Below are 167079 nucleotides of genomic sequence, written 5' to 3' on the forward strand. Positions count from 1 at the left end.
CAGCTCTTGACCTCGTTCGTGAGCACGACTTCATCGCGCACGAAGACCTCAAGATCCGCAACATGGTCAAGGCCCCCGCGCCGAAGCCGGATCCCGATCAGCCGGGCAGCTTCCTGCCCAACGGGGCCGCCGCGAAAGCCGGACTCAACCACTCGATCGCGGATGCCGGATGGGGGGTGTTCCTGACGATCCTGCACGCCAAGGCTGAAAGCGCCGGACGGGAAGTGATCGCCGTGGACCCCCGCAACACCTCCCGGACCTGCCCCGAATGCGGGCACGTCTCAGCGGAGAACCGGCCCACCCAGGAGAAGTTCCACTGCCAGTCCTGCGGCCACCAAGCACACGCGGACACGGTGGGCGCCCTGAACGTTCTACGGGCCGGGCTGGTCCATCGCGACGCCAACCCGGCCTAGCGAAAAGCCCCCACCTTTAGGCGGGGGAGGAGTCACGAACACTTGCGGCAACAAGGTCAAGAAGTCGCGAATCAACGCGAGCTGACCCGGCGGAGCCGCGATCGGGCCCTATGGCACAGCGCCCGGTCACACGCGCACGAGCTGAAGAGCACGCCGCAAGCTGACTCACATCCGACCACCATGCGGCGGCTTACGGCTCTGGCAAGCGCCGGGTCAGGACGGCAAGGGAGTTCGGTCTCGCCCCACCACGGTTCGGGCGAGGCTTCCTGGCCCCAGGCGTTCAAACGCAGTGGGGGTCGTCCGCCGGCGAAGGAAGGCCTTGATCTTCTGAGCGCATTCGGTGGGGCTCGAACTGCCCGTGTCGCACTCGATGTCGTAGATGCCGTGGGCATGGACGCGGTCGAACTGGCGGGCAGCCAGGCCTGCCGGACGATCACCACGTGCTTGCTCGCGGCGTTCCAGCTCCGGCAAAGGACAACGGACTCCGACGAGGACGACGTCCTGAGGGGGAAACAGAGCCAGGCAGTCGTGGAGGCGCCACGGCTCGCTCAGGACGTGGTCCACGACGACGATGTTGCCCGCCGCAGCCATACCCGCGACCGCACGGTGAAACCCCATCCAGGTGCGCTTGAGCACGACGCTCAGCTGGTCCGGTGCCATCTCAGGCCCTGATCGCATGGCGTGGAATGCGTCCACGGGCATGTGAAAGCACGGCTCACCAAGGATGCGGACCAGCTCCCTGGCGATGCTTGACTTGCCCGAGCTCGACGTGCCGTTCAAAAAGATGATCAGTCCGCCGGTTGCCTGCTCGGAATCCGGAGAGCCCGCCCGTCCATCGGCCTCGGAGATCGGACTCGTCATCATGCGTGCTCTCGCATCGTGCGCAGGCTCCCACCACTTGATCTCCGACGGCACAAAACTACGGGCCCCAGGCCGTCCCGCACAACGAACAGTCCTCCCGCTCGGCATGCCCCCCCCGCACCGCACCGCCAATCGCGTATGCCCGGCCGCCTACAGCAGGTGTGTGGCGGTGGTGAAGCGGGCCAGCGTGTCCGGCAGGGGGTCGATGCCGATGCCGGGGCCCGACGGGACGCGCAGGCAGCCGTCCTCGAGGACGAACGGCTCGGTGATGTCCTCGGCGTAGTAGCGGCTGGTGGCGGAGGTGTCGCCGGGCAGGGTGAAGCCGGGCAGGGCGGCAAGGGCCAGGTTGGGGGCCCGGCCGATGCCGGTCTCGAGCATGCCGCCGCACCACACCGGCACCCCGTTGGCCTGGGCCACGTCGTGGATGCGGCGGGCCTCGAGGTAGCCGCCGACGCGGGCGGGCTTGACGTTGATGATCCGGCAGGCCTCCATCGCGATGGCGGTGGCGGCGTCGCGCGCGCTGTGGATCGACTCGTCCAGGCAGACCGGGGTATTGATGCGCCGCTGGAGGTTCGCGTGGGCGCGCAGGTCGTTCTCGGTGAGCGGCTCCTCGATGAGCAGCAGGCCGAACTCGTCGAGCTTGCCCAGGTGTTCGGCGTCGGCGAGGGTGTACGCGGTGTTGGCGTCCACTTGCAGCGGCAGCGCGTCGCCGAAGCGTTCGCGTACGGCGCGCAGCGGCTCGAGGTCCCAGCCGGGCTCGATCTTCAGCTTGATGCGGACGTACCCGTCGGCGAGGTATTCCTCGACGTCGTCGAGGAGTTCCGGGATGGAGTCCTTGATGCCGACGGAGACGCCGGCGGGCACGCGCTGCCCGGTCGTCGAGCCGAGGTAGGTGGCCAACGGCATGCCGTGCGCGCGCAGTTCGGCGTCGAGCAGCGCCGTCTCAAGGGCGGCCTTCGCCAGCTCGTTGCCCTTGACGGGTGCCATCGCGGCGCCGGCTGCGGCCGCCCGGGGCTCGGGCAGCGCCTTGACGCGCGGTAGCAGGAAGTCACGGATGACGATCTCGGCGCCGGCGATGAACTCGGAGCAGTACAGGGGGTCGGGGTCGCCCGCGAACTCGGACCAGCCTTCGGCCTCGTCGGTGATCACGTGCAGCAGGAAGGCGTCCTTGCTGTCGACGCTGCCGAACGACGTGCGGAACGGCTTGACCAGCGGGATCGCGATGTGCAGCAGTTCGACGCGTTCGATCTTCATGCCTGGTCCTCCTGGGTGGTGGTGGTGAGGTGGGTGAGCTGGTACCAGCCGTCGCGGGACATCGCGGTCGCCCGCATTCCCTCCGCGTAGGCCGTGGTGAAGACCTCGCGTACGGCGTGCCGCCAGCGCAGCGCGGTGGCGGGGTCGCTGGTGCGCAGGGCGACGATGTCCTCGGGGACGCGGCACCACAGGCGGGTTTCGTCGCGGGCGGCGAGCGGGCCGCCGTCGGGGGCTTTGGCGATCACGGCGGCCCCGGTGCGGCCCTCGGCCAGGTCGGGGGCCGCGACGCGGCCCTCGGTCGGGTCGGGGGCGTGCGCGGCGTCGGCGGTCAGGTCCCACAGGGCGGTGAGGCGGTCGGTCTCGTCGCCGTTGTTGATGCCGTCGTCCATCGGGCCGTAGAAGTCGACCTGGTACTCGCTGGCGACCGCGCCCAGCTTGACCAGGTTGAACCGGGCGTTACGGGCGACCAGCGGGTCGAACGTCCAGCGCATGGTGCGGGCGCCGCGCTCCAGCGCCCAGACGCGCTGGGCCTGCTTCACGGCATAGCCGGTGCCGCGGTCGGAGACGCCGGCCGCGGCGGCCAGCGAGTACACGTCGCACTCGGCGGGCGGCCCGAACACCGCCACCGAGGCGCCGACCACGTCGCCGCCCGAGCGGGCCGCGTGCACGGCGCCTCCGGCGTGGGCGACGCTGTGCAGGACGTCGGTGTGGAAGGGCGGGGCGGAGCGGGGCATCTGCCACACGTCGGCGAAGAAGTCGGCCACCGCCCGCAGGCCGGCGACATCGTCGACAGTCGAGGTCGTCACTTCGTTCATGGTCATGAGTCTCGGGGCGCGGGCCGGGCGGGGGCTTGTGGAGGAGGCCAATCATCGGCGTCTAGCCTGTTGCGATCGGCCAATCGGCTGCTTCCGCCACCGGTGAAAGGTTCACCCATGGACACGTGCACGCTGGGAAACCTCCTCGACGCTCTCGGCGGCTCCACGCTGCGCCTGCTCAGCGCGCCCCACGGGCTCACGGCGCCGGTCACGGAGGTGCTGCTGCACGATCCGCACGCGCCGGTGCCGGAGCGGGGGCCGGGTGCTCTGCTGCTCGCGGTGGGGGTGCGCGCGGGCGAGGCGGGGCCTCTGGTGCGGTCGGCTGGGCGGGCCGGGATGGCGGGTGTGGTGGTGCGCGGCGACGGGGCGCAGGCCGAGGCCGTGCCGGCGGCCGAGGCGGCGGGAACGGCGCTGCTCGCCGCGGACCGGGACGCCGCCTGGCACCAGGTGTTCCAGCTGCTGTCGTCCGTGGTCGGGGCGGCGGGGGCACGGACGGCGCCGCTGGGCGAGGACGCGCTGCCGGGCGATCTGTTCGCGCTGGCCAACGCGGTCGCCGCGGCGGTCGGCGGGGCGATAGCCGTGGAGGACCTGGGCCGGCAGGTCCTCGCGTACTCGACGGTCCCCGGTCAGCCGGTGGACGAGACGCGACGGCAGGGGATCCTCGGCCGCCAGGTCCCCGGCAGCCCGGAGAACGACGACGACTACCGCCTGCTGTACGCCGCCGAGGGCCCGCTGCGACTGCCCGGGGTGGCCGCCGACGAGCTGCCGCGCCTGGCCCTCACGGTGCGTGCGGGCGGTGAACTGCTCGGCTCCATCTGGGCGGTGGACAGCGGCGAGCTGGCCCCCGGCGCGGAGGACGCGCTACGCCAGGGGGCCTCGGCCGCCGCGATGCTGCTGCTGCGGGCGCGGGCCGCCGAGGAGCTGGCCCGGCATGTGAGCAGCGATGTGCTGCGCCGGCTGCTCGACGGCTCGATCGAACCGGCCGCCGCCGCACACCGGTTGGGCCTCGCTCCCGACACCTCGGCGCGGGTGGCGGCGTTCGCGCTTGACGGCGCGGCGACGGTGCAGGACGGCGGTCAGGCGGCGCTGCGGCTCCTTGACCTGGTCCGGCTGCAGTGCCAGACCCGCTACGGGCAGCACGCCTGTGTGCTGCTCGACGGTGTGGTGTACGCGCTGCTGCCGGTGGTGGGGGCCGCCGACCATGCCGCCGGGCGGCATCTGCGGATCGCGGAGGACATCGTGCGCCGCGCGGAGGAGGCGCTGCGGCTCCCGGTACGGGCGGGTCTCGGGCACACGGCGGCGGGTGTCGCCGGGGTGCGGGACTCGCGCGCGGACGCCGATCTGGTGCTGCGGGTGCTGCGCGCCGGAGAGGTCGCCGACGCCGGGCAGGTGCGGGCGCAGACGACGCTGCTGGTCCTGGCCGAGTTCCTGGCCGGGCGCCGGGAGCAGGCGGCAGGGCCCTGGCAGCAGGTGCTGGCGCACGACGCGGAGCACGGCACCGAGTACGCCCGTACGCTGATCTGCTGGCTGGACGCCGGCTGCGACGCCGCGCGGGCGGCTCAGCGGCTCGTCGTACACCCCAACACCTGCCGCTACCGGCTGCGCAAGGCGCAGCAGCAGCTCGGCATCGACCTGGACGATCCGGACCAACGGCTTGTGTTGTGGCTGCAGTTGCGCACGTTGGCGGGGCTGCGGGGGTAACCCCGCCAACCCCCTCTTCGGCGCGTGTTACTGGCCGAGCAGCCAGTCCCGCAGCCGCTCCTCGCACGCGCGCACCTCGGCCATCGGCACGAACTCGCCGGGTGTGTGCGCCAGTTGGGGGTCGCCGGGGCCGCAGTTGAGGGCCGGGGTGCCGAGCGCGGCGAAGCGGGCGACGTCGGTCCAGCCGAGCTTCGGCCTGGGTTCGACACCGAGCGCCTTCACCAGACCGGCCGCCATGGGCCGGTCGAGCCCGGGCAGGGCTCCCGGTTCGGCCTCGGTGACGCGCAGCTCGTACTCGGGGAAGAGGCCGCGCAGGTACGCCTCGGCCTGCTCGGGTGAACGGCTGGGCGCGAAGCGGAGATTGACGGTGACCACGCACTCGTCGGGCACGACGTTGGAGGACACTCCGGCGCGCACGGCGACGGCGTTGAGGCCCTCGCGGTACTCAAGGCCGTCGATCCGGATCCGCTCGGGTTCGTGGGCGTGCAGCCGGGTGAGGACGTCGCCGGCGAGGTGCGCGGCGTTGGCGCCCATCCAGGCGCGGGCGGTGTGCGCCCGCTGCCCGGGTACGACGATGTCGGCGAGGAGGAAGCCCTGGCAGCCGGCCTCCACGCCGGCGTCGGAGGGTTCGAGCAGCAACGCCAGGTCGCCGGCCAGGAGTTCGGGCCGGCGGGCGGCGATCACGGCGAGGCCGTTGCGGTCGCCGACGATCTCCTCGCACTCGTAGAAGGCGAAGGTCACATCGCGGTGCAGCGGCCGGCCCGCGACGGCGGCGGCCAGCTTCAGAGCGACCGCCACTCCGGCCTTCATGTCGCAGGCGCCGAGCCCGTACAGCCGCTCGCCGTCGCGGCGCGCCGGGAGGTTGCCGGCCTCCGGCACCGTGTCGAGGTGCCCGGCGATGACGACCCGCTCGCCGTGGCCGGCGTCGGTGCGGGCGACGACGGAGTTGCCGACACGCTCCACGTCGAGCCCGGGCAGCGCGCGCAGCGCCGCCTCCACGGCGTCGGCGAGCGGGCCCTCGGCGCCGCTCTCGGACGGCATGTCGACCAGCGCCTCGGTGAGCGTGACGACGTCGGCGGCGAGATCGAGGGGCACGGCGGTTCTCCTTCGCGTCTGTGTTCGCAGGGGTGTTCGCAGGGGTCTGCCCACCATGCTCGACCGATCGCGCACGCGCCGGGTTGTGGCATCGGCCAACACCTCGCGCGGCACGTGTGCCCATCGGCCAATGTGCCCGGCGTGCCCGTCCCGAAGGATCCGCTCCCACACCGACCACTCGTCGAACCACCAGTCGTCGAATTACCAGTCGTACAGGAGGACCCATGGGCCCCGTGGCCACTCAACTGTGCCGCCGCAAACCCCTGGACAGCATCGTCGCGGATGCCGAGGGAACGGCGCACGACGGCCCCCGCCTCGAGCGCACCATGGGTCTCGGGCGGCTGACGCTGCTCGGGATCAGCTCCGTGCTCGGCACCGGCATCTTCTTCGTGCTCGGGACGAGCGTGCCGACGGCCGGTCCTGGCGTCGTGCTGTCGTTCGTCATCGCCGGCGTCGTGGCCGCGCTCGCGGCGCTGTGCTACGTCGAGCTGGCCGGGGCGATCCCGGTGGCGGGCAGCACCTACTCGTATGCGTACGCCTCGCTGGGCGAGGGGATCGCGTACCTGGTCGCCTGGTGTCTGGTCCTGGAGTACGGGGTGGCCGTGTCGACGGTCGCGGTCAGCTGGGGCCAGTACCTCAACCAGGTGTCCGACGCGGTCTTCGGCGTCACACTGCCCGACGCGATCAGTCAACCGCCGGGCACGGGCGGCCTGGTGAACATCCCGGCGATCGTGGTCGTGATCGCCTGCACGGCTCTGCTGGCCCGCGGCACCCGGGAATCCATCCTGGTCAACTCCATCTTGGTGTGCGTGAAGCTCGCCGTCCTCGTGATGTTCGTGGTGGTGGCGTTCACGGCGTTCGACGCCGACCGGTTCACGCACTTCGCGCCGCACGGCCTGGGCGGGATCACGGCGGCGGCCTCCGCGGTCTTCTTCTCGTACGTCGGTTTCGACGCGGTGTCCACGGCGGGCGAGGAGGTCCGCAACCCGCGCCGCACCATCCCGCTCGGGTTGCTGCTCACGCTGTTCGTGGTGACGGCCCTCTACATCCTGGTCGCGGTCTCCGGCATCGGGGCCCAGCCGGAAGGGGCGTTCGCCCGCCAGGAGGCGGCGGGCGACGCGGTGCTTGCGGAGATCCTCACGACGGTCACCGGTTCCGGCAAGGCCGCGCTGATCCTCTCCGCGGGCGCGGTCGTCTCCATCTTCAGCGTCGTGCTGGTCACCCTGTACGGGCAGACCCGCATCCTGTTCTCCATGGCCCGCGACGGCCTGGTCCCGCAGGTGTTCCGCCGCGTGGACCGCAAGCGGCACACGCCGGCCGCCAATTCGTGGATCGTCGGCGTCGCGGTGGCCGCGCTGGCCGGGTTCGTGCCGCTGCAGGAGCTGGCCGACCTGACCAGCTTGGGCACGCTGATCGCATTCGTGGCGGTGGCCGCGGCGGTGATGGTGCTGCGCCGCATCGCCCCCGACGCCCCGCGCCCCTTCCGGGTCCCCCTCTACCCGGTGGTCCCGATCCTCACCGCGGTGTCCTGCGCCTACCTCGCGTACCAACTGCCGGGCCTGACCTGGACGTTGTTCCTGGCCTGGCTGACCGTGGCGACCGTCCTCTACCTGGCGTTCGGCCGGCGCAGGTCGGCGCTGCGCGAGGAGAACGCCGCCGTGGAGTCGGGGGCGGAGCCGGAGTCCGAGTCGGCGGCGGAGTCGGCGGCGGCTGTGGCCGACTGACCGCGCTATCCGCGGACGGTGCCGAGTTCGACGCCCGTCAGGTCTCGGCTGGCGTCCCACAGTCGGGCCGCTACGGAGGTGTCGGTGAGGTGGTTCCACGCCCGTTCATGTCGGGGCTTGCCGCGCAAGCTGAAGACGCGCGGTCCCCACAGCTGCCCTCCGCGCACGGTGGGGTCGAGCACCGCTCGGACCGCGGGCCATGCGCCGGCGTGCTTGCCCTGGACGAGGAGGGCGGCCGGCGCACCGCACAGCCGCGCGCCGGCGGTCCGCACATGGACGGGCGGCCGTGACGGGGTCAGGGAGTCCAGCGCGCCGCCGGGATGGGCCACCACGCTTGCCACCCTGCTGTCGACGGCGCGCAGACGGCGGTCGAGTTCGAGGCCGAAGTACATCTGCGCCAGCTTGGAGCGTCCGTAGGTGCGCTTGGGCAGGTAGTCCTTCCGGGACTGCAGGTCGTCGAGATCGAGGCGTTCCGACTTCGCCGCGAAGCTGCCCATGGTCACGATGCGGGCCGCCGGTGCGGCCGACAGGAGCGGCATCAGCCAGTGGGTCAGCGCGAAGTGCCCGAGGTGGTTCGTGCCGAACATGAGCTCGTGACCGTCTGCGGTCTCCCGGCGCGGCGGGGCGTCGAGCGCGACGCCGGCGTTGTGGACCACCGCGTCGAGGGAGTCCACATCCAGTGATTCCGCCGCTGTTCTGAGCGACGAGAGGTCGGCGAGGTCCAGCCGGACGGCCCGCACGCGCGCGCCAGGGACACGTGAGCGGATCGAGGCCGTGGCGGCTTCGGCCTTCGCGGGATTCCGGCTGCCCAGTACGACGGTGGCTCCGGTCGCGGACAACTGCTCGGCGACGAAGTACCCGATGCCGGCATTGCCGCCGGTGACCAGGAAGACGCTGCCGTCGGCACGTGGCAGCCGTTGAACATCCCAGGGCGGGGTGGAGGGCGTGGACGACATGGAGGGCATGGCGGCGGGGTTCCCTTGCTGTTGAAGGCGGCTGCGGCTGCGGCTGCCTGCGGGACAGCTCGCCACCCACGGTTCCAGCGGCCCCCGACACATCGCCTACGGATCACCGACACCGTCTCCACCACAGGTAGTCCACGATCAGCGCATGCCCCGCATGCCCCGGAACAGTGTCACCGGGCCGGGATCGGCTGAGTGAGGTTCACCGGGTTGCCGTCGGGGTCCTGGATGTGGGCGACGCGTTGCCCCCACGGCATGTCGTTGGGGCCGCCGCGGACCGAACCGCCCAGCGCCTCCACCCGGCCGAGCGTCTCGTCGACGTCGTCTACGGCGATGCTGAGCAGGATCCGCGACGCCGCCCCGGTCCCCGCGTCCGCCTTGGCCACCAGCCCGAGGTCGGTGTCGCCGATGCGCAGGCCGAGGTAGAAGACGGGGCCTTCCGCCGGCACCCGGAAAATCTCCTCGGCGCCGAACAATTTCGTATAGAAGCCGAGCAGAACGTCGTGGTCGGCAGTCACGATCACTGGCTGGATGGTGGACATGTCACTCCTGTCGAGAACGGCCGTGTCGCTGGGTAGACCGTTCGAGGACAGCAAACTCATCGGCGCCACCACCCCGCTCACCAGCCTCTTCAATAGGGCGCAGCCCCACTGACGAACAGGGCTTGATCGGTGATGGTCCATGAAGCCCGGCGGCTACTCTCGTCTCCGTCGATCTGGAGTGGAGGGGAGCAGGCTGTGCGCAGTGCCGCCGTGACACCCGAGGGCAGCCGGATTCGCTGGGTCGAGCTGCCGGGGCAAGAGCCGTCCCGCGTCTACGTCCATGGTCTGGGCGCCACGTCGCCGGCCTACTTCGCGGAGGTTGCGGTTCATCCTCTGCTCGCCGGACGTCGTTCGCTGTTGATCGACTTGCTCGGGCACGGCATCAGCGACCGGCCGACGGACTTCGACTACACCCTGGAATCCCATGCCGATGCCCTTGCCGCAGCCCTGAACAGCGCGGGTGTCATGGGCGTCGAGCTGATCGCGCACAGTATGGGTGGCTCGGTGGCCATCGTCCTGGCCGCCAGGCACCCCCATCTGGTCTCCCGCCTGGTCCTGGTCGACGCGAACCTTGACCCGATCCCGCCCGCACCGGGCGCCGCAGGCAGCAGCGGCATCGCCGCCTACTCCGAGGAGGAGTTCCTGGCGGGCGGCTGGGATGAGATCCGCGAACGGGCTGGTTCCCACTGGTGGTCCACGATGCGCCTGGCAGGCCGGGAGGCCCTGCATCGCAGCGCGGTCCACCTCACTCGCGGCACCGTCCCCACCATGCGTGAGCTTCTGCTGGATCTGAAAATCCCCCGCACCTATCTGCTGCCCGAGGCCGACGGCCCGCTCCCGGGAACCGATGCGCTCACCGAAGCCGGGGTGGCCGTGGTCTCCGTCCCGGACTGTGGGCACAACATCATGCTGGACAGCCCGGAAGGCTTCGCCCACGCCACCGCAGCGGCGCTCTCGGACCACAACCAGCGATAGGGTCCAAGTGGCCTGTAACACGGGGAGAGCCGCGCGGGTCCCGCCACCGGAACTGGACGACACGAAGGAACCGGCGGACACGAACCGGCGGCGCGACGCCGGGAGATCGAGCTCAGCCTCCTTCTCCCTCCCAGGCGACATCCTGCGGCGTGAGCCACTCCACCGTCTCCTTGGAGCCGGGCCAGTCACTCCCGCGTCTTCATCGGTGACGTGGCTCTGCAGCTCGGTGCGCCTCACCAGTTGGACGACACCACAGCCGGACCCGGCTTCCCGTCGACAGGGTTGACCTCCGCGGCGATCAGTGGCGGCGTCCGCGCGGTTTCGACGGTACGCACCAGCGGTTCCAGCCGGCGGTCCTCGGCGGCTTCCCGCAGCGCCTCCCGCAGGGCCGCCTCGTTCGTCGGGCGGGCTTCAGCGAGCAGCTTGAGTCCGGCGTCGGAGACGTTGGTGTAGATGCCGCGGCGGTCGGTAGGGCAGAGGTAGCGCATGAGCAGGCCGCGGTCCTCCAGGCGCGTGACGAGGCGGGTGGTGGCGCTCTGGCTGAGGACGACGGCGTCGGCGACCTGCCTCATCTGCAGGTGTCCGCCCTCCCCGTCGTGCTGGCGGCTGAGGACGTCGAGGAGCGAATACTCGCGCACGCTCAGGCCATGACCGGCCTGCAGCGCGCGTTCGAGGTGGGACTCGATCTTTCCGTGCAGCAGAGACAGCGCGCACCAGCCCTGGGCCAGGGCGGTGAGCGAGGGGGCAGTAGCAGTCAACGGGGGCCTCCTTCTTCGGGCCGTTCCCTCAATTATTGCACGCGACGGTACATGCAGACCACTGTAGTGCGCGCTTGCGTTATCCGGCGTGTGCAATTATTGTCCGGTGGCGTAAGCAGGGTCCCTCAGGGACCGGAGCACGCCGGAAACCGTCGTGCACTGACCGGGACGCGCCACCACAACCCGAGCCGTCCCACGGCTCATCCGATCCCTCACCCGATCCCTCATCCGCGAAGGAAACCGTCATGAGCACCACCATCCCCGTCGCCCCGCTGACCACGCAGGACGCCGAGGTCCTCGTCACCGCCGCGCGCCGCGCCGCCGACGCCGCGGGAGTCACCGTGAGCGTCACCGTCCTGGACGCGGGCGGGCACCTGCTGGCCTTCCGCCGGGACGACCGGGCGGTGCTGATCTCCGGCGAGACGAGCACCCGCAAGGCCTACACCGCCCTGCAGCTCGACGCGCCGACCGCGGACCTCGTCGACCTCGTCAAGCCCGACGGGCCGTTCCACACCCTGCCCACCGCGCTCGACAAGCCGCTGCTGTTCATCGCCGGCGGCGTCCCCGTCCACCGCGACGGCCGCCTCATCGGCGCGATCGGCGTCGGCGGCGGCGCCCCCGAGCAGGACCACGGCTTCGCCGTCGCGGCCGTCGCGGCCACCGAGGAGCTGTCCTGATGTCCCGCACTCCGCAGGAAGTCTTCGCCGACCACGGGGAGCGGCTCGGCACCGGGGACCTCGATCTGATCACCACCAACTACACCGAGGACGCCGTCTTCGTCACCCCCGAGGGAACCCTGACGGGTCACCAGGGCATACGGGAGGGAATCGGCCGTCTCCTGGCCGATCTCCCCGACGCCGACTGGCAGTTGACCCCGACCTTCGCCGGAAACGTGCTGTTCCTGCAGTGGACCGCCACCACCGCCACTCACGAGGTCACCGACGGCGTCGACACGTTCGTCTTCCGCGACGGACTCATCAGCGCCCAGACCGTCCGCTACACCCTCACCACCCGTACGGCCCGTACCACCCGTACGACCCGCACCGCCTGAAAGGCCACACGCATCATGACCGCCATCCCCACCGTGAAGCTCAACAACGGCGTCGAGATCCCCCAGCTCGGCTTCGGCGTCTTCCAGGTACCCGACGACGAGACCACCGCCGCGGTGAGTTCCGCCCTGGAGGCCGGTTACCGCAGTATCGACACCGCCGCGATCTACGGCAACGAGACCGGCGTCGGCCGCGCCCTCGCCGCCTCCGGGATCGCCCGCGAGGAGCTGTTCGTCACCACCAAGCTGTGGAACGCCGACCAGGGCCACGACGCCACCCTGCGGGCCTTCGACGCCAGCCTCGACAAGCTGGGCCTGGACCATGTCGACCTGTACCTGATCCACTGGCCGACCCCGGCCCGCGACCTGTACCGCGAGTCCTGGAAGGCCATCGAGAAGCTCGTCGCCGAGGGGCGGATCCGCGCCGCGGGCGTGTCCAACTTCCAGCCCGCACACCTCGACCGGCTCATCGCCGACTCGGAGCTGGTCCCGGCGGTCAACCAGATCGAGCTGCACCCCGGCCTCCAGCAGAGCGAGCTGCGCGCCAAGCACGCCGCGCTCGGCATCGCCACCGAGGCGTGGAGCCCGCTCGCTCAGGGTGCCGTCCTCAAGGACGAGGCGATCACCACGATCGCCGCCCGCACCGGCAAGTCCGCCGCCCAGGTCGTGCTGCGCTGGCACCTCCAGCTCGGCAACGTCGTCATCCCCAAGTCGGTGACGCCCGCCCGCATCCGCGAGAACCTCGACGTCTTCGACTTCACCCTCACCGACGACGAGATGGCCGCCATCGCCACCCTCGACCGCGACCTGCGCACCGGCCCCCACCCGGACGAGCTCAACTGACACCGCCCGGCCCGGACACGCCCCACGCGTGCCCGGGCCGCTCACAGAGCCCCCGGATAATGCAGAGCCCCCGGATAATGGGGTGGCATGGTGACCAACCACGATGAGGCAGCAGTTGTCCGACCGTCGACACTGGCTTGGGTGAGCCGGCAGCTGGAGGCCGGCGAGCGGATCGTCAGAGCCGAGGTGCTGCACGGCGGCATCACTGCCGAAATGCGAAGGCTGACCATCGAGACGCCGCTGGACGGAGGCACTCGTGACCTGGTGCTGAGGAGCTTCGTCGACCCGTTCTCCGTGCGGCACGCCGAGGACTGGCTGAGCAGGGAGGCCGACGCCCTGACCCTGCTCACGCGGACCGGCGTGCCGGCTCCTGGACTGGTCGCGGTTGATCCGACCGCCGCGCACTGCGAGTATCCGTCCCTCCTCATGACGCACATGGCGGGCCGTACGGTCCTCGACGAGGAGGGATTGGAGACGCGCGTCTCTCTACTGGCCCGTCAACTCGTGGCCATTCATGAGGTGCGGCCCACTGAACGGCCTCGGGATTACGTCGCGTTGACGACCGCCGACACCGTCGTGGTTCCGAAAGGCGCCGACGCGGCGGTATGGGCTGCGGCGATCGACGTGATCCGTAAGCCCGCGCCACCCTACGAAGGGCGGTTCCTGCACCGGGACTTCCAGCCCGGCAACGTGCTGTTCGAGGTGCGGCCCTCAGGACCAGCGGGTGCCCGGATCACCGGCGTCGTCGACTGGGCAGCGACCTCCTGGGGTCCGGCGGATCTCGATGTGGCGCACTGCTCGACCAATCTCGCGCTGCTGCACGGGCCCGCATGGGGGCTGCGGTTCGCCCAGGCGTACGAGAGGGCCGGCGGGATGCTGGCCGCGGCCGCGAGCGAGCGGCTGTACTGGCTGGTGCGGGACGCGCTGGCGTTCTCAGAAGAGGTGCGGTGGGTGGCGCAGCCATGGCGGGAGGCAGGAAGGACAGAGCTGACGACGCGCGCCGTGGAGGAACGACTGGATGCCTACGTCACCATCCTGATGGACACACTGGGCTGAGCCATGGGTGTGCCAGGAAGCCAGGTATGCCCAGCCCACATGGACCAACCGACATATCGACGTCAGGAACCGGCGGCAGACACATAGTTGTCCAACTCGGCGGCCAAGCGCCGCATGGCCGTACGGTTGACACGCCGCATCATGGCCCGGACAACGGGCGCCAGTAGGCGGTCGGAGAGCGGCGCGAGCACCCAGGTGTACGTGAACGAGACATGGCTCCCGCCGGACTGCAGCGGTTCGACGGTGTAGATGCCGTGGGCCACGCGCCGGCCGGCCGCGCTGACGTTCCGTTCCATGATGCGCCGCGGCGCATCCGCTTCGACGACCTTGATGGTGACGTCGGCCTTCGTGCCACCCAGTGCGGCGGTGACCGTGGCGCACGATCCGATGCCACGGCCGGGGCCGCTGTAGCGCCAGTCGGTCAGATAGTGGTTCGTGAATCGCTCGTGGTGAGCCATGACGTCGAGGAAGTCGTAGACCTGCTCGGGCGGCTGCGGAACATCGATCATCACGATGACGGGCCTCATGTACCACACGGTACACGAGGACATGTACCGATTGGTACACTCGTGAGGTGGTGAATACGGATGATGCGCGGCGCCCCGAACGCGAAACCACGCGCCTCACGGACGGGGACCGGCGCGCCCAGCTGACGGACGCGGCCGTCGACCACGTCACGGCACACGGAATCGCGGACCTGAGCCTGCGCCGCCTCGGCGACGCGATCGGCGTCAGTCATCGCATGCTGATCCACTACTTCGGCACCAAGGAACAACTGCTCGTCGAGATCGTCCGGACGTCGGAGCGACGTCAGCGCGAACTGCTGTCCCGGCTCCACGCGGAGCCCGACCTCTCGCCCGCGGATGCAGCGCGACGCCTCTGGCAGCAGTTGACGGACCCTCAACTCGCTGGTCAGGAGCTGCTCTTCTTCGAGCTCTGCGGGTTCGCACTGCGGGGCCGCCCCGAGGGCGCCCCGTTCCTGGACGGACTCGTGGCCGACTGGCTGGAACCGCTCGTGGCAGCCGAGGTTGCCGCGGGAACGGACCCTGTCGCGGCGCGCAACCGCGCGAGGCTGGGACTGGCCACCGTCCGCGGACTCCTGCTCGACCTGCTCGCCACCGGCGACCGCACCGGCGTCGACGCGGCGATGGAGGAATTCCTCCGGCTGTACTACGGCTCGTAGTGACGGCCAGGGTGACAACCCCGGTGACAGCCCGGGTGACGACTCTCAGCTACGCCCATCAGAGATCTCGACGTCGCCGAGACGTCGCCGAGAGGGATCACCAGGCCTCGTCGCTCTTCGAGGACAAGGGCGCCCACGTGTACCGGACGCGCACGCCGTGGTCGTGGAGCCAGGCGGTCTCGCGGTGCCGGAGTTCGTGTGCGGACTCCGGGGCAATGGCGCTGGGCCACCGGACGAGCACCTCGGTGACATGGCCTGTCTGTACCAGCTGCCTCACGCGCCGCCACCCTTTGCGCTGGGCCGGGTCGGGCTCACCGTACGTGTCGGTCACCACCTCGGCGATCGTCAGTCCGCGTTCCTGGGCGAAAGCGCGGCCTTCTGTCTGCGCGCATTGCGTGGCTTCACCAGGCGTGCCCCGGGCTCGGTCGGCGCACACGTACAGCACGACGGGAGGAGCGGTTTCGCTGTGGGGGTGGGAGGTCATGGGCGGGCGCCTTCTGTAAGGGAGACACGAGAGGCATGAGGGGGATGAGGGAGATGAGGGGGATCAGAGGTAGGAGGGGTAGGACGTCAACTCCGCCCAGACGACCTTGCCTTCGGCCCGCGTGGAGCGTGCGGAGCCCCAGCGGTCCGCGAGTTGCTGGACGAGGAGCAGACCTCGCCCACTCTCCTCGCCGGGACCGGCCCGGTGTTCGGGCGGGCGGACCGGGGTGCGGTCGGCGTCGTGGAGTTCGATCCGCAGCCGCCGCTCGTCGCCGGTCAGCGTGAGGCCGCACAGGACATGGCCGCTGTCGGTGTGGAGCACGGCGTTCGTGGTCAGTTCGGAGACCAGCAGCACCGCGTCGCAGCATGTGTCGCCGGGCACCTCCCAGGCACGGAGCCGGTCGCGCACGGCGTCGCGGGCGGATCTCGCGCTGGTGCGCAGGGCGGGCAGGCCGAACCAGTACTCCCGACAAGGCACGGTCGTGGCTGAGACGGGGGTCGAGGCCGGGACCGAGGGCGTGGGCAGAGTCACGGATGTCGCCTTCCAGTGCCTTCCGGGGAGGGGCGGCCGCGGCGTGGGGACGCAGGCTGCGGCCAGGGCGTGAGAGGCGTGTGCCGGGGCGGGCGCCTGGGGTGGGGCGCCGACGACGGCATCAGCATCACGCGTCCCGTCCGGGGCCGGATGCTGCGTCAGAGCTGTGACGTGACCGCTCACGTGTCAACTATGCGCGTGATCACACTCACGCTGCAACCGACTCCCTGATAATTTCAGCAGCGGAGTATCACCCTGGTGCCGTCATCAAGTCACTGTAAGAATGGTCTTGTTGATGATCCTTCAGGAGGTTGGGCGTGAGTGAGGCCCGTTCCAGCACCAGTGCGCCGACAGTCCTGCGCGTGATCCTCGGCCGCCGGCTGCAGGACATGCGGCTCGGCGTCGGCGCCTCGCTGGAGGACGCGGCAAAAGCACTGCGCGTAAAGACTCTGACGATCCGTCGGCTGGAGAAGGCCGAGGTCGCGCTCAAGCCTCTGTACGTCGAGAAGCTCCTGGAGACGTACGGCGCGGACCGCCAGGAGATCGACGAGTTCGTCGACCTGGCCGAGCAGGCCAACGAGCCCGGCTGGTGGCACTCCTACCGTGACGTCGTCCCCAGCTGGTTCACCGCCTACGTCAGCCTGGAGACCGGCGCCAAGACGCTGCGCACCTACGAACCCCAGTACGTCACCGGTCTTCTGCAGACTCCCGACTACGCGCGCGCCGTGCTGCGCGGCGGGTTACCGAACGGCAGCGAGGAGGATCTCGCGCGCCGCGTGGAGCTGCGGCTGCGCCGCCAGAGCCTGCTGGAGCGCGAGGACGCCCCCACGTTGTGGGTGGTCATGGAGGAAGCCGTCCTGCACCGGGCCGTGGGCAGCGCGGACGTGATGCGGGTGCAGATCGAGCGGCTCCTGGAGCTGTCCGAGCTCGCGCACATCAGCGTCGACATCGTGCCTTTCGCCGCGGGTGCGCACGTCGGGGCGTGCGCACCCTTCACGTATTTCCGGTTCGAGGAGCCCGAACTTCCCGACATCGTCTACAGCGAACTCCTGTCCGCCGCCGTCTATCTGGACCAGCGCGCGGACGTCGTCGCCCACCTCGAGGCGCATTCCCGTATGGCGCTGCTGACGTCGTCGGAGGACAGCAGGGCTCTCTTGAACCGCATGCGCAAGGAGTACTCATGACGATCACCGACGAGGGCGTCTACAACGGGATGCCGGCCCGCAACCTCGGAGAACAGGGCTGGGAGCGTCCCTGGAGCGGGCCGAACGGTGGTCAGTGCGTCGAGACGAAGCTACTCGCCGACGGCCGCGTGGCCGTACGGCAGTCGACCGACCCGGCCGGGCCGGCGCTGATCTACGCGCCGGAGGAGATCGCCGCGTTCGTCCGTGGGGTCAAAGAGGGCCTGGCCGATCACTTGGCCGCCGGGTGAACCGGCGGTCGGCAGTAGGGACGGCGACACCGGTCCCGTTCCTGGCCTGCGGGCCGACGAACACACATATGAAGGGGAGAACATGACCACCAGGCAGGCGGGCCGGGACCTCGACACGAGCAGGCCGCACTCGGCCCGGATGTACGACTACTTCCTCGGTGGCAAGGACCACTTCGAGATCGACAAGGAAGCGGCCCTGGTCGCCTCCCAGGCCCACCCCGGCATCTACATGACCGCCCGCGAGAACCGGGCGTTCATGCACCGGGCCACCCGTGTCCTCGCGCAGGAGCACGGCATCCGCCAGTGGCTCGACATCGGCACGGGCATCCCGACCGAGCCCAACCTGCACCAGGTCGCCCAGTCCGTCGCCAGCGACGCCCGCGTCGTGTACGCCGACAACGACCCGCTCGTCCTCAAGTACGCCGAACGCCTCATGCGCAGCACGACGCAGGGACGCACGGCCTACATCGAGGCCGACGTCACCGACCCCGATGCGCTGATGAGTGCCGTGGAGGACTCGGAGGTCCTGGACTTCGACCAGCCCATCGCCCTCTCCCTCAATGCCCTCATGCACTTCATCACCGACCCGCACGACCCGTACGCCATCGTCCGGCGGCTGCTCGACCCGCTCCCCGCGGGCAGCGCACTCGCCATGAACCACTGCACGCCCGACTTCGACCCCGTCACCTGGAACAAGGTCGCGGAGGTCTACACCAAGTCCGGGTCTCCGGTGCAGTTCCGTTCGCACAGCGACATCGGCCGCTTCTTCGACGGGCTCGACCTGATCGACCCCGGGATCATCTGCTGCCACCGCTGGCGTCCGGCCGACCGCACGGACGGGCCGGAGCCCACGGACGCCCAGATCAGCCTGCTGGCGGGCGTCGGCATCAAACGCTGACCGGTCAGAGTCGGCCTCACTTCCACCTCGCCTCATCTCGTCTCGCCTCGCCTCATCTCGTCTCGCCTCGTCTGTGGCTCAGCGCGCCACGCGGTAGCGGAGGTAGACGAATTTTGATTTGAAGGTGCGGGTCTCGACGAGTTCGAGATCCACCTGGTGCTCGTCCTGGGGAAAGAAGGGAATGCCACCGCCGACCAGCACCGGGTAGACCACGGCCCGGTACTCGTCGATCAGATCCGACGCGGCCGCCTCGGCGGCGAGAGTCGCGCCGCCGATCGCGATTTCGCCCTGCCCCGGCTCGGCCCGCAACCGCTCGATCTCCTCCGCGAGGCCGCCGGAGACCAGACGGGCGTTGCCCTGCACTTCCGACAGCGTGGTGGAGAACACCACCTTCGGGAGCGGCTTCCAGAGCGCGGCCCACTCGAGGCTCGAGTCGTCGAGCGAGGGATCCTGGTCGGCGGTCTCCCAGTACAGCATCGTCTCGTACAGCCGTCGTCCCAGCAGGTGGACGTCGACCTCCCGGATCTCGTCGATCCAGAAGCGGAAGACCTCGTCGTCGGGCGCCGTCCAGTCGAAGCTGCCGTCCGGCCCGACGATGTAGCCGTCGAGCGAGACGTTCATCGAATAGGTCACGCTGCGCATCAGAAGTCCTCCTCTGGGAACGGGTTCGACAGTAAAGACCGTCGGACGCCACGGGACTCATCGCGACTCGCGGTATCCCCTGGGCGGATTGAGGCGGTTCGTTCGCCGAGCCTGGATCCTGTCGTCAAGGACGGCCTGGGTCCGTCGGCCCCAGGGTTTGAAGACGGACAGGATGACGTTGGCGAGATAGAGCAGGAGCGCGATCGTCGGGACGATCACCATGTTGTAGCGGATGAATCCGAGATCCATGGCTGAGATCGGGCCCACCGGATGGCGGGCCACCACGTCCACCGCTTCGTGGAGTCTGGAGGTGAGGGCGAAAATCGAAGCCGCCGTCGCCGCCAGGGTCAGCCAGAACTTGGCACTGACCCAGTAGTACCTGAACAGGCCCCACTGCGTGCCGAGCGACAGCACCACACCGCTGGCCAAGGTGAGCAGGCTCAGGGGGATGATCAGGACGTCCCCCAGCATCCCCATCGCCCGGTAGGCGGTCCTCAGGGTGTCGGCATCGTTCGTCGCCAGCGCGGTCGTCCCCAGGGTGAGCAGGCAGAGCATCAAGGCCAACCAGCTGACAGAGACGACCACATGCACGACGACCACGCTCTTACGGGCCTTCTGAGGCAACCGGTGGCCTGGACGCCGTTGCATGCCACCGCCGGTGGGCGTCGGCGCCGTCGAGGATCGGGCGGAGGGTTGCATACATGCCTCAATCGGATCGGGGGCTCGGGGGCACTGGCACGTGGCCAGGCTCTCCCTTCCGCCCGTCCCGGGCATCTGCCGACGGGAGTAACCCCCTCTGCTCCGCTGCGAGTACGTCAGCATTCGGCATTCGGCTTCGGCGTTCCGGGCGGCTCAGCGGACGGCTCCGCGGACGGCTCTGACGGACGGCTCCGCGGACGGCTCTGACGGATGGCTCCGCGGACGGCTCTGTGGATGGCTCCGTACGCCGGTGGGAGTACGGCCACCGCCTCCCCCGGCGGGACGCCCGGCGGGAGCCGCTCTGTGACGGTGAGGGAGCAACGGGCGGGACTTCCGCCCGCCGTGGTGATCGTCACCACCGTCACCGCCACCGCCACTGCTACCTCAGGAGGGTCGCCTCAGTGACCACCGCCGCCACGCTCACCCGCACCCGTACTCAGCGCCGTGACCCTGGCGCTCTGGCCGGCGTGCTGTACGTCCTGTTCTTCGTGGCCAGTCTCGTCGTCGCCGGGACGCTGGGCCCGTCCGGCACGGTGACGCCGTACTCCAGCGACGCCGAAGTGCAGGCGTACCGGCTGAAGGATCCGGCCACGCCCGAGGATCTCTTCCGCACACTCGGGCTGCTCCAGGGACTGTCCGCGCTCGCGCTGCTGGCGTTCGTCCCTTGTCTGACCGCGTTCGCCGGCCGGTACGGCAGCGACGCCCGGGCGGGCGTGGTCCGCGCGCTGGCCACCGCCGCCGGAACTCTCCTGCTGCTCTCCGCGAGCACCAGCTGGGTGCTGGCCCAGATCGGTCCCAGAGCGGAGTTGTCCACGTATCGGGCCGTCTCGGACCTGTCCTTCATCACCGGCGCCGGCCCGGCCGTCGCCACCCTTGGCGTCGCGGTCTTCCTGGTCGCCACGACGGGACGCGGCAGCCGCGCCCTGCCCGCCTGGCTCGCGTGGAGCGGCATGGTGATCGGGGCGGCGAGCGTCTTGTCGATGAGCTCGCTCGTCGCCGAAGGCGGCTCGGTGTTCATCCCGGCCGGCCGCTTCCTCGGCTTCCTCTGGTTCGTCGCGCTCAGCGTGCTGCTGTGGCGGCGCGGCGGGCGCACGGATGACCACGCCGAATCCCTCGCGCCGCGCCATCCGTGAGCCCCATGGTGAGGCCGACAGCGAGGTGAGGCCGACAGCGAGCAGAAGGCCGGGGTGTGCCAGGAACTCACCACCCCGGCCCGGCCGGTTGAGCGGCTACGGCCCCGGCCCGGCCGGCTGAGCCGCTACGGCGTCGGGTCCTTGATCCCGGCGACGAGTACGTCGATGAACGCCTCCCGCTCCGCCTCCGTCGAGGGGCGGCCCGGGATGCCCGGGCGGGTCTGCCACAGGTGCGGGCCCGTTACGGGGCGGTACTCGACCCCGTAGGCGTCCAGGTGGGCGAGGTGGTGCTCCAGACGCGGCCGGAACTCCTCGTACCGGCGCTCGCCCGTGGACCACAGCGCCTCCGCGACCGCGCACAGCCGCGGGAACGCGAAGTAGTCCACCGTGCGCGGCGAATCCATGTGCTCGGTCCAGATGTTGGCCTGGCCGCCCAGGACATGGGCGCCCTCCTCCGGTGTCAGCCCCGCCGGCACCGGATCGAACGCGTACGCCTTCTCCACCGTGATCGGGATCGACACCGGGATCGGCTCGTCCGGGCCGTCGGACTGCCGGTAGTCGAGATACACCTGGTCGTCCGGGCAGGAGACGACGTGCAGGCCACGGCGGGCCGCCGTCACCGCGCCCGTCATGCCGCGCCACGACGCGACGACCGTGCCCGGCGGCACCTCGTCCTCAAGGAGTTCGTCCCAGCCGAACAGCCGCCGCCCGCGTGCGGCGACGTGCGCGCCGAGCTGCCGGACGAACCAGGAGCGCAGTTCGTGCTCGTGGCGCAGCCCGCGCTCGCGCATGAGCCGCTGCGTGCGCGGATCCTCGCGCCACTCGATGGTGGGGCACTCGTCGCCGCCCACGCCGACGACGGGACCCGGGAACAGGTCCATGATCTCGTCGAGCACGCCCCGGTAGAAGGCGACCGTGGACTCCTCGGTGTTGAGGACGTGCGGGTTGACGCCCCAGCGGGTCCACACCTCCGACGGGCCGCCCCCGACGCCGAGTTCGGGATACGCGGCGATCGCCGCCTGCGAGTGGCCCGGCACGTCGATCTCGGGCACGACCGTGATGTGCCGGCGCGCCGCGTAGGCCACGATCTCCCGGATGTCGTCCTGCGTGTAGAAACCGCCGTGCGGCCGGCCGTCGCCCGGCGCGTCCGCGGTGGCGCCGCGCTGCGACTCGCTCCGCCCCGCGCCGACCTCCGTGAGCCGCGGGTAGCGCAGGATCTGCACCCGCCAGCCCTGGTCGTCGGTGAGATGCAGATGCAGGGTGTTGAGCCGGTGCATCGCCATCAGGTCGAGGAAACGCAGCACGTCGTGCTTGGGCATGAAGTGCCGTGCCACGTCGAGCATCGTGCCGCGCCAGGCGAACCGCGGCGCGTCGGTCACCGCGACCTCGGGCACCGCCCACGGCACCCCGGACACCTCCGCGCGCCGGAACACCGCGGCGGGCAGCAGCTGCAGCAGGCTCTGGCAGCCGTGGAACACACCGGCCCGGTCGCCGCCCGTCACGACCACCCCCTGCGGTGTGGCGTCCAGCCGGTACGCCTCCGGGCCGAGCCCGTCGTCGAGGCGCAGTTCGACGGCGCGGTCCGCACGGTCGGCCAGCGGGAGGTCGAGGCCGGTGGCGGGGCGCAGCGCCGACTGGAGCCAGCGGGCCTCGGGGCGCACCTCGGGCGCGGCGACGAGCGCGGTCGAGTCGTCGAGGAGGAACGAGCCGTCGCCGCGACGGACCGAGGTAGGGCGGGGCAGGAGCATCGGGTGGTTCATCCTTTCACCGCTCCGGCCGACATGCCGGAGACGAGTTTGCGCTGGATGAGCAGGAAGAAGGCGACGACGGGCAGTGAGAAGACGACCGAACCGGCCATCTGCGCGCTGTAGTCGGTGCCCTGGGCCGGATTCGTGAAGGACGCGAGCCACACCGGCAGGGTGTACTGGCTCTGCTCCTTCATGAACGTGTACGCGATGAGGTAGTCGTTCCAGGCCGCGATGAACGCGAACACGCTCGACGCGATCACCCCCGGCAGTACGAGCGGAAAGAGGATCCGCCACAGCACCTGCCAGGTCGACGCGCCGTCGATCCGCGCCGCCTCCTCCACCTCGACCGGCACGGTGAGGAAGAACCCGCGCATCACCCAGATCGAGAACGGCAGCACGAGCGCGAGATACGCGAGCACCAGACCCGTGTACGTGCCCAGCAGCCCCGCCTCGTTGAAGACGAGGAACGTCGGCACGAGCAGTGCCGTGCCCGGCAGCATCTGTGCGACGAGGATGGCCACCATCACCGTGCGCCGGCCGCTGAACCGGAACCGGGTCATGGCCGCCGCGGCGAACATGCCCAGCACGATGGAGATCACCACGGTCACGCTGACGACGAGCAGACTGTTCGTCAGGTTCGTCCAGAAACCCGTACGGTTCAGCGCTACGTCGAAGTTGTGCAGGGTCGGCGCGCTCGGCCAGAAACGCGGCGTCGCCGTCATCGCCTCGGAGCGCGGCTTGAACGCCGTGTTGATCATCCAGTACACCGGGAACAGCCACACGAGACAGAACACGATCGCCAACGTGTTGCTGACGATCCGGCCCCGGCCCGCGCCCCCGCCCCCGCCCCGACGGATCCCGGTAGTCGTCGTCACAGGTCCTCCCCGGAACGCAGCAGCCGTCGCACGTAGAGCGCGGTGATCGCGAGCAGCAGTACCGTCGTGATGACGGACAGGGCCGCGCCCTGGCCGACCCGGAACGCGACGAACGCGGTCCGGTAGGCGAAGACGCCGAGCGTGGTCGTCGCCGAGTCGGGGCCGCCCGCCGACACGAGCCAGATCTGGTTGAACACGTTGAAGTCCCAGATCACCGACATCAGCGTGATGAGCGTCAGCGTCGGCCGGAGGAACGGCAGCGTCACCGACCACCACACGCGCCACTCCCCCGCCCCGTCGAGCCGGGCGGCCTCCTGGAGTTCGGACGGCATCTGGATCAGCGCCGCGTACAGCGTGAGCGCGATGAACGGCACCGCCTGCCAGACGATCAGCAACCAGATCGACACGTACGCGAGCGGCGCGCTGTTCGACCAGTCCGTGTCCGTCATGTCGCCGAACAGGCCTGCTTGCGTGAGCAGCCAGTTGACCACCCCGTACCCGGGCTGGAACAGCCACTTCCACACCAGGGACGAGGCGACCGTCGGCATCGCCCACGCGAGGATCAGCACGACCGTGACCGTCATACGGAGCGCCGACCCGAGGCGCGTCAGCAACTGGGCCACGCCCGCGCCGATCGCGACACTGCCCGCCACCATCGCCGCCGTGAACACGACCGTGCGCGCCAGCGAGCGCCAGAACTCGGCGTCGGCCAGCAGATCCGTGTACTGCCGGGCACCGACGACGTCGAACGCGCCGGTGAACAGCGAGCGTTGGTCGTAGTCGGTGAACGACGCGTAGACGAGGAAGACGATCGGCGCGACGGTGACGGCGAGCATCACCAGGCCCGCGGGCGTCAGCAGCGCCCAGGCCACCAACGGCCCGCGCCCCTGTACGGATCCGGTCGCCTTGCGGGGTGGACCGGTCACCGCCCGGCGGGGTGCGGCGGGCACCGTGCGGCGCCCGCCGACCGCCTGATCAGTTCCCGGCATTGAGCACCTTGCCGGCCGTCGTGTCGAAGGTGTCCGCCGCCTGCTTCGGCGTACGCGACCCGGAGGCGATGGAGGAGAAGACCTTGTCGATGTCCTTGTTGCCCTCGAGCTGAGCCCAGTCGGCAGAAGCCGGGGTCGCCTTCGAGCGCAGCGCCGCGTCGAAGAAGGCACGCAGCAGCGGATCGGCCTTCTCCCCCGCCGACTTGACCGCACCCTCGCTGTTGGGGATCCAGCCGTCGTGGCCCGCGACCCACTTCGTCTGCACCGCCGGATCCGTGGCGATCTTCACCCACTGCAGGGCGAGGTCCTGGTGCGCGCTCTTGGCGGCGATGCCCCAGTCGGAGCCACCGAGCATGACGGGCTGGGACTTGCCCGACTTTCCGGGGAACGGGAAGGTGCCGAGGTCGGCGTCCTTGATCTTGGGGTTGGCCTTCTTGATGAGCGCGATCATCGCGCTCGTCGCGCTGATCGCCGAGGCCTTGCCGTCGGCGAAGACCCGGTTCTGGTCCGGGTTCAGCGTGTCGATGGTGCGCGTGGACGGCGCCGAGAACTCGTTCTGGAAGGACTTGTACTCGGCAAGCCCGCGCTGCGCCGCGCCGCCGCCCAGCGATCCCTTCCACGCCGAGCCCTTCTTCGCGGCGATGTCACCGCCCGCGTCCCACACGAACTGCACGCCCGTGTGCCAGTAGAGGCCCGGCAGATAGAAGGGCGAGAAGTCACGCGCGGGGTTCGCCTTGCGGACCTGGCGCAGCGCCTTCGTCAGCTCGTCGTACGTGGTCGGCACGGACTTCACTCCGGCCGCGTCCCAGATCTTCTTGTTGTAGATCACCGCGCGGGCGCCCGCGAAGGACGGCGCCGCGTACAGCTTGCCGTCCACCGTCGCCGGCTCCTCCAGGCCGCCCAGCCAGGTCTGTCCCTGCCGCAGGTCCTTGGCGTACGGGGACAGATCCATCAGGCCGCCGCTCGCGGCGAAGCTCGCCACCTGCGTGTTGCCGATGTCGATGACGTCCGGGGGCATCGACGTGGCGAGCGCGGTGGTGATCTTCGTGGTGATGCCGTCCCAGTTCTGGACCTCGATCTTCACGTCGGCCCCGGCCTGCTGGGTGAACTGCTCCTTCATGGCCTTGCGCGTGGCCTCGGAGTAGTCCCCGTCCATCACCCACACCGTGAGCGTCTTGCCCTCGGCCTTCACGACGGGGACCGCGTGCTGCTTCCCGTCGCCGCCCGCGGCCCGCCCCGCCGACCCGGAACAGCCGCTCGCCCCCAGCGATACGACCACGAGCGCGGCCGCGAGGCCACCGAGCGGTATCCGCCGGCGCTGTCTGCGGGGCACGTGCGTCATACGAGTCGTACCACGAGTCGTATTACGGGCCATGGGAACTCCTGAGATGTGAGGTGTCGGAACGGGGTGTCGCGATGCCGCGGTGTCACCACACGCCCAGCTCGCCCGAGAGGACGAGGCCGGCGGCGCCGAGCAGGATCAGATCGGAGTCGCCGGCCAGCGACCGCATGGTGAGCGCGGCACTGATCGGCGCGTATGTACGGGCCCGGACGGTCGCGGCGGCGGACTCCAGGAAGGGGCCCTCGACGAGGTCCGGCGGGCCGAGCAGGGCGATCTCGTTGAGGTTGAGGACGCTGGTGATCGGGGCGAGCGCGATGCCGAGGGCCCGTCCTGCGGCGGCGAGCACCTCGGCCCGCCCGGCCGCGTCCCGGCCCGCGAGGCGTGCGCGCAGCTCGGCCGCGTCGATCAGTGGTTCGAGGCAGCCGCGGTGCCCGCAGACGCATGGCTCGCCGTCCTCGACGACCGTCACGTGCCCGATCTCACCGGCGGCGAACTGCTCGCCCTCGACCAGTTCGCCGCCCACGATCAGGCCCGCGCCCACGCCGTGCTCGATGGTGATCACGATGAGGTTCTGTGTCTTCGCCTCACGGAAACGCAGTACGGCGAGCGCGGCCGCGTTGACATCGTTGCCAATGTGGGCGGGGACCCCGAAACGCGCGGAGAGCCGGGCGGCGAGCGGCAGTTCGCGCCAGCCGAGGTGTCCGGCGTAGTGGATCACGCCGCCGTCGCCGACGATGCCGGGCGAGCCGACGCCGATGCCGAGCACCCGGCCCGGCGCCAGCCTCGCCAGCTCCTCCACCAGCTGGATCACGCGCTCGGCGGCGTCTTCCCCGACCGCGTCCGCGTAGGGCATGCGGGCCCGTGCGACGACCTTGCCCCGCAGATCGAGGACCGCCCCGTCGAACTGGCCGTCGGCGGACAGGTCGAGGGCCAGGATGTGTGCCGCGCTCTCGTCGATCACCATCAGGTTCGCGGGCTTGCCCGGCCGGCTGCCCTTGCGAGGGCCGATGTCCGCGAGGAGCCCGTCGCCCTCGAGATCGGCGACGAGGGTCGACACGGTGGGTGCGGTCAGCCCGACGGCGCGGGCGATCTCGGAGCGGCTCATCGCGCCCCGGTGATAGAGCGTCGACAGGACCAGGGCGCGGTTGTGGACCCGGCTGTCCGCGGCGCTCGCCTTGGTCCGCTCGGCCGGCCGCCGGCGAGGGACGCCCGGTGCTGCGGCCGGTTCCGCGGACGGTTCCGCGGACGGTTCCGCGGACGGTTCCGACGACGGGGACAGCTCGGCCACAGGGGATGCCTCCGATTAAGTAAATACCCTTTAGTTAAAGGAGTTTGGATATCGTCGGGGGGTGCGGACGGCGCCGTCAAGAGGTGTGCGCGTACCAGATCCTCGGAGCGTGGCACGCGCCGCCGGTCGAGTTGTGGCGGCGCGGAGGGGGCGCTCCAAGAAGGCGCGCCCCGACCGAACGGGCAGTCAAGGAGCCACTGCCTAGGCGGTCTTGACCGCTCCGCCGTCGATGAGGTGGTCGGCGCCGGTCGTCGCGGCGGCGAGTGGCGAGGCGAGGTAGGCGACGAGGGCCGCGACCTCGTCCGGTTCGACGAGTCGATTGACGAGCATGCCCATCGCAGACGGCAGCCCGGCCACGAGCTCGGCGTGAGGGACACCCATGGACGCGGCCAGTTCCGCGCCGTAGCCGGTCGGGCTCTCCCACATGGCGGTGCGGACCGGCCCCGGCGAGACGGTGTTCACACGTACACCCTGCGCGCCGAACTCCTCCGCCAGTGCCTTGCCGAACGCGGTGAGCGCGGCCTTGGCCGTCGTGTAGGCGATGGGCCCGCCGTGCGGGACGCGGGCGCCCATGGAGGACACGTTGACGATCGAGCCGCGGGTGGCCAGCAGGGCGGGCATGGCGGCGCGGGTCACTCGGACGGTGGCGAAGAAGTTCAGGTCCACCACCTCGGCCCACTGGTCGTCGCTCACGTCGAGGAAGCCGCCGTTCAGGCCGCCGTCGCCGCCGCCGACGTTGTTCACCAGGATGTCGATGCCGCCGAGTTCCGTCACTGCCTCGGCGACCAGGCGCTCGGCTCCGGCGGGATCGGAGAGGTCCACGGCGATGGGTTTCACGCCGTCAGATTCCAGCTCCGGCGTGACGGTGCGGGCGGCGCCGATGACACGGACACCTTCGGCGGCCAGGGCCTGGACGACGGCCAGCCCGATACCGCGGCTGGCGCCCGTGACCAGGGCAGTCTTGCCGTTCAAGTGCAGCTCCATGGTGCTCCTCCAGAGGTAGATGCGTCTCTAGTGACGCAGAGAGGCTATGACTTGCGACATTGATGTTGCAAGTATCCATGGAGTCGCTACATGGCCGTACTCCGACGTACTCTCGTGAGGTCAGCACCCATCACCGGCCGGAAGGGATCCGCCTCCATGGCGCTGCCTGCCTCCACAAAACCGCTGCGTGCCGATGCCGAGCGGACGGTGCGCACGATCCTCGAAGCCGCCGAGCGGGTGCTCGCCGCGAACCCGGCGGCGACGATGGAGCAGATCGCCGAGGCCGCGGGGGTCGCGCGGACCACCGTTCACCGACGGTTCGCGTCACGGGAAGCCTTGATCACGGCGCTGGCCGCATGGGCGACGCAGCGGTTCCATGACGCCGTCGAGGCCGCCCGGCCGGACACCGCCCCGCCCGCCGTCGCGCTCCACCAAGTCACCGCGAACGTACTGCGCGTCAAGATCGGATGGGGCTTCGCGATGGGCGCCCTCCCGACCGACGCCCCCGAGGTCGCGCGGGTGCACGCCGACGTACTGGCCCAGTGCGAGCGCCTGTTCGCGCGCGCCCGCGACGCGGGTCTGCTCCCGGCCGACGCCGACCTGGACTGGGCGCGGCGCGTCTACTACGCCCTCATCCACGAAGCCGCGGCCCAATCCCCGGACACCGACGCCGCCATGGACGCTCTCGCCTCGCGGGTCGTCGACACGTTGCTGCATGGCGTGGGCAAGCCGGCCACTCCCTGACCCGAATCATCGACAAGGGCCTCCGGCCCACCCGACGGGCTTGCCGGTCTCGGATCCGGAAGAGGCTCGGCGGTCTGGTCAGTGCATCCCATACCCCTCACAATCATGCAGAGGTCGATGCGGCGGGGCGGGGGCGCACAGCATGCAGTGGACCGGTTCGGTCGAAGCGTTGGGAACGGCTGTCGGCGGGCTCGCCGCGCTACTGGGTCTGGGAGCGGTCATCGTGCAACTGCGGCACCTCACCGAAGGAATCAGGTCCTCCGCTCGCAGCGCGACCTACGACGTAGGCGTCCAGATCAAACTCGTACTCCTGGAGCACCCTCAGCTGCGCCCCTTCTTCTTCGACAACGAGGCGGCGCAGCCCGACCACCCCGAGGCCAGTCGCATCGCCTCGCTCGCCGAGTTGTACTGCATGTACTTCCAGGAGCTGGTCAGCCAGGGCGTCAACGTCTCTCCCGAAAACAGGACGGCCTGGCACAACCTGGTGACGTCGATGTACCGGACCAGCCCGCCCATCCGCAGCCAGCTCGCGCGTCACCTCGATTGGTACTCGACCGAGCTGCGCGCGGTCATCACCCGCATCCAGGCCGCTGGGACCACCCAGTCAATCGGAACGCCAGGAAGTGCTGACAGCAACCCCGCCCGCACCGCCGGCTGACGCGCTCGAGGCCGACTTCGCCCCGGACTCGCCCGTCCGCACCTGGACCGAGTACCCGGCCAAGGCCGCCTGAAGAGCCGTTACTCCTCCGGCAGTTCCACGATCACCAACGTGCCCCGGCTTCCGGGGCGGACCGCGTGTGCGGTGTTCGCCGCCACCATGAACAGCTCGCCCGCCCGCACCGACACCGGCATGCCGGCCACCTCCAGCTCCAGCCGGCCGTCGAGGACCAGCAGAGCTTCGGCAGTCCCATGGCACTCTTCCTCGACCGGCAGCCCGTCCATGCGCAGTACCTTCACGCAGGCCGCCCCCACCATGCCCAGCTTGCGAGAGCTCCACGCCTCCGGCAGACCGGCCGCCGTCTCCGCAAGGTTGATCGCACTCACACACGCCTCCTCACGGACCCGGTCGGTCATGCCGAAACGGGCCCGCACATAAAGATCAATGGATGCCGTGAAAGCTACCTGACCAGGGAAAACAAGTGGTCGACCGTTTCGCAAAGCCTGTCGCCAAGTCGCTGGGTCGCCGGGTCCAAGGCGAAGCCATTCATCTCCGCAGCGCCTCCGCCCCCTCCTGTGGGCCCAGTTGATGGAGGCGCTGGTGGCCGAGCGCGGTGATGGTGCAGTTGGCGGCCGCCGCTCATCGAGGAAGGTCTGGGCCCGTCCTCGATGAGCGGCGTCCTGGCCGGCGTCGCCTACCGACTGCTGCCGGTCTGACGGCCCGGCCTCACTTCAGGTGGCGGGCGAAGAACTGGGCCGCGGCGTCCCCCGCGAACTGCGGGACGCCGGTGTGCCCGCCCATGTTGGCGTGCAGCGTCTTCTCCTTGGAGCCGAAGGCGTCGAACAGGTCCAGGGCCTGCTGCCGGTCGTTCCCTTCGTCGTCCCACTGCAGCAGGACGTGCAGCGGAATGGTGACCTGCCGGGCCTCCTCGAACAGGGCACGAGGCACGAAACTCCCGGCGAACAGAACGGCGGCCGAGATGCGCGGCTCGACCACCGACAGCCGGGTTCCGATGGAGATCACTCCCCCTGAGTATCCGACCGGGCCGCCGATCGCGGGCAGCGAAAGGAGGGCGTCCAGGGCGGCCTGCCATTCCGGGACCGCCTTTTCGACCAGCGGGAGGACGAGGCGGTCCACGATGTCCTCGCCGACCGGCTCGCCGGCCTGCAGCGCCCGGCGCAGGTCGGCGCGGGCCGCTTCCGCGGCGGCGGAACGGGGCCGGTCACCGCTTCCGGGGAGCTCGATGGTGGCCGTGGCGAAGCCGTCCGCCGCGCAGTGCCGGGCCCGGCCCACCAGTCGGGGGTACATCTTGTCCAGTCCACCGGGGTGGCCGAGCAGGATCAGCGGCGCAGGTGTGGATGCGGATGCGGATCCGGGCGTCCACAAGGTGCCGGGGATCTCGCCGAGGGTGAATTCGCGCTCGATGACGCCGTCGTCGAGGCGCTGTTCGGAAGTGAAGTGCATGATCGTGCCTTTCGGGAGGGCTCAGATACGGCGCTCCCGGACGACCTGCCTAACGTCCGACCGTGACCCCGGAGGGGAGCACCCATGTCGATACTGCGTTCACGGGTACCACCTCCTCGTTCTCTCGCACGGCCTCGGGAAGATTAGCAGCGGGCGCTGTGGTCCTCGCAACGGGTTTTCCGCGTCCGGGTCGCCACCTCGGACGTGAGGGCCGGGCAGCATCGGATATTCGGTGTTCTGCCCGCCCCCTGAGGACACAAGATGGTGCGCATGACTCTGGCCACCCCTGTGTTGCACACCGCTCGCCTGCGACTGCGACCCTTCGCCGACGCCGACGCGGACTCCCTCTTCGCACTGCACAGCAGCCCCCACGTGATGCGCTACTGGGACTCCCCGCCGTGGACCGAACGGGCCCGGGCCGAGCGCTTCATCGCGATGTGCCGGAAGATGGCGGACGAAGGCACTGGAGCGCGGGTGGCCATCGAGCGCGCTTCTGACGGGGCCTTCGTCGGCTGGTGCGGTCTGGTCGAATGGAACCCGGACTACCGCAGCGCGTCGTTGGGCTACTGCCTCGACAGCGAGATGTGGGGCCACGGCTACGCAACGGAAGCCGCGCGCCCCTTGGTGCAGTGGGCGTTCGACACGCTGGACCTGAATCGAGTCCAGGCCGAGACCGATACACGCAACGTGGCATCCGCCCGGGTGCTGGAGAAGATCGGATTCGTGCGTGAAGGGACGCTGCGGGAAGACTGCGTCGTGAACGGCGAGGTATCCGACTCATGGGTGTTCGGGTTGATCAGGCGGGAGTGGCAACCGTCAGCCGCGCCGATCCCGGCCCGTTGAGCGGACGTTGAGTGAGTCCGGCGGTCACGGGCGGAACCAGAGCGGGATGTGCAGGTCACGTGCCCATATTCGGGTGCGCCGCATGGTCGGTCGTGGCAGGCTCCGGGTATGTCGATCATTGACGTGTCTCCCGAGGTGTCCATCGCGTACGAGTGTTTCGGCGACCCTGGGGATCCCGCTGTTCTGCTCGTCATGGGGTTCGGTGCGCAGATGCTCGCCTGGCCCGAGGGGTTCTGCCGGGCGCTGGCGGAACGTGGCCGTTACGTGATCCGGTACGACAACCGCGACTGCGGGTTGTCCACCAGGTTCGACGATCACCCCGTCGACATGGGCGAGTTCATCGCCGCCGTGAGCTCGGGCGACATTCCGGCCGCCCTCGCGATGGTTCCCTACCGCCTTGTCGACATGGCCGACGACGGCCTGGGTCTGCTCACCGCGCTCGGCATCCAACGTGCCCACGTGGTCGGCGCCTCCATGGGAGGAATGATCGCCCAGACGATGGCCCTCTCCTCCCCGGAGCGAGTGCTGACCCTGACGTCGATGATGTCCTCGACCGGCGAGAGTGAATACGGCCGGCCCAGCCCGGAGGCGCAGGCGGTGCTGTTCAGTCCGAAGCCCGCAGACCGCGAGGGGTACGTCGCGGCGGCGGAGAGGGAACTGGTGTGGGCCTCCAAGCGATACCGCGACCCCGCGGTGGTGCGCGAGCTGGCCGCCGACAGCTACGACCGCGCCTACTACCCCGCGGGGATCGGCCGGCAGCTCGGCGCGATGATCCTCAGCGGTTCACGCGCCGATGGACTCCGCGGCCTCCGGACGCCGACGCTGGTGATCCACGGCCTGGACGACACGCTGATCGACCCCAGTGGCGGGAAACGCACCGCGGACCTGGTGCCCGGCGCAGAGCTTCTGCTGATCCCCGACATGGGCCACGACCGCCCGCGCGAACTCTGGCCCAAGCTCATCGACGCCCTGGTGGCACACATCGGCTGAGCTGGTGACGACACCTCAACTGCCCTCTGCCTGCCTCCCGTTGTCGAGCACGCCCTCGGCCGGCCGTTCTCATAGCCGGAGTCAGCTCCTGCCGATGGACTGGGCGTAGCGGAACAGGCCGGCGGGATCGTAGCGGCGCTTGACCTCGACCAGCCGCTCGTAGCCGGCGCCGTAGTAGGCGCGGCGCCAGTCGCGCAGGTCGGGGTCGGGGAAGTTGACGTAAGCCGCTTCGGTGTCCAGGCGGTGACGCAGCAGCCGGTGGGCGGTACGGGTCTGCGCCAGCAGGTCGTTCACCGCGCCCGGCGCCGTCCCGGGCCGCCAGTGGGTGCCGATGTCGATGACGTACGTGGCGTCGCGGTGCGCGTAGGCGGTCTCGCCCCGGCCGGGAACGTCGCTGGTGCCACCCATGGCGAAGAGCGTCACGTATCCGGTCGCCTTCGCGGCACCGGGGCGCCAGGTGCGGGTCCATTCGGCGATGTCCGCCACGGTGTCGGGGCTCAACCACCGGTCGGGGACGAGGGACTTGGAGGCGTAGCACTCGTTCGCGCCGGGTTTCTCCATGAGGTGGTCCTGCGCCGACCAGAATCCGCGTTCCTCGATGAAGGTGCGTGTGGGGCGCAGTGTCAGCAGCGGGGCGAGGAGGCGCCGCAGTGCGTCCTCGGGGCCGATGAACTGGCCGAGCACCCACAGACTGGTGGTGCCGTCTCCTGTGTGTTTGAAGCCGACGCGCACGTCGAAGTCGCCCGCGCCGTCCGCCGCGAGGATGTCCTGGACTTCCTCCACGACGTCCACCGCCGGCGTCAGGCTGAAGGTGAGGTCGAAGACGGTCGCGCGCAGTCGCCCGACGGGCACGGCGTCGAAGCTGAAGGCGGTGTTGATGCCGAAGTTGCCGCCCGCCCCGCCCCGGCAGGCCCAGAACAGGTCGGCGTTCTCGTTCCCGGCGGCCCGCACCAGGGTGCCGTCGGCGAGCACGACGCGGGTCTCGGTGAGCCGGTCACAGGTCAGGCCCCATTTACGGTCGTTGAAACCGAGCCCGCCGCCGAGCGTGAGGCCCGCCACGCCGACGCCGCCGCAGCGTCCGCCGGGAAAGTACAGATTGGCGTCACGGGCCGCGTAGACGTCGGAGTTGGTCGCCCCGCCGCCCAGGTGGAGGCTGCGGCCCTGCGGCGTCACCGTCTTCATGGCCCGCAGGCTGATGACGAGTCCGGTGGTGGTCGAGTAGCCGGCGTAGTTGTGCCCGCCGGAGCGCGGAGCGAAGGGCACACCGTGCTTCGCGGCCCACCGCACCGCCTTCTGCACATCGCGTTCGGTGGCGCACGCGACGATTCCCGCCGGCCGGACCGCGGCGTACCGCTGGTTGTCGCCCGTGGCGTGGGCCGGGTAGCCGGGCTCACCGGGCCGGTAAAGGCGGGCGGCGGGGCTCAGGCCGCGGCGCAGCTCCCGCCACGCGCCCGCGTCGGCGCCCTGCCCGGCGTAGGCCGTCTCGGGGGCGGCCGATGCCGAGCCGGTCCCGTATCCCTGGGCGAGCGCGGCCGCGCCCGCCACCGCCGCGCCTCGGCGCAGGGCGGCTCGTCGACTGATCTGCACGATGTGCTCTTTCCTGCCGCGTTGTCGGTGCGCACGCCTGGCGGACGCCGGGCTGACCAACCATCAGCCGTGGCAGGACGGGCACATGCCGTGACACTCCGAAAGACGATCATGGTTCACGCAGATGCGGACGACACGCTCGCGAGGTTGAGAACCGGCGGCCCGGCCGACTGGCCAACTGGCCGACCGGGCCGTGCCATCGCCCTGGGCGGGGGCGGTCAGGAAGGCTGGACCTCGTCGAAGAGGGCGAGTGCCTGGGAGGGGTCCGGGCTCACGAGGCGTTCCAGGCCGGCCATCGTGATGTCCGCCCACCTGCCGGCCCGTGCCCACATCCGTTCCTCGAAGGCGCGGACGGCATCGTCCAGTTCTCCGGGGCCGGGGGCGGCGGCGATGGACTCGGCGAGTTCGGCGCCTTCCAGCATCGCGAGGTTCGCGCCCGCCCCCAACGGGGGCATCAGGTGGGCGGCGTCACCCAGAAGCGTCACCCCGGAGACGTGGGCCCACGTGTGGGAGGCGGGAAGGACGTAGAGGGGGCGGTGGACGAAAGCCGTGCCGTGGCGCAGGAGTTCGAGGACGGGAGCGGCCCAGCCGTCGAACCGGGCCAGCAGGCTTGATCGCACCACCTCGACGCCGGCCAGGTCCAGGTCTGTGGGCCGGTCCAGACGTGCGGGCTGGTCCAGACGTGCGGGCTGGTTCAGGTCTGTGGGCTGGTTCAGGCCCGACTGCCCGTCCGGGTTCGCGTGCTGGTCCAGCGGCTCGCGGAACTGGGCGTGCACCTTGACGTGGCCACCGCTGTTGCGCTGGGCGACGATCGCACGGTTCACGCCGTACACCGCCACGGAACCGTCGCCGACCAGCCGGGCGAGGTCGGGGTGACGGGTGTCGATGTCGTCCAGGGAGGTCTCGACCGAGGTGACGCCGGTGTACTGCGGTGTCGCGGACGAGACCGTGGGGCGGACCCGGGACCAGGCACCGTCCGCACCGATCACGAGGTCGTACGTCTCCTGTCGCCCGTCCGCGAAATGGACCACCACGCCGTCCGGGGTCTCCGGCACCACCTCCGTCACGCCCCGCCCCCACTGCACCTCCACAGGCCCGAGCAACAGGTCACGGAGTTGCCTGCGGTCGATCTCGGGATTGGCCCGGTCGCCCGGTCGGGGTTGCCAGTCGCGGAGAACGGTCCCGTCGGTGTCCAGGATGCGCATGGCCTGCCCCTCGGGACGGGACAGCGCCTGGAACTCCGCGAGCAACCCCGCCTTCTCCAAGGCCAGTTGACCCAGCCCCTCGTGCAGGTCCAGCGTGCCGCCCGCGGGACGGGCGTCGCGGGCGGGATCGCGTTCGAGGACGGTGAAAGGGTGACCGTGACGGTTCAGGACGCGGGCGAGGGTGAGTCCGGCGGGGCCACTGCCGATCACGGCGATTCGGGGTCTCATGTCGATACAACGTACGGCCCCTCACCGAGCCGGTCCCTCCGTTTGCCGGTTTAACGGATGTCGTGGTCGGGGTGGGTCCGGTCGGTTGCCGCCGTAGACCTCATCGCCCGCGACCCAGCCCACACGGTGCGTGGCCGCACGGACATGGCATTCGGTCCTGCCGTTGCTGGACTTCGAAGGCCGACCCAGCGGGGTCGTACAACTGCGCGGCCTGACCGGCATGACGTCCGGCGAGCAACAGGCCCGTCTGGTACGGGACCTCGCGACGCCCGTCTCCCAGTGCACCCTCGCGGCACCGGGCGAGCAGGTGACCGAAGTCCTGTCACGGCTCGGCACCGGCGGCGGGCTGCCCGTCCTGGCCATGGACGGAGGTCGCCTCGACGGCATCGTCACCGCACACGACATCGAACGGCGCTACCAGCGACACCAGGGGACGAGAGCACCCGAATACGGAGCGGGCCGCCAAGAGATCACCACGTAGGGCACCGTCGGCGAGCACCCTGCACCTCCAGCTCGTGCAGACCGTGTCGTCGTGCACGAAGCAGGATTTCCGGCGATCAACGCAGTCCACCCGCGCCACGGCCTCGGGATGCGGCAGGCTCCGACGGCTGCGACCGTGGATGAAGAGTTCACCCGGATCGGCGAAACGGACGGGAGGCGGCCATGATCACGGCCCACCCTTCGCTCCTGCGAGAGCTGATCGAACGCTGTGAAACGCTCCGGCACCGCCTGGCCGCTCACCACAGCGCCGAGACCGCCCGCCAGCTTGAGGACGCCACCTACACACTGTGTGTGATCACTGGCACCCACCAGCTGGACACGGCGCTGTCCGCCGCACACCGGCAGATGACCGGTTCCATGAAACGAGAACAGCCACTCCGCCACTGAAATGCGGCGGCACCGCTCGCGGCACTCAGACGCCTTCCCAGGCTGCGGGGGGCCAGAAATCCTTGAGCGAAGGAGAATCTCAACCATGGCTGAAGGCAGAGTTGAGGTCTGGTATTCGGAGGCGGGCCAGGGGTTCATCCGGGACGACGCAGGCGACGGGCTGGACTTTTCCTTGGATGACCTCTTGAACCCTGACGAGTCCCTGACTCTGCGCCAAGGGGACAGAGTCGAATACAGAGTCGAGGAAGGCACGCACGCGACCGCGGTCGAGAAGGCCTGACCAGGGAGAGAGCCAGCCGTCGGATCCCGGCTCACCGTGCGCAGCCGACATCCAGTATTTCGACCACATTGCCGTGGGCTGTGTAGATGAGCCAGCACCACTCGCCGAACGCCGCTTTCAGGTTCTGGGCCTGGGTCGACGTGTCCTTGCTCACCGCGTAGAGGAGCATGATGATCTCGTCGCGTGCCCCGTCCGGCACGTCGGAGATCACGTTGGCCACCATTTGGAGCATTACGACTTGCATGGCGTGCCCCCACATACGGGTGGGACCAGCGCAGTCGGCGCAGCTACTCACGCCGCCCCGCTCAACTAACGAGTGTAGGCCCACCTGTCCGCCCGCCACAGAGGCTGTTCAGCCGGGGGTCGGCATCGACGTCAGCATGGTGCGGTCCGATCCCGCCCGGCCTGGCGTCATCATGGCGAGCATCCACGCACACCCACGGAGCGGCCAGGAACACGAGCTACTCACCCGGCTCGATGGATACCGGGCCGGGGTGCCACCCCTTGGCGACAGCGACGGCCGGGCCTCATTTCACCCGGCAAGGCAGCGGCCGCCCTGGTGCACGGCGGCTGGTGTCAGGAGCACCGGCCCTTTGGCACACCGGTGCTCGTAACACCAGAGAGTGCCGAGCGCATCGAGGGCCTGGAATCCGGCAGTGCCGTCCTGGCGGGAACCGACACCCGCCGCATCGTCAAGGAAGCCACCGCCGCCCTCCTCTCCACCCCATACCGGCAGCGGGTGCGCTGCCCGCACGGAGACGGGCACGCCGCCGAACGGGCCGCTGCCGCCTGCGTCCGGTTCCTGGAGACAAGTCTGTGACACGGTCGGCCGAGGATGGCGATCGGTGCCAACGCGCATGCCCCGGCAACCGCGGCGACGGTCCTGAGTGCGGCGTCAGCATCTTCGTGTCCTGCCTCTCCCTCTGCGGCGACGGCTTGGCCGTCGCACGGCAAGTGGGAGTACCGCGGCCCAGAGGGGCCTGCCGTGCGACGGTTTCGCGGCACGCACCGAGGTCAGCACTCGGTGATCTCGATGTGCCGCGACTTGGTGGCTTGCACCTTGGGCACGGTGACGGTCAGGACGCCGTCGTGCAGGGTCGCGTTGACCTTCTCCGACTTCACATCGGCGGGCAGGAGGCCTGGTACTCGAAACGGCCGGTGCGGCGGGCGCGGTGGCGGCGCCTTCCAGCAGCCGGTTCATACGCTCGAACAGATCCTCGACTCGGCGACGATGGGCTCACCCTCATCCGAAGCCGGGGAGCTACCTCTCCAGCAGGCTGCCGGGCCGACGTCGTACGAGTAGCGTCATCGCGGATCACCTCCGCGAGAGCGGGTCATTCGGTCACTATCAACCGCAGGTGATCGCCTGTGCATGCCGCCCTCGTCGCAGGCAATGCCCAGGCGATCGATGAACGCCGGCTCGTTGTACGCCAGGACCCGCTGCAGCTGCTCCCGCCACTGCGTGTAGTGCACATCTGCGTCGGGGCGTTGTGGTGTCACGCCAGATCAACGAAAGGTGGCAGACAGGAGATGTCGGCCGGACGGGCAGAGTCTCGACTTCGGTTGCGGCACCTGGCCGCGGGCGTCGGCCGGGCGCCGCGGGATCACCCTTCCCTCCTGACCTTGACCACCAAGGCGTTCAGATGAAGATCAGGTGGGTCACTTTTGATACGCGTCGTCAGAGGGTCCGAGTTCCGTGCAGCAAGGCCCCGGCAATTCGACGATGCGTGGGAGAGATACTCGAGCCGCGAATGGCGCCCCTCGTGCAAGGTCAGATTGAGAACGGACGGCATTGCAATCTGCCCGAGCAGCAGTAGCTGCACGGGCAGAAGAGGGGGCGGCAGGCACCAGGACGCGCTCGTGCCCCGAGCGCCATCAGAATTCGGCGCCGGCTCCCGCGGCGGCCGGTTCCTTCTCCTCCTCCGGCTTGTCGGCGACGACGGCTTGGGTGGTGTGGAACAGCCCGGTGATGGACGCGGCGTTCTGCAGGGCGGAACGGGTCACCTTCGCGGGGTCGATGATCCCGGCGGCCAGCATGTCGACGTACTCGCCGGTGGCCGCGTCCAGGCCGTGGCCGGCAGGGAGGGCGCGGACCTTCTCCACCACGACACCGCCTTCCAGGCCCGCGTTTGCGGCGATCTGCTGGAGCGGGGCGGCCAGCGCGCGCCGCACCATCTCCACACCAGTGCGTTCCTCGTCGTCCACCAGCTCGTCGAATGCCACCTCGGACGCCTTCAGCAGGGCCACGCCTCCGCCGGGGACAATGCCCTCCTCGACAGCCGCCTTGGCGTTGCGCACGGCGTCCTCGATGCGATGCTTGCGCTCCTTGAGCTCCACCTCGGTGGCCCAGTCACCCGTGTCCCAGTGCGGTCGCTGGACGGCACCTGCGTGTGGCCCGTGCGCGCGGAGCCGTCCGGTGCCGTCCAGCGGACGGTGGCCCGGACCTGTGAAGTCCCCCGTGTCCGGTAGCTCTGGGCCTCGGCCCGCTCCCCCGTGACGACGGCCGTCACCTTCTGCCGCTCGGCGCGCTCCTGGGCGATCAGGGAGACGACGGCGCCCGCCGTCACCACGCCCGCGATCACGCCGCCCACGACGGCGATCAGCCATGCGATCAGTACGACCCAGGCTTCGATGACGTCACTCCGTCGCCGGAGCGGGTTGCGCCGAAACCGCCACCATCGCACCGTCGTACGACGTGTCCTCATCACCCGCCGGCACACCTCCTCGGGGGAGGAAAGACGGCTCTCCAACCAGTGTGCTGCGCCTGTGGACTTGCCTGACGGTCCTGGCGGCAGCACCGGCTGGGCCGGTACCACAGATGGCGCTCACTCACCGATGTCGTCGATGTCGCGCGCCGGACGTACGCAGTCGCCCGAGCTGCCCTTACGCAGGCCCATGAGCCGGGGCATTCGGCTCAACGCGGGTGCGCGACAGCGCGGAGCGGTCGGGCGGGCGGATGCGGGAGCGTCTGTTTCGGGGCACGGTGGGGGTGGGGGGCGGAGCCGTATTCCGGCCGATTCTTCCCGAGCATCCGAAGGAACCGTGATGTCCGTAGCCACAGATGTGCTCGTCCCGGCGCTGCGCGAAGTCCGTGAGGCCAAGTCGGCGCTTGCCGACCGCTTCAGAGCCCACCTCGCCGTCACGCCCCCCGGTGAACACCGGGATGTCCTCGAGCGTCGCCTGGGTGACGCCCGAGGCCACGCATACCGCATCGACGAACGCTTGGGAACCTTGCAGCCCCGCGGGCTGCTGCAGAGCGTCCTCGGGGGCGCCTGGCAGCTCACCGGGCAGGCCGCCCGGCTGCCCCTCGACATGGCCGCCTCCGTCCCGGGCGTCGTGTTCCGGAACCGGGGGACGGCAACGGAGCACCAGCTGCTCAAGAACGCCGAGAACGAGTACGCGGTCACCGCCCTGGCCCTGGCCCTGTGCCGGGCCGCCGAACGCATCGCCCAGGAGGCCGAGGACACCGTCAGCGCGGAACTGCTCACCTCCATCCGCCAGGACGACGAGGAGGCGCTGGCGGAGTTCGCCGCAGCCCTCGAACAGCATGCCGAGAAGTCAGTGGCGGCGTCCGCCGAGACGGCCGACGGCCTGAGCGTCAGTGGACCGGCGCAGGCGGTGCGTGACTGGAGCAGCTGGCTGCGGGAGACGGCCGAACGGATGCCGGGCGCCGACCGGCTCCAGGGTGCACCGCGGGGAGCCCTCATCAGCGAGGAGGAGCTGCCGATCCCCGACTACCGCCGCCTCAGCACCAGGATGATCATCGACCGGCTGCCGCACCTGGCGCAGACGGACCTGGCCGTCGTCGGTGCGTATGAACGGTGCCACGCCGGCCGCCCGGCTGTCCTGAGCCGGATCGGCGCCCTGTTGGGACCGGTGCCCTGGCCCGGCTACGACAGCATGACCGCGGAGGAGGTCGTCAAGCGGCTCAGTGATGCCGAGCCTGCCCACTGCCGGCGCGTGCTGGACTATGAGCGCCGCCACCAGGCACGCTCTACCGTCCTGAAGGCTGCCGAGAGGGCAGCCGAACGAGTCCCTGCCTGACCGGTCCGGCTCCGGCGAGGCGCCCGTGGTCGACCTGGTGAAGGTGGCGCCGCTGCTCGGGTACGGCTGCCGCTGCCGTACCCAGTGGCCGGTCACAGGCAGGTGTGTCGCCGCTGGTAGGTCCACAGCTCGTCGACGAGGCTGAAGCCGAAGGAGTCGAAGAGCCGGGAAGCAGCCTCGCTCTCGGAGGTCGGCGGCATGTTGTCGATGACGAGCGCGGCCTCGACGGCACCCTGCTCCGCGAGCAGGGCGAAGGCCTGGCCGAGCAGCTTGCGGCCCAGGCCCCTGCCACGGTGAGTGGGACGGGTCTCGATCCAGTACACGGTCGCGGTGCGGTCCGGTCCGACGCTCACCACAGCCTCCGCGACCGGCTCGGCCCCGTCACGGATGATCAGCCGATGCCCCGGAGGGCACTCGCAGGGAAAGACATCGGCGACCAGCTTGGCCGGGGCCGGCCATGGCTCGCCCGGTAGCGTGCAGTGCAGGTAAGCGCCCCGACGGTGGCCTGTGAACCCGGCCTCCAGCAGTGCCTCGTGGGTCGCGGCGCGGCGGAGGTGTGGCAGGCCGCCCGGCCCCAGAGGGCCCGGCGGAGCGCCGACGAACGCGTCGATCTGCCGGCAGCGGGCGAGTTCGGCGAGTGCATGGCCGAGGAGGGTGCGCAGGGCGGGCAGATCCTCTCGGGCATACGCCCAGCAGATCACGCCGGTGCGGATGTCGGGCCACGACAGGAACGCGATGACGCCACGGGGGTGGTCCGCAGCGTCGGAAAGAACGCTGATCCTCGGCCGCTCCTGCGCAGCCCAGTCGGCCAGGGCCGGCGGGCCGCGCCGCGCTGCGGCCAGCTTCTCCTTGGTGCAACGCTGCTGCCCCGGCATTCGGTCGGCGTCGATCAGCTCACGCACGCCCGCCTCGTCCTCGGAGCGATACGGGCGTACGGTCGTGCTGCTGGGGCTGAGGAAAGACGCCATGGTGTCGGTCCACGCAGATGTTGTTACCGGCTACGTTTCAGCGTGCCCTGTTCTGCCCTGTCTGTCACGGTCAGCCGGAAATACATCGAAGCCGGTCTGCCCGACTGCGGTCAGCAGCGCGCGGACCTCGTCGATGACCGGCTGGTGAAGCGGAAGCGTCAGGTGGCCCACCCCCGGCACGAGCACGTTGCGGGCCTTCAGGTCGGGGTGATCGATACGGCCCCTGGCGGCGGGCACGACGGCCTCGTCCAGGTCGCTGTAGAAGGCCACGAACCGGCTCTGGCATCCCGCAGCCGGCCCGGCGAGTTCTGTCAGGATTTCGCTGCCTGGCCGCAGCTGGCGCAGGAGCGGGTGCGGCGGCGCCAGCAGCGCCGTGGCGGTCCCGCCGTGCGGCGTCGCCAAGGTGACCACGAGGGGAACGTACGCGTCCCCGCCAAGACGCTGCACGTAGTAGCGGGCGACCAGCCCGCCCAGGCTGTACCCGATCAGGACTACCGGCCGCCCTTCACACCGGCCGGCCGTAAGCTCCACCTGTTCACCCAGCACCTGGGCGGCCGTGCGGACGTCCGGACTGAACCCGTTGTATGTCACGGGCACGAAGGGTCCCGCCCCGCAGCCGCCCAGACCCTGCTCCAGACATGAGACGACCCAGTCCCGGTCGGCCAGGCCGTGCACCAGCAGCACCGGAACCCGCGAGTCGGCCCGCGCCGGCTCGCCGTCGACCGCCGACCGCGAAACCTGGGAACGACCAAGCCACCCGGTCAGTTGCCCCATGCCCTCCACCGCGAGGCCGAACGGGAGCCGGGCCAGCCATGCCACCGCCCGGCCGGCCTCGGCCCCGACGCCGCGAACCGGCGACAGACCCGGTACCGACAACTGCGTCTTGAAGGGAGTACCCGTGGCAGTTCACCTGCCCTTCCATTCCCCTCTCTCTGTTGTCTCACATCAACACTGCGCATGCCGACCCGATTCCCCGCGACTGCACCTGCCGTAGCGGCACGAAGTCCGGGATGCGGGCCCTGCGCGCGACAATGGAGGTCTGAGAAGGGAGGCGGTCGCCATGCAGACACACCTCTCCTGGCACATCGATCTGAGCCTCGACGAAAGCGGCCCCGAGACCGGAGCGGTCGCTCAGTTGAGGCTCCCCAATGCCACCGAAATGTCGGCCCGCGGACATTCCAAGCGCCACCCGGACGACCCCGTGCAGACGCTGGTGGGAGAAGAACTCGCCACGGCCCGGGCCCTCAACGATCTTGCCCACCAGTTGCTGCGCAAGGCCGCCCAGGAGATCGAACAGAAGACCCACGCGCCGGCGCGCCCGCACCTGTAACTGCGTGTCCACGCAATGCGCTCAACCGACTGTAATCCCCAGTTGATGGTGAGTACGGCGAGGTTCTCGACATGCCGCACGGGACGCCGACCGGCAAGACACCAGTCTGACGGCACCACCAGTCTGACGGCACACGGGGAGGCCACGATGGAACTGGTCGAGGACAGTCCCTATCGCTACCGCATCGAACGGCACGGTTCCATGCGGGTACCCGGCGTCGTTTTCGCGTCCCGGGACCTGCTCGCCGATGCCGAACAGTCCCTGGCGCAGGTGGTCAACGTGGCCACTCTGCCCGGCATCGTCACCGCCTCATACGCCATGCCGGACATCCACTGGGGTTACGGCTTTCCCATCGGCGGCGTCGCGGCGACCGCTGTCGACGCCGGCGGGGTTGTCTCGCCGGGGGGAGTCGGCTTCGACATCTCCTGCGGTGTGCGGCTGCTGGCGGCGGACTGTGACCGGCGTGAGTTCGAGCCCGCGCTACTGGGGGTGATGGACGGCCTGGACCGGGCCATCCCGCGCGGCGCCGGACCCGGCGGGGTGTGGCGGCCGACCGGCACCAGAGAGCTGGAGCGCATCCTTGAGGGCGGCTCCCGCTACGCCGTCGAGCAGGGATACGGCGAGGAACGCGACCTGGTGCGCTGCGAGGACCTCGGTGCCGTCGCCGACGCCGACGTTGCCCAGGTCGGCGTGCGGGCCCGGCAGCGGGGCCTCGGGCAGGTCGGCAGCCTGGGCTCCGCCAACCACTTCCTGGAGGTGCAACAGGTCACCGAGGTGTACGACGAACAGGCCGCAGCAGCCTTCGGATTGGCCGTCGGCCAGGTGTGCGTGATGATCCACTGCGGTTCGCGCGGGCTCGGACATCAGATCTGCACCGATCACGTCAAGACGATGGACCAGGCCATGGCCCGCTACGGCATCACGGTGCCCGACCGCCAGCTGGCCTGCACGCCCGTGCACTCGCCCGAGGGGCGAGACTACCTGGGCGCGATGGCCGCAGCAGCCAACTACGGCCGCGCCAACCGCCAGTTGCTCACCAACGCGGCCCGCCGGGTCTTCCAGCGCGCCGCCGGCATCCGGCTGTCCCTGGTCTACGACGTGTCCCACAACCTCGCCAAAATCGAGACCCACACAGTGGACGGGACACGGCGTCGACTGTGCGTGCACCGCAAGGGCGCCACCCGTGCCTTCCCGCCCGGGCACCCGGATCTGCCGAAGGACCTGCGCGAGGCCGGGCAGCCGGTGCTGATCCCCGGCACCATGGGCACGGCGTCGTACGTGCTGGCCGGGGTGCCCGGCGGCGACGCGTTCAGCTCCACCTGTCACGGTGCGGGCCGCACGATGAGCCGGCACCAGGCCGCCCGCACGATCACCGGCAGGGAACTGGCTGCACGACTGGAGCGGGACGGCATCGCGGTGCGCCCGCGGTCGTGGCGCGGGCTGTCCGAGGAGACCCCGGAGGCGTACAAGGACGTGGGCGCGGTCGTCGCGGCGAGCGAGGGCGCGGGGCTGTGCCGCACGGTCGCCCGCCTGGTTCCGCTCGGGGTGGTCAAGGGCTGAGGCCACCGCCGCGTCCCATGAAGTCCACGCCTCACGGCGTCACGCGTCGATCGTCACCGCACACGACCAGCCGTACGGATCCGGCCCGATGCGCAACTCGTGCCACGTGACGCCCTTCGGCACGGCCCCGGTGATCTCCACGTCCGCCAGTTCGGCGAGCGCCAGCCGTACCTCCAGGCAGGCGTGGGAGGGGTAGGTCTCCACGTCCACGGGCACGCGGCCCTCCACTTCCAGCCGGAAGATGACCTCTTCGAGGAGCGCCGCCAGCAGGTAGTCGTCGGGGCACTCGGTCAGCCGGAGCCGCTCCATGGTGGTCGCCAGAACGTCGGACACGTCGGCGAAGCACTCCACCATCCCCAGCACTGCCTCCGCCAAGCAGTCCTCCCGGGTCGCGCCCCACGCCTCGATGCGCATGTCGGCGGTGTGCGGCACGCCGCGATGCCCGCTCGCGCCCTGCCGCCGCGCCCGCAGGTCGTCACCAGTGTCACCGACCATGCCCAACCGTGTGCCCGCACGCGCCACATCCACACGCACCGCAGCCTCGACGGAATCGGGGTTCTGGCACAGATCTCGGGGAGTCGTCGCGGAGCGTCACCTCGATGTTCGATTGCGAGGGACTGGCTCGTGTGAGACGGCGTACGCCTTGTCGCCTGGCAGCCTGAAATGTCGCTCCATCAGGTGCTTGTCGGTCGATGCCGTGGTCGGCTTTGGACGGTGACGGTGCTCGTCATGCCGACCGGTGCACCATTCTGGGACTCGCTGGTGTTCGACGGGATCGACGATGTGGATGTCGAGGCGGTTACGGCCGCGTTCGGCACGGTCGAGGTGGTGGCGAGAGGCCGCGCTGTCGGGGCTGCATGTCCGGGCTGCGGCCGCTTTTCGGACCGGGTCCACGACCGCTACCGGCGTAGGCTGAAGGACCTTCCGCTCGCTGGGCAGGGCTTTGTGATCCGGCTGACGGTCCGGCGCTTCATCTGTGGGTCGGCGGACTGCCCGCGCCAGACGTTTGCCGAGCCGTTCTCCCGGCCGGCCGCCCCGCGCGCACGGTTCACCATGCGGCTCAACCACGCCCTCGAGCGAGTGGGGCTCGCCCTGGCCAGGCGGGCCGGCGCTCGACTGGCTGCCCAGCTGGGCTCAGGCGCGGGAAGGATGACCTTGTTACGCAGGGTCATGGCACTGCCCGATCCAGGCTCCAGCACTCCGCGTGTGCTGGGCGTGGACGACTGATGAGGATCCGCGAAATCGGCCAGGGTTACCCCCACTCCTCACTTGCTCCGGGATTCAACAGGGGTTCCTGACCGCCGCGCTGGACCGGGGGCCGGTCCAGGACCCCACGGGGGGTCAGATGACCTAATCCCGGTCGCTGGTGCGGCACAGCTGGCTTAACTTGCGAACTGTCGGCTCAGCAGCGCAGCAGGGAGAGGGGCAGAAATGTCGTCGTCCGAGACCGCGGGGCCTGTGGCGCACAGCCGGATGCCGGAGTCGTTCGTGCGCGCGGTGGGCCACTTCGCCTATGTGTGGGGCTGGCCGATGGTCTCGATGATCAACCGGCGCACCGCGCTGACGTCGGTCCCCGAGCCCGGTCTGAGGGGCGGAGTGCTGCCCAATGCCCCGCTTGGCCGGGTATGCATGCTGACCGACTACATCCCGGCTGGACAGCGGTTCGTGGCCTGCACCAACCAGGATGTCCTGTACGGCTTCGGGTTCGGCAACCTGGATGAGCAGCCGGCCGTCTTCCAGATCCCCGACTTCGGTGACCGGTTCTGGGTCGCGGCGGCCTGGGACCATCGCACGGACTCGTTCGCCCAGCTGGGGAAGCAGTACGGGACCAAACCCGGCTTCTATGCCGTGGTCGGCCCGAACTGGAAGGGCGGCCTGCCCGAGGGCATCTCGGGCAGCTTCCGCTCCAGCACGGCGTTGGCGGCGTTTTGTCCACGGGTCTTCATCGAGGACACCCCCGAGGACCGGGCGAAGGTCATGGAGCTGCTGCCCTACGTGACGGTCTACCCGCTGGACCAGTTCGACGGGACCATGAGGGCCGACGACTGGGCGAACGTGCCCACGTTCCCCGTCCCGGGCGAGGTGAGCGATGGGGAGGTCCACTGGGTCGACCCGGCGAAGTTCTTCGACCAGCTCCCGGAGGTCCTCGACACCGTGCCGCCCCTGCCCGGCGAGGAGGCGCTGTACCAACAGTTCCGCGCACTCCTCGCTGCAGCGGACGCCTCGTCTGAGGTCAGGCAGACACTCGTCGAGGTCGCACAGGAGGCCGAGAAGGAGATCATCACCCCGCTCTTGCGGTGGGAGTACAACGGGCCCCCAGCCGGGAACGGCTGGTTCTCCCCGAAGAACAACTCCGCGTTCGGCACCGACTACCTGACCCGCGCCGCGATCGCCCGCTCCAACATGTTCGAGAACGCGCCGCAGGAGACGAAGTACATCTTCACCGACACCGACATCGACGGTGTCCAACTTCACGGCTCCCACGGCTATACGGTGCGGTTCCCCGCCGGCCAACTGCCGCCGGTGAACGGGTTCTTCTCCATGACGCTGTACAACAAACACCACTTCTACTTCGAGAACGACCTGGGCCGGTACTCCCTCGGCACCAAGAACACCGACCTGGCCTACGGCCAGGACGGGTCGCTCACCCTGTACGTCGGCAACACCGCGCCCGACGGTGCGCCGACCAGCAACTGGCTCCCGGCTCCGGCGGACGGATTCTCCCTCTACATCCGCGCCTACTGGCCCCAGCAGCCCATCCTCGACGCCACCTGGACACCGCCCCGCGTCGAGCGCAGCGACTGAGCAGGACCCCCGAGCCCGACCTTCCTCAGAGTGCGATGGTGGGGACATCCAGAGAGCAGGTCTGGGGAACACCCGAGCACTGGGTGGCCGTTTTCAAGGAGCGCCATCACGACTTCGCGATCCGCCGCGGCCAGACCTACTCCACTGTCTTGACACCCCGTCGGCCGGCGGGCCGAGCGGAAGAAGGCCGCACACACCCTGGTCCACGAGCTGCTTGCCCAAGGCCACTCACGCCGGGTGATCGCCCGGCACCTGGGCTGGGGCCTCAACCCCGTGCTCCGGTACGCGGCCGCCGCACGCTGGCAGGACACCATCTGTGAGAACCGGCCCCGGCCCAGCAGGCTGGACTACAAGCCCTGCCTGGAGCGGCGATTCGCCGCGGGATGCACCAGCGTCACCCGACTGCACAGCGAGCTGGTTGCCGAGCACGCCCCCGTCACCTACGCCATGGTCCGCGCCCACATCGCCACTTTGCGCGGGGCTCCGTCCGCGGCACCGCCCCGGCCACCGACGGTGCGCCAGGTGACCGGCTGGCTCACCCGACACCCCGTCGCGCTGAGCGAGGACGGCCGCGCCGGCCTGAAGGATGTCCTGGCACGCTGCCCCGAACTGGACACGGCCGCCGGACACGGCCGCGAATTCGGCGAGATATTCAGCGGCCGCCTCGGTGCCAGACTCCCTGCCTGGATCGACGCGGTCGATGCCAGCCAACTGCCCGGCCTCACCGGCCTCGCACTCCACCTGCTCCGGGACCTCGACGCAGTGACAGCCGGGCTCGCCCTGGACTGGACCTCGGGCAGCATCGAGGGCGCCGTGAACCGCATCAAAAAGATCAAGAGACAGCTCTACGGCCGAGCCCGGCTTCCACCTGCGCCGGAAGCTGATCCTGCTGCAGTAGCCCTGCAGTAGCGCCTTGCCGCGGATATCGGAGTGGGATCCCGGTACCTTTCCTCAGGCTGTTCCCCCCAGTGAAAGCAGGCAGCCACGTCCGGCTACGCGACTTGTAGAACAGGGAGAGGCGGCAGCGACGTCATGCTTTGGCGCCGGCCATGCCACTGGTGACGACGATCGCGGCCACGTCGCCAGCCTCGGTACGGCCCAACCAGACGACGCCACCCGATTCGGCCCCGAACGTGACTAGATCGGCTTGCTGCGACTCGTCGCGTACTCGCTCGCAACCGTCGGCCAGCTGTTCGGTGTCACGTGGTGCCGGAATGCCGTCTACGAACGTGCGAAACGGCGCGGACAAGGTGGTCCACGCGCCTGCGTCGGCGAAGCAGCCAACATTCGCGTCGGAGAAGAAACGGGGCTCATCGCCCGGCTGAAGCTGGTCGATGTCCTCGTCGACACCCAGGCCCATTTCCCACCCGACCACAGGGGCGTCGCTGATGCACAGGCGCGTCGCGGCACACTCATCGCCATCGAATTGCTCGCCAAAGAACTCGTACGGGCCCGCCGCCCACGCGATCTCCACTCGGTACACGCCCGGGGGCATGCTCACCGCCAGCTCTCACGCGGGGGCCTCGTCGGTAGCCCTTTCTCGTATCGCCAGACGTCGTCGTCCCACGGCGCATCGACGACGAGCCGGCCGCTGGGAACGCGGATGGTGGTCAGCTCCTCGACCCCTGTCACGACTACCGGCGTCGTCGGATCGTCGTACACCGTCCCCAGATGCGCACCGGGCGTGAAAGCCGCCTCCAGGTACCAGGTGGCCTCAGGCCCGGCTGCCAGCCGAGCGTCCTCGACCCATTCCACGTCTCACCCCTCCTCACCGCCCGGCCGGGCGGTCAACCGAAAGCTACGTGGGCCCCCTGACATCGGCACTTCGTGCTTCGTCACGATCCGTGATCGCTCCCCAAGATCTGTGCCAGAACCGGAATCGGACAGCGGAGGGTAGTGAGAAGCGAGTACAAGGTCTCTGCGCCCCTGCTTCCTACCCACCTGCTCTCCCGGACTGGCTACATTGTCGGCCTTGCCAGAACTTCAAGGGCACGCCACCGCTCCCCGGCGGGCACGCTTCTGTCCCCCACCAGGCGGTCGACCACCGACCGTACGACGGCCGCCGTCTCCACCGGGATCTCCCGCACGCCGAACACCGTCTCCAGCGGGACCGCACCCTTACGTGTCGGCTCACCTGTGGCAGCGTTGAACCAGCCCTCGGCCCGCTCGCCCAGGTGCCGCTCGAACACCGTGAGGATCACTCCGAGCGCCGTCGCGGTGTTGCCGATCTTGTACGCGGCTCGTGAGGTCTCCAGCGCATCGAGCACCGACTCGCGAAGCAGGACCGGTGAGTCCGGCGGGGCCACTGCCGATCACGGCGATTCGGGGTCTCATGTCGATACAACGTACGGCCCCTCACCGAGCCGGTCCCTCCGTTTGCCGGTTTACCGGATGTCGTGGTCGGGGTGGGTCCGGTCGTACTCGTGCCGTGCCTCGGCAATGACGGCGCGATGGGTGAGGGACCAGTCGGCGAGTGCCTTGACCAGGTGGGTCAGGCCGGCCCCGGTCTCGGTCAGGCGGTAGTCGACCTGGGCCGGGACGGTCGCGTACACGGTGCGCAGGACGAGTCCGTCGCGTTCCAGCCTGCGCACGGTGAGGGTGAGCATGCGCTGGGAGATGCCGTCGATCGCGCGTTGCAGTTCCCTGAACCGGCGTGGTCCGCCGGCCAGTTCGACGATCACGAGCACCGACCACTTGTCCCCGATCCGGTCCAGGACATCGCGGATCCCGCAGTCCGGGTGATCCTCGCGCCCACAGGGGTCGAGGGCGGCGGGTGCGACGGGTGTGGCGGTTACCTCGGTGTGCGTGGGTGACATCGAACTGCCTCCTTGTGGCCGGTACACGGGCGGACAAGGATCAAGCCTAGTTACCGAAGAGAACCACTACAGAAGGCTGTGACCGTGACTGACATGATCTTGGTGACCGGAGCGAACGGGAACCTGGGCTCGGCCACTCTCGCGGCGCTGCGTGCCCGCGGTGCGAACGCGGCGGGCGGCAGCCGTACCCCGCGTGCCGGGATGCGGCTGCTCGACTTCGACGATCACCCGGGCATTGATCTGGCCGGTGTGTCGACCCTGGTGCTCGTCTCCGCCGGCTACGCCGAGGACGACCAGGTCATCGGGCGGCACGCGGCCGTCCTGGACGCTGCCGCCCGGGACGGCGTCCGGCATGTCCTCTACACGAGCCTGACCGGCGCCGGCGACCATCTCGGTTTCGCCCTGGCCCACCGTGCGACGGAACGGCTGGTACGCGCCTGCGGTCTGCCGTGGACGATCCTGCGCAACGGTCTCTATGCCGAACTGTTCGGCAGTCTGCTGATGTGGGCCGACGGCCGGGTGGAGTCCGCGTTCGGTGACGGCGCCCTGGCCGCGGTCACCCGCGAGGACCTCGCCGAGGCAGCGGCGATCATCGCGGCCGATCCGGCACAACACAGCGGGCGCATCTACGATCTGACCGGCACGCCGATCACGGCGGCTCACGTGGCCGCCCGGCTCGGAGTCCCGCACCGCGCCATCGGCCTGGGCGAGTACCGGCGCAGGCTCCTCGACGAGATGCCGGAACTGCTGCCCTTCCAGCCGCCCATGCTCGCCTCGATCGCGACCGGCATCCGCCACGGTTTCCTGGACGGCACCGGACCAGACCTCGCCGGCATCCTCGGCCGCCCGGTTCGCGACCCGCTGGCTGCGGCTGCCGCGGCCGCGTCGGCCACGAAGCCGAGGGCCGCCGCCGGATGACGGTGAACTGCTGCGGGGCCCCTTGCCTCGGCTGCCCACCGACCATTTTTTACGTTGTCACCGCCTGTCGGATCCCGTAACGTCCCCGACGTGAACACCGGACCGGCGCTACGCCACACACAGATCGGCTATCCGGTGGAGGGCTGATCGCACGATGGGGGCGGAGAACGCACCCTCTCAGTTCGGCACGCGGACCTCCCCACGCTCGTGCACCACGGAATCCGTTTCTTCGTGTCGAGCACAAGCGAGGTCAAATGACAGTCACGTTCAACCACACCATCATCGCCGCCAAGGATCGCAACGAGTCGGCTCGGTTCTTCCGAGAGCTGTTGGAACTTCCGGAAGCACCCTCATGGGGCCCGTTCACCAACATCCAGCTCAGCGACGGTGTGCTGCTTCAGTTCGCCGAGCCGCCGGTGGAGATCCAGATGCAGCACTACGCGTTTCTGATCGACGACGAGCAGTTCGACCGGACGTATCAGCGGCTGTGCGATCGCGGCATCGTGCACTGGGCCGATCCGCAGATGCGACGCCCCGGTGAGATCAACGACGAGCACGGCGGTCGAGGGGTGTACTTCAAGGATCCGGCCGGTCACGCGATCGAGCTGATCACTCGCCCCTACCTGTAACCGAGGAAGTCCCTGGTCGGGCGCTCCGTACGCGACGATGCCCGACCAGGTGGCGGACTCCGTTGCGACGCCGGTGAGTTGCATGAAATTCACGCGACATGGTGCGGTGGCTTTGAAACGCTACGGTCCCGGGCTTCGCGGCTCGGGCTGAGGCGACTTGAGGCGGCAGGGATGGGTGAGCGGTGAGTTTCAAGCTGGAGGGACCGGCTCTTGAGGGCGCGCTCGTGCGCTTGGAGCCACTGGGGCAGCGTCATGCGGCGGACCTGGCCGTGGCGGCCGAGGAAGACCGGAGCTCGTTCCGGTTCACATGGGTGCCTCCGGCCGCTGAGGTCGAGGGATACATCGATACCCAGCTGGGCCGTGCGGCCGCAGGGACGCTGGCCCCGTACGCGCAGGTGGACCAGGCGTCGGGAAGGGCTGTGGGCACTACGGCGTACTGGGATCCCCGGTGGTGGCCGGACCGGGACGGACTGTGCGCGATCGAGGTCGGTTTCACCTGGCTCGCCGCGTCGGCTCAGGGCACGGGCGTGAACACCGAGGCCAAGTACTTGTTGTTCCGGCACGCCTTCGAGAGCTGGGGGGTGGCACGCGTCGATTTGAAGACGGACGCGCGCAACGACCGCTCACGCGCCGCGATCGAAGCGACCGGCGCTCACTTCGAGGGTGTGCTGCGGAACAGCTCCAAGTCCTGGGTACCTGGCGAGGAGGGCCGGCTGCGCGATTCCGCGATCTTCTCGATCACCCCGGCGGAGTGGCCGGACTGCCGCACACGACTGGAACAGCGCATCGCTCGTGCGCGCGAACGCAGGCAGGCAGGCAACGCCAACTCGGTGAAGCAATCGGGTAGTTCAAGCACGCTCGGCGTTCCCGCACGAGCAGCAGGGCCTACTCCTGCCTGACGGCCTCCACGGGCGCGGGTTCGCTTGCACAACAAGGGCTCTGGGGCTGCTTGGCCAGGCTGTCGGCGTCGGCCTTGACGACGTAGACCTCCCACGGCTCCTGTCCGGGGCCGTGGACCCAGACCTTGTCCTGGAGGGCGTAGCAGCACGTGGTGTCGTTCTCCACCGCCGTGTCCAGCCCCTGGCCCGCCAGACGGGCGGTCGCGGCGGCGACGGCCTCGGAGGATTCCACTTCGACGCCGAGGTGATCCATGCGGGTGTCCTGGCCGGACTCGCCCTCGATGAGGACGAGCTTGAGCGGTGGCTCCGCGAGGGCGAAGTTGGCGTAGCCGTCGCGGAGTTTGGCGGGTTCGGCGTTGAACAGCTTGCTGTAGAAGGCGATCGACGCCTTGAGATCGGGCACGCGCAGGGCGAGTTGGACGCGGGACATGACGGCCCTCCTGTCGTGGTCGATGGCGCGGACTGGTCAGGTCAACCAGGGTGGGGCGAACGCGGGCATGGCGACTCCCCACTTGTTTCGACATCTGTCGATGTCTTGTGCGGCCAGCATCGCACCTGCTTCGACGTGCGTCAACATAGACAGTTGTCGAATTAGACCCGCGGTGTCGGGGTCAGAGGCCGAGGAACCTGACGGCGTTGCCCCGGCGGAGCGCCTCCCGGTCGCTGTCGCCGAGGAAGCCGGCATCATTCTGGGCAGCGGGAAACGTCGTCGATACCGGGGCCAAGGTGCCTCAAGCGATGGCAGCGGGCATGGTTGCCGGGACGGCGGTCAACGCCGCCCTTGTCGATGAGGACTTCCAGCTCTGACGGCACCCCGGCTCTGACTGCACCCAGCCCCGAGCGTCACTTTTTGACGCGGTGCAGTTGGATCTCCCGGTTGACGAAGAGGTGGACGTATCCGCAGCGCCAGCAGATCAGTCCGGTCGCCGTCTCGTCGGCCCAGGCCAGCCCCAGGAACTCCCCGCCTGTGCTGTTGAGTTTCACACCGCGTTCGCGGAACTGGTCACTCTTGCAGACCTGACAGGTGATCCACATTTCCCCCAACGAAGCCCGCACTGGTTTCGCCATCGCCACTCCCCCGGTTGCGTCTTGAGACGATCATGACTGGGGCCGATCGGGAAAGGAACGGAGTTGAGCAAGACCTGAGCAAGACCTGAGCAACCCGCCGCCGCATGCCCGCCCCGGTGGCGGGTACGACCCCTCCCGTACACAGGCGCCGTGGAAGCGGCCGAAGAGGGAGGATCTCGGAAGTGATTCGAAAGCTGCAGGCGGTCGCGCTGGACTGTGCCGACCCGGTACGGCTCGCTGAGTTCTACGCGGAACTGCTCGGCGGCCAGGTGATCGCGCACCCTGAGGATTCCGACTGGGTGGAGGTGCACGGGTTCGAGGGAACACCGCTGGCCTGCCAGCGGGTGGACGGCTACCGACCGCCCGAATGGCCCAGCCAGGAACGCCCGCAGCAACTCCATCTGGACTTCGACGTGGACGACCTCGAAGGAGAGGAGAAGCGGGCGCTCGCCCTCGGCGCGACGGTGCTGGAGCGGACGGACCAGGTCCGCCCGGACGCCAACTGGCGGATCTACGCGGACCCGGCCGGCCATCCGTTCTGCCTCTGCCTCCACTGAGCCCGGCGGAACGCTCCGGCAACCCGGTACTCACTGCCAGTCGGCTGCCCTGATCACGGATGCGGCGACGTCGGAGACGGAGCGTGTGGTGGTGTCGACGGTGAAGTCCTCGACCGCGGACCGGCTGAGGATCCCGTCCAGTTCAGCGGACCGGTCCAGATGCCACCGCAGTGCTCCGGGCTCGCTTTCGTGGCGGCGGGCCAGACGCCGGTGAATGACCGGCAGTTCGGCCCATAGCCGGCACACCGTGAGATCGACACCTACGGCATCGGCCAACTGCTTCCGCTCAGCCGGCTGCTCGATGACTCCCGCGAGTACGAGGCGCGTCGCTCCCGCATCGAGGTAGTTGCCGGCGATGCTGCGCAGGTTCCGCAGCAGCATGCCGAAGTGGAAACGGTCACCGGGAGGTGCGGGCCATGACTGTCTCAGCCAGTCGAGGTCGAGCACGGCATGAGGGATCCCGGCCTCCGCGAGAAGGTCGCCCACCGCCCCGGCGACAGTGGTTTTGCCCGCGCCTACAGTGCCGTTGACGAGGAGGGCCCGAGGGTCGCGGGGGCTTGGTGTGTGCATCCCGGGATCCTACGTCGAGGCGTGCGGACCCGGAATGCGCAGGCCAAATACCCCTGGGCGCCCGACGATCACCGAGTTAGGGTGCCCTGCATGAACGCCATGAACCTGCGCGGTGCCACCCTCCACTACGACGACTTCGGGCCTTCGACCGGACTGCCGGTCCTCCTGATCCACGGACACCCCTTCAACCGCACCCTGTGGGCACCCCAGGCCGCGGCGCTGACCGAAGCCGGATACCGGGTCATCACCCCTGATCTGCGTGGGTACGGCCGCAGTGACGTCACCCCGGGAAAGGTCCTGCTCTCCGACTTCGCCGATGACCTCGCCGCGCTCCTCGACCACCTGAGCATCGAGCGGGCGGTGGTCGGCGGTGTGTCCATGGGCGGTCAGATCAGCATGGAGTTCCATCGGCGTCACCCGCAGCGGGTGCACGCTCTTGTCCTGTCCGACACCTCCGCCCCCGCCGAGACCGACGAGGGCAAGGAGTTCCGCAACCGCCTGGCCGACAGGCTCCTCGCCGAGGGGATGGACGGTTACGCGGGCGAGGTGATCGACAAGATGCTCGCCGTGTACAACGTCGACGCGATGCCGGACGTCGCCGGGCGAGTCCTGGCCATGATGCGTGCCACCGACCCACGCGGCGCCGCCGCGGCTCTGCGCGGCCGGGCCGAACGGCCCGACTACCGCGACTCGTTGCCCGCCGTGCGGGAACCGGTACTGATCCTCGTCGGAGCGGACGACGCGTACACCCCCGTCGCCGACGCCGAGGCCATCCGACACCTCGCCCCCCACGCGGCCCTGGCCGTCATCGAGAAGGCGGGACATCTGCCCGGCGCCGAGCAGCCCGAGCGCTTCAACGCCGCGCTCCTGGACTTCCTCACCACTCAGGTGCCCGCCGGCGACTGAGCGAGGTGGCGGAGTCGACACCTGAACACATCAGTACAGCGGTCCGCCCCCGAAGGCCGCTCGGTGTGAGGTGGCGCGGCGGCCGTCCGGTTCGGTCACCCCGTACTCTTCGGCGAGTTCGGCCACGACATACGTGTGGCCGCTTCGTTCGGACAGCTGTGGGTCGTCCGTGAGGCGGGCGATGACCGAGCCGACGAACTCGGGCGACTCCGCGTCCGCCAGCTTGAACCCGGCCACCTCCTCCACACCGGCCTCGACCAGCCCGTCCGTGCGCACCAGGCCGGGCCAGAGCGAGAGCGCCGACACCCCCGTCGAGGCCAGTTCGTAGCCCATGTCGGCGGCCATCTTGTCCAGGCCCGCCTTGGAGATGCCGTAGAGCACCGAGTGCAGCGGGGCGCGGGCGCCGAACGAGGAGATGTTGACGATCAGTCCGCTGCCGCGGGCCACCATGTGCCGGGCCGCGTGGACCGAGGCGACGTAGTGGGCGCGCAGGCCGATGCCGACCAGCGGTTCCCAGTCGGAGACGGGTCGGGTCCAGAACGGCTCGTCGAACCCGGCCATGCCGTCGGGCGCCGCCCACACGTTGTTGACCAGCAGGTCGAGGCGGCCCCGCTCAGCCGTGATCCGCTCGATCAGCGCCTCGACCTGAGTGTCGTCGCGGTGGTCGCAGCGTACGGCGACGCCCTCACCGCCGGCCTCGTCGATGCGACGCACGGTCTCCGCCTGGGGACTTCCCGGGCCCGGCTCGCCCCTGCCCGTGACGTAGACGGTCCAGGCGTGGGCGCCGAGCGCAGTGGCGATGCCCCGGCCGACGCCCTTGCCGGTGCCGGTGACCAGTGCGACACGGGACGCGGTCTCGTCGGTCACAGGTGTGCTCCCTCGTCGACGACGTATCCCTTGGGCAGCGGGCGGGTCAGCGACCACAAGGAGCGGAAGTGGTGCTTGGCCAGGCGCCATGCGCCGTCCTCGACGACATACCGGTCGTCGTAGTCGCCGCACAGGACCCGCTCGGTCTCCTCGGCGAGGTTGAGCTGCCTGAAGCGCAGCGTCCAGCGGCCCGTCGCCTCGGTGGAGGAGAGGAAGGTGATCTCCGGGTGCACCCCGTGGTGCATGTCCAGGACGAGATGACCCTCGTTGTGGCGGGCCAGCGCGATCCGTTCGAAGAGGGTGACGAGGTCGTCGACGGTGGCGAAGGTGCCCAGTTCGCCATAGTCGATGTCGGCTCCCTCGCGGATGAAGCACGCGCGGAACGCCTCGGGATCTTTGTGATCGCAGGCGCGCAGGTAGCGGTACTTGAGCTCCTCGATCTCCTGACGCGCCTCCAGTCGGGCGACGCGCTCGGCAAGGCTCGAGCTCGGCGGGGCGGGTTCGGACGGCATGGCCGGCTCCTCTCTCGGCGGACGGGCTGGGTGACGGCGACGGTAGGTAGCAGACACGGGCCGAGGCCACGGCAAGTTCCCGGTCAGCGGGAGAAGTTGATGCCGGGGCGGGAAGCGCGGACGTACGGTCGGCGCCTGCCCGGACGGCCGCCGGAGCGTGCCCCGGTGGGCCCGGACCGGGTTCCCCAGCACCTGGTGCGGCAGTGGACGATGGCACACCTTGCGCGACAGACGACGAAGGGAACAAACATCGTGACAACCCTGACTCTCCCCGAAGGCGCGGCCCTGGTCTTCGGCGGCAGCGGCGGACTGGGCCGCGGTGTGGCCACCGCGTTCGCCCGCGCCGGCAGCCCGGTCGCCGTCTGCTACCACTCGCGGCGCGCATCGGCCGAGGAGGCGGTGGCCGAACTGCGCGTGCTGGGAGTGAAGGCCAGCGCACACCAGGTGGACGCGCGCGACGAACAGGCGGTGCGCCGCGTCGTGGCCGAGGCGTGTGCGGAGCACGGCCGCGTGCACACCCTGGTGTGGGGCGCGGGTCCTGTCGTCGACCAGATCGCTCTCGCGGACACGAGCCCCGAGCGTTACCGGCACTCCGTCGAGGTGGAAGCGTTGGGCATGTTCACGGCCGTGCACGCGCTGCTGCCCCCATCTGCGGGAGCACGGTGGTTCGTTGGTGCACCTCGGCTCGGCGGGCGATGCGTGGTTCCCGGTCCACGACGGTCTTTCCGTGCTGCCCAAGGCGGCCAACGAGGCGCTGGTGCGCGGGATCGCGAAGGAGGAGGGGCAGCACGGGGTGCGGGCCAACTCGGTTCTGGTCGGTGTGATCGACGCGGGCATGTTCCGGGAGTTGAAGGAGCAGGGTGTGGTGGACGCCGAGTGGGAGGACCGGGCGCGGGCACTCGTCCCGATGCGCCGCTGGGGAAACCAGGACGACGTGGGCCACGCCGCGGTCTTCCTCGCCTCCGAACAGGCGGGCTACATCACAGGCCAGCAGATATCCGTGTCCGGGGGGTTCGGGGTCTAATAGCCCTTCATCGAACGCGAGGGGCACCGCATGGCCACGCGAGGAACCATCACGGTCGAGCGCATGGACGGCCCGGCCGCGGCACACGCCGTGGACGCCTTCAGGCTCGTCTACGCCGACGTCTTCGCGGAACCGCCGTACAACGAAACCGCCGACGACATCACGGCCGCCTTCCGGCGCTTTCTCCTCCAGACCCGCAAACACACCTTTCGCGGCACTCTGGCCCGTTCCGAGGACGGCGAGCCGGTCGGCGTGGCGTGCGGCTGGACGGTCCCGTCCGACACCCGGTGGTGGGACGAACTGACCGAGTCCGTCCCCGACGGCATGCGGCGCGAGGACGGGCACCGCACCTTCGGCCTCATGGAACTCGCCGTGCGCGGAGCGTGGCGCGGGCAGGGGGTGGCGCGCCGCCTCCACGAAGCCGTGCTCGACGGCATCGAAGCCGAGCGGGTGCTGCTGAACGTCCACCCGGACAGCCAGGCGGCATCGGCCGCCTACCAGGCGTGGGGCTACGCCAAGATCGGCGAGGCGCGGCCGTGGGAGGGCCCGCACCTCTATGACGTCATGCTGCTCGACCTGCGCGCATGACGACTGTCCACGAGCGAATCGCGTCTTCACTCGGGTACGCCGACACCTGACGTCGGTGCGCGGACCCGCCCGGTGACTCCGGGCCGGTCCGCGCCCTCGCTTCAGCGACACACCTCAGCGGCACATGTCTAGCTGCCGCGGTACGTCGTGCAGTTCCACGGTGTACAGATCATCGGTATGTGGAAGTGCTGCGTCGCGTCGAACACCGTGAAGCGCACGGGTACTTGGTCGATGAAGGGCGGGTCCGGCAGGTGCCCCCGGAGCCCGGCGTAGTACTCGTCGACGTGGAAGAGCAGCTCGTAGCGCCCGGCCTTCGCGTCCTCCGGCTTCAGGATCGGCTCGTCGGTCCGCCCCTCCTCGTTGGTCCGTACCGTCTTGACGACCCGGTAGGCGCCGTTTTCGAGAATCGAGAATTCGATACGCATTCCGGCGCCGGGTTTCCCGTTGGCGATATCCAGAACGTGCGTCGATATTCCGGCCATTCGTGACCTCCCGCGGGCGGACTAGCTGCCTCGGTAGTAGGAGTAGTTCCAGGGGCTGAAAAGGATCGCCACGTGGTAGTGCTGTGCGGCGTCCGCCACCTTGAACCGGATGGGAACCTCTTCCAGGAATGAGGGCTGCGGAAGCCGGGCGCCGATGCGAGAGAAGTACTCCGCCAGGTGGAGCGTGATCTCGTAACGGCCGGCCTTCAGTTCATCCCGGTTCAGGAGCGGGTCCTTCGTCCGCCCGCCCGCGAGCGTCTCGAACCTTTCGAGGAGCCGGTAGCCGCCGTTCTCGAAGTACGAGAGGTCGAATCGCAGTCCGGCCTCGGTCTCCCCTCGGTAGGTGTCGATCGCGTGCACGGTCAGGCTCGGCTCGACCGGTGGAATGGGCGTCTTGCCCGGCGCCGCCTTGGCGGTTGCCGGCGCCCCACTGGCGCCTGCCGCCCGGCTCGCCGCGCTGCTCGGACCGGCGAAGCCCATCGGTACGACGGCCATGGGGCCGAGGACCAGGCCTGCTCCCAGGAGCCTTCGACGGCTGGGAGCCTGGTCGTGCGAGGCGGGCATGTTTTCGGGCACGCTCTCCGGCATGTTTCCGGGCATGTATCCGGGCACGTTCTCGCTGGTCATGGCCGCGTCCCGTCGCGGACGATCGCCCGGAGGCGCCGTCCGGTGATCACGGTGATCTGGTTGACCGCCTCCGACAGCTCCGCCTCGGTCTCGTTGGCGGTGCGGCGCCGGAACTCGTCGAGGATCTGCGTCTTGTTGTATCTGGGCACACAGATCACGAACGGGAAACCGTGGCGCTGCCGGTACTCGGCGTTCATCCGGGTGATCAGGTCCAGCTCGGCCGGAGCCAGCGCGTCCAGACCGGCGCTCGCCTGTTCGGTCGTCGAGTCCGAGGTCATGTCCCCGGACTGCGCCTCCTTTCCGGCCAGTTCAGGGTGCGCGCACAGGAAGTCGATCTGCTCGGTCCGCGAGAGCCTCCGGACCACGTCGATCATCGCCGCGTGCAGGGCCTCGACGCTGTCGAACGGACGGGCTGCGACGGCCCCGGCCGCGACCCACGGCGAGTGCTCGAAAACGGAGCCGAGCAGGCGGACGAACTCCTCCCGGTCCAGCGCATTGACGGCCTGGAGATCGAGTAGCGGGGCATCCGCTGCGAAATTCGGTGCGTTCATGCCTGAGGTGCCTCGGCTTCCTGCTTGACCGATGCCGGGGCGACGGCCTTCTTGACCTTGGGGATGCACATGAGGATGAGTACGGTCGCGCCGATCTCGAAGGCCGCCACGACAGCAAGCCCCGGGGAGAGGGAACCGGTGGAGGTCTTGATCGAGCCCAGCATGTAGGGGGCGCTGAATCCGGCCAGGTTGGCCATGGAGTTGATGAGCGCGATGCCGCCGGCCGCGGCGGTCCCGGCGAGGAACTGGTTGGGCATCTGCCAGAAGACCGGGATCGCGCTCATGGTGCCGATGATCGCCAGGACCAGGGCGATCAGGGTGAGGACCGGGCTGAAGTTGATCGTGACGGCGATGGCCGCGAACGACGCCGAGCCGAGCGCGGCGGCGAGCCCGCAGTGCCAGCGGGACTCGAGGTGCCGGTCCGAGTGGAAGCCGTTGTAGATCATGCCCGCGCCGCCGAGTAGGTAGGCGAACGCCATGATCCAGCCGATGGTGACCGGGCTGTCGTAGCCGACCTCCTTGATGATGGTCGGCCCGAAGAAGGTCTGTGCGGAGTTCGCCGTAATGATGCAGAAGAAGATCGCGATGAACTGCCAGATGCGGCCCTGCTTGAGCGTCGCGAGCATGCTGTGCTCGCGGGATCCCAGCGTGGCGTCCTCGCGTGCGATGTCCTGCAGCACGAACTCCCGCTGACGCGGGGTCAGCCACTTCGCGGCCTCCGGCCTGTCGCTCAGGTAGAACAAGGTCACGAAGCCGGCGAGGACGGACGGAACGCCCTCGACGACGAACACCCACTGCCATCCCTGCATGCCGTTGACGCCGTCGAGGGATGTCATGATCCAGCCGGCGAGCGGCCCGCCGAGCACTCCGGCGAAGGCGGATGCGGACATGAACATGCCGAACGCCTTGCTCCGCCGGCTGTTCGGGAACCAGTACGTCAGGAACAGGATGATTCCGGGATAGAAGCCGGCCTCGAACACTCCGAGCAGGAAGCGCAGGAAGTAGAACATCCCCGGCGTCGTCACGAACATCATCGCGATGCTTGTCAGACCCCAGCCGATCATGATCCGCATGATGGTCTTCTTGGCGCCGATCTTCTGCAGGAGAAGATTGCTCGGTACCTCGAAGAAGAAATAGCCCAGGAAGAAGATGCCGGCGCCGAGGCCGTACACCGTCTCGCTCCATCTGAGGTCATCGAGCATGGTCAGTTTGACGAAGCCGATGTTCACCCGGTCGATCCAGGCCAGCACCCAGAGGCCGGCGAGAAACGGGATGAGCTTCAGCGTGATCTTGCGATAGGCGCCTTGGAGCTCGGCGCCGGCCGGGTCGGACACACCGGCCGGTATGGAATCGGGACTGTCGGAACTGCTCATGGCAAACCCCTCATGTTTTACGGTGGCTTGTTTGCGGTGGCTTGTTTTGCGCCCGTTTGTTTACTCTGCGGTCAGGGCCCGCCGCACCTCCCGGCACGCCGCCGGGATCGGTTCGACGACCGGCACCGGAAAACGGCCCTGCAGCGCCTCGGCCGCCTCGCCCAGCGGTCCGCCGCCGATGATCACCGCCTCGGCGCCGTCGTCGACGATGCACGCCTCGACGGCTTCGGCCAGGCGCTCGCGCATCAGCTCAGGGGTGGCCGCCAACTCCTGCGGATCACCGGAGGTCAGACGTATGCCGGTGTACTGGGCGCGGTGGCCGAGTTGGTCGACTCGTGCCTCGATGGCGTCGGCGAGGCCGGGCGTCGTCGTGGCGATCCCGAACCGGCGCCCGCCCGCGGCCGCCTCCGCCATGGCCGCCTCGGCGATCCCCACGACGGGCACCCCGGCCTCCGCACGCAGCTGCTCAACTCCCGGATCACCGAAGGCACTCACCACCAGGGCGGCGACCCGCTTCCCGTCCGGACCCGCGAGGGTGCGCCGTGCCGCGGCCACCACCTGCGGCCCGGCGGCCCGCAGCAAGTTCTCCCTGACCAGCATCGAGGGCCCGTCGGCCACGGTGATCCCGAGGACCTCGAACCCGTCCTCCGGTCGCAGCGTGTGCCGGGCGATCCCTGCCATCATCGTGGTGGCGGCCTGCGAGGTGTTGGGGTTGATCAGCGCGACGACGGTCACTTGCCGGCCTCCGGTCCGTCCTCCTCCATGGGCCGCCCGAAGGTCTCCGGCGGGATCTGCACGGACACGGCCAGGCCCACGAAGAGCACACCGATGAGGGTGAACATGCCCGCCATGCCGTACGAGTCGAAGGCCGCGCCGGCGAGCATCGGCGTCAGGCCGCCCGCGAGGGAGCCGAGGGCCAGGATGATCGATGTGCCGAACGCCCTTACCCGGGTGGGGAATTGCTCGGGAGCGAAGATCCAGATCGTGGTGTTCAACGTGATGATGCAACAGTTGACGGCCGCGCCGAGGGTGAGGATCAGCGCAACATCGGTGGCCAGGAAGCCGAACGCGAACGCCGCCGCACAGCCCAGTGCGGCGGCCACGGTGAGGACCACCTTGCGCGCTACGTAGCGCGCCGCGGTGGAGGCGACGAGCGCCCCGACCAGCGAACCGGACTGCATGACCAGGGTGAAGACCAGCGACTTGGTGATGCTGTGGCCCTGGGCCACCAGGATCGTGGGCATCAGGGACAGGATCGAGATCTGCGCGCCGTACGACATGCACACGGCCACGCCGAGGGAAAGGGTGCGCCGCCGCAGCCCTCCGGCGAAGACGTCTCGCAGTCTGTTCCGTTCCGGGACGACGCGCTCGCCGCTGTCGACCGCGGTGATGTAGTGCTTCGGCTCCCCCAGTTCGCCTCGGAGCCGGCCGGACGCGAGCCGGTTGAGGACGAGGTTGGCCTCGTCGACCTTGCCCCTCGACAGCAGGTAGCGCGGCGTCTCGGGCACGAACCGGCGGTAGAAGAGCACCAGGAGTGCGGGCACGGCGAGCAGCCCGAACAGCCAGCGCCAGCGGTCAGGTCCCGAGAACATGGTGAAGACCAGGACGCCGAATCCGGGGGCGAGCATGTTGCCGAGCCCGCCGGCCGTGACGTTGATGATTCCGACGGCGGTGCCGCGGTGCCGTGCCGCGAAGAACTCGGACATCATCGTCACGGCGATGGCGATCTCGCCGCCGAGACCGAAGCCGACGATGAACCGGCCGATCGCCACCACCGCGTAGACGGGTGCGAAGGCGCAGATCAGTGCCCCGAGCGAGAACAGCAGCAGGTTCACCGTGAGCATGGCCCGGCGGCCCATCTTGTCGCCGATGATGCCGGTGGTGAGCCGGCCGAGGGCCGCGGCGGTGAAGGTGATGGTGTTCAGGAACCCGAGCTCGGCGGCCGAGGTCCCCCACGATTCCCGCAGTACGGGTCCCACCAGGCCGACCGCGTTCTGCTCCAGCGCGTCGAAGAACACACCGAGCAGCACCATCGCGCCGATCTGCCGGTGCGCGCCCGTCACCCCGATCCGGTCGAGCGTGGCTTCCAACTGACGGTGCCGCGGGCTCGCGTCCGCGTTCGTTCCCACCGGTGGTGCTTCCATGCGCGTCCCTCCGATCAGAGCAGAGATTCCGAATAATGGGATCCCATTTTCGGCTCGCGGAAGTTTCATCCGCCGCCGACAGCGGCGTCAAGGGGTCGGCGGATGCGGGTTTTTGGGCGCGGCGGAGGCCTACGGGGCGGCCGGCCCTCGGTGTATTGGCCACGCGTATGGCATACCAACTGGAAAATGCGCGGGCGGGGCGCATGGATCTACGCGCGTCTGTCTCACGGTTCGTCAGTTCGCGTACGAGGCGCGCGGGGCGAGGCCGGCATCGAGCGATGCGACGGGTCCAACTCGAAGGCGCCCGCCGGAACTTGCCGCACTACACGGCCGCGAAGCCTGCGTCAGTGCGTCACTGGCCCTGCGTGCCGGCTCGCGTTCGCAGCCGGTTGGGGACCGTTGCCGGCTTGTCCACGGCTCCGCCGCCCAGCCTCTTCAGCCGCATGGCGACCGCGGCCTCCGCCTGGTCGACCGGGCGGAGGTCGATGGCCTGATGGGTGGGTCGTACTGCTGCGCGAAGCGGCTGTCGATGCCGACCGCGAGCATCAGGTCCCGCGGGATGCGCAAAGCAATCGACACCTCCTGGGCCGCCCCGGCAGTGCGCGACCGCTTCCTGGCGGAGCTCGACGCGTACGCGGACGGGGTCGTCACGCCGTAACCGGTTCGCGGTACCGCCCGGCATCCCGACGTATGCCGGGCGTTCTCCGTCCCCGCGACTCACTCAAGGGGGCCTGAACGGGACCTTCTACTTGACGCCGTCGCTCCACAGGCGCAGCTTCTCCGGGTTGCGTACCGCCCAGATGTGAGTGACGCGGCCGTCCGGGGCGACGTGGAAGGCGGCCACCGTCGCCGTGGTGCCCGTTCCGGTCCGGGCCACCAGGCCGGCGCGTCCGTTGACCGTTCGCTCCAGGAGGTCCATGACCGGAGCCCGGTCACCGATGCCCGTCAGATAGCGGACGATGTCACCCGCGCCGTTGACCGGACGCAGGGCCGCGCCGACCAGGCCGCCGCCGTCGGCGATGAGCGTGGCGTCCGGGGTGAGCAGGCCGACCAGCGCGGCGATGTCCTTGGATTCCCACGCCCGCTTGAAGTCACCGACGACGCCCGCCTGTTGGGCTGTCGGGGCGCTCAGGGGGCGAGCGGTGCGGGCCCTGCGTCTGGCCGACGAGGCCAGTTGGCGGCAGGCCTCGGGGGTGCGGCCGAGGACCGTGGCCACCTCGGCATGGGGGTAACGGAAGACATCGTGCAGGACGAAGGCGACACGTTCGGCGGGCGTCATCGTCTCCAGCACGACGAGCAGGGCCATGTCGACCGATTCGTCCAGGGTGACCTGTTCGGCCGGATCGGTCCCGCCGCCCCACTCCGCCGCGTCCGGTACGGGTTCCGGGATCCATGCGCCGACGTAGCGCTCGCGCCGCGCCCGCGCCGAACCGAGCACGTCGAGGCAGACACGGGCGGCCACCCGTGCGAGCCAGGCGCCCGGTGACATGACGGCCCGCTGTTCCTGCGGTGACAACGCGTACCAGCGGGCGTAGGTCTCCTGTACCGCGTCCTCCGCCTCGGCCAGCGAGCCGAGGAACCGGTAGGCGAGATTGATGAGTTGACGTCGTTCACCCGCCACCTCGCACGAACGCGTTGCGGAACGATCGGACACGACCATGAACTCCCCCGTGCGTACAGCGACACCGCCATGATCCTTGAGATGCAGCTCACACACCAGAGTTGCTCTGCCACCTCACGTTCCCTGTGGCTGCTTCGTCGGACTCAGCAAGCAGAGAGCACAGAACGCTGAACACAGAACACAGAACACCTACGAGCAGTCAACAGGGATGAGGCGGTATGTCCACACAGACGGCAGGACAGCAGCGCGGCACCAGGTTCTCCACGTTCGTCCGCGCCACGATCGCCCTGCAGACGACGGCGATTCTTCTGCAGTCGGTCAGTGCCGGGATGCTGTTGTCCACCCGGCACGGCGACCTCCTGCACAGTGCCGGCGCGCGCGTCATGTACGGCATGACGATGCTGTATCTGCTCGCCGCGGTCCTCGCCTGGCGCCCGGGCGGCGCCTCGCTCCGCCCTGTCCTGTACGCGACCGGGTTCCTGCTTCTCGCCTCGCTCCAGGTCGTCCTGGGCATCGCGCACGTACTGAGTGTCCATGTGCCCCTGGGCATACTGATGTTCGGCCTGAGCCTGCTCGACCTGAACCGGGCCGTCAGGTCCGCCACACCGTGACGACCGCGGCCACCACCGTCACGATGGCCGCGAACGACACCATGACGGTCCGTATGCCTGCCAGCAGGCGATCCGTCCGGGACCGCCGTCGGGAGGGGTCGTTCCTCCCGGACGGCGGAAGCGGAACATCGTCCGGCAGCAGGAGCTGCCGGCACATCGGGCAGTCGCTCTCGGAACAGGTCAGCCAGTAGGCGCCCCGCATGTCGCGTCGGCCGCGGTGAAATCCCGGGTGCATGCCTGCCTAACGGCGATGCCCTGGGGAGAGGTTGCGGTTCGTGCCTACCGCACGCCCGTTCCGCATATGCACGAACGACTCACCCGCGGATCGACCGTCCTGCGTCAGCCCGCGAACCGGGCCATCCACGCCTCGACGTCGTCCGCGGACCGCGGCAGACCGGCGGACAGATTCTCGTGGCCGTCGTCGGTGACGACCAGGTCGTCCTCGATCCGGACGCCGATGCCGCGCCATTCCTCCGGCACCGTCAGGTCGTCCGGCTGGAAGTACAGGCCCGGCTCGACCGTGAGCACCATTCCCGGCTCCAGCACGGCGTCGACGTACTCCTCCTGCCGCGCGTGGGCGCAGTCGTGCACGTCGAGGCCGAGCATGTGGCCGGTGCCCGCCATGGTGAAGCGGCGCTGCAGGGCGAGCTCGTACGCCCGTTCCGCCGGGCCTTCGATGACGCCCCACTCGACCAGCTTCGCCGCCAGGTACCGCTGGGACGCCTCGTGGAAGTCGCGGTACCTGGCGCCCGGCTTCACCGCGGCGAAGCCCGCCTCCTGGGCCTCGTACACCGCGTCGTAGACCTTGCGCTGTACCGGCGTGAAGGTCCCGTTGATGGGGAGGGTGCGGGTGACGTCGGCGGTGTAGAGGGTGTGCGTCTCCACTCCGGCGTCGAGCAGGAGCAGCTCCCCCGGGCGTACCGGGCCGTCGTTGTCCTGCCAGTGCATGACCGTGGCGTGCTCGCCCGCGGCGCAGATCGAGCCGTAGCCGACGGCGTTGCCCTCCAGGCGCGCCCGGCGGAAGAACGTGCCCTCGATCCACCGCTCGGACGACGCGACGGCCCGGGAGAGTTCACCGACGACGTCGGTGAAGCCGCGCACCGTGGAGTCCACGGCCTTGCGCATCTCGCCGAGTTCCCACGCGTCCTTGATCACCCGGAGGTCGCTGAGCGCCTCTTCGAGCTCGGCGTCGCGCTCCGGGTCGGTGGTGACGGCGGCCTCCAGGGCCGGGTCGACACCTCGGACGATCCTGGTCGGTACGCCGGTGGCGGCGGCCAGGTCGGCGGCGGCCGTGCGGACGTCGCGGCAGGGCAGACCGAGTACGAGCTCGGACTCGGCGAGGGAGCGTCGCCGGCCCATCCACAGTTCGGCGGTGTAGCCGGACCAGAACTCGTCGCTGTCCCGGCTGTCGCGCGGCAGCTGGTAACAGTAGGCGTCGTGGCCGCCGTCGGTCCGGGGTTCGAGGACGATCGCGCCGTCGCGGGCCTGGTCACCGGACATGTGCACGTAGCCCGTGTACGGCCGGAAGGGGTAAGTGTCGTCGTTCGAGCGGACCTTGAGGTTTCCCGAGGGGATCACGAGGCGCTCGCCGGGGAAGCGCGCGGAGAGTGCCGCTCGGCGGTCCGCCGCGTACGGGGCCTGCTCGGAGGCCTTCAGGTCGTGCCGCTCGGTGTCCGCCCACCCCGTCCGCATCAGCGCGGACAGCTCCTCGGAGATCCCTGAGTAGAGGCCGTTCTTTCGAGCCTTCGCCACGTGGGGCACCTTCTTTCCGGGTGGGTTCCGCGCTGCCACCGTCCTCGGCGGCCCCCGCACGCTACCTCGCCCCGCGCGCCCCGAGGGCCGATAAGTGCCAGTGGCACAGATCAGCCATCCACCCGTGCGGACCTGCGCCGCGGGCCGGTCCGACGCCGTCGATAATGCGGCGTATGGCGAACGAGAAACTCGGCGAGGCCCTTCGGCAGCTGGGGGTGGACGACACCGCGGGCCGGGTCTACCTGGCGCTTCTGGAGCTGGCGCCCGCTCCCCTGAGTGCGATCGCGGCCGCGTGCGGTCTGGACGGCGCGGAGCTCACCGAGGCGTACGCCGAACTGGTCGACGCCGGTCTGACCAGCCCGCCCGGGGCGAACGGTGACGAGGTGGCACCGGTTCCGCCGGCGGCGGGCCTGGAGATCCTCGCCCGGCGCCGGACGGCCGAGGTGGAGGAGTCACGCCTCACCGTCGGCGGCGCCTTCGAGTCGTTCCGCAGGCAGCGGCTCGCCGCCTACAACGACAACCTCGTCGAGGTCGTCACCGGGGACGCCATCGGCCCCAGGATGCGTCAGGCGTGGGCCAGCGCCCGCGAGCAGATCCGTCAGTTGGAGTCACCCCCGTACTTCCCCCTGCCCAGGGCCATGGACGACGCGATGGCCACGCTCGCCCGGGGTGTGACGCAGCGCGTCGTGTACTCGCGGGAGTCGCTGGAGCATCCGGGCCGCCTCAAGGACGCCATCGAACCGGCCGTCAGGGCCGGCGAACAGGCGCGGGTGCTCGCTTCGGTGCCGGTCAAACTCCTGATCATCGACGAGGCCTACGCGCTCGTGTCGTTGTCGATCAAGGAGGCCGACGTGCACAACACCATGCTGGTCGTGCAGCCGTGCGGGCTGCTGTCCGCGCTCGTGGCGCTGTTCGAACAGTCCTGGCGGAGCGCCCTGCCGTTCCATGGCTCCACCGCCCTGCCGGGCGGTCTGGCGCCCGCCGACCGTCGGCTGCTGTGGCTCCTCGCCGGCGGCGCGGGCGACGACGTCATCGCCCGCGAGCTGGGCATCAGCCGGCGCACACTGTTCCGTCGGCTGCAGATCCTGATGACCCGCCTCGGCGCCGCGAACCGTTTCCAGATGGCGCTGCAGGCTCAGCGCTGCGGCTGGTTGTGAGCTCAGTTCGCCTGGGGGCGGGCGAGGCCGTGGTCGTAGGCGAAGATCACTGCCTGGACGCGGTCGCGGGCGCCGATCTTGGCGAGGACGCGGCCGACGTGGGTCTTGACCGTGGACTCGGACAGGACGAACCGGGTGGCGATCTCGCCGTTGGTCCAGCCCTTGCCGACGGCGACCAGGATCTCGCGTTCGCGGTCGGTGAGGGAGCCGAGTCTCGGATCCTGTCCGGTGTCTCCGCCGGGGGCCGGGACGTAGTGGGTGAACTCGTCCAGCAGGCGGCGGGTCAGAGCGGGCGCGATCACGGCATCGCCGGCCGCGACGGCGCGGATGCCGGCGAGCAGTTCCTCGGTGCGCGCGTCCTTGAGGAGGAAGCCGCTGGCACCGGCCCGGAGCGCGGCGTGGACGTACTCGTCGAGGTCGAAGGTGGTGAGGACGAGGATGCGTGAGCGGTCACCCGCGGCGACGATGCGGCGCGTGGCCTCGATGCCGTCCATGCCGGGCATGCGGACGTCCATCAGGACGACGTCCGGGCGCAGTTCGGCCGCCATCCGCACCGCTTCGGCGCCGTGGGCGGCCTCCCCGAGGACCTGGGTCTCGGGGACGGAGTCCAGCAGCATGTGGAAGCCGTAGCGCTGGAGCGGCTGGTCGTCGACGATGAGCACGGTGGTCACCAGGCACCGCCCTGGGGGGTGAGGTCGAGGATCGCCTCGACGCTCCAGCCTCCGCCGCCCGCCGGGCCGGCACTGACGCTGCCGCCGTAGAGGGCGGCTCGTTCCCGCATGCCCACCAGGCCGTGTCCTTCCGCGTGCGGTTTGTGCTGGGTGGTCGGGCCGGTGTCCCGGACCCGGATGGTCAGCCGGGTGTCCCCCTCGACGAGGAGCGCGAGGTGCACCCGGGTGCCGGTGTCGGCGTGCTTCAGGGTGTTGGTGAGGGCTTCCTGGACGATGCGGTACGCCGTCAACTGCACTCCGTTGTCGAGGGTGTCCACGTCGCCGGAGGTCCGGTAGACGACTTCGAGTCCGGCGGCGCGCACGTTGGCGCACAGTGCGCCGATGTCGGCGATGCCGGGCTGCGGGCTGAGTTCGGGCCCGCCCGGTGCGGGGCTCTCGGCCGTCTCGCGCAGGACACCCAGCACACGCCGGAGCTCGCCGAGGGCCTGGCGGCCGGTGTCGCCGATGAGCTGGAGCGCTTCCTTGCCGCGCTCGGGTGCGATGTCGGTGGCGTAGGCGCCCGCGTCGGCGAGCGTGATGATGACGGCGAGGTTGTGGCCGACGATGTCGTGCATCTCGCGGGCGACCCGGGTGCGTTCGGTGGCCGTGGCCAGCCTGCTGCGCTGGTCGCGTTCGACCTCCAGCCTGGCGGCCCGGTCCCGCAGTCCGGCGAGCTGGGCGCGGCGGATCCGTACCATCAGGCCGAGCGCGAGGGCCGCGGTCGTCGTGCTCAGGAGGAAGAACAGGGCGTCCCAGACGGACACGGCCGTGGACGCGCGTACGGCCACCAGAACCATGGCGCCCGCCGTGGCGGCGCAGGCCCACGGCAGTTGTCGTAGCCGCCCGTGCAGGGCCAGGCTGTACAGGGCGATGAAGAGGGCTATGTCCGCGCGCAGTGCCGCGCCCAGGACCCACTGGAGGACGAACACCGCGGCGACGGCGGCGAAGGCGGCCATGGGCCTGCGCCGCCGCCACAGCAGGGGAAGCACCAGGCCGGCCTGGAGTGCCAGCATGCCGCCGAACGGGAGACGGGTGAACGCCAGACGGAAACGGCGCGGGCCGTCTGCGTCGCCGGCGCCGAAGTGGAGCAGGTCGGGCAGGCAGAACGTCAGGAAGACCAGGACCACGACCGTGGTGTCCAGCACCCACGGATGTGTCCGGTCGGCCTGGCGCAGCCGCTGGCCGCCCCGGGACAGTCGGGCGACCAGCGGTCCCATCCCGCTGATGTCTTCGGTGGTCACGGACGTCACCCTGTCATGGTGCGGGTGTCAGGCGTCGGTGCGCGCGAGCCGGTACGCCGCGCCGCCGAGGGCCAGCGCCGTCCAGCCGAGGAAGACCAGCAGCCCTGCGCCCGGTGACAGCGCCGTGGCGTCGTGGGTCAGCGCGAACATCGACTCCCCCGCGTTGGACGGCAGGTAGGGGCTGATGTGGTCCTGCCAGGAACTGGGCAGCAGGGAGATCAGTCCCGGGATCAGCATCAGGACGGCGACAAGGACCGAGATCCCGCCGGCGACCGATCGCAGCAGCGCGCCGAGTGCGCAGCCGATCACTCCGACCAGGCCGAGGTAGAGACCGGCGCCCAGCAGACTCCGTACGACTCCCGCGTGCGAGAGGCCCATGGCCGCGGGCGTGCCCGAGACGATGCCGCTCCCGAAGACGAAGGCGACGAACGCGCCCACCGTCCCCACCGCCAGCGCGACCAGGCCGAACACGGCCGCCTTGGACCACAGCACGGGCAGTCGCCGGGGCACCGCGGCGAGCGTCGAGCGGATCATGCCGGTCGAGTACTCCCCCGCCGTGACCAGCACCCCAAGCACGCCGAGGGCCAGCTGGGCGAAGTTCGTGCCGAAGAGGGACAGGCTCACGGCGGTGGACGCGGCGAAGTCCCGGTCCATGCGGCCGGTGTGGATCCCCGACTTGTAGCGGCTCGCGGCGATCAGGCCGAACGCCACCAGGAACAGCAGGCCGAGGCCCAGGGTGATCCAGGTCGAGCGCAGGGACCACAGCTTGGCCCATTCGGAGGAGAGGACGCGTCGTCCGGTGACCCGGTAGGCGGGGCGGGCGGGGGTGGTCCGGGGTTCTTCGGCGGTTGCGGTGAGGGTGCTCATGCGGGCCTCCCGAGGGTCTCGATCCCGGACGTGGTGCCGTGGTACTCCACGGCGTCCTTGGTCAGGTCCATGAACGCCTCCTCCAGGGAGACGGTCCTGGCGCTCAGCTCGAACAGCGCGATCCCGTGCTCGGCCGCCTTAAGGCCGATCTCGCGGGCGGTCAGTCCGGTCACCTGCAGCTCCTCGGAGCCGATCCGGCCGGTGACGTCGACGCCCGGCCCGGCCAGCACGTCCCGCAGCCGCGCCGGGTCCTGCGACGCGACCTTCACCATGTCGCCGCCCGCCTCGCGGATCAGGTCCGCCACGGTGGTGTCGGCCAGCAGCCGCCCGCGCCCCACGATGATCAGGTGGTCCGCCACCAGTGCCATCTCGCTCATCAGGTGCGAGGACACGAACACCGTCCGGCCCTCGTCCGCGAGCGTCTTCAGCAGGTTGCGGATCCAGAGCACGCCCTCCGGGTCGAGGCCGTTGACGGGCTCGTCCAGCATCACCGTCTGCGGATCGCCCAACAGCGCCGCCGCGATGCCGAGGCGCTGCCCCATCCCGAGGGAGAAGGCGCCGGCCCGCTGCTTCGCCACGCTCGCGAGCCCGGCGAGGTCGATGACCTCGTCCACGCGGCGGCGCGGAATGCCATGGGTCAGCGCGAGGGCCCTGAGGTGGTTGTACGCCGAGCGGCCCGGGTGGACCGACTTCGCCTCCAGCAGGGTGCCGACCTCCTGGAGCGGTGCCTGGTGGCGGGCGTAGTGGTGGCCGTTGACGGTGACGGAGCCGTCCGACGGGGCGTCGAGGCCGACGATCATGCGCATCGTCGTCGACTTGCCCGCGCCGTTCGGTCCCAGGAATCCGGTCACCGTGCCCGGCCTGACGACGAAGTCGAGCCCGTCGACGGCCGTCTTCTCCCCGTACCTCTTGGTCAGCTTCCGTGCGTCGATCATGCGCGTACTTTCTGTCGGCCTCCGGCGCCCGTCACCTGCGACGCCGCACCCACAACGCTAGGGGCCGACTCCCCGGATCCCGTGGTACCGAGGGGCTGAAGCGCATGCCGCGCGTAGTACCGGGGTACTACGGGGCTCGCAGTTTTCGGGGAGGGTCGGGGAGGTTCGGGGAGGTGGCTCAGGACTGGGGAGCGAGGCCCGTCTGGACCCGGAGTACCTGTTCCAGTGAGGTGGCGGGGTGGCCGGTCAGGTCCTGGACGGCGGTGGACACGGCGGCGAGCGAGCCGTCGGCGATCGCGGTGTACGTGGAGACCCACGCGTCGAGCTCCCAGTCCGGAGCGCCGTAGCCCGAACGGGAGGCGTACGCCTCCTCGACCGTCTCCGGCACGTACGTCACCGGGCGCCCGGTGACGGAGGTGATCGTGGCCGCCACCTCGGTGAGGGTGAGCGCTTCAGGGCCGGTCAGCTCGTAGGCCGTGCCGGTGTGCGGACCCGGATCACGGAGCACCGCGACCGCGGCGTCGGCGATGTCGTCCTGGGCGACGACGGCGGCCCGTCCGTCACCGGCCGGACCGCGGATGACGCCGTCCTCGCCGACGAGTCCGGGCATGAAGTCGGCATAGAGGTTGTCCCGCAGGAACGTGAACGGCAGGCCGCTGGCGCGGATGTGCTCCTCCGTGTGCCAGTGGTCGCGGGCGAGCGTGAAGGTGGCGTCGGGCGCGGCACCGTAGAAGGAGATGTACACCAGGTGTGCCACGCCCACCTGTGCCGCGGCGTCGATGAAGGTGCGGTGCTGGTGGACGCGGTCGAGGGACTCCGAGGCCGAGACCATCAGGACACGGTCGGTACCGCGCAGCGCCCGCACGAGGGCGTCGTGGTCCCCGAAGGCGCCCTGTGCCGCGGTGGCTCCGGGCAGCTCCGGTGCGCGGGCCGGGGTGCGTACCAGCAGGGTCTGCGGGATGCCGGCGGCGGCCAGGCGGCGGGCGACGCGCCCGCCCAGGCGACCGGTGGCACCGGTGACGGCATAGGTGACATCGGCGGGAGCGATCGCGGTTCTCCTTGTTCGGGGCCCGGTTTCCCGGTTCCGGGTTTCCCGGTTCCGGGTTTCCCGGTTCCGGGTTTCCCGGTTACGGGTTTCCCGGTTACGGGTTTCCCGATTTCGGCTGTCCGGTTCGGTGGCCGTCGTCAATCCGTATCAGGCGGGTGAGGGACCCGCCACAGGGGCGGCACCCGGGCCACTCTCGTCGGACACCTCCCCCTCGCCGGACACCTCGCCGAAGAGATGCCGCAGCGTCGACGCGCGGTTCGTGCGCACGTGCGCGAGCGCGCTCGCGCGGGCCTTCTCCGGGTCGCGGGACGCGATCGCCTCGTACAACTCGCGGTGTTCGGTGAGCAGTTGGGGCCATTCCTCGTTGCGCCGGGTCAGCCAGCGCAGCCGGCCGTCCACCGGTTCCATCACGGAGATCAGCAGGCCGTTGCCGGCCGTGGCCAGGATCCGGTCGTGGATGCGGGTGTTCGCCTCGGTGATCGCCGCCGCGTCCCCGGCACGGGTCGCGACGGCCGCCCGGTCCAGGAGCTCTTCGAGCCCGTCGAGGTCGGCCCGCGTGGCGCGCTGGGCGGCGAGCCCGGTGGCGTAGACCTCCAACGCCTCGCGCAGCTCGAAGAGTTCGGTCACGTCGGTGCGGGTGAGCGTGCGGACGACCGCTCTGCGCGGGGTCTCGAAGGTGACGAAGCCGTCGGTGAGCAGCGCTCGGATCGCCTCGCGGACCGGGACCCTGGACACGCCGAGCCTGTCAGCGAGTTCACGTTCGACGAGCCGGTCGCCGGGCCGAAGCCGGCCGTCGATGATCTCCTGCCGGAGCTCGGCGAGCACGCGCTCGCGCACAGCGCCGAGTGACGACGGAGGCAGAGGTGACGAGGGCGAGGGGGCCGACAGGGGTGACGAGAGGGTCGACGGGGGTAACGAGGGGGCCGCCGGGGGCAGCGGAGGGGGCGACGGCTCAGCGCGGGTCATGCCCCCATCCTCACCGACTCCCGTGCCGTTTTACCGAGTTGTAACCGCACGGACATTGGCGATTGCCGTCGGGAGCGGGACGATGACGCCACTTTGGTATACCAAAGAAACCTTTCGCTCCTGGTTGCCCCGATTTGACCGTCGGTCGGGGCTCGCTCCACCACTTCCCCCTCGCTCACGGAGGTCCCCGTGTCCGTCACCGACCCCGCGCAAAGCCTCGCTCCCGGCTTCGTCCCCGATCCACGTCTGGTCAACGACGACCTCGCCCCCGCCGACAAGCGCAACTGGAAGGTCTTCGACCTCTTCGCGATGTGGATGTCGGACGTCCACAACCTCGGCAACTACACCTTCGCGGCGGGCCTGCTCGTCCTCGGCCTCAACGCCTGGCAGATCTTCACGTCACTGCTGGCCGGCTTCGTGATCATCTACATCGGCATGAACCGGATGGGCCGCATAGGCCAGCGCCACGGCGTCCCGTTCCCCGTCGTCAGCCGGATCAGCTTCGGCGTCTGGGGCGCCAACATCCCCGCCCTCATCAGGGCCGTCATCGCCATCATGTGGTACGGGATCCAGACCTACCTGGCATCCGTCGCCGTCAACGTGATGCTGCTCGCGGCCATACCCGGCCTCAAGTCCTGGACGGAACACAGATTCCTGGGGCTCGACGCGCTGGGCTGGGTCTCCTTCCTCACCCTGTGGGTGCTCCAGGCGCTGATCATCAACCAGGGCATGGAGTCGGTCCGCAAGTTCCAGGACTTCTGCGGCCCGGCGATCTGGCTCGTGATGATCGCGCTCGCGATCTGGGTCCTCGCCAAGGCCCACTGGTCCATCTCGCTCACCTCCACCCCGCACCCGGTCTCCACCGGTGAACAGGTGCGACAGTGGTTCGGCGCGATCGGCCTGATCCTGGCGACGTACGGCACGCTGATGCTCAACTTCTGCGACTTCTCGCGCTTCGCGCCCAGCTACCGCACCGTGCGGCGCGGCAACTTCTGGGGTCTGCCGATCAACTCGACGGCCTTCGTCATCGTCTCGGTGATCGTCACGGCCGGGTCGATCCAGGTCTTCGGCAAGGCCATCACCGACCCGGCCCTCCTCGTCGCCGAGGTCGGGAACACCTGGGTCCTCGTCCTGGGCGCCCTCACCTTCGCCATCGCCACGATGGGCGTCAACATCGTCGCCAACTTCGTCTCCCCCGCCTACGACCTGGCGAACGTCTGGCCGCAGAAGATCAGCTTCCGGGTCGGCGGCCTGATCAGCACGGTGGCCGCCCTGCTGGTCACGCCGTGGAATCTCTACTCGAACCCGACCGTCGTCAACTACTTCCTCGGCGGCCTCGGCGCCTTCCTCGGCCCGCTGTTCGGCGTGATCATGGTCGACTACTACTGGGTCAAGCGAGGCCGCGTCGACGTCTCGCAGCTGTTCACCGCGGACGCCGACTCGCCGTACTACTACCGGAAGGGTGTCAACCCCAAGGCGCTGGGGGCGTTCCTGCCGACGGCGGCCTTCGCGGCGGTGCTCGCGCTCGTGCCGTTCTTCAGCAATGTGGCCCCGTACTCGTGGTTCGTCGGCACCGCCACGGCGGCCGTCCTCTACGCCGTACTGTGCCGGGCGGAGCGGACCGGTTCCGAAGCCGCCGAGGAGACGGGTCCGGCGGCTGATCCCGTGGCCCTGGAGGACTGAGCAGGTGCGCATTCTCGTCACCAACTGCAATACGACACAGTCGATGACGGACGAGATCGTGCGGGGCGCGCGGGACGCCGCGAGCCCCGGCACGACCGTCGAAGGACTCACCCCCTCATGGGGCCCCGACTCGGTGGAGGGCTGGCTCGACTCGTACCTCTCGGCCGCCGCCGTCCTCGACGCCCTGCGCACCTACGAGGGACCCGCTTACGACGCCGTCGTCATGGCCGGGTTCGGGGAGCACGGGCGGGAAGGCGCACGGGAGTTGGTCGACGTCCCCGTCGTCGACATCACCGAGGCCGCCGCGCATCTCGCGTGTCTGCTCGGAAGGCGGTACGCGGTGGTGACCACCCTCGACCGGTCCCGCGGCCAGATCGAGGACAGCCTGCACACGGCCGGGGTGGGCGCGCACTGTGTCGCCGTGGTCGGTACGGGGCTCGGCGTCCTCGAACTCGGCGACGCGGCCCGCACGACGGACGCGTTCCTGACCGCGGCCCGTACGGCACGGGACGCCGGCGCGGAGGTCCTGGTGCTCGGCTGCGCCGGGATGACCGGACTCGAGCGCGCGGTCCGTGACGCGGTGGGGGTGCCGGTGGTCGACGGAGTGGGTGCGGGGGTCCGTCTCGCGGAGTCGCTGGTGGCGCTCGGGCTCGGCACGAGTCGCGTCGGCGGGTACGCACGACCGCGGGACAAGAGGCGGTCATGGGGGCGGCGTTGACCACGTTCAGCGGTTCGCCGTCACGGGGTGGTCCATGAAGTCACGGTGTGGGCCATGAAATCGTCCTCGTCGTGGTCGGAGCCGTGGTCGACGCTGGCGTTGACGACGTGGCCGGCCAGACCGAGCACCAGGAACAGCACGACGAGAACCTTGGCCGTGGTGTCGAGCAGCAGCGGCCGGGTGCCGGACCGGACCTCGTCCGCGGGGACCGGCTCGTCGCCGAACACGCGCTTGGGGTAGGCGGGCGTGAGCATGTAGGTGTACGCGCGCAGGCGCATCGAGAACCGGGCGACGGCGGCCGTCGCGGCGTACAGCGGAGCGGGCAGGCGTCCCAGGACGAGGGTGATCAGCCAGAACACCCAGCTGATCGCGTACCAGCCGCTCTCCAGCAGGCCGGCGACGATCGCCGCGGGGATCAGCAGGATCAGCCGGAAGAACACGGCAAGACGGTTGAGCGGGGTGGGGCGGACCTCGATCTGCACGGGGTACTGCGGTGCGGAGAAGGAGAAGGGTGGATAGCGGTCGACGAGAAGTGCCGCGCTCGCGTTGACCCGGGTCCCGTACGCGAGGACGGAGCTGAGGAACCCGAAGATCCCGTCGGGCAGACGGCCGGTGAACAGGGCGGCGAACCAGCCCACGATCATGACGAAGAACGCCGCGATGTTCAGCAGCCACCACACCACGAACTGGGGAATCAGCAACAACCAGCGCAGCAGCACGGTCCAGCGTCTCTGCCGTGCGGGCGGGGGGATGTCCAGGACCGGCAGCCATTCGGCGCCGTCACCGGGGCTGGTCATGGGGCGGGGGTCCCAGCCTGTCGCCATAGAAAGAACTCCTGACCGTTCCTGACCGTTCCTGACCGTTCTGGTTCGGCTGACACCGCCATGCTCAGCGCTCCCGGCCTCGCCCGCACGGCCGGATAGTCCAGTGGAGGTCGGATAGCCCGGTGGAGGCCGGATAGCCCGGTGGAGGAGGCCGTCGGCGCCCTGCCGGTACCGGGGTGCCCTGGCCTCGCGGCTACTCCGGTGGCGTGCCCGGCGCCCGCGCCGCCGGGGCGACGGTGAACAGGGCGTGCACGGCGGCGCGGACCTGGCGGGCGACCACCTCGGGGGTGGAGGTGTCGAGCTTGCCGTCGAGGTGCAGGAAGGCGAGGCCGTGGACCAGGGCCCACACCGTGGTCGCCAGGGCCTCCGGATCCGCGCCCGGGAAGGCGTTGCGGACGATGCCCCGGACGTAGTCCGTGATCACGACGGTCGCGGCGACCCGCTCCTCGCTGGTCGGGTCGCAGGGCTCGGCGAACATCGCCCGGAACAGTGCGGGGTGCTCAAGGGCGAACCGCACGTAGACGACGGCGACCGCCGCCAGGTCGTCGGGGGTCGAGGGTGCGGGATGGGCGGCGGCCAGCTGCTCGGCGAGTTCGCGGTAGCCCTCCGCGGCGACCGCGGAGACGAGCGCGTCACGGTCCGCGTAGTGGCGGTAGGGAGCCGTCGCGGACACCCCGGCCCGCCGCGCCACCGCGCGCAGCGAAAGGCCGGCACTGCCGTCCTCTTCGAGCAGCTCCCGCGCGGCACGCAGGCAGGCGGCGCGCAGATCGCCGTGGTGGTACGCGGACGCTTGCGACACAGGTCACACTCCCTCATGTTTACGCCGCTTACATCAACCCCTAATGTGAACGGTGCATACATCGTAGGTGACTGACATGAAAGAGGGGAACTCGGATGTCCAGCGAGCTGTTCTCGCCACTGCCCTTGCGCTCCGGGGCAACGCTCACCAACCGGATCGCGAAGGCGGCCATGGAGGAGAACCTGGCCCGTGACGGCCAGCTTCCCGGCCGCGAGCTGCTCACGCTGTACCGGCGCTGGGCCTCCGGCGGCGCCGGACTGCTCATCACCGGCAACGTCATGGTGCACGCCGAGGCGCTGACCGGCCCGGCGGGTGTGGTCCTCGACGACGCCGCCCCGCTGGAGCCGTTCACCGCGTGGGCCGAGGCCGGCAAGAGCGGCGGCGGGGCCCTGTGGATGCAGATCAACCACCCCGGCCGCCAGGTGGAATCCGACATGCCCGGCGTCGTGTGGGGTCCCTCCGACGTGGGCGTCGACCTGGGAAGGCTCAGCAGCCGTTTCGGCCGCCCCACCGCCATGACCCCCGCGCAGATCGAGGCCACGGTGGCCCGCTTCGCGGTCACGGCCCGCCGGGCCGAGGAGGCCGGGTTCGACGGTGTGGAGATCCACGCCGCGCACGGCTACCTGCTGTCGCAGTTCCTCTCCCCTCTCGTGAACAAGCGCACCGACGCGTGGGGCGGATCGCTCGGGAACCGGGCCCGGATACTGCTGGACGTCGTCCGCGCCGTCCGCGCCACCGTCTCCCCGTCCTTCGCGGTCGCCGTGAAGCTCAACTCCGCCGACTTCCAGCGCGGCGGCTTCGACGCCGACGACGCACGCCAGGTCATCGAGATGCTCGAACCCCTCGGTGTCGACCTGGTCGAACTGTCCGGCGGCAGCTACGAGAGCCCGGCGATGACTGGCCGCGCCGCCGACGCGAGCACCCAGGCCCGCGAGGCCTACTTCCTCGACCTGGCCAGGGATCTGGTCAGGACCAGCCCTCTCCCCCTCATGCTCACCGGCGGCATCACGCGCCGCGAGACGGCCGAGGAGGTCCTCGACAGCGGCGTCGCGGTCATCGGGATCGGCACCGCACTGGCCGTCACCCCTGACCTCCCCGACCGCTGGCGCGGCGGCCGCGAGGCCGAACGGCAGCTGCGGCCGGTGACCTGGTCCAACAAGGCTCTCGCCTCGGCGGCCGGCATGGCCCTGGTCCGCAGCCAGATGCGCCGCCTCGCGCGCGGGAGCGACCCGAGGCCCGGCACCCACCCGGTGCGCGCCGTGGTCACCGAGCAACTCCAACAGCGACGCGCACTGCGCCGCTACCGCGCCTGGCTCACGGCGTCACAGAGCGCGTCAGCGCTGTAGTGGCGGCGCAGTAGCGGGAGCGCTGTAACGGCAAGAGATCAGGTGCGGTTGCGGTTCAGCGCCAGGCCGAGGCGGGTGAGGGTCATGGTCCGGTCCGTCACTCACCGCACCATCACCACCCCACGTGTGCAGCATCCCTGCATAGGATCACCGGCATGGCACTGCGACCTGTTCAGGTGAACATCAAGGCGATCGACGGGCCGGCGGTCGGCCGATTCTGGGCGGAGGCGCTCGGGTGGGATGTCGTCCAGCCCGGTGTGACCACCTACGTCGGACCCGACGGCGCCCTCGTCTGGCCCGACCCGGTCGAGGTCTGCATCGACATCGTTCCTGTCCCGGAGCCCAAGACACCGACGAAGAACCGCGTGCACCTCGATCTCGCGACCACCTCCCTGGCCCATCAGGCGGAGCTGGTCGCCCGACTGAAGGCTCTCGGTGCGACGCCCGCCGACGTCGGCCAGCGGGACGTACCGTGGACGGTCCTCGCCGACCCCGAGGGCAACGAATTCTGCGTACTGGAGCCGAGAGACACCTACCGGGACACCGGACCGATCGCCGCGATCGTCGTCGACTGTACGGATCCACGGGGCATGGCCCGGTTCTGGGACGAGGCGCTGGACTGGACCCTGCACGAGGTGACGGACGACCAGGCGGTACTGCGCTCCGCCAAGGGCACCGGGCCCTATCTCGAGTTCCTCCGCACGACCGACCCGAAGACCGCGCCGGACCGCGTCCACCTTGACCTGCTGCCCTACCCCGGCGACGACAAAGCAGCAGAGGTGGCCCGGCTACGGGCCCTCGGCGCCACCGACCTCGACCTCGGTCAGGGCGACGTCCCCTGGACCTGCCTGACCGACCCGGACGGCCACGAGTTCTGCGTCCTCGCCCCGTCCTGACCGGGCCGGGCCGGCCCGGGCCGGGCCGGTTACTCGTACCGGTACTTCAGCGAGTCCGCCTCCGCCTGCTCGACGTCGGCGATCGTCAGCTCAGGCATCCGCAGCTGGGCCAGCGTCACCTCGGCCGAGGCCGGCTGGGCGTCCGCCGGCAGCCACTGCTCGGGCTTCCAGGCCCCGCTGCGCAGGAGCGACTTGGGACAGTGCGGGTAGACCTCCTCGATCCCCAGCACCAGCGCACTGGCCGGCGGCTTGCCCACGGCGGTCAGTTGCGACAGCAGTTCCGGGCGGGTGGAGACGCAGGCCCGGCCGTTCACTCTGAGCGTCGTGGTGCGCCCCGGGATGACGAACAGCAGCCCGGCCCGCCCGGTGGCGATCACGTTCTGCAGCGTGTCCAGACGCTTGTTGCCGGTCGCGTCCGGTATCGCCACCGTCCGCGAGTCCAGGACGGCGACGAACCCGGCGGGGCCGCCGCGCGGGGAGACGTCACAGTTGCCCTCGGCGTCCGCGCTGGCGACCAGGACCAGCGATGAGCAGCCGATCAACCGCCGTGTCTGGTCGGTGAGTTCGGTCATCTGCTTGCGCACGGCCGCGTCGCCGGGGAGTCCGTAGGCCTGGCGCAGGGTCTCCTGGTCGGGCACGGCGTCGAGGCGGAGTGAGTCGAAGGTGCTGAGGGCGAGGGGTGTTGTCATTGCTCCGGACCTTAAGAGAGTCGACTTGCGATTGATCTTGGTCGGCGAGTACGAGGACAAAGAGGCGGTCGCGCATGCTGGTTCTGTGGCTCCTGACCGCCTGATGGTCACACTCCGATGAAACTCACCGTTTCCGTCATGTCCGCCCGCGCGGTGCGCAGCCGTGGCGCGCCTTCCTTCTCGAATCCCACCGAGACACCACAGAGCAGCACGAGCCCGTCATCGGCTCCGACCAGCTGACTGACGGTCTTGCGATACATCGTCCACATCACCTGGGGGCAACTGTGCAACCCTTCAGCCCTCAGCAACAGCATGACCGTCTGCAAATACATCCCCGCGTCCGCCCATTGACCAGGTCCCATCGTCCGGTCGAGGTAGCAGAACAGCACGACCGGCGCCCCGAACGCCTCAGAGTTCAAGGCGGCTATCTTCATGGGCCTTTCGGGGTCGTCGCGCACGATGCCCAACGCTTCGTACCGCTGGGCGGCCGCGGCGGCGAAGCGGTCCGTGTACGGCGAGGTCAGTTCGGCCGGGTACATCGGATACTCCCGCTCGTCGCCCGGGTCGCCCGCCAACGCCCTGGCCGTCGCGCGCCTCTTCAGTTCGGCCAGGGGCCCGCCGGCCACGACGTAGGTGTGCCACGGCTGGAGGTTCCCACTTGACGGAGCCCGCGTCGCCGCGGTCAGCACTCGTGCGAGAACCTCTTGGGGTACCGGCTCGTCGCTGAACGCCCGCACGGCCCGGCGGCCGTCCACGGCTTCGTACACATCCACGTGGCTCTCGTCCTCTCACCCGACGTAGCTCGACCTGCCGGTCGGTAATGATCTCACCAGTGCTTGATCGCTGCGGTTCAACTCCCCCTCTACGGTGCGGGCGGTGCGTCAGGGGAGCCGGGAGCCCGCAGCGCCGACGCCACCCGCCCGCGTCAGGGTGCAGACTCCATCCCGGCAAGCGCGTTCCAGTCGCCCGCGGGAAATGGTCTGCGCCAGGCCGAAACCGAGGGCACCGCGCAGAAGGTGCCGCGGCCACGGCGACGATCGCGATCATCATGCTCGGTTCCCCTCGCTGTCCACCAGCCCGAGCGGCCGGTCTCCATGCACAAGAGGCACCGGACGCGGAAAAGGATTCAGCGAGCGGCCACCGGCGTGCGGGCCCGCCATGACAGCCCCATCGGGCTGGGCCTACGGCGGGCAAGTCACCGGGCTGGTTTTGCAGTTCGGCGCCACCGGGTGGACGCATCGACCGATGACGCCTCGACAAAAGGCATATCCATCCGCCGAAATCAATGAAACGCCATTATCTGACGGCACGTCGGCGCCCAGGAATTTCGGCGACCAATTGAAGAACCTTTTGAAGATCCGTTTGAAGATCCGTACCGACGGACGATCACAGGCCGACCGGGGAGTGCCGTGTGCGGGGGTGGGGCGCCATCGGGCTCAGCGCAGCCGACCACTCAGCCGAAGCACACAGACCCCATGATCGGGTGCAATCTCAGTTGATAAAGCGCACCTTTGAATACGAAAAGCGACATGCGCACTATGTCCCTTTTTTACTAAAACTTACTCCTTTATACAATTCGCGGCATACGTAAAGCTCTGCCTGCATTTGCAAGGCACTCGTACGAAATATTGCACTCCGATATGCCATCCCGCGGCATTCCAACCCGTACCCCATTCAGTGAAACGGGTCACACCATCAGCCGCCGGCTCCCAGATGCCCGCCGATCCCATTTCCGTTCTGCGCAAAGAAGATTGGGCTTTTCGATCAAAGGGGGCGGGGAAGATCAGGTCACCAGGGGCGGGCCTCACGCATTCCCTAATCGAATTCGGCCCTTGTTCCGTCCGTGCTTTCTCGCCTAACGTCACCATCAATCCGGATGGAACGCCGAGTCCTGCCGCTGTCCGGAAACACTCCCATCCACTCAGATACCCACGGCAGGAGCGGGGGACCCAGGTAAGCCGCCGATCCGGATTCCGGATCGGCTCGGGGTGAAGTCGCACGCCCAGTGCGACCGGACATCTCCCGTCCGAACCCGACAGCTCACCTCGTAGGCGACGGAGAGGACTTCTTCATGCCCGCAAAGGGAAAGCACCGCCGTCTCAAGTCCAGCACGCTCACCCGGGGCATCGCCGCCGTAGGAACGGGCGGGGCTGTGCTCGTTCTCCCGGTGCTCGGCGCGACCATCGCCAACGCGGCACCGGCCGAGACGGCCGCGAAGCCTGCCGCAGCCACCGCCCCCGCCGCTGCCGCCCCCAAGACGTACGTCGTCGTCGCCGGCGACTCCCTCGCGAAGATCGCCCGTGAGCACTCCCTGAGCGGCGGCTGGAAGAAGCTGTACAGCGACAACCGCAGCGCCCTCGGCAGCGACCCGGGCCTGATCCACCCCGGCGTCAAGCTCACCCTCGGCAAGAAGGCCCCGGCCGAGGCCGCGAAGAAGCCGGCCGCGGAGAAGCCGGCCGCGACCAGGGCGTCCGCCGCGCGGGCCGACCGCTCCGCGCGCACGACCACGCTCACCGCCAAGCCCGCCATCGCCCCGGCGAAGAAGTCCTACACGAACGATCTCGACGGCTGGATCAAGGAGTCGCTCGACATCATGGCCCAGCACGGCATTCCCGGCTCGTACGACGGCATCCACCGCAACATCATGCGCGAGTCCTCCGGCAACCCGCTGGCCATCAACAACTGGGACTCCAACGCTGTCGCGGGAACCCCGTCCAAGGGTCTCCTCCAGGTCATCGACCCCACGTTCCTCACCTACCACGTGGCCGGCACCTCGATGGACAGCTACGACCCGGTCGCCAACATCACCGCCGCCTGCAACTACGCGGCCGCCAAGTACGGCTCGATCGACAACGTGAACGGCCCGTACTGATCGCCGGTCCCAACACGCTGACAACGGGCCCGCAGCCGTCATCGACAGATGACGGCTGCGGGCCCGTTGTCAGCAGAACCTGATCGTGATCGGACCTGATCGTGTTCGGTCCTGCTCCGTGTGTGCCCGGGCCGCGACTAGTCGTCGCGGCCCGTGGCGTCCCGTGACATCACGGCGCGGTAGACCACCGCGGACAGCAGCACCCCGAGCGGCCAGGACAGCGCGGCCATATCGGAGAACGCCGGAAGCAGAGCGATCACCGCGGAGACGGCCGCCGTCGGTACGAAGACGGCCACCGCCCGCCGGTTGACGCCGCGGGTGTAGTGGAACTCCGCGGACGGGTCCGCCTGATAGAGGGCTTCCACGCGGACCCGCTGACGGCGAATCAGGTACCAGTCGACCATCATGATCCCGAACAGCGGGCCGAGCAGCGCCCCGAGTCCGCCGAGGAAGTAGTTGACGACCAGCGGATTGGCGTACAGCTTCCAGGGGAGCACCACCAGTGCCAGCACGGCGCTGATCAGTCCGCCCCGCTTGAAGGTGATGTGCTTCGGCCACACGTTGGCCAGGTCGTAGGCGGGCGAGACGAAGTTCAGCACGACGTTCACTCCGACCGTCGCGATGATGAACATGACCGCGCCGGCCACCAGGACCACCGTGTTCGGCACGCGCGCGATGATCAGCGCCGGGTCGGTGATCGCCTCGCCGAAGACGGTGAGGGAGCCGACCGTGACGCAGATCGAGACGACCGCGAACAGTGCGAAGTTGATCGGGATGCCCCAGAAGTTGCCCCGGACCACGGTGCGTTGGTCGCGGGCGAAGCGCGAGAAGTCGGTGTAGTTGAGCAGCATGGTGGCGTAGGTCGCGACCAGCAGGAACGCGCCGGAGAAGATCAGCCGCGTCGCCTCGCCCGCGGACAGCGGGTGCATCGACAGATTCATCGGGATGTGGCCGTGCGCCTCGACGACGAGCCAGACCGCCATGCCCAGCATGACGACCCAGATGGCCGGGCCGGCCCAGTCCTGGAACCGTCGGACCGCTTCCATGCCCCGGGTCACCACGGACAGCTGCAGCACCCACAGCAGCAGGAAGCACGCCCAGCCGAGCAGCGACAGACCGAGGAACTCCTGCCGCTGCCACCGCTCCAGGCCGGGGTCGAGCCGCAGCAGCAGGACCACCACGGCCAGCGACGCCAGGTAGGTCTGGATGCCGTACCAGGCGATGGCGATGACCGCGCGGATCAGGGCGGGCAGGTTCGCGCCCCACACGCCGAAGCTCATCCGGGCCACCACCGGGAACGGTACGCCGGTGCGCACGCCGATCTGGCCCGACAGGTTCATCCCGACGTACAGCACGGCGATCCCGATGGACAGCGAGAGCAGGACCTGCCAGCCGGTGAGCCCGAGTACGAACAGGCCGGCGACGAAGGTGTAGGTGCCGATGTTGTGGATGGCGGACATCCACATGGCGAAGAAGCTGTAGCCCCGCCAGTTCCTCTCGCTCGCCGGCGCCAGGTCCTCGTTGTAGAGGCGCCCGCTCGGATCGCTCTCCGTCAACGCCGCGTGATCGATGGGATCGGAGACGGTCTCGCTCAAGGGAACCTCCGAGGACGTGAGCGGAGGGTCCGGCCAACGGGCAGCGGGCCGCCTGTGGGGGGGCTCGGGCACCGACGGCGACCCGGGTCCGCCCGCTCGATTACGGTATACCAAAATTAAAAGGTGCCTCCTGGGGCGCCGTCAAGAGTGATGCGGATCCTCCCGTTCAGCCGGGGAGGGGGGCCGGTCGGCGCCGACGGGGCCCGGGTTAACGTCGAGTCATGGAGAACGTACTGCGACCGCTGATCGTGGTCGGTGGCTCCGTCGTGCTCACGCTCCTCGTCGGATGGGCCGTCGACCGCCTGCTGCGACGCGCCGACCGGCGCCACCACGAGACACCGCTGTGGGGCCTGCTGCGCCGCTGCCGACTGCCGCTCCAACTGGTGCTGTGCGCGGCCCTGCTGCGCGGTTCGTACGACCACGCGAACGTCGCCGAGAACCATTCCGCGGGGATCGGGCGCACACTCAGCCTGGTCCTGATCGGCACCACCGCCTGGCTGGTCGTGCGGATCGCGACCGCGATCGTCGAGTCGTCCTACGCCCGTTACGCGGGGCAGCACCGCGACGCCGCCCGGGTCCGCCGCGTGCGCACCCAGGTCACGCTGATCCAGCGGATCGTCACGGCCGTGGTCGGTGTGGTGGCGGCCGCCGCGATGCTGCTGACGTTCCCCTCGTTCCGGGCGGCCGGAGCGTCGCTGCTCGCGTCCGCCGGGATCGTGGGCATCGTCGCCGGTATCGCGGCCCAGTCGACGCTGGGCAACCTGTTCGCCGGGTTCCAGATCGCGTTCGGCGACATGGTGCGGATCGGCGACACGGTCGTGGTGGACGGCGAATGGGGAACCGTCGAGGAGATCACCCTGACCTTCCTCGCCGTGCGCACCTGGGACGAACGCCGGATCACCATGCCGGTCTCGTACTTCACGTCGAAGCCGTTCGAGAACTGGTCGCGCGGCGGCGCCCAGATGACCGGCACGGTCTTCTTCCACCTCGACCACAGCGCGCCCGTCGACGCGATGCGCGAGAAGCTCCACGACATCCTGCGCGAGTGCGCGGCCTGGGACGGCCGCAACTGGGGCCTGGCCGTCACCGACGCGACGCCGAGCACGCTCCAGGTCCGCGCCCTGGTCACCGCCAAGGACGCGGACGACATATGGACGGTTCGGGTCACCGTCCGCGAACACCTGGTCCGCTGGCTGGCGGAGAAGCATCCGCACGCGCTGCCGCGGGTCAACACGGCGACGGCGGCGCCCGCGCCGGACGCGGAGACGGTGTCACTGTCCAGGGACGGCCGTCCCCCGCGCACCGGCCGGGGCTGACGTCCCGGCAGAGAGAGCAGACAGCGCAGAGAGAGAGCAGACAGAACGGAGCGGTGACGCCCGGCACCTGTCAACCATGATCGCGCCAGTGTTCCGCCATGTACATCTCAGGAACTTCCTGGGTCATCTCCAAGTCGGCAATGCGGAGTTACAGATTCAGCGATCTTCTTGTTGACGTGCTCCGGACACCGTAGGTTCTGCGCCGGTCCTGATGCGTACCACGCGTCACAGACTGCACAGCGGACCCGCATGTCTCCCCTGGTTCACCCACCTCACGGAGGAAGTACGTTGCGCAGAACCCGTTCTCTCATAGCCGTGGCCTCTCTGGCCGCCGCAGCCCTGGCCATGGCCACCCCCTCCGGCCAGGCATCCGCGCCGAACGGCGTCACCGTGGCCCACTCCTGTGCCACTCCGACGCAGAAGAACGTCATGGCCTGCAACGCGCTCCGCGTCACCGCGGGCACCCCCAAATCCGCCCACGCGGAGAGCGACCTGACGGCGGCCGCCGCACCGTCCGGCTACGGCCCCGCCTCACTCCAGGCCGCGTACAACCTCCCCTCCGCCAGCGGCGGTTCGGGCCAGACCGTGGCCATCGTCGACGCGTACGACGACCCCAGCGCGGAAGCCGACCTCGCGACCTACCGCACCCAGTACGGCCTGCCCGCCTGCACCACCGCCAACGGCTGCTTCAAGAAGGTCAACCAGACCGGCGGCACGAAGCCGCCGCGCGCCGACTCCGGCTGGGCCCAGGAGATCTCCCTGGACGTCGACATGGTCAGCGCGGCCTGCCCGAACTGCAAGATCCTGCTGGTCGAGGCCTCGACCGCCTCGATGTCCAACCTGGGCACGGCCGTGAACACCGCGGTGAACCTCGGCGCCAAGTACGTCTCCAACAGCTACGGCGGCGGCGAGTCCTCCAGCGACACCACGTACGACTCGACGTACTTCAACCACCCGGGTGTGGCCATCACGGTCAGCTCCGGCGACAACGGCTACGGAACCGAGTACCCGGCCGCCTCCAAGTACGTCACCGCCGTCGGAGGCACCTCCCTCAACACCTCTTCCACGACGCGGGGTTGGACCGACACCGTGTGGAGCGGAGCGGGCTCCGGCTGCTCGGCGTACGACGCCAAGCCCACCTGGCAGACCGACAGCGGCTGCGCCAGGCGGACCGTCGCGGACGTCTCCTCGGTGGCCGACCCGAACACCGGTGTCGCGGTCTTCGACACCTACGGCCAGTCCACCGGCTGGATGGTCTTCGGCGGCACCAGCGCCTCGTCCCCGTTCATCGCGGCGACCTACGCGCTGGCCGGCGCACCCTCCGCCGGCTCCTACCCGGCGTCGTTCCCCTACGCGCACACCTCGGCGCTCTACGACGTGACCAGCGGCTCGAACGGCAGCTGCTCGCCGGCGTACCTGTGCACCGGCTCCACCGGATACGACGGCCCGACCGGCCTCGGCGTCCCGAACGGCACGGCAGCCTTCACGGGCTGACCTGCACCCAGCGGCCACTCCAGCGAGGCACGTAGCGCCGGGGTGGCCGTGAACCCCTCGCGGAGGACAGCGAGCCGCCGGCCCATGCGGCGCTCGCTGTCCTCTGTGCTTTGTCCTCTCTGTGCTGCACCGAGGCGCCCCGAAGCAATTGTCGTTGCGTATGAGAGGAGCCGTCGTGCTTCGGACGACGACCGAATAGCTGCGGCCGGGCGGCCCCGCCCATGCTCTGGACGAACCACGGGCCCGTTCACGTAACACCACGTCCCGTCACGTCCCGTCACGTCTGGAGCTGTCACGATGGATGCGCAGAAAGAGTTCGACCGGCTCAGCGGAACCCTGTTCGTCGGCGGTGCTCCGCTGGAGAGCGTCTCCACGGACCGGCGCCCGGTGATCGACCCGGCCACCGAGATCCAGATCGGTCACATCGCCGACGCGACGGACCACGAGATCGAGCAGGCCGTCGACCTGGCCAACGGGGCGCGACGCCAGTGGTGGGCGGAGTCCGCGCTGCATCGCGCCGAGAAGCTGCACGAGGTCGCGGCGGCGATCCGTGAGCTGCGGCCCGAGGTCGCCGAACTGATCACCCGCGAGACCGGCAAGCCCTTCAAGGAGGGCATGGACGAGGTCGAGTGGGCGGTCACCGCGACGCGGTACTTCGCCGAGCTCGGACGCCACAGCGTCGGACGGATCGCCGGCCCGGCGGCCCGGGGGCAGATGCAGTACACCCTCAAGGAGCCGTACGGCGTCGTCGTGATCGTGCTCCCGGCGAACTTCCCGGTCGTGCTCCTGATGTGGGAGGCCGCCGCCGCGCTCGCCGCCGGGAACGCGGTGATCGTCAAGCCGTCGGAGTTCGCCTCGCTGACCACTCTGAAGTTCATGGAGGTGTTCAGCGGCCTGCCCGCCGGCCTCGTGCAGTGTCTGACCGGCGGCGGGCGGGTCGGCAGCCGGCTTGTCAGCCACCCCGACACCCACCTCGTCGCTTTCACCGGCAGCGTCGCGACCGGACAGGCAGTGGCGAAGGCCTGTGCGGAGACCTTCAAGCCGTGCCTCATCGAGGCGTCCGGCAACGACCCGTTCATCGTCATGCCGTCCGCTCCCCTGCGCACCGCCGCACGAGGCGTGGCGTTCGCGGCCTTCCTCAACTGCGGCCAGGTCTGCACCTCGGCCGAGCGGATCTACGTCCACACCGACGTCTACGACGAGTTCGCGGAGCTGCTCGCCGCCGAGGCCGCGAAGCTGCGGATCGGCAACGGCCTGGACCGGGTCGACATCGGGCCGATGGAGCACCGTGGTGAACTCGAGCGGTTCGAGCGCGTATTGGCCCGGGCCATCGAGCAGGGTGCGACGGTCCTGTACGGCGGCAAGCGACCGGAGGGCTTCGACAAGGGGTACTTCCACGAGCCGACCGTCCTGACCGGTGTCACGCCCGAGATGGATGTGGTCAACGGTGAGATCTTCGGGCCGCTCGCCCCGCTCGTCCGAGTCGACAGCTTCGACGAGGCGATCCGGCTTGCGAACGCGTCCCGGTTCGGGCTCGGCGCGAACGTGTACACCACCGACCTCATCGAGACGGTCCGGGCCCAGCACGAACTCGTCGCCGGGACGGTGTGGGTGAACACCCCGCTCCCGGACAACGACGCCGCGCCGTTCGGCGGCCGCAAGCTGTCCGGCCTCGGCAGCCAGCTCGGCGCCGAAGGCCTCGACACGTTCCGCGCCACCAAGACCGTGATGATCGACCCGTCCGTCCCCGAGCAGGACTTCTGGTGGTTCCCGTACCAGGACGACGAGGCGTTCCCGGCGGTATGACCCGCACATGGACACGGTCACGGCGAAAAAGGACAAGGAATCCTCATCATGGCGACGACGAGAGACGCCTCGGCTGCTCAAGCCGCACCCGGAGCCGTACGCGGGCACGGCATCGAGACGCGGTCGATCGACTACGTGCCCGCGGCGGAACGGCACGGACGGCTCACCGACCAGGCGACCATCTGGTTCGCGGGCAGCGCCCAACTGCTCAGCCTCTCCACCGGAGCGATAGGCGTCTGGCTGGGCCTCAACCTCTTCTGGACCCTGGCCGCGCTGGCCGCCGGAACGATCCTCGGCACGATCCCGGTGGCCGCGCACGCCAGTCAGGGGCCTCACCTGGGACTGCCTCAAATGGTGCAGTCCCGGCCCCAGTTCGGCCGCTACGGCACGCTGTTCATCTGGCTCGTCGCGATCGCCGTCTACTGGGGCTACGTGGTCTTCGGCGTGAACACCCTCGGCGCCGTGACCGCGGACCTGGGAGCCGGGCACGGCCGGGTCTGGATGGTGGTGCTCGGCGCCGTCGGTGCCCTGTTCGCCCTGTACGGGTACGACCTGCTGCACATCGGCCAGCGGGTCGTCTCGATCGGGCTCATCGCCGCGCTGGCGGTCTTCACCGTCGGATCGGTCGTGGGCGGGCACATCCCGGCCGGTCAGTTCGCCGCCCAAGGCACCTTCCGGCCCACGGAGTTCTTCGTCGTGGTCTCCGCCTCCGCGGTGTACCAGCTCTCGTGGGCGTTCTTCGTGTCCGACTACTCGCGCTACATGCCGGCCGCGACCAGCCACCGCTCGATCATCGCGTACACCGCGCTCGGCGCCGGGGTCGGTGTGTACTGGATGGAGAGCCTGGGTGCGATCGCCGTGGCGATCTTCCCGCACAGCACCGATCTGATCGCGACCCTGCACCGGGCGAGCGACCAGATCCTGCCGGGCCTCGGCGTGGTCGTCGTCGTTCTCGGCGCCGCCGGGCTGCTACTCCTCAACGCCATGTGTATCTACGGTGGTTCACTCACGCTGATCAGCGCGGCCGACAGCATCCGTCCGACGCGGCCCGACCGGCGGATACGCGTCGTCACCATCCTGCTGATCGCGGTGAGCGCGACGGCCGTGGGCATCCTGATCCCGGCGGACTTCCTCGCCGGAACCTTCACCACGGTGCTCGCGGTCCTCGGCTATCTGATGGCCCCGTGGACCGCGATCAACCTCGTCGACTACTTCCTGGTCCGCCGCGGGAAGTACTCGGTACGCGAGATCTTCAACCCGGCGGGCATCTACGGGCGGTGGAACTGGCGGGGCCTGACCGCGTACTGGGTGTCGTTCGCCGCCATGGTGCCCTTCATGTACCTGAGCTTCTTCCACGGCTTCGCGGCCGGCCGCCTCGGTGGTGTCGACATCGCGTTCTTCGTGGGCATCCCCGTGGGCGCGCTGGTGTACTGGGTGCTGTGCAGGTCGCTGGACGTCCGCCGCGAGTGGGACATCATCGCGGCCGCCGACAGCGACCTCGACCTCGACGCGCGGGCAGAGGTGGTCGCGTAGTAAGAGGGTCCGCGATGTCATCACCGGAAAGAGAGGCCGGCCCGGTCCACGGGCCGGCCTCCCGCCCGCGTCAGTGGCCCAGCATCCGCCAGAACGTGCGGGCCGACCTCGACGGCTTCCCGGTCCGTGCCTCGGTCCTGTCCGCCATCGCGAAGAGAGCCGTGACCGCGTTGACACCGAGCCAGCGCAGCGGCTCCGGTTCCCAGCGCGGCGAGGTGCGTCCCACCCACGGCAGTGCCGTGAGGTCGCTGTCGTCCTTGAGGATCAGATCCGCGAGGGTGCGCCCCGCGAGGTTGGCCGTGGCCACACCGTCCCCGACGTATCCCCCGGCCCAGCCGATCCCCGTACCGCGGTCGTAGCGCACCGACGGGTACCAGTCACGCGGGATGCCGAGGTTGCCGCCCCACGCGTGGGTGAAGCGTGTGCCGTCGAGGCCGGGGAACAGGTCGCCGAGGATCGAGCGCAGCATGGCGTGCACGCGTGCGTCGCGGTCGTACGTGGGGCTGATGCGCGAGGCGAAATGGTAGGGCGCGCCCCGCCCGCCGAACGCGATCCGGCCGTCCGCCGTCCGCTGGCCGTAGATGCGCAGATGGCGCTTGTCGCTGAAGGTCTCGCGCGAATCGAGGCCACGCTCGTCCCACCAGGACTGCGGCAGTGGTTCGGTGGCGACCATGAGTGAGTACATCGGGACGAGTGAGCGGTGCCGGCCCGGGAGGTCGGGGGTGTAGCCCTCGGTGGCGACCACGATGCTGTCGGCACGCACCGTGCCGTGCTCCGTGCGCAGGCGCCCCGGCAGGATCTCGGTCACCGCCGTGCGTTCGTAGACGGTGACACCGTGGGCTCTTACGGTGTCGGCCAGGCCGCGCACCAGTTTCGCCGGGTGGAGGGCCGCGCAGTGCGGGGTGTAGGTACCGCCGAGTGCTCCGTTCATCCGGACCCGGCCGCCGGACTCCCCGGTCTCCCCCGCCGACAACATCCGCATGTGGTCCTCGCCGAAGCCCCATTCGCGCCAGTGCTCCACCTCGGAGCGTGCGCGGGCGAGCTGGGCGGCGTTGCGCGCCACCGACACGTAACCACCGTGCGCGAAGTCGCAGTCGACGCCTTCCTCGCGGACGACCCGGGCGATCTCGGCGACCGTACCGTTCATGGCCGACTGCATCGCCACGGCGGCGGGGCGACCCGCGCTCGCGGCGATCTTCCGCGCCGAGGTGGGGAAGATCGCCGAACACCATCCGCCGTTGCGGCCCGAAGCGCCGTAGCCGGCGACTTCCCGCTCCAGGACACAGATCCGCAGCCCCGGATCCCGCTTGGCCAGGTAGTACGCGGTCCAGAGGCCGGTGTACCCGGCGCCCACCACGGCGACGTCGAACTCGCGGTCCCCGGGAAGGGCGGGGGTCGGGTCCCAGGATGCGGGCAGTGTGTCGTGCCAGAGACTGATGTCCCGGTACGCGGTATCGGATGCGGTACTCATGTGAGTCTCTCCCGGAAGGCTCGTCCTGTCTGCGCTCCCGAGTCTTCGGCCACGACGGAGCCCGGACAATCGTCCCCTGGTCAGAACCGGGTACGAACTCGTTGACCTATCGTCTGACCACGAACCTCTGCGCTATCGTCCGCGAATGGCAATCTCGGTCGGTGACCTGCTGGACACGCCACATCTCAAATCGCGGCTGATAGCCGGCACCGGCGCCCTCCCGCGCGCCGTCACCTGGGCCCACAGCTGCGAGCTGAGCACCCCGTGGGAGTGGCTCGGCGAGGGCGACCTCCTCATGACGACCGGACTCGGCATCCCCACCCTCCCGGCGGACCAGGTCACGTTCGTCGAACGCTGCTCCGCCGCCGGAATCACGGGGGTGGCCATCGGCGAGAACATGAGCGCACCGCCACTCACCGAGCCCATGCTCGACGCTGCCGAGCGCCAACGGTTCGCCCTGATCGAGACGAACTACGAAGTCCCCTTCGTCGCGCTGGCCCGCGTCGTCGCCGCCTCGAACCAGTCCGAGAGCCAGGAGTTGCTGCGCCGCACCATGCGCATCTACGAGGTACTGCGCCGGCGCACCATGTCCGCGGGCCCGGACGCGGCGATCGTGGCCGACCTGGCCGGCATCCTCGACTGCCGGCTCGACCTCGTCGCCGCGTCGACCGGCCGCGGCCTGCTCCGTGACGGGGCGGAGCTGCCGTACAGGTTGCGGGAGCAGGTCGTCACCGTCCGCGGGGCGCGCGGCGAACGCCCGCCGGCGATCCTCCCGGTGGGGGACGCGGGCGGCACCCTGGTCCTTGCCGTACCCGGCTTCGGTGACGCGGCGCTCGTGGCGAGCCGCTGGCACACCACACGCCGCCCGGACCCGATCCTGCTGCACCATGTCTCGACGGTCGCCGCGTTCGTACTGACCCGGCGCAACGCGGAGCGGGAGCGCGACCGGCGCGTCGGAGCGACCCTGCTCGCCCAACTCCTCGACAGCCGCACCGATTTGGAGACCTCCGCCCCGGCCCTTGCCGAGCGCGGGCTGTCCCCCGAGGGCCTGGTGGTCGCGGCCCTGTCGGCGCAGGGCGACGGGCCCGAGGTGCATCACGCTCTCGGCGACCACGACATCGGCCACCTGGTGCTCAGGCGCGACGACCTCGTCCTGGTCCTCATGCCGGACACGGCGGCTGCGGTCGCGGCACTGCGCCTCGCGGCCGACCGGCTCGGCGTCGGCGAACCGGTCGGTGACCCTCACCGGGTGCCCGCGGCGGCACGCGAGGCACGCTGGGCACTGTCGGCAGCCGTAACCGAAGGACTCCCGGTCGTACGGCACGGCGAACACGACGTCACCGTGCTGCTGCCACGCTCGGCGGACCGGGCCGAGGCCATCGTGCGCAGCGTCCTGGCGCCCGTGCTCACGTACGACGCCGATCACGACGCGCAACTCACCGAGTCCTTGCGCGTGTTCCTCGACGAGAACCGCTCGTGGCAGCGGGCCGCCGCCCGCCTGCACATCCACAAGCAGACGCTGGTGTACCGGATGGGCCGCGTGACCGAGCTGACCGGCCGCGCCCTCGACACCACGGACGGCGTCGCGGCACTGTGGCTGGCACTGCGGGCGCACGACGGCACACATATCCCCGGGCGGCGGCCGTAGCGCAAAGCCGCCAGGGTGAGACGCTACCGTCTTCCCGTTCAACCCCATTCAATCGACGGAGAGTTGAGGCCCTGATGGCGGCGTCGTCACATGACTCGATGCTGGAACTGCTCTCGGCGGACGGTCCGGATCCGGACCACGCGGAGGCGATGATGCTCTACGGCCGGCTGGTCGGTACGTGGAACATCAGTAATCGGTACCTCTTCGGCGACGGCAAGTGGCGTACGGCCGCGGGCGAGTGGCGCTTCGGCTGGGCCCTGGGCGGGCGCGTGGTGCAGGACGTACTCTTCTGCCCGGACTTCCACGGCCGGTTCCCCGGCACCACCCTCCGCATGTATGACGTCACGACAGGGCTGTGGCAGATCACCTGGATCTCGCCGAAGTTGCCCTCGCAGTTCTCCCAGGTCGGGCGGTCCGACGGTGCCGGCGGGATGATCCAGGAGGGCACCGACTCGGAGGGCAGGCGCTCGCGGTGGACGTTCACCGAGGTCACGTCGGACTCCTTCCGCTGGCAGGGGTTCAGCGCCGCCCCTGACGGCGAATTCGAGCTGTTCCAGGAGATGCACGCGACACGTCGATAGGCGAGCGAGTCCACATCAAAGCAACGAGATGCCACAGCCCCGGTCTTCAGGAAAATCACTGTCCGGTTTCCGGGGCACGGTGATAGAAATCCGGCGTGGACAAGACTCTGGACTTCCCTGATCTGCTGCGGCTGATCGACGAACGCTCGACCGCCTTCCGCGCCGCGGTCGCCTCCGCGCCCAGCCTCGACGTACAGGTTCCGACCTGCCCCGAGTGGACGCTGTTCGATCTGGTGCAGCACATCGGCGAGGGGCGCCGCGACTGGGCCGCCACCGTCGCCGCAGGGCCTGCTCCGGCCAAGTCCGCAGCGGAAGGCGCCCCGGCTGCGCCTCGGGAGCGCGAGGCCCTGTCGGCCTGGTTGGCGGAGTCCACGGAGCAACTGCTGGACGCACTGCGGAAGTCCGGCCCGGATCGCGGTTGCTGGGCGTGGTGGGAGACGTTGCAGTCGCCGCACACCTCCGGTGCCGTAGCCCGGCACCAGCTCCAGCAGATGGCGGTGCACACGTACGACGCCCAGATCACCGTAGGTGCCCCGCAGCCGCTGTCGACCGAGGTGGCGCTCGACGGTGTCGACGAGTTCCTGTCCACCTGCGTCGCAACGACAAGTGCCTGGCCGCACAAGCCCGCTACCGCCGACTTCCATGCCACCGAGGGTCGCTCCTGGCGCCTGTCGCTGTCCGCCGACGGCGCACGGGGCACTGTTCTCCCCGCTCCCGGCACTCCGGACGAGAACGCGGATGCGGACGCGGACGCGGACGTCGCCTCCGTCCGTGGCACGGCGGGTGACCTCGTCCTCTATCTGCACGGCCGTATACCGCTGGACTTGCTGAAGGCCGACGGCGACCGAGAGGTCTTCGACCAGCTCGAGGCTTGGGACCCGGACGAGTAGGGCGTCCGGATGTGCCGGACGTGCCGGAAGACCGGTTGACCTCAAGCGCGCTTGAGGGAGCAGGCTTTCCGGCATGGACAACATTGAAGAGCTCCAACGGCAAGTGTCGGCCCTGACCGACCGCGCGGAGATCAGCGACCTGCTCGACCGCTACCTGCGTTCCCTGGACGACGGGGTCTTCGACGAGGAGTGGGCTCGCGCGTTCCACACCGAGGACGTCACCGCGGAGATGCCCATCGGTACCGTCCACGGTCGCGACGCCCTGCTGGCCCATATCCGTCGGGGGATGGCGCTGTTCGACCGGACCGTGCATCTGGGCACCAACGCCGTCATCACGATCGACGGCGACCAGGCCACCGCCCGCGGTGCCCAGCTCAGCACCCACGTCCTGGCGGACGGCTCGGACGGCTCGGACAGCTCGGACGGCTCGGACGGCGTCTTCGTTTCCGCCGGCCACGTCGACACCAGACTGGTCAGGACGGCTGACGGCTGGCGGATCTCCGCTTCGGCACTGCGGGTGGTGTGGACCCAGGGTTCCCCACCACGACTCCCGCACGACCTGACGCCGACTCCCTCGGGCCCAGAGGGCTCTGGGCCCGAGCCTCGTCCCGTGGACTAGGCTGGAGACATGACTACCGGGACGGCCTCGCGCCACACACAGATCGGTGACCCGGTGCTCTCCTGAGCGCCGAACGGGCCGTACAGCGCCCGCAGTTCGACCGAGGATCCCGCTCCGCCGCAGCGCGGGCCCCACCTCCGTCGTGTTGATCACAAGCTCGAAGCTCGACACATCAACCACGACAGGAGAACCCCGTGCCCACCAAGATGCTGACGATTCCCACTCCGGACGGCCGGGCCGACGCTTTCGTCGCCTTCCCCGACGACGGCGAGCGGCACCCGGCCGTACTCATGTACTCGGACGCCTTCGGCCTGCGGCCCGTGATTCGGGAGATGGCACGCGAACTTGCCGGACAGGGGTACTACGTACTCGTCCCCAACTTCTACTACCGCCATGGTCCTGCCCCGGTGTTCGAACTCCCCGAGTACATCGACGAAGGGGCACGGCCCGCCGTGTTCGCCCAAGTGATGCCTTTGCTGAAGGCACACACCACCACTGAACGCAGCCTGCGCGACGCCGACGCCTACCTCACGTTCCTCGCCGGCCGGCCCGAGGTCAGCGCCGGGCCCATCGCTGTGACCGGCTACTGCATCGGCTCGCTCCTGGCGCTGCGCACGGCCGCCGCCCACCCCGACGAGGTGGCCGCCGTCGCCGGTTTCCACCCCGGCTTCGTGGTCACCGACACACCCGAGAGCCCGCACCGCCTCGTACCCACACTCAAGGCCGAGGTCCATCTCGGCCTGGCCGAAGGCGACATGACGCCCGAGATCATCAGTGAACTCACCCAGGCCCTGGATGCCGCCGGGGCGGGTGACACCTGCGAGATCTACCCCGGCACGGTCCACGGCTTCACCATGTCCGACACCGACGCGTTCAGCGCGGCCGGGCTGAAGCGGCACTGGGACCGCCTGCTCTCACTCCTGGACCGCACCCTGACCGACAAGTGAGGCGCCGGCCCGCAAACAAACCCTGAAAACCCTGAAGCCGGGTCCGGGGCTACGCACACACGTCGCGCGGCCCCGGACCCGACGGGCCCGGCACGTCAGGAGCTGTGCTCCTCCTTGGAAGTGTTCGAGACGTCGGAAGTGGCCGTCTGCGAGCTGACCCGCTCCTCCTCGGGCACGAACGGGATCTCCCCGCCCAGCACCTTCGTCATCCTGACCTTGTCGAACACGCCCTCCCACTTGGACACCACGAAGACGGCCACGCAGTTGCCGAGCAGGTTGGTCGCCACGCGCATCGAGTCCATGATGCGGTCGACGCCGAGCAGGAGTGCCACGGCCCCGGCCGGGATGACGCCGAGCGCGGCGGCCGTGGCGGACAGTGCGAGGAAGGCGGAGCCGGGCACTCCCGCCATGCCCTTGCTCGTGAGCATCAACACGAGTACGACGGTGATCTGCTGACCGAGACTCAGGTGCACCCCGACGGCCTGGGCGATGAACAGTGTGCCGACGGACAGGTAGATCGACGCGCCGTCGAGGTTGAAGGAGTAGCCGGTCGGCAGGACCAGGCCCACCGCGTCCTCACGGCATCCCGCCTGGCGCAGCTTCTGCATCATGCGCGGCATGACGGCCTCGCTGGAGGCGGTTCCGAGTGCGAGGAGCATCTCTTCGCGGGTGTAGCGGACGAACTTCCACAGGCTGACGCCGGTCAAGGCCTTGAGAGCGAGGCCGAGGAGGCAGAGGAAGACGAGAGCGACGCCGTAGCAGACAGCGATGAGCTTCCCGTACGTCGCCATGGAGCCGATGCCGTACTCGCCGACCAGGTGGGCGGTCGCCCCGAACACGGCGAGCGGGGCGAGCTTCATGATGAAGCCGACGATGGCGAAGACGACGTCCTGGGCCTGTTCGATGGCCGGGAGGATCGCGGGAACCCGGGTGTTGCCCAGGTGGAGCAGGGCCGCACCCACCAGGCAGGCCAGCACGAGGACTTGGAGGAGAGAGTTCTCGGCGAAGGCCCCGATCGCGCTGTCCGGCAGCGAGTGCAGGATGAAGTCGCTCGTCGACGGGAGGGAGCCGCCGCCCGTCTTGTCGCTCACGGCCGACGCGTCGAGCGATGCAGGGTCGACGTTCATGCCGACTCCGGGGCGCACGACGTTGCCGGCGACCAGGCCCACGACCAGGGCGACCGTCGTCGCCACCTCGAACCAGACGAGAGCCTTGAGCCCAATGCGTCCGAAGGCCTTGAGATCCCCGGCCTTGGTGATGCCGGCGACGACCACGCAGAACACAAGGGGCGAGATCATCGCCTTGATCAGACGGACGAAGCCGTCCCCGAGAGGTTGGACCGCGGTGCCCGCGTGGGGCCACAATCGTCCGACCAGGACGCCGATGACGAGGGCGATGGCGACTTGGGCGAACAGCGACTTACGCAAGAAACGCGCGATACGTCGTGCCGGGGACGGACCGGTGTTCGACATGTGCGACTCTCCACAGTTGCAGCAACTTCCAACATGCGGAATATAAATTCCGCCATTCCGCAACTATGTCGGTGCAACCACCACGTGTGAAGAGTCCTCACGGCGCGGGGTGAACTTTGGCGCATGCTCCAATCGTTGGATCATTCGACCGATCCGGGCCGCCCAGCTCCGCGTACGCTCAGCCGCATGTTGCTAGCCGCCATCCCATCGCCCTCGATAAACGGGTTCTCTCTCGGCCCTCTGACCATCCACTTCTACGCGTTGTCCTACATCGTCGGCATCGGCCTCGCCGTCGCCCTGGGCCGACGCCGGTGGCGAGCCGCGGGCGGTGACCCGGTCCAGGTGGAGGATGTCGCCCTGTGGGGAGTGCCGTTCGGCATCCTCGGCGGCCGTATCTACTTCGACCTGACCACACCCAAGGGCATCCCACCGCACTGGTGGGGACCTCTGGCGGTGTGGGAAGGCGGCCTGGGCATCTGGGGCGGCGTCGCACTGGCCACCGTGGTGTGCGTCTGGCGGCTGCGCCGGGCCGGGGTGGAAGTCCCGGGCATGATGGACGCGCTGGCTCCCTGCCTGCTGATCGCGCAGGCGATCGGCAGGATCGGCAACTACTTCAACCAGGAGTTGTTCGGCGGCCCGACCAACCTGCCCTGGGCGCTGGCGATCGACCCCGCCCACCGGCCGGACGGCTACCTTCAGAACGCCACCTTCCACCCCACCTTCCTGTACGAACTCATCTGGGACCTCCTGCTGGCCGGCTTCCTGATGTGGCTCGGGAGCAAGGGGAAAGTCCGGCCGGGAAGCCTGTTCGCGCTCTACGTTGCCGGGTACTCCGCCTTCCGCATCTTCGAGGAGTCACTGCGCGTCGACTACTCGCAGTACATCCTGGGCATGCGGCTCAACTTCTACATCGCGTCCCTGATGATGCTGGTCGGCCTGGCCTGGTTCGTCGTTCTGCAGCGGCGACCGCACCCGCGGGAGCAAGGGGTGCCATCCGCCACAGAGCCTGCCCTCAGCAAGGACTGACCGGCACGGCGTCCGTCGCCACTCGGACTCGGGTGTGGTTCAGCCGGACTGGCGGGGCACACATGACAGTTGGTCGGGGAGGTCGGTGAGCCGTTCGATGCGGAGCACCGACTCGTCCGCTACCGGCGACGGTCCACCGGTGACGAAGTCGACGCCGCGGTCCAGCCAGATGCCGGTGAGCCCGGCGAGGGCGGCCGCATGCACGTCGCTTCCCAGCATGTCGCCCACGTTGACCGCCTGCGCGCAGTCCGTCCTCATCCACCGGCAGGCGGAGGCGTAGGCGGCCGGCTTGGCCGCACCCAGTTCGGTCGGGGTCAGGACGGCTTCGAAGTACTCGAGGAGGCCGAAGCGGGCGAGTTTGGCGCGCTGTTGCTCGGGGTCCCCGTTGGTGAGGACGGCCAGACGGGGTCCTCGGGGAAGCCGTTTCAGTGTCTCCAGGCAGGGTTGGACATCGGGATAGCAGCGCCAGGACTCCTCGAACACGGTGAGGTACCGCTCGGTGATCCAGGCGTCCAGAAGGGCGGGACTGTCCGGAACCGGCTCGCCGAGCATCGGCAGGAACGAACGCAGCCTGCGTCGGTGGTGCTCAGCGAAGGAGCACTCGCCGTCGAGGTACTCCCGCATGTGGCGCGCCTCCAACGCCCACCACGACGCCACCAGTTCGTCCGGTGACGCCATCGCGTTCGGCGCGTCCTGGACGATCCGGCCGATCGCTTCCCAGACCGCGCTTCGGTGATCGACCAGCGTCCCGTCCAGATCGAAGAACACCACGTCTGCCATGGGTCGATCATGCCGTGTGTCGACGCCGAGTCGCTCGAAGCGGCGATGCAATGCGGCGTCGTCCGAGAGCGGGCTGAACGCTTCCCGGACGTCACTGGTCTCCCGCGGCCGGGTTACAAGCCCTTGCAGATCCGGCGGGCCTCGCCCAGGTCCTTCTTCGCCTTCTCGTCGAAGTCGAACATCCTGGCGTGGCGGTCCTGTGATCGGCGGATTGCCTGTGCGAGGGGCTGGTACTCGGTGTCCCCCGCGGCAGCCGACGCGGACAACGCTCCCGCCGCGGCATACCGGTTGAGGGCGATCTCGCCTTCCGACCCCTTCGTGGTGTACTTCGACTCGTCGAATCCGTCGAGTGCCTGGCAGGCGGCGCGGGCATCGTCTGCCGGGCGGTATCCCTCAGCGGAGCCTCCGCTGCTGCCGTCGCTGAGCGACCACGCCACGGCGACTCCCGCGCCGCCGAGCACGAGGCCCAGCAACAGCGAGACCACAACGGTCGTCGTACGGCTTCGGGGCGGGGCCCCTACGGGAGCGGTTGCCTGGGCAGGGGCGGCGTGCGGTTGCTGTGGGTGCATCCGGCCAAAGATAGTGCGACGTACCGCCGGGGTCACCTATGACCGGCATGACTACCTGGTCACCCGGGCACGGCCGCCGCGGCGAGACATGATGAACTCGAAACGCCGCCCCGTCCCGCGCGAGGTCCGGGCGGGCCACATCCACATCGCCCAAGGGGAGACGCCACCCGATGAACATGCCGGTGGATACGCCGATGAATACGCCGACGAACACGCAATCAGCGCTGTCCGCAGCGGAGTTCACAGAGCGGTCGGAGGGGTCGGGCGGGTCGACCGTCCGCCTGGGCGCCCTCGTCCCGTTGACGCGGCCCGGATGGGTCGAGGCGGGCCGGCACCTGCTCGCGGGGCTCGAACTGGCCGTCAGCGAGGTCAACGGCGCCTGCGGAATCGACGGCAGACCACTGGAGTTGGTGGTTCGGGACACCGCGGCCGATCCCGAGCGGGCGGCCGCGGCTGTGGACGAGCTGGCCGCCTCGGGCGTGGCCGCCATCGCGGGCGAGTACCACAGCGTCGTGGCCCGTACGGCCGCCGCCCGGGCCCACGCGCTCGGCGTGCCGTTCCTCTGCTCGTCCGCGGTGCTCGACGCCCTCGTCGACGAACCCTCGGAGTGGGTCGCTCGCGTGGCCCCTGCCCAGTCCCACGGCTGGCGGGCCTACGCGGACTTCCTCGTCGGCGAGGGCCGGCATCGGATCGCCGTGGCGACCCAGCCGAGCGTCTACTGGGCGTCCGGGACCCGCATCCTGCGGGACCACCTCACTCCCCGCGGCGGCAGTGTCGTCGAACTCGACACGAACACGCTCACACCCGAGGCCCTGTGCGACGCGCTTGTCGACCACGGCGTGACGGCGCTCCTCCTGCTGGTCGGCCACCCGGAGCCGGCGACGCCCATCGTCAGAGCCGTCCGAGGCGACAGCCGGCTCGCGGACCTCCTGATCGGCGCCCCGGCCGGGCAACCGGAGTTCACCGGATGGGCCACGGCCCTGGGCAGGGACGGTGCCGGGATCCCCTTCCTGCGCTACCTGCCCGAGCACCTCGGCCCGCTCGGCGAACGCGTCGGCAAGGAACTCCACCAGCGCCTGGGCGAGGCGGCCTCCTTCGTCGCCTTCGAGGGCTGGGACACCGTCACCGTCCTCGCCGAGGTGTTGCGCTCCCACGGTACGGACCGTGAGGCCATCGCCGAGTCATGGCCGCGCGTGGCAGTCGAGGGCACGCGCGGCCCGATCCGCTTCTCCCGCACACCCGGCATCAACGTCTGGCAATGGGCCTGGGCACCCGTCCAGATCGTCGACCGGGACCCGGCGGAGCCCGACCGCTTCCGGATCCTCCACACGGACTGACAGATCCTCCACACCGGGTGACAGATCCTCCGCACCGGCTGACCGGCGACGGGCTTCCGGCCGCCCAGACCTGTCAGCCCCCCGCTCCGTCGCCCCTCGGCAACCCCTGCACGCTCCGTGAGTCGCCCCTCAGCCACACCCCTCTTCACACTCCGTGATCGGGGCAGCACCTGCGCTCTCCCCGCGAGTCCTTAACGGAAGCTTGACGCGCTCCGCGAGATCAACCGTGGGCCCGCGTGTCACTCTCTGCTTACGCTGGTTTCCGCCGTCCGAGTGATGGCGGAAACCCCACGCTGAGCCGCACATCGGGAGAGCACGTCCATGGCCACCACCGAACAACCGCCGCCGAGTCGACTGCGGACGTGGATGCTGGAAGGCCTGGGCGACATAGGCAAGGCGGGCGGCCACACCGGCCCGCACGCCGTGCCCGAGCCTCCGCACAAGGGCCAGCGCTGGTGGCGCGTGATGTGCCTGACCGGTGTCGACTACTTCTCCACCCTCGGCTACCAGCCGGGCATCGCCGCCCTCGCCGCCGGCCTGCTCTCGCCGATCGCGACGGTCGTGCTGGTCATCGTCACCCTGGCCGGTGCCCTGCCGGTCTATCGCCGCGTGGCCGAGGAGAGCCCCCGGGGCGAGGGTTCCATCGCCATGCTGGAGCGCCTTCTCTCCTTCTGGAAGGGCAAACTCTTCGTCCTGACCCTGCTGGGCTTCGCGGCCACCGACTTCCTGGTCACCATGACCCTCTCCGCCGCGGACGCCTCCACCCACCTCGTGGAGAACCCGCATCTGGTCAGCACACTCCACGGTCACCAGATGGTGATCACCCTGATTCTGCTGGCGCTGCTCGGCGCCGTGTTCCTGAAGGGCTTCCTGGAGGCGATCGGTGTCGCGGTCGCCCTCGTCGGCGTCTATCTCGCCCTCAACATCGTCGTCGTGATCGTCGGGCTGTGGCACGTCGCCACGGCCGGGCACGTGGTCACCGACTGGACCAGCGCCCTGACCACGCAGCACGGCAACGTGTTCGTCATGATCGGCGTGGCCCTGGTCGTCTTCCCCAAGCTCGCCCTCGGCCTGTCCGGCTTCGAGACGGGCGTCGCCGTCATGCCGCACGTCCAGGGCGACGACAGTGACACCGACGAGCGCCCCACGGGCCGTATCCGCGACACGAAGAAGCTCCTGACCACGGCCGCTGTCATCATGAGCGCCTTCCTGATCACCACCAGCTTCATCACGACGGTGCTGATCCCGGCGAACGAGTTCAAGGCGGGCGGCCAGGCCAACGGCCGCGCGCTCGCCTACCTCGCCCACGAGTATCTGGGCGGGACCTTCGGCACGGTCTACGACATCTCGACCATCGCCATCCTGTGGTTCGCGGGCGCCTCGGCCATGGCAGGGCTGCTCAACCTGATGCCGCGCTACCTTCCCCGTTACGGCATGGCCCCGCACTGGGCGCGGGCCGTCCGCCCGATGGTCATCGTCTTCATCCTGGTCGCCTTCCTGGTCACCTGGATCTTCGACGCCGACGTCAACGCGCAGGGCGGCGCCTACGCCACAGGCGTGCTGGTGCTGATCAGCTCCGCGGCGATCGCGGTGACCATCGCCGCCCGCAAGGCCGGGCAGCGGAAGTGGACGATCGCCTTCGCGGTCATCGCCACCGTGTTCCTGTACACGACCGTCGTGAACGTCATCGAGCGCCCGGACGGTGTGAAGATCGGTGCCTGCTTCATCGTCGGCATCATCCTGGTGTCGCTGGCGTCCCGGCTGGCCCGCGCCTTCGAACTGCGCGTGACGAGCGTGACGCTCGATCCGCTGGCGGAACGATTCATCCGTGACATCGCCAGCCGCAAGATCCGGTTCATCGCCAACGAACCCGACGCCCGCGACAAGGCCGAGTACCGCGACAAGATCGAGCAGATCCGGGCCGACAACGACATGCCGGACCAGGAGGACTTCGTCTTCGTCGAGGTCACGGTCACCGACCCCTCCGAGTTCGAGGCGGGCCTGACCGTGCGCGGCGAGGTCCTGCACAACCGTTACCGGGTTCTGACCGTGGAGTCCGCGTCCATCCCCAACGCCCTGGCGGCCCTCCTGCTCCACGTCCGGGACATGACGCGCTGCACCCCGCACATCTACTTCGAGTGGACCGAGGGCAGCCCCTTCGCCAACTTCCTGCGCTTCTTCCTGTTCGGCCAGGGCGAGGTCGCCCCGGTCACCCGCGAAGTCCTGCGCGAGGCCGAACCGGACCGCGAGCGTCGTCCCCGCGTCCACACCGGCTGAGGGCACCGGCCCACGTCAGAAGACCGTCAGGATTCGCTCGGCCGGCGTCAGGACCCCGTAAGCGACGGTCGCCGGCCTCCTTGCGGCGCCTAGCGTCGGCCCCATGGGAGGAATCAGACCGGCGGACACGGCCGACGACCGTCACTGGCGTGGCAGCGCGCGGCTCGCGGTGAGCTGCGGCGTGGTGTTCTGCGCCCTGTGTCTTCTCGTCGACTGGGACGCGGGAAGCCTGTCGCCCGTTCGCGCTCTCCTCTGGTTCGCGCTGTCGGCCGCGCTGTGCGCCGTCCTGCTGCCACAGCGGGTGAGCGCGGGCCCCGGCTGGCTCGCGGTACGCACCCCATGGCGCCGGTGCGTCGTCCGCACGGACGCGCTCGCCGCCGTACGCCAGTACGGCGGCATCTCCTCCCCCGTGGTGCTGCGCGACATCTACGGCCACCGCCTGGAACTGGACCCCCGGACACTCGCGGCCAACCCCCTGCTCTGGCACGAACTCGACACCGGCGTCCGCCGCTCCCTGGAACGCGGAACCCTCCGCCACGGTGCGGACGACCTGGCCCGTCTGGGCCACCGCATCGACGACGAGACGGCCCAGGCGGTGCTCCGCGCCTCGGGAATCTCCTGAACCCAGCGCCTCTGGACCTCAGGACTTCTGGACCTCTGGCCCCAGGACCTCTGGACTCAGGACGCGGCCGGGGCCCGCAGCGCCCCGAGCAGCATCGGCAGCGAGGCGTGCAGCTCGCGTTCCCAGTACGGCCAGCTGTGGGTGCCCGGCCCGTAGAAATTGGTCGTCACATGGTGGGCGCCGGCGCGTTCGAGCGCGGTGGCCAGGGCGTGGTTCTGACGGTTGAAGTCGGCTTCGAGGGCGTTCCTGGCGCCGGGCGGATCCAGGGGCCCGGCGGTGCCGTCACCGCACGACAGGTACACCGGGATCGTCTTGAGGCGCTTAGCCAGGTAGTACGGGTCGTGGGCCGCCCACACGTTCCGCTGGGCCACAGGGTCGCCCCAGACCCTGAGCGGGTCGTTGCCCTGACCCGCGAAGAATCCCATGATCCGGTTCACCGACTCGTCGTTCAGCAAGGGGTGTACGGAACCGGAGTACGCGGCGGCCGCCTTGAACAGTCCCGGGTGACGGGCCGCGTACAGCAGCGCGCCCTGTCCGCCCATGGACAGGCCGGCGACCACACGCTGCGGGCCCGCTCCCCAGTCGTCTTCCAGGAGCCGGCGCAATTCGCCGGTGTGGAACGTCTCCCAGGCCGGGTCGCCACCCTGCCCGTAGTTCCACCAGTCGCTGTACCAGCCGTTCCAGCCCGCCTCCGGCATGACCACGAGCACGTCGCGGAGGCTGTCGATGCGGGCGATGTCGGTCCGGCTCGTCCATGACGTGTAGTCCCCGCAGCAGCCGTGCAGCAGCCAGAGGGTCGGCCAGTGCCGGCGACGGTCCTGGTCCTGCGGGTTCCAGCCGTCGGGTGTGAGCAGTCGGACGTTCACGGTCCTGCCGCCGAGGGCCGCGGAGCGTACCGACAGATCCACCTGCCGGTCCGCGACCTGCCTGACGCCGACCACCTCCGCTCCCCGGGTGGGAGCGGAGGCCCGTACGTCGCTGGGCGGGGTGGCGGCCAGGGTCGGCGTGTTCGGTGCCATGGCCAGCAACAGGGCCACCAGGACGAGCAGGACGGGTCTCGCGCGGCGCGACGTTCGGCTGTTCATGGCGGCTCCCGGAGGTCAGTGGTCACGGGGTGGCAGGGTGGCTGAGTAGCGAAGTAGCGAAGTAGCGGAGTCGCGGAGTGTGCCGGGCAAGGCGGGTTGGGATGGTGCGTGGCGCGCGCCCGCCTTTGTCAGCTCCTTGTCAGCTCCCTGTCAGCTCCTCTCGGGGAGGATCAACAGGGCGTCTCCGACGGGGCGTTCACCGGTGGCGTCCGAAGGGACGTTGATCACCTGACCGTCGACCACCATCGTCGTCGATCCGCCGCCGTCGAGGTTGATCGCGTCCCGCAGCCCGAGTGCCTTGGCGACGGCGGCGCTCTCGGGGATGCTCAGGCCGAGCGCGCCGGTGCTGCGTCCGTCGGCCGTGACGAGGACGGTCCGGCCGGCCGCGTCCGTCCCGGCCAGCGTGCGGGGGTTCCGTTTGTGCACCCAGCCGTAGTAGAAGCTCGGATTGCCGGGCTGGACCATGCCGTCGGCGGCAACGGTGACGTGCTCGCGCCCGTCCCGGACGAGTTCAGGGCCACCGTTGAGGACGCTGGTACCTGCGGGCGGGGAGACCGTCCCGCCCTGCTCGTCCTTCAACGCGGACTGGACGCGCAGTGGCTGGCCGACCTTCGCCAGCGCGCTCAGCCGCGCGACGTCCTGCCCGGTCGCCTGTACGGAACTGCCGCCCTTGGGCAGTGGTCCGCCGCGGGGCGAACGCGCTTCCACCACCCGGCCGTGACGGTCGATCACGGCCTCGACCCCCTCACCGCTCGGCGTCCGCTTGCCGAACTCGGGTGTGAAGGCGACGAGTTCGTCGTCGTCCGTGCAGGTCACGTCGTGCAGCGGCAGGGCCGTCGGCTTGTCGTCGGCGGTGCCACCGCAGTTCCTGATCAGGCCGGGGACACGGTTGATCCCGTCCAGTGGGAGCGACGCGGCCCGGCCGGTCACCTTGGCCTGCCAGGTGAGCCGGGTGACGCCGGTCCGGCTGCCGGAGTCGTGGACCACCAGGGCGGGGCGCCCGCTCACGGGTTCGCTCAGCACCCGGCCGTCGTACACACCGACTCCGGCCGGGTCCCCGGGGGCTCCGGCCTTCGGGTCGAGGACGAAGAACCCGGCGTTGATCCCCGCGTTCGCCCCTGCGGCGGCCATGAGTTCACTGGTCTTCTCCCTGTTCTCCAGGTCAGGGCCATAGGACGCCTTCAGCGCGCCGTGGAAGCGGTGCGGGTCGATGGTGAGCACGTCGATCTTCCACGGGCCCCGGCTTCCGGGCTCGCCGTCCCACCCGCGGTACACGGCGGCCCCTGTGTAGCCGGCCGTTCGGAGCCTGGTGCGCTCGGCGGTGGCCGCGGACTGTGAGTCGAACTGCCCGACCCGGACGCGCCATCCGAGTGTGCCGCCCGCGAAATCCGCTGTCCTGGCCGTCGTGACCTGCTCGGCCCGCGCGTCGAACGTGGCCGCCCGCAGGTCGGCGACCAGTTTGTCGGCGCTCGCGCGGTCGTTGAGCGCCGACGGTGGCGCATCGGGGTCGGGCGAGCCGGCACCGGCCGGGATGGAGACCTCGACCGTCCACCCGAGCGCCGGGGCGTCGGCGCCGCGCACGATCCGCGTGAGCGTGACGCCGGGCTGGAGCTGCTGCGTGGTCCGCGTCTCGGGCAGCCCGGCGGGGCCGAGCGGCAAGGTACCGGCGGGCCCCGAGCTCGGCGCCGACGAAGCGGGCACCGAGGTGGCCCCCACGGCGGCGAGAACGACCAACACCGTGCCCAGGCCGAACAGTCTGCTTTTCACGAACCCCCCACAGGTCGAAGAACGGCATCCGCAACAGTGCTTGTGGTCGAGACCACTCGTCAAGGCATGCGCACGTCACTCCGGCGGATCGGCACACGACGGCAGCACCGGCCGTATGCTTCTACATGCTTGTAGAAAGCAGAAACCCTCGTAACCCCAGTAACCCCCATAACCCTCATAACCCCCGTACGAACAAAAGGGAGTGAACGCCTCGATGGTGTTCAAACGACTGCTCGGCTCGCTCGGTGTGGGCGGCCCCACCGTCGACACGGTCCTCGCCCCGGGAGCCACCGCTCCGGGCTCCGCACTCTCCGGCCGGGTCCATCTCAAGGGTGGCAGCGGCGACTTCGACATCGAGCACATCACGCTGGAACTCGTCGCGCGCATCGAGGCCGAGCACGAGGACGGCGAGAGCCATGGCACCGTCGCCTTCGACCGGTTCGTCGTGGGTGGCGGATTCCGGCTCGCCGAGGGCGCGGAGCACAGCGTGCCGTTCTCGGTGACGCTGCCCTGGGAGACCCCGGTCACCGAGCTGTACGGGCAGGGCCTCGGCATCGTCCTCGGGGTGCGCACCGAGCTGTCGGTGGCCGGCGCCAGGGACAAGGGAGACCTCGACCAGCTGGCGGTCGGACCGCTGCCGGTGCAGGAGGCGATCCTCGAAGCCTTCGGACAGCTGGGCTTCGGCTTCCGGTCGGCGGACCTGGAGTACGGGCGGATCGGGGGCACCGGCCAGCAGCTGCCCTTCTACCAGGAGATCGAGCTGACCCCGGCGCCGCAGTACGCGCACGCGGTCAACGAGATCGAAGTGACGTTCCTCGCCGCTCCCGGCGGCATGGAGGTCGTCCTGGAGGCCGACAAGCGCGCCGGCTTCTTCTCCGCCGGCCACGACGCGCTCACCCGCTTCACCGTCGCCCATGACGGCGTCCACCACCAGGACTGGAACGCGCTGGTCGACGGCTGGGTGCGGCAGTTGGTCGAGCATCGGTCGGCTTACGGGTCACAGGCCGCCGCATACGGGTCGCAGGCTTCCGCATACGGGCATGCCGACCACGGCCACTATGCCGACAGCCACCATCACCACGACGGCGGTCACCGTTCCGGGCCCGGCATGGGTACGGTCGTCGCGGCCGGCGCGGCCGGGCTCGCCGTCGGCGTGGTCGGCGGCTTGGTCGCCGCCGAAGTCGTCGACGAGGTCGGGGACTTCTTCGAGGGCGACGACGAGAACGAGGGCGGCGAGGACTGAATGTTCGGGATCAGCGAGATAGGCGTCATCCTGATCGTGGTCGTCCTCGTGCTCTGCGCGAAGAAGCTGCCTGAACTGGCCCGTTCCGCGGGCAAGTCGGCGCGCATCCTCAAGGCGGAGGCCAGGGCCACGAAGGAGCACGAGAACGACAGCGGCTCTGCCGAGACACCCCGCGTCATTCCGGGCGAGACGGTGACTCGACCTCCGGAACCTCCGGAGCAGCACCGAACTCCCTGACAGGGAGAGGCATTTCAACGAGGCGCCGGGCGGCCACCACCATGGCCCGGCGCCTCGTTGTCGTCCGCCGCTGACGCGGCGGGGGCCGGCTAGCCCGCGGAGACGCCGTGGGACGTGACCAGGCGGGCGCTGCCGTCGGCCAGACGATAGGACAGGCCCACGACGGCGGTGCGTCCCGCGGCGACCTGCTCGGACAGTTCCCGGGAGCGGTCCATGAGGAAGTCGACCGAGTGCCGGACGTGTTCGGCGATGAAGTCGTCGTCCTCGCTGACGCCTGCGGCGCGGGCGGCCAGCACGCTGTGCGTCACCTGCTCGATCACGTCCCTCACATACCCGGGCGCGGTCGTCCCGTCCTCCACGGCGGCGCGGGCCGCCGCGACGGCACCGCACGCGTCGTGCCCGAGGACCACGACCAGCGGGCATTCCAGGATGCTGACGCCGTACTCGATGCTGCCCAGGACCTCCGGTCCCGCCACGTGCCCGGCGGTGCGCACCACGAAGAGGTCCCCGAGCCCACGGTCGAAGATGATCTCGGCGGCCAGCCGGGAATCGGAACACCCGAACAGCACGGCGAACGGGCTCTGGACGGGGGCGATCTCGGCTCGGCGGGCGGCGTCCTGGTGGGGGTGTTCCTGGGTACCGGCGGCGAAACGGCGGTTGCCCGCCATCAGCAGGTCGAAGGCTTCTTGCGGAGTGGAGGGTGCGACGTCAGTCATGGCCGCAGGCTACGACCGACCCGGCTCCGCCGCCCGCCGGGAGGCCCTCACCGCCCATGTAGAGTCCCGGCCACGACGCGCACCCCGCGGACCGACTCCCTCGCCTACGGGAACGGAGCGGACCACGAGAGAGGATGTCCGGTGAAGAGACGGACGGTGCTGTTGCTGGGCGCGGCAGCGGTGGTTGGTGGCGGTGCCGGTGGCGTGGGCTGGTGGACTTCAGCCGACACACGCCGCCGCCCCGAAGACCACACCGACAAGGCCGCGGTGGCGAAGTACTTCCCGGCCCTGGGCCCGCTGGTGAAGGCGCACTGGGCGACGAATCGCGACGGCGAGGCGGGCGGGCGCTCCCTGCTCCCCTCGCCCGACCTCGTCTTCACCGCGGTCCTCCAGCTGCAGCCGGGCAAGGTGGCGGGGTTGGTGGCCGGCGGTGGCTTCGACGTCGTAGCTGCGGGTGTCCACCTTTCGTCGTTCGAGAAGGGCCTGTCCAACTACCTTCCGGCGGGCGCGAAGTGGGAGCACAGTGACACCTTCGACGACGAGGTGTCGAGCAGGTTCGACGGCGGCCGGTGCTACCTGGACCGGGCGACCGACACAGCCTTCGTCCGGGCGGTCAACCCCAAGGGGACGGCTGCACCCACTCCCACCTGAACGAGGTCGATGCCTGGCCCCGCACGCGGTCACTGATCGCTCTTGGCCCTGGACGTCCTGGTGCGCTGCGTGGTGGCGGCCTTGCGGATCTCCTCCGTGGCGGCGCGGAACGCGGGCGCGGCATGCCTGAAGTAGTCGAAGAGCAGGGCGCGTTGCTCGGGGGTGTAGCGGGCCAGGACCTCGGCGATGTGGCGGCGGGCGGGGCCCACGACCTCCTCGGCCCGTTCGAGTGCGCCGGGCACCGGCTCGACGATCACCCGCCTGCGGTCCTTGGGGTCGGCGGCACGGCGGGCGTATCCGGCCCGTTCGAGGCGGTCGATCAGGCGCGTGGTGGCGCCGGTGGTGAGCCCGGTCCTGGAGGCCAGTTCGCCTGACGTCAGGCTGCCCTCCAGGCTGATCAGGCTCAGCGCGTACCACTCCGACGTGTGCAGTCCGGCCGCTTCCGCGCTGGCCAGGCCCTGAAGCCCCACGGCGTCCAGGTACTGACGGAAGACCACGTGCTCGTCGGCCGGGTCCGCAGGGGTTGTGATCAAGGGAGCCACCTCCTAGAGTTATCTGCATGCATGCAGATAATGCAGATATGCAGAATCTGCTCCAGTCTAACCAAGAGAGGTGGCCCTCGCCATGACGACCACGCAGGACACCGCCGCGATCACCTCGGTACTGAGCGAACTCACCGCCGCCTGGGGGCGACACGACGCCGAGGCATACGGCGAACTGTTCACCCAGGACGCCACGTACGTCACGTTCACCGGCTCCCTCCACCAGGGACGGCAGGAGATCACCGACAGCCACCGCGCCCTGTTCACGACGTTCCTCAAAGGCACCGAACTCGCGGACGAGGTCATCGGCATCCGCTTCCAGGGGGCCGACGCGGCCATCGTCAGCGGCCGCGGCGACACCTACAAGGGCGAGCGACCGCGCAAGCTCACCAAGATCCAGACGTACACCTTCGTCCGCGAGGACGACGGCAAGTGGCGCATCGCCGCGTTCCACAACACCAAGCGCAAGCCGCTGCTGGAGTTCATCTCCCAGCGGCTCAGCCCGAAGCCGGAGCCCGTACGCAACGGCTGAGCCGTTCAGGGGTCCGGGTCACGACCATCACGACCAAATCACCATCACGACAGCCGTACTGAGACGTTGCCCCGATACGCACCCCGCAGCAGGGCGAGGAACGCCTGCGGTACGTCCTCGATCCCGCCCTCCACGACTGTCTGCGGATAGACGAAGCGGCCCTCGTTCAGCCAGGTGCTGAAGTGGTCGTGCCACGCCTCGATCTGATCGGGCGTGTGGTGGCAGGAGAACGGCAGCAGTTCGACGCCCTTGGCCTCGGCGGCCGCTCGATCGGGGCGCGGGAAGCGCTCCGTCGCGCCGCCGAGCTGGCTGGACAGGGAGCCGCAGAGGGCGAACCGTGCTCCGGGCCGGGCCACTTGGAGCGCACCCTCGTACTGCTCGCCGCCCACGACGTCGAAGAAGACCGAGATCCCTTCGGGCGCGAGTTCCCTGAGCCGGTCGGCGGTGGAGCCGTCGTGGTAGTCGAACGCGGCGTCGTAGCCCAGCTCGTTCACCAAGTGGTCGGCCTTCGCCGGGCTGCCGGCGCTGCCGATCACCCGCGCCGCACCGAGGCACTTGGCGATCTGTCCGGCCAACGAGCCCACCCCGCCCGCCGCGCCGGAGACGAAGACCACGTCGCCTTCGCCGACGCCGGCCACCTCGGCCATCCCGTAGTAGGCCGTCGGTCCCTGGCCCAAGTAGTAGCCGGGGTCCGCGTAGAGCTCACGGCTGAGCTTGACGTACGAGGCGGCCGGGCCCGCCGAGTACTCGCTCCAGCCGCTCATCGACTGGACCAGGTCGCCGACTTCGAGGTCGGGGCCGGCGGACCGGACCACCGTGCCGATGGTCGCCACCCCGACCCGCTGCCCCGGCTGCCAGGCCGGCACCGGGATCGTGCAGTCGGCCCGCATCAACTCCAGGTAGGTCGCGGCGAGCCCGATCCGGTCGGTGCGCACCAGGACCTCGCCGTCCACCTCGGTCTTGGCGACGGTGAAGTGGTCGGGCGTGGGGGTGCCGGTGATCTGGGCGGTCAGCTGGATCTCACGGGTGATCATTCTTGTGTCGTCCTCGCCTCGGGTGTGGTCCTCGGGATCGACCCTAGGGAGGCTTCCGGCCAGTTTCTGACCGGAAGTCCGGGCAGGATGTCGTCATGGCGAACACGAGCTCACGCACGCTCAGACTGCTCTCGCTCCTGCAGACCCACCGGCACTGGTCCGGCCCCGAACTGGCCGGCCGGCTCGGGGTCTCCGAGCGGACGCTGCGCCGCGATGTCGACCGGCTGCGCGAGCTCGGTTATCCGGTCGGGGCGGCGCGGGGCACCGACGGTGGCTACCAGCTCGCGCCCGGCGCCGTCCTGCCGCCGCTGCTGCTCGACGACGAGGAGGCGGTGGCCCTCGCGGTGGGAGTCGGTGACGCGGCGCAGAGCGGGATCGCGGGGATGGAGGAGGCGTCGCTGCGCGCACTCACCAAGGTGGTCCGGGTCCTGCCGCCCCGACTGCGGGCCAGGGTGGACGCCTTGCGGGCGATGACCGTCTCCGCCGCCGCTTCCGGGCCGGTCGTCGGGGCGGGCGTCCTCACCGCCGTCGCCCAGGCGTGCCGGGACGAGGAGCGGCTGCGGTTCGGCTACACGGCCAGGGGCTCCGCACCCACGGAGCGCGAGGTCGAGCCGCACCGCGTCGTCGCGCTCGGCGGACGCTGGTACCTGGTGGCCTACGACCTGGGGCGGCACGACTGGCGCAGTTTCCGCCTCGACCGGCTGACCGGCCCGACGGCGACCGGCACGCGCTTCCGGCCGCGACTGCTCCCCGGCGAGGATGCCGTGGCCTTCGTCCAGGAGGCGACCGGGGCCCCTGCCCCGTACACGGTCGAGGCCCTTGTCCACGCGTCCGCCGACCGGGTGCGGCAGACGGTCGGCCACTGGGGCACAGTCGAACCCGTCGACGAGAGCAGCTGCCGGCTCACCATGACGTCGGCTTCCCTGGACTGGCCGACGCAGGCACTGGGCAACGTGGGCGCCGAATTCGAGGTCCTGGGACCACCGGAGTTCGCGGCACACGTCCGGGAGTGGGGCGCCCGCTTCGCCCGGGCCACGCGCGCCGCCACGTGAGGTTCTCCGCCGTGGCGCCCGGGGCGGTTCACGCGAACGCTCCGTCCGGGAGGCGCCGCACGGGATCGGGCCCGAGTATCTGGAACAGAGCCCGCTCCGGCTTCCTCCCCTCCCAGCCGAGCGGGCTCCAAACGTTGGGTCCGAAACGTGGGTCCGAAAGATCGCGTCCAGCCAGTGCCGCGGCATCGTCGCCCGGTTGAAATACGACTCCCGCGCAGCCGCCGGCAGTCCTTCCGCCAGACGCGTATTGATCTCCACGTCGAACATCCCGGTGTGGCCCAACCGCGGGGCGGACTGGGCCGTGCGCCGTGGCCGATAGAGCAGAGCCTGGTTCATGCGACCGCACCCCAGCGAGCCGCCAATGTCTTCCAGTCCGCGGCCGCCCGCATCGCGGCGTCCTCCGTGACGTGAGCGTAGGTCGTCATCAGCGTCTGAATGTCGGCATGTCCCAGGCGGCGCTGCACGACGTGCTCGGGAACGCCGGCCAGGAGCAGCGCCGTGGCGTGAGTGGGCCGGAACCAGTGCGGGGTCCATCCCGCCGACAGCAACGGGTACCTGCGCTTGAAGCCCTCGATCCAGTCGTAGACCGTCTCCGGCCGCAGCGGCCGCCCGAACTCCCCCGGAAGACATTGACGAACACCGGCACGTCGCCGCGCAGTTCGAGACCCAGGTCGACCAGCCAGAACAGGTACTCTCCGTGGAGCTCGTCGATGTCATCACTGATGTAGACGCGCCGATACTGCTGGTTCTTCACCCGCAACCGCCTCCGCTGGCCCTCGCGCGGCCGCACCTCCACCCACGCGGTGGTGCCCGTGCCCGGATGCCAATCACCGTGCTGCATCAGCAACGCCTCGGTCAGCCGGAGCCCGGTCTCCTCCAACAGCATCCACAGCAGCCGCATCCGCATCCGCATCCGCAGGTCACCGGACCAGCACCGGTGCTCGCTCTGGAAAGCCGCCGCGTCCTGCTTGATCACTGTGATCTGCAAGGGCGTCAGGAATGGTGGCGTCGGCTTCGGGGCGCGGCGTCGGCCGACGACCCGACGGCTCTGGCCTCCGCCGAGGTGCCCCAGGAACGAGGCGTACCGGCCACGTGACTCCATCGTGCCGCCCTTGACGTGGACGTAGAACTGCCGGGCAGCGGGCACGTCCGCGACGCTCGCCTGGTAGCGGTAGAAGCTCATCACCGCGGTCAGGGCTGCGTCCACGGTGCTGTCCGGCACGGGCTTGTCCGGGCGGAGCCTGAGCACGGAGGGATCGCTGCCGCTGTTGCGAAGCCGCTGCCTGAACCGAGCCAGGTCCTGGACACCGACCTTCCGCCAGTCCTGATCGCGCTCTTCCAGCAGCGACCACCACAACGCGAGGCCATGCGCGTAGCTACGGACGGTATGCGGCGAGTACGGCTCCTGCCGCAAATGCTCCAGATACTCCTCGACCGATGTCCCTTTAATCTTCGAGCGCTGCCATTTCGAAGAAAGGGTCGTACTCGACAGAGCCTGGATCGCTTACTTGAGTCTGAGTGGCTGTCAGTTACCGAAAATTAGTGGCTTATTCGTTCAGGTGGACCAATGGCTGGGCCTCCCAAACTCACATGTGACCGGTGAGGTGCAGCTCTTCAGCGCTCGGATCGGCGGCACTGCAGAGTTCGATGGAAGCACGATAGGGGGTGCGCTTACTCTCGGCGGCGCCGTGATCGGCGGCAGCCTCCACCTTCGTCGAGGTTGCAGGATCAACGGAAAGATTCGGCTCAAGGGATCCAGGATCGGCGGAGCCCATATGGCTCACGACCTCGTTGTCCACGGTGTCATCGACGCCATCGGCGCACACACCGAAGAGGGCTTCTCGTTTGACGATGTCATCTTCGATCGCCCCAATGATTGGGGCCTGATTTTGACGGCAGCGCGGGCCCCAAGGGCGGTGTTGCACTTGAATCGATCTTCCGGGGGCCCCGAAAGTTGTCTGGTTGACTTGAGTGGGTTCGTCTATGACCGACTCAGTGAACGGGCGGAAGCTGACGCCCGGCCCACTGTCAAGGAGCAGTTGGCCTGGATCAGAAATTATGGGGTCTTGGATGGCTCTCCCCATCCCGCCCGGAGTCACGGTTTCATGCCCCGCCCGCATGAACAACTTGCTGGCGCCCTCCGAACTGAAGGTCGTGAGCAAGAAGCGCGAAGGGTTCCCAGGAGCAAGGAACAACTCCGCCACAAGGCCATGGGTCGGCTGGGATCCATGTGGGGCACGATCCAAGACATAACTGTTGGCTTCGGATATCGTCCCGGTCGTGCGCTTGCGTGGTTGTTTGCGGTTCTGACGGTTGGCGCGACGTATTTTCATCAAGTGGGACTGCTGCCCCGCACAGCACCGGGTTCGGGCCCTGCCTGGGATCCATTCCTGTACACCCTCGACGTCCTCATCCCCCTGCTGAACTTGGGGCAAGACACGGCTTGGGACCCCACCGGTTGGGCGAAGGCTGTCACCGTCGGGCTCATGGTGACCGGGTGGATTTTGGTCACGACCGTAATAACCGGAGTAGGAAGGGCTCTCAAACGGCAGTAAGCCTCAATGACACGCTGCACCGATGCCCCAGATGGTGAGCCGGTCTCCCGCAACGCCCCATCGAAGAGCCTGTTGAGCCGCCGAACTCGCCGAACCCCACGCCGTGCGGCAACACCGGGGCGATGACGTCAGCGGAGTCGAGCGACTCTGACCGCACCCCGATCGTGTGAAGCGCCCGCCCAGCTCGAACCAGCAGTCACGATCACGGGCGCCGACGAGACGACCGTGCTGACCATGGCGAAGACCCTGAAGCGCTGCCACAACATCACCGGGCCCACCAGGAGGGCAGCCGGAATACGCCGGAAACGTGCCGTAGGCCGGGGGGAACGGTGAGTTGCTTGCCGCTACTGCGCTGAACCGGTCGCTGGGCGGGGATCGTCCGCCCAGGCCGTGGCTGTCGCGAGGCTGGGGGCGGTGCCGACTGGAATGTCCGCGTTCTACGCCAATTCCAAGGTGCCAAGAGCTGATCGAGCTGCGGCTTGTCAGGCTGCTGCGGGTGTGGGGCGGAAGGTGCGGCGGTATGCCTGGGGTGTGACCCCGATGGTGGCATGAAGGTGCTGGCGCAGGGAGACGCCAGTGCCGAATCCGGCGCGGTCGGCAACCAGGTCGACGGACCAGTCGGTGGTCTCCAGCAGGTGCCGGGCCAGGTCGACGCGCTGGCGGACGAGCCACTGGCCGGGGCTGATGCCGACCTCGTCGCGGAAGCGGCGGGTGAAGGTACGCACGCTGACGTTGGCGTGAGCGGCCATGTCAGCCAGGGTGACGGGTTCAGCGAGGTGTTCCATGATCCACGCCTGTGTGGGGGCGGTGCCGGGGGCGGTGGGGTCGGGGACCGGGCGCTGGATGTACTGGGCCTGGCCGCCGTCGCGCCAGGGCGGTACGACGCAGGAGCGGGCGACCTCGTTGGCGATGTCGCTGCCATGGTCGCGGCGGACGATGTGCAGGCACAGGTCGATGCCGGCGGCGACCCCGGCAGAGGTGAGGATCTCGCCGTCGTCGATGAAGAGAACGTCGGGGTTGATGCGCGCGGTGGTGAACATGCGCTGCAGGCGGTCGGCTTCGCGCCAGTGGGTGGTGGCGGGGCGGCCGTCGAGCAGTCCCGCGGCGGCCAGCACGTAGGTGCCGGTGCAGATCGCCACGATCCGGGTTCCGGGGCGGATGGCGGCCAGGGCCTCGCGCAGGGTGTCGGGCAGGCGGCCCTCCTCGCGGATGGGGCCCAGCGCGTGGGAGGGCGGGATGACGACGGTGTCGACGGTGGCCAGCAGGGAGGCGTCGTGGGAGACGGTGAGCTGGTAGTCGGCCTCGGTGCGGACGGGGCTGCCATCCAGGCTGCACGTGGTCACGGAGTAGAGCCGGTTGCCTGTGCGGTCGCGGGCGGCGCCGAAGATCCGGGCGGGGATGCCGAGCTCGAAGGGGACGACGCCTTCCAGGGCCAGAACGCCAATGTGGTGCATGGCCCGATCCTTTCATTCCATGGCCATCGGGCCACTACTGGGGGGCCTTCCGCCCAGGCAGTCTGAGGACGTGCCCAGGAGAAACGGCACGAACGACAAGAAACGCACTGCTGAAAAGAGCACGTCATCATGGACCAGGCCACCAGCCCCTCGACCATGCGCGCCGTCTCCCAGGACGCCGCCGGAACCCCGGAAGTCCTCAAGGTCGTCGAGACGCAGCGTCCCGTCCCGGGCCTGGGCGAGATCCTGGTCCGGGTGCACGCGGCAGGCGTGAATCCGACCGACTGGAAGACCCGCGAGCGCGGCGTGTTCGCCACCGGGGCCAGGCCGCCGTTCACTCTGGGATTCGACGTCGCTGGGGTGGTCGAGGCGGTCGGCGGCGGGGTGACACTCTTCGAGGTCGGCGACGAGGTGTTCGGGATGCCGCGCTTCCCGCACCCGGCGGGCGCCTATGCCGAGTACGTCGCCGCCCCGACCCGGCACTTCGCCCCGCGCCCCAAGGGCCTGGACCACATCCAGGCCGGCGCCTTGCCGCTGGCCTCGCTGACCGCTTGGCAGGCCCTGGTGGACACCGCGAACGTCCAGCCCGGCCAGCGCGTCCTGATCCACGCGGCTGCCGGAGGCGTCGGCCACCTGGCCGTGCAGATCGCCAAGGCCCGCGGCGCATACGTCATCGGCACGGCCAGCGCCGCCAAGCACGAGCTGCTGCGCTCGCTGGGCGCCGACGAGCTGATCGACTACCGCACCCAGGACTTCACCGAGACCCTCCGCGACGTCGATGTCGTCCTGGACACCCTCGGCGGCCCCAACTGGGCCCGGTCCCTGCAAACGTTGCGGCTGGGCGGCACACTGATCTCGATCCTGCCGCTGGACGACACCTTCCCCGCCAAGGAGGCCGAGGCGGCCGGTATCCGGGTGGTGTTCATGCTCGTCGAGCCCGACCATGCGGGGTTGCGCGAGGTTACCTCCCTGGTCGAGGGCGGCCGCCTGCGCGTCATTGTCGACGAGGTCTTCCCCCTCGAAGAAGCCGTCCGGGCCCACACGTTGGGTGAGATCGGCCGCACCACCGGCAAGATCGTCCTCTCCATCACCCCCTGACCCACCCCGCTGCTTCTGCCCTGCGGCAGCCATGCCGCCGGCTCCCCGGCCTGCGTCAGGCAGCCGACGACGCCGGGGACGGCAACTGTCGGCCGTGCTTGATCGTCCCTTGGTGTATGACCACACCATCGCCAGAGCCGCCCGATTGGCCTCACTGCGGTCGCGGAGCCGCCCCTGACGATCCTGTGGGCTGTCGCGGCATTCACGTGCGTGGCCACACAGTGTGTTTGGCTCATCTTGCTGACACCGACCGGGATGCCTACCTGGCCGGCCTGCAGCCTGGAACCGAAGTCGACCACCGCGGCACGTCCTTCACTACCCAACTTCTCAACGAGCTCCTCCGCGCTCTTCGTGACCCTGGCACCGGACAACCTCACCTCGGCCTTGCCCGGTTCGGGTCAGCGACCTTCCAGCGCGACGCCGATTTCACGGCGGCGACCTTCGAGGGTGAGGCCAATTTCGAGTCGGCGACCTTCGAGGACGACGCCTGGTTCGGGTCGGCGACCTTCAAGGGCAGGGCCAGGTTCGAGTCGACGACGTTCAAGCGCGCCGGGTTCGGGTCGGCGACCTTCAAGCGCAGGGCCGGGTTCGGGACAGCTACCTTCGAGGAAAGCGCCAGCTTCGAGTCGGCGACCTTCGAGGACGACGCCTGGTTCGGGGCGGCGACCTTCAAGCGTCTTGTTGACCTTGGGCCGTTTGTGTGTGCCGGAAGAGTTTCGTTGGTTGGTGCGGTGTTCGGCGGTCCGATGACCTTGTCGTGCGTGGCGCGTCGGGTGGAGTGCCGGCGAACCCGTTGGATGTCGACGGCCGAGCTGCGGCTGCGCTACGCCACGGTGGACTTTTCCCATGCCGTCTTCGAGTACCCCCTCACGATCGCCGCGGAGGCCGCCCTCTTCGTGCTCTCCGACGGGCGGCCAGTGACAGGGCAGGCTCTTGCTGGCGCGCCTGACGCCACGGTGCGGATGGCCTCGATGCGTGGGGTGGACGCGGCCCATCTGGTCCTCTCCGACGTCGATCTGTCGGAGTGCCTGTTCACCGGGACCGTGCACCTGGACCAGATACGGCTGGAGGGGGCATGCACCTTCAACACGGTCCCGCCCGCAATGCATTGGCGGGGCTGGCATCCGATCCGGTTCACCCAACGCCGCACCCTCGCCGAAGAACACCACTGGCGCGCGAGCCAACCAGGGGCCGTCCCGGGCTGGAACGTGGCCGTGTACGGCGCCGGGCGCGTCGGGCCGTTGCAACTGGCGCCGGTGTACCGCGCGCTTCGCAAAGCGTTCGAGGATGGCAAGCACGAGCCTGGGTCCGCCGACTTCTATTACGGGGAGATGGAGATGCGCCGCCACGCCGACGACATACCCCGAAGCGAGCGGGGTCTTCTGACTGCCTACTGGGCATTGTCTGGCTACGGCATGCGCGCTTCCCGGGCTCTGGCGTGGCTCGGCGCCGCCATGCTCGTCACCATCGTGCTGCTGATGGGCCTCGGTCTCCCGAAGGACGCCCCGAAGCAGGCAGTGACCGGCACCGTCCCGGCCGGCGGAGGCAAAGTCACTTTCGAGATCGACAAGGCCGATCCCCAGAACCCCACCAGGGAAAGGTTCAACGGCGCGCGCTTCGAACAGGCTCTGAACGTCACCCTCAACTCAGTGGTGTTCCGCTCCGCCGACCAAGACCTGACCACTTCCGGCACCTACATCGAGATGGCGTCCCGTGTGACCGAGCCCGTCCTTCTGGGCCTGGCGATCCTGGCTGTCCGTAACCGCGTCAAACGCTGACTCAGCGCTCCCATGGCCCGGGCCGGTGGAACCCCGCAGTCCCAGCGGTCACAAGGATCGGCATAACCGTGGCAGGGGAGGGGCGCGGCTCTCCCAGAGCGACCAAGGCGATCAAGCAGCTGTCCCCGCGTCGGGTTGCGGGAGTAGTTTGTGCCGATGACCGGACCCCTGCCGCCCGGCGGCGCTGTGCTCGATGCGGACGAGCTGGAGGCCCGCTGGGCGGACGCCTGGAGTCCGCAACAAGTCGCGGAGCGGTTGGATGGGGTCAAGGCGCCCTGGTGTATCGCTGCGGGGTGGGCTCTGGATCTGTTCCGTGGGGAACAGTCGCGACCGCACGGCGATCTGGAGATCGCTGTGCCCGCAGCGGAGTTCCCGGAGATTCGGGACCGCTTCCCCGAGTGCGTGTTTGACGCGGTGGGTTCGGGGCGGGTCTGGCCGGAGGCGGGAGATGAGGCCCTGGCGGCCACGCACCAGACCTGGCTGCGGGATCCGGTGAGTGGCCAATTCCTGCTTGACGTCTTCCGCGAGCCGCACGAAGGCGGCACGTGGATCTGCCGGCGCGACGACAGACTTCGGCTGCCGTACGACGCGATCATTGCGCGAACGGCGGACGGGATCCCTTACCTGGTGCCGGAGTTGGTGCTGCTGTTCAAAGCGAAGGCGGCACGACCGAAGGATCAGGCGGACTTCGACGGAGTGCTGCCGCTGCTGAGCAGGGCGCGACGGGATGTCCTGAGTGGGTGGCTGGAGCTGGTACACCCTGGGCATCCGTGGCTGGCGGAGCTGGCGGGTTGAATGACGCGGGTCGCGCCAGCGGAGGGCAAGCACCTGGGTGGCCAAGCGCTCGTCGCACTGCGAGGCCGGCCGACGACGAGGTACGGCGAAGACCGCACCCTGGGACAAGCGCCCCGGTCGGCCCATGACCATGACCGGACCACCAGGACGGGAACAGCAAGCTGTGGCGGCGGGTTCAGCAGCCGTACTTGATGCTTGCGAAGACGGAGGCGCCGACGAACCGCACAGCCCGGTGAGCCTCATGTAGCACCGGCGCAGCCGGACAAGCGCGGTCCGATTGTGCAGCAGTCGCACCGCTGGCGATGCGACGAAACCCGGTGAATATAGCGCGGTCGGCCTCAGGCCCTCCGAGGCCGGTGGCACCTGCTGCGTCCAGCCACGCCCCTGCGGAAGTACAACCCCGACGCGGGCGGGATTCAGGGTGACGTGCTGCTCGCGGCCCTGCTGCTCAAGGAGTTCGCCGGCACCGCAGGACGGACCGTGACCTCAGCGGATCTCCTGATCGCGGGCGGCAGTCACGGTCTCGCGCACGGCCTGGGCGATGGCCGGGGAGTCCTTCTTCAGGATCGCCCCGTGATTACTGCCGACCTTCGCACTGATCTTGATGTTCGGGTTGCGGACCGTCACCCCGTCGAGGCTGGTGCGGATCCGTTCCTGCTCGTCACCCCGGCTCCCCAGGGATGTCCCCGAAGCGACCACGTAACGCACCGGGACGGTGATGCTGTCCAGTACGGGTCCCAGCTCACGCTCGCGGGAGAGCCTGCCGAGCTCGATGTTGCTGTCGGCCTGCTCCGCGGCGCTCATCCGCGGGGTCAGGCCCGTCGGGCGCAGGAGCGGGGTGAACCAGCCCATCCGCCGGAACAGCTTCCGGATCCGCTGCTCCATGGCGTCGTCGAGCCAGTCGTGGGGGAAGGCCCCGTCCACGAGGACCGCGCCCACGGTACGGTCGGGATTCCGGCGGGCCCAGTGCGCCGCGACGCACGCTCCGTAGGACCAGCCCACCAGGAGCGCCCGGTCCACACCCCGCGCCGCGAGTACGGCGTCGACGTCCCGGACGGCCGCCTCGAAGGAATAGTCCGCCGAACGTTTCGATTTCGTGCCGCGGGCGCGCTCGTCGTAGGTGATGTGCCGCCAGTCCGTCCCCAGTTCGGCGACGGCCCGACGCCAGTAACCCTGGGTCGCGAACTGGCCGTTGAGGTAGAGGACGGGGATTCCGGGACCGCCGGTGTCGGTGACTGCCAGGGCCGTGTCGTCCACGGGCACCATGCCGGTCCAGACGGCGGTTTGCTTGATGGTCATGGCTCCTCTTTCCTGATGGTTTGTCAGAGACTGCGGGTTCGTCGTTTCTGACATCGCAAACGCTACGTTGCATTCCAGTGGCGGACAAGGAGCCTGTTGCGAGCAATGGACATCAGTGCAGGTAGTTGCCCATTAATCGTTGCAACGGGACCGTTTTTAATGCAACGTCAGCGCTTCGTCCGTTGCATTGGATAGGGAGTGAACGCTATGGTCGTGGCACCAAGGGAACTGAAGGGAGATCGCGGTGCCGGGAGGCAGACTCACCCAGCAGGAACGCCAGCAGATCGCGCTGGGGGTGGCCGACGGACTCGCCTACGCGGAGATCGCGAGGCGTCTGGACCGTCCCACCTCGACCATCACGCGTGAAGTGATGCGCAACGGAGGCCCCTCCGCCTACCGCGCCGACCTGGCCCACCGCGCCACCGAACGCCGCGCCCACCGGCGCAGACAAGCCGCCCCCCGCGGGCCGCAGACACCCGAACAGGCCCCCGGACGCGACGCCGAGGCCGTGCGCGAGTACGAGGAGGTGTTCACCACCCTCCTGATGCAGCAGGGCCTGCCCAAGATGATGGCCCGGGTCCTGACCTGCCTGCTCACCACCGACGCGGGCAGCCTCACCGCGTCCGAACTCGTCCAGCGCCTCCAGGTCAGCCCGGCGTCGGTGTCCAAGGCGATCGCGTTCCTCGAAAGCCAGGGCCTCGCCCGCCGGGAACCCGGCGAACACCGCCGCGAGCGCTACCTCGTCGACAACGACGTGTGGTACCAGTCGATGATCGCCGCCGCCCGGGCCCACACCCAACTCGCGGAGACCGCCCGCCAGGGCGTCGGCGTCCTCGGCCCCGACACCCCGGCCGCCGTACGCCTGGAGAACATCGCCCGCTTCGTCGACTTCGTCGGCGAGAGCATCACCCGCGCCGCGGAACAGGCCCGCGAGATCCTGCACACGGATCTCCCGGCGAAGGCGGGCGGATCGGACGAGGCGGGCGTGACACCCGAAGCCGACTCGTAAACGGCCCCGGCCCCAATCTCAGCCTCAGCCGAACAGCACCGTGAGCGTGCGCTCCCGCGACGCGCGTACATGTGCGCGCGCCGCCTCGCCCGCACCCTCGACATCGCCACCGGCGATCGCGTCGGCCAGCGCCACGTGCTCGTCGAAGATCACGACGAAGTCCTCCACCCCACGGCGCAGCCAGTCGACCCGCCCGACGATGGGCTCGAGTGTCTGGGCCAGCAGCACGTTGTCGGCCAGCGCCGTGATCTCCCTGTGCAGCACGGAGTTGGCCGCGTGCACACCTGCCACGTCGTCCTCGCCGGCCGCCTCTCGCGCCTTGTGCAACGCGGACGCGAGACCGCATTCGGCGCCCTGTGCCACACGCTCGCTCGCCTGCTGCGCGGCAAGGACCTCCAGCACCTCGCGGAGGTCGTACAGCTCGCACACCTGCCGCTCGTCGAGAGTCCGTACGACCATCCCGCGCGTGGGCAGGTGCTCGACGAGTCCCTCGTTGTGCAGGACGCGCAGCGCCTCGCGCACCGGCAGGCGGGAAACCGAGTACCTCTCCGCCAGTTCCTGCTCCACCAACCGCGTGCCGGGCGCGAACGTACCGTCGTAGATGCTGCTGCGAATGTGTTCGCCGACGATGTCACGCAACGGCATCTTGTTCCGGTACAACTTCGAAGACGACATCGCCACTGGTCTCAGCCCACGTCCGCTCACCCGACTGCTACTGGAACGGCCAGTCTAGAGGTGGCGCACGGGAGCGCCACCCGATCCCCGGCCAGAGCCGGCCGGCCCGCCCGGACCGGCCCCGGCGCCCACCAGATCGGCGACCAACCTCGCGGCGCAGGGCACCGGTTCGACGATCTCGACGAGGTCTAGCGAGGACAGCCGGCGGGCCGTCTCGCTCAGCGGCCCTCCCGCGATGATCACGGCCTCGGCGCCGTCCGCCTCGACGCAGGTCCGCACCGCGGCGGCCAGTTCCTGGTACTGCTGCTCGGCGGACGCCGCGAGCACGACCGGGTCGGAGGACGTCAGACGCACCCCGGTGAAACCGTCCGACCTGCCGTGCCTCTCGACCAGTCCGGTCAGCGAATCGACCAGCAGCGGGGTGCTGGTCGCCATCGCGAACCGGCGGCCCCCGCCCGCGGCCGCCAGGATCGCGGCCTGACCGATACCGACGACGGGCACGTCCAGCTCGGCGGCGAGCCGCTCCCGTGCCGGATCGCCGATGGCGCCCACGATCACCGCCGCCACCTGCGCGGTGAGCCGGCGCCGCACCGCGTCGACGACGTGCCGCGCGGACTCCTCCAGCGTGACCGGGTCCACGATCATCGACGGGCCGTGCTCGACGGTGACCCCCTCGACCACCAGACCCGTCCCCGCCAGCTCGCCGCGCGCCAACTCGACCATCATCGACGTCGTCCCACGACTGGTGTTGGGATTGACCAGGATCACGGTCCGGGTTCCGGTGTGCAGCAAGAGATCGACCTCTCGAAGTGTGCCCATGCCTTGTACGCGCGAGGGCGACGGTCAGGCGAACGCACTCACGCGCCTGTCATCATGCCTGGCCCACGGTCAGACCGCGGTAGGCGGTTCGTTCGTCTGGGACAGTTCGCGGTCGATCGTGGCCGCTGCCGCGCGCAGCACCGCGACAGCCTGGTCGAGGAACGGGTTCGGATCTCCCGAGCGGCGCACGGCGAAGACGCGTCGCACGTGTGTGGGGTTGGCCAGGCGGATGAGGTGGACGTCTTCCGACTTGCTCAGGGCGAGTTCGGGGACGATGGCGACGCCGAGTCCGTTGCGTACGAGTTCGAACGGCAGGTTGTAGTCGTTCGTGCGGAAGATGACCTCGGGGCGGAAGCCTCCCTCGGCGCAGATGTGGAACAGGGAGCGGGCCGCGTCGGTCTCCTCGCGGTAGCAGATCCAGCGTTCGGCCGAGAGGTCGGCGACCCGGATGCGTTTGCGGCGGGCGAGGCGGTGCTTCTTGGGGACGAGGACGTACAGCGGTTCTTCCAGGATGAGGGTGCGTTCCAGGTCGGGCGGGTCGTTGCGGGGCACCGTTCCGTATTCGAAGATGACCGCCAGGTCGAGGCGGCCTTCGGCCACCGCGGGCAGGGTGACGGGCGGGTCGCCCTCCTCGTAGCGGACGTCGACGTGCGGGCGGTCGCGCAGGAAGTCGGTGAGGACCGCGGGCATCAGCCGGAAGCCGGCCGACCAGAAGCTCCCGAGGTGCAGTCGTCCCCGTTCCGCCGCCGCGAAGGAACGCATCTCGTCCTCGGCCGCCTCCAGATCGGCGAGCAACCTGACGGCTCTGCGGGCGAGTTGGGCCCCTGCGGCCGTCGGCCGGACGCTGCGTGGCGACCGCTCGAAGAGGGGCACGCCGAGGGCCCGCTCCACCGAGGCGATCTGCTGCGAGATCGCGGACGGTGAGTATCCGAGGCGGCGTGCGGCGGTGCGCAGCGAGCCGGTGGCGACCACATCACGGATCGCCTGCAACTGCGTCGGGGTCAGCATCAGCAGAACTTAACAACCGGCCCGCCGACGCCGCCAGAGTTCGCGTCGACGTGGATGCCCGGCAGTGGGCGGAGTCGATGCCTCCGTTGATTCACCGCAGGTGAGAACGGAGTTCACCTCCTCTACGAGCAACAGCTCAGCTGAACGATGTGTGCGGCAATGTTCGTTCTGCTTTATCTTGTGCTGCCGTCCCCGCTGCCGCAGATTGAGCGGCATTGACCGGCCAGGACATGGCCGGCCGACCCGAGGGAAGGGCACCTCATGCACATATGGCTTTCGGGGCCGCGAGCCTGCCGGACGAAGCGCGCGGCATCCGCCGGCATGGCGCTGGCCGGACTTCTTCCCCTGCTGGCGGCGTGCGGCGGCTCGCCCTCCGCCGACGCGAACGGCAAGGGGCCCGCCGCCCCGTCCGGCTCGGCGGCGGCGCAGCGCGAGGACACGAAGCTGGCGGCGATGCTGCCGAAGAAGGTGCGCGACTCCGGTCAGCTCGTCGTGGCCGAGGGCGACGACTATCCGCCGCTGGTGTCTCTCGGGTCCGACAACAAGACGCTGATCGGCATGGAACCGGAGCTGATGACGTCGGTCGGCCAGATCCTCGGTGTCAAGGTGAAGTTCTCCAAGACCAGCTTCGACAGCATCATCGGCGGTGTGCAGTCGCGCCGCTACGACCTCGCCATCCAGGCCATGCTGGACAAGCCGGAACGCCGGCAACACGTCACGTTCGTCGACTACTTCAAGACGAGCAGCGCCATACTCGTCCAGCAGAAGAACGCCGGATCCATCAAGTCGCTGGGCGACCTGTGCGGGCACACGGCGGCGGTGGAGAACGGCACGGCCCAGGTCGACGACATCGACGCGCAGGCCAAGAAGTGCAAGGCCGCGGGCAAGCCTGCCGCGAAGCCGCTCGTCTTCCCCGACTCCGTCGGCTGTTTCCAGGCCCTGTCCACCGGTCGCGCCGACGCCTTCGTCGGCGGCACCCCGACCGTCGCCTACCAGGCCGAGCAGTCCCACGGCCAGATGAAGCAGGTCGGCGAGCCGTACCGCTTCCTGCCGTACGGAATCCTGGTGAACAAGCAGGACAAGAAGCTCGTCGAGGCCGTCCGGCAGGCCCTCCAGAAGCTGATCGACAACGGCTCCTACGCGAAGATCCTCAAGCGCTGGAACGTCGAGTCCGGTGCCCTGGACCGCGCCACGGTGAACGGTGGCACCACCACATGAGCGAGTCCACTCTCCGCACCACCGGCGTGACGAAGACAGCCGCCGTCAGCAGGGAGATCGAGGCGGTGCCGGTGCGCCGCCCCGGCCGCTGGGCCGCGTCGGCCGTGATGGCGTTCCTCCTGGTGTTCCTTCTCCAGGGGTGGGCCGCCAATCCGCGCATGCAGTGGGCGACCGTCGGCGACCACCTCTTCGCGCCCGTCGTCCTCGAGGGCCTCGGCACGACGCTGTGGCTGACGGCGGCCTCGATGGCCATCGGCATCCTCGGTGGCGTGGTCCTCGCTGTTCTGCGTATGTCCGACAACCCCCTGCTGACGCGGCTGAGTTGGCTGTACATCTGGGTCTTCCGCGGCACACCGCTGCTGGTCCAGCTGCTGTTCTGGTACTTTCTCGCCGCCGTGGTGCCACACGTCGGTCTCGGGGTGCCATGGGGGCCGACGTTCGTCGAGTTCGACACCAACCGCCTGGTGACGCAGACGTCGGCGGCCCTCCTCGGACTCGGGCTGCACGAGGCGGCGTACATGGCGGAGATCGTCCGCTCCGGCATCACCTCCGTCGACGACGGACAGTCGGAGGCGTCCCACGCACTGGGCATGACGCGACGTCAGACGCTCCGGCGCATCGTGCTTCCGCAGGCTCTGCGCATCATCATCCCGCCCACCGGCAACCAAGTGATCTCCATGCTCAAGACCACGTCCCTGGTCTCGGTGATCGCCGTGCCCGAACTGCTCACCTCGATCCAGGCCATCTACTCCCGCAACTTCCAGCAGATCCCCCTGCTCACCGTGGCCTGCGCGTGGTACCTGCTCGCCGTGTCGGTCCTGAGCGTCGGCCAGTACTACCTGGAGCGCCGTTACGGGCGTGGGTCGAGCCGGGATCTCCCGCCCACCCCTCTGCAGCGCGTGCGCGGCTCCCTGGCCACGCGCCGGCCCGCACCTCTGGAGGACCGATGAGGACGAACACCGCGACGGTGGTGCGCGCCGAGGGTGTGCACAAGAGCTTCGGCAGGACCGAGGTGCTCAAGGGCATCGACCTGAGCGTCTCGGCCGGCGAGGTGATGTGCCTGGTCGGCCCGTCCGGCTCCGGCAAGTCCACGTTCCTGCGCTGCATCAACCGTCTGGAGAGGATCGACGCGGGACGTCTGTACGTACGCGACCAACTGATCGGCTATGAGGAGCGCGACGGGCGGGTGCACGAGCTGGACGACGCGGCGGTGGCCCGTCAGAGGCGCGGCATCGGCATGGTCTTCCAGCGCTTCAACCTGTTCCCGCACATGACGGCGCTGCAGAACGTGATGGAGGCGCCGGTGCAGGTCAGGAAGGAGTCCAGGGCCGAGGCCGAGGAGCGGGCCCGGTCACTCCTGGCCCGGGTCGGTCTCGCCGACCGCGCACATTCCTACCCCTCCCAGTTGTCGGGCGGCCAGCAGCAGCGCGTGGCGATCGCCCGGGCCCTGGCGATGCGGCCCGAACTGATGCTGTTCGACGAGCCCACCTCCGCGCTCGACCCCGAGCTCGTGGGCGAGGTCCTCGACGTGATGCGCGGGCTCGCCGACGACGGCATGACGATGATCGTCGTCACGCACGAGATGGGCTTCGCCCGCGAGGTCGGCGACTCCCTCGTCTTCATGGACGGCGGTGTCGTCGTCGAGTCCGGCACGCCGGCGGACGTGCTCGGCTCCCCCCGGCACGGGCGCACCCGGTCGTTCCTCGGGAAAGTCCGCTGACCGGACCGACGCCCCGCCACCAGCCTTCATTCACGCAGCGCAAAGGAAGACCCATGTCCCGTGTCCTCGTCATCGGAGCCGGCGTGCTCGGCGCCTCCGTCGCGCACCATCTGGCGGCCGCCGGCGCCCACGTCACAGTGATCGAGGCGGGCGGTCCGGCCGCCGGCACCTCCAGCGCCACCTTCTCCATCGACGTCACGCACCTCAAGACACCGCACGAGTACTACGCGTTGAACCGGCGCAGCGCCGAACTGCATGTCCGGCTCGGCGACGAGCTGGGCGGAGCCGACTGGCGTCACCCTGTGCCGCTCGTGCAGTGGGGCCACACCGAGCGGGAGCAGCTCGTCATCAAGGAGCGTGCGGAGCGCCTGCGCGGCTGGGGGCACACCTGCCGGTCGGCCGCTCCGTCCGAACTGGCCGAGCTGGCGCCGGGAGTGAGCCCGGACGCCTGCCGTGCCGACGAACTCGTCGTCCACGAACACGCGTCCTGGTACGACGCTCCGCTGTTCGCCCGGCGCCTCCTCGACCGGGCCGCACTGAACGGCGCCGACATCCGCTACGGACTGCGGGTCACCGGTGTACTTCGCACCGGCGACCGCGTCACCGGCGTGGTGGCGGAGGGGCGGCGTTTCGAGGCGGACCAGGTGGTCAACTGCGCCGGTCCTGAGGCGGGGCGCATCGCCGCGCTGGCCGGCGGTTCGCTGCCGCTGAACCGAGTGCCGGGTCTGGTGGGCGAGAGCACCCGGCTGCCGGAGCAGGAGCGCCTCGGAGCGATCCTGGCGACTCCTGGCGTGGATCTGCGGCCCGCTCCCGACGGCCGTGTCGTATCGATCTCCTGGCCGGTGGACGCCGTGCTGCCACCGGACGTCGAGGGTGCGTCCGGCCCCGCACGACAGGCCGGTCCGGCACTTGAACAGGAGCTGCACCGCCTGGGCCGTGAGGTGTTCACGCCCTTGCGCGCCGCGGAGATGGCCGGCGTACGCCTTGGAGTGCGCCCGGTCCCCGCGGACGGGCTGCCCCTGGTGGGCTGCTCGTCGGCGACTCCCGGGCTCTACACGGTCGTCACGCACAGCGGCGTGACGCTGGCCCCGGCTCTCGGTCTGCTCGCCGCGCGGGAACTCCTCGGCGGCGACCGCGTCCCGGAGCTGGCGGACTACAGTCCGGACCGCACCCCGGCCGCGGACGTGCTCGACGAGAGCGTGCAGGTCATGAGCAGCGCGGCGACGATCCCGGCGGCGTGAGGCGGCCGCGTCGCGACGGTGGACGCGTCCGCGCATCGGGCCCGCATCGCTGACCCGCCGCACCTCACGCGCCCGAGGGCTCCTCGTGGGTGTCGGTGGCCGTCGGGAGCGGCACTCCGTTGGTCCGCAGCACGTGGCGTACGTCCAGGATCAGCGGGAACACTTCGTGGTTCTGGTCCTCGCCCTGCTCGTCCCAGGCCCGCTGTTCGGCCTCGACCGCCATCCGGTCCTGCGCGAACACCCTTTCGGTGAACCGCCGGATCAGCGGCCACGCCAGGTGGAGCACCCCGGGAACCGACGGCTTCGCGATCATCAGCAGGCCGTAGGCGTGGTTGACGCGCTGCTCGGCGTCCTTGGGCACGTACGCGGCCCAGAGGGAGAACGCCGGCAGTTCGGCGCCGTCGGGAACGTCCCGCAGGGTCTGGTACGGGTACTGGGTGCGGATGGTGATCTCGTCGGGTTTCTGCTGTCCGCCGAGCCCCTCGGCGGACAGCAGACCCGCACCGCGGTCCTTCTTGCCGCCGGCGGGGACGAACAGGTAGCGGGCCTCGACGAACCGCGGGCCGCTCTCGTACCCGAGGAGCTCGGGCCGGATGCGGCCCAGCACGCTCCGGTGCAGGAACTGGTGGTTCATGTCCAGGAGGTTCTCGTGCATGAACGAGTAGTGGCAGTTCACGGTGCGCGAGAACGTCATGGTCCGATGCGTGGCCGCGCCGTACTCCGGCAGCACCGGGAACGGCGCCGACTCGGCCTTCCCCGGGTCACCCGGGAACACGAACACCAGGCCGTACGCCTCGCGGACGGGATACGACCGCACACCGCGCGGCGGCCGCTCACAGCCCTTGGGCAGGTACGGGATCTGGGAGATGCGGCCGTTTCCGCGGTAGGCCCAGGCGTGGTAGCAGCAGCGCAGGATGTCTCCCTCCACCACTCCCATGCTCAGCGGGACCTGGCGGTGGGCACACCGGTCCTCGAGGGCGTGGACACTGCCGCTGCGGCCGCGGTAGAGCGCGATCCGTTCGCCGGCGAAGACGGCGGCGAAGGTGCGTCCCCTGCGCACGGCCCGTGACACGGCCAGCGGGTACCAGTAGTCCGGGTCGATCCCGATGCGCCGCAGGTCGGCGACGGACTCCCGGCGCTCGTCCACCGGCCCCCCGGCCGATCCCTCCGGCCCGTCGGCGCCGTACCCGTCCGTCCTCGGAAGGGCCTCGGTCATGGGCTGCTCCCTTGTGCTGGGGCCGCGAGGACACGGCAGGACCCCCCTTCCACGGTGGAGGCGGGCGGCACGAACGGCAACCGCGGCGCCGCGCACCCCGTTCCCTTACGCCATTTGCCCGTTCGGCTCCCCTGAGCGCGTTACTCGGCGTCGTCCTTGTCCGACAACGCGAGGGCACCGTGCGATCGTGCAGCGTCAGAGCGACGCGATCAGAGGGACGTATGAACGAGACTTCGACTCCCACCAAAGACGCGAGGGCCGGAAATGATCACGCCTTCTCCGGGGCGGTCACGGTCCACGACCGGGCGGAGCTGTACGACCTCCTCCGCATGGCACTCGCCCTCGAGCACTCCACCATCCCCCCGTATCTCTGCGCGCTGTTCTCCCTGAAGGACGGGCAGAACCGGGAGGTCGCGGGGATCATCCGCAGCGTCGTGATGGAGGAGATGCTGCACATGGCGCTGGTCGGCAACATCATGAACGCGGTCGGCGTCACCCCCAGATTCGACGACCCGGGCCTGGTTCCCGTCTACCCCGGTCCGCTGCCCGGCGGTGTGCTCCCCGGCCTGGAGGTCTCGCTCGGCGCATGTTCCGTCGAGCGGGTGCGCAGCGAGTTCATGGGCATCGAACGGCCCCACGTTCCCCTGGCGCCGGCCAGTCAGAGGGCACTGGCCGCCATCGGTGAGCACGACCCTGTGCTCGACGACGACGGGAACATCCTGAACCTCACCGCCGAGGCCCTCGACGCCCCCCGGAGGTTCTTCGCGCAGGCCGACTACGACGACGGCACCGTCGGCGCGTTCTACCAGCAGGTCGCCCTCGCGCTGGTCGACCTCGACGCTAGGGAGAACCTGTTCGACGGCGACCCGCGCCGACAGGTGAGCTGGCCGACCGCTCCCGGACGCCTGTACCGGGTGACGGACCTCCAGACGGCGCTCTGGGCCATCTTGGAAATCGTCGGGCAGGGCGAGGGTCATGCACAGGATCCGACCGTCGGACCGCTGCCAGGGAAGGCGTCATGAACACCACCGGACAGGACGAATCCACCAGCGGGCCCGACCGGCGCACCGCTCTGCAACTGGCCGCCACGGTCGCCGTGTCGGGGTTGCTCGCCTCGGCCGCGGGCACGTCGGCGTCGGCGTCTACCGCCTCCGGAGCCGCGGTGGCAGCCGGCGGACCGCCCCCGGCCGTCCCGGCGGCGGGAGGCGCGGACGAACTGGCGCACTACTACCGGTTCTGGGAGATCGCCGAGGGGCGCCGGCTGGTCAAGACACACGGCCACTGGGCGTTCGACGGGCCGGAGATCCCGTTCGATCCGCAGGGGGTGCACCGCCTGGTCGACCATCCGGACACGCAGCGCCTGAAGAAGGGCTCGGCCGCGCGCGCCGCGTCCGAGCGGTGCGACCGTGCGTACACCGAGATGCTCTGGACGCTCAACCGGGTGTTCGACGGCCATCCCGGTGAACTCCGCAAGGCCCAGAAGCAGATGCACGTCCTCGCCCAGGAGGCGCGCGCGCTGATGCAGATCCCGAGTTCCCCCGGCGCGAAGACGGTCCTCGCCCCGGCCTTCCAACTGGCCGAGAACGACTGAGCAGGATCCACGGCTACGGTCCCCGCACACCGGATGCCCCGTCGGGCGAGCGGCTCGACGGGGCGTCCGGCGTCACCGGCAGGGGTCGCGACGCGATGCCGCGTCCGGCCGTCGGGCCTACGTTGGGGGCATGGCAGTGACCACCGCCGGGAGTACGGGGACGCGGGCTCGGACGGGCGTCGTGGACGTCCTGGTGTCGACCATGCTCTTCGTACTGTCGGTGGTGGCCGTCTCGGTCGTTCGCGACCAGCACCGGCTCGCCTTCCGGTGGCCGGCCGTGGTGCTCATCGCGATCAGCTGCCTCGCCCTGCTGTGGCGACGCCGCCACCCCTTCGGCGTACTCGTGGTGGCCATCGGCTGCGCGATCCTTCTCCAGGGCTTCGACTTCCGCGCGGGCCCGCTGGGGATGATGAGTCCGGTCATCCTGTCCGTCTACACCGTCGCCGTGTGCACCGACCGGCGTACCGCCTGGACGACCGCCGGTGTGTCGGCGGCGTTGCTGGTGGTGGGGGCCATGGTGGCCGACCCCCGGACCTGGCTGGCCCCCGACAACGCGGCGATGGTGGCCTGGATGGCGCTGCCCGCCGCGATCGGGGACGGCGTCCGCTCACGCAGGGCCTACGTGACGGCCGTGGAAGAACGCGCGGAACACGCGGAACGCACCCGCGAACAGGAGGCCCGGCAGCGCGTGGCCGACGAACGGATGAGGATCGCCCGTGAGTTGCACGACGTCGTCGCCCACCACATCGCCCTCATCAACGCCCAGGCGGGCGTCGCCGTCCATCTCGTCGAGCGGCGGCCCGAGCACGTGCTCACCGCCCTGGAGGGCATCCGCGACGTGAGCCAGTCCGCGCTCGACGAGCTGCGGGTGACCGTGGGCCTGCTCCGGCAGCCGGACGAGACGGCGGCGCCCCGCGATCCGGCGCCGGGCATGAAGCAGGTTCCGGCTCTGCTGACGTCCTTCGAGCGGGCCGGGCTCGCCGTCAAGCAGACGCTGAGCGGCGACCCCGCGCCCCTTTCGCCGGCGGCCGACCTGGCGGCGTACCGGATCATCCAGGAGGCCCTGACCAACGTGCGCAAGCACGCGGGGGTCGACAAGGCGCGGCTCGACCTGTCCTACCGTCCGGGCGGGCTGACGATCACCGTGGAGGACGACGGTCGCGCGAAAACCGCCTCTCCCGAGCCGGGCCACGACCATGGACACGGGCATGGACATGGACATGGACATGGGCATGGGCTCATCGGGATGCACGAGCGGGCCGTCACTGTCGGTGGCAGGGTGCAGGCGGGAACACGGGCCGACGGCGGGTTCTCCGTGACGGCCGAGCTGCCGCTCCTGCCCACAAGCATCGACGAGAAGGGACGAGCATGACGATCCGTGTCCTGCTCGCCGATGACCAGGCCTTGCTCCGGGGCACCTTCCGGATGCTGTTCGACTCCGCGGACGACATGGAGACCGTGGGCGAGGCGTCCGACGGCAGGGAAGCCGTGGACCTCTCGGAATCACTGCGTCCGGACGTCGTGCTCATGGACATCCGCATGCCCGACATGGACGGGCTCGCCGCGACGCGGCTGATCAGCGAGTCCGAGGAGCTCGCCGGGGTGAAGGTCCTGATCCTCACCACCTTCGAGGACGACGAGCACGTCGCCGAAGCCCTGCGTGCGGGGGCGAGCGGCTTCCTCGGCAAGGGTGTGCGGCCCGAGGTCCTGCTAGACGCCGTCCGCACGGTGGCCGCCGGTGAGGCACTGCTGTCACCCGTGGCCACCCGCGCGCTGATCTCCCGGTTCCTCGCACAGCCCGAGCTGTGTCCGGCGGTCGTCCAGGAACGCCTGGAGTACCTGACACCACGGGAACGCGACGTGATGTGCCTGGTGGCCCTTGGCCTCTCGAACGACGAGATCGCCGAGCGCCTCTTCGTCAGCCCGCTCACCGCGAAGACGCACGTCAACCGGGCCATGACCAAGCTGGCTGCGCGTGACCGTGCCCAGCTCGTGGTCATGGCGTACCAGTGCGGCCTGGTCAGCCCCGCGGTGGAGGCGACCCGCCCACAGGGCTGAAGGCCGCCCTACCAGGCGGGCCCGGGCCACGTCGGTGGCAGATACAGGCATCGAATACCACGGATGTGGTAGGCGGGATTCGCTTCAGGGGGACGACGCGTACGCACCCCTGCATCGTCGACATTGAACGGGTGAACGGAGCGCTCCCGGCCCCCGGTACCCGCTCCGACGCTGCGGATCAGAGAGGACGTCGCGACATGTTCAGCACACCTCAGGAATGCCACACCGTCCGTGAGCGACTGGCCGACTACACGCTCGGCGCCCTCGTCGGTGAAGAGGCCGACGTCATCACGTCCCACCTGGCGACCTGTGCCGCCTGCCGGGACGAGCACTACTGCCTGGCGGCCGTGTCGGCTCATCTCGCCCCGCTGAGGAACGCGCTGGCCGACCAGCCGCGCCGCCGGACACTCGGCCGCCGCCACCCGGTACGGCCGACACGGCTCACGCTCGCCCAGTGGGTGACCAAGAACGCGTGGGCCCCGGCGAACTGAGCTCTGTCGACCTCAGGCCCGCTTGTAGTAGTAGCCGTCACCACTGGCAGCGCCGACGTTGTGCTGGATGCCGCTGCCGTTGAGGGTGAAGTACGAGGCGTCGAGCGTCTGGTTGCAGTAGCCCGGGTTGGGTCCGACGAGTGTCCCCGTGCCGACGTTGATGCGGCTGCCGTGATTCGCCGTCGATGTCACCTTGGCCTCGTAGGGACAGTTGTTGACCGGAAAGTGGTCCAGGCGCACCGTGCCCGAGCGGGAGATGCTGACGGAACCGGGTTGCCCCGTGTTGTAGGACTCCCCGTACGTCCAGCCGCCGACGAAGGACGACGGGACCGTGCCACTGCTGCCCGAACCGCTGGAGGAACCTGCGCCGCTGCTCGAACTCCCGCCGCTCGTCCCGCCGGAAGCGCTGCCTCCCGACGATGATCCGGTACCGGCGGACGAGCTGCCGGATCCTGCGTCGCCGCCTCCGGACGACGTATCGGCGCCGCCCGTGGAGCCCGAACTGCCGCCCGAGGTCTGGGCGTTGTGACCGCCGGAGCCGTCCGAGCCGTTCTTGCCGTCCTGCCCGTCGGCGCCCTTCTTGCCCTTCTTGCCCTTGTCGTCGGACGCCTGGGGGCTCTTCTCGCCCTTGGAGGGTGATGCGTCCGCCGGTGAGGGTGACGTCGGGGCGGTGGTCTTCGCCGCGCCGTTCGACGGAGGTGAGGCGTTGTTGTCACTGTCGCTGCCGAAAGGCCCCAGCATCGCCATCGTGCCGCCGCCCACGACCAGGACCAGCGCCACGGGGACCGACACGGTCCACGGACGGCGCCGCCGTTCCCGCTTCCCCTTCTCTGCGGTGACCCCGTCGGCCAGGACGACCTCGGGCACCTCGGCTCCGGGCCGGAGGTTGACCGTCCCGCGGTCGACGCTCTCCTCCCGTACCGGCGACGCCTCCGCGTCGAGCAGCCGTGCCGACTGCCGGGCGAGATGACTCACCACCCCCGCGGGCAACCATGCCGCCTCCGCCGAGACGGGACCCTCACCGCCGGAATCGGCCAACAGGTCTGCCACAGAAGGGCGTTCGGCGGCCGTCTTGATCAGGCAGCGGGTGATGAGCGCGCGCAGGCTCTCGTCGCGGACCTTTGCGAGGTCGGGCTCGGCCTCGACGATCTGGTACATCACCGCGTGCTGGTTGCTCACACCCTGCCCGAACGGGAGCGAGCCGGTCGCGGCGTACGTCAGCACGCAACCCAGGGTGAACACATCGCTCTTCGGGCCCGCGCTCTCGCCGCGTATCTGCTCCGGAGCCATGAATCCCGGAGAGCCGATCACCATGCCCGTGCTGGTCAGCAGGGATTCGACCGAGGTCTCCATGGCGCGGGCGATACCGAAGTCGATGACCTTGGGGCCCTCCACCGTGAGCATCACGTTCGACGGCTTGAGGTCGCGGTGGACGATGCCGGCCGTGTGGATGTCCTGGAGGGCGCGCAACAGCCCGTCCCCCAGGGCGAGTACGGACGGGGTGGGGAGCGCGCCGTGGCCGCGTACCACCTGTTCCAGGGAGAGGCCGGGCACATAGCCGGTGGCCACCCACGGGAACTCCGCGTCGGGGGCCGCGTCCAGCACGGGCGCGGTGTAGCGCTCGCCCACACGTCGCGCCGCGTCGATCTCCCGCTGGAATCGGGCCCTGAACTGCGGGTCCGCGATGTGCTCTTCGTGCACCACCTTGACCACGACGGTGCGGCCGGCCTCGGAACGGGCGAGGTAGACGCGGCCCATGCCGCCGGCGCCCAGCCTGCCGAGCAGGAGATAGGGGCCGATGCGGGCCGGGTCGGTCAGGGTCAGCGGCTTGATGCCACCGTCGAGATCGTCCTCGCCGCCCTCGCCGCCCCCGCCACCCTCACTGTCCTCGTTGTTGCCGTTGCCCGCCGTGCCGGCCATGTTCGTGCACTCCCCCGTGTGTCCCCGCAGCGGTTGTTCAGTCTGGTGCACAACCCACGGCGACCGGAACGGGCTCCGGAAAGAATTCTAGAAAGTTCTTCTAGTCTGCGCCCGCCGTTCCGGTGCGACTGGACCACGGGGCGCCGCGCGGCGTGATCACGCGACGACGCGGGGTGATCTTCGAGGCACCCTCGGCACTCCCCCGCACCCCCCGCACTCCCCCGCACAAAAAACAGTCCTCGGAGTCCTCACCGTTGCCATCTACCTCAGTCGTCGCTGAGGCTCCGGTAGCGAGGGGCTTCGAGGGCCTGGCCAGAGCCTACGAGGATCTCTTGCCGGTGGACGTCTCCGTCGACGGTGCGATCCTGCGGTGTTTCTGGTGTAATGACTAGTTTCCTCGCGATTTGACCCATGTCAAGAGGTAGCCGGAAAACTCGTACGCCGAATCGAAAATCGCAGGTCAGCGACGGCCGCCACGCTGGGTGCGGGTCACCGGAATTCACCTCTGCCGCACATAGGCTGCCCGCATCGATCCATTCGTCACGAAAGGACTGAATGTGGCTTCCCGTCTCAACCCCTACATCAGCTTCTCCGGCGACGCGAAACAAGCCATGGAGTTCTACAAGGAGGTCTTCGGCGGCGACCTCGCCCTCAACACCTTCGGCGCCTTCGGCTCCGACACTCCCCCCGGGTTCGCCGACAAGGTCATGCACAGCATGCTCGAGACCCCCGGCGGCTTCACACTGATGGCCGCCGACACTCCGCCCGGCATGGAGTACAAGGCCGGGAACAACATCTCCGTGAGCCTCAGCGGAGACGACATGACCGAACTGCGGGGCTACTGGGACAAGTTGTCCGGCAGCGGAACCGTGGCCGTGCCCCTGGAGAAGCAGATGTGGGGCGACGTGTTCGGCATGTGCACGGACAAGTTCGGCATCACATGGATGGTCAACATCAGCGAACAGCAGGCGTAGTCCTGGCAGCGACGGGCGCCGGCGGCCCATCGGGTCGCCGGCGCTCGCGCGTGCCGGGTCCGGTACGGCAGAGCCAGTACAGAAGGCCGGTACGGAAAGGCCGACACAGGGATACAACCATCCGGATATGTCGCGTGTCACACCAAGCAGGAGTAACAAACTCCAACCGTCACAAGGGGGAAACATGCGATTCCGCCGACCCGCCCTGACCGCCGCCGCGCTGGCAGCCCTGACGATCGGGGGCACGACCGCCCTGGCGGCACCCGCCTCCGCCACACCCAACACCACCCCGCAGAAGGTCTGCGGCAGTAGCTACAAGACCGTCAACTCGGCGCCCGTCGGCTCTCGGGGCACCGTCTACCTGACGTACAACGCCGCCAACGGCATGAACTGTGTGACGACCATCCGCAGCAACCCCGGCACCGCGATGGCCATGTCCGCCTGGATCTACGTCCCGGACACCGACCGGGGCGACGAGGACTACGGGACCTACACGTCGTACGCGGGTCCCACCTACGTCTACGGCAAAGCGCACTGCGTCGACTGGGGCGGCAACATCGGCAACGTGTACGTGCAGGTGACCGGTTCCAACTGCGCGGCTCTGAGGGAACACCGGGTCACCACCACCCGCTGACCCGCCCGCCCACAGCCCGCCCCGACCGGCCGGGGCGGGCACTCAGGCCCCGACCACCCCGTCGACACCTTCCCGCAGGAAGTCCGCGTGCCCGTTGTGGCGGCCGTACTCGAGCAGTACGTGCACCATCACCATCCGCAGCGAGACGTCCTCACCCCACCGCGGCTGATGTCCGGTCTTCTCCAGGGTGTCGGCCTCCCGCTCGATACGGCGCGAGTTCTCCACCTCGGCCTCCCAGGCGGCGAAAGCCTCCGCCCTGGTCGACCGGCTCGCGTCGTACGCCGCCTGGAAGTCGATCTCGTCGGACCACACCATCGGCGCGTCGTTGTCCTCGAAGACGCGCCGGAACCAGGTGCGCTCGACCTCCGCCATGTGCCGCACCAGGCCGAGGAGCGACAGCGTGGACGGCGGCATGGACCGCTGCCGCAACTCCTCGTCGGAGAGCCCTTCGCACTTCATGGCGAGCGTCGCGCGGTGATAGTCGAGGAAGGCGCGCAACGTGTCCCGTTCGCTTCCGAGTAGGGGCGGCCCCGTGCGGTGGTCACCGTTCACCGGGCACCCCCGCCCGCGCGCATCAGCAGGCGCCCCTGGCGGAACCGCTCCCCCTCGCCCGGCTCACGCAGCATCCGGCCGACCTCGGTGAAACCGGCCTCACCGGCAAGGCCCGCGAGATCGTCGATCGGCCATCGGTAGGCCGTCGTCACCTTGTGGTCGAAGGCCGTGACCGGCTCGCCTTCCGACTCGAAGAAGCCGAGCAGAAGAGTCCCGTCGGCCGCGAGCACGCGACGGAACTCGGCGAAGTACGAGGGCAGGTCCCGCGGCGGGGTGTGGATGACCGAATACCACGACACGATGCCGCGCAGCCCGCCGTCGGCCACGTCCAGGGCCTCCATGGACCCCACGTCGAACCGCAGGTCCGGGTGGGCCTCGCGGGCGAGGTCGATCATCACCGGCGACAGGTCGACGCCGAAGACGTCAAGGCCCAGATCCCGCAGGTGCGCCGTCACATTTCCCGGGCCGCATCCGAGCTCGGCCACGGGCCCGGGGCCGGCGGCCCGCACAGTGTCGGCGAACGCGGCGAGCATCGCGCGGTCCAGCGGAGACCCGTCGAGCGCATGGCGGAAGAGGTCGGCGTAGAGAACGGCGACGGCGTCGTAGGCGTCGGCCGTCTCACGGTGGTACGAGGAGAGTTCAGTCACGAGCGAGGACTCTAGGGCCATGCCGGCGCCGATGGCTGACTATCGGACAGGACTGGTCCGATGGCAGCGCCGGAGGGACGGGCACACGATGGAGTGGAGGGGTCGGAGGCCCCCTCGCGCATGGGCATGGCCAGACCAGGAAGCAAGGGAGGAAGCCGTCATGATCGAGGTAAAGGCGGCCGCCAAACCGGATGAGCGGCGCGATTTCCCCCGCGGGCACCTCGAAGCGGTCCACCTCACGGGGCTCGACTTCGCCGTCGGCACGTTCGAGCCCGGGTGGCGCTGGTCCGAGTCCGTGGCTCCGATCGCGGGCACCGCGAGCTGCCAGGTCCATCACAACGGGTACGTCGTCGAGGGGCGCATGCACCTGCTGATGGACGACGGCACCGAGGACGAGGTCGGACCGGGCGACGTCTTCGTCGTCTCGCCCGGACATGACGCCTGGGTCGTGGGAGACGACCCGGTCGTGGTCTTCGACTTCGCGGGTGGCATGGCCAAGGACTACGCGAAGCCGGCGAACGGATAGCGGGGCACACACACGGCGCGGGGCCGTCACGGATGACTCCGAGTCCGTCACGGCCCCGTCGTACAGCCTGCTGCGGCCTACGCCTTCCGGCCGACCCCGCCGAACATCGCCACTTCTTCGGGCTCGCCGGCGGTGACACCCTCTGGACGCCAGCGTGAGCACGAGACCACCCCTGGGTCCAGCAGCTCCAGACCGTCGAAGAACCTGGCGGACGACGCCGTAGGGCTCCTCGTCGTCACGGAGGAAGATGACGACGCCGAGCAGCATGAGGGCCACGGGCCGGGTGAGATCCAGGGTCTTGGCGGCCGCCTCCAGGATCCGCTCGACGTCGCGCAGGTCGGCGTCGACGTAGGCGGTCGTGCCCTCCGGTGTGCTGGTGAGCAGGGCCTCGGCGTGGCGCAGGACGAGGGGGTCGTTGTCCACGTAGACGATGTTCGCGTCCGGTGCCGTGCGCACTTGGTTGGCCCGGTGGTGCTTGGGCGGTCCGGGGGCGACCGTCAGCCACGTAGGCGGGCGTTGAGGCGGGCGGCCTGGCGCGTCAGGTGGTCCCGCTCGGCGAGGTTGGGTGCCTTTCCGGCCGCCTCGGCGTACAGGTGTGCCGCCGTCTCCAGGTCGCCGTCACGCTCGTGGAGGTACGCCGCCACCGCGGTGTGGCGCGGCAGTGAGTCCGTCAGCTCGGCGAGCGCCGCGAGCCCGGCCCGCGGTCCGTCGGCCTCGCCGACGGCCACCGCGCGGTTCAGCCGGACGACCGGGCTGTCCGTCAGGCCGGCGAGCTCGTCGTACCACTCGACGATCTGCACCCAGTCGGTCTCCTCGGCGGTGGGCGCGTCGGCGTGGAGTGCCGCGATCGCGGCCTGGGCCTGGAACTCGCCGAGGCGGTCGCGGGCGAGAGCCCTCTGCAGGATTTCGACTCCCTCGGCGATCGCACCCGTGTCCCAGCGGCCGCGGTCCTGCTCGGCGAGCGGCACCAGGCTGCCGTCCGGCGCGGTCCGTGCGGCTCGGCGGGCGTGGTGGAGCAGCATGAGGGCGAGCAGGCCCGCCACCTCGGGGTGGTCGATCCCGGCGGCGAGCTGCCGGGTGAGGCGGATGGCCTCGGCCGCGAGGTCGACGTCGCCGGAGTAGCCCTCGTTGAAGACCAGGTAGAGGACGCGCAGCACGGTGGCGACGTCGCCGGGTTGGTCGAACCGCACTGTGGAGACCGTGCGCTTGGCGCGGCTGATGCGCTGCGCCATGGTCGCCTCGGGCACGAGGTAGGCCTCGGCGATCTGGCGGGTGGTGAGCCCGCCGACAGCGCGCAGCGTGAGCGCGACCGCCGACGACGGCGTCAGCGACGGGTGGGAGCACAGGAAGTAGAGCTGGAGCGTGTCGTCCACCGCCGGCGCGGGCCCCGGCGCCGGCTCCTCGTCGGCCAGGTCCTCACGCCGGCGGCGGGCGGTGTCCGCCCGGGTCGCGTCGAGGAACCGGCGCCAGGCCACCGTGACGAGCCAGCCCTTGGGGTCCCGTGGCTGGTCGGCCGGCCAGACGCGGACCGCCTCGACGAGCGCGTCCTGCACCGCGTCCTCGGCCGCCGCGAAATCGGCTCCGCGGCGGACGAGGATCGCGAGCACGCTCGGCGTGAGGCTCCGGAGCAGGGCCTCGTTCATCGGGAACGTCACTCCGTGACGGTGGGATGCGCGGTCAGGAGGGGGCGCAGCTCGAGCCACTCGTGGATCGGCTTCCCGCCGGCTCCGGGCGCGGCGGACAGCTCACCGGCCAGTTCGAGGGCTCGCTCGTAGGTGTCGACGTCGATCACCATCCAGCCGGCGATGAGGTCCTTCGTCTCGGCGAACGGCCCGTCGGTGACCGGCGGGCGCCCCTCGCCGTCGTAGCGGACCCACGTCCCCTCGGGGGCGAGCGCCAGGCCCTCGACGAACTCGCCGGTCTTCTCCAGCCGGGCCGCGAAGTCGTTCATGAACTGCACGTGGTCCGAGATCTCCTGCGGCGTCCACTGGTCCATGCAGATGTCGTTCACCGGGGCCGGGGCGCCACGGTAGTGCTTGAGAAGCAGGTACTTCGCCATGGTGTTTCTCCTCGGTGCTGTGCGACCCATTCTGGTCACGTTCACTACGGGGACGGAGCCGGTCAGGGATTCTCGACATCGCCGGCCGACTTTTTTGAATCTCGTGCGAATCTCGTGGTCGAGCCCGGCCGAGCCTGGTCAGGAGCTCACGTCGATCGCCGGCCGGGCCGGACAGGCGCGTACGCTGGAAGGGTCTGTCGGCCCGTTGCGGCCGTGCCGAGGATGTGGTGGTCATGGGCATCGAAATGGTCCATCGAGCATATTCATTCGTCTGCCTCAGCTGCGGTTACAGCTGGGAGGCGGAGTACGACATACGGCTCACGACGGAGGACCACGACCACCTGCGCGCCGACTACTTCCTGGACGGGCGCAGAGTGCACTCGCCGCTCAACGAGAGCCGATGTCCGAACTGCGAGCACACCCACATACGCATACTCAGCACCGAGCACGTGAACTCCGCTCACCTGCCCACCGATTGACCGCACACGGGTGTCGCTAGGGCGTGTTTCGAAAGTAGCGTCGTCCGCCCGGAGGGCGGGCCCCGCGGCGTCTGGTGCGTGCGATCGCAAGGCGCCGGAGCGTCCTAGTGGCGGAGCCACTCGGACGTTTCGGCAACGCCGCGAGCGTGCGTGCCAGGCGCCGCGGGGCAGGCGGGACTTTCGAAACACGCCCTAGAGCTGCTTCGCGATCAGTTCCTCGAGGGATCCCTGGGGGATCTTCCCCTCGGGCGTGAGCTTGTCGACGGCTTCGGGCAGCGTCTCGGCGATCTGGTCCGCGGCATCGATCTCGCTGAGGTCGCACGTGCGCGCGGCCGAGGCGAGGAGGCCGGTGGGCAGCGCCCGGGCGATCTCCGCACCGCTGACGTTCTCGTTCTCACCGGTGCCGACCCAGGAGTCGACCTTCGGCCCGAGACCGCCGTCATGGAGCTGGTTGAGCAGCCCTTCCAGCGGGTTGCCCGCGTCGCTTCCCGCGCCGTCGAGCAGCGCGCTGAGCATGTTCGCGGACCCGGACGAGGTGCCCCTGCCCAGCAGTGATCCCAGCAGGCGCCCCAGATCGTTGTCAGCCATGATGTGTTCCCTTCCCAGGGGATGCCACCGCCCCTGAACGAGCGGCTGTCGTGCTCGGCTCAACGACAGGTCCCCTGCCCAGGAACTGGGGCGGGCAGACGTACGCACTCGTTCAGCGGACACGGGGCGAGCGCCACGCCCGGTCCCCCTGGGCGCGGCCTCACCGGAACCGGGGGTGCCAGACGTCGTCGGCGCGGCCCGCTTCGTCGATGACGGTGATGTCCGGCCAGCGGTCGAACGCGGAGCAGGGGTGTGAGATCCCCAAGTCGACCTCGTCGCCCACGTGAAGGCCACTCGCGTCGGTGAGGACCAGGTGGTGGTCGTAGATGTGGGAAGCGGTCGCCCGTGCGGCCGGCCTCGGCACTCCGTGTGGGTCGCGGGCGCTGACGAGGACCGGCAGTCCGGCGTCGTAGGGCAGTTCGCGCTTCCCGGCGCCGACCACGACGCGGCCCGGTTCCGGCGTGGAGAGTACGACGGCCCGGACCGTGAGGGCCGCGCGCAGCCCCGGCACGGGCGAGACATGGGCGTAGGTGCCGTGGTCGTGGGTGACGTAGCAGCCCGAGCGCAGGACCGGCAGCACCGGCGGGCGGTCCGGCTGTGCGGTGAGTTCCCCGAGGGCGTGCACCACTCGGTCGGGGAAGGCGGAGCCGCCCATGCTGAAGAGGGGCTGCGCGGTCTGGAACAGGGGCGTCAGGGTGCGGAAGAGTCCGACCGTGGCGCGGCAGTGCGCGTCGACGTCCGCCAACGTGGCGGCAGCCCGGTCGTTGGGCCTGACGCCCTCGTAGCCCGCGACGCCGGCGAGGAGGATTCCGGGCGCCGCGTGGGCCGCCTCGGCGAGTTCCCGCGCTTCAGCCGGCTGCCGTACTCCGGTGCGTCCGCCCGGCGTGCCGATGTCGATGAGCACGTGCAGGGGGTTGCTCGCGCCGGCCATGACCTGCCGGGCGAGGTCCAGGCCCGCCGCCGAGTCGATGAGGGCGTACAGCTCCGGTGCGGGTGTCTCGTCGAGCCTGCGGCGGATACGGGTGAGGTCGTGGTGGTGGACGACCTCGTTGGCGATGACGATGCGCCGTGCTCCCCAGCCGAGCGCGATGCCGGCCTGTCGCGCGGTGGCCACGGTGACGCCCCACGCCCCTGCGGCCAGCTGCCGCTCCACGATGGGCCGCGTCATCGTCGTCTTGATGTGCGGGCACAGCTCGACGCCCCGCTCCCGGCACCAGGCCGCCATGGTGCGGACGTTGTGTTCCACCGCGGGCAGGTCGAGGCGCAGCTCGGGCAGCTCGCCCGTCGGACGCTCGTGGGGTGGTGTGCCGGTGTGTGCCATCAGTCCTCCAGATCGACGGCCCGCACTGCGGGAGCGTCTTATATGCAGGACGGAGCGTAGATTATGTGCGACGCGACCGGCAAACACTATGCTGGATGCTCTGTTCTGTTTACTGGACGATGGATGCGAGCCTGTGCCTACCGACGATCACCCTCCGGCTTCGCCGTCGAACCCGCGCAACGACGGGATCGGGCAGCACCTGCGCCGGGAACGGCTGGACCGCGGCTTCACTTTGGAGACGCTCGCCGAACGCACGGGACTGTCCCGCAGCTATCTCAGCAACGTCGAGCGGGACGTCAACAGCCCGACGATCAACACGTTGCGCACGATCGTCGAGGCGCTCGGTACGACCCTCAGCAGGCTGTTCCAGGCGGCCGACCGTGAGCAGCGCGTCCTCACGCGCCCCGACCAGCGCGTCGAGCTCACGCGGGCGGGGGTGGAAGGCGTCACGTACACCCTCCTCAACCCCAAGCACGGCGGCCGGCTCGAAATGATGATGCTGGAGGTGGCCCCCGGCGCGTCCTCGGGCGACAACCCGCACACCCACGCCGGGGAGGAAGTCGGTCTCCTGGTGAGCGGTGAACTGGACTACTGGGTCGACGGCGTGCACTTCCACCTGCGCCCCGGGGACTGCGTCAGCTTCGAGTCCACCACCCCGCACCGGTACCGGAACCCCGGCGAGGTGCCCGCGGTGTGTATCTGGTCCGAGACCCCGCCGGGCTTCTGACCGGGCGTTCGCGCCGGGCGGCCAGGAGCCCCGCGAGCAGCAGTGCCCCGAGTACCGCGCCGGCCGCGGCGGGCCAGCCGCCCACCGCGAGCAGGGGCGCGGCCAGGGCGGAGCCCGCGACGCCGGCGAGGAAGTACAGGAGCAGGTAGACGCCGCTGAGGCTGCCGCCGCGGCGTGGGTCGACGGCGAGGATGCGCGCCTGGTTGGCTGCCTGCGCGGTGAAGCAGCCCGCGTCCAGGAGAGCCAGGCCCAGGGCAGTGACGGCCGGGCGGTCCAGGCCGGTACAGAGCAGGGCGGCGCCCACGGCGGCCGCACCCATGCTGGCGCGGATCACCGCGCGTGGCCCGAACCGGTCGCTGAGACGTCCCGCAACGGGAAGCGCCGCGAAGCCCAGGGCGCCCGCCAGGCTGTAGAGGCCGATGGCCGCGGCGTCGAGCCCGTACGGGGGCTGGGCGAGGCGGACGGTGAGGGCGACCCAGACGAGGCTGAAGGCGAAGTACCACAGGCTGCCGGTCAGCACGGCTCGGCGCAGGGTGCGGTACCGGCGCAGCAGCCCGGGCAGTGCGGTGAGGGTGGCGAGATAGCCGGCCGTGGGAGCCGGCCGGTCGCGCGGCAGGCGCAGCCAGGCACCGGCGGCGCACACGAGGACGAGCCCCGCGAAGGTGAGCAGCATGCCGCGCCAGCCGAGGGCGTGCGTGAGCGCTCCGCCGACGAGCCGGCTCAGCAGGATCCCGGCGGACATCCCGGCGGCGACGAGCGCGACGGCCGACCCGCGCCGCTCCCCCGCCGCCGCACGCCCGGCGATCGCCGAGGCCTGCGCGCTGACACTCGCGCCCGCCCCGATGATCACGTACGCGGCGAGGAGCGTCCCCGGTCCGTGCGCGGCCGCCGCGAGGAGCAGGCCGCAGGCGAGCATCGCGAGCTGACCGGTGACGAGGCGGCGGGGCGCCGCGCGGTCGGCGAGCGGCAGCAGGAAGGCGAAGCCCGCGATGCATCCGACGAGTGCGGCGGTCGTGACGAGGCCGATGGCGGCCGTCGAGGTGCCGGTGTCCCGGGCGACGTCGCCGAGGGCGGGCTGGACGGCGTAGTTGTTGGCGAGGGCGACGCCGGCCGTGCAGGCGAGCAGGCCGACGCCGCCGCGGGGGGACCTCACGGGGCGTCGCCGCGCACCAGGACCACGGCGTAACGGCATGCGTGGTCCGTGGAGTTGATGAAGACGCAGGGCGCGGGCGGGCCCAGTTCGACGGTGTCCCCGGCGTCGAGCTCGTGCACCGACTCGCCCTCGCGGAAGGTGAGATGGCCTTCGATGACCCAGATGAGCTGCCGGTGGAACGCGAACGCGGCGGCAGGGTAGGGGACTTCGGCCCCGGCGGGCAGCCGGATCTCCGCCATCTCGGCCGGGAAGCCGGGCCCCGAGATCTGCCGTCGCGTGTAGCCGGTGTCCGGGTCGAGCCACTGCGGCCCCGCGTCACCGCGCCTCACCCGGTCCCCGCCCGCGTCCGGGTCGAGCAGGGTGGCGACGCTGAGCTGGAACGCGGCCGACAGCTTGCCCAGGACCACGGCGGTCGGGTTGCTCTCGCCGCGCTCGATGCGGTTGATCATCGCCCGCGAGACCCCCGACTCCTGCGCCAGCTCGGCGAGCGTCCACCGGCGGCGGTCACGCTCCACACGGATGCGCGCGCCGATGCGCTCCACCAGGGGGTCTACGATATTGGACATGAATCCACTATACGAGAACGGCGTGCGGGCGGTGACGGTCCGCCCGGCAGAGCCGGGTGACCTGGACGCCGTCCTCGCCATCCGCAACCACGCCATCGAGCACGGCACGGCGCTGTGGACGGACACACCGCAGACCCGTGACGAGGGCGCGGCCTGGCTCGGCGCGCATCTGGGGCGCGGTTCGGCGTACGTGGCCGAGCGCGGCGGCGCGGTCGTCGGCTTCGGCGTCTACGGCCCCTGGAAGGACTACTCCGGCTTCCGGCACACCGTCGAGAACTCGGTGTACGTCGCCGAGGGCCACCACGGCCACGGCATCGGCTCGGCCCTCCTCGGCACGCTGGTCACCTCCGCCGCGGCGGCCGGCCTGCACGTCATGATCGCCGGGATCGAGGCGGGCAACGCGGCGTCCGTCCGCCTCCACGAGCGGCACGGTTTCGAGCACGCGGGCACGGTGCGCGAGGTGGGGACGAAGTTCGGGCGCTGGCTCGATCTGACGTTGATGCGGCGGCAGTTGAACAGCGCCCCGCCGAGCTGAGCACCCCCGTCCTGCGTCTGTCAGCCGCCGCGTACGACGCAGTCCTCCGGCTGCGGGGCGCCGGTCGGCCAGGCGAGGCGGACGAAGCCGAGCGTGCCCGGGCCGGGCTTCGTGCCGGGCTTCAGCTCGACGACCGCGAGCGGCTTGTCGTACGGGTTTCCCGCCTTGGTCAGGCAGATCCGGCCGCTGGTGCCGTTCACCCGGTTCTGGGCCTGCATCGTGGCCCAGCGGTTGCCGACCTGATCGGCGGTGGGCACGTCCTGGCCGGTGGGCTTGGCGCCGCGGATCGCCTCCACCGCGGTGCGCACTCCGTCGTGCACCAGCATGGTGCGGGAGTCACCGAGGTCCACGGGGCCGATGTCACGGCCTGCCGCGGCCAGCGCGGAGACGGTGCCCCGCAGCCGCTCCAGCTCGGCCAGCGGGTCGCGCAGGTATCCGGGTGCCTTCGAGGCGGGCGGCTTCGTGCCGGTTCGTTTCCTCTGCTGTTCCTGCCAGCGCGCTGTCTCGGTGCTCCAGGAGTCGGGGTGGGCGGGTGCGGCGTACTGCACGGTCATCCGCGGTTTTCCGGAGCTGTCGCGCAGCTCGGCCCAGTCCGCGTCGGTCATCCGGTTGTTCAGCGAGGCCGCGTCCGAGCCGGACACCACGGTGAACTTCCGGTTCTCGCAGGCCTCCTTGGCGAGCCGCTTCAGGAAGAGCCGCAGGTGGGTGGACCGGCCCGCGAAGTAGACGGTGTCCGCGCCGGAGTTGCAGATCGTGTTGACCGTCGGCTTGAACTGGTTGTCGACGTCGCCCGGGTCGGCGACCCCGGTGGAGGTGAAGGTCATGTCGTCGGGGCCGGGCGGGCCCTTTTCCGGGAGGCGCTGGAAGGCGCGCGCGAGGGAGAGGACGTAGGGGTCGGGGCGGGTGTCGCGGACCAGGACGGTCCGGCGGTCCTCGCGACTGCCGTTGGAGGAGGCCAGCGCCCTGGCCTGTTCCTCGTTGGTGGGGACTATGCGGGCCAGGCCCTTGAAGTCGTACGTGCCGTCCTTGCTCTCCCGGTTGGCGAGGGAGCTTGCCGTCGCCCGTGCCACCAGGACCGGCACGTGCTGTGCGGTGAGGCTGCGCACCGCGGCCGTGGTGGCGTCCAGGGAGAGGTTGAAGCCGGTCACCGCGCGCAGGTTGTCACTGCCCGACCGGGACATGCGCACCAGGTCCGGGACCACCTCGCGCTGCTTGGCGTAGTCCTTGCCGGGGTTCGCGAGGACGAGCTTCACGACCGGTTTTCCCGGCTCGCGATTGGCCTGGTACTGGGCGAGGAACGCGCCCTGGAGGTCGCTGCGGAGCTGGCGTCGTTCGGCCTTCGACGCCGGCTGCAGCGGGAGCATCATCGCCACGGTGACGTGCGGCCGGTCGCTGACGCGCTTGTTCTCGTCCGCGATGCGGGCGGTGACCGGGGTGATCTCCGGTATGCCGAAGTCGTAGCCGGATCCGTTGACGCCGATGCATTCGTCGCCGGACCTGGTGACGCCGTCGGCGCAGGCGGCCGCCTCCTCGGTGAGCCGCGAGACGAGCCAGTACGTGCCCACGCCGAGGACGGCGGCCAGGGCGCACGTGAGGATCCTGCGCAGGAGCGTGCCCCACAAGAACCCGTACAGCTGGTCGACGGTGGTCCGGAACATGGCGCTCAGCTCCCCTCTCCGATGTGGGCCGTGCAGGAACAGGACTGCAGCGGCTGCCGGTTGCGGGCCCGGCGGCCCCACAGTTCGGCCCGCGTCGTGAGGACGGGTGCCGCGCCGGCGTACTCGCGGGCCAGCTCGTGCAGCAGGTGCACCGTCCGCTCGGCCGCGGCGGTGTCCGGCGGCCGGGTGCGTTCCTCGCACAGCCACACGGCGTGCAGCAGCTCGTCCAGTTGCCGCTCCAGCTTGGCGCCCTCGATGCGGGCCACCGTCATCCGGGCGTGCCGGTCGTCGCGGCCGCCCGGCGCGGGGGCCTGGGCGAGGGCGAGGAGCTGGTCGCACCACTCCTCGGTGCCCACGCCGTCCGCGGGGAACGCGCCGGCGAGGTGGCGCACGGCGCGCTCGGGGCCGTTGGCGACCAGGTCGTGGTTGAGGCCGTGCGCGGCCGTGGTGCCGAACGCCCGGTCCGGGGACTCGGCGCGGGTGCGGTAGTGCGCGTGCAGGAGGCTGTGGTTACGGCGCCACTCGGCGCCTTCCTGCGGAGGTCCGTGCAGCCTGCTCATCAGCATCTGCCGCAGGCCGAAGTCGCCGATGAAGTGCCGCTCGCACGCGGGCCAGCCGCTCTCCAGCAGATACCGCTGCACCTCGTCCGCCGTGATCGTGCCGGCCGTCCCCGCCAACTCCGGGCTGCGCAGCAGGGCGCGGGCGCAGTCGCCGGTGTGCGCGACGGACAGCTGGGTCAGCAGGTCCAGCCAGCGGCCGGTGTGCTCCACGGGCAGGTGCTCGGGCAGTTGCCGCAGCACCAGCTCGGTCAGCAGCACATCGCGGACCGGGAGAGGCTCCCCGTCCAGTACGGCGGGCTGGTCGAGGAGTTCACGGTCGTTGTCCAGTTCGGGCAGTTCCCCGGCCGCCTCGACGAGTCGCTGCACGGTCCGGGGGCGGTGGCCGGAGAGCCGGTGCACCGCGCTCTGCGCCCGGCGCAGCCGCGCCGCCTGTGGTGCCCCGCCGGTGTGCCGCTGGAGCTGCTGGTGAAGGTGCTCGGTGGTGAGCAGGGGCATGCGCAGCAGGAGTACGCCCTGTCCCAGGCGGCCGCGTGCGGGCAGGCGTTGCCAGCCGGGCGGCTCCTCCTGGTCGGGCCGGTAGTGGGCGAGTTCCTCGGTGCGGGGTTCGTCGGCGAGGAACAGCGGCCGTGCCATCCGCTCGGTCGCGACGAGCACGGTGCGGTCGCGGTGCCCGTCGGCCCGGTCGGCGAGCGCCGCGGCCAGGAGTACGCGGCCGACGGGCCAGTTGGCGTGCTGGAGCAGGACGGCGGGGCGGCCGACCCGGGTGAGTGCGGCGCCGAGGCCGCTGTAGGCGGCATCCAGGTCCTCCCGCAGGGCGCGGAAGAGGAAGCCTTCCGCGAAGCGCCGCTCGTCGCCGCCGTGCTGGAAGTCGTGGGTGAGCAGCCGCAGGCCCGTGCCCGGGCTGCCGGCCGCGCCGGGATAGTCGCCGTACGTGGCGCGCACCGGCTCGGCGCCCGCGCTGGCCAACTGCTCGAGGAATTCCGTCAGCGCGGCGCCGACGAGGGGCGCGGCGACGGGGGCGACCACGCCGGCGAGCGCGGACAGGTAGCCGGCCACCACGTTGCGGGTGAACCGGCCGAGGCCCTTGCTGGGCCGCAGCACCACTCGGTAGCGGGCCAGCTCCTGCTCCATGTCGCGCCGCCGCAGCTGCTGACCGGCGGTGACGGCGGCCATCCCGGCGAAGAACCGCGGGGAGGACAGGGCCCCGCCCGGCCCCTCCCACTCCCCCATCCGCTGGGCGATGTCGTACAGGGCCTCTGTGACGACCGAGCGGCAGGACGGCCGCCGCGCCGCCTCCTCGGCGTAGCGCGCGTCGGCGCAGTCCACGTACGCGACGGGGACCTTGGGGCCGAAGCGGTCGCGCAGGACCTCGACAAGGCGTTGCTTGCCCATGCCCGGCCCGCCGGTGAGCAGGACGACCGGCAGGTCGGGCCCGTACAGCAGCTTCTCGTCGCGGCCCCGTGCGTTGCGGCCCAGCAGCCTGGGGAAGAACCCTCTCTCGTCGAGGAGTTCCTCCAAGCCCAGGTCCCGGCTCATCCGGCCCACCCCCGTACACGTACGCGCCCGCGGCAGCGGGTCGTGAATGTCGCACGGAGCGTACTGGAGCCCCAGGTGTCACGACATCAACTTTCCAGCACGTTCTTGACGACGGCCCCGCCGCGCATGATGAGCAGCAGCCGGCGATCGGGATCGGTCAGCACGCCGATGTCCTGCAGCGGATCGCCGTCGACCACCAGCAGGTCGGCGAAGGCGCCCGGCACGATCTCGCCGGCGCGCCCCACCAGGCCGGCGATCTCGGCGCCGGTGACGGTGGCCGACCGGATGACGTCGGCCGGTTTCTGCACCTGGGCGCGCAGGCTGAACTCCGTCAACTGCCGGTCGTGGAAGGCGCCGTGGAGGTCGGTGCCGTATCCGATCCTGAGCCCGGCGCGGTCGGCCAGTTCGAGCGCGTGCAGTCCGGCGTCGGTCACGTCGAGCAGCTTGCGCCGGCTCTGCTCCGAGAGGGAGCCCGACTCGCCGCCGGCGAGCGCGGCGTAGGTGGCCAACGTGGGTACGTAGAAGGCGTCGTGCCGCTGGAAGAGCTCGATGCTCGACTCGTCGATGAGGTTGCCGTGCTCGATCGTGCGGACCCCGCAGCGCAGGGCCCGGTTGACCGCCTCGGCGGTGTAGGCGTGGCCGGCGACGTAGCGCTTGGCCAGGTTCGCCTCGTCGACCGCCGCGCGGATCTCGTCCTCGGAGTACCCGAGTGCGTCGACGCTCATCGTGGAGATGATGCCGCCGCTGAGGGTCAGCTTGACGTGGTGTGCGCCGACCGCCATCTGTTCGCGGATCGCGCGGCGCAGTTCGGTCTCGCCGTCGCAGATCCGGGTGAGGCCGTGCCCGCCGGTCGGCGCGATGATCGGGCCGCCGAACAGCACCCGCGGACCGTCGAACAGCCTCTCCTCCACCGCGCGGGCGAGGCCGTGGTCGGCGCCGCCCATGTCCCGGACGGTGGTGAATCCGCGCATCAGCATCTCGCGCAGCAGCCGGGACACCCGGGCAGCCGTGTAGTACGGCGACCATGAGCGCAGTTCGGCGAAGTCGGCGCTCGCCTGGGTGGTGTGCACGTGCGAGTCGATCAGGCCGGGCATCAGGACACGACCGCGCAGGTCGATCGTGACGGCGTCACGAGCCCGCGCCTCGGTGTCGCCGGCCCGCGCCTCGGCGTCGCCGACCTCGGCGATCACGCCGTCCTCGACCACCACGCAACGGTCCGGCAGCAGTTCACCTGCTCGCGGGTCGAGCACCGTCGCGTTGCGCAGGATGGTCGCGGTCACTGGTTGTGCTCCTTGATACGGCTGTCTTCAGCAGCGTCGGTGTGTGGGGCGATCGGGGTGTGCGCGGCGGCCGGTTCGGCCAGTTCCTCCAGCGTCCGGCCGCTGGTGCTCACGCCGAGGACGAGGATGGCGAGGGCCCCGAGCACGAGCGCGCCGGTCACCATCGCGAACACGCCGCCGAAGCCGAGCGCGGTGTACAGGACGCCGATGGTGATGGGGGCGGCGATCCCGCCGATGCGCCCGAACGCGGAGGCCGCGCCGGTGCCGGTCGCGCGGATCGCCGTCGGGTACACCTCGAGACTGTAGGCGTACAGGGCCGCGTAGGTGCCGTTCATGAAGAACGACAGCAGCATTCCGTAGAGCAGTACGAGGTGGTCGCCGTCGCCGCGCGAGAGCAGGAAGGCGGAGGCCGCGCCGCCGAGGAGGTAGGTCACGATGGTCCGGTTACGGTCCATGCGCTCGGCCAGGAACGCGGCCGAGTAGTAGCCGGGTATCTGCGCGGCGGTGATCAGCAGCGTGTACGTGAAGCTCTTCGAGATCGTCATGCCCTGCTGGACGAGCAGGGAAGGGATCCAGACGAAGAAGCCGTAGTAGGCGAACGTGAGCGTGATCCACAACAGCCACAGCACGGCGGTGCGGCGCGCCATGCCGCCGGTCCACAGGGCCGCGATCCGCTGGAGGGCGCCGGTGGGTTCGGAGTCCTGCGCGGGCATCGGTGTCTGTGCCTGTACCTGTGCCTGTACCTGTGCCTTCACTTGTGTTTTCGCGGAGGGCTCCGGTACGGGTGGCAGGGGTCTGCCCGTCGTGCGCTCGACGTCCGTCTCCAGGCGGGCGACGACGGCTTCGGCCTCGTCCAGCCTGTTCTGCTGCACCAGCCAGCGCGGGGACTCCGGCAGGCTCCGGCGCCACCACAGGAGCATCAACACCGGTGCGGCGGTGACCAGTTGGGCGACCCGCCAGCCGTCCGCGAAAGCGGGGACGAAGAAGCGGCCGAGGAGCGCCGCCGAGAGGTAGCCCAGCGAGAAGAAGCCCGCGACGGAACCGACGAAGAGACCCCGGATCCTGCTGGGTACGAACTCGGACATGAACGCGGGGATGATCGCCGCCTCCGCCCCGACCCCGATGCCGGCGACCAGGCGTGCCCCGAAGAAGAACTCCCAGTTCGGCGCGAACGCGGCCACCGCGGTGGCGGCGCAGTAGAGCGCGAGCGCGTACATCATCACCCGTCGGCGTCCGATGGCGTCGCCGGCCAGGCCCGCGCTCAGGGCTCCAATCATGATGCCGATGAGCAGTGAGCTGCCGAGCAGACCGGTCTGCCACGGCGCGAGGTGCCACAGCGGTGTGACCACGGGCAGCAGGTAGGAGACGAGCGAGCCGTCCATGCCGTCGAACGCGATGCCGAGGCCGCCCATGAACATCAGTCGGATGTGCGGGCGGGCCACCGGGAGACGTTCCAGGCGGGCCAGCAGTGCAGGGCCACCCGCCGGTATCGATGGGGACATCGCGCCTCCTTGCGCGGGGGAACGTCCCGGTCCTGCCGGGATGCGAGGACCATAAACTGCACGAGACACTGCAAGCAATAGTGAATGCATGACTTCATGCACAGCCTCTCCCGGGTATGTACGTGGGCCTCAGATGTGGGCTACATGCATGGGCAGAATGGGCCCCATGACCGACGAAGGCGCAACCATCACGGAGTGGCTCGACCGGCTGGTCGCCGGCGTGCACCTGGGGCCGAAGGCCACCCGGGTCCGCCAGATCCTGACCACGCAGCCCACCTACTGCTCGTACGCGACGGCCGCCGAGGTGGCCGACCGCGCCGAGGTCAACGGGGCCACGGTGGTCAGGTTCGCCCAGAACCTCGGCTACCCCGGCTGGCCCCAGCTCCAGGAGGACCTGCGCCGCGTCTACCTCGCGCACCGCTACGACGCCCGGCAGCCCGGTGTGCCCGACGGCGACCTCATCGCCGCGTCGCTCACGCGCGACGTGGCGAATCTGCAGGCCCTGCAGCGCTCGTTCGACTTCCCGGCCGCGCACACGATCGTCGGCGCCATCCGGGACGCCCACCGCACGGTCGTCGTCGCCTCGGGCACGCACGCGGTCGCGGCCGTCGCCTTCGCCGGGCTGGCCGCCAGCCGCGGCTACCCGGTCACCCACGAGGACCGGGGCGGTCCTCACCTCGCCAACGCACTCGCCGGTCTGCGCGCCGGGGACTGCCTCGTGGCCTGGAGTTTCTGGCAGCACTACCGCCAGACCGTGGCCGCGCTCCGTGTCGCACGCGAGGCGGGTGCCACCACGTGCGTGATCACCGACACCCGGCATTCCCCGGCGGCGCGGGGCGCCGACCACATCCTGGTGGTGCCGACCGAAGGTGTGTCCAACCTGCAGTCGATGACGGCCGCCACGAGCGTGGCGTACGCGCTCTTCGCGGAACTGGCCGCGACCGACCCGAAGACCAGCCGTACGGCAGCACACCGGGTGGACGCCGTATGGCGGGAGCTGGACCTCTTCACGGAAGACACACCGGACCACGGCGGTGGCCGCGCCCCACAGCAGCCGAAGGGTTCCGACAAGGGGTCACACGGCGGGAGTTGAGCCGCACGCGTACGCGCCTGTCACCGGAGCTCCAGGGACTCGGAGATCACGTTCTTCGTCCCCTCGCCGGCGCCGCCCCCATCTCGGTGCGGAACACGGCCCTTCGCGACGGGAGGGGAGGGGGCGGTGAGTACGGCGAGGCAGCCGACGACCAGCGCGATCCCGGCCCACCCCAGCGAGGGCAGCCGTTCTCCGACGACCAGTACGGCCAGTACGGCGGCGACCGCTGGTTCGAGCAGGGAGAGCGTGGTCGCGGTGCTCGCCGGGATGTGCGCGAGGCCCCAGCCGAACAGGACGTAGCCGAGGAACATCGGTACCAGCGCCATGTACGCGCCCACGCCCGCGTTGGTCCAGGAGTCGACAAGCGGGGCGCCGGTGGCCAGGAGCACGGGCAGGAGCAGCAGTCCGCCGAGGCCGAAGACCGTACCCATGGCCGCGCCCGAGGTGACGCCGCTGTTGATCAGGCGGTGGGCCGCCCAGGAGTAGAGGGCGTAGGTGAAGCCGGCCACGAGGCCGAGGCCGATTCCGAGCACGGTCGACGCCATGGGTCGGGCATCGGAGCCCGAGTGGCTCCGGGCCGCTTCGGCGACGCACAGCAGCACCGTTCCGCACAGGCCCATGGCGGCGCCGGTCATCCAGCGGCGCGTCAGGCGGCTTCCGTCCACGGCACGCTCGACCAACGCCGAGGCGAGCGGGGCCGAGCCGATCGACACGACTGTTCCGGCGGCGACCCCTGCCAGGTGCATCGAGGTGTAGAACGCCAGCGGGTAGGCGCCCACCGCCAGCGCGCCGAGTGCGACGACACCGCGCCGGGCGCGCAGCCCGGACGCTTCCCGGGCGATCCGCGGTGCGGCCATGACCGCTTGGAGCAGTCCGCCCAGACCCATGGCGGCGGCCCCGATCGCGAGGGGGCCCACCGCCGGCGCGAAGGTCGCGGCGGTCCCGGTGGTGCCCCACAGCACCGATGCCACCAGCACGCAGAGCGACCCCACGCCCGCCGAACCGGCCGTACGTCCGACGGCCCGCCCCGCAGCGGATCCCGTACGTCCGCCGCCGCCCCGGCTCACCACTGATCCAGCGTGTCCAGATCCCCGCGTCACAGCCGATCCAGCACGTCCACTTCCCCGCCGCACCGCCGATCCCGCACGTCCGCCGCCCCGCCTCACAGTTGGTCCAGCAGGTTCGCCGCCATAGTCCGGGCGTGGTCCACTCGCGTACCCGCGCTTTCCAGGCCGGCCCGTGCCATGGCCCCTTCCAGCAGGAACGCCAGCCGCTCCGCCATGGCGCCCGCCTTCTCCGGCTGTCCCGGCAGCAGCTCCTCCAGGTGCCCGGCGATCAGCGCTTCGACGTCCTCCTTGTGGCGGCGCACCACGTCCCGGCCCTCGTGCCCGGCGGGGAGTTCGGCGGCGGCGTTGAGCAGTCCGCATCCCCGGAACCCGCGCTCGTAGGCGAACGCCGCGTGGTCGGCGTACGCGTCGAAGACGGCCAGCACTCCGCCGCGGCCGTCCCCGACCGCCGCGAGGCGCGCCCGGTACAGGCCGAGCCACTCCTCGTGCCGGGCGTCGAGGTAGGCCATCACCAGGTCGGCCTTGGAGGAGAAGTTGTTGTACAGGCTCATCTTCGCCACGCCCGCCTCGGCGGTGATCGTGTCGATCCCTGTCGCCGAGACACCGTCCGCGTAGAAGCGGCGCGCCGCGGCGGCGAGCAGTCGCTCACGCGCGCTCCCCCGCCTCTTACGGGGCTGCGTCGCCGCGCCGTCGGTCTCGCCCATGACGTCCCCTCTCACTAATTAGGTAGGTCAGTCTACCTAAGGCGTGTGGGCGTCGTGTGCTCGCAGAGCCGTCACATGACGCTCGTGGCCTCCGCGCTCGCGCCGCGGGGAGCGCGCTCACGGCGCGGGAGCAGCAGCGGGGTGGCCAGGAGGAGGATTCCGGCGGCCGCGATCGCGGGGCGGAGACCGATGACGGAGGCGAGCAGTCCCCACGCGGCGGTCAGCGTGGCGATGGCGGCGCTGCTGCTGACCGACCAGGCGGTCAGGGTGCGGGCGACCCGGTCGGGATCGGTGTGTTCGAGCCGGTAGGTGGACAGCACCGGGTTGAACAGGGCGCAGCTGGTCACCAGGCCGAGCTGGACGGCCATGATGAGCACCATCCCGGGGACGCCGGGCCCGACGAACGCCAGCGGCACGGACCAGCATGCACGCAGCACCCCGCTGGTGAGGATCATGTTGCGCTGCCCGAACCGGGCCACGAGCGGGCGCGCCAGCCGTGCGCCGACCAGGCCTCCGACGCATGGAACCGCGAACACGAGACCGTACTGCCAGGGAGCGAGCCCGAGGCGGCCGAGCAGGAGCACGGCGAGCAGCGGCTCGGTCGCCATGATGAGGCCGTTGACCACGATGCCGTTGAAGAACAGGGGGCGCAGCGAGGAGTGGGTGAGGATGTAGCGCCACCCTTCGAGCAGGTCGCGGGCCCGCAGCCGCGCGGCGGGTTTCCGCGCGGGGTGTGGTTCCGTCCCGCCCATGGCGCGGATTCCGAGCGCCGAGAGCAGGTAGCTGAAGGCGTCGGCGAGCACGGTCGTCACCGGGCCGAACATCGCGATCGCGGCTCCGCCGAGGGGCGGTCCGGTCACCGTCGCCGTCCACATCGTGGATTCGAAGCGGCTGTTCGCGACGAGCAGGTCCTCCGGCGGAAGGAGCCCCTTCAGGTAGGCGCCGCTGGCCGCGCCGAAGGCGATGTTCGCGGCGGCGCCGACGACGGAGACAACGAGGAGTTGGGCGAAGCTGAGCCAGCCGAGGGCGAACGCGGCGGGGACGCTGGCCATCGCCGCGAACCGGATCAGGTCCATCGCGACCATGACCGGCCGCTTGCGGCGGAACTCCACCCAGGGCCCGAGCGGCACCGCCGCCACCGCCCCCACGGCCCGCCCTGTGGCGGCGAGCGCGGCCACCTGCGTCGGCCCGGCGTGCAGCACAGTGATCGCGATCAGGGGAAACGCGCCGAATCCGAGCCACGTACCGTACGAGCTGACGGCGAACGCCGCCCACAGCAACCCGAACCGACGCCCCAGCGTCCGCCTGCCCGCCATCCCCCACGCACCTCTCACCGAACCGGACCACCACGCACTGACCACCGGCATCAAAGCGAGGAGCGGATGGCGAGATCAAACAACGACGAGCCAGGGAAGCACAACGATCAGTTGTGCCGATACCATCCCCGGCGTGGATCTCGATGCTGTGCGCACGTTCGTGTCCGCCGCGGACGCGGGACGGTTCCAGGACGCCGCCGATGAATTGTCGGTCACCCAGCAGGCGGTCTCCAAACGCATCGCCACGCTGGAGAGGATCCTGGGCGTGCGGCTGTTCACCCGTACCGCGCGAGGGGCGAAACTCACCATCGACGGGCAGGCTTTCCTGCCGCACGCCCGAGACCTGCTGCGGGCCGAGGAGCGTGCACTCGCCTCCGTGCGTCCCGGCCGCCGGGCGCTGCGCGTCGACGTGATCGGCCGACGGCTCGCGCCCGCCGATCTCGTACGCGACTTCCATCGCGCCCACCCCGAGGCCGAGCTCGACGTCGTGACCCTCTTCGACGCCGACGCCGCGGTCGACGCCATCCGGACCGGAACGATCGACGCGTCCATCCGCGCCGTCACCATGCCCGGCCGGCAGCTCCCCGACGACATCGAGAGCGTGCGGGTCCTCGGCGAGCCCATCCAGCTCCTCACGGGCGCGGCCCACGAGCTCGCCGCGGCCCGTTCGGTCACGCCCGCCGATCTCGTCGGGCACCGGATCTGGATGCCCGGCATCGTTCCCGGAACCGAGTGGGCCGCCTACTACGACGCCCTCGCCGCCGCGTTCGGACTCACGATCGAGATCACCGGCCCCGACTTCGGCACCGAGCCCCTGCTCGACACCATTGCCGACTCCCGGTCGCTGGCGACCTTCGTCGGAGAACAGACGCGCCTCGCCTGGCCCGCGGACCACGGCCTGCGGCGCGTCGTCGTACAGGATCCGACGCCGGTCTATCCGCACTCGCTCCTGTGGCACCGCGACAACCCGCATCCGACGCTCGCGATGCTGCGCGACCACTTCGGCTCCGGGCCCGTCGACCACGGTGACGTCAAGACCTGGACACCGGCGTGGGCGCGCCGGCCGGATCCGCGTTCCACGGGCCCGGCGACGGCCTGACCGGGGACCACCTCCGGGGACCGTCTCCAGGGACCACCTTCGGGCTCGCCCCGGCCGGCGCAGCGCCGAGCTCGCCGAGCGGGTGCGCGGGGGCCGACGCGACTACCGTCGACGGCATGAACCGTGACCGCCGAGCATGGCGCCGGTGTTCGCTCGGCGGTGCGGTGTTCGCCGTCTGCATGACCGGCACCACGCTTCCGACCCCGCTCTACGGTCTCTACCAGGACAAGTTCGGCTTCTCCGAGCTGACGGTGACCGTCGTGTACGCGGTGTACGCCTTCGCGGTCATCGGTGTGCTGCTGCTGACCGGCAACGTCTCGGACTCCATCGGCAGGCGGCCGGTCCTGCTGTGCGGCCTGGGCTGCGCCGCGGCCAGTGCCCTCTGCTTCCTGAGCGCCACAGGCCTCGGCTGGCTGTACGCGGGACGGCTGCTGTCGGGACTCTCCGCCGGCCTGTTCACCGGGGCGGCGACCGCGTACGTCATCGAGCTGGCACCGCCCGGCGGCCGCGCCCAGGCCACGTTCGTGGCGACCGCCGCCAACATGGGCGGCCTCGGCTGCGGTCCACTGCTCGCCGGAGTGCTCGCCCAGTACGCCCCCTGGCCGCTGTACCTGCCGTTCGCCGTGCACTTCACGCTGGTGGCCGCGTCGGCCGCCGTCCTGCTGTGGCTGCCGGAGACGGTGCGGGAGCGGCAACCGCTGAGCACCGTACGGCCGCAGCGGCCCGGGCTGCCCGCGCAGGTCCGTCCGGTGTTCGGGCCCGCGGCGACCGCGTCGTTCGTGGGGTTCGCCCTGTTCGGAGTGTTCACATCGGTCAGTCCCGCGTTCCTCGCGCAGTCCCTGGACGTACGGAACCACGCCGTGGGCGGTTTGATCGTCGCGCTCGCCTTCTTCGCGTCGACGGCGGGGCAACTGGCGGTCGGCCGGGTCGGGACGGACCGGTCACTGCCGCTCGGCTGCGCCGCGCTCTTCGGCGGGCTCGCGTTGCTCGCGGGCGCGCTGCGGTGGGATGTGGTGTGGCTCGTGGTGCTGAGCGCGCTGGTGGGCGGTGCCGGGCAGGGACTGTCCTTCCGTGGGGCGCTGTCCGTGGTGGCCGAGGCGTCTCCGCCGGACCACCGCGCGTCCGTGATCTCGACCCTGTTCGTGGTGGCGTACGCGGGCATCTCCGTGCCGGTCATCGGCGTCGGCGTCCTGACCGGCCCGATCGGCCTGGAAGGCGCCGGTCTGGTGTTCATCGCGTGCATGGGCGTCCTGATCACCGCCTCGGCGGGATACCTGCTCCGGCGGCTACGGGCGCTGCCGGAGCAGGCACCCACGAGGTGACCCGCACGCCTCTCAGGAGTTGGACGGCGCGAGGAGGCGCCGGAGCCAGCGGGTGCGGGCGGCGCGTGCGTCCCGGCTGAGGGCGGACCGCGGCGCCAGGCTGTCGAAACCGTGGCAGCCGCCGGGCCACACGTGCAGCTCGGCCTGGCCACCGCACTGCCAGATGGCGTTCGCGTAGGCCACGTCCTCGTCCCGGAACATCTCCGCCGAGCCGACGTCGATGTACGCCGGGGGCAGTCCCGACAGGTCGGTGGCGCGGGCGGGGGCCGCGTAGGGCGACAGGTCCCCGGCTCCGCGGCGCTCGCCCAGCAGCGCGTGCCACGCGGTCGCGTTGGACGTGAGATCCCACATGTCGACGCCCGACATCTGCCGACCGGAGAACGTCGTGCCCCGGTCGTCGAGCATCGGACACAGCAGCAACTGGCCAAGGGCCGGGGGGCCGCCGCGGTCACGGACGAGCAGGGCGAGGGCCGCGGCGAGCCCGCCACCCGCGCTCTTGCCCCCGATGACGACGCGATCCGGATCGACGCCCAGCTCGGCCGCATGCCCGGCGACCCACACAAGCCCCGCGTAACAGTCCTCCAGCGGCCCTGGATACGGCGTCCCGGGCGCCAGCCGGTACTCGACGGAGACGACGGCGATCCCCAGCGGGAGCGCCCACTCCCGGAGAATCCGTGGCAGCACCGACCATGCGTTGCCCATGACCATCGCGCCCCCGTGCAGGTAGTACAGGAGGGGCAGCGACCCTACGAGGCCTGACGGCCGGGCGCTCACCAGCGTGACGTCCGGGGCACCCGCCGGTCCCGGCACACACCACTCCGCGACGTCGAAGGCCCCACCGGCGCGCAGATCCTCCACGGTCGGCCGGGGCCGGCCGCCGGCATCCCGGACCTGTCGCGCCACCAGATTGTCCGGCGTGAGCGACTCCCACGCCTCGCTCCCCAACTCCGCCAGTACGACGCCCAGTTCAGGATCGAACGGAGGCACAGGCACCGCACCTGACCCTGCCGGAACACCGTCGGAACCCATCGACCCACACCCCTCCCCCATCACACAACCACCAACGGATCCGCGCGCGCCACGCCAAGCGAGGCCGAGCCCGGCCGTGTCAGAGTGGGGAAGTGTCCCCGCGGATGCCGCACGGTCCCCTGGAACCGGACGTACAACACACTTTCCACGACCGCACCTCGCCCCGCCTCGGTTTCTCTGCCGGAGACGGATCATGCCACGAGCGATCTCCGCCCCCCTTCCGCACAGCGCGGCCCTCGCTCGGCAACCGCTCCCGAGAGGAGCGGTTGCCGCAACGATGCCGTGTCCACCTCGTTGATCACCCCGTGAAGATCACCTTCGCGCGGCGAAAGCCGCGCCTCTTGGCAGCAGCCGTCGCCGCCCTGGCACTCGGCGTCACCGGTGCCGAAAGCACCCAGGCCGCACCCGCGCCCCGATCGACCTGCCCGACGGCGGAGCTCTTCGCCACGAACAACACCGCCGTCATCACAAACCCGGACGACCCCCGGCTCCAGACCCGGCTGACGCGCTTCGACCGCGAAGTGCGCCAGATCATCCACACCAACGGGGCCCTGCCCGGCTCCTCGAAGCTCTTGCGGGGCGTCTTCTGGTCCGGCGACCTCAAGCAGGCCACGTACGAGCGCTCACGCGAGTTCGACATCGGCCTGGTCGGCCGTGAGGGGCTCAACCACATCGCCGGCGTCATCGCGAAGACGTACCACCAGGAGTCCGTGCTCACGTTCCGCTGTCTGCCGCGGACGTCGCCGGAGACCGACGCCCTCGAAATCGAGGCCCCCGGTGTCAGCGCGAACCGACTGCACGACGAACTGGTCGCGGACCCGGTGGCCCGCGACAAGCTCGGCGGCGGCTCGGTCACCGCCGACGGCAGACTCGTCCTCATCGCTCCGCTCGCCGACCTGCCGCTGGCCCGGGAGTTCACAGCAAAGCTCGGCGTCGACTGGGGCACAGCGCAGGTGCACTACGGGGACAGGGAGTTCGTGAGCTGAGCCGACGGCGCCACGCCTCCGCCCCCGTCCCCGTCCCCTATCCGCGCGTGGTGGATCGGTCCGCGGGGGCGCGGAGCTGGGCGGCCTGATCGGGCGCGGGCCGGACCACACCGTGCCCGCTGAGCGCATGGGCCGCGTCATACAGCGCCCGTTCGGCCACCGACCGGGTTTCCGCCACGACGTCACCGCGTTCGCGTACGAGGCTGTCGTAGACGGGCAGGTGATCGTTTCCGTCTGAGTGGGGTGTCACAGGGATGGTCCTTCTGAAGGTCTGTCGTACTCATCGCCTGTCCGTATTCACGAGGAAGCGGACAGGAACTGATTTACCGTCACATGCGGTTGAGGCGTGCGGAGATGCCGTGCCCGACCAGCAGATAAATCACCGCGGGAAGGCCGTAATTGAGGAGGACGCGAAGACCTTCGGTGTCCATGGTGAAAACATCCTGTGACCACCAGGCCAGCCAGTCGGCCACGCCGTGCACGAACTCGACGAAGACGTTCCCCTGGTTGGCCTCGAGGAGATAGAGCAGAATCCAGAGCCCCAGAAAAGCGGCGGCCACGTCGGCGATCGTGTGGACAATCAGACCCGTACGCCGCGCGCCACCCTCGCGCCTCTCACGACGCGGACGCGGCGGCGGAGGCGACTGCGGCGGGTAGGGCGAGTTCTGGGGAGACGGGGCGTTGTGGGGGTACTGGGAGTTCTGCGAGTACTGGTCGTAGGCGTGGGGTCCGGCCATCGGGTCGGTATTGCTCACGGGAATCCAATCTGGCGCGTCACACTTTGCTGGCATGCAAGTCTGCGTCACGCGACCGCCCTCGCGTTACACGCCCATCGGAATATCCCAAATATGGCCAGGTACTCGGCAACTTGCCCAAATGTGCGAGTGCCGGAATCCAATTACCGTCAGCCATCTCACCCTCGTGTGCCCATTCCGTGCGAACCCGGTGGCACCCTCCTCAAATCTCCTCACTCATCGTTCATCTTCCGCTGAACTTTCCACGCGTCCTTCACGTTCACCGCCCAGGGTGAACGCCGTCCACTTCCGGCATGCGAAAAGGGGGCGGTACGGGCCGTGTGGCCCGTACCGCCCCCTTTTTTTCGCTGTGGCCTGTGTGGTTACAGGACCTTGGAGAGGAAGGACTGGGTGCGTTCGTGCTGGGGGTTGGTGAGGACGTCGCGGGGGTGGCCGGATTCGACGACGACGCCGCCGTCCATGAAGACGAGGCTGTCGCCGACCTCGCGG

General features: G+C 69.9%; 174 protein-coding genes, 6 pseudogenes and 1 riboswitch. Of the genes and pseudogenes, 83 read left to right on the plus strand and 97 right to left on the minus strand.

The features are described from left to right. Positions 1–413, plus strand: a 413-nt coding sequence (locus EOT10_RS30420) for an RNA-guided endonuclease InsQ/TnpB family protein (RefSeq protein ID WP_146003143.1), incomplete at its 5' end; no start/stop codon positions are given. A gap of 213 nt (positions 414–626) precedes the next feature. On the opposite strand, the gene EOT10_RS30425 is transcribed toward EOT10_RS30420, so the two are convergent. The 3 genes from EOT10_RS30425 to EOT10_RS30435 form a co-directional block, all read right to left on the minus strand. Beyond that, a complete protein-coding gene (locus EOT10_RS30425; RefSeq protein WP_127831743.1) occupies positions 627–1274 on the minus strand; it encodes a chloramphenicol phosphotransferase CPT family protein in 648 nt (215 codons plus the stop codon). Positions 1275–1424: 150 nt separating this feature from the next. Next, positions 1425–2528, minus strand: a complete 1104-nt coding sequence (gene menC / locus EOT10_RS30430; protein WP_127831588.1) for an o-succinylbenzoate synthase — start codon at positions 2526–2528, stop codon at positions 1425–1427. Then, entirely contained in the window at positions 2525–3343 is an 819-nt protein-coding gene (locus EOT10_RS30435; RefSeq protein ID WP_127831589.1) for a chorismate synthase, read from the minus strand. The genes menC and EOT10_RS30435 overlap by 4 nt, the downstream gene beginning before the upstream one ends. Before the next feature lie 117 nt (positions 3344–3460). Between EOT10_RS30435 and EOT10_RS30440 the strand changes: the two genes are divergently transcribed. Beyond that, positions 3461–5044: a PucR family transcriptional regulator gene (locus EOT10_RS30440; RefSeq protein WP_127831590.1), complete on the plus strand. Its 1584-nt coding sequence runs from the start codon at positions 3461–3463 to the stop codon at positions 5042–5044. Between the two features lie 27 nt (positions 5045–5071). Here the strand turns inward: EOT10_RS30440 and dapE are convergent, their stop codons facing one another. Next, positions 5072–6196: a succinyl-diaminopimelate desuccinylase gene (gene dapE, locus EOT10_RS30445; protein WP_127831591.1), complete on the minus strand. Its 1125-nt coding sequence runs from the start codon at positions 6194–6196 to the stop codon at positions 5072–5074. A 167-nt stretch (positions 6197–6363) separates the two neighbouring features. Here dapE and EOT10_RS30450 point away from each other — a divergent pair, with 167 nt between their 5' ends. After that, positions 6364–7863 carry an APC family permease gene (locus EOT10_RS30450; RefSeq protein ID WP_127831592.1) on the plus strand — a complete coding sequence of 500 codons (1500 nt, stop codon included), beginning with the start codon at positions 6364–6366 and terminating at the stop codon, positions 7861–7863. Between the two features lie 5 nt (positions 7864–7868). Here EOT10_RS30450 and EOT10_RS30455 read toward each other — a convergent pair whose 3' ends face one another. Together EOT10_RS30455 and EOT10_RS30460 are read right to left on the minus strand one after the other, a co-directional pair. After that, positions 7869–8819, minus strand: coding sequence for an SDR family NAD(P)-dependent oxidoreductase (locus EOT10_RS30455; RefSeq protein WP_127831593.1), 951 nt, complete (start codon positions 8817–8819; stop codon positions 7869–7871). Positions 8820–8998: 179 nt separating this feature from the next. Further along, positions 8999–9367 (minus strand): VOC family protein, encoded by a 369-nt coding sequence (locus EOT10_RS30460; RefSeq protein WP_127831594.1) that lies wholly within the window; start codon positions 9365–9367, stop codon positions 8999–9001. A 195-nt stretch (positions 9368–9562) separates the two neighbouring features. On the opposite strand from EOT10_RS30460, the gene EOT10_RS30465 reads away from it, so the two are divergent. Continuing rightward, positions 9563–10342: an alpha/beta fold hydrolase gene (locus EOT10_RS30465; protein WP_127831595.1), complete on the plus strand. Its 780-nt coding sequence runs from the start codon at positions 9563–9565 to the stop codon at positions 10340–10342. 233 nt (positions 10343–10575) lie between these two features. Here the strand turns inward: EOT10_RS30465 and EOT10_RS30470 are convergent, their stop codons facing one another. After that, positions 10576–11100 carry a MarR family winged helix-turn-helix transcriptional regulator gene (locus EOT10_RS30470; protein ID WP_127831596.1) on the minus strand — a complete coding sequence of 175 codons (525 nt, stop codon included), beginning with the start codon at positions 11098–11100 and terminating at the stop codon, positions 10576–10578. Positions 11101–11345: 245 nt separating this feature from the next. Here EOT10_RS30470 and EOT10_RS30475 point away from each other — a divergent pair, with 245 nt between their 5' ends. From EOT10_RS30475 to EOT10_RS30490, 4 genes are all read left to right on the plus strand, one after another. Continuing rightward, the gene (locus EOT10_RS30475; protein ID WP_127831597.1) at positions 11346–11777 is read left to right on the plus strand and encodes a GlcG/HbpS family heme-binding protein; all 432 of its coding nucleotides are present in this window, start codon (positions 11346–11348) and stop codon (positions 11775–11777) included. Beyond that, positions 11777–12151 (plus strand): nuclear transport factor 2 family protein, encoded by a 375-nt coding sequence (locus tag EOT10_RS30480; protein WP_127831598.1) that lies wholly within the window; start codon positions 11777–11779, stop codon positions 12149–12151. Before EOT10_RS30475 ends, EOT10_RS30480 begins: the two co-directional genes overlap by 1 nt. 15 nt (positions 12152–12166) lie before the next feature. Beyond that, a complete protein-coding gene (locus EOT10_RS30485) occupies positions 12167–12991 on the plus strand; it encodes an aldo/keto reductase (RefSeq protein WP_223281300.1) in 825 nt (274 codons plus the stop codon). 87 nt (positions 12992–13078) lie between these two features. Continuing rightward, positions 13079–14047, plus strand: coding sequence for a phosphotransferase family protein (locus tag EOT10_RS30490; protein WP_189492262.1), 969 nt, complete (start codon positions 13079–13081; stop codon positions 14045–14047). Positions 14048–14109: 62 nt separating this feature from the next. Here EOT10_RS30490 and EOT10_RS30495 read toward each other — a convergent pair whose 3' ends face one another. Further along, positions 14110–14574, minus strand: coding sequence for an SRPBCC family protein (locus EOT10_RS30495; protein WP_127831600.1), 465 nt, complete (start codon positions 14572–14574; stop codon positions 14110–14112). 47 nt (positions 14575–14621) lie between these two features. Between EOT10_RS30495 and EOT10_RS30500 the strand changes: the two genes are divergently transcribed. After that, positions 14622–15230: a TetR/AcrR family transcriptional regulator gene (locus tag EOT10_RS30500; protein WP_127831601.1), complete on the plus strand. Its 609-nt coding sequence runs from the start codon at positions 14622–14624 to the stop codon at positions 15228–15230. Between the two features lie 97 nt (positions 15231–15327). On the opposite strand, the gene EOT10_RS30505 is transcribed toward EOT10_RS30500, so the two are convergent. Together EOT10_RS30505 and EOT10_RS30510 are read right to left on the minus strand one after the other, a co-directional pair. After that, positions 15328–15714: a recombinase family protein gene (locus tag EOT10_RS30505; RefSeq protein WP_223281301.1), complete on the minus strand. Its 387-nt coding sequence runs from the start codon at positions 15712–15714 to the stop codon at positions 15328–15330. A 63-nt stretch (positions 15715–15777) separates the two neighbouring features. After that, positions 15778–16245, minus strand: coding sequence for an ATP-binding protein (locus EOT10_RS30510; RefSeq protein ID WP_223281302.1), 468 nt, complete (start codon positions 16243–16245; stop codon positions 15778–15780). 317 nt (positions 16246–16562) lie between these two features. On the opposite strand from EOT10_RS30510, the gene EOT10_RS30515 reads away from it, so the two are divergent. From EOT10_RS30515 to EOT10_RS30525, 3 genes are all read left to right on the plus strand, one after another. Continuing rightward, positions 16563–17429, plus strand: a complete 867-nt coding sequence (locus tag EOT10_RS30515) for a Sco1979 family transcriptional regulator (RefSeq protein ID WP_127831602.1) — start codon at positions 16563–16565, stop codon at positions 17427–17429. Further along, positions 17426–17677: a DUF397 domain-containing protein gene (locus EOT10_RS30520; protein ID WP_127831603.1), complete on the plus strand. Its 252-nt coding sequence runs from the start codon at positions 17426–17428 to the stop codon at positions 17675–17677. Before EOT10_RS30515 ends, EOT10_RS30520 begins: the two co-directional genes overlap by 4 nt. Positions 17678–17759: 82 nt before the next feature. Continuing rightward, entirely contained in the window at positions 17760–18575 is an 816-nt protein-coding gene (locus tag EOT10_RS30525; RefSeq protein ID WP_127831604.1) for an SAM-dependent methyltransferase, read from the plus strand. Positions 18576–18653: 78 nt separating this feature from the next. On the opposite strand, the gene EOT10_RS30530 is transcribed toward EOT10_RS30525, so the two are convergent. Next, positions 18654–19217 (minus strand): dihydrofolate reductase family protein, encoded by a 564-nt coding sequence (locus EOT10_RS30530; protein WP_127831605.1) that lies wholly within the window; start codon positions 19215–19217, stop codon positions 18654–18656. Between the two features lie 57 nt (positions 19218–19274). Further along, the gene (locus EOT10_RS30535; protein WP_189492264.1) at positions 19275–19808 is read right to left on the minus strand and encodes a DUF2269 domain-containing protein; all 534 of its coding nucleotides are present in this window, start codon (positions 19806–19808) and stop codon (positions 19275–19277) included. Between the two features lie 509 nt (positions 19809–20317). Between EOT10_RS30535 and EOT10_RS30540 the strand changes: the two genes are divergently transcribed. Next, positions 20318–21049, plus strand: a complete 732-nt coding sequence (locus EOT10_RS30540) for a hypothetical protein (RefSeq protein ID WP_127831606.1) — start codon at positions 20318–20320, stop codon at positions 21047–21049. A 125-nt stretch (positions 21050–21174) separates the two neighbouring features. Here EOT10_RS30540 and EOT10_RS30545 read toward each other — a convergent pair whose 3' ends face one another. From EOT10_RS30545 to EOT10_RS30570, 6 genes are all read right to left on the minus strand, one after another. Next, a complete protein-coding gene (locus EOT10_RS30545; RefSeq protein WP_127831607.1) occupies positions 21175–22809 on the minus strand; it encodes a beta-N-acetylhexosaminidase in 1635 nt (544 codons plus the stop codon). Continuing rightward, positions 22806–23672 carry a carbohydrate ABC transporter permease gene (locus tag EOT10_RS30550; protein ID WP_223281303.1) on the minus strand — a complete coding sequence of 289 codons (867 nt, stop codon included), beginning with the start codon at positions 23670–23672 and terminating at the stop codon, positions 22806–22808. The genes EOT10_RS30545 and EOT10_RS30550 overlap by 4 nt, the downstream gene beginning before the upstream one ends. Beyond that, the gene (locus EOT10_RS30555) at positions 23669–24661 is read right to left on the minus strand and encodes a carbohydrate ABC transporter permease (protein ID WP_127831608.1); all 993 of its coding nucleotides are present in this window, start codon (positions 24659–24661) and stop codon (positions 23669–23671) included. Before EOT10_RS30555 ends, EOT10_RS30550 begins: the two co-directional genes overlap by 4 nt. Continuing rightward, on the minus strand, positions 24648–26003 hold the full coding sequence (locus tag EOT10_RS30560; RefSeq protein WP_127831609.1) for an extracellular solute-binding protein: 1356 nt from the start codon (positions 26001–26003) through the stop codon (positions 24648–24650). The genes EOT10_RS30555 and EOT10_RS30560 overlap by 14 nt, the downstream gene beginning before the upstream one ends. An 85-nt stretch (positions 26004–26088) precedes the next feature. Further along, entirely contained in the window at positions 26089–27291 is a 1203-nt protein-coding gene (locus EOT10_RS30565; RefSeq protein WP_127831610.1) for an ROK family transcriptional regulator, read from the minus strand. A 201-nt stretch (positions 27292–27492) separates the two neighbouring features. Beyond that, positions 27493–28275 (minus strand): SDR family NAD(P)-dependent oxidoreductase, encoded by a 783-nt coding sequence (locus EOT10_RS30570; RefSeq protein ID WP_127831611.1) that lies wholly within the window; start codon positions 28273–28275, stop codon positions 27493–27495. A gap of 156 nt (positions 28276–28431) precedes the next feature. Between EOT10_RS30570 and EOT10_RS30575 the strand changes: the two genes are divergently transcribed. Both EOT10_RS30575 and EOT10_RS30580 read left to right on the plus strand, forming a co-directional pair. Next, complete coding sequence (locus EOT10_RS30575) at positions 28432–29019, plus strand: TetR/AcrR family transcriptional regulator (protein ID WP_127831612.1); 588 nt, start codon at positions 28432–28434, stop codon at positions 29017–29019. Positions 29020–29188: 169 nt separating this feature from the next. Then, on the plus strand, positions 29189–29677 hold the full coding sequence (locus EOT10_RS30580; protein ID WP_127831613.1) for a hypothetical protein: 489 nt from the start codon (positions 29189–29191) through the stop codon (positions 29675–29677). A gap of 80 nt (positions 29678–29757) precedes the next feature. Here EOT10_RS30580 and EOT10_RS30585 read toward each other — a convergent pair whose 3' ends face one another. Further along, entirely contained in the window at positions 29758–30063 is a 306-nt protein-coding gene (locus tag EOT10_RS30585; protein WP_127831614.1) for a cupin domain-containing protein, read from the minus strand. A gap of 340 nt (positions 30064–30403) precedes the next feature. Continuing rightward, the gene (locus EOT10_RS30590) at positions 30404–31141 is read right to left on the minus strand and encodes a dienelactone hydrolase family protein (protein ID WP_127831615.1); all 738 of its coding nucleotides are present in this window, start codon (positions 31139–31141) and stop codon (positions 30404–30406) included. Positions 31142–31411: 270 nt separating this feature from the next. Between EOT10_RS30590 and EOT10_RS30600 the strand changes: the two genes are divergently transcribed. Further along, positions 31412–31984, plus strand: coding sequence for a GNAT family N-acetyltransferase (locus EOT10_RS30600; RefSeq protein WP_127831617.1), 573 nt, complete (start codon positions 31412–31414; stop codon positions 31982–31984). Between the two features lie 108 nt (positions 31985–32092). Continuing rightward, positions 32093–32974 (plus strand): alpha/beta fold hydrolase, encoded by an 882-nt coding sequence (locus EOT10_RS30605; RefSeq protein ID WP_127831618.1) that lies wholly within the window; start codon positions 32093–32095, stop codon positions 32972–32974. Between the two features lie 81 nt (positions 32975–33055). Here EOT10_RS30605 and EOT10_RS30610 read toward each other — a convergent pair whose 3' ends face one another. Together EOT10_RS30610 and EOT10_RS30615 are read right to left on the minus strand one after the other, a co-directional pair. Continuing rightward, positions 33056–34561 carry an FAD-binding oxidoreductase gene (locus EOT10_RS30610; RefSeq protein WP_127831619.1) on the minus strand — a complete coding sequence of 502 codons (1506 nt, stop codon included), beginning with the start codon at positions 34559–34561 and terminating at the stop codon, positions 33056–33058. Positions 34562–34779: 218 nt separating this feature from the next. After that, positions 34780–35994 (minus strand): FAD-dependent oxidoreductase, encoded by a 1215-nt coding sequence (locus EOT10_RS30615; protein WP_127831620.1) that lies wholly within the window; start codon positions 35992–35994, stop codon positions 34780–34782. 163 nt (positions 35995–36157) lie between these two features. Here EOT10_RS30615 and EOT10_RS30620 point away from each other — a divergent pair, with 163 nt between their 5' ends. The 3 genes from EOT10_RS30620 (at position 36158) to EOT10_RS30630 (ending at position 37162) form a co-directional block, all read left to right on the plus strand. After that, positions 36158–36475 (plus strand): CBS domain-containing protein, encoded by a 318-nt coding sequence (locus EOT10_RS30620; protein WP_127831621.1) that lies wholly within the window; start codon positions 36158–36160, stop codon positions 36473–36475. A 182-nt stretch (positions 36476–36657) separates the two neighbouring features. Further along, entirely contained in the window at positions 36658–36882 is a 225-nt protein-coding gene (locus tag EOT10_RS30625; protein ID WP_127831622.1) for a DUF5133 domain-containing protein, read from the plus strand. A gap of 85 nt (positions 36883–36967) precedes the next feature. After that, complete coding sequence (locus EOT10_RS30630; protein ID WP_127831623.1) at positions 36968–37162, plus strand: cold-shock protein; 195 nt, start codon at positions 36968–36970, stop codon at positions 37160–37162. Between the two features lie 31 nt (positions 37163–37193). Here EOT10_RS30630 and EOT10_RS30635 read toward each other — a convergent pair whose 3' ends face one another. After that, positions 37194–37385, minus strand: a complete 192-nt coding sequence (locus EOT10_RS30635; protein WP_223281304.1) for a hypothetical protein — start codon at positions 37383–37385, stop codon at positions 37194–37196. Positions 37386–37721: 336 nt separating this feature from the next. On the opposite strand from EOT10_RS30635, the gene EOT10_RS42185 reads away from it, so the two are divergent. Continuing rightward, on the plus strand, positions 37722–37982 hold the full coding sequence (locus EOT10_RS42185) for a UDP-N-acetylglucosamine 2-epimerase (protein ID WP_223281305.1): 261 nt from the start codon (positions 37722–37724) through the stop codon (positions 37980–37982). Positions 37983–38176: 194 nt separating this feature from the next. Here EOT10_RS42185 and EOT10_RS42190 read toward each other — a convergent pair whose 3' ends face one another. The 3 genes and pseudogenes from EOT10_RS42190 to EOT10_RS43220 form a co-directional block, all read right to left on the minus strand. Continuing rightward, positions 38177–38284: an HSP20 family small heat-shock protein gene (locus EOT10_RS42190; RefSeq protein ID WP_262985451.1), complete on the minus strand. Its 108-nt coding sequence runs from the start codon at positions 38282–38284 to the stop codon at positions 38177–38179. A 753-nt stretch (positions 38285–39037) separates the two neighbouring features. Next, positions 39038–39508: pseudogene (locus tag EOT10_RS30650) on the minus strand (TCP-1/cpn60 chaperonin family protein); the annotation flags it as partial. Then, complete coding sequence (locus EOT10_RS43220; RefSeq protein ID WP_431313341.1) at positions 39397–39867, minus strand: Rv1733c family protein; 471 nt, start codon at positions 39865–39867, stop codon at positions 39397–39399. The gene EOT10_RS43220 and the pseudogene EOT10_RS30650, both read right to left, overlap by 112 nt. Before the next feature lie 340 nt (positions 39868–40207). On the opposite strand from EOT10_RS43220, the gene EOT10_RS30655 reads away from it, so the two are divergent. Next, positions 40208–41206: a hypothetical protein gene (locus EOT10_RS30655; RefSeq protein WP_127831626.1), complete on the plus strand. Its 999-nt coding sequence runs from the start codon at positions 40208–40210 to the stop codon at positions 41204–41206. Positions 41207–41298: 92 nt separating this feature from the next. On the opposite strand, the gene EOT10_RS30660 is transcribed toward EOT10_RS30655, so the two are convergent. Together EOT10_RS30660 and EOT10_RS30665 are read right to left on the minus strand one after the other, a co-directional pair. Next, positions 41299–42174: a GNAT family N-acetyltransferase gene (locus tag EOT10_RS30660; protein ID WP_127831627.1), complete on the minus strand. Its 876-nt coding sequence runs from the start codon at positions 42172–42174 to the stop codon at positions 41299–41301. Positions 42175–42204: 30 nt separating this feature from the next. After that, positions 42205–42993 (minus strand): esterase/lipase family protein, encoded by a 789-nt coding sequence (locus EOT10_RS30665; RefSeq protein ID WP_127831628.1) that lies wholly within the window; start codon positions 42991–42993, stop codon positions 42205–42207. Between the two features lie 241 nt (positions 42994–43234). On the opposite strand from EOT10_RS30665, the gene EOT10_RS30670 reads away from it, so the two are divergent. Together EOT10_RS30670 and EOT10_RS30675 are read left to right on the plus strand one after the other, a co-directional pair. Continuing rightward, positions 43235–43504, plus strand: a complete 270-nt coding sequence (locus EOT10_RS30670; RefSeq protein WP_127831629.1) for a DUF1876 domain-containing protein — start codon at positions 43235–43237, stop codon at positions 43502–43504. Between the two features lie 147 nt (positions 43505–43651). Continuing rightward, positions 43652–45064 carry an RtcB family protein gene (locus EOT10_RS30675; protein ID WP_127831630.1) on the plus strand — a complete coding sequence of 471 codons (1413 nt, stop codon included), beginning with the start codon at positions 43652–43654 and terminating at the stop codon, positions 45062–45064. A 39-nt stretch (positions 45065–45103) separates the two neighbouring features. On the opposite strand, the gene EOT10_RS30680 is transcribed toward EOT10_RS30675, so the two are convergent. Next, on the minus strand, positions 45104–45559 hold the full coding sequence (locus EOT10_RS30680) for an archease (protein ID WP_127831631.1): 456 nt from the start codon (positions 45557–45559) through the stop codon (positions 45104–45106). A 219-nt stretch (positions 45560–45778) separates the two neighbouring features. Between EOT10_RS30680 and EOT10_RS30685 the strand changes: the two genes are divergently transcribed. The 3 genes from EOT10_RS30685 to EOT10_RS30695 all read left to right on the plus strand — a co-directional run bounded on the left by EOT10_RS30685 (position 45779) and on the right by EOT10_RS30695 (position 48778). After that, positions 45779–46291, plus strand: coding sequence for a transposase family protein (locus EOT10_RS30685; RefSeq protein WP_223281306.1), 513 nt, complete (start codon positions 45779–45781; stop codon positions 46289–46291). A gap of 204 nt (positions 46292–46495) precedes the next feature. Further along, positions 46496–47869 (plus strand): DUF1254 domain-containing protein, encoded by a 1374-nt coding sequence (locus tag EOT10_RS30690; protein ID WP_223281307.1) that lies wholly within the window; start codon positions 46496–46498, stop codon positions 47867–47869. Positions 47870–48106: 237 nt separating this feature from the next. Then, the gene (locus tag EOT10_RS30695; RefSeq protein ID WP_223281308.1) at positions 48107–48778 is read left to right on the plus strand and encodes a transposase; all 672 of its coding nucleotides are present in this window, start codon (positions 48107–48109) and stop codon (positions 48776–48778) included. Positions 48779–48899: 121 nt separating this feature from the next. On the opposite strand, the gene EOT10_RS30700 is transcribed toward EOT10_RS30695, so the two are convergent. The 4 genes from EOT10_RS30700 to EOT10_RS30715 all read right to left on the minus strand — a co-directional run bounded on the left by EOT10_RS30700 (position 48900) and on the right by EOT10_RS30715 (position 50685). Beyond that, entirely contained in the window at positions 48900–49364 is a 465-nt protein-coding gene (locus EOT10_RS30700) for a DUF4241 domain-containing protein (protein WP_223281320.1), read from the minus strand. 2 nt (positions 49365–49366) lie between these two features. Continuing rightward, on the minus strand, positions 49367–49624 hold the full coding sequence (locus tag EOT10_RS30705) for a hypothetical protein (RefSeq protein ID WP_127831633.1): 258 nt from the start codon (positions 49622–49624) through the stop codon (positions 49367–49369). A 203-nt stretch (positions 49625–49827) separates the two neighbouring features. Then, on the minus strand, positions 49828–50175 hold the full coding sequence (locus tag EOT10_RS30710; RefSeq protein ID WP_127831634.1) for a hypothetical protein: 348 nt from the start codon (positions 50173–50175) through the stop codon (positions 49828–49830). A 78-nt stretch (positions 50176–50253) separates the two neighbouring features. Next, on the minus strand, positions 50254–50685 hold the full coding sequence (locus EOT10_RS30715; protein ID WP_127831635.1) for a winged helix-turn-helix transcriptional regulator: 432 nt from the start codon (positions 50683–50685) through the stop codon (positions 50254–50256). Positions 50686–50778: 93 nt separating this feature from the next. Between EOT10_RS30715 and EOT10_RS30720 the strand changes: the two genes are divergently transcribed. The 3 genes from EOT10_RS30720 to EOT10_RS30730 all read left to right on the plus strand — a co-directional run bounded on the left by EOT10_RS30720 (position 50779) and on the right by EOT10_RS30730 (position 53131). Further along, a complete protein-coding gene (locus EOT10_RS30720) occupies positions 50779–51603 on the plus strand; it encodes an NAD(P)H-binding protein (protein ID WP_127831749.1) in 825 nt (274 codons plus the stop codon). Between the two features lie 254 nt (positions 51604–51857). Beyond that, entirely contained in the window at positions 51858–52232 is a 375-nt protein-coding gene (locus EOT10_RS30725; RefSeq protein ID WP_127831636.1) for a VOC family protein, read from the plus strand. Between the two features lie 182 nt (positions 52233–52414). Next, on the plus strand, positions 52415–53131 hold the full coding sequence (locus tag EOT10_RS30730; RefSeq protein WP_127831637.1) for a GNAT family N-acetyltransferase: 717 nt from the start codon (positions 52415–52417) through the stop codon (positions 53129–53131). Here the strand turns inward: EOT10_RS30730 and EOT10_RS30735 are convergent. Continuing rightward, positions 53118–53561 carry an ArsI/CadI family heavy metal resistance metalloenzyme gene (locus tag EOT10_RS30735; protein ID WP_127831638.1) on the minus strand — a complete coding sequence of 148 codons (444 nt, stop codon included), beginning with the start codon at positions 53559–53561 and terminating at the stop codon, positions 53118–53120. The two genes, EOT10_RS30730 and EOT10_RS30735, sit on opposite strands and share 14 nt — an antisense overlap. A 413-nt stretch (positions 53562–53974) precedes the next feature. Then, positions 53975–54166, minus strand: a complete 192-nt coding sequence (locus EOT10_RS30740; RefSeq protein WP_223281309.1) for a hypothetical protein — start codon at positions 54164–54166, stop codon at positions 53975–53977. 215 nt (positions 54167–54381) lie between these two features. On the opposite strand from EOT10_RS30740, the gene EOT10_RS30745 reads away from it, so the two are divergent. Beyond that, a complete protein-coding gene (locus EOT10_RS30745) occupies positions 54382–54756 on the plus strand; it encodes a VOC family protein (protein ID WP_127831640.1) in 375 nt (124 codons plus the stop codon). Positions 54757–54786: 30 nt separating this feature from the next. Here the strand turns inward: EOT10_RS30745 and EOT10_RS30750 are convergent, their stop codons facing one another. Continuing rightward, positions 54787–55326 (minus strand): DEAD/DEAH box helicase family protein, encoded by a 540-nt coding sequence (locus EOT10_RS30750; RefSeq protein ID WP_127831641.1) that lies wholly within the window; start codon positions 55324–55326, stop codon positions 54787–54789. A gap of 90 nt (positions 55327–55416) precedes the next feature. Here EOT10_RS30750 and EOT10_RS30755 point away from each other — a divergent pair, with 90 nt between their 5' ends. Continuing rightward, complete coding sequence (locus EOT10_RS30755) at positions 55417–56232, plus strand: alpha/beta fold hydrolase (protein WP_127831642.1); 816 nt, start codon at positions 55417–55419, stop codon at positions 56230–56232. Positions 56233–56262: 30 nt separating this feature from the next. Here the strand turns inward: EOT10_RS30755 and EOT10_RS30760 are convergent, their stop codons facing one another. Next, the gene (locus EOT10_RS30760) at positions 56263–57099 is read right to left on the minus strand and encodes an SDR family NAD(P)-dependent oxidoreductase (protein ID WP_223281310.1); all 837 of its coding nucleotides are present in this window, start codon (positions 57097–57099) and stop codon (positions 56263–56265) included. Then, positions 57096–57611 carry a nuclear transport factor 2 family protein gene (locus EOT10_RS30765; RefSeq protein ID WP_127831644.1) on the minus strand — a complete coding sequence of 172 codons (516 nt, stop codon included), beginning with the start codon at positions 57609–57611 and terminating at the stop codon, positions 57096–57098. Before EOT10_RS30765 ends, EOT10_RS30760 begins: the two co-directional genes overlap by 4 nt. Before the next feature lie 210 nt (positions 57612–57821). Here EOT10_RS30765 and EOT10_RS43225 point away from each other — a divergent pair. The 3 genes and pseudogenes from EOT10_RS43225 to EOT10_RS30775 all read left to right on the plus strand — a co-directional run. After that, positions 57822–58244, plus strand: a pseudogene (locus tag EOT10_RS43225) (SDR family NAD(P)-dependent oxidoreductase); the annotation flags it as partial. Beyond that, entirely contained in the window at positions 58150–58635 is a 486-nt protein-coding gene (locus EOT10_RS30770; RefSeq protein ID WP_431313342.1) for an SDR family NAD(P)-dependent oxidoreductase, read from the plus strand. The pseudogene EOT10_RS43225 and the gene EOT10_RS30770, both read left to right, overlap by 95 nt. 30 nt (positions 58636–58665) lie before the next feature. Continuing rightward, positions 58666–59223: a GNAT family N-acetyltransferase gene (locus EOT10_RS30775; RefSeq protein WP_223281311.1), complete on the plus strand. Its 558-nt coding sequence runs from the start codon at positions 58666–58668 to the stop codon at positions 59221–59223. 128 nt (positions 59224–59351) lie between these two features. On the opposite strand, the gene uraH (EOT10_RS30780) is transcribed toward EOT10_RS30775, so the two are convergent. From uraH (EOT10_RS30780) to sigJ, 7 genes are all read right to left on the minus strand, one after another. Beyond that, positions 59352–59705 (minus strand): hydroxyisourate hydrolase, encoded by a 354-nt coding sequence (gene uraH / locus EOT10_RS30780; protein ID WP_127831645.1) that lies wholly within the window; start codon positions 59703–59705, stop codon positions 59352–59354. A gap of 21 nt (positions 59706–59726) precedes the next feature. Continuing rightward, a complete protein-coding gene (gene uraH, locus EOT10_RS30785) occupies positions 59727–60332 on the minus strand; it encodes a hydroxyisourate hydrolase (protein WP_127831646.1) in 606 nt (201 codons plus the stop codon). After that, the gene (uraD, locus tag EOT10_RS30790; RefSeq protein ID WP_127831647.1) at positions 60329–60883 is read right to left on the minus strand and encodes a 2-oxo-4-hydroxy-4-carboxy-5-ureidoimidazoline decarboxylase; all 555 of its coding nucleotides are present in this window, start codon (positions 60881–60883) and stop codon (positions 60329–60331) included. The genes uraH (EOT10_RS30785) and uraD overlap by 4 nt, the downstream gene beginning before the upstream one ends. Further along, positions 60880–62256 carry an MFS transporter gene (locus tag EOT10_RS30795; RefSeq protein ID WP_127831648.1) on the minus strand — a complete coding sequence of 459 codons (1377 nt, stop codon included), beginning with the start codon at positions 62254–62256 and terminating at the stop codon, positions 60880–60882. Before EOT10_RS30795 ends, uraD begins: the two co-directional genes overlap by 4 nt. A 60-nt stretch (positions 62257–62316) precedes the next feature. Next, positions 62317–62991 (minus strand): aspartate/glutamate racemase family protein, encoded by a 675-nt coding sequence (locus EOT10_RS30800; RefSeq protein WP_189492269.1) that lies wholly within the window; start codon positions 62989–62991, stop codon positions 62317–62319. Beyond that, positions 62988–64400: an MFS transporter gene (locus EOT10_RS30805; protein WP_189492272.1), complete on the minus strand. Its 1413-nt coding sequence runs from the start codon at positions 64398–64400 to the stop codon at positions 62988–62990. The genes EOT10_RS30800 and EOT10_RS30805 overlap by 4 nt, the downstream gene beginning before the upstream one ends. Before the next feature lie 745 nt (positions 64401–65145). Further along, positions 65146–66060, minus strand: a complete 915-nt coding sequence (gene sigJ / locus EOT10_RS30810) for an RNA polymerase sigma factor SigJ (RefSeq protein WP_127831649.1) — start codon at positions 66058–66060, stop codon at positions 65146–65148. Between the two features lie 179 nt (positions 66061–66239). On the opposite strand from sigJ, the gene EOT10_RS30815 reads away from it, so the two are divergent. After that, entirely contained in the window at positions 66240–66632 is a 393-nt protein-coding gene (locus tag EOT10_RS30815; protein ID WP_127831650.1) for a hypothetical protein, read from the plus strand. 339 nt (positions 66633–66971) lie between these two features. Here the strand turns inward: EOT10_RS30815 and EOT10_RS30820 are convergent, their stop codons facing one another. Continuing rightward, a complete protein-coding gene (locus EOT10_RS30820; RefSeq protein ID WP_127831651.1) occupies positions 66972–68384 on the minus strand; it encodes an aminopeptidase P family protein in 1413 nt (470 codons plus the stop codon). Between the two features lie 173 nt (positions 68385–68557). On the opposite strand from EOT10_RS30820, the gene EOT10_RS30825 reads away from it, so the two are divergent. Then, the gene (locus EOT10_RS30825; protein ID WP_189492275.1) at positions 68558–69541 is read left to right on the plus strand and encodes a helix-turn-helix domain-containing protein; all 984 of its coding nucleotides are present in this window, start codon (positions 68558–68560) and stop codon (positions 69539–69541) included. A 2-nt stretch (positions 69542–69543) separates the two neighbouring features. On the opposite strand, the gene EOT10_RS30830 is transcribed toward EOT10_RS30825, so the two are convergent. The 6 genes from EOT10_RS30830 to EOT10_RS30855 all read right to left on the minus strand — a co-directional run bounded on the left by EOT10_RS30830 (position 69544) and on the right by EOT10_RS30855 (position 75179). Beyond that, positions 69544–70212: a response regulator gene (locus EOT10_RS30830; RefSeq protein ID WP_127831653.1), complete on the minus strand. Its 669-nt coding sequence runs from the start codon at positions 70210–70212 to the stop codon at positions 69544–69546. After that, positions 70209–71468 carry a sensor histidine kinase gene (locus EOT10_RS30835; RefSeq protein WP_189492289.1) on the minus strand — a complete coding sequence of 420 codons (1260 nt, stop codon included), beginning with the start codon at positions 71466–71468 and terminating at the stop codon, positions 70209–70211. The genes EOT10_RS30830 and EOT10_RS30835 overlap by 4 nt, the downstream gene beginning before the upstream one ends. Before the next feature lie 51 nt (positions 71469–71519). Beyond that, positions 71520–72359 (minus strand): ABC transporter permease, encoded by an 840-nt coding sequence (locus tag EOT10_RS30840; protein WP_127831655.1) that lies wholly within the window; start codon positions 72357–72359, stop codon positions 71520–71522. Further along, entirely contained in the window at positions 72356–73294 is a 939-nt protein-coding gene (locus EOT10_RS30845) for an ABC transporter ATP-binding protein (protein ID WP_127831656.1), read from the minus strand. Before EOT10_RS30845 ends, EOT10_RS30840 begins: the two co-directional genes overlap by 4 nt. A 178-nt stretch (positions 73295–73472) precedes the next feature. Further along, positions 73473–74342 carry an SDR family oxidoreductase gene (locus EOT10_RS30850; protein WP_127831753.1) on the minus strand — a complete coding sequence of 290 codons (870 nt, stop codon included), beginning with the start codon at positions 74340–74342 and terminating at the stop codon, positions 73473–73475. Between the two features lie 147 nt (positions 74343–74489). Further along, a complete protein-coding gene (locus EOT10_RS30855) occupies positions 74490–75179 on the minus strand; it encodes a GntR family transcriptional regulator (protein ID WP_223281314.1) in 690 nt (229 codons plus the stop codon). Positions 75180–75497: 318 nt separating this feature from the next. On the opposite strand from EOT10_RS30855, the gene EOT10_RS30860 reads away from it, so the two are divergent. Both EOT10_RS30860 and EOT10_RS30865 read left to right on the plus strand, forming a co-directional pair. Continuing rightward, positions 75498–76991 (plus strand): NCS1 family nucleobase:cation symporter-1, encoded by a 1494-nt coding sequence (locus tag EOT10_RS30860; RefSeq protein WP_127831658.1) that lies wholly within the window; start codon positions 75498–75500, stop codon positions 76989–76991. A gap of 4 nt (positions 76992–76995) precedes the next feature. Beyond that, complete coding sequence (locus EOT10_RS30865) at positions 76996–77709, plus strand: aspartate/glutamate racemase family protein (protein ID WP_127831659.1); 714 nt, start codon at positions 76996–76998, stop codon at positions 77707–77709. A gap of 20 nt (positions 77710–77729) precedes the next feature. On the opposite strand, the gene EOT10_RS30870 is transcribed toward EOT10_RS30865, so the two are convergent. Together EOT10_RS30870 and EOT10_RS30875 are read right to left on the minus strand one after the other, a co-directional pair. Further along, positions 77730–78533 carry a DUF4389 domain-containing protein gene (locus EOT10_RS30870; RefSeq protein ID WP_127831660.1) on the minus strand — a complete coding sequence of 268 codons (804 nt, stop codon included), beginning with the start codon at positions 78531–78533 and terminating at the stop codon, positions 77730–77732. 193 nt (positions 78534–78726) lie between these two features. Continuing rightward, on the minus strand, positions 78727–79332 hold the full coding sequence (locus EOT10_RS30875) for a TetR/AcrR family transcriptional regulator (RefSeq protein WP_127831661.1): 606 nt from the start codon (positions 79330–79332) through the stop codon (positions 78727–78729). Positions 79333–79427: 95 nt separating this feature from the next. Between EOT10_RS30875 and EOT10_RS30880 the strand changes: the two genes are divergently transcribed. Together EOT10_RS30880 and EOT10_RS30885 are read left to right on the plus strand one after the other, a co-directional pair. Further along, positions 79428–80678, plus strand: coding sequence for an NADH:flavin oxidoreductase/NADH oxidase family protein (locus EOT10_RS30880; protein WP_127831662.1), 1251 nt, complete (start codon positions 79428–79430; stop codon positions 80676–80678). A gap of 155 nt (positions 80679–80833) precedes the next feature. After that, positions 80834–81574, plus strand: coding sequence for a VOC family protein (locus tag EOT10_RS30885; protein ID WP_127831663.1), 741 nt, complete (start codon positions 80834–80836; stop codon positions 81572–81574). Positions 81575–81603: 29 nt separating this feature from the next. Here the strand turns inward: EOT10_RS30885 and EOT10_RS30890 are convergent, their stop codons facing one another. Together EOT10_RS30890 and EOT10_RS30895 are read right to left on the minus strand one after the other, a co-directional pair. After that, positions 81604–82263, minus strand: coding sequence for an MSMEG_1061 family FMN-dependent PPOX-type flavoprotein (locus EOT10_RS30890; RefSeq protein WP_127831664.1), 660 nt, complete (start codon positions 82261–82263; stop codon positions 81604–81606). A gap of 107 nt (positions 82264–82370) precedes the next feature. Continuing rightward, positions 82371–83036 carry a nitroreductase gene (locus EOT10_RS30895; protein ID WP_127831665.1) on the minus strand — a complete coding sequence of 222 codons (666 nt, stop codon included), beginning with the start codon at positions 83034–83036 and terminating at the stop codon, positions 82371–82373. 1127 nt (positions 83037–84163) lie between these two features. Next, a riboswitch (cyclic di-AMP (ydaO/yuaA leader) is annotated at positions 84164–84332 on the plus strand. Positions 84333–84334: 2 nt separating this feature from the next. On the opposite strand from EOT10_RS30895, the gene EOT10_RS30900 reads away from it, so the two are divergent. Then, on the plus strand, positions 84335–85135 hold the full coding sequence (locus EOT10_RS30900; RefSeq protein WP_127831666.1) for a LysM peptidoglycan-binding domain-containing protein: 801 nt from the start codon (positions 84335–84337) through the stop codon (positions 85133–85135). A 137-nt stretch (positions 85136–85272) separates the two neighbouring features. On the opposite strand, the gene EOT10_RS30905 is transcribed toward EOT10_RS30900, so the two are convergent. Beyond that, entirely contained in the window at positions 85273–86730 is a 1458-nt protein-coding gene (locus EOT10_RS30905; protein WP_431313340.1) for an NCS1 family nucleobase:cation symporter-1, read from the minus strand. 221 nt (positions 86731–86951) lie between these two features. Between EOT10_RS30905 and EOT10_RS30910 the strand changes: the two genes are divergently transcribed. The 4 genes from EOT10_RS30910 (at position 86952) to EOT10_RS30925 (ending at position 92879) form a co-directional block, all read left to right on the plus strand. After that, positions 86952–88046 (plus strand): mechanosensitive ion channel family protein, encoded by a 1095-nt coding sequence (locus EOT10_RS30910; RefSeq protein ID WP_127831667.1) that lies wholly within the window; start codon positions 86952–86954, stop codon positions 88044–88046. Between the two features lie 249 nt (positions 88047–88295). Beyond that, entirely contained in the window at positions 88296–89540 is a 1245-nt protein-coding gene (locus EOT10_RS30915; RefSeq protein WP_127831668.1) for a S53 family peptidase, read from the plus strand. 297 nt (positions 89541–89837) lie between these two features. Beyond that, positions 89838–91346 (plus strand): aldehyde dehydrogenase family protein, encoded by a 1509-nt coding sequence (locus EOT10_RS30920; protein WP_127831669.1) that lies wholly within the window; start codon positions 89838–89840, stop codon positions 91344–91346. Positions 91347–91394: 48 nt separating this feature from the next. Beyond that, the gene (locus tag EOT10_RS30925) at positions 91395–92879 is read left to right on the plus strand and encodes a purine-cytosine permease family protein (protein WP_127831670.1); all 1485 of its coding nucleotides are present in this window, start codon (positions 91395–91397) and stop codon (positions 92877–92879) included. A 70-nt stretch (positions 92880–92949) separates the two neighbouring features. Here EOT10_RS30925 and EOT10_RS30930 read toward each other — a convergent pair whose 3' ends face one another. Next, on the minus strand, positions 92950–94350 hold the full coding sequence (locus EOT10_RS30930) for an NAD(P)/FAD-dependent oxidoreductase (RefSeq protein ID WP_127831671.1): 1401 nt from the start codon (positions 94348–94350) through the stop codon (positions 92950–92952). A 145-nt stretch (positions 94351–94495) separates the two neighbouring features. Between EOT10_RS30930 and EOT10_RS30935 the strand changes: the two genes are divergently transcribed. The 5 genes from EOT10_RS30935 (at position 94496) to EOT10_RS30955 (ending at position 99035) form a co-directional block, all read left to right on the plus strand. Beyond that, positions 94496–95998 (plus strand): PucR family transcriptional regulator, encoded by a 1503-nt coding sequence (locus tag EOT10_RS30935; protein WP_127831672.1) that lies wholly within the window; start codon positions 94496–94498, stop codon positions 95996–95998. Positions 95999–96096: 98 nt separating this feature from the next. Continuing rightward, positions 96097–96579, plus strand: a complete 483-nt coding sequence (locus EOT10_RS30940; RefSeq protein ID WP_127831673.1) for a hypothetical protein — start codon at positions 96097–96099, stop codon at positions 96577–96579. A 95-nt stretch (positions 96580–96674) separates the two neighbouring features. Next, positions 96675–97469, plus strand: a complete 795-nt coding sequence (locus tag EOT10_RS30945) for a maleylpyruvate isomerase family mycothiol-dependent enzyme (RefSeq protein ID WP_127831674.1) — start codon at positions 96675–96677, stop codon at positions 97467–97469. 73 nt (positions 97470–97542) lie between these two features. Further along, positions 97543–98088, plus strand: a complete 546-nt coding sequence (locus EOT10_RS30950; protein ID WP_127831675.1) for a nuclear transport factor 2 family protein — start codon at positions 97543–97545, stop codon at positions 98086–98088. 194 nt (positions 98089–98282) lie between these two features. Then, on the plus strand, positions 98283–99035 hold the full coding sequence (locus EOT10_RS30955; RefSeq protein WP_127831676.1) for a dienelactone hydrolase family protein: 753 nt from the start codon (positions 98283–98285) through the stop codon (positions 99033–99035). 95 nt (positions 99036–99130) lie between these two features. Here EOT10_RS30955 and EOT10_RS30960 read toward each other — a convergent pair whose 3' ends face one another. Then, a complete protein-coding gene (locus tag EOT10_RS30960) occupies positions 99131–100507 on the minus strand; it encodes a cation:dicarboxylate symporter family transporter (protein ID WP_127831677.1) in 1377 nt (458 codons plus the stop codon). Positions 100508–100693: 186 nt separating this feature from the next. Between EOT10_RS30960 and lgt the strand changes: the two genes are divergently transcribed. Further along, complete coding sequence (lgt, locus tag EOT10_RS30965; RefSeq protein WP_189492278.1) at positions 100694–101533, plus strand: prolipoprotein diacylglyceryl transferase; 840 nt, start codon at positions 100694–100696, stop codon at positions 101531–101533. A gap of 39 nt (positions 101534–101572) precedes the next feature. On the opposite strand, the gene EOT10_RS30970 is transcribed toward lgt, so the two are convergent. Then, the gene (locus tag EOT10_RS30970; RefSeq protein ID WP_127831679.1) at positions 101573–102313 is read right to left on the minus strand and encodes an HAD family hydrolase; all 741 of its coding nucleotides are present in this window, start codon (positions 102311–102313) and stop codon (positions 101573–101575) included. 113 nt (positions 102314–102426) lie between these two features. Continuing rightward, on the minus strand, positions 102427–102798 hold the full coding sequence (locus tag EOT10_RS42195; RefSeq protein WP_127831680.1) for a hypothetical protein: 372 nt from the start codon (positions 102796–102798) through the stop codon (positions 102427–102429). 278 nt (positions 102799–103076) lie between these two features. Between EOT10_RS42195 and EOT10_RS30980 the strand changes: the two genes are divergently transcribed. From EOT10_RS30980 to EOT10_RS30990, 3 genes are all read left to right on the plus strand, one after another. After that, complete coding sequence (locus EOT10_RS30980; protein WP_127831681.1) at positions 103077–104219, plus strand: ABC transporter substrate-binding protein; 1143 nt, start codon at positions 103077–103079, stop codon at positions 104217–104219. 321 nt (positions 104220–104540) lie between these two features. Beyond that, positions 104541–106496, plus strand: a complete 1956-nt coding sequence (locus EOT10_RS30985; protein WP_127831682.1) for an APC family permease — start codon at positions 104541–104543, stop codon at positions 106494–106496. A gap of 103 nt (positions 106497–106599) precedes the next feature. Beyond that, positions 106600–107118: a hypothetical protein gene (locus EOT10_RS30990; protein WP_127831683.1), complete on the plus strand. Its 519-nt coding sequence runs from the start codon at positions 106600–106602 to the stop codon at positions 107116–107118. A 56-nt stretch (positions 107119–107174) separates the two neighbouring features. Here EOT10_RS30990 and EOT10_RS30995 read toward each other — a convergent pair whose 3' ends face one another. Both EOT10_RS30995 and EOT10_RS31000 read right to left on the minus strand, forming a co-directional pair. Beyond that, a complete protein-coding gene (locus EOT10_RS30995; protein ID WP_127831684.1) occupies positions 107175–108203 on the minus strand; it encodes an alpha/beta hydrolase in 1029 nt (342 codons plus the stop codon). A 150-nt stretch (positions 108204–108353) separates the two neighbouring features. Continuing rightward, on the minus strand, positions 108354–109970 hold the full coding sequence (locus EOT10_RS31000) for a phosphodiester glycosidase family protein (RefSeq protein WP_127831685.1): 1617 nt from the start codon (positions 109968–109970) through the stop codon (positions 108354–108356). A gap of 214 nt (positions 109971–110184) precedes the next feature. Here EOT10_RS31000 and EOT10_RS31005 point away from each other — a divergent pair, with 214 nt between their 5' ends. Both EOT10_RS31005 and EOT10_RS31010 read left to right on the plus strand, forming a co-directional pair. Next, positions 110185–111213: a sporulation protein gene (locus tag EOT10_RS31005; protein ID WP_127831686.1), complete on the plus strand. Its 1029-nt coding sequence runs from the start codon at positions 110185–110187 to the stop codon at positions 111211–111213. Next, the gene (locus tag EOT10_RS31010) at positions 111214–111450 is read left to right on the plus strand and encodes a twin-arginine translocase TatA/TatE family subunit (RefSeq protein ID WP_127831687.1); all 237 of its coding nucleotides are present in this window, start codon (positions 111214–111216) and stop codon (positions 111448–111450) included. 89 nt (positions 111451–111539) lie between these two features. Here the strand turns inward: EOT10_RS31010 and EOT10_RS31015 are convergent, their stop codons facing one another. Further along, a complete protein-coding gene (locus EOT10_RS31015) occupies positions 111540–112166 on the minus strand; it encodes a carbonic anhydrase (RefSeq protein ID WP_127831688.1) in 627 nt (208 codons plus the stop codon). A gap of 141 nt (positions 112167–112307) precedes the next feature. On the opposite strand from EOT10_RS31015, the gene EOT10_RS31020 reads away from it, so the two are divergent. Further along, positions 112308–112817, plus strand: coding sequence for a hypothetical protein (locus EOT10_RS31020; RefSeq protein WP_127831689.1), 510 nt, complete (start codon positions 112308–112310; stop codon positions 112815–112817). Positions 112818–112846: 29 nt separating this feature from the next. Here EOT10_RS31020 and EOT10_RS31025 read toward each other — a convergent pair whose 3' ends face one another. Continuing rightward, positions 112847–113350, minus strand: a complete 504-nt coding sequence (locus tag EOT10_RS31025) for a MarR family winged helix-turn-helix transcriptional regulator (protein WP_127831690.1) — start codon at positions 113348–113350, stop codon at positions 112847–112849. 91 nt (positions 113351–113441) lie between these two features. Here EOT10_RS31025 and EOT10_RS31030 point away from each other — a divergent pair, with 91 nt between their 5' ends. Next, positions 113442–113891, plus strand: a complete 450-nt coding sequence (locus EOT10_RS31030) for an SgcJ/EcaC family oxidoreductase (RefSeq protein WP_127831691.1) — start codon at positions 113442–113444, stop codon at positions 113889–113891. A gap of 44 nt (positions 113892–113935) precedes the next feature. On the opposite strand, the gene EOT10_RS31035 is transcribed toward EOT10_RS31030, so the two are convergent. Continuing rightward, a complete protein-coding gene (locus EOT10_RS31035) occupies positions 113936–114925 on the minus strand; it encodes an MDR family NADP-dependent oxidoreductase (RefSeq protein WP_127831692.1) in 990 nt (329 codons plus the stop codon). Between the two features lie 95 nt (positions 114926–115020). Here EOT10_RS31035 and EOT10_RS31040 point away from each other — a divergent pair, with 95 nt between their 5' ends. Next, on the plus strand, positions 115021–115977 hold the full coding sequence (locus tag EOT10_RS31040) for a helix-turn-helix transcriptional regulator (RefSeq protein ID WP_127831693.1): 957 nt from the start codon (positions 115021–115023) through the stop codon (positions 115975–115977). A gap of 458 nt (positions 115978–116435) precedes the next feature. Here the strand turns inward: EOT10_RS31040 and EOT10_RS43230 are convergent. The 4 genes and pseudogenes from EOT10_RS43230 to EOT10_RS31060 form a co-directional block, all read right to left on the minus strand. Continuing rightward, positions 116436–116660, minus strand: a pseudogene (locus EOT10_RS43230) (hypothetical protein); the annotation flags it as partial. A 494-nt stretch (positions 116661–117154) separates the two neighbouring features. Then, positions 117155–117478 (minus strand): annotated as a pseudogene (locus tag EOT10_RS43235) (site-specific integrase); the annotation flags it as partial. Positions 117479–117563: 85 nt separating this feature from the next. After that, positions 117564–118310 (minus strand): hypothetical protein, encoded by a 747-nt coding sequence (locus tag EOT10_RS31055; RefSeq protein WP_127831696.1) that lies wholly within the window; start codon positions 118308–118310, stop codon positions 117564–117566. Between the two features lie 704 nt (positions 118311–119014). Continuing rightward, a complete protein-coding gene (locus EOT10_RS31060; protein WP_127831697.1) occupies positions 119015–119986 on the minus strand; it encodes a GlxA family transcriptional regulator in 972 nt (323 codons plus the stop codon). 129 nt (positions 119987–120115) lie between these two features. Here EOT10_RS31060 and EOT10_RS31065 point away from each other — a divergent pair, with 129 nt between their 5' ends. The 3 genes from EOT10_RS31065 to EOT10_RS31075 all read left to right on the plus strand — a co-directional run bounded on the left by EOT10_RS31065 (position 120116) and on the right by EOT10_RS31075 (position 123657). Further along, positions 120116–121084, plus strand: coding sequence for an NADP-dependent oxidoreductase (locus EOT10_RS31065; protein WP_127831698.1), 969 nt, complete (start codon positions 120116–120118; stop codon positions 121082–121084). A 116-nt stretch (positions 121085–121200) separates the two neighbouring features. Next, on the plus strand, positions 121201–122862 hold the full coding sequence (locus EOT10_RS31070; RefSeq protein ID WP_127831699.1) for a pentapeptide repeat-containing protein: 1662 nt from the start codon (positions 121201–121203) through the stop codon (positions 122860–122862). A 156-nt stretch (positions 122863–123018) separates the two neighbouring features. Further along, positions 123019–123657: a nucleotidyltransferase domain-containing protein gene (locus tag EOT10_RS31075; RefSeq protein WP_127831700.1), complete on the plus strand. Its 639-nt coding sequence runs from the start codon at positions 123019–123021 to the stop codon at positions 123655–123657. 486 nt (positions 123658–124143) lie between these two features. Here EOT10_RS31075 and EOT10_RS31080 read toward each other — a convergent pair whose 3' ends face one another. Continuing rightward, on the minus strand, positions 124144–124956 hold the full coding sequence (locus tag EOT10_RS31080) for an alpha/beta fold hydrolase (RefSeq protein ID WP_127831701.1): 813 nt from the start codon (positions 124954–124956) through the stop codon (positions 124144–124146). 244 nt (positions 124957–125200) lie between these two features. Between EOT10_RS31080 and EOT10_RS31085 the strand changes: the two genes are divergently transcribed. After that, positions 125201–125965 (plus strand): GbsR/MarR family transcriptional regulator, encoded by a 765-nt coding sequence (locus EOT10_RS31085; RefSeq protein WP_127831702.1) that lies wholly within the window; start codon positions 125201–125203, stop codon positions 125963–125965. Between the two features lie 24 nt (positions 125966–125989). Here EOT10_RS31085 and EOT10_RS31090 read toward each other — a convergent pair whose 3' ends face one another. The 3 genes from EOT10_RS31090 to EOT10_RS31100 form a co-directional block, all read right to left on the minus strand. Continuing rightward, the gene (locus EOT10_RS31090) at positions 125990–126640 is read right to left on the minus strand and encodes a GntR family transcriptional regulator (RefSeq protein WP_127831703.1); all 651 of its coding nucleotides are present in this window, start codon (positions 126638–126640) and stop codon (positions 125990–125992) included. 54 nt (positions 126641–126694) lie between these two features. Beyond that, positions 126695–127432, minus strand: coding sequence for an aspartate/glutamate racemase family protein (locus EOT10_RS31095; protein ID WP_223281315.1), 738 nt, complete (start codon positions 127430–127432; stop codon positions 126695–126697). 96 nt (positions 127433–127528) lie between these two features. Further along, positions 127529–128467, minus strand: coding sequence for a LysR family transcriptional regulator (locus EOT10_RS31100; protein WP_127831704.1), 939 nt, complete (start codon positions 128465–128467; stop codon positions 127529–127531). Positions 128468–128728: 261 nt separating this feature from the next. Here EOT10_RS31100 and EOT10_RS31105 point away from each other — a divergent pair, with 261 nt between their 5' ends. The 4 genes from EOT10_RS31105 to EOT10_RS31120 are packed head-to-tail and all read left to right on the plus strand — an operon-like array spanning position 128729 to position 132646. After that, entirely contained in the window at positions 128729–129685 is a 957-nt protein-coding gene (locus tag EOT10_RS31105) for an ABC transporter substrate-binding protein (RefSeq protein WP_127831705.1), read from the plus strand. Next, positions 129682–130635, plus strand: coding sequence for an amino acid ABC transporter permease (locus EOT10_RS31110; protein ID WP_127831706.1), 954 nt, complete (start codon positions 129682–129684; stop codon positions 130633–130635). The genes EOT10_RS31105 and EOT10_RS31110 overlap by 4 nt, the downstream gene beginning before the upstream one ends. Further along, positions 130632–131405, plus strand: coding sequence for an amino acid ABC transporter ATP-binding protein (locus tag EOT10_RS31115; protein WP_127831707.1), 774 nt, complete (start codon positions 130632–130634; stop codon positions 131403–131405). Before EOT10_RS31110 ends, EOT10_RS31115 begins: the two co-directional genes overlap by 4 nt. Before the next feature lie 53 nt (positions 131406–131458). After that, positions 131459–132646, plus strand: a complete 1188-nt coding sequence (locus EOT10_RS31120; RefSeq protein WP_127831708.1) for an NAD(P)/FAD-dependent oxidoreductase — start codon at positions 131459–131461, stop codon at positions 132644–132646. A gap of 64 nt (positions 132647–132710) precedes the next feature. On the opposite strand, the gene EOT10_RS31125 is transcribed toward EOT10_RS31120, so the two are convergent. After that, positions 132711–133862: an aromatic ring-hydroxylating oxygenase subunit alpha gene (locus tag EOT10_RS31125; protein ID WP_127831709.1), complete on the minus strand. Its 1152-nt coding sequence runs from the start codon at positions 133860–133862 to the stop codon at positions 132711–132713. A gap of 221 nt (positions 133863–134083) precedes the next feature. Between EOT10_RS31125 and EOT10_RS31130 the strand changes: the two genes are divergently transcribed. From EOT10_RS31130 to EOT10_RS31150, 5 genes are all read left to right on the plus strand, one after another. Continuing rightward, the gene (locus EOT10_RS31130) at positions 134084–134884 is read left to right on the plus strand and encodes a ferritin-like domain-containing protein (protein ID WP_127831710.1); all 801 of its coding nucleotides are present in this window, start codon (positions 134084–134086) and stop codon (positions 134882–134884) included. Beyond that, positions 134881–135453: a hypothetical protein gene (locus EOT10_RS31135; protein ID WP_127831711.1), complete on the plus strand. Its 573-nt coding sequence runs from the start codon at positions 134881–134883 to the stop codon at positions 135451–135453. Before EOT10_RS31130 ends, EOT10_RS31135 begins: the two co-directional genes overlap by 4 nt. Before the next feature lie 130 nt (positions 135454–135583). Further along, the gene (locus tag EOT10_RS31140) at positions 135584–136825 is read left to right on the plus strand and encodes a sensor histidine kinase (RefSeq protein WP_127831712.1); all 1242 of its coding nucleotides are present in this window, start codon (positions 135584–135586) and stop codon (positions 136823–136825) included. Next, entirely contained in the window at positions 136822–137511 is a 690-nt protein-coding gene (locus EOT10_RS31145) for a response regulator transcription factor (protein WP_127831713.1), read from the plus strand. Before EOT10_RS31140 ends, EOT10_RS31145 begins: the two co-directional genes overlap by 4 nt. Before the next feature lie 197 nt (positions 137512–137708). Next, positions 137709–138002: a zf-HC2 domain-containing protein gene (locus EOT10_RS31150; protein ID WP_127831714.1), complete on the plus strand. Its 294-nt coding sequence runs from the start codon at positions 137709–137711 to the stop codon at positions 138000–138002. A gap of 12 nt (positions 138003–138014) precedes the next feature. On the opposite strand, the gene EOT10_RS31155 is transcribed toward EOT10_RS31150, so the two are convergent. Further along, positions 138015–139922 carry a serine/threonine-protein kinase gene (locus EOT10_RS31155; RefSeq protein WP_127831715.1) on the minus strand — a complete coding sequence of 636 codons (1908 nt, stop codon included), beginning with the start codon at positions 139920–139922 and terminating at the stop codon, positions 138015–138017. A 557-nt stretch (positions 139923–140479) separates the two neighbouring features. Here EOT10_RS31155 and EOT10_RS31160 point away from each other — a divergent pair. Together EOT10_RS31160 and EOT10_RS31165 are read left to right on the plus strand one after the other, a co-directional pair. Next, a complete protein-coding gene (locus EOT10_RS31160) occupies positions 140480–140896 on the plus strand; it encodes a VOC family protein (RefSeq protein ID WP_127831716.1) in 417 nt (138 codons plus the stop codon). A gap of 184 nt (positions 140897–141080) precedes the next feature. Further along, complete coding sequence (locus EOT10_RS31165; protein ID WP_127831717.1) at positions 141081–141530, plus strand: spore-associated protein; 450 nt, start codon at positions 141081–141083, stop codon at positions 141528–141530. Between the two features lie 42 nt (positions 141531–141572). On the opposite strand, the gene EOT10_RS31170 is transcribed toward EOT10_RS31165, so the two are convergent. Together EOT10_RS31170 and EOT10_RS31175 are read right to left on the minus strand one after the other, a co-directional pair. Next, complete coding sequence (locus tag EOT10_RS31170; RefSeq protein ID WP_127831718.1) at positions 141573–142082, minus strand: DinB family protein; 510 nt, start codon at positions 142080–142082, stop codon at positions 141573–141575. After that, entirely contained in the window at positions 142079–142729 is a 651-nt protein-coding gene (locus EOT10_RS31175; RefSeq protein WP_127831719.1) for a class I SAM-dependent DNA methyltransferase, read from the minus strand. Before EOT10_RS31175 ends, EOT10_RS31170 begins: the two co-directional genes overlap by 4 nt. Before the next feature lie 160 nt (positions 142730–142889). Here EOT10_RS31175 and EOT10_RS31180 point away from each other — a divergent pair, with 160 nt between their 5' ends. Next, entirely contained in the window at positions 142890–143255 is a 366-nt protein-coding gene (locus tag EOT10_RS31180) for a cupin domain-containing protein (protein ID WP_127831720.1), read from the plus strand. Positions 143256–143332: 77 nt separating this feature from the next. Here EOT10_RS31180 and EOT10_RS43240 read toward each other — a convergent pair whose 3' ends face one another. The 4 genes and pseudogenes from EOT10_RS43240 to EOT10_RS31195 form a co-directional block, all read right to left on the minus strand. Continuing rightward, on the minus strand, positions 143333–143494 hold the full coding sequence (locus tag EOT10_RS43240) for an SAM-dependent methyltransferase (RefSeq protein WP_223281316.1): 162 nt from the start codon (positions 143492–143494) through the stop codon (positions 143333–143335). Further along, positions 143433–143711 (minus strand): annotated as a pseudogene (locus EOT10_RS42670) (SAM-dependent methyltransferase); the annotation flags it as partial. The pseudogene EOT10_RS42670 and the gene EOT10_RS43240, both read right to left, overlap by 62 nt. 41 nt (positions 143712–143752) lie before the next feature. Next, positions 143753–144898, minus strand: coding sequence for an RNA polymerase sigma factor (locus EOT10_RS31190; RefSeq protein ID WP_127831755.1), 1146 nt, complete (start codon positions 144896–144898; stop codon positions 143753–143755). 8 nt (positions 144899–144906) lie between these two features. Then, positions 144907–145314 carry a YciI family protein gene (locus EOT10_RS31195; protein ID WP_127831721.1) on the minus strand — a complete coding sequence of 136 codons (408 nt, stop codon included), beginning with the start codon at positions 145312–145314 and terminating at the stop codon, positions 144907–144909. A gap of 233 nt (positions 145315–145547) precedes the next feature. Between EOT10_RS31195 and EOT10_RS31200 the strand changes: the two genes are divergently transcribed. Beyond that, positions 145548–145793, plus strand: coding sequence for a hypothetical protein (locus EOT10_RS31200; protein WP_127831722.1), 246 nt, complete (start codon positions 145548–145550; stop codon positions 145791–145793). Between the two features lie 192 nt (positions 145794–145985). Here the strand turns inward: EOT10_RS31200 and EOT10_RS31210 are convergent, their stop codons facing one another. Together EOT10_RS31210 and EOT10_RS31215 are read right to left on the minus strand one after the other, a co-directional pair. After that, a complete protein-coding gene (locus EOT10_RS31210) occupies positions 145986–146381 on the minus strand; it encodes a YidB family protein (protein ID WP_127831724.1) in 396 nt (131 codons plus the stop codon). A gap of 160 nt (positions 146382–146541) precedes the next feature. Further along, positions 146542–147702, minus strand: coding sequence for an alanine racemase (locus EOT10_RS31215; RefSeq protein ID WP_127831725.1), 1161 nt, complete (start codon positions 147700–147702; stop codon positions 146542–146544). Positions 147703–147835: 133 nt separating this feature from the next. Between EOT10_RS31215 and EOT10_RS31220 the strand changes: the two genes are divergently transcribed. Next, positions 147836–148429 carry a cupin domain-containing protein gene (locus EOT10_RS31220; protein ID WP_189492284.1) on the plus strand — a complete coding sequence of 198 codons (594 nt, stop codon included), beginning with the start codon at positions 147836–147838 and terminating at the stop codon, positions 148427–148429. Here EOT10_RS31220 and EOT10_RS31225 read toward each other — a convergent pair. Together EOT10_RS31225 and EOT10_RS31230 are read right to left on the minus strand one after the other, a co-directional pair. Further along, a complete protein-coding gene (locus EOT10_RS31225) occupies positions 148338–149582 on the minus strand; it encodes an MFS transporter (protein WP_127831727.1) in 1245 nt (414 codons plus the stop codon). The two genes, EOT10_RS31220 and EOT10_RS31225, sit on opposite strands and share 92 nt — an antisense overlap. Continuing rightward, a complete protein-coding gene (locus EOT10_RS31230; protein ID WP_127831728.1) occupies positions 149579–150148 on the minus strand; it encodes a helix-turn-helix domain-containing protein in 570 nt (189 codons plus the stop codon). The genes EOT10_RS31225 and EOT10_RS31230 overlap by 4 nt, the downstream gene beginning before the upstream one ends. On the opposite strand from EOT10_RS31230, the gene EOT10_RS31235 reads away from it, so the two are divergent. Then, complete coding sequence (locus EOT10_RS31235; RefSeq protein WP_127831729.1) at positions 150147–150683, plus strand: GNAT family N-acetyltransferase; 537 nt, start codon at positions 150147–150149, stop codon at positions 150681–150683. The two genes, EOT10_RS31230 and EOT10_RS31235, sit on opposite strands and share 2 nt — an antisense overlap. Positions 150684–150703: 20 nt before the next feature. Here the strand turns inward: EOT10_RS31235 and EOT10_RS31240 are convergent, their stop codons facing one another. The 4 genes from EOT10_RS31240 to EOT10_RS31255 all read right to left on the minus strand — a co-directional run bounded on the left by EOT10_RS31240 (position 150704) and on the right by EOT10_RS31255 (position 157219). Next, positions 150704–152341: an ABC transporter substrate-binding protein gene (locus EOT10_RS31240; protein ID WP_127831730.1), complete on the minus strand. Its 1638-nt coding sequence runs from the start codon at positions 152339–152341 to the stop codon at positions 150704–150706. Positions 152342–152346: 5 nt separating this feature from the next. Next, positions 152347–154437, minus strand: coding sequence for a hypothetical protein (locus EOT10_RS31245; protein ID WP_127831731.1), 2091 nt, complete (start codon positions 154435–154437; stop codon positions 152347–152349). An 86-nt stretch (positions 154438–154523) separates the two neighbouring features. Then, positions 154524–155717, minus strand: coding sequence for a metal-dependent hydrolase family protein (locus EOT10_RS31250; RefSeq protein WP_127831732.1), 1194 nt, complete (start codon positions 155715–155717; stop codon positions 154524–154526). Next, entirely contained in the window at positions 155714–157219 is a 1506-nt protein-coding gene (locus EOT10_RS31255; RefSeq protein ID WP_127831733.1) for an MFS transporter, read from the minus strand. The genes EOT10_RS31250 and EOT10_RS31255 overlap by 4 nt, the downstream gene beginning before the upstream one ends. 166 nt (positions 157220–157385) lie before the next feature. On the opposite strand from EOT10_RS31255, the gene EOT10_RS31260 reads away from it, so the two are divergent. Further along, entirely contained in the window at positions 157386–158312 is a 927-nt protein-coding gene (locus EOT10_RS31260) for a MurR/RpiR family transcriptional regulator (protein ID WP_189492286.1), read from the plus strand. A 20-nt stretch (positions 158313–158332) separates the two neighbouring features. Here the strand turns inward: EOT10_RS31260 and EOT10_RS31265 are convergent, their stop codons facing one another. The 3 genes from EOT10_RS31265 to EOT10_RS31275 form a co-directional block, all read right to left on the minus strand. Then, on the minus strand, positions 158333–159289 hold the full coding sequence (locus EOT10_RS31265; protein ID WP_127831735.1) for a DMT family transporter: 957 nt from the start codon (positions 159287–159289) through the stop codon (positions 158333–158335). Positions 159290–159474: 185 nt separating this feature from the next. Next, a complete protein-coding gene (locus EOT10_RS31270) occupies positions 159475–160083 on the minus strand; it encodes a TetR/AcrR family transcriptional regulator (RefSeq protein WP_127831736.1) in 609 nt (202 codons plus the stop codon). Between the two features lie 71 nt (positions 160084–160154). Next, complete coding sequence (locus EOT10_RS31275; RefSeq protein ID WP_127831737.1) at positions 160155–161399, minus strand: MFS transporter; 1245 nt, start codon at positions 161397–161399, stop codon at positions 160155–160157. A gap of 133 nt (positions 161400–161532) precedes the next feature. Here EOT10_RS31275 and EOT10_RS31280 point away from each other — a divergent pair, with 133 nt between their 5' ends. Both EOT10_RS31280 and EOT10_RS31285 read left to right on the plus strand, forming a co-directional pair. Continuing rightward, a complete protein-coding gene (locus EOT10_RS31280; RefSeq protein ID WP_127831738.1) occupies positions 161533–162498 on the plus strand; it encodes a LysR family transcriptional regulator in 966 nt (321 codons plus the stop codon). 116 nt (positions 162499–162614) lie between these two features. Next, on the plus strand, positions 162615–163820 hold the full coding sequence (locus tag EOT10_RS31285; RefSeq protein ID WP_127831739.1) for an MFS transporter: 1206 nt from the start codon (positions 162615–162617) through the stop codon (positions 163818–163820). A 12-nt stretch (positions 163821–163832) separates the two neighbouring features. On the opposite strand, the gene EOT10_RS31290 is transcribed toward EOT10_RS31285, so the two are convergent. After that, positions 163833–164807, minus strand: a complete 975-nt coding sequence (locus tag EOT10_RS31290; RefSeq protein WP_223281317.1) for an alpha/beta hydrolase — start codon at positions 164805–164807, stop codon at positions 163833–163835. Between the two features lie 347 nt (positions 164808–165154). On the opposite strand from EOT10_RS31290, the gene EOT10_RS31295 reads away from it, so the two are divergent. Continuing rightward, the gene (locus EOT10_RS31295) at positions 165155–165835 is read left to right on the plus strand and encodes a hypothetical protein (RefSeq protein ID WP_223281318.1); all 681 of its coding nucleotides are present in this window, start codon (positions 165155–165157) and stop codon (positions 165833–165835) included. A gap of 37 nt (positions 165836–165872) precedes the next feature. Here the strand turns inward: EOT10_RS31295 and EOT10_RS31300 are convergent, their stop codons facing one another. The 3 genes and pseudogenes from EOT10_RS31300 to EOT10_RS31310 all read right to left on the minus strand — a co-directional run. After that, complete coding sequence (locus EOT10_RS31300) at positions 165873–166085, minus strand: hypothetical protein (RefSeq protein ID WP_127831741.1); 213 nt, start codon at positions 166083–166085, stop codon at positions 165873–165875. A gap of 79 nt (positions 166086–166164) precedes the next feature. Then, positions 166165–166590 (minus strand): hypothetical protein, encoded by a 426-nt coding sequence (locus EOT10_RS31305; protein ID WP_127831742.1) that lies wholly within the window; start codon positions 166588–166590, stop codon positions 166165–166167. A 362-nt stretch (positions 166591–166952) separates the two neighbouring features. Beyond that, a pseudogene (locus EOT10_RS31310) lies at positions 166953–167079 on the minus strand (ectoine/hydroxyectoine ABC transporter ATP-binding protein EhuA); the annotation flags it as partial.

Origin of the sequence: Streptomyces antnestii (assembly GCF_004005495.1) — a bacterium.
Taxonomy (GTDB): Bacteria; Actinomycetota; Actinomycetes; order Streptomycetales; family Streptomycetaceae; genus Streptomyces; species Streptomyces antnestii.

What these genes read in the sequence shown, in the direction of transcription:
- EOT10_RS30425 (WP_127831743.1), bottom strand. Translation starts at nt 1,274, where the DNA reads ATGACGAGTCCGATCTCCGAGGCCGATGGACGGGCGGGCTCTCCGGAT.
- menC (WP_127831588.1), bottom strand. Translation starts at nt 2,528, where the DNA reads ATGAAGATCGAACGCGTCGAACTGCTGCACATCGCGATCCCGCTGGTC.
- EOT10_RS30435 (WP_127831589.1), bottom strand. Translation starts at nt 3,343, where the DNA reads ATGAACGAAGTGACGACCTCGACTGTCGACGATGTCGCCGGCCTGCGG.
- EOT10_RS30440 (WP_127831590.1), top strand. Translation starts at nt 3,461, where the DNA reads ATGGACACGTGCACGCTGGGAAACCTCCTCGACGCTCTCGGCGGCTCC.
- dapE (WP_127831591.1), bottom strand. Translation starts at nt 6,196, where the DNA reads ATGGTGGGCAGACCCCTGCGAACACCCCTGCGAACACAGACGCGAAGG.
- EOT10_RS30450 (WP_127831592.1), top strand. Translation starts at nt 6,364, where the DNA reads ATGGGCCCCGTGGCCACTCAACTGTGCCGCCGCAAACCCCTGGACAGC.
- EOT10_RS30455 (WP_127831593.1), bottom strand. Translation starts at nt 8,819, where the DNA reads ATGTCGTCCACGCCCTCCACCCCGCCCTGGGATGTTCAACGGCTGCCA.
- EOT10_RS30460 (WP_127831594.1), bottom strand. Translation starts at nt 9,367, where the DNA reads ATGTCCACCATCCAGCCAGTGATCGTGACTGCCGACCACGACGTTCTG.
- EOT10_RS30475 (WP_127831597.1), top strand. Translation starts at nt 11,346, where the DNA reads ATGAGCACCACCATCCCCGTCGCCCCGCTGACCACGCAGGACGCCGAG.
- EOT10_RS30480 (WP_127831598.1), top strand. Translation starts at nt 11,777, where the DNA reads ATGTCCCGCACTCCGCAGGAAGTCTTCGCCGACCACGGGGAGCGGCTC.
- EOT10_RS30485 (WP_223281300.1), top strand. Translation starts at nt 12,167, where the DNA reads ATGACCGCCATCCCCACCGTGAAGCTCAACAACGGCGTCGAGATCCCC.
- EOT10_RS30490 (WP_189492262.1), top strand. Translation starts at nt 13,079, where the DNA reads ATGGTGACCAACCACGATGAGGCAGCAGTTGTCCGACCGTCGACACTG.
- EOT10_RS30495 (WP_127831600.1), bottom strand. Translation starts at nt 14,574, where the DNA reads ATGAGGCCCGTCATCGTGATGATCGATGTTCCGCAGCCGCCCGAGCAG.
- EOT10_RS30505 (WP_223281301.1), bottom strand. Translation starts at nt 15,714, where the DNA reads ATGACCTCCCACCCCCACAGCGAAACCGCTCCTCCCGTCGTGCTGTAC.
- EOT10_RS30520 (WP_127831603.1), top strand. Translation starts at nt 17,426, where the DNA reads ATGACGATCACCGACGAGGGCGTCTACAACGGGATGCCGGCCCGCAAC.
- EOT10_RS30525 (WP_127831604.1), top strand. Translation starts at nt 17,760, where the DNA reads ATGACCACCAGGCAGGCGGGCCGGGACCTCGACACGAGCAGGCCGCAC.
- EOT10_RS30530 (WP_127831605.1), bottom strand. Translation starts at nt 19,217, where the DNA reads ATGCGCAGCGTGACCTATTCGATGAACGTCTCGCTCGACGGCTACATC.
- EOT10_RS30545 (WP_127831607.1), bottom strand. Translation starts at nt 22,809, where the DNA reads ATGAACCACCCGATGCTCCTGCCCCGCCCTACCTCGGTCCGTCGCGGC.
- EOT10_RS30555 (WP_127831608.1), bottom strand. Translation starts at nt 24,661, where the DNA reads ATGCCGGGAACTGATCAGGCGGTCGGCGGGCGCCGCACGGTGCCCGCC.
- EOT10_RS30560 (WP_127831609.1), bottom strand. Translation starts at nt 26,003, where the DNA reads ATGACGCACGTGCCCCGCAGACAGCGCCGGCGGATACCGCTCGGTGGC.
- EOT10_RS30570 (WP_127831611.1), bottom strand. Translation starts at nt 28,275, where the DNA reads ATGGAGCTGCACTTGAACGGCAAGACTGCCCTGGTCACGGGCGCCAGC.
- EOT10_RS30575 (WP_127831612.1), top strand. Translation starts at nt 28,432, where the DNA reads ATGGCGCTGCCTGCCTCCACAAAACCGCTGCGTGCCGATGCCGAGCGG.
- EOT10_RS30590 (WP_127831615.1), bottom strand. Translation starts at nt 31,141, where the DNA reads ATGCACTTCACTTCCGAACAGCGCCTCGACGACGGCGTCATCGAGCGC.
- EOT10_RS30600 (WP_127831617.1), top strand. Translation starts at nt 31,412, where the DNA reads ATGACTCTGGCCACCCCTGTGTTGCACACCGCTCGCCTGCGACTGCGA.
- EOT10_RS30605 (WP_127831618.1), top strand. Translation starts at nt 32,093, where the DNA reads ATGTCGATCATTGACGTGTCTCCCGAGGTGTCCATCGCGTACGAGTGT.
- EOT10_RS30615 (WP_127831620.1), bottom strand. Translation starts at nt 35,994, where the DNA reads ATGAGACCCCGAATCGCCGTGATCGGCAGTGGCCCCGCCGGACTCACC.
- EOT10_RS30625 (WP_127831622.1), top strand. Translation starts at nt 36,658, where the DNA reads ATGATCACGGCCCACCCTTCGCTCCTGCGAGAGCTGATCGAACGCTGT.
- EOT10_RS30630 (WP_127831623.1), top strand. Translation starts at nt 36,968, where the DNA reads ATGGCTGAAGGCAGAGTTGAGGTCTGGTATTCGGAGGCGGGCCAGGGG.
- EOT10_RS30635 (WP_223281304.1), bottom strand. Translation starts at nt 37,385, where the DNA reads ATGGTGGCCAACGTGATCTCCGACGTGCCGGACGGGGCACGCGACGAG.
- EOT10_RS43220 (WP_431313341.1), bottom strand. Translation starts at nt 39,867, where the DNA reads ATGAGGACACGTCGTACGACGGTGCGATGGTGGCGGTTTCGGCGCAAC.
- EOT10_RS30655 (WP_127831626.1), top strand. Translation starts at nt 40,208, where the DNA reads ATGTCCGTAGCCACAGATGTGCTCGTCCCGGCGCTGCGCGAAGTCCGT.
- EOT10_RS30660 (WP_127831627.1), bottom strand. Translation starts at nt 42,174, where the DNA reads ATGGCGTCTTTCCTCAGCCCCAGCAGCACGACCGTACGCCCGTATCGC.
- EOT10_RS30670 (WP_127831629.1), top strand. Translation starts at nt 43,235, where the DNA reads ATGCAGACACACCTCTCCTGGCACATCGATCTGAGCCTCGACGAAAGC.
- EOT10_RS30675 (WP_127831630.1), top strand. Translation starts at nt 43,652, where the DNA reads ATGGAACTGGTCGAGGACAGTCCCTATCGCTACCGCATCGAACGGCAC.
- EOT10_RS30680 (WP_127831631.1), bottom strand. Translation starts at nt 45,559, where the DNA reads ATGGTCGGTGACACTGGTGACGACCTGCGGGCGCGGCGGCAGGGCGCG.
- EOT10_RS30690 (WP_223281307.1), top strand. Translation starts at nt 46,496, where the DNA reads ATGTCGTCGTCCGAGACCGCGGGGCCTGTGGCGCACAGCCGGATGCCG.
- EOT10_RS30700 (WP_223281320.1), bottom strand. Translation starts at nt 49,364, where the DNA reads ATGCCCCCGGGCGTGTACCGAGTGGAGATCGCGTGGGCGGCGGGCCCG.
- EOT10_RS30715 (WP_127831635.1), bottom strand. Translation starts at nt 50,685, where the DNA reads ATGTCACCCACGCACACCGAGGTAACCGCCACACCCGTCGCACCCGCC.
- EOT10_RS30720 (WP_127831749.1), top strand. Translation starts at nt 50,779, where the DNA reads ATGATCTTGGTGACCGGAGCGAACGGGAACCTGGGCTCGGCCACTCTC.
- EOT10_RS30725 (WP_127831636.1), top strand. Translation starts at nt 51,858, where the DNA reads ATGACAGTCACGTTCAACCACACCATCATCGCCGCCAAGGATCGCAAC.
- EOT10_RS30735 (WP_127831638.1), bottom strand. Translation starts at nt 53,561, where the DNA reads ATGTCCCGCGTCCAACTCGCCCTGCGCGTGCCCGATCTCAAGGCGTCG.
- EOT10_RS30740 (WP_223281309.1), bottom strand. Translation starts at nt 54,166, where the DNA reads ATGTGGATCACCTGTCAGGTCTGCAAGAGTGACCAGTTCCGCGAACGC.
- EOT10_RS30750 (WP_127831641.1), bottom strand. Translation starts at nt 55,326, where the DNA reads ATGCACACACCAAGCCCCCGCGACCCTCGGGCCCTCCTCGTCAACGGC.
- EOT10_RS30755 (WP_127831642.1), top strand. Translation starts at nt 55,417, where the DNA reads ATGAACGCCATGAACCTGCGCGGTGCCACCCTCCACTACGACGACTTC.
- EOT10_RS30765 (WP_127831644.1), bottom strand. Translation starts at nt 57,611, where the DNA reads ATGCCGTCCGAACCCGCCCCGCCGAGCTCGAGCCTTGCCGAGCGCGTC.
- EOT10_RS30775 (WP_223281311.1), top strand. Translation starts at nt 58,666, where the DNA reads ATGGCCACGCGAGGAACCATCACGGTCGAGCGCATGGACGGCCCGGCC.
- uraH (WP_127831645.1), bottom strand. Translation starts at nt 59,705, where the DNA reads ATGGCCGGAATATCGACGCACGTTCTGGATATCGCCAACGGGAAACCC.
- uraH (WP_127831646.1), bottom strand. Translation starts at nt 60,332, where the DNA reads ATGACCAGCGAGAACGTGCCCGGATACATGCCCGGAAACATGCCGGAG.
- uraD (WP_127831647.1), bottom strand. Translation starts at nt 60,883, where the DNA reads ATGAACGCACCGAATTTCGCAGCGGATGCCCCGCTACTCGATCTCCAG.
- EOT10_RS30795 (WP_127831648.1), bottom strand. Translation starts at nt 62,256, where the DNA reads ATGAGCAGTTCCGACAGTCCCGATTCCATACCGGCCGGTGTGTCCGAC.
- EOT10_RS30805 (WP_189492272.1), bottom strand. Translation starts at nt 64,400, where the DNA reads ATGGAAGCACCACCGGTGGGAACGAACGCGGACGCGAGCCCGCGGCAC.
- sigJ (WP_127831649.1), bottom strand. Translation starts at nt 66,060, where the DNA reads ATGGTCGTGTCCGATCGTTCCGCAACGCGTTCGTGCGAGGTGGCGGGT.
- EOT10_RS30815 (WP_127831650.1), top strand. Translation starts at nt 66,240, where the DNA reads ATGTCCACACAGACGGCAGGACAGCAGCGCGGCACCAGGTTCTCCACG.
- EOT10_RS30825 (WP_189492275.1), top strand. Translation starts at nt 68,558, where the DNA reads ATGGCGAACGAGAAACTCGGCGAGGCCCTTCGGCAGCTGGGGGTGGAC.
- EOT10_RS30835 (WP_189492289.1), bottom strand. Translation starts at nt 71,468, where the DNA reads ATGGGACCGCTGGTCGCCCGACTGTCCCGGGGCGGCCAGCGGCTGCGC.
- EOT10_RS30840 (WP_127831655.1), bottom strand. Translation starts at nt 72,359, where the DNA reads ATGAGCACCCTCACCGCAACCGCCGAAGAACCCCGGACCACCCCCGCC.
- EOT10_RS30845 (WP_127831656.1), bottom strand. Translation starts at nt 73,294, where the DNA reads ATGATCGACGCACGGAAGCTGACCAAGAGGTACGGGGAGAAGACGGCC.
- EOT10_RS30870 (WP_127831660.1), bottom strand. Translation starts at nt 78,533, where the DNA reads ATGGCGACAGGCTGGGACCCCCGCCCCATGACCAGCCCCGGTGACGGC.
- EOT10_RS30880 (WP_127831662.1), top strand. Translation starts at nt 79,428, where the DNA reads ATGTCCAGCGAGCTGTTCTCGCCACTGCCCTTGCGCTCCGGGGCAACG.
- EOT10_RS30885 (WP_127831663.1), top strand. Translation starts at nt 80,834, where the DNA reads ATGGCACTGCGACCTGTTCAGGTGAACATCAAGGCGATCGACGGGCCG.
- EOT10_RS30890 (WP_127831664.1), bottom strand. Translation starts at nt 82,263, where the DNA reads ATGACAACACCCCTCGCCCTCAGCACCTTCGACTCACTCCGCCTCGAC.
- EOT10_RS30900 (WP_127831666.1), top strand. Translation starts at nt 84,335, where the DNA reads ATGCCCGCAAAGGGAAAGCACCGCCGTCTCAAGTCCAGCACGCTCACC.
- EOT10_RS30910 (WP_127831667.1), top strand. Translation starts at nt 86,952, where the DNA reads ATGGAGAACGTACTGCGACCGCTGATCGTGGTCGGTGGCTCCGTCGTG.
- EOT10_RS30915 (WP_127831668.1), top strand. Translation starts at nt 88,296, where the DNA reads ATGTCTCCCCTGGTTCACCCACCTCACGGAGGAAGTACGTTGCGCAGA.
- EOT10_RS30920 (WP_127831669.1), top strand. Translation starts at nt 89,838, where the DNA reads ATGGATGCGCAGAAAGAGTTCGACCGGCTCAGCGGAACCCTGTTCGTC.
- EOT10_RS30925 (WP_127831670.1), top strand. Translation starts at nt 91,395, where the DNA reads ATGGCGACGACGAGAGACGCCTCGGCTGCTCAAGCCGCACCCGGAGCC.
- EOT10_RS30930 (WP_127831671.1), bottom strand. Translation starts at nt 94,350, where the DNA reads ATGAGTACCGCATCCGATACCGCGTACCGGGACATCAGTCTCTGGCAC.
- EOT10_RS30935 (WP_127831672.1), top strand. Translation starts at nt 94,496, where the DNA reads ATGGCAATCTCGGTCGGTGACCTGCTGGACACGCCACATCTCAAATCG.
- EOT10_RS30940 (WP_127831673.1), top strand. Translation starts at nt 96,097, where the DNA reads ATGCTGGAACTGCTCTCGGCGGACGGTCCGGATCCGGACCACGCGGAG.
- EOT10_RS30950 (WP_127831675.1), top strand. Translation starts at nt 97,543, where the DNA reads ATGGACAACATTGAAGAGCTCCAACGGCAAGTGTCGGCCCTGACCGAC.
- EOT10_RS30960 (WP_127831677.1), bottom strand. Translation starts at nt 100,507, where the DNA reads ATGTCGAACACCGGTCCGTCCCCGGCACGACGTATCGCGCGTTTCTTG.
- lgt (WP_189492278.1), top strand. Translation starts at nt 100,694, where the DNA reads ATGTTGCTAGCCGCCATCCCATCGCCCTCGATAAACGGGTTCTCTCTC.
- EOT10_RS30970 (WP_127831679.1), bottom strand. Translation starts at nt 102,313, where the DNA reads ATGGCAGACGTGGTGTTCTTCGATCTGGACGGGACGCTGGTCGATCAC.
- EOT10_RS30980 (WP_127831681.1), top strand. Translation starts at nt 103,077, where the DNA reads ATGAATACGCCGACGAACACGCAATCAGCGCTGTCCGCAGCGGAGTTC.
- EOT10_RS30985 (WP_127831682.1), top strand. Translation starts at nt 104,541, where the DNA reads ATGGCCACCACCGAACAACCGCCGCCGAGTCGACTGCGGACGTGGATG.
- EOT10_RS30990 (WP_127831683.1), top strand. Translation starts at nt 106,600, where the DNA reads ATGGGAGGAATCAGACCGGCGGACACGGCCGACGACCGTCACTGGCGT.
- EOT10_RS30995 (WP_127831684.1), bottom strand. Translation starts at nt 108,203, where the DNA reads ATGAACAGCCGAACGTCGCGCCGCGCGAGACCCGTCCTGCTCGTCCTG.
- EOT10_RS31005 (WP_127831686.1), top strand. Translation starts at nt 110,185, where the DNA reads ATGGTGTTCAAACGACTGCTCGGCTCGCTCGGTGTGGGCGGCCCCACC.
- EOT10_RS31010 (WP_127831687.1), top strand. Translation starts at nt 111,214, where the DNA reads ATGTTCGGGATCAGCGAGATAGGCGTCATCCTGATCGTGGTCGTCCTC.
- EOT10_RS31015 (WP_127831688.1), bottom strand. Translation starts at nt 112,166, where the DNA reads ATGACTGACGTCGCACCCTCCACTCCGCAAGAAGCCTTCGACCTGCTG.
- EOT10_RS31030 (WP_127831691.1), top strand. Translation starts at nt 113,442, where the DNA reads ATGACGACCACGCAGGACACCGCCGCGATCACCTCGGTACTGAGCGAA.
- EOT10_RS31035 (WP_127831692.1), bottom strand. Translation starts at nt 114,925, where the DNA reads ATGATCACCCGTGAGATCCAGCTGACCGCCCAGATCACCGGCACCCCC.
- EOT10_RS31040 (WP_127831693.1), top strand. Translation starts at nt 115,021, where the DNA reads ATGGCGAACACGAGCTCACGCACGCTCAGACTGCTCTCGCTCCTGCAG.
- EOT10_RS31055 (WP_127831696.1), bottom strand. Translation starts at nt 118,310, where the DNA reads ATGAAAATACGTCGCGCCAACCGTCAGAACCGCAAACAACCACGCAAG.
- EOT10_RS31060 (WP_127831697.1), bottom strand. Translation starts at nt 119,986, where the DNA reads ATGCACCACATTGGCGTTCTGGCCCTGGAAGGCGTCGTCCCCTTCGAG.
- EOT10_RS31065 (WP_127831698.1), top strand. Translation starts at nt 120,116, where the DNA reads ATGGACCAGGCCACCAGCCCCTCGACCATGCGCGCCGTCTCCCAGGAC.
- EOT10_RS31070 (WP_127831699.1), top strand. Translation starts at nt 121,201, where the DNA reads ATGACCACACCATCGCCAGAGCCGCCCGATTGGCCTCACTGCGGTCGC.
- EOT10_RS31075 (WP_127831700.1), top strand. Translation starts at nt 123,019, where the DNA reads ATGACCGGACCCCTGCCGCCCGGCGGCGCTGTGCTCGATGCGGACGAG.
- EOT10_RS31080 (WP_127831701.1), bottom strand. Translation starts at nt 124,956, where the DNA reads ATGACCATCAAGCAAACCGCCGTCTGGACCGGCATGGTGCCCGTGGAC.
- EOT10_RS31090 (WP_127831703.1), bottom strand. Translation starts at nt 126,640, where the DNA reads ATGTCGTCTTCGAAGTTGTACCGGAACAAGATGCCGTTGCGTGACATC.
- EOT10_RS31100 (WP_127831704.1), bottom strand. Translation starts at nt 128,467, where the DNA reads ATGCTGACCCCGACGCAGTTGCAGGCGATCCGTGATGTGGTCGCCACC.
- EOT10_RS31105 (WP_127831705.1), top strand. Translation starts at nt 128,729, where the DNA reads ATGCACATATGGCTTTCGGGGCCGCGAGCCTGCCGGACGAAGCGCGCG.
- EOT10_RS31110 (WP_127831706.1), top strand. Translation starts at nt 129,682, where the DNA reads ATGAGCGAGTCCACTCTCCGCACCACCGGCGTGACGAAGACAGCCGCC.
- EOT10_RS31115 (WP_127831707.1), top strand. Translation starts at nt 130,632, where the DNA reads ATGAGGACGAACACCGCGACGGTGGTGCGCGCCGAGGGTGTGCACAAG.
- EOT10_RS31120 (WP_127831708.1), top strand. Translation starts at nt 131,459, where the DNA reads ATGTCCCGTGTCCTCGTCATCGGAGCCGGCGTGCTCGGCGCCTCCGTC.
- EOT10_RS31125 (WP_127831709.1), bottom strand. Translation starts at nt 133,862, where the DNA reads ATGACCGAGGCCCTTCCGAGGACGGACGGGTACGGCGCCGACGGGCCG.
- EOT10_RS31130 (WP_127831710.1), top strand. Translation starts at nt 134,084, where the DNA reads ATGAACGAGACTTCGACTCCCACCAAAGACGCGAGGGCCGGAAATGAT.
- EOT10_RS31135 (WP_127831711.1), top strand. Translation starts at nt 134,881, where the DNA reads ATGAACACCACCGGACAGGACGAATCCACCAGCGGGCCCGACCGGCGC.
- EOT10_RS31140 (WP_127831712.1), top strand. Translation starts at nt 135,584, where the DNA reads ATGGCAGTGACCACCGCCGGGAGTACGGGGACGCGGGCTCGGACGGGC.
- EOT10_RS31145 (WP_127831713.1), top strand. Translation starts at nt 136,822, where the DNA reads ATGACGATCCGTGTCCTGCTCGCCGATGACCAGGCCTTGCTCCGGGGC.
- EOT10_RS31150 (WP_127831714.1), top strand. Translation starts at nt 137,709, where the DNA reads ATGTTCAGCACACCTCAGGAATGCCACACCGTCCGTGAGCGACTGGCC.
- EOT10_RS31155 (WP_127831715.1), bottom strand. Translation starts at nt 139,922, where the DNA reads ATGGCCGGCACGGCGGGCAACGGCAACAACGAGGACAGTGAGGGTGGC.
- EOT10_RS31165 (WP_127831717.1), top strand. Translation starts at nt 141,081, where the DNA reads ATGCGATTCCGCCGACCCGCCCTGACCGCCGCCGCGCTGGCAGCCCTG.
- EOT10_RS31180 (WP_127831720.1), top strand. Translation starts at nt 142,890, where the DNA reads ATGATCGAGGTAAAGGCGGCCGCCAAACCGGATGAGCGGCGCGATTTC.
- EOT10_RS31190 (WP_127831755.1), bottom strand. Translation starts at nt 144,898, where the DNA reads ATGAACGAGGCCCTGCTCCGGAGCCTCACGCCGAGCGTGCTCGCGATC.
- EOT10_RS31195 (WP_127831721.1), bottom strand. Translation starts at nt 145,314, where the DNA reads ATGGCGAAGTACCTGCTTCTCAAGCACTACCGTGGCGCCCCGGCCCCG.
- EOT10_RS31200 (WP_127831722.1), top strand. Translation starts at nt 145,548, where the DNA reads ATGGGCATCGAAATGGTCCATCGAGCATATTCATTCGTCTGCCTCAGC.
- EOT10_RS31210 (WP_127831724.1), bottom strand. Translation starts at nt 146,381, where the DNA reads ATGGCTGACAACGATCTGGGGCGCCTGCTGGGATCACTGCTGGGCAGG.
- EOT10_RS31215 (WP_127831725.1), bottom strand. Translation starts at nt 147,702, where the DNA reads ATGGCACACACCGGCACACCACCCCACGAGCGTCCGACGGGCGAGCTG.
- EOT10_RS31235 (WP_127831729.1), top strand. Translation starts at nt 150,147, where the DNA reads ATGAATCCACTATACGAGAACGGCGTGCGGGCGGTGACGGTCCGCCCG.
- EOT10_RS31230 (WP_127831728.1), bottom strand. Translation starts at nt 150,148, where the DNA reads ATGTCCAATATCGTAGACCCCCTGGTGGAGCGCATCGGCGCGCGCATC.
- EOT10_RS31240 (WP_127831730.1), bottom strand. Translation starts at nt 152,341, where the DNA reads ATGTTCCGGACCACCGTCGACCAGCTGTACGGGTTCTTGTGGGGCACG.
- EOT10_RS31245 (WP_127831731.1), bottom strand. Translation starts at nt 154,437, where the DNA reads ATGAGCCGGGACCTGGGCTTGGAGGAACTCCTCGACGAGAGAGGGTTC.
- EOT10_RS31255 (WP_127831733.1), bottom strand. Translation starts at nt 157,219, where the DNA reads ATGTCCCCATCGATACCGGCGGGTGGCCCTGCACTGCTGGCCCGCCTG.
- EOT10_RS31260 (WP_189492286.1), top strand. Translation starts at nt 157,386, where the DNA reads ATGACCGACGAAGGCGCAACCATCACGGAGTGGCTCGACCGGCTGGTC.
- EOT10_RS31270 (WP_127831736.1), bottom strand. Translation starts at nt 160,083, where the DNA reads ATGGGCGAGACCGACGGCGCGGCGACGCAGCCCCGTAAGAGGCGGGGG.
- EOT10_RS31275 (WP_127831737.1), bottom strand. Translation starts at nt 161,399, where the DNA reads ATGGCGGGCAGGCGGACGCTGGGGCGTCGGTTCGGGTTGCTGTGGGCG.
- EOT10_RS31285 (WP_127831739.1), top strand. Translation starts at nt 162,615, where the DNA reads ATGAACCGTGACCGCCGAGCATGGCGCCGGTGTTCGCTCGGCGGTGCG.